Origin of the sequence: Pelagicoccus sp. SDUM812002 (assembly GCF_031127835.1) — a bacterium.
Lineage (GTDB): Bacteria > Verrucomicrobiota > Verrucomicrobiia > Opitutales > Opitutaceae > Pelagicoccus.
The window spans coordinates 114,150-344,835 of record NZ_JARXHX010000001.1 but is presented as its reverse complement, the minus strand read 5'-3'; the positions used below and the strand labels follow the sequence as shown (position 1 = coordinate 344,835).

Annotated in this window: 179 protein-coding genes, 3 tRNA genes and 3 pseudogenes (2 of these 185 only partly in view); 96 read left to right on the top strand and 89 right to left on the bottom strand. The window is 53.4% G+C overall.

What is annotated here, in order from left to right; translation table 11 throughout:
- The 4 genes from QEH53_RS01360 to QEH53_RS01345 form a co-directional block, all read left to right on the top strand.
- On the top strand, positions 1-895 hold the 3' portion of the coding sequence (locus tag QEH53_RS01360; protein WP_309021319.1) for a Gfo/Idh/MocA family oxidoreductase. The gene continues 215 nt to the left of window position 1, outside the view; 895 of the gene's 1,110 nt are visible here — the last part of the coding sequence; the start codon falls outside the window, past its left edge; its stop codon occupies positions 893-895.
- A 117-nt stretch (positions 896-1,012) separates the two neighbouring features.
- On the top strand, positions 1,013-4,483 hold the full coding sequence (locus QEH53_RS01355; RefSeq protein WP_309021318.1) for a PVC-type heme-binding CxxCH protein: 3,471 nt from the start codon (positions 1,013-1,015) through the stop codon (positions 4,481-4,483).
- A 39-nt stretch (positions 4,484-4,522) separates the two neighbouring features.
- A complete protein-coding gene (locus tag QEH53_RS01350; protein WP_309021317.1) occupies positions 4,523-6,067 on the top strand; it encodes an MFS transporter in 1,545 nt (514 codons plus the stop codon).
- 508 nt (positions 6,068-6,575) lie between these two features.
- Entirely contained in the window at positions 6,576-6,893 is a 318-nt protein-coding gene (locus QEH53_RS01345) for a hypothetical protein (RefSeq protein WP_309021316.1), read from the top strand.
- Here QEH53_RS01345 and QEH53_RS01340 read toward each other — a convergent pair.
- Positions 6,890-7,066: a hypothetical protein gene (locus tag QEH53_RS01340; protein ID WP_309021315.1), complete on the bottom strand. Its 177-nt coding sequence runs from the start codon at positions 7,064-7,066 to the stop codon at positions 6,890-6,892. The two genes, QEH53_RS01345 and QEH53_RS01340, sit on opposite strands and share 4 nt — an antisense overlap.
- Before the next feature lie 268 nt (positions 7,067-7,334).
- On the opposite strand from QEH53_RS01340, the pseudogene QEH53_RS01335 reads away from it, so the two are divergent.
- Positions 7,335-8,329 (top strand): annotated as a pseudogene (locus tag QEH53_RS01335) (IS4 family transposase).
- A gap of 16 nt (positions 8,330-8,345) precedes the next feature.
- Here the strand turns inward: QEH53_RS01335 and QEH53_RS01330 are convergent.
- The 3 genes and pseudogenes from QEH53_RS01330 to QEH53_RS01320 all read right to left on the bottom strand — a co-directional run bounded on the left by QEH53_RS01330 (position 8,346) and on the right by QEH53_RS01320 (position 11,410).
- Positions 8,346-9,767 carry a ThuA domain-containing protein gene (locus QEH53_RS01330; protein WP_309021314.1) on the bottom strand — a complete coding sequence of 474 codons (1,422 nt, stop codon included), beginning with the start codon at positions 9,765-9,767 and terminating at the stop codon, positions 8,346-8,348.
- Positions 9,768-9,977: 210 nt separating this feature from the next.
- A pseudogene (locus QEH53_RS01325) lies at positions 9,978-10,766 on the bottom strand (IS5 family transposase).
- 95 nt (positions 10,767-10,861) lie between these two features.
- Positions 10,862-11,410, bottom strand: a complete 549-nt coding sequence (locus QEH53_RS01320) for an XRE family transcriptional regulator (RefSeq protein WP_309021313.1) — start codon at positions 11,408-11,410, stop codon at positions 10,862-10,864.
- A gap of 329 nt (positions 11,411-11,739) precedes the next feature.
- On the opposite strand from QEH53_RS01320, the gene QEH53_RS01315 reads away from it, so the two are divergent.
- Positions 11,740-14,484: a PVC-type heme-binding CxxCH protein gene (locus QEH53_RS01315; protein ID WP_309021774.1), complete on the top strand. Its 2,745-nt coding sequence runs from the start codon at positions 11,740-11,742 to the stop codon at positions 14,482-14,484.
- A 279-nt stretch (positions 14,485-14,763) separates the two neighbouring features.
- On the top strand, positions 14,764-15,096 hold the full coding sequence (locus QEH53_RS01310) for a cupin domain-containing protein (RefSeq protein WP_309021312.1): 333 nt from the start codon (positions 14,764-14,766) through the stop codon (positions 15,094-15,096).
- A 180-nt stretch (positions 15,097-15,276) separates the two neighbouring features.
- Here QEH53_RS01310 and QEH53_RS24335 read toward each other — a convergent pair whose 3' ends face one another.
- On the bottom strand, positions 15,277-15,378 hold the full coding sequence (locus QEH53_RS24335; RefSeq protein WP_369426411.1) for a hypothetical protein: 102 nt from the start codon (positions 15,376-15,378) through the stop codon (positions 15,277-15,279).
- 42 nt (positions 15,379-15,420) lie between these two features.
- Here QEH53_RS24335 and QEH53_RS01305 point away from each other — a divergent pair, with 42 nt between their 5' ends.
- Entirely contained in the window at positions 15,421-15,597 is a 177-nt protein-coding gene (locus QEH53_RS01305) for a hypothetical protein (protein WP_309021311.1), read from the top strand.
- 255 nt (positions 15,598-15,852) lie between these two features.
- On the opposite strand, the gene QEH53_RS24330 is transcribed toward QEH53_RS01305, so the two are convergent.
- Positions 15,853-15,996 (bottom strand): transposase, encoded by a 144-nt coding sequence (locus QEH53_RS24330; protein ID WP_369426397.1) that lies wholly within the window; start codon positions 15,994-15,996, stop codon positions 15,853-15,855.
- A 496-nt stretch (positions 15,997-16,492) separates the two neighbouring features.
- Here QEH53_RS24330 and QEH53_RS01300 point away from each other — a divergent pair, with 496 nt between their 5' ends.
- From QEH53_RS01300 to QEH53_RS01290, 3 genes are read left to right on the top strand one after another with little or no spacing between them, the layout of a single operon-like run.
- The gene (locus QEH53_RS01300) at positions 16,493-16,795 is read left to right on the top strand and encodes a transposase (RefSeq protein ID WP_309021310.1); all 303 of its coding nucleotides are present in this window, start codon (positions 16,493-16,495) and stop codon (positions 16,793-16,795) included.
- Complete coding sequence (gene tnpB / locus QEH53_RS01295) at positions 16,789-17,139, top strand: IS66 family insertion sequence element accessory protein TnpB (protein WP_309021309.1); 351 nt, start codon at positions 16,789-16,791, stop codon at positions 17,137-17,139. The genes QEH53_RS01300 and tnpB (QEH53_RS01295) overlap by 7 nt, the downstream gene beginning before the upstream one ends.
- Positions 17,140-17,184: 45 nt before the next feature.
- A complete protein-coding gene (locus QEH53_RS01290; protein ID WP_309021308.1) occupies positions 17,185-18,696 on the top strand; it encodes an IS66 family transposase in 1,512 nt (503 codons plus the stop codon).
- Positions 18,697-18,871: 175 nt separating this feature from the next.
- Here the strand turns inward: QEH53_RS01290 and QEH53_RS01285 are convergent, their stop codons facing one another.
- The 7 genes from QEH53_RS01285 to QEH53_RS01255 all read right to left on the bottom strand — a co-directional run bounded on the left by QEH53_RS01285 (position 18,872) and on the right by QEH53_RS01255 (position 33,193).
- Positions 18,872-20,239: a hypothetical protein gene (locus tag QEH53_RS01285; protein WP_309021307.1), complete on the bottom strand. Its 1,368-nt coding sequence runs from the start codon at positions 20,237-20,239 to the stop codon at positions 18,872-18,874.
- A gap of 198 nt (positions 20,240-20,437) precedes the next feature.
- Entirely contained in the window at positions 20,438-21,817 is a 1,380-nt protein-coding gene (locus tag QEH53_RS01280) for a glycoside hydrolase family 27 protein (protein WP_309021306.1), read from the bottom strand.
- A gap of 10 nt (positions 21,818-21,827) precedes the next feature.
- Positions 21,828-23,843, bottom strand: a complete 2,016-nt coding sequence (locus QEH53_RS01275) for an alpha-L-arabinofuranosidase C-terminal domain-containing protein (RefSeq protein ID WP_309021305.1) — start codon at positions 23,841-23,843, stop codon at positions 21,828-21,830.
- A gap of 19 nt (positions 23,844-23,862) precedes the next feature.
- Positions 23,863-25,671, bottom strand: a complete 1,809-nt coding sequence (locus QEH53_RS01270) for a family 43 glycosylhydrolase (RefSeq protein ID WP_309021304.1) — start codon at positions 25,669-25,671, stop codon at positions 23,863-23,865.
- Positions 25,672-25,716: 45 nt separating this feature from the next.
- Entirely contained in the window at positions 25,717-26,577 is an 861-nt protein-coding gene (locus tag QEH53_RS01265; RefSeq protein ID WP_309021303.1) for a glycoside hydrolase family 16 protein, read from the bottom strand.
- Positions 26,578-26,762: 185 nt separating this feature from the next.
- Entirely contained in the window at positions 26,763-29,768 is a 3,006-nt protein-coding gene (locus QEH53_RS01260) for a hypothetical protein (RefSeq protein WP_309021302.1), read from the bottom strand.
- Positions 29,769-30,055: 287 nt separating this feature from the next.
- Positions 30,056-33,193 carry a glycoside hydrolase family 2 TIM barrel-domain containing protein gene (locus tag QEH53_RS01255; protein ID WP_309021301.1) on the bottom strand — a complete coding sequence of 1,046 codons (3,138 nt, stop codon included), beginning with the start codon at positions 33,191-33,193 and terminating at the stop codon, positions 30,056-30,058.
- Between the two features lie 313 nt (positions 33,194-33,506).
- Here QEH53_RS01255 and QEH53_RS01250 point away from each other — a divergent pair, with 313 nt between their 5' ends.
- The 6 genes from QEH53_RS01250 to QEH53_RS01230 all read left to right on the top strand — a co-directional run bounded on the left by QEH53_RS01250 (position 33,507) and on the right by QEH53_RS01230 (position 42,655).
- On the top strand, positions 33,507-37,442 hold the full coding sequence (locus QEH53_RS01250) for an ATP-binding protein (protein WP_309021300.1): 3,936 nt from the start codon (positions 33,507-33,509) through the stop codon (positions 37,440-37,442).
- A gap of 83 nt (positions 37,443-37,525) precedes the next feature.
- Complete coding sequence (locus QEH53_RS24325) at positions 37,526-38,380, top strand: helix-turn-helix domain-containing protein (RefSeq protein ID WP_369426396.1); 855 nt, start codon at positions 37,526-37,528, stop codon at positions 38,378-38,380.
- A 152-nt stretch (positions 38,381-38,532) separates the two neighbouring features.
- Entirely contained in the window at positions 38,533-39,855 is a 1,323-nt protein-coding gene (gene fucP / locus QEH53_RS01245; RefSeq protein WP_345785691.1) for an L-fucose:H+ symporter permease, read from the top strand.
- A gap of 226 nt (positions 39,856-40,081) precedes the next feature.
- The gene (locus QEH53_RS01240; protein WP_309021298.1) at positions 40,082-40,753 is read left to right on the top strand and encodes an alpha-L-fucosidase; all 672 of its coding nucleotides are present in this window, start codon (positions 40,082-40,084) and stop codon (positions 40,751-40,753) included.
- 258 nt (positions 40,754-41,011) lie between these two features.
- Positions 41,012-41,611 (top strand): hypothetical protein, encoded by a 600-nt coding sequence (locus tag QEH53_RS01235; RefSeq protein ID WP_309021297.1) that lies wholly within the window; start codon positions 41,012-41,014, stop codon positions 41,609-41,611.
- Between the two features lie 45 nt (positions 41,612-41,656).
- Positions 41,657-42,655 carry a hypothetical protein gene (locus QEH53_RS01230; protein ID WP_309021296.1) on the top strand — a complete coding sequence of 333 codons (999 nt, stop codon included), beginning with the start codon at positions 41,657-41,659 and terminating at the stop codon, positions 42,653-42,655.
- Between the two features lie 41 nt (positions 42,656-42,696).
- Here the strand turns inward: QEH53_RS01230 and QEH53_RS01225 are convergent, their stop codons facing one another.
- Genes QEH53_RS01225 through QEH53_RS01215 form a run of 3 tightly spaced genes read right to left on the bottom strand, consistent with a single transcriptional unit; the run spans position 42,697 to position 44,861 of the window.
- The gene (locus tag QEH53_RS01225; RefSeq protein WP_309021295.1) at positions 42,697-44,169 is read right to left on the bottom strand and encodes an IS66 family transposase; all 1,473 of its coding nucleotides are present in this window, start codon (positions 44,167-44,169) and stop codon (positions 42,697-42,699) included.
- A gap of 45 nt (positions 44,170-44,214) precedes the next feature.
- Positions 44,215-44,565, bottom strand: a complete 351-nt coding sequence (gene tnpB, locus QEH53_RS01220; protein WP_309021294.1) for an IS66 family insertion sequence element accessory protein TnpB — start codon at positions 44,563-44,565, stop codon at positions 44,215-44,217.
- On the bottom strand, positions 44,559-44,861 hold the full coding sequence (locus tag QEH53_RS01215; protein ID WP_309021293.1) for a hypothetical protein: 303 nt from the start codon (positions 44,859-44,861) through the stop codon (positions 44,559-44,561). The genes tnpB (QEH53_RS01220) and QEH53_RS01215 overlap by 7 nt, the downstream gene beginning before the upstream one ends.
- Positions 44,862-45,336: 475 nt before the next feature.
- Between QEH53_RS01215 and QEH53_RS24320 the strand changes: the two genes are divergently transcribed.
- Complete coding sequence (locus QEH53_RS24320) at positions 45,337-45,687, top strand: transposase (protein ID WP_369426395.1); 351 nt, start codon at positions 45,337-45,339, stop codon at positions 45,685-45,687.
- Between the two features lie 1,039 nt (positions 45,688-46,726).
- Here QEH53_RS24320 and QEH53_RS01210 read toward each other — a convergent pair.
- Positions 46,727-46,803, bottom strand: a tRNA-Met gene (locus QEH53_RS01210).
- A gap of 257 nt (positions 46,804-47,060) precedes the next feature.
- Between QEH53_RS01210 and rpsB the strand changes: the two genes are divergently transcribed.
- Positions 47,061-48,005: a 30S ribosomal protein S2 gene (gene rpsB / locus QEH53_RS01205; protein ID WP_309021292.1), complete on the top strand. Its 945-nt coding sequence runs from the start codon at positions 47,061-47,063 to the stop codon at positions 48,003-48,005.
- Between the two features lie 87 nt (positions 48,006-48,092).
- Entirely contained in the window at positions 48,093-48,689 is a 597-nt protein-coding gene (gene tsf, locus QEH53_RS01200; RefSeq protein ID WP_309021291.1) for a translation elongation factor Ts, read from the top strand.
- 138 nt (positions 48,690-48,827) lie between these two features.
- Here tsf and QEH53_RS24315 read toward each other — a convergent pair whose 3' ends face one another.
- The 5 genes from QEH53_RS24315 to QEH53_RS01180 all read right to left on the bottom strand — a co-directional run bounded on the left by QEH53_RS24315 (position 48,828) and on the right by QEH53_RS01180 (position 53,505).
- Complete coding sequence (locus tag QEH53_RS24315; protein WP_369426394.1) at positions 48,828-49,112, bottom strand: sensor histidine kinase; 285 nt, start codon at positions 49,110-49,112, stop codon at positions 48,828-48,830.
- A 6-nt stretch (positions 49,113-49,118) separates the two neighbouring features.
- Positions 49,119-49,673: a hypothetical protein gene (locus QEH53_RS01195; RefSeq protein ID WP_309021290.1), complete on the bottom strand. Its 555-nt coding sequence runs from the start codon at positions 49,671-49,673 to the stop codon at positions 49,119-49,121.
- 570 nt (positions 49,674-50,243) lie between these two features.
- Positions 50,244-52,274 (bottom strand): FAD-dependent oxidoreductase, encoded by a 2,031-nt coding sequence (locus QEH53_RS01190; protein ID WP_309021289.1) that lies wholly within the window; start codon positions 52,272-52,274, stop codon positions 50,244-50,246.
- Positions 52,275-52,499: 225 nt separating this feature from the next.
- Positions 52,500-52,589 (bottom strand) — tRNA-Ser (locus QEH53_RS01185).
- A 265-nt stretch (positions 52,590-52,854) separates the two neighbouring features.
- Positions 52,855-53,505: a bifunctional 4-hydroxy-2-oxoglutarate aldolase/2-dehydro-3-deoxy-phosphogluconate aldolase gene (locus QEH53_RS01180; protein WP_309021287.1), complete on the bottom strand. Its 651-nt coding sequence runs from the start codon at positions 53,503-53,505 to the stop codon at positions 52,855-52,857.
- Between the two features lie 51 nt (positions 53,506-53,556).
- On the opposite strand from QEH53_RS01180, the gene QEH53_RS01175 reads away from it, so the two are divergent.
- From QEH53_RS01175 to QEH53_RS01150, 6 genes are all read left to right on the top strand, one after another.
- A complete protein-coding gene (locus QEH53_RS01175; protein WP_309021286.1) occupies positions 53,557-54,270 on the top strand; it encodes a helix-turn-helix domain-containing protein in 714 nt (237 codons plus the stop codon).
- 133 nt (positions 54,271-54,403) lie between these two features.
- On the top strand, positions 54,404-54,841 hold the full coding sequence (locus QEH53_RS01170; RefSeq protein ID WP_309021285.1) for a hypothetical protein: 438 nt from the start codon (positions 54,404-54,406) through the stop codon (positions 54,839-54,841).
- Positions 54,842-54,942: 101 nt separating this feature from the next.
- Positions 54,943-56,208, top strand: a complete 1,266-nt coding sequence (locus QEH53_RS01165) for a TolC family protein (RefSeq protein ID WP_309021284.1) — start codon at positions 54,943-54,945, stop codon at positions 56,206-56,208.
- Between the two features lie 14 nt (positions 56,209-56,222).
- Positions 56,223-57,347 carry an efflux RND transporter periplasmic adaptor subunit gene (locus QEH53_RS01160; protein ID WP_309021283.1) on the top strand — a complete coding sequence of 375 codons (1,125 nt, stop codon included), beginning with the start codon at positions 56,223-56,225 and terminating at the stop codon, positions 57,345-57,347.
- 6 nt (positions 57,348-57,353) lie between these two features.
- The gene (locus QEH53_RS01155) at positions 57,354-60,521 is read left to right on the top strand and encodes an efflux RND transporter permease subunit (RefSeq protein WP_309021282.1); all 3,168 of its coding nucleotides are present in this window, start codon (positions 57,354-57,356) and stop codon (positions 60,519-60,521) included.
- 36 nt (positions 60,522-60,557) lie between these two features.
- Entirely contained in the window at positions 60,558-61,067 is a 510-nt protein-coding gene (locus tag QEH53_RS01150; RefSeq protein WP_309021281.1) for a hypothetical protein, read from the top strand.
- A 60-nt stretch (positions 61,068-61,127) separates the two neighbouring features.
- Here QEH53_RS01150 and QEH53_RS01145 read toward each other — a convergent pair whose 3' ends face one another.
- Positions 61,128-61,403, bottom strand: coding sequence for a hypothetical protein (locus QEH53_RS01145; RefSeq protein ID WP_309021280.1), 276 nt, complete (start codon positions 61,401-61,403; stop codon positions 61,128-61,130).
- 126 nt (positions 61,404-61,529) lie between these two features.
- On the opposite strand from QEH53_RS01145, the gene QEH53_RS01140 reads away from it, so the two are divergent.
- From QEH53_RS01140 to QEH53_RS01095, 10 genes are all read left to right on the top strand, one after another.
- Positions 61,530-62,783, top strand: a complete 1,254-nt coding sequence (locus QEH53_RS01140; RefSeq protein ID WP_309021279.1) for a DUF2851 family protein — start codon at positions 61,530-61,532, stop codon at positions 62,781-62,783.
- Between the two features lie 105 nt (positions 62,784-62,888).
- Entirely contained in the window at positions 62,889-64,148 is a 1,260-nt protein-coding gene (nusA, locus tag QEH53_RS01135; protein ID WP_309021278.1) for a transcription termination factor NusA, read from the top strand.
- Between the two features lie 66 nt (positions 64,149-64,214).
- Positions 64,215-66,728 (top strand): translation initiation factor IF-2, encoded by a 2,514-nt coding sequence (gene infB / locus QEH53_RS01130; protein ID WP_309021277.1) that lies wholly within the window; start codon positions 64,215-64,217, stop codon positions 66,726-66,728.
- Positions 66,729-66,824: 96 nt separating this feature from the next.
- The gene (gene rbfA, locus QEH53_RS01125) at positions 66,825-67,211 is read left to right on the top strand and encodes a 30S ribosome-binding factor RbfA (protein WP_309021276.1); all 387 of its coding nucleotides are present in this window, start codon (positions 66,825-66,827) and stop codon (positions 67,209-67,211) included.
- Positions 67,208-68,215 carry a DHH family phosphoesterase gene (locus QEH53_RS01120; RefSeq protein WP_309021275.1) on the top strand — a complete coding sequence of 336 codons (1,008 nt, stop codon included), beginning with the start codon at positions 67,208-67,210 and terminating at the stop codon, positions 68,213-68,215. The genes rbfA and QEH53_RS01120 overlap by 4 nt, the downstream gene beginning before the upstream one ends.
- Positions 68,216-68,219: 4 nt before the next feature.
- Complete coding sequence (gene truB, locus QEH53_RS01115) at positions 68,220-68,945, top strand: tRNA pseudouridine(55) synthase TruB (RefSeq protein WP_309021274.1); 726 nt, start codon at positions 68,220-68,222, stop codon at positions 68,943-68,945.
- Between the two features lie 14 nt (positions 68,946-68,959).
- A complete protein-coding gene (gene ribF / locus QEH53_RS01110; protein WP_309021273.1) occupies positions 68,960-69,907 on the top strand; it encodes a riboflavin biosynthesis protein RibF in 948 nt (315 codons plus the stop codon).
- Positions 69,897-70,649 (top strand): TlyA family RNA methyltransferase, encoded by a 753-nt coding sequence (locus QEH53_RS01105; protein ID WP_309021272.1) that lies wholly within the window; start codon positions 69,897-69,899, stop codon positions 70,647-70,649. The genes ribF and QEH53_RS01105 overlap by 11 nt, the downstream gene beginning before the upstream one ends.
- A gap of 64 nt (positions 70,650-70,713) precedes the next feature.
- On the top strand, positions 70,714-71,553 hold the full coding sequence (locus QEH53_RS01100) for an NAD(+)/NADH kinase (protein WP_309021271.1): 840 nt from the start codon (positions 70,714-70,716) through the stop codon (positions 71,551-71,553).
- A gap of 15 nt (positions 71,554-71,568) precedes the next feature.
- A complete protein-coding gene (locus tag QEH53_RS01095; protein WP_309021270.1) occupies positions 71,569-72,525 on the top strand; it encodes a type II secretion system F family protein in 957 nt (318 codons plus the stop codon).
- Between the two features lie 12 nt (positions 72,526-72,537).
- On the opposite strand, the gene QEH53_RS01090 is transcribed toward QEH53_RS01095, so the two are convergent.
- The 6 genes from QEH53_RS01090 to cysS all read right to left on the bottom strand — a co-directional run bounded on the left by QEH53_RS01090 (position 72,538) and on the right by cysS (position 79,730).
- Positions 72,538-73,716 carry a hypothetical protein gene (locus tag QEH53_RS01090; RefSeq protein ID WP_309021269.1) on the bottom strand — a complete coding sequence of 393 codons (1,179 nt, stop codon included), beginning with the start codon at positions 73,714-73,716 and terminating at the stop codon, positions 72,538-72,540.
- Between the two features lie 192 nt (positions 73,717-73,908).
- Positions 73,909-74,097 (bottom strand): DUF5060 domain-containing protein, encoded by a 189-nt coding sequence (locus QEH53_RS24130; protein ID WP_345785690.1) that lies wholly within the window; start codon positions 74,095-74,097, stop codon positions 73,909-73,911.
- A 99-nt stretch (positions 74,098-74,196) separates the two neighbouring features.
- The gene (locus QEH53_RS01085; RefSeq protein ID WP_309021268.1) at positions 74,197-75,486 is read right to left on the bottom strand and encodes a serine hydrolase domain-containing protein; all 1,290 of its coding nucleotides are present in this window, start codon (positions 75,484-75,486) and stop codon (positions 74,197-74,199) included.
- 150 nt (positions 75,487-75,636) lie between these two features.
- Positions 75,637-76,698, bottom strand: coding sequence for a glycosyl hydrolase (locus QEH53_RS01080; protein WP_309021267.1), 1,062 nt, complete (start codon positions 76,696-76,698; stop codon positions 75,637-75,639).
- Between the two features lie 101 nt (positions 76,699-76,799).
- Positions 76,800-78,194 carry a glycosyl hydrolase gene (locus QEH53_RS01075; protein ID WP_309021266.1) on the bottom strand — a complete coding sequence of 465 codons (1,395 nt, stop codon included), beginning with the start codon at positions 78,192-78,194 and terminating at the stop codon, positions 76,800-76,802.
- 99 nt (positions 78,195-78,293) lie between these two features.
- On the bottom strand, positions 78,294-79,730 hold the full coding sequence (cysS, locus tag QEH53_RS01070) for a cysteine--tRNA ligase (protein WP_309021265.1): 1,437 nt from the start codon (positions 79,728-79,730) through the stop codon (positions 78,294-78,296).
- Positions 79,731-79,823: 93 nt separating this feature from the next.
- On the opposite strand from cysS, the gene hemB reads away from it, so the two are divergent.
- On the top strand, positions 79,824-80,849 hold the full coding sequence (gene hemB / locus QEH53_RS01065; RefSeq protein ID WP_309021264.1) for a porphobilinogen synthase: 1,026 nt from the start codon (positions 79,824-79,826) through the stop codon (positions 80,847-80,849).
- A 93-nt stretch (positions 80,850-80,942) separates the two neighbouring features.
- On the opposite strand, the gene QEH53_RS01060 is transcribed toward hemB, so the two are convergent.
- A complete protein-coding gene (locus tag QEH53_RS01060; protein WP_309021263.1) occupies positions 80,943-81,701 on the bottom strand; it encodes a hypothetical protein in 759 nt (252 codons plus the stop codon).
- A gap of 220 nt (positions 81,702-81,921) precedes the next feature.
- On the opposite strand from QEH53_RS01060, the gene QEH53_RS01055 reads away from it, so the two are divergent.
- Positions 81,922-83,010 (top strand): quinone-dependent dihydroorotate dehydrogenase, encoded by a 1,089-nt coding sequence (locus QEH53_RS01055; protein WP_309021262.1) that lies wholly within the window; start codon positions 81,922-81,924, stop codon positions 83,008-83,010.
- Between the two features lie 69 nt (positions 83,011-83,079).
- Here QEH53_RS01055 and dapF read toward each other — a convergent pair whose 3' ends face one another.
- Complete coding sequence (gene dapF / locus QEH53_RS01050; protein ID WP_309021261.1) at positions 83,080-83,892, bottom strand: diaminopimelate epimerase; 813 nt, start codon at positions 83,890-83,892, stop codon at positions 83,080-83,082.
- Positions 83,893-84,047: 155 nt separating this feature from the next.
- The gene (locus tag QEH53_RS01045) at positions 84,048-85,175 is read right to left on the bottom strand and encodes a hypothetical protein (protein WP_309021260.1); all 1,128 of its coding nucleotides are present in this window, start codon (positions 85,173-85,175) and stop codon (positions 84,048-84,050) included.
- Positions 85,176-85,289: 114 nt separating this feature from the next.
- Between QEH53_RS01045 and QEH53_RS01040 the strand changes: the two genes are divergently transcribed.
- Positions 85,290-86,237: an AEC family transporter gene (locus tag QEH53_RS01040; RefSeq protein WP_309021259.1), complete on the top strand. Its 948-nt coding sequence runs from the start codon at positions 85,290-85,292 to the stop codon at positions 86,235-86,237.
- Between the two features lie 12 nt (positions 86,238-86,249).
- On the opposite strand, the gene QEH53_RS01035 is transcribed toward QEH53_RS01040, so the two are convergent.
- The gene (locus QEH53_RS01035; RefSeq protein ID WP_309021258.1) at positions 86,250-88,958 is read right to left on the bottom strand and encodes a PAS domain S-box protein; all 2,709 of its coding nucleotides are present in this window, start codon (positions 88,956-88,958) and stop codon (positions 86,250-86,252) included.
- A 173-nt stretch (positions 88,959-89,131) separates the two neighbouring features.
- Between QEH53_RS01035 and QEH53_RS01030 the strand changes: the two genes are divergently transcribed.
- Positions 89,132-90,274: a M20/M25/M40 family metallo-hydrolase gene (locus QEH53_RS01030; RefSeq protein WP_309021257.1), complete on the top strand. Its 1,143-nt coding sequence runs from the start codon at positions 89,132-89,134 to the stop codon at positions 90,272-90,274.
- A gap of 123 nt (positions 90,275-90,397) precedes the next feature.
- Positions 90,398-90,913, top strand: coding sequence for a hypothetical protein (locus QEH53_RS01025; RefSeq protein ID WP_309021256.1), 516 nt, complete (start codon positions 90,398-90,400; stop codon positions 90,911-90,913).
- A gap of 323 nt (positions 90,914-91,236) precedes the next feature.
- Here the strand turns inward: QEH53_RS01025 and QEH53_RS01020 are convergent, their stop codons facing one another.
- Positions 91,237-92,898, bottom strand: coding sequence for a response regulator (locus QEH53_RS01020; RefSeq protein ID WP_309021255.1), 1,662 nt, complete (start codon positions 92,896-92,898; stop codon positions 91,237-91,239).
- Positions 92,899-93,127: 229 nt separating this feature from the next.
- Between QEH53_RS01020 and QEH53_RS01015 the strand changes: the two genes are divergently transcribed.
- Positions 93,128-94,942: a phosphoenolpyruvate carboxykinase (GTP) gene (locus QEH53_RS01015; RefSeq protein WP_309021254.1), complete on the top strand. Its 1,815-nt coding sequence runs from the start codon at positions 93,128-93,130 to the stop codon at positions 94,940-94,942.
- A gap of 97 nt (positions 94,943-95,039) precedes the next feature.
- Here QEH53_RS01015 and QEH53_RS01010 read toward each other — a convergent pair whose 3' ends face one another.
- Together QEH53_RS01010 and trpE are read right to left on the bottom strand one after the other, a co-directional pair.
- Positions 95,040-96,101, bottom strand: a complete 1,062-nt coding sequence (locus tag QEH53_RS01010) for a sigma-70 family RNA polymerase sigma factor (protein ID WP_309021253.1) — start codon at positions 96,099-96,101, stop codon at positions 95,040-95,042.
- Between the two features lie 570 nt (positions 96,102-96,671).
- A complete protein-coding gene (gene trpE / locus QEH53_RS01005; protein ID WP_309021252.1) occupies positions 96,672-98,177 on the bottom strand; it encodes an anthranilate synthase component I in 1,506 nt (501 codons plus the stop codon).
- A 171-nt stretch (positions 98,178-98,348) separates the two neighbouring features.
- Between trpE and QEH53_RS01000 the strand changes: the two genes are divergently transcribed.
- Positions 98,349-98,425: transfer RNA gene (locus QEH53_RS01000), tRNA-Arg, on the top strand.
- A gap of 495 nt (positions 98,426-98,920) precedes the next feature.
- Entirely contained in the window at positions 98,921-99,826 is a 906-nt protein-coding gene (locus QEH53_RS00995; RefSeq protein ID WP_309021251.1) for a hypothetical protein, read from the top strand.
- Between the two features lie 635 nt (positions 99,827-100,461).
- On the opposite strand, the gene QEH53_RS00990 is transcribed toward QEH53_RS00995, so the two are convergent.
- Together QEH53_RS00990 and QEH53_RS00985 are read right to left on the bottom strand one after the other, a co-directional pair.
- Positions 100,462-101,322, bottom strand: coding sequence for a cytochrome c oxidase assembly protein (locus QEH53_RS00990; RefSeq protein ID WP_309021250.1), 861 nt, complete (start codon positions 101,320-101,322; stop codon positions 100,462-100,464).
- Complete coding sequence (locus QEH53_RS00985; protein ID WP_309021249.1) at positions 101,271-101,789, bottom strand: DUF2243 domain-containing protein; 519 nt, start codon at positions 101,787-101,789, stop codon at positions 101,271-101,273. Before QEH53_RS00985 ends, QEH53_RS00990 begins: the two co-directional genes overlap by 52 nt.
- Positions 101,790-102,289: 500 nt before the next feature.
- On the opposite strand from QEH53_RS00985, the gene QEH53_RS00980 reads away from it, so the two are divergent.
- From QEH53_RS00980 to QEH53_RS00970, 3 genes are read left to right on the top strand one after another with little or no spacing between them, the layout of a single operon-like run.
- On the top strand, positions 102,290-103,705 hold the full coding sequence (locus QEH53_RS00980) for an MBL fold metallo-hydrolase (protein ID WP_309021248.1): 1,416 nt from the start codon (positions 102,290-102,292) through the stop codon (positions 103,703-103,705).
- The gene (locus QEH53_RS00975) at positions 103,705-104,295 is read left to right on the top strand and encodes a YeeE/YedE thiosulfate transporter family protein (protein ID WP_309021247.1); all 591 of its coding nucleotides are present in this window, start codon (positions 103,705-103,707) and stop codon (positions 104,293-104,295) included. Before QEH53_RS00980 ends, QEH53_RS00975 begins: the two co-directional genes overlap by 1 nt.
- Positions 104,292-104,825 carry a YeeE/YedE thiosulfate transporter family protein gene (locus QEH53_RS00970; RefSeq protein ID WP_309021246.1) on the top strand — a complete coding sequence of 178 codons (534 nt, stop codon included), beginning with the start codon at positions 104,292-104,294 and terminating at the stop codon, positions 104,823-104,825. The genes QEH53_RS00975 and QEH53_RS00970 overlap by 4 nt, the downstream gene beginning before the upstream one ends.
- A 215-nt stretch (positions 104,826-105,040) precedes the next feature.
- Here QEH53_RS00970 and QEH53_RS00965 read toward each other — a convergent pair whose 3' ends face one another.
- The 6 genes from QEH53_RS00965 to QEH53_RS00940 form a co-directional block, all read right to left on the bottom strand.
- The gene (locus QEH53_RS00965) at positions 105,041-106,249 is read right to left on the bottom strand and encodes a permease (RefSeq protein ID WP_309021245.1); all 1,209 of its coding nucleotides are present in this window, start codon (positions 106,247-106,249) and stop codon (positions 105,041-105,043) included.
- Between the two features lie 36 nt (positions 106,250-106,285).
- Positions 106,286-106,459, bottom strand: coding sequence for a hypothetical protein (locus tag QEH53_RS00960; protein WP_309021244.1), 174 nt, complete (start codon positions 106,457-106,459; stop codon positions 106,286-106,288).
- Between the two features lie 144 nt (positions 106,460-106,603).
- Entirely contained in the window at positions 106,604-106,807 is a 204-nt protein-coding gene (locus QEH53_RS00955) for a hypothetical protein (RefSeq protein WP_309021243.1), read from the bottom strand.
- 51 nt (positions 106,808-106,858) lie between these two features.
- A complete protein-coding gene (locus QEH53_RS00950) occupies positions 106,859-107,215 on the bottom strand; it encodes an STAS/SEC14 domain-containing protein (RefSeq protein ID WP_309021242.1) in 357 nt (118 codons plus the stop codon).
- Between the two features lie 256 nt (positions 107,216-107,471).
- Positions 107,472-107,972 carry a ferritin-like domain-containing protein gene (locus QEH53_RS00945; protein ID WP_345785695.1) on the bottom strand — a complete coding sequence of 167 codons (501 nt, stop codon included), beginning with the start codon at positions 107,970-107,972 and terminating at the stop codon, positions 107,472-107,474.
- Positions 107,973-108,378: 406 nt separating this feature from the next.
- Positions 108,379-108,942, bottom strand: coding sequence for an NUDIX hydrolase (locus QEH53_RS00940; protein ID WP_309021240.1), 564 nt, complete (start codon positions 108,940-108,942; stop codon positions 108,379-108,381).
- Between the two features lie 335 nt (positions 108,943-109,277).
- On the opposite strand from QEH53_RS00940, the gene QEH53_RS00935 reads away from it, so the two are divergent.
- Positions 109,278-109,817 carry a DUF1360 domain-containing protein gene (locus QEH53_RS00935; RefSeq protein ID WP_309021239.1) on the top strand — a complete coding sequence of 180 codons (540 nt, stop codon included), beginning with the start codon at positions 109,278-109,280 and terminating at the stop codon, positions 109,815-109,817.
- 62 nt (positions 109,818-109,879) lie between these two features.
- Positions 109,880-110,896, top strand: a complete 1,017-nt coding sequence (locus QEH53_RS00930; RefSeq protein WP_309021238.1) for an SDR family oxidoreductase — start codon at positions 109,880-109,882, stop codon at positions 110,894-110,896.
- Between the two features lie 75 nt (positions 110,897-110,971).
- Here the strand turns inward: QEH53_RS00930 and QEH53_RS00925 are convergent, their stop codons facing one another.
- From QEH53_RS00925 to QEH53_RS00900, 6 genes are all read right to left on the bottom strand, one after another.
- Positions 110,972-112,402 carry an NAD(P)/FAD-dependent oxidoreductase gene (locus QEH53_RS00925; RefSeq protein ID WP_309021237.1) on the bottom strand — a complete coding sequence of 477 codons (1,431 nt, stop codon included), beginning with the start codon at positions 112,400-112,402 and terminating at the stop codon, positions 110,972-110,974.
- A 12-nt stretch (positions 112,403-112,414) separates the two neighbouring features.
- On the bottom strand, positions 112,415-113,212 hold the full coding sequence (locus tag QEH53_RS00920; protein WP_309021236.1) for an SDR family oxidoreductase: 798 nt from the start codon (positions 113,210-113,212) through the stop codon (positions 112,415-112,417).
- 25 nt (positions 113,213-113,237) lie between these two features.
- On the bottom strand, positions 113,238-114,074 hold the full coding sequence (locus QEH53_RS00915) for a manganese catalase family protein (RefSeq protein WP_309021235.1): 837 nt from the start codon (positions 114,072-114,074) through the stop codon (positions 113,238-113,240).
- Positions 114,075-114,483: 409 nt separating this feature from the next.
- Positions 114,484-114,777, bottom strand: a complete 294-nt coding sequence (locus QEH53_RS00910) for a response regulator (RefSeq protein WP_309021234.1) — start codon at positions 114,775-114,777, stop codon at positions 114,484-114,486.
- A complete protein-coding gene (locus tag QEH53_RS00905) occupies positions 114,768-119,552 on the bottom strand; it encodes a chemotaxis protein CheB (protein WP_309021233.1) in 4,785 nt (1,594 codons plus the stop codon). The genes QEH53_RS00910 and QEH53_RS00905 overlap by 10 nt, the downstream gene beginning before the upstream one ends.
- Positions 119,553-119,626: 74 nt before the next feature.
- Complete coding sequence (locus QEH53_RS00900) at positions 119,627-119,983, bottom strand: hypothetical protein (RefSeq protein WP_309021232.1); 357 nt, start codon at positions 119,981-119,983, stop codon at positions 119,627-119,629.
- A gap of 892 nt (positions 119,984-120,875) precedes the next feature.
- On the opposite strand from QEH53_RS00900, the gene QEH53_RS00895 reads away from it, so the two are divergent.
- The 9 genes from QEH53_RS00895 (at position 120,876) to QEH53_RS00855 (ending at position 131,697) form a co-directional block, all read left to right on the top strand.
- Positions 120,876-121,976, top strand: coding sequence for a Gfo/Idh/MocA family oxidoreductase (locus tag QEH53_RS00895; protein ID WP_309021231.1), 1,101 nt, complete (start codon positions 120,876-120,878; stop codon positions 121,974-121,976).
- 149 nt (positions 121,977-122,125) lie between these two features.
- Positions 122,126-123,265, top strand: coding sequence for an NAD-dependent epimerase/dehydratase family protein (locus QEH53_RS00890; RefSeq protein ID WP_309021230.1), 1,140 nt, complete (start codon positions 122,126-122,128; stop codon positions 123,263-123,265).
- Entirely contained in the window at positions 123,262-125,310 is a 2,049-nt protein-coding gene (locus tag QEH53_RS00885) for an NAD-dependent epimerase/dehydratase family protein (protein ID WP_309021229.1), read from the top strand. The genes QEH53_RS00890 and QEH53_RS00885 overlap by 4 nt, the downstream gene beginning before the upstream one ends.
- A 2-nt stretch (positions 125,311-125,312) precedes the next feature.
- On the top strand, positions 125,313-126,341 hold the full coding sequence (locus QEH53_RS00880) for a zinc-binding dehydrogenase (protein ID WP_309021228.1): 1,029 nt from the start codon (positions 125,313-125,315) through the stop codon (positions 126,339-126,341).
- Positions 126,338-127,498 carry a glycosyltransferase family 4 protein gene (locus QEH53_RS00875; protein ID WP_309021227.1) on the top strand — a complete coding sequence of 387 codons (1,161 nt, stop codon included), beginning with the start codon at positions 126,338-126,340 and terminating at the stop codon, positions 127,496-127,498. The genes QEH53_RS00880 and QEH53_RS00875 overlap by 4 nt, the downstream gene beginning before the upstream one ends.
- A complete protein-coding gene (locus QEH53_RS00870) occupies positions 127,495-128,637 on the top strand; it encodes a glycosyltransferase (protein ID WP_309021226.1) in 1,143 nt (380 codons plus the stop codon). Before QEH53_RS00875 ends, QEH53_RS00870 begins: the two co-directional genes overlap by 4 nt.
- A 5-nt stretch (positions 128,638-128,642) precedes the next feature.
- Positions 128,643-129,785 (top strand): glycosyltransferase, encoded by a 1,143-nt coding sequence (locus QEH53_RS00865; RefSeq protein WP_309021225.1) that lies wholly within the window; start codon positions 128,643-128,645, stop codon positions 129,783-129,785.
- Positions 129,786-129,971: 186 nt separating this feature from the next.
- A complete protein-coding gene (locus QEH53_RS00860) occupies positions 129,972-130,892 on the top strand; it encodes a glycosyltransferase (protein WP_309021224.1) in 921 nt (306 codons plus the stop codon).
- 4 nt (positions 130,893-130,896) lie between these two features.
- The gene (locus QEH53_RS00855; protein WP_309021223.1) at positions 130,897-131,697 is read left to right on the top strand and encodes a methyltransferase domain-containing protein; all 801 of its coding nucleotides are present in this window, start codon (positions 130,897-130,899) and stop codon (positions 131,695-131,697) included.
- 130 nt (positions 131,698-131,827) lie between these two features.
- Here QEH53_RS00855 and QEH53_RS00850 read toward each other — a convergent pair whose 3' ends face one another.
- The 3 genes from QEH53_RS00850 to QEH53_RS00840 all read right to left on the bottom strand — a co-directional run bounded on the left by QEH53_RS00850 (position 131,828) and on the right by QEH53_RS00840 (position 134,747).
- A complete protein-coding gene (locus tag QEH53_RS00850; protein WP_309021222.1) occupies positions 131,828-133,030 on the bottom strand; it encodes a PQQ-dependent sugar dehydrogenase in 1,203 nt (400 codons plus the stop codon).
- A gap of 275 nt (positions 133,031-133,305) precedes the next feature.
- The gene (locus QEH53_RS00845) at positions 133,306-134,259 is read right to left on the bottom strand and encodes a cation diffusion facilitator family transporter (protein ID WP_309021221.1); all 954 of its coding nucleotides are present in this window, start codon (positions 134,257-134,259) and stop codon (positions 133,306-133,308) included.
- Between the two features lie 8 nt (positions 134,260-134,267).
- Complete coding sequence (locus QEH53_RS00840; protein ID WP_309021220.1) at positions 134,268-134,747, bottom strand: transporter substrate-binding domain-containing protein; 480 nt, start codon at positions 134,745-134,747, stop codon at positions 134,268-134,270.
- Between the two features lie 74 nt (positions 134,748-134,821).
- Here QEH53_RS00840 and QEH53_RS00835 point away from each other — a divergent pair, with 74 nt between their 5' ends.
- The 3 genes from QEH53_RS00835 to QEH53_RS00825 all read left to right on the top strand — a co-directional run bounded on the left by QEH53_RS00835 (position 134,822) and on the right by QEH53_RS00825 (position 137,218).
- Positions 134,822-135,394: a hypothetical protein gene (locus QEH53_RS00835; RefSeq protein ID WP_309021219.1), complete on the top strand. Its 573-nt coding sequence runs from the start codon at positions 134,822-134,824 to the stop codon at positions 135,392-135,394.
- 203 nt (positions 135,395-135,597) lie between these two features.
- The gene (locus tag QEH53_RS00830; RefSeq protein ID WP_309021218.1) at positions 135,598-136,101 is read left to right on the top strand and encodes a DUF892 family protein; all 504 of its coding nucleotides are present in this window, start codon (positions 135,598-135,600) and stop codon (positions 136,099-136,101) included.
- A 112-nt stretch (positions 136,102-136,213) separates the two neighbouring features.
- A complete protein-coding gene (locus QEH53_RS00825; RefSeq protein WP_309021217.1) occupies positions 136,214-137,218 on the top strand; it encodes an SDR family oxidoreductase in 1,005 nt (334 codons plus the stop codon).
- 46 nt (positions 137,219-137,264) lie between these two features.
- Here the strand turns inward: QEH53_RS00825 and QEH53_RS00820 are convergent, their stop codons facing one another.
- The 5 genes from QEH53_RS00820 to QEH53_RS00800 form a co-directional block, all read right to left on the bottom strand.
- On the bottom strand, positions 137,265-138,419 hold the full coding sequence (locus QEH53_RS00820; RefSeq protein WP_309021216.1) for a zinc-dependent alcohol dehydrogenase: 1,155 nt from the start codon (positions 138,417-138,419) through the stop codon (positions 137,265-137,267).
- 895 nt (positions 138,420-139,314) lie between these two features.
- Positions 139,315-144,195 (bottom strand): chemotaxis protein CheB, encoded by a 4,881-nt coding sequence (locus tag QEH53_RS00815; protein WP_309021215.1) that lies wholly within the window; start codon positions 144,193-144,195, stop codon positions 139,315-139,317.
- 515 nt (positions 144,196-144,710) lie between these two features.
- Positions 144,711-145,088: an STAS/SEC14 domain-containing protein gene (locus QEH53_RS00810; protein WP_309021214.1), complete on the bottom strand. Its 378-nt coding sequence runs from the start codon at positions 145,086-145,088 to the stop codon at positions 144,711-144,713.
- 180 nt (positions 145,089-145,268) lie between these two features.
- Positions 145,269-146,165, bottom strand: a complete 897-nt coding sequence (locus tag QEH53_RS00805) for an SDR family oxidoreductase (RefSeq protein WP_309021213.1) — start codon at positions 146,163-146,165, stop codon at positions 145,269-145,271.
- Between the two features lie 85 nt (positions 146,166-146,250).
- Positions 146,251-146,592 (bottom strand): catalase, encoded by a 342-nt coding sequence (locus tag QEH53_RS00800; RefSeq protein WP_309021212.1) that lies wholly within the window; start codon positions 146,590-146,592, stop codon positions 146,251-146,253.
- A 510-nt stretch (positions 146,593-147,102) separates the two neighbouring features.
- Between QEH53_RS00800 and QEH53_RS00795 the strand changes: the two genes are divergently transcribed.
- From QEH53_RS00795 to QEH53_RS00770, 6 genes are all read left to right on the top strand, one after another.
- Positions 147,103-147,642 carry a superoxide dismutase family protein gene (locus tag QEH53_RS00795; RefSeq protein WP_309021211.1) on the top strand — a complete coding sequence of 180 codons (540 nt, stop codon included), beginning with the start codon at positions 147,103-147,105 and terminating at the stop codon, positions 147,640-147,642.
- Positions 147,643-148,060: 418 nt separating this feature from the next.
- Positions 148,061-148,330 (top strand): hypothetical protein, encoded by a 270-nt coding sequence (locus QEH53_RS00790; RefSeq protein WP_309021210.1) that lies wholly within the window; start codon positions 148,061-148,063, stop codon positions 148,328-148,330.
- 252 nt (positions 148,331-148,582) lie between these two features.
- Positions 148,583-151,540, top strand: coding sequence for a formate dehydrogenase subunit alpha (gene fdhF / locus QEH53_RS00785; protein WP_309021209.1), 2,958 nt, complete (start codon positions 148,583-148,585; stop codon positions 151,538-151,540).
- Positions 151,540-151,998, top strand: coding sequence for a DUF1641 domain-containing protein (locus tag QEH53_RS00780; protein WP_309021208.1), 459 nt, complete (start codon positions 151,540-151,542; stop codon positions 151,996-151,998). The genes fdhF and QEH53_RS00780 overlap by 1 nt, the downstream gene beginning before the upstream one ends.
- Positions 151,999-152,040: 42 nt before the next feature.
- Positions 152,041-152,664 carry an exopolysaccharide biosynthesis protein gene (locus tag QEH53_RS00775; protein ID WP_309021207.1) on the top strand — a complete coding sequence of 208 codons (624 nt, stop codon included), beginning with the start codon at positions 152,041-152,043 and terminating at the stop codon, positions 152,662-152,664.
- 304 nt (positions 152,665-152,968) lie between these two features.
- Positions 152,969-154,123, top strand: coding sequence for an AAA family ATPase (locus QEH53_RS00770; RefSeq protein ID WP_309021206.1), 1,155 nt, complete (start codon positions 152,969-152,971; stop codon positions 154,121-154,123).
- A gap of 103 nt (positions 154,124-154,226) precedes the next feature.
- Here QEH53_RS00770 and QEH53_RS00765 read toward each other — a convergent pair whose 3' ends face one another.
- The 13 genes from QEH53_RS00765 to QEH53_RS00710 form a co-directional block, all read right to left on the bottom strand.
- Positions 154,227-155,750, bottom strand: a complete 1,524-nt coding sequence (locus tag QEH53_RS00765; protein WP_309021205.1) for a hypothetical protein — start codon at positions 155,748-155,750, stop codon at positions 154,227-154,229.
- Between the two features lie 64 nt (positions 155,751-155,814).
- Complete coding sequence (locus QEH53_RS00760) at positions 155,815-156,288, bottom strand: hypothetical protein (RefSeq protein ID WP_309021204.1); 474 nt, start codon at positions 156,286-156,288, stop codon at positions 155,815-155,817.
- A gap of 686 nt (positions 156,289-156,974) precedes the next feature.
- Complete coding sequence (locus QEH53_RS00755; protein WP_309021203.1) at positions 156,975-160,040, bottom strand: DEAD/DEAH box helicase family protein; 3,066 nt, start codon at positions 160,038-160,040, stop codon at positions 156,975-156,977.
- 43 nt (positions 160,041-160,083) lie between these two features.
- Positions 160,084-160,443 (bottom strand): four helix bundle protein, encoded by a 360-nt coding sequence (locus QEH53_RS24125; protein ID WP_345785689.1) that lies wholly within the window; start codon positions 160,441-160,443, stop codon positions 160,084-160,086.
- Positions 160,444-160,458: 15 nt separating this feature from the next.
- Positions 160,459-161,049 (bottom strand): nucleotidyltransferase domain-containing protein, encoded by a 591-nt coding sequence (locus QEH53_RS00750; protein WP_309021202.1) that lies wholly within the window; start codon positions 161,047-161,049, stop codon positions 160,459-160,461.
- 274 nt (positions 161,050-161,323) lie between these two features.
- Positions 161,324-162,229: an Abi family protein gene (locus QEH53_RS00745; RefSeq protein ID WP_309021201.1), complete on the bottom strand. Its 906-nt coding sequence runs from the start codon at positions 162,227-162,229 to the stop codon at positions 161,324-161,326.
- A gap of 261 nt (positions 162,230-162,490) precedes the next feature.
- The gene (locus QEH53_RS00740) at positions 162,491-162,958 is read right to left on the bottom strand and encodes a type II toxin-antitoxin system VapC family toxin (protein WP_309021200.1); all 468 of its coding nucleotides are present in this window, start codon (positions 162,956-162,958) and stop codon (positions 162,491-162,493) included.
- An 11-nt stretch (positions 162,959-162,969) separates the two neighbouring features.
- Entirely contained in the window at positions 162,970-163,908 is a 939-nt protein-coding gene (locus tag QEH53_RS00735) for a hypothetical protein (protein WP_309021199.1), read from the bottom strand.
- A 12-nt stretch (positions 163,909-163,920) separates the two neighbouring features.
- On the bottom strand, positions 163,921-165,831 hold the full coding sequence (locus tag QEH53_RS00730) for an AAA family ATPase (RefSeq protein ID WP_309021198.1): 1,911 nt from the start codon (positions 165,829-165,831) through the stop codon (positions 163,921-163,923).
- Between the two features lie 14 nt (positions 165,832-165,845).
- Positions 165,846-167,123 carry a restriction endonuclease subunit S gene (locus QEH53_RS00725; RefSeq protein ID WP_309021197.1) on the bottom strand — a complete coding sequence of 426 codons (1,278 nt, stop codon included), beginning with the start codon at positions 167,121-167,123 and terminating at the stop codon, positions 165,846-165,848.
- On the bottom strand, positions 167,120-169,459 hold the full coding sequence (locus QEH53_RS00720) for a class I SAM-dependent DNA methyltransferase (protein WP_309021196.1): 2,340 nt from the start codon (positions 169,457-169,459) through the stop codon (positions 167,120-167,122). The genes QEH53_RS00725 and QEH53_RS00720 overlap by 4 nt, the downstream gene beginning before the upstream one ends.
- Positions 169,460-169,530: 71 nt before the next feature.
- Positions 169,531-170,469 (bottom strand): pentapeptide repeat-containing protein, encoded by a 939-nt coding sequence (locus QEH53_RS00715; protein ID WP_309021195.1) that lies wholly within the window; start codon positions 170,467-170,469, stop codon positions 169,531-169,533.
- 676 nt (positions 170,470-171,145) lie between these two features.
- Positions 171,146-171,679, bottom strand: a complete 534-nt coding sequence (locus QEH53_RS00710; protein ID WP_309021194.1) for a hypothetical protein — start codon at positions 171,677-171,679, stop codon at positions 171,146-171,148.
- A gap of 144 nt (positions 171,680-171,823) precedes the next feature.
- On the opposite strand from QEH53_RS00710, the gene QEH53_RS24310 reads away from it, so the two are divergent.
- The 5 genes from QEH53_RS24310 (at position 171,824) to QEH53_RS00685 (ending at position 174,857) form a co-directional block, all read left to right on the top strand.
- Positions 171,824-172,171 (top strand): CHC2 zinc finger domain-containing protein, encoded by a 348-nt coding sequence (locus QEH53_RS24310; protein ID WP_369426393.1) that lies wholly within the window; start codon positions 171,824-171,826, stop codon positions 172,169-172,171.
- Between the two features lie 72 nt (positions 172,172-172,243).
- A complete protein-coding gene (locus tag QEH53_RS00700; protein WP_309021192.1) occupies positions 172,244-173,026 on the top strand; it encodes a hypothetical protein in 783 nt (260 codons plus the stop codon).
- Complete coding sequence (locus QEH53_RS00695) at positions 173,007-173,690, top strand: hypothetical protein (protein WP_309021191.1); 684 nt, start codon at positions 173,007-173,009, stop codon at positions 173,688-173,690. Before QEH53_RS00700 ends, QEH53_RS00695 begins: the two co-directional genes overlap by 20 nt.
- The gene (locus QEH53_RS00690; RefSeq protein WP_309021190.1) at positions 173,638-174,171 is read left to right on the top strand and encodes a hypothetical protein; all 534 of its coding nucleotides are present in this window, start codon (positions 173,638-173,640) and stop codon (positions 174,169-174,171) included. Before QEH53_RS00695 ends, QEH53_RS00690 begins: the two co-directional genes overlap by 53 nt.
- 338 nt (positions 174,172-174,509) lie before the next feature.
- The gene (locus QEH53_RS00685; protein ID WP_309021189.1) at positions 174,510-174,857 is read left to right on the top strand and encodes a hypothetical protein; all 348 of its coding nucleotides are present in this window, start codon (positions 174,510-174,512) and stop codon (positions 174,855-174,857) included.
- A 657-nt stretch (positions 174,858-175,514) separates the two neighbouring features.
- On the opposite strand, the gene QEH53_RS00680 is transcribed toward QEH53_RS00685, so the two are convergent.
- From QEH53_RS00680 to QEH53_RS00670, 3 genes are read right to left on the bottom strand one after another with little or no spacing between them, the layout of a single operon-like run.
- Positions 175,515-177,494, bottom strand: a complete 1,980-nt coding sequence (locus QEH53_RS00680; RefSeq protein ID WP_309021188.1) for a response regulator — start codon at positions 177,492-177,494, stop codon at positions 175,515-175,517.
- Complete coding sequence (locus QEH53_RS00675) at positions 177,491-178,033, bottom strand: YfiR family protein (protein WP_309021187.1); 543 nt, start codon at positions 178,031-178,033, stop codon at positions 177,491-177,493. The genes QEH53_RS00680 and QEH53_RS00675 overlap by 4 nt, the downstream gene beginning before the upstream one ends.
- Before the next feature lie 15 nt (positions 178,034-178,048).
- Positions 178,049-180,151 (bottom strand): TonB-dependent receptor plug domain-containing protein, encoded by a 2,103-nt coding sequence (locus QEH53_RS00670; protein WP_309021186.1) that lies wholly within the window; start codon positions 180,149-180,151, stop codon positions 178,049-178,051.
- 264 nt (positions 180,152-180,415) lie between these two features.
- On the opposite strand from QEH53_RS00670, the gene QEH53_RS00665 reads away from it, so the two are divergent.
- The 4 genes from QEH53_RS00665 (at position 180,416) to QEH53_RS00650 (ending at position 186,476) form a co-directional block, all read left to right on the top strand.
- Positions 180,416-181,372: a glycoside hydrolase family 43 protein gene (locus tag QEH53_RS00665; protein WP_309021185.1), complete on the top strand. Its 957-nt coding sequence runs from the start codon at positions 180,416-180,418 to the stop codon at positions 181,370-181,372.
- A 261-nt stretch (positions 181,373-181,633) separates the two neighbouring features.
- A complete protein-coding gene (locus QEH53_RS00660) occupies positions 181,634-182,026 on the top strand; it encodes a hypothetical protein (RefSeq protein WP_309021184.1) in 393 nt (130 codons plus the stop codon).
- Positions 182,027-182,230: 204 nt separating this feature from the next.
- The gene (locus tag QEH53_RS00655; RefSeq protein ID WP_309021183.1) at positions 182,231-184,567 is read left to right on the top strand and encodes a DNA topoisomerase 3; all 2,337 of its coding nucleotides are present in this window, start codon (positions 182,231-182,233) and stop codon (positions 184,565-184,567) included.
- A 91-nt stretch (positions 184,568-184,658) separates the two neighbouring features.
- Complete coding sequence (locus QEH53_RS00650) at positions 184,659-186,476, top strand: right-handed parallel beta-helix repeat-containing protein (protein ID WP_309021182.1); 1,818 nt, start codon at positions 184,659-184,661, stop codon at positions 186,474-186,476.
- 300 nt (positions 186,477-186,776) lie between these two features.
- On the opposite strand, the gene QEH53_RS00645 is transcribed toward QEH53_RS00650, so the two are convergent.
- The gene (locus tag QEH53_RS00645; RefSeq protein WP_309021181.1) at positions 186,777-187,199 is read right to left on the bottom strand and encodes a GtrA family protein; all 423 of its coding nucleotides are present in this window, start codon (positions 187,197-187,199) and stop codon (positions 186,777-186,779) included.
- Positions 187,200-187,339: 140 nt separating this feature from the next.
- On the opposite strand from QEH53_RS00645, the gene QEH53_RS00640 reads away from it, so the two are divergent.
- From QEH53_RS00640 to QEH53_RS00630, 4 genes and pseudogenes are all read left to right on the top strand, one after another.
- Positions 187,340-188,458: a DEAD/DEAH box helicase gene (locus tag QEH53_RS00640; protein WP_309021180.1), complete on the top strand. Its 1,119-nt coding sequence runs from the start codon at positions 187,340-187,342 to the stop codon at positions 188,456-188,458.
- A gap of 53 nt (positions 188,459-188,511) precedes the next feature.
- Positions 188,512-189,240 (top strand): annotated as a pseudogene (locus tag QEH53_RS00635) (DUF3500 domain-containing protein); the annotation flags it as partial.
- Positions 189,165-189,542: a DUF3500 domain-containing protein gene (locus tag QEH53_RS24305; RefSeq protein WP_369426410.1), complete on the top strand. Its 378-nt coding sequence runs from the start codon at positions 189,165-189,167 to the stop codon at positions 189,540-189,542. The pseudogene QEH53_RS00635 and the gene QEH53_RS24305, both read left to right, overlap by 76 nt.
- A 27-nt stretch (positions 189,543-189,569) precedes the next feature.
- Positions 189,570-190,007, top strand: a complete 438-nt coding sequence (locus QEH53_RS00630) for a VOC family protein (RefSeq protein WP_309021178.1) — start codon at positions 189,570-189,572, stop codon at positions 190,005-190,007.
- Positions 190,008-190,031: 24 nt separating this feature from the next.
- Here the strand turns inward: QEH53_RS00630 and QEH53_RS00625 are convergent, their stop codons facing one another.
- Both QEH53_RS00625 and QEH53_RS00620 read right to left on the bottom strand, forming a co-directional pair.
- Complete coding sequence (locus QEH53_RS00625) at positions 190,032-191,165, bottom strand: redoxin domain-containing protein (RefSeq protein WP_309021177.1); 1,134 nt, start codon at positions 191,163-191,165, stop codon at positions 190,032-190,034.
- A 19-nt stretch (positions 191,166-191,184) separates the two neighbouring features.
- Entirely contained in the window at positions 191,185-192,345 is a 1,161-nt protein-coding gene (locus QEH53_RS00620; protein WP_309021176.1) for an endo-1,4-beta-xylanase, read from the bottom strand.
- Positions 192,346-192,490: 145 nt separating this feature from the next.
- Between QEH53_RS00620 and QEH53_RS00615 the strand changes: the two genes are divergently transcribed.
- The 12 genes from QEH53_RS00615 to mutL all read left to right on the top strand — a co-directional run bounded on the left by QEH53_RS00615 (position 192,491) and on the right by mutL (position 203,445).
- Positions 192,491-193,423 (top strand): ABC transporter ATP-binding protein, encoded by a 933-nt coding sequence (locus QEH53_RS00615; protein WP_309021175.1) that lies wholly within the window; start codon positions 192,491-192,493, stop codon positions 193,421-193,423.
- Positions 193,420-194,430 (top strand): ABC transporter permease subunit, encoded by a 1,011-nt coding sequence (locus QEH53_RS00610; RefSeq protein WP_309021174.1) that lies wholly within the window; start codon positions 193,420-193,422, stop codon positions 194,428-194,430. Before QEH53_RS00615 ends, QEH53_RS00610 begins: the two co-directional genes overlap by 4 nt.
- Positions 194,427-195,347 (top strand): ABC transporter ATP-binding protein, encoded by a 921-nt coding sequence (locus QEH53_RS00605; protein ID WP_309021173.1) that lies wholly within the window; start codon positions 194,427-194,429, stop codon positions 195,345-195,347. Before QEH53_RS00610 ends, QEH53_RS00605 begins: the two co-directional genes overlap by 4 nt.
- A complete protein-coding gene (locus QEH53_RS00600) occupies positions 195,344-196,105 on the top strand; it encodes a hypothetical protein (RefSeq protein ID WP_309021172.1) in 762 nt (253 codons plus the stop codon). Before QEH53_RS00605 ends, QEH53_RS00600 begins: the two co-directional genes overlap by 4 nt.
- 74 nt (positions 196,106-196,179) lie before the next feature.
- The gene (locus QEH53_RS00595) at positions 196,180-197,220 is read left to right on the top strand and encodes a hypothetical protein (protein ID WP_309021171.1); all 1,041 of its coding nucleotides are present in this window, start codon (positions 196,180-196,182) and stop codon (positions 197,218-197,220) included.
- Positions 197,213-197,809 carry an RNA polymerase sigma factor gene (locus tag QEH53_RS00590; RefSeq protein ID WP_309021170.1) on the top strand — a complete coding sequence of 199 codons (597 nt, stop codon included), beginning with the start codon at positions 197,213-197,215 and terminating at the stop codon, positions 197,807-197,809. The genes QEH53_RS00595 and QEH53_RS00590 overlap by 8 nt, the downstream gene beginning before the upstream one ends.
- Entirely contained in the window at positions 197,809-198,357 is a 549-nt protein-coding gene (locus QEH53_RS00585) for a hypothetical protein (RefSeq protein ID WP_309021169.1), read from the top strand. Before QEH53_RS00590 ends, QEH53_RS00585 begins: the two co-directional genes overlap by 1 nt.
- A 112-nt stretch (positions 198,358-198,469) precedes the next feature.
- A complete protein-coding gene (locus QEH53_RS00580; protein ID WP_309021168.1) occupies positions 198,470-199,162 on the top strand; it encodes an SDR family oxidoreductase in 693 nt (230 codons plus the stop codon).
- 18 nt (positions 199,163-199,180) lie between these two features.
- Positions 199,181-199,609: a biopolymer transporter ExbD gene (locus QEH53_RS00575; protein WP_309021167.1), complete on the top strand. Its 429-nt coding sequence runs from the start codon at positions 199,181-199,183 to the stop codon at positions 199,607-199,609.
- Positions 199,610-199,626: 17 nt separating this feature from the next.
- Positions 199,627-200,058, top strand: coding sequence for a biopolymer transporter ExbD (locus QEH53_RS00570; protein ID WP_309021166.1), 432 nt, complete (start codon positions 199,627-199,629; stop codon positions 200,056-200,058).
- A gap of 79 nt (positions 200,059-200,137) precedes the next feature.
- Positions 200,138-201,538, top strand: coding sequence for an argininosuccinate lyase (gene argH / locus QEH53_RS00565; RefSeq protein WP_309021165.1), 1,401 nt, complete (start codon positions 200,138-200,140; stop codon positions 201,536-201,538).
- 17 nt (positions 201,539-201,555) lie between these two features.
- Positions 201,556-203,445, top strand: coding sequence for a DNA mismatch repair endonuclease MutL (gene mutL, locus QEH53_RS00560; RefSeq protein ID WP_309021164.1), 1,890 nt, complete (start codon positions 201,556-201,558; stop codon positions 203,443-203,445).
- Here mutL and QEH53_RS00555 read toward each other — a convergent pair.
- Positions 203,442-204,320: a peptidylprolyl isomerase gene (locus QEH53_RS00555; protein WP_309021163.1), complete on the bottom strand. Its 879-nt coding sequence runs from the start codon at positions 204,318-204,320 to the stop codon at positions 203,442-203,444. The two genes, mutL and QEH53_RS00555, sit on opposite strands and share 4 nt — an antisense overlap.
- A gap of 163 nt (positions 204,321-204,483) precedes the next feature.
- Between QEH53_RS00555 and QEH53_RS00550 the strand changes: the two genes are divergently transcribed.
- The gene (locus QEH53_RS00550) at positions 204,484-205,476 is read left to right on the top strand and encodes an NAD-dependent epimerase/dehydratase family protein (RefSeq protein ID WP_309021162.1); all 993 of its coding nucleotides are present in this window, start codon (positions 204,484-204,486) and stop codon (positions 205,474-205,476) included.
- A gap of 6 nt (positions 205,477-205,482) precedes the next feature.
- Here QEH53_RS00550 and QEH53_RS00545 read toward each other — a convergent pair whose 3' ends face one another.
- The 9 genes from QEH53_RS00545 to QEH53_RS00505 form a co-directional block, all read right to left on the bottom strand.
- Complete coding sequence (locus tag QEH53_RS00545; RefSeq protein ID WP_309021161.1) at positions 205,483-205,986, bottom strand: nuclear transport factor 2 family protein; 504 nt, start codon at positions 205,984-205,986, stop codon at positions 205,483-205,485.
- A 77-nt stretch (positions 205,987-206,063) separates the two neighbouring features.
- Positions 206,064-207,038, bottom strand: coding sequence for a hypothetical protein (locus tag QEH53_RS00540; protein ID WP_309021160.1), 975 nt, complete (start codon positions 207,036-207,038; stop codon positions 206,064-206,066).
- Complete coding sequence (locus tag QEH53_RS00535) at positions 207,005-209,335, bottom strand: hypothetical protein (protein WP_309021159.1); 2,331 nt, start codon at positions 209,333-209,335, stop codon at positions 207,005-207,007. The genes QEH53_RS00540 and QEH53_RS00535 overlap by 34 nt, the downstream gene beginning before the upstream one ends.
- Before the next feature lie 4 nt (positions 209,336-209,339).
- Positions 209,340-212,786 carry a hypothetical protein gene (locus QEH53_RS00530; protein ID WP_309021158.1) on the bottom strand — a complete coding sequence of 1,149 codons (3,447 nt, stop codon included), beginning with the start codon at positions 212,784-212,786 and terminating at the stop codon, positions 209,340-209,342.
- Positions 212,786-214,801, bottom strand: a complete 2,016-nt coding sequence (locus QEH53_RS00525; protein WP_309021157.1) for a BatA domain-containing protein — start codon at positions 214,799-214,801, stop codon at positions 212,786-212,788. Before QEH53_RS00525 ends, QEH53_RS00530 begins: the two co-directional genes overlap by 1 nt.
- A complete protein-coding gene (locus tag QEH53_RS00520; protein ID WP_309021156.1) occupies positions 214,798-215,703 on the bottom strand; it encodes a DUF58 domain-containing protein in 906 nt (301 codons plus the stop codon). The genes QEH53_RS00525 and QEH53_RS00520 overlap by 4 nt, the downstream gene beginning before the upstream one ends.
- Before the next feature lie 16 nt (positions 215,704-215,719).
- Positions 215,720-216,706: a MoxR family ATPase gene (locus tag QEH53_RS00515; protein ID WP_309021155.1), complete on the bottom strand. Its 987-nt coding sequence runs from the start codon at positions 216,704-216,706 to the stop codon at positions 215,720-215,722.
- 33 nt (positions 216,707-216,739) lie between these two features.
- Positions 216,740-217,576 carry a DUF4159 domain-containing protein gene (locus QEH53_RS00510; RefSeq protein WP_309021154.1) on the bottom strand — a complete coding sequence of 279 codons (837 nt, stop codon included), beginning with the start codon at positions 217,574-217,576 and terminating at the stop codon, positions 216,740-216,742.
- Positions 217,560-220,184 (bottom strand): peptidase MA family metallohydrolase, encoded by a 2,625-nt coding sequence (locus tag QEH53_RS00505; protein ID WP_309021153.1) that lies wholly within the window; start codon positions 220,182-220,184, stop codon positions 217,560-217,562. Before QEH53_RS00505 ends, QEH53_RS00510 begins: the two co-directional genes overlap by 17 nt.
- 244 nt (positions 220,185-220,428) lie before the next feature.
- Between QEH53_RS00505 and QEH53_RS00500 the strand changes: the two genes are divergently transcribed.
- From QEH53_RS00500 to QEH53_RS00490, 3 genes are all read left to right on the top strand, one after another.
- Complete coding sequence (locus tag QEH53_RS00500; protein WP_309021152.1) at positions 220,429-221,346, top strand: DMT family transporter; 918 nt, start codon at positions 220,429-220,431, stop codon at positions 221,344-221,346.
- Positions 221,347-221,449: 103 nt separating this feature from the next.
- The gene (locus tag QEH53_RS00495; RefSeq protein WP_309021151.1) at positions 221,450-223,591 is read left to right on the top strand and encodes a tetratricopeptide repeat protein; all 2,142 of its coding nucleotides are present in this window, start codon (positions 221,450-221,452) and stop codon (positions 223,589-223,591) included.
- Positions 223,592-223,739: 148 nt separating this feature from the next.
- Positions 223,740-225,362 (top strand): agmatine deiminase family protein, encoded by a 1,623-nt coding sequence (locus QEH53_RS00490; RefSeq protein WP_309021150.1) that lies wholly within the window; start codon positions 223,740-223,742, stop codon positions 225,360-225,362.
- Between the two features lie 7 nt (positions 225,363-225,369).
- Here the strand turns inward: QEH53_RS00490 and QEH53_RS00485 are convergent, their stop codons facing one another.
- Together QEH53_RS00485 and QEH53_RS00480 are read right to left on the bottom strand one after the other, a co-directional pair.
- Entirely contained in the window at positions 225,370-227,373 is a 2,004-nt protein-coding gene (locus tag QEH53_RS00485) for a tetratricopeptide repeat protein (protein WP_309021149.1), read from the bottom strand.
- Between the two features lie 122 nt (positions 227,374-227,495).
- Positions 227,496-230,686, bottom strand: partial view of a hypothetical protein gene (locus tag QEH53_RS00480; RefSeq protein ID WP_309021148.1) — the 3' portion only. The gene runs 409 nt beyond the window's last position; only the last 3,191 of its 3,600 coding nucleotides appear in the window; its start codon lies beyond the right edge, outside the window; the stop codon is at positions 227,496-227,498.

Below are 230,686 nucleotides of genomic sequence, written 5' to 3'. Positions count from 1 at the left end.
AGATCACGGTCCGCAGTCTATCAAAGCGCTGAAGGCGGGTAAGCACGTGGCTTGTACGGTGCCAATGGCGACCTCGATCGAGGACTGCGAGAAAATCGTGGCTCTGACGAAGGAGACTGGATTGGTCTACATGATGATGGAGACGGTGGTCTACAGCCGCGAGTATCTCTTCGTCAAAGCGCTCTACGAAAAAGGTGAGCTGGGGCGTATCCAGTTTTTGCAGGCAAGCCATCAACAAGACATGGCGGGCTGGCCGGGGTACTGGGATGGATTGCCGCCGATGCACTATGCGACGCATTGCGTGGGTCCGGTTTTGGGGCTACAACGTAAGTTGGCCGAAAAGGTTTCATGCGTCGGTTCTGGACGTATCGCCGAGTCGCAAGCCAAGGTTTACGGATCGCCGTTCGCGGTCGAGTCTTGCCATATCCAGATGAAGGATAGCGATGTTTCGGCCCGCATCTATCGTTCGCTATTCGAGACGGCTCGCCAGTATCGGGAGAGCTTCGATGTGTACGGTTCGAAGAAGTCTTACGAGTGGCCGCTGATCGAAGGAGAGGATCCGGTAATCCATACTTTAGGTAAGCCCGAGCCGGAAATCCCCGAACACACGCCAGTGCCCGACTATGCACATCTGTTGCCGGAGGAAATTCAGCACTTCACCGGTCGCGGGGTTTATGACGCGGACGAACATCAGCATCTTTCTTTCACTCAAGGAGCGGGACACGGAGGCTCCCATCCGCACTTGGTCGATAATTTCATTTCGGCGGTTTTGGACAAATCAAACGCGTATCCAAATGCTGTGGAGTCGGCCAACATCAGTTGCGTTGGCATTCTGGCTCACCAGTCCGCGATGGAAGGAGGCGTGTTAAAGAACATGCCTGCCTTTGCTCTATAGGTTGAGTTCCCAATCGGAGCCAGCCAGTATTATTCTAACGATCAGAACCGAGACAGCTTCGTCTGTTGTTTACCGATGACCTCACCCCGCCGTTTTTGCTTATCCCTCCTTGTCACGGTGTGCACCGTGTTAACCTTTTTACCGTTTTCATCTGCCCAATCCGCGGGCGATGAAGGCGTGATCGACCTGCTCTTCATCGGCCACGGCCAACGCGAGGGCAGTGGCTACCATCTATCGCATCTCTTCGCGCCGGTCTTCAATCGCTCCCTAGGTGGCGAGAAAATCCGTATGAAGTATGTGGAGACAACCGATGTTTTAAACACGGCTGACTTGGCGGAGGCCGATGTGGTCATGCTCTATGCAAATTACTCGGAGATCACCACCGAGCAAGAGAAGGCTTTACTAAGTTTCGTGGAAGACGGCGGGGCGTTTCTGCCGGTGCACTGCGCGAGTGCTTGTTTTGGACACTCTGAGGCATTTGTCGATTTGGTCGGGGCGCGGTTCAAGAGTCATGGATACGAGGAGTTCTCGACCCGCATCGCGGAAGGTCACGAGGATCACCCGATCGTCGAGGGCTACGAGGGATTCGTCACAAAAGACGAGACTTACGTGCACGCTGATCATAACGACGAGGGGCGCGAGGTGCTGATGTACCGCGAGGACGAGCCTTGGAGCTGGACTCGCGAGCAGGGCAAGGGGCGTGTCTTCTACACCGCCTACGGTCACGATATGAATACCTGGGGGCAGGCGGCCTTTCATGATCTGATGATTCGCGGAATTCTTTGGGCAGTGGGGGACGAAAAGCGCGAAGCGAATCGTGAGCTAGTCGCGTCGTTGCCAAAACTTGAATACACGGAGGCGGATACGATTCCCAACTACCGTCAGCAAAGCCCCGCTCCTCAGTTGGCAAATGCGTTTTCGCCTGACGATTCCGAAGCGCTCAGCATGGTATCGCGTGGCTTCGAACTGAAGCTCTTCGTTGGCGAACCGGATATCGTGAATCCGATCGCTTTCGCTTGGGACGAGCGCGGTCGGCTGTTCGTAGCGGAAACCGTCGACTACCCGAACAACGTCGACCCGAACCAGGAAGGCAACGACCGCATCATCATCTGCGAAGATACTGACGGCGACGAGCGGGCGGATAAGTTTACCGTTTTCGCGGAAGGTCTAAATATCCCGACGGGCCTGACTCCGGTTGATGGCGGCTGGATCGTTTCGCAAGCGCCGCATATGCTCTTTCTGAAAGACACTGACGGCGATGATCGGGCGGACGTTAAGTATCCAATCAATGACTACTGGGGAACCCGCGACACGCACGCCGGACCTTCGAATCTCCGCTACGGTTTGGACAACAAGATTTGGGGCGCGGTCGGTTACTCGAATGTCAACGAAACGACTCAAGGCGAATTCGGGCAAGGCGTCTTCCGTATGGACGCCGATAGCGGTGTGGTGGAACCGATCGGCATGTTTAGCAACAACACTTGGGGCCTCGGGATCAGCGAGGACTTTGAGATCTTTGGTTCGACGGCGAACAGCGCACCGGCTTGGCACGTGCCGCTGTGGCGTCCCTTCACTTACGAGCGAAACGAGAAGATCCCGTCGCGTCTGTCGGCTCGCATTGATGACTTCAGCCAAATCTTTCCAGTTACCCACCACTTCCTGCAAGTCGATGGACATGGTCGCTACACCGCTGGTTCGGGCTTCAACATCTATACGGCTCGATCGTTTCCGGAGTCGTTTTGGAATCGGGCCGCATTTGAAGGTGGACCTACCGGACATGTGCTCGGGCAGTTTCTGCTTGAGGAAAAGGGGAGCAGTTACGTGGCTCACAACAGTGGTGCGATCCTCGCCTCGGTCGATGAATGGCTTTCCCCTGTATTCACCGATGTAGGACCGGATGGTCAGCTGTGGGTGGCGGATTGGTATAACTTTATCATTCAACACAATCCGAGGCCGACCAAAGGACGGGCCGGCTTCGAAGGTGAAATAGGACTCGGTAATGCTCACGAAAATCCGCTGCGCGACCGCCATCACGGACGCATCTACCGGATCGTCGCCAAAGATTCGATACCGAGTCGTAAATTGGACCTTGCCGATGCGACGACTGAGGAACTCGTTGAAGCCCTCTGGAATGATAACATGTTCTGGCGTACGACCGCTCAACGCATCCTCGTCCGCGAGAAGCGTCGGGAAGCGGTTCCGGCATTGCGAAAGATCCTACTCGAAGACGACTCGGTAGACGCGATTGGATTGAATACACGGTCGATCCACGCGGTCTGGGCCTTGCAGGGACTCGGTGCCTTTAACCTCGATTCGTCGCAGGACGAGGCAGCGGTCAAGAAAGCTCTGGAGCATCCATCCGCGGCGGTTCGCAAAAACGCAGTGATGGCTCTGACCGAAACGGGTGGCGAAGAAGAGTTGAGCCTCGCGGCTTCTCTCGTTGGCGATGACGATGCGAAGACTCGTCTCAAAGCGCTGCTCGCTCTCGGTTTGCTGCCTTCATCGGAAGATCTCGTGGATACAATCTACGAAAACCGGGATACGCTTACTCGTGACGAGTACCTCGCCCAGGTCTTTGCTTATGCGGCTTTGGAGTCTGCGGATTTATTCGCGACTCGATTCTTGAGCGATACCGAAGGCGGTTCCTCCGAGTATTTTGCCCGCTTCGATAACATGCAGGATTTGCCGGAGTTTCTAACGCTTAGCGAATATTTCGCCAAGCAAGGAGGCGATCCAATTGAACTGATTGGGGATTGGCAAAAGCTGCCGCCGAGTTCGGTCGGTGTCGTTGGTCTAGTACTTTTGGATACGTGGAATAAGGCGATGCGGGAGCCTAGCGAGGTAGAACGTGAACTCCTGCAGGAGTTGGCTTCCGCATCCGATCCGCGTTCCCAAATGGAGCTGCGCCTGCTTACGGCGGGGCTCGACCTGGAATTTGACAAGGTCGACGAAGCGGAGTTTGCCGAGCTGACCAAGAAGCGGACATTTTCGCCCGATATCTGGGGCTGGGGCCGCGAAACTGATGGAGAGGAGATATTCGCTCAAAATTGTGTGGCTTGCCATGGTTCGGACGCGACCGGCGATTTCGGGCTGGGAGCCCCTTCGCTTCGCGGCATGGAGAACTGGTATTCTCAAGGTCAGCTGCAGAAATTCCATGCTGGCATTCGCGGTACCCATTTCAAAAACCCACGCGGTATTGCGATGAAGAGTGCTCTCCAGTTTCTGGACACGGAGATTGAGCCGAATCGAGCGATCTCCCATATCGCTCATTATCTCGTATCCCTCGACGAGGTTTCCCCCGAAAAAACCGAAGCGGGCGACCTAGAGCGCGGCAAGCAGCTCTTCGCGAGCTGCATGGCCTGTCACGGCGCTGATGGTCAAGGAAACGAGGATCTGCTAGCTCCCAAGCTTACGGGCAAGCAGGACTGGTACTTGATCAAGCAGCTCGAGGATTTCCGCTCCGGTGCTCGTGGTGGAGACCCGCGTGATGCTAAGAGCATGGAGATGGCGACCTTTGCTAAAATCCTGCCCGACGAGGCGGCACTGAGAGATGTCGTCGCTTACATACAAAGTTTGAATACAAAATAGCTTCTGCAGCGCCCAAAGATACTGATCCCCTGACACCCCATGCCTGAAAAATCTATCAACGCTCAGCGGCTCTTGTGGGCCGGCTTTACTGCAATCCTCGCTACCGGAATCGGATTCGCGGTGCGAGGAGGAATCCTCGATAACTGGGGGGCAGAGTTCGGCTTTACCTCGACTCAACTCGGCGTGATTAGCGGAGCGGGGCTGACGGGGTTTTGCTTTGGGATTTTCGTCGGTGGTCTTGTGGTGGATACACTGGGTTATGGTAAGTTGATCGTCGCCTCGTTTCTATTGCACATCCTGTCGGCGGTGGTGACTTTTTCCGCGAATGCAGGGATGGGGATCGATGTCGCGTACCAATATTTGTTTTGGGGGACCTTCATCTTCGCCCTGGCTAACGGATCGCTAGAGGCGGTGGCTAATCCGTTGGTCGCCACCCTGTTTCCGGAGAATCGTACCCATTACTTGAATATACTGCACGCGTCTTGGCCACTCGGCCTCGTCCTCGGGGGAGCGGTTGGTTGGCTTCTCGACGACCGGATTAACCTATCCTGGAAATTGCAGTTGGCGATCTTCCTCGTCCCGACCGTGGCTTACGGTGCGATGTTTCTTGGACAACGCTTTCCGAGGTCCGAAGCTGCAGAGAAGGGCTTAAGCTTGGGGGACATGTTCAAGGATGTGGGTGTCCTCGGCGGACTGGTAATCGCTGGTATGTTGATACTTTTCTTCCAAGCGACCTTTCCAAGTCTCCCGCTTTGGCTGTTGCTGGTAGGAGCGATTGTGCTGGTTGCGTCGATCGCGAAGATCACGAGTTTCGCTATGGGTTCGGTGCTGTTGTTCGTTTTGTTCGGTACGCACATCATGGTCGGTGCAGTGGAGCTGGGCACCGATGGATGGATACAAAATATCACCGGTAGCATCTTAAGCTCGGAAGAGGGGAAGGCCCTCTTCGTTATCACCTCGCTGACCATGTTTGTACTTCGTTTTTGCGCAGCGTGGATCGAGCGTAATCTGAAGCTCTCGCCGGTCGGTTTGCTGCTGGTCTGTGCGGTCCTCGCATTTGTGGGACTCAACATGACAAGTGGCATCGAGTCCTTCTCCGGAGCAGTTTTGGCGCTTCTGATCTACGGAGTTGGTAAGACCTTTTTCTGGCCGACGATGCTTGCGATCGTGGGAGACCGTTTTCCCAGAACGGGTGCGATCGCGATCAGCATCATGGGCGGACTTGGCATGATGTCCGGTGGCCTGATCGGTCTACCAGGACTTGGATACGCCAAGGATCGATTTGCCAGTGAGGCGCTGCAGGAGCAGGCACCTGCGGTGTATCAAGAGATGAAGGCTGCCGACTCGAACTCCTGGCTCTTCTTCAAGGAAGTGACCGCGGTCGACGGCAAACGCTTGGCCGAAGCAAAGGCGGCGGCAACACCGAACGACTCGCAAATCGCTCTCGTGGAATCGAGTCTCGAAGGCGATCGAAAGACGATGCGCATCGACTCATTTATTCCAGCTTCCATGGGATTCATCTTCTTGGCCTTGTTGGTGTACTTTAGGGCTAATGGGGGATATCGCCCTATTTCAATAGATTAAGACGGGGGAGGCTCCACGAAAAAACAACCAAAAGGTCGGGGATTTATCCGGCGAATGGACATCCGGTAGGAATTTAATTAGGAGGTTTTTGGTTCCACTATCTACCTAGAATTGCTTGGTGGTAAGCGATGTGTCAGGTCTCTAATCCCCAGTAATGTTTGACTCTGAGGATTTTCTGTAACGATCGATATTCAGATTTTTTGGACACTTTGATAAATTAACTTATTGATTGTCAGTTTCTTAAACCCTTTAAACATATTTTCATGACTAGGCCGCGTGGACAAATTGTTTAATTGATTTAAGATGTTGGATTGCAACGTCATCTGAGATCTCATAATAGTATTCGATGTCAGAGTACAAAGCCGACGAGATGCCCTCGGGTATTCGCGAGGAGCTAAAAAAATAACAACGCTTACCGCCAAGAGGTAAGCGGCCGTCGCGGCCGCCCAAGCAAGAGTTTCGACCGGACCTTGAATGGAATATGGTGGGTTCTGTGCACTGGAGCGATGTGGAACCAGAGCCTGATCGCTTCGGGCTGCACAACTGCGTGTGGAGGTGCTTCCGCCGCTGGTGCGAATGCGGGATGTGGGCATGGATTCTCGAACGAAACTCTGGCCGCTATAGCGACTATTCGGTTTCGGTCATGCTCGACGCGTCGCATGTGAAGGCCCATCAGGATGCTTCGAAGCATCCACTTTCCCCTGAACAGCAGAAGCTTGGAAAGACCAAGGGCGGTTGCAACACGAAGATCTCCGCCGCGGTGAACGTGGTCGGATTGCCCTTGAGCATGCGACTGGTTTGCGGAAAACGAGCACGACAGTATTAGCGCTGTGGATACGAGGACTTGTGGATGGCAGCTTCCTGCTTGCCGACAAGGCCTACGACAGCGACGCGATCCGTTGCTATGTCGAGGACTGCGGCGGCATCGCCGTGATACCTCCGCGAGCTAACCGGAAGCGAAAAATCGAGTATCTCAAGAAGACTGGAAAAACCAGACATCGTGTTGAAAACTTCTTCGCTAAGATAAACCGGTACAGGAGAATCGGCACTCGCTAGGACAAGTTGGAGAAGACCTATATGGGATTCGTAAATATCTCTGCATTAGCGGATTGGATTAAATTTGATTTTGTCCACGCGGCCTGGTGTCCAACTAAGGACGGGTTCAGGTTCTGTAAGTTAATGTTTTTCAATTTGATAGGTCGGTTTTTAGATGTCACGCATTTGAATCTGCTTTGGTTTTCCCGGAGGCTTATTGAGACTGGGCGGCGTGAACTCCGGCAGCCTCGTTTTCTCTCAAATCGTCGATATCATCGATCGAAAACAACTCCAGCGATGCGTATCCAAGTATCCGATGCCGAGGGCCTCGAGGAGCTTCTCCGCACGCGACCAGCTCCTTTGCATGCTCTTCGCTCAGCTGACTTATCGCGAGAGTCTCAGGGACATCTAAGCATGCCTTCGCTCGCAAGTCCAGCTGCTTTACGCCATGGGCATCCGCGGGGCGGTTTCCAGAAGCAACCTCGCCTACGTCAACGAGAAGCGGGACTGGCGCGTCTTCTTCGAGCTTGCCGGAATCCTCATGCGAATGGCTCGACTGTTGTATTCGAGGGAAAGACCCACGTCGTGAACGCCCTGGACTGGATCAGCTTAGAGGCCGGTGCCTTCTACGTGATGGATCGCGGGTACCTCGACTTCGGACGTCTCGCCCGTATCGACTCGGCACGCGCCTACTTCGTGATAAGGGCGAAGTCGAACATGAGCTTCTACGTCAAGGAGTCCAGAAGCGTGGACAAGTCGACCGGTCTGAGAGCGGACCAGACCATCAGGCTCAACGGGGCGAAGACCAAAGGCCTGTACGGATCGAACTTGAAGCGTGTCAGCTATGTGGATACATAGACGGGGAAGGCACCGGTCTTCCTCACCAACAACTTCGAGCTCGAGGCGGCGGTCGTGGCGAAGCTCTACAAGGCTCGCTGGCAGATCGAGCTCTTCTTCAAATGGATCAAGCAGAACCTGCGGATCAAGTCCTTCTACGGCACCAGCGAGAATGCGGTGAGGACCCAGATCTGGGTCGCCGCTTGCGCTTACCTGATGGTGGCCATTCTCAACAAGACGACAGGTTTGGACGAGAATCTGTCCAGAATCCTGCAAGTCGTAAGCGTCTATATATTTTCGAAAGACCCTATCCATCAGTTATTTATGAAAGATGATACAAGGAGTCCAGAAATCGATAACCCTAACCGGTTGATGTTCAATGACTTTTAGTTGGACGCTAGTGTCCCTAGAAATCTAATTTCTCGAGAGCAGAGCGGGCGGCGTGTTTTACTTCTTCGTTTTCGTGGGTCAGATACTCCTTTAGCTTTTCAACTGGTTCTTTGTATCCACGTTTTCCTACAGCTTTGATGAGTTTCGGAAGATTGCTTTCGTCAAGTTTGTAGAGAGCAACTGCAATAGCCAGCGTAGCGTCCCCACTCGGGTTGTTCTCGAGGATCTGTAGTGCCGCGGCGAAAGTATCTTCAGAGTAGAGCAAATTTGAAAGGGTTTGAATCGATTCCTCGGTGGCCACTTTGCTGAGTTGCTTAAGTACGAACTGCTTGTTTTGCTTCGCTGATGTCGTTTGAAGAAAGCTGAGAAAGGTCTGTTCCAAAGCCCTTCTGTCTGTTTCGTTTAAACTAGAGAGGCTTGTCATGGTAGAGACGATACGACTTTTCAATTCGTCGCCGAAGGGAGTCTGCTCGCGTTCCGATATCGCTCCTAGCCGCTCCGCTATTTCGAGGACCCCTGATGCGGTGGATTGGATTTGGTCGCGCGTTTTGCTTGTGGCATCCGGAGCTTCTAAATCTCCGAGCGCATATTGAATGCCATCTAGGAAGTGATGCAAAACGATAGGGTTCCAAAAAATGTGAGGATCGTGGCCGAGAGAGCAGTAGAAGACCCGCCCTTCGCCATACGAACGGATCCAAGAAACGGGAAAATCCAAATCTCTTCGATTGATCTGGGAGAGGTGCTTGTGCGCAATCGGAGTTTTTCTTTTATCTAGACTCACGAGCACCCTGACGTTTTCGCGGGAATAGGGAGCGCAGAATTGATAGATCTCGTCCTGCACTTCGAATGATGGATCGGCGAAAGCGTGCGTGAGCGGATGCCCCGGTTCCTCAATTTGCAGCGTTACCTTTTCGTGCCAGGGATGTCCATCGAACACGCCGCCGAGCATCGTTGCGCCTTCGGGCCAATCGCTATTCCATCGTTCAATAAAATTCGTGGTTGCCGCGTGGATACCAATGAAACCTTTCCCTTCTCGGACGAAGCTTGATAGACCTTCCTGAATGCTTTCGTCTCGCAAATAGTCGAGTCGGTTCGAGTTGTTGAAGAGGACTGCGTCGAATGCCTTGAGACGTTCAGCGGTAAGCATCTCCGGATCATAGGTCTGGACGACTTCGAATGCTCCAGAATGTTTTGCCAGAGCCTCAAATGCCCGCATCCCGTGCGGAGTGGATTTGTGATTCGCCTCAATCCCTTTGCTGAACACCAGCAATTTGCGAGGTCTGAGGGGGGGGGCTGTGGCTTTGAGGTTTGCTGCACTCTCGATCCTCTTCGCTTCGTTCGCAGGGAGGTCTGGCCAGGGGCCTTCAAACTTCGCGTGGCCGCGAGATGATAGGGTGCCGGCGATAAGTAAAGCTGCGGTAAGGGGTAGGAATTTCATGGTTCAGATTGAGCGAAGTACGTGGTTGTTTTGTATTCATGAAAATACTACGATTCACCACACTATGTTTTTCGAGCTGACAGTTTAGTGTGGTCAATGGTGTTGCTCAAATTTCTTTTCGCAAGAAATAAGTTGAATAGGATTCAACTTATAGAGACGAATTGGGTAGCTCGCTGGTGCTGTAACCTCTTAGATACTGTCCAATAGGTCCTAATTTGCGAGTCTTCCAATCATGAGTCTGATCATCGCCAAGTGTATCATCACCTCGGAGGAGCAGGTTTTCCTTTCTCGGTCGACGGTCAGCCTGCCTTGCTGCGAGAGCCATGCGAAGGTTCGTTCCACGACCCACCGGCGAGGCAGCAACTCGAAGCCCTCGGCCTTGTCGCTTCTGCGGATTATCTCCAGCTCGACCTTGCGATGTCTTGGAATCTCGGATACCCGTTTGACGAGCTTCCCGTCGTATCCCATGTCCGCCCAAAGCTTGCGTATGCACCCGAACACGGTCTCGAGCTTGCCTAGAACCATTCGAGCCCCGTCCCGGTCCTGGACCGACGCCGAGTGGACCACGCAGGCAAGCACGAGTCCAAGTGTGTCCACGAGTTAATGCCTTTTGATTCTCTTAACCTTCTTTCCTGCATCATATCCGCGAAGGCCGGGGTGGCCAGCAGCTCGCACGCTCTGCGAGTCGATGATCGCGGCAGTGGGAGTTTTTTTACCGCAGCGGTAGCGGACGTAGCCTCGAAGCTCGTCATGGACCTTCTGCCAGGCGCCTTCGCCCTTCCACTTCGAGAAGTAGTGGTAGCAGATTCGCCACGGCGGAAGATCCTTGGGTATCATCCTCCAGGCTATGCCGCTTCGCACCAGGTAGAAGATCGCGTCGAGCGCGCGCCTCTTCTCGTATCGGGGTGGCCGACCGAGTTTCGCTGCCCCCGGTATCAGCGGTTCGATTAGGCTCCACTCGCTGTCGGTCAGGTCGCATGGATATGGTTCTTTTTCCATCGACTCACTACAGTAAGAAGCTTTTTGGAAAAAGCGCTAACAAAGTGCGTGAAAACTCAATTAAATACTGTTCTCATGACTTTTTGGACAGTCTCTTAGCCCACGAATACTGCGATGTACTGAACTTTTTTCGAAATAGGTTCAACCTTGTGTACTTTGCTGGAATCGAAGTAGAGGCTTTCGCCCCGCTTGAGTTTGTAGCATTTCTTTCCTACCCAGAAGTTCATCTGGCCGATTAACACGTAGATGAATTCTTCACCGGGATGCTGGAGCGAATGCGTCTGAAGCTTGCCTTTCTCTGCGACAAACATGAAGGGTTGCATCGTCTTTCCTGCGAGTTTTCTGGCGAATGGGTAAGCTTGATAGCCGACTTCGGTAGTCGTCATCTCGTTTTCGAAATCGGGAGATTCAAATACCGAAGAACTCGAGCTTCGGGCTTTGGCATTGAAGAGTGCGCTCGTTTCCAGGCTGAGAGCATCGGCAATTCTGGCTACGGTAGCGATAGCAGGCATCGCTTTGTCATTCTCAATTTTTGATATTAAGCTTTTAGAGCAGTCGCTTCTGTCAGCTAGCTGCTGTAGCGTCAGTTTTTGCTCTTTCCGATACTTGCGGATTTTTTGTCCGATTTTTAGTTCTTTCTCCATCTTGGGAAACGCTTGAAATTCTGGTTTTAAAAGTTGAACTGTGTTCAACATTTCTTCTTGCACCTCTTACTTTTCTGATGCCTACTTGTTCCAGCGTATCGGATCTTGGATACGTGTGGATCTGATTTAAGTGCTTGGGTGTTCTTCATCTGGTAGTGTGTCGGTCACGTTTTATGTAACAATATCCCTCTCTCCAATTCGCGTTCTAGTACACTATGGTCCTATTCGACAAAGAAAATCTTTCTTTTCGCTGCATAGCTTTATCACGGCCTGCCTTCGTAGCTACGCTCTTCACACTCTTGCTTTGCAGAGTTACTGCCTTGGAAACGGTGCAAGTCATTCCCGGTGAGGGTCCCATTCGTGTTTTGTTTTTGTCAGACCCGCCGGGAACGCCTCTCAGTGCAGACACGTTTTTTCCGAAGCTGACTAAAGCTCTGGGACATGACGCTATCTATTTCGATTATCTACGTTCACCGGCTGTTGCTCTCTCGGATTACGAATACCTTAGCAAGTTCGATGTCGTTCTCTGGTTCAATGGCCACGACCGTCTCGAGCAGAAGGAAGCGATTAACCTAAAGAAGTTTGTTGCGAGAGGAAAAGGTCTACTCTTACTCGGTGATACGGTGGCGTATCCTCAGTTTACGGACTATTTGGAGTCAGGAGTACCGATATCCAAACCTAACCTACAACGCGGTCAAGTCTTGCCTGTCGATGCCGAGCATCCGTTTCTGAGGTCCAAGATTGGAGAAGCTCCTAAATGGCTGATCGATGGGTCTGGATCAGATTCACTATCTAGCATTATTCAAGAGTTTGTTCCCTCTGATGGTGAGGAAGTAAGGCTTTCGTGGACAGGCCTGAGCAAAGTTGGTCAAGGTCGGGTAGCTTATAGTGGATACGGAAACGATGCAGTGACTTGGAGCGACTCAAGTTATCAGCAGTTAATTAGGAACGCGATTCTTTGGCTCTCTGGAAAAGAGAGAGTCGAGCGTTGGTGGAGTTTTATAGAATCTCGAAAACCTCTCCGTTATGAACCTCGCACTGACATACCAAATTTTGAGGGGGTGCCCGGGGGATTCCAGTTTCAATTTCCGATGAACGCTGAGGATAGCTTGAGCTATTTCCAAATTCCGGTGGGCTTTCGTTTGGAGTTATTCGCCTCTGAGCCAGACATCATGAATCCAATATATATGGATTGGGATGAGAGGGGCCGCCTTTGGGTTGTGCAGAGTGTTGATTACCCGCACTATATGAAAAAAGACCAAATCGGTAACGATTCCATCCGTATTTTGGAGGACACCGATGGGGATGGAAGATGCGATAAGATCACTTTGTTTGCTGACAAACTCAATTTGCCGACTTCGTTCACCTTCTCGAATGGCGGAATTATCGTAGCTCAGGCGCCCTATTTTCTCTTTCTAAAAGATACCGATGGTGATGATCGAGCCGATATACGCGAAATCGTTATGGACGGATGGGGGACGACCGATACGCATGCAGGTCCGTCCAATCTCCAGTACGGTTTAGACAACTGGATTTGGGGTGCGGTCGGCTATTCTGGATACTCTGGTTCCGAGCGCTTTATCGAAACCTTCGGAAATGGTGTTTACCGGTTTCGATCGGACTACACTGATTTAGAGTTTCTCTACCAATGTTCTAACAACACTTGGGGCTTGGGTTTGAACGAGGCAGGTGACGCTTACGGGGGAGGTGCTAACGGAGCTCCTAGCTATTTTGGATATCTGCCGGTGACTTCTCTAGCGAAAGAGGGACAGTCGGCGAAAATGGTGGCGAAAAATCGGATGTTGGCCAGTATCACTACAAATATACGGCAGACCAATAATTTCGGTAACTTCAGCGGAGCTACCGGACATTTCTTCGCGAGTTCCGACCGTTTCCCTGAAGAATGGAGGGGCAAGACTTTCTTTATTGGAGGCACCACTGGACACGTAGTGAATCGCTTCACCGAGGTCCGTGACGGAGCGGGATATATAAGTCAAAATGAATTTAGTATGCTCGCGAGCGCGGATGAGTGGGTTTCTCCATCCTGCGTACGGGTGGGGCCAGATGGAGTTCTTTGGATACTCGATTGGTATAATTTTATACTACAACACAATCCGATCGCGACTACTGATGTAGGCGGATACAATGCCATCAAAGGTGAAGGGAATGCTCACATCAATCCCAACCGCGACAATACGAGGGGTCGCATTTATAGGATGGTTTGGGAAAAAGACTATTCTCCCAAGACTAAAAGTTTAGAAGACGCATCAGCAGAGCAACTCGTCGAAGCTTTAGACGATGATAATCAGTTCTGGCGTCTCACAGCCCAGAGGTTGCTTGTACAAACGAAGCAAGTTCAAGCGGTCGAGTCCCTTGAAATTAGGCTTAAATCGCCGGGTGTCGGTGCTATTCACGCATTTTGGGCTCTGCATGGCCTCGGAAAACTGAGCGATGATTTACTTGTTTTAAGTTTGAACAGTGTAGACGCGTCTATGCGACGGAATGCGATAAAGGCGCTAAGTGAAGATGAATCCGGGTTGAATATTATATTGAGAAAAGATGTCTCCGTATTTCTTGATTCAGACCCTCACAATCTACGCACCCTCTACAATAAAATCGCGGTACTCCCCAGTTCCGAAAGACTTACTGAGCGTTTGAGGGAGATACGGTTCGATGAAAATTCGAGCCCTGAGCTTTTGGCAGCCCTAAAGAATATGCTAGTTCGACATCCGATTTCGGCAGAGGGCGCGATCAAGAGTGAATTTGATGTTGCGGCAGGCGATGTAGAAGAGGGTCGAATTATCGCTCTACAACATCCGTTTGTCAGTTGTCGCATCTGCCACAAGCTTAGCAGCGATGATGGTTATCGTGGCGCTGACATGGGGCCGCCCCTTGAGGGAATTGCCACACGGAAGTCGTCTGATTATATACTGGAAAGTTTACTTAAACCGAATGCGAGTATCGCGGAAGGTTATGAACACTTCAAGGGAGCTTCACCGATGCCTGCATTGTCGACAGTTTTGAGTGACAAAGAAATATCAGATTTAATGGCTTACCTGCTGACCTTAAAATAGAAAGGGATAGATGATGTTGCGAATTAGAAATGAAACTTCTAGAAAACTGCACAAGCTCTCGGTAATCGTTTTTTTTAGCGGCGACGACAGTAATAAGACTTCATGCTCATGACACGCTTGTGGAAGAAGCCTCTACCGCGGAAATAGAAGAAAAAATTCAGAGCTTACGAGACGGTAGTAGCGTAAGCCGGAGAGTTTATCGGTCCGGTGTAGCCGAGGAAGCGATCGTACACGAAGACTGGGGGACTCTAAAGTGGGTTGCTGGGGGAAAAATTGGAAATGCCGAAGGGTCTGACACTGGGTATCGTATCGTTTAAACCAGGAGACGGCGGAGCTAGACACATCCACTTTAAAAGTGAGGAGATTCTATACGTTCTCGAAGGGCGAGTAAAACAGTCTTGGGGCGACAACTATGTTATCCTTGAGGAAGGTGATACCTTTGGGGTTGAAAGAGGTGTACCCCATCATGCGGAGAATATTGGAGACGAGCTAGCCCGAGCGGTTGTCGTATACGACTCTGCGGTTCGCGATTACGTAAAGGAGTTAGACTATGAAGCCGACCCCGAAGCTTTTCCCGAGATAAGGGTTCCTTTAGAGATCAATCTCGAGTAGGCGCCTCAGAGTTGAAAGCTTGTGGTGGGAGGGCTTTGCCCGTCAATCGCAGTTTATATCTTGCACATACGGAAAGCAGAGACCAATGCGTATTCCGATACCTATTTGCGTAGTGTAGTTGTTGAGCTTTGAAGGCAATTGCTTTGGAGTCCTCGGGTAATGCAGTTCGGAAAAATAGCTTTAGGCCGTGTGGACAAAATCAAATTTAACCCAATCCACTAATGCAGCGATATTTACGAATCCCATATAGGTTTTCTCAAGTTTGTCATAGCGAGTGCCGATTCTCCTGTTCCGCTTTATTTTAGCGAAGAAGTTTTCAACACGATGCCTGGTTTTTACAATCTAGTTGAGTTTCTCGATTTTTCGCTTCCGGTTAGCTCGCGGATGTATCACGGCGATGCCGCCGCAGTCCTTGACATCGCAACGGATCGCGTCGCTGTCGTAGGCCTTGTCGGCAAGCAGGAAGCTTCCATCCACAAGTCCTCGTATCCACACGGCTAATGCTGTCGTGCTCGTTTCCGCAAACCAGTCGCATGCTCAAGGGCAATCCGACCACGTTCACTGCGGCGGAGATCTTCGTGTCGCAACCACCCTTGGTCTTTCCAAGTCTTTGTTCCTCTGCTGTTAATGGATACTTGGAAGCGTCCTGATAAGCTTTCACGTGAGTGGCGTCGAGCATCACGGCCACGCCTTCGAGCGTAGGATGGCGAGGATTTCCTCCTAGACGCCGAACTTGAACCAGCGGCTAAACGCGCGCTAAACGCTGTTCCACTTTCCGAATCGGGCAGGAAGCTGGTTCCACATTGATCCGGTGCAGAGTATCCACCAAATGCCGTCGAGTGTACCATCGAGGTCCTTATAAGGCCTGCCCAGAGGCTTGGTGCTGGAAGCGCTCCTCAACCCATTAATTATTTGGGTCTTTCGAATAATTAATGGCTAAAATCGTATCCAGTTCCATCGTGCTACGCTGCTAGCAAGGTCAATTTCGGCATAAACTCGTTGCGCTCGGTCCTGCTGGCAGGACTCTTTATACGAGATTGCCCTTCACTTCGTCCGATGAAGTGGGAGGGGCGTTCGATTTTCTTCGAAAAGCTACGTCTTTGATTTCCAGTCGGGATGGACAAGCGCCCTGGTGCCTTCCCATCGTAGGGTGTGAAAACAAACTCAGCCAAAAGATGTCGGTGCAGTTGAAGAGATTACTCAACAAGGTCTGCCGACTCAATGGCTTTGTCTACGATGCGGTCGGTTTGGAGAACGCGGGACGCTGCCAGAGCATAGTCGCGACCATCCTCCCCCGCAAGGGCTCAAAGACAATCTGTTCGGGCTGCGGGTGCAAGGTAAGCGGTATTATATCTGCCCCCTAGACGCTTGATAGCATTTCCGCTATTTTCAGTTCATGTCTACCGAACGAGGAAAACGTTACACTGAAGACCAGAAGAAAGAGCTTGTTGAGCTCTTCCGCCAAAGCGGCCTCAACGCGTCGCGATTCTGCAAGGAGATGAACGTGAGCTACCCCACGCTCAAACGTTGGCTCGGCCCCCAGCCCGCCAAGACGGTGGAGTTCGTCGAGGTCGGCGAAGCCGAACCCAACGACGCGCGACTGAGCGTCGCCTTGCCCAACGGAATCTGGGCGGAGTTCCCGCTCAGCGCCGAAAAGTCCGTCGTCGCAAGCTGGATACGGGAGCTGAAGGCATGTTGAGCTTTTCCTCTGCGGTTCGCATTTATCTCGCGGTCGACCCGGTCGATATGCGCAAGAGCTTCGACGGGCTCTATGCAGTCGCCGCCGAACAGCTGAAGGAAAATCCGCTGCAGGGAGGGATGTTCGTCTTCTCCAACAAGCGCCGCAACCGCTTGAAGATCCTCTTCTTCGACGGCACCGGTCTGTGGGTTCTGGCGAAACGCCTCGAGAAGGGAGGCTTCACCTGGCCCAGGACAGGCGGCGCCGCCAGCGGCAAGCTCAGGCTCAAGAGCGAAGCCCTTTCGATGCTGCTCGGCGGCATCGACCTTAAGGAGGGCATGGCGAAGGCATGGTACGAACGTTGAAAAAAGGTTGATTCGAAGGGCGTATCCTCTATGTAGATACGCTCAATGCCGCCCGTCGAAACAGTCTTTTCCGAGAACGAAAAGCTCAAGGCGGAGCTGTCGAAAAAGGACGGGCGCATCGCCGCGTTGGAAGCCCAGATCGCATGGTTTCGTCGCCAGGTCTTCGCGGGAGGGAAGTCCGAAAAGCTCGACTCCCGCCAGCTCGACATGCTCGAGGGCCTCCTCGAGGAGGCCAAGCGCGAGGAAACGGCCAAAGAAAAAGTCGCCTACGAACGCCGCAAGCCCACCAAGCGCCACAGCCGCGACGAGCTCTACGGCAACCTCCCCGTCACCGAGGAGGTCGTGGTCGAGCCGGAGGAGGTCGAGGCCGATCCCGACGCCTACAAGCGTATCGACGCGGAGGAAACTTTTGAAGTCAAGATCCAGCCGCCGGTCTTCTCGCGACGCAGGATCGTCCGCCCCAAGTATCGGAAAATCGACGACAAGTCCAAGGCTCCGGTTCTCGCGCCTGCCCCTTTTCGCGCGGTCGAAGGCATTGCTTCCGCCGATCTGCTCGCGTACATTGTTGTATCCAAGTTCTTGGACCACCTTCCGCTCTACCGCCAATGCTCGATGTACAAGCGCTACGGCTTTACCGTCGCTCGCCAAAACCTCGTACGCTGGGTTGAAAAAGTCGCCGAGCACGTCGAGCCGATTTACGACTGCATGGAAATGCGATTGCTCGGCGGAAACTACCTTCAGGCGGACGAAACGCCAATAAGGTACTGCGATCCCGATTACGGGGAAAAGAAAAGCCGGCAAGGCCAGCTTTGCGGCTTCACGCGTCCAGGCGCGGAGGTCTGCTACAAGTGGCGAACCTCGCGTAGCCATAAATCGGTTACGAAGCATATCGCTGGCTTCGCCGGCGTGCTGCAAGCCGACATGTATCAAGCTTACGTCAAGCTCGAGAAGGACGAAGCATCCATAGAACTAGCCGGATGCTGGGCCCACGCCCGCCGTAAGTTCTTCGAGATCAAGGAACGCCATCCCCGCGAGTGCAACCTAGTCCTCAAGCTCATAGGAAAGCTCTACGGGGTGGAGAAGACTATCCGCGAACGCCGAGCCGGCGAAGAAGGGTTCGGCGACGAGGGGGCAAAAGCTCTTCGCCTTGCGAAGGCCGCCAACACGCACGCTCGCCTCAAGCGCGTATTGGTAATCGTAAGACACGGCAAACTGCCAGCCGGCGAGTTAGCTGTAGCCTGCGACTACTCGCTCAACCATTGGGACTACCTTTCGACCTACCTCGAGCATGGCCGCGTGGACATCGACAACAACGCGATGGAAAACGCGATCAGGCCAACGGCAGTTGGCAAGAAGAACTGGTTGTTTGTCGGACATCCCGACGCGGGCAAACGGGCGGCCATCCTCTACTCGATCCTGATCAGCTGCCAGCGCCTCGACGTCCAGCCGCTGGAATACTTGACCGCCCTGCTGAAAACCGACTTGGGCAAACTTTCAAAAGAAGAGCGCTCCGCGCTCACGCCGTCGAACTGGACCAAGTCAAGGGGGCAGATTTAGTACCGCTTACGGTGCAAGTCCGCCGTCTAAGACACCTCCAGGCGGGAGAGGCGCTTCCAGTTCGTACCGCTGTGGGGGCACAAGTTCTACTTCGCCTATCGCATGAGGCGAGTGGACTGCCCGAGCTGCGGGGTGAAGGTCGAGAGCCTACCTTGGGCTGAAGTGAAAAGCCCCGTCACCAAGCCCTACGAGCTTTTCCTCGCCCGCTGGGCCAGGCATCTGAGCGGGAAGTAGGTCGCCGACACCTTCCGCACCAGCTGGGACAGCGTGTTTCGCTGGGCCGTAGAGCTTTTGCCAAGGTTCGTCGGCAGCCAGCTGTATCTTGGCTAGTGCTGTGGACCATGAGTTCCGCCTTGCCCGATCCTCCGTTCATGTATTCCTCGCTGCCGGTGAGCATCCAGAGTCCGGCGGTTTGGCTGGAGAGTCCGTGGGCTTTGTGGTTCTCGATATAGTCTGCCCAGTCGTACTTCGTATAGGTCGGGAAACCGTCTTCCGTCAGCCCGGTCGTTTCCGTATAGCTGCTGCTGGCTGGAAGCTTGTGAGTCGCGTCAATTACCTGAGGCGTGCTGGCGATCAAGGCGGGGTCGATCATTTGGCCCGTCTTGGTTTCGGAGCTGAAGGCGCGATCGAAAATAGTCGGGTCGCAGCGCATCACCATTCGGAATTGCTCGAGGTAGGCCGCTGCGTCTCCCGCTCCATGGTCGAGCTCTACGTAGGCGTGGAAGCCGGATTCGCCCGCCTGCAGCACGTAGTTAAGGGTAGCGGTAAACTCTCCCATGCGACCGGTGAAGCGGATGTGAGCTTTCTGGTCAGTACTTTCAAGCAGCTCGTAAGTGCCGTTGTATCCATAATAGCTGCCACCTGAATTCGAATCGAGGTAGAGCCTGCCGCCGTTGGCCAGCAGATTGCTGCCGCCTTCCAGTCTAAGGTCGGTGCAGACACCGTCGTCCTTGGTGAACACCGCTTGTACGATGCCGTTGTCGAGGATGATGCTGCTACCCGTGTCTGTGCTGGTGACAACGCTTTGCGGCACGCCGTCGGAAAATACGAGAGTCGGGGCGAAGTCGTCTGCTTGGGTTCCGACGCCTTCCGCGGTGCGGATATGGATGGCGAAATCTCTTCCGACGTCGGCGACCTGAGCCTCGAGGAAGATCGTAGCGGCTCCGTTGGTATCGGCTGCGATGAAGTCGCCGAGTTCTTGCGATGAAAGTTCGATGGCGCCGGTGTAGTTGCTGCCCGGGTACGTTATGCTTCCGAGGTAGCTTACTTCGTTCGCTACATGGTCGCGGTCGACGTCGGCGTTGCCGGTGGTTAGCCCGGGAGCGGTATTGTAGGAAAGCGAGGCTGCGTTCCACTTATCTTCGCCGCTGACGCCATCGTTCACTCCAAAGACGTCGATGGAGAAGGATTCGGAATCGAGCCCACTGGAAGGCACCCAGAGCTGCAGTGTCGTATTGTCGGTAGGAGCGGAGAGGCTCGAGAGGTCGAAGCGGAGAAAGGGAACCTTGTGGCGAACGGATCCGGATACGTTGCGCGAGCGCATTTCCAGGAAGGCGCGTCCACCTGAAGTGTCGTCGGGTGATTCGTCGGCGACGTCTTCGTCGGCTCCGTTTCCGTATGCGGTGTTGAGGGATTTTGGGGGATTTCAGATGAGTCGCTTTGAGTGCACTACTAGCTCTAGTCGTTGGTAGCTCTCCACGGTTTTTTCTGATAGTTGCGCCTAGACTCTGGTGAACCTACATCAATTAACCGCGCTGAGGCGGAACAATGCGGCACCGTGGTGAGGTACGGCTGCGGTGAATCTGTCGCGCGTCGCGGGAAGGTCTTCTCTCGCCCACAGGTCTCGAATCTTTACCATGCCCTCGAAGCCTAGATCGGCTACCGGTATGGCGACTGTGATTGTAGTTTTTTGGGATGCTCCTTCGGGTCGGTCTTTCGTGTTGAAGACTGCGAGGTACTTGTCTCCAGATTCTGGATCATCTGAGACCCAGGCGATAAGACCGTCCTCTGTGCGGAACAGCTGACGGTTATTTTCGCTGTGTTGGTTAACGGCGAGGACTTCGTCGTTTGTCAGGAGAGATAAGGTGAAGTCGTCTGTCTTTGTCATATCGCCTCCGTGCATGAGCGGAGATTTGGCGATGCTCCAGAGAGTCATAAGTGTATATTGCTCGGTGCGGGTGAAACGGGTAGGACGATCAAATTTGATTATCCCCAGGGGAAGCATATCAGCATCGGGCCATGCGCCGCTTATCCGGTAAGGTGTCCAGTCATGAAGGCGTTTGAATTGGTCGAGCATAGACGGCCATCCATCCCAGAAATCGTCGCTGATCCGCCATAGATTGGAATGCTGGTAGACGTGTTCTCCTGCCTCTAGCGGGGTTTCTCCGGGGGATAGGCTTAAGACAATCGGTCGTCCCGTTTTGTCTATTGCGTTGCGAATGGCTTCAATCTCGGCTTGTTGAATCGAATCGTAGGGGCGGCTTATATCATCGATTTTGACATAGTCTACTCCCCATGATGCGTACAATTTGTAGAGGGAATCATAGTATTCGGTAGCCCCCTCTTTACTCATGTCTACTCCGTACATATCAGGGTTCCATGAGCAAGTACTGGACGTGTCGGCTATATCTGCCGCTCTGGCCTGCGTCCCTCTGATTAGTGTGTTTTGCAGTACTGCTTGTCTCGGTATGCCACGCATCATGTGGATGCCGAATTTTAGCCCTTTTGAATGCACGTAGGCTGCTAGTTCCTTGAAGCCTCTTCCTTTGACGGCGGAAGGAAATTTCTCTGGTGCGGGGAGCAGACGGCTGTATTTGTCCATCGCTAGTATCGCTCCCTCCTCGTAGTCGTGTCCCTTGGCCGTAGGCTGATACCATTGAATATCGACCACTATATATTCCCAGCCATGGTCTTTGAGGTGCGTGGACATGAAGTCGGCTTGTTCTTTGATTTGCTTTTCAGTGACTGTGGTCCCAAAGCAATCCCAACTATTCCAGCCCATGGGAGGGCTCTCTGCCCAAGTATGGAAATCTTCTGCGAGAGCTGGGCAGTAACTTGATACGGCGATTCCTGCGACAAGACCTATTGTGCGCAGGGATAGGAGCGTTTTTTTGAAGTGCATCTGAGCTTTTTTAGTTTGAGAAGTTTTTGGCAGGTCGTCCGTTGACGGTAACTACTAAGAGCGAGTACGGCGGCATGTTTATGTCTAAGTGGTTTTGTATGATTGACGCTTTCTTGCTGTGTGTCTGGACGGAATTCGGATTTTCGAAAGTGTTTTCTGCGAGTGGGTTTCCTGTTAGCGTCGTTATCGTAGCGTCCGTCGTGAACTTAGCTGCTGTATCGAAATCAATCGCTAGCTTAATGGGATTTTCACTGCCGTTCACCAGCTTCGTATATAATTGCGCGGTTTGACTGTTACGAACCGTAGATGCAGTAAACCGTTGATGGATGCCGGTATAATCGCTGTGGATATATTCGTCTCCTTGCGATTGGCCAAATAGTTTTTGTACTTCGTAACTGATCGTTGGATACACGGTTTGGTTGTCGAAATAAATTAGGTCCGGGTTCCATTGCGTGTTTCCGAGCTTGGCGAGAAGGGGAGCGTAGGAAGCCATGCCAACGATATCTCCGTTACGTTCGAGCGAGGTCATGTAAGCGGCTTCGGCAAGAGCGGCACGCAAAGTCAGCTTTCGTCCTTGGTCGTGTGCTGCGTATTCCCCCAGGTATACAGTCGCTTTTGATCGATCGTACGAATCGTAGCGTTCGAGGTTTTGCCAGAACCAGTCTGGGCTTTGGTAGTAGTGCTCATCTACTATTTCGAGGTCCAGTTTGTTGGAAATGCGCCAGCCTTCCTCGTAGTCTGTCCCGTCCGGGCTCGGACCTACGGTTCCGATCACCACGATTTCTGGATGGGCATTTTTTATGGCATCATAGATTAAGGTAAAGCGCTCTTCGAATTCAGGCGTGATCTTGTCTTCGTTTCCTACCCCGAGGAATTTCAGTCCAAAAGGTTCAGGGTGGCCAGCTGCGGCTCTCTTGGAGCCCCATGTAGAATCGGCCGGACCATTTGCCCATTCTATTAGGTCGAGAATATCTTCTATATAGAGATCCAATTCTTCCAATTGGATACAACTTTGACCGCTCCCTGCAGTGTGGCCCGAGTTTTGGCAGCTGACTGCGGCGGCGACGACTGGGATCGGGATGGCTCCCATGTCTTCGCAAAATTGAAAATACTCAAAGTATCCGAGTCCTCCTGTTTGATGATAGCCCCAGAGGTTTGGCTGGCCACGGCGCTCCTCGATTGGCCCGATCGTATGTTTCCAATTATAGAAGTTTCCGATTCCGTTCCCATGGACGAGGCATCCGCCTGGGAAGCGCATAAATTGCGGTTTCGTGTCGGCTATGGTTTGAGCTAGGTCTTTGCGAAGTCCGTTTCGGTGGCCTTGGTAGGTGTCGTTCGGGAATAGCGAAATCATATCAAGGGCGATGCCTCCGGCTTCAGTGGCGATGATTTCGAGTTGGCCCGCGATAGCGGACTTTTTGGCGACGAGCGTTGTTTCCAGTTTTGACCATTCATTGCCCGATTCGGGTAGAGGCGCTTCGGCGATGGTTTCACCCTCTGAGTTGAGAAGTCGGGCAAGGAGCCCGAGTGGTTTCTCGTCCAAAGTATCAGGCGACCAACGGTTTCCTTTATATAGTTGGCGAGCGAAGAGGGACAGATTGTACGATTCGCCTTTATCAATCGAAATTCCATTAAACCCTCGATTGCGAATGGCAGCCTTCCCTCCGGGATCTTCGACTTTGAATACACCGTACTTAGGGTTGTTTTGATGGATAGGGCGTCCGCCATCTACGATGAGGGTGGCTTGCCCGTCGCCTTCGAGCGAGACCTCCCAAAAGGAGAGGGCGTTCCAGTCTGGTTGCTCTAAGGCGGAATATTCGAACGACCTGTTTTGAACGAGCTCTGCGTAGAGTCCGCCGTCTGCAGCGTAGTTGAGATCCTCATAGAAGATGCCAAACAGGTTCGAGCTAATCGCTTTCGCTGGTTGGTTGAGGCGGACTTTAAGATCGACTGAAATAGGCTCGGAAGCGTTTAGGGAAGTCGACAAGGCAAGCCCGAATGAAGCGAGGAAGAGCAGAGGTCTCATGGTTGATTTTCAGGGTTGGCTAATTGATTGGTTCGCCTGTTGAGTTTGGAGCAAAGGGCGTAGACATGGGATCCATGGGTAGAATATTGCCACTGTCGTCGAATTCCATGCGAACGAGGCAGGTTTCGCGTTTGTATCCACCTCCGCCGGGAACGGCGTGGCGATGGTAGGCAACGTACCACCGGTCGGTTCCGGGGACTTTGACAATACTGTGGTGGGCGGTGCCTTTGGCGGCTCCGTTTTGTCGGAGGACGATGAAGTTCTCTTCGCTGTCTGGAGTTCGAACAGGTCCGTATGGAGATTCGGATACGCCCCAGCCAACTCGATAGTCGGGGCTCCGTGCGTCGTCGATGGACCACATGAAGTAGTAGAGACCCTCTCTTTTGAAGACTACGATGCCTTCGCGAAATTCTCTGAGCGGGATTTCGATCGGTTCGCTATTGAAGGAGATCATGTCATCATTTAATCGATACACGGTGGGCGTGCCGTTGCCGAAATACAGGTAGGCTTGGCCGTCGTCGTCGATGAAGGCGTGGGGATCTATTGTGTAGGTCTTGTGATTGGCGTTAGCGATGAATGGCTTGCCGAGCGCGTCTTTGAATGGGCCTGTGGGCGATTCGCCGATGGCAACGCCGATGTTTCCCTCGCCGCAGAAGTAAAAGTAGTACTTGCCATCACGTTCGATACAATCCGGTGCCCAAGCGTTGTTGTTGGCCCAACTGACGTCTTGGGTGATATCGAGGATAATGCCTTCCTTTTGCCAATCGATCAAGTTGGGCGACGACCAGACGGCGAATTCTGTAGTGTTCCAGTAAGGACGGTCCGAGGTCGGATAAATGTAATAGAGGTCGCCAAAGACGCGGATAGCTGGATCGGCAGTGAATTCAGGTAGAACTGGGGAAGGGGCGACGGCAGCAGCTTGAGCGCGTAGAGACTCGACGAGCTTAGCGGGTGCCCGGAAGATTGAACCGTGCCGCTGGCCTTCAGGAAGGGCAACCGTTTCGGAAATGTTCTGCCAGCTTGCCCAGTCTTTGGATACACGAGCACCATAGTGGTGATCGGCATAGTAGTCGAAGTAGACGATGGTTTCGTTACCGGTATTGATGATTGTGGGTCCCTCTGCTTGTTCTTTCTTAAGTACAGTTTCGGAAAGCAATTCGTATGGGCCTAGCAGATCCTTTGAGCGACCGACGTGGATAGACCCGAAGTCTTTTATATTCTGGTCGTCGGTTTCCTTGAGGACTGCATAGTAGTGCTCGCCTTGCTTTAGTAAGGTGGTGTCAATGTTGTTGAATCCCGGATCGAAAAAAAGGCTTGGAGGAGTGAATCTTTTGAAATCCTTTGTAAGGGTGTAATAAGCTCTGTATTCGTATTCTGTAGACGTGTCATCTTCCACCGCAGTTGACCAGACTATGAGGAATTGCTCGCTTTCAACGTCGTAAAAGATCTCCGGAGCCCAGCAGAGTTTTGCTCCCTCGAAGTCGGTCATGAGTGGGAGGAAGCGTTGTTTCGACCAATCTTGCAGGTTCGTGGAGGAGGCGTAACCGATGCCGAGATCCTTCCAGCCACTGGTCCAAACCATGTGGTAGGTTCCATCGGGACCCAGTTCTATGTCAGGATCTCGCAATAGCTTGGAGCCGACTTCTGGCCTGAGGTAAATGGTGTCTAGGTCGGTCCAGTCTTTGGCGTCGTGGCTGTAGGCGAGGTGAAGTCCGTCGCCGTTGCCTCGAAAAGAAGTAAGCAGGTAGCTGCTTGCTGAATGATCCTCGGCACCTGTGATGCTGGCAACCAGAAGTAAGTAGAAGATAGGGGCAAAGCGTTTGATCATTCCAAATGAGACTGGCGGTGATTGTATTCGATTAGTAGAAGGTTTTTAGTCTGATTTAGCGTTGTCCTCGAGTTGGTAAACTCGGACATAGTCTATTTCGTAGCGTTGTGGGAATGAGGTCTCCGAAGGGCTGCCGCCGTTTGCTCCGATTGCGAGATTGAGCAGGATGTAGTGAGGTTGGTGAAACGGATTGAAACCGTCCGGCTGTTCCGTGTTAGCAATAGGAATCGTGTTTAGATGTTCGTCGTCGAGACTTATGCTAATGCTGTCCGAATTCCATTCCATGGTCCATATATGAAATTTTTCTCCCCATTCTGGATCTTTGGCGAGGAAATGCGAGTAAGGGGTTTTTACAACGTCCCAAATCGGTGGATACATTGACGCGCTTGGCCAAGCTGCGTTTGCAAGGATCGTGGGCTTGCCTTCAGAAAGATAGAATTCCATTATATCGATTTCGCCACAGGCGGGCCATCGTCGATCGTCTCCTAAGGTCCAAATAGCTGGCCACATGCCAGTAGGATCTGGGATGCGTGCCTTGACCTCTAGTTTACCGTATTGAAAAGAGAAGTTGTTATAGGTCTTTAGGCAGGCGGAGGTGTAGTTTGCAAGGGGGCGATTGAGCTTCCAATTGTCGCTTCCAGAAATGTAGTTGGGGTTGGATATATTTTCTTTTTTAGCCTCGATGACCAAATGCCCGTCTTTTACTTGAGCATTTTCGAGTTGGTACCATTGCAGCTCCTCGTTGCGTGAAAAGCCAGTTTCAGCACTCCAGATATCTGGATTGGGTGGACCATCCGTTTCGAATTCGTCGGCGAAAATGAGATGCCAGTCCCGGCTTTCGCCGTAGGCGACAGGACTTGTCAAAAGAATGGAGAAACAGGTTAGAATTATATGAAGGGGTTTCATTGTAGATAACTATTTTGAATGACGGAGTATGCTGAGCCTCAGGAGGTTTTCTGACTACGCTGGGTCTTTGGGTCTGCGTGTTTTCCAGATTGTGGGTCGCTACTAAACTCGGTCCTATCTGAGGGTTTATATTAAAAGAGGGGACAGTTGCGTCCCCTCTTATTATTGTTGTGAATCTTCCGCTACTAGAATCTGATTTTGCTGGATAGGATAAATTCGCGAGGGGTCTTTTGCGTGTATGCGGTATAGGTTCCATCGGTGTAAACTGTGATGGGTTCGAAACCGCTTTCGTCGAGAAGGTTGCGGATGTTTAACTGAATTTCCCAATCAAGATCGTGTTGTCCGAATGTGAACGGCATCGAATAGGAAAGCCATGCGTCCATCTCGAAGATTTCGGAACCTTTAATTGGGCGGCTTAGGTCGCTGAGGCGTGGAGCGGCAGGGTTGATGGGATTTTCCATGCTTTCGTAGCCGATGGTGTCGGCGCTGCGCCAGCGAGCTGCACCCCCTAGGGACAGACGCTCGAGCTTATTTTGAAAACGATAGTTGGCGATCAGGTTAGAACGCCATTTCCGTCCACGTGTGGTGGCGGATCCCTCTGATGCCTTGAACTCTTCGACGCGATTGAGAGCTTCGAGCAAACCATAACCTGTGGAGTTCGCATCATTGATCCAGTCGTCGTTCCACTCTGGCATGTCTGTGTCCCACTGACCCCATGCGGGGTATCCAAAATACTTTTCCCAGGTCGAGTAGCGTTCATCGACGTATTCCTGCAAGAGCGGAACGACGCGAAGATTGACGGCTTCGGTTTTGGCAAGAGTGAATCGAATGTCGAGCTGAGGGGTAGGCTGATAGAAGAGTTCCATTTCATAGCCTGAGGATTCGAAGTCACGAGTGGCCCGTACGTCGTCGTTCACTTCCACGATGTGGATGTCCTCGGTGTTACCGAGTCGCTCGGCATAGACTGATACCATTCCCCATGATGCATCCATGTTACCACCGACTCCCCACTTGGGCTCTTCATAGTACCAGTCAAATTCGACGTTATCGATCGATGTGTTGGAATATTTAGTGATCTTCGCATGTAGCTTCCCCTCGAAGAGTTTTAGGTTGATTCCGTAGTCTTCTCCGAGACCAGATCCAGGAGGTAGGGAGTTTCCGTTCCAATCGAGATAGTTGCCCTGCGGATTGAAGGCGTTGGAACGATTGTAGGTGAGGGATAGCCATTCGAGTGGCGTGTGGTAGACTAGGCCGTGATTGCGAGTGATGCCTGCTTGGACCGTAGGATCTGGGTTGAGATCGATGCCATCAACGATGAACTCTTGGGTGACTGGATTGCGGTCGCCAAAAGAAGCTCGGTAGGATTTCTGTTCATCTTCTCTGTATCCAAAAGTGAATACGAGGTCTCCTTCTAGGAACGCGCTTTGGGTTACGAATAGCTTCCCTTCGACTTCGCTGCGAGTCATGGAGGGGATGCCGTCTCCGGCTATAGATCCGATCAGGTTGTCCCACGGAGCGGGTTTGAATGTGGTAGGAAAGGCGACTCCGTCCGAGTCTCCGCCTAGTTCGGGTACATCGAGGTAGTAGCGCGTCTTGATGTTGTTTAGGCCGTCCTCGTCGAATTCGCCGATCCAGTAGTCGCCTTGGTTCAGCATGCGGCGCTTGATCTTGAAGTTGTCCTCGGATTCCTTCTGGTACATCAAGGCGATGTTGTGATTTCCGAGCCATCCTTTTTCTATTTTGGCGAAATCTAGATTATACGACAAGGTAGCACGAGTTGCCTCCAGCTCTGTTTGCTGGGTGTATCCAAGATATTCGGACTCGACCATGTAGCGGCCGCGATTCGGGTTGATAGCGAGGTCGCCATCGGTCTGGCCAACCTCGTAGGGAAGGTAGTAGTTAGCGTCGGCCTCGATCCCGGCTAGTCCGAAGCGGATGCCTTCGTGTTGGTCGCGATCGTAGTTTTCGTTATTATAGGCGAGCTCTAGGTAGAGGTCATCGGTGAACTTGTGTTCGACCACTACGTTCGTGATGTCTCCCTTAAGAGTCGTGGTTGAAGCCAGACCGGTGAAATTGGTATCGGTAGGCACTATGCTGTCGTCTGTGAAACTGCGTTGGACAGGTAGTGTACGGTCCCAGGAGAGACCGGTGTTTTCCCAGACTCGAGCTTGTACGGTTTCGTCGGATCCGAGGTAGCCGTCGGCCATGTAGACTCGGTCCTGGTACCCTATCCCGCCGTCGTTGACGTAGCCGGAAAGGGCGGGCATCTCCTGCCAACTTGCTCCGTCGTCGGTGGTCCAAAGCCCGGTGCTGTAGTCAAAGAGCGGTTTGCCTGCGTCGATCCACGAAGTGATGCGATCTTGCATCAGGATGGAGCGCGCTCGTACGCGGTAGTCGCTCATGTCTTCGTAGCTGGCTCGAATTTGAGTATTTTCGAGCGGGTTCGCGGTGAAGGAGAGGTAGTAGCGTTGCTCGTCGTCGAACTCCGGATCTTTAAACGTCTTAAGCTTTTGATCCATCCCCGCCACTCGTACGGCGAGCTTGTCCCCAATAAGGGGCACATTGAGGTCGAAGCTGCCGCGTAGGCTACCGTTGTTATCGGTGCGAAGACCGACACTGCCGCTTTGCTTTTCGTCGTAAAAGGCACGCAAAGTCGAAGAGTCGATAACGCCGGATGGACTGCCGAGGCCGAACAAAATGGCGCTAGGGCCGCGCGCAATGGTTAGGGTCTCAGTATTGTACTGATCGGATCGGAATTTGGTTTTGAAGAATCCGCGGGTTGGGGTGCCAGCGGCGATGCCGCGGACTCGAGTTTGCGTGGTGGAGGCTACACTTTCACCTTCGCCGTCGTCGGGAGCGTATTCGTTCTCGTTCTCGACATTGACGGAGTAGAGCAGCGCTTCCTGAGAGTTGGACGCGGCGAGGTCTTCCAACAGCTCTTTAGTGAATACGCTAATTGGAGCGGCTACGTCCTTCATATCAGTACGGAGGCGCGTTCCGGCGAGCGTGCTGGTGGCGCGATAACCTTTGTTTGATTCCGCGCTGACTGTGAAGGGTGAAAGCTCGAAGATCTCTTCGTCCTCGTCTGTTTGGGCTTGGAGGAACGGTGAGGCTATCAGGCTCGATAGAGCGAGGGCAGTATACGACAAGAATGCGGTTCGGCCGCACCCATTATTCGGGGTTATTCTCATAGGGTGTCTGTGGTTTGTGTTTTTCAGGGTGTTGCTCCAGGTGTGAGCGAAAATCGCTAACACCTGAAATCAGTGGGTAGCGAAGAGTCCGGACCAGCTAATAAGTAAGAGGTCTCATTCATCTTCGTTGTGGGGTGAACTTACCACATGTTAAATGGCGAGCGTTATCTACGATGTAACAATTGGATTGCGAATTTGTAACATCCGTATAACTCTTTGATATACATGCGATTAGGTTGTGATGTTTTCTCTCAGTGACTGTAAAATACCGTCGTTCTGTCGGACTTTTAGTAGATCGGACTGATCATATAACTGTATTCGTAGTCCGTGGCAGGGAGTCGGTACTTTTGGTGCGGCATTGCGCCCCAGCTGTTGTCACCACCAACGCCCATCTGGGAGTGGTCGATGTTTACACTGACAAGGGGACGACGCTCGACGTCGCTCATATGGCGTTGGGCCTTTTCCAAGCCAGGGTCGAAGTCTGAATCGTATTGGTGGCGAGCATTGAATCCGAACAGTCGATTGGTAGAGTCGATCCGGATGCCTTGTCCCGACGCGTCGACAAGCTCTAGCCAACGACAGTCAGTGCGATAGCCGTTTTCTTGGGGGCGAGCGTAGGAAAATCCAAGGTCTTCCACTGGGCTTCGATAGACTGCTGCAAAAGCGGCCGAGTTGCGGTCTTGGTAGTTTTCGAAGGGGCCGCGTCCGTAGTATGCGACTTCTTCGAAGTCATCGAAGAATACGAGATTGTTGCCGAATCGTGGCAGATCAGGCAGGTCCGAGGAGACATTCTCTAAACGGTTCCTAACTAAGATTTCGCCGGCTCGATTGACGGAGTAGCTAATTGTTAATGAGGCGTCTACAGCCGGGAGTTTGTAGGTGGCGACGATGGATGCGGCGCCTGATTCGAGCAGTTTCGATTCGAAGGAGACGAGCTTGGGCTCCTCGCCTGCTGTTTTCCAGACTCGCCACTCCTTTTGCATTTCATAGCCGAAGTCGTTGTCGGTGGGGGCTCGCCAGAAGTTGGGACTTAGCGGCTCTTTGAGAATTGGCTTGTTTCCGTAGACGAGCGAGTCGGGGAAGCCGGTTTGCTCGTCGAAGCCCAACTGGAAGTGGCGATTAACCACTTGGATGCGGCTTTGCGTTTCAATAGAGAGTTCGTCGCCAGGAGCTTCAGCTTCGAAGCGAGCGAATGAGTGGGATCCGATCTGGAATTGTTCGGCGGCCACGAGGTGGTTTGCGCGGACGAGGACCGTTTCCTTTTTCGTATGGGCGGAAATTTTGAGCTGGTATTCGGAATTTGGATCAAGATCCCAGTCGAGGTTCAGGGTAGTCCGTTTGCTCTGGCCGGGAGCGAGTTCGATATAGGCGAGTTTCGATTTGACGACTGCTATTCCGTTTTTCGAAAGGGTCCAGTAAAGGTCGAATTCGGAGAGGTCGGTAAATGCGTATCCGTTGTGGATTTCGACGCTGGATGTTGCTGGATCGAAATCGCGAAACTTAATGTACTGGTAAACCTTTTTGACTTCATAGAGGGCGGGGTGCGGCGATCGGTCGGCGTTGACGATGCCGTTCAGGCAGAAATTCTCGTCGTTTTGCAGGTGTTCGGCCTCGAGATCTCCTCCGTAGGCCCAGTAGGGCGAGCCGTCCTCCGCTTGGGCGGAGATGCCTTGGTCGACCCAGTCCCATATGAAGCCGCCTTGGGCGGCGGGATGGTTCTCTATCGCGTCCCAATAGTCTTGGAGGTTGCCTACGCTGTTGCCCATCGCGTGGGCGTACTCGCAAAGAATGATTGGGCGTTCGGGCGATTCCGAGGCGTACTTTTCGATGTATTCGATCGATGAGTACATGGGTGCCTGAATGTCTGTGTTGCTGAATTTCGTAGCCCCCTCGTATTGGACGGGCCGCGTGCTGTCATTGGCTTTGAGCCAGTCGTAGGTCGCGAAGAAATTCTGGCCGTTGCCCGCTTCGTTGCCGAGGGACCATACGATGATGGAGGGATGGTTTTTGGAGCGGTGGAACATGCGTTGCACGCGGTCGAGGTGGGTGGACTTCCATTCCGGAAGGTAGGCGGGGTGTATCGACTCGTCGAATTCGCCTTGGTTGGTCGCTCCCATGCCGTGCGTTTCGATATTGGCCTCGTCTACCACGTAGAAACCGTACTCGTCGCAAAGCTTGTAGAAGAAGGGATTCTTCGGGTAGTGGCTGCAGCGGATGGCGTTTATGTTGTTCCGTTTCATCAGCTGTAGGTCCAGTCGCGTGGTCTCTTCGCTGATAACGTGTCCCGTCACGGGATCGTGATCGTGGAGATTGACGCCTTTTAGGTAGACGGGCTCTCCATTGACCCGAAGCTGAGCGTTCTTGATCTCGACTTTGCGAAATCCTATGCGCGCGGAGGTGTATTCAGATTTTCCGTTCTTGGGAGTGACCTTGAGTCGGAGGGTGTAGAGCTCAGGCGTTTCAGCGGTCCATTTGCGAACTAACGGCACTTCCTTGGAGACGATGAATTCCGATTTGTCCTGAGCGGGGATGACGGCACGAGTCGCGAATGCGAGCACTTCGTTTTGCTGGTCGTCCAGCAAGGTTCCTTCGACCGAGAGCGTTTCTTCTGCGTCGCTTTTGTTCGTCAACAGCAGTTGTCCCGAGAAGAGTCCGTCTTGATAGTTTTTGTCGAGGTCGGCGACTACGCGGAAATCGGTCAGCGTAGCCGGGTTGGTGGCGAAGAGCCAAACGTCTCTCTCGATGCCGCTCAGTCGCCAGAAGTCTTGGTCTTCGATGTAGCTCGCGTCGGACCAGCGGTAGACTTGGACCGCGAGCAGGTTTTCACCGGGTTGGAGGGCCTCGGTGATATCGAATTCCGCTTCGGTCTTGCTGCCTTCGCTGTAGCCGATGAAGCTCCCGTTGACCCAGACGTACATGGCGCTGCGGACCGCTCCAAAGCTCAGGTAGACACGTTGTCCGTCCCAGCTTTTGGGAACCGAGAAGCTACGGCGGTAGCTGCCCACGGGATTGTCCGAGTGGTCAATGAAGGGCGGATTTTTGGGGAATGGGTATACGATGTTCGTGTAGATAGGTACTCCGTAGCCTTCGAGTTCCCAATTGGAAGGGACGGGAATGCTGCCCCACCCGGTAGCGTCGAAGCTCGGTTCGTAGAATCCGGCCGGCCTGTCTGCTGGTTTTGGGACCCAATTGAATTGCCAATCTCCATTCAGGCAGCGGGCGTAGTCCGACTTTCCCTTGCGGTCGGCCAGAGCTGACTCGGCGCTCTGATAGCGAGTGAAGGACGCGTGCGGCGCCTCGCGATTGATCTGAAAGATTTCAGGATCTTCCCACTCGTGGCGGACTCCGTTGGCCAGTGCATGCGAGCAAGCGAGAAGGGCAATGCATAGCAGGGACTGGGATGGTGTTTTAAAGGGGCTATTCATCTTGGGTTTTCTTTAGGCTTTGTTTTAGGCCGTCGAATGATCTGTAAGCTGCTATTTCTGTGTTTTTTGATATCGACGCAGGAAAATGCGGATTTCTTGTGCGAAGACGGACTCGGCAGAATAGCGAATTGTTAGGAATCTTGTTATCAAATATGTAACAAAAGCCTGGGGAAATTGTATCGCGATTTGTAAAGCCATGACTTTCAGCTATATAAAAAGGACTGAAAAAGCGCTTAGTTTGCTGTTTGAAATTTGATGTCTGGACAGCGGTTTGGCGCTGACCTTTTTGGTGATTGAACCCCCGCCCATTCGCGTGTCCCCAATTGCTAGTATAGTCCGCTTTGCTCTCCTCATCCTCGTGTCGCTTTGTCTATTCGTGCAGGGGGCCCTATGCTTACGCGACTACGAGCCGGACCGAGGCTCTGCAATCGAAGAGCCTTGGCGTTGGAGTTCCTTGGAGTCGCTCAAAGGGAAACCAATTGTCTGCGCCGCTGCGGATGGGAAGGGGGTCTTGTGGATGGGGACGACGACCGGCTTGGCGAGTTATGATGGTGTCGAGTATCAAAACCATCCCTATGGAGACGTGGCTGGCTTTGGCTTGCCGACTTGCGTGATGCCATCGGATTGGGGTGCCGTCTATGTCAACACGGTAACTGGACTTTTCGTTTGGACACAGGAGGGCGGTTGGAGCCAGATGCTGTCCTATCCTGGGGAGCAGCGCACGCGCAACATTCGAGCGGCATGGACTCGGGAAGGCGACATTCTGCTCGGCGCTCAATCGAGCCTCGCCCGCATTTCACAAGGCAGGTTGACCTTGCTCGGGTCTGTGCCACATGCGGTGACCAGTGTCGTCATTGACAATCAAAACAGGTTGTGGCTCAGCACGCTCGAAGATGGCCGGGTGTATTCCTGCTCCTTAGACGATCCGAGCTTGCTCGAAAATTCCGATACGTGGCGCATTTATGATACGACGCCAGGCAGGAAACCTCAGAAGACGATGCTTTATTGGCGACGAAGCGGTGAACTCTGGGCAGTGAACTCATTGCCGGATTGTCCTCCTTTGCGATTCGACGCCCAACAGGACGTTTGGAAAGTGGTTGATCGTGTATCGAGCCAAATGGATAGCCACAAGCATGAGGATCTGATTGAGGCCTCGGACGGTACTTTGCTTATCCATACTCGGAATTCTCTGGTAGTGGAAGCGCGTGATGGCTGGAAGGAGCTGAGGCATCCCGAATACAAGATTCCTTCGAGTACTCCATTCTTGGTCAACTTGGCAGACGGAGCTTTCGTGATGGGCGCTCGAGGAGACACGACTTTCAAAATCGATATGACGAACGAGTCTTGGGATTCCCTCTACGGCCTTCATTTCCAATGCGAAGGCGAAGACGGGATGCAGTGGTTTCTGAGCCGGAGCGGTGAGGCAGTTCGCTTCGATCCCAGTCGATCCGAATGGGTCGCGTTCGATGCCGAGGATGGAGTGATCGATTCGGCGTCCGCCTTGTTCCTTTCGAGCGACGGGGTACTTTGGGCCTTGGGATCCCACTCCGGGCGAGCGGCAGTATCATTATGGGATGGAACGTTTTGGGAGCGACGGATTCACGCCGAGGTCGGGACGCGCTTTAGCTATCTTTCGGCCCGGGAGTTGCAGGATGGGACGGTGCTCTTCGGTGTCGGAAATTTGCCCTTTGAGGAAAATGATTCGACGGGAGGTATCGTGGCCTACCGAAAGGAGGGCGGACAGTACCGGTCTCGTAGACTGCGAGAGGGATGGATCGACCAGAGAGTGGTGGGGATCGCCGAGGTGACGCCCACTGAGCTTTGGTTAGGTGGAGAACTGCTGAAGCATCAAGAAAACGGGCACACGGAAACCATTACGGACCTCAGTTTTCTCAACAATATTTGGATCGATCATTTGATGAAGGATACAAGGGGTGACCTATGGCTGGCCATTGGCGGCGTAGGAGTCGCCAGAAAGTCGGGCGCGAACTGGACGCTATTCTCAGAGGAAGACGGCCTCGTCAGCAATCAGGTGGTCTACTTGGAGGAGGACTTTTCAAAGCCAGGACACATTTGGGTAGCGACGGACGAGGGAGTAGGACACTTTGACGGCAAATCCTGGACCGACGCTCTGTTTCCCTCTTCTTTTGCCATCAATCGGGAAAGCGGCACGCTTAAGCAATCGCGCGACGGGTCGCTTTGGCTGAATTTCGGTGATCGAGATTGGTATTTTCGAACGGAAGTCGCCAAGGATTCCGAATCGAATCGGGGCAGCGGATTTCGTACTATTCGCTATCGCAAGCAGGTGGGAGCCCCCTGTATCGAGATTTTGGATTACGAGCCGCGTTTGGCGGAACCCGGCTATCCCTATTTCAGCTGGAAAGGCGTTGATCGCTGGACGAGGACGTCGAGCGAGCAGCTTGAGTATTCGTTTCGTCTGGACCGTGGAGATTGGTCCAGCTACGACCGAAAGACCGAGACCATTTTGTTGCGGGTAGAACCAGGAAAGCACCAGTTCGAAGTGCGCGTTCGCGATGGGGATGGGAATGAAAGCGTGGAGCATGCACTCGCCCAATTCGTAGTCGTCCCGCCATTGTGGAAACGGCCTTGGTTCATTGGCTTGGCGAGCATCGTGTCGTTGGCGCTGCTTGCATCGATCTACACGATCATAAGGCAGCGGATACGACGGATCATCGAGCTCGAGGAGTTTAAGATTCAATTCTTCACGAACCTATCGCACGAGTTGCGAACGCCTTTGACCGTGATCATCGGACCACTGGAGCGATTGGTCGCCAAGCAAGATGGCCATTTGCCCAACGCCTTGCTTAGTCTGGCTCTCAAGAATGCCAGAAAGATGAACCATATCGTGGATCAATTGCTGGACTTCAGAAAGTCGGAGTCAGCGAAGATGCCTGAGTTGCGGGTGAAGGACGATCTGCTGCGCTTCGTCCGCCATGAGCTAGATCTGCATCAACCGCTTGTCGAAGACAAGGGGCAGACCTTGGACTTTTCCAGCAACATCGACCGCTACATCACTTGGCTGGACTATGACAAGTTGGAGAAAATCCTCAGCAATCTGCTGAGCAACGCGATCAAGTTCACACCGGAAGGAGGGATTGTTTGCGTGAGGCTGCATGTGGAGGTGGAAGATGGACTCGAACTCATCGTGGAAGATCAAGGACCTGGGATTTCCGAGGCGGAACAGGAGAGCGTATTCGAACCATTCGTGCAGGGGAGCTCGGCAAGGTTGATAAAGCGAAGGGGGACGGGAATTGGCTTGGCTCTAGCGCGGCGCTTGGCGAGAACTTGCGGAGGCGAGATAAGTGTGGAAAGTCCATGTTTGGCAGATGGAGTCAGCGGTTCTCGTTTCATTCTCGAATTGCCGATCCGCAATGGATCGAATGCTGAGAGCTCGGCGGGGTCTCTCCCGGCCAGCCATGAGGGTGACACGAAAGAGGACTCCAATGAATCTTCGCAGGATAAAATGACCTTGCTTGTCGTAGACGACAGCGACGATGTGCGCGGCTTTTTGGTGTCGGAGCTCGGAGACGACTATTTCGTGATTCAAGCGAGAGACGGGGAAGAAGGCTTAGCATTGGCATTGGAGCAAGTGCCCGACGCGATTGTCTCCGATGTCGCGATGCCGATCATGGACGGCAATGAGCTCTGCCGTCGGCTTAAGGAAAACGAGGCGACGTGTCACATCCCGATCGTCATGTTGACGGCCCATAAAACGCCGCGGCACGAGCTGGCGAGTCTAGAGCTGGGAGCGGACGATTTCGTCGGCAAGCCGGTCAATGTCGAGATCCTCAAGAACCGTATCCAGAATTTGATTTCAGCGCGGGAGCGCTTGCGAAGGATGTTTTCGGAATCCGCCAGGGTGATTGATTTGATTCCACGCAGCGCGGTTGTGGAGGATAAAGACCGCGTATTTTTGGAAAAGGCGCGGCAGATTGTCTTGGACAACCTTCAAAATACGCAATTCGACGTGGAGCGCTTCGCGGAGTCTCTTGGCATGAGTCGCATGACGCTTTATCGCAAAGTGAAGGCTGTGACCGATATGTCGCCAAATGCTTTTATTCGGAGCGTACGCCTGAAGCTGGCTGCAGCTGGTTTGAAGACAGGCAAATACACCGTGTCGGAAATAGCCGAAAACGTGGGCTATCAAGAGCTCAGCTACTTCAGTGCTTCTTTCAAGAAGCAGTTCGGTGTCACGCCATCTGAATACGCGAAGAAAGAGGATGCATAGTGGTGGAGTTCGAACGCATTTAAAACCCAATTTTGAAAAGGAGAAAACCATTCTCTTTATCCAATTGTTATTTCTACTCGACTATGAACAGTGCTTTGCAAATCTCAGTGTCTACTAAAACGTCTAGTTCGGCGTATGGAAATTTCACTACAGCAGGCGGATCGGTTTGGGCCTATGGATTCGAGGCTTGTTCGCGTGAGTACGAAGAAGTGATGCCAAACGGTTTTCATTTGCCAGTATTCGAATTGGTTCTTCGTGGGGAGGGTGTCGTGAGCCTCGGGGAATCGAGTAAGGAGGTGCGGCGTGGCTTCGCTTGGATTTATGGTCCGAACGAAAATGTGGTTTGCCGAACGTCTCACACACTCCCTTTGCAAAAGGTGTTTTTCGTTCTCATAAAAGGAAACGCTAAAGAGACGTTTCTTCGTAATGACTGCTATGGCATCTACGACTGTACCGCTCGAGTCGATTTACTGGAGGCTCTATATCGGGAGTTGGTTGTCGTTGCTAAGCGGAGTTCGCGGTTTTCCACTCGCTCTCTGGAATGTATCGTCAATTCTTTGTTCGCCCTTGCTCTAGAGGCAGGTGTAAGTCGGGCGAATAGACCGCAAGGCGCACATTTGGCTGAGCGAGCGTTGTCGGTGTTGGAAAGGGATTTCGCATCGATCCAAAGCGTAAGTGAGTGGGCTGGACTACTGAGCATTAGTTCGGGGCATCTTTCACTAGTCATAAGTAGTTTCGTTGGCAAAGCTCCTTATTATGTGCTTCTTGATCACAAAATAAACCGAGGGTTTCATTTGCTAAACTCCGGGGTGGGGTCGGTAAAGGATGTGTCCGAAATGCTAGGCTTCGAGGATCCGTTTCACTTTTCTCGTCTCTTCAAGAAACGCATAGGATTTCCGCCGAGTTTAGCGATTTCGCGAAACTTTCCCAGACTTTGATAAAAGGGGCACGGGTATTGGTCATTTAGTAGATCGATTTATCCATGTTTGGTCATGGATGTCTATGGCAGAGGGGAATGAAAATAGACATACTTGGCATTGGTCATCCTTGTCGAGACAGTTTTGGTTCAGGATGTATTCAAAATTACCCAATGGGAAAAAAAAGTATAAGCCATACTCCCCTTGTTGGTCGTGAGTTTATCGTCGTTTATTGCATGATCACCACTTTGTTCGCTCTGTGGGGATTCGCTAACGATATCACGAATCCCATGGTGTCGGCCTTCAAAAGCATTCTTTTGGTGAGCAATTTTGAGAGTTCGCTGGTTCAGTTCGCATTTTATGGAGGATACTGTCTGATGGCGGTCCCAGCTGCGATTCTTGTCACTAAAACCTCTTACAAATTGGGCATCCTCTTTGGTTTAGGCATCTATTCGATTGGTTGTTTCCTTTTTGTTCCCGCTGCCGATATGCAGGAGTTCAAGCTGTTTCTGCTAGCCTACTTCGTGATGACCTGCGGCTTATCGTTCCTGGAGACAAGTGCCAATCCCTATATTCTCTCTCTCGGTCATCCCGCATCTGCGACGCGTCGATTGAACTTGGCCCAAGCCTTCAATCCCGCAGGTTCGCTATTCGGAATGCTTGTGGCGCAACACGCGATACTCGCCAAACTCTCCCGCTCGACGGACGAAGAACGGGCGGCTTTGCGAATGACTGAACCGGAGAAGTTCAGCTCTCTTGTCGGTAGGGATTTAGGAGTGTTGGTGACTCCTTATGTCGCTTTGGGTATCGTTGTTTTTTTGGTATTCGCAATCTTCTTTTTCAAGGATGTGCCCAATCAATCAGAAGGGATGCGGCACAGCCTTTCCGTGCGGCAAACCTTGCAGCGGCTTATAGCGAATCGTTCCTATTTGGAGGGAGTGGTAGCCCAGGCGTTTTACGTTGGAGTTCAAATCATGTGTTGGACATTCGTCATTCAGTATGCGGAGGAGGAGCTAGGGATGAGCAAGGCCGACGCTCAGGGCTACAACATCGTCGCTATGTCGATATTCGTATGTAGTCGTTTTGTGTGTACATGCTTGTTGAAGTTCGTTTCTCCCGGGCGTCTCTTGTTTTACTTGGCAATGGGAGGTGGCGTTTTGATTCTTGGTGTCGTGCTGTTGCAGGGGATGCTAGGCTTGTATTGTCTCATTGGCGTATCCGGCTGTATGTCTCTCATGTTTCCGACGATCTATGGTATCGCTCTCAGCGGTTTGGGTGAAGACAGCAAACTGGGAGCTGCGGGATTGATTTTGGCCATTGGCGGAGGATCTTTTCTACCTCCGTTGCAAGGAGCGAATGTCGATTTAAACCTGTCTGCTCCGCTTTCATCGATCCGCTTGTCTTTCCTACTGAGCTTTCTTTGCTTTGTGGTGATCGCAATTTATGGATACAGAACGTTTCTGCGATCTGCGTTAGCGGGATTGACTGATTCATAGCATCGTCGTCCCTCCTTATCGAAACGAGTTCGTTACTCCGCAACCTTAAGCTTCAAATAACTTCTATAAAAGTGAACCGCTATTTCTCAAGGGCCGCAGCTTCCGTTTAAATTGCGTTTCTAATTGAATCTGCGAGCTTTCCCGTTTGGGGGAAAGACCTCCCATGCCACCTTCTCGAACGTTTGTGACCGATAGGGGATTACCAGCAATCGAATGAGTAAATGAAGTGGATACTCGTCGGCTATTTTGGCATGTTCATACACTGAGGGGCTGTTCTGGGCCTGGTAAGGGAGAGTGGTTTATGGAAAACCAAGGGCTCACGGAGGAGGAGTATTTTCAATACGCGACTGATAAGGAGAATTCGGAGTACTTTCGCACTGCGGCATTCAATCCAAGCTATTGGGCGGAACTCGCGAAGAAGGCCAGCATGAAATGGATGTGCCTGACGCCCCGACACCATGATGGTTTTTGCTTGTTCGATAGTCCTCATCCGAATTCGATTACGAGCGTCCAGACCCTCGGACGAGATTTGCTCGCCGAATACGTCGAAGCAGTGAGAGCTTCCGGGCTCAAGGTGGGCTTCTACTATTCTCCGTTCAATTGGCGGGATCCAGGATTTTTCGACGTGACTGGCGAGAATATAAAGGCCAACAAGTTCGGCTATCAACAGGATCCCTCGAACAAGGAAAGTGCGCGGGTGATGAGGGAGGAGAATTATGTCAGTGTTCGCAAACTGCAGACGTACTACGGTCGCATCGACTACATTTTTGGGGATGGCGGTTGGCTCGCTCAAGAAGGCTCCGACGCTGATGGCGCATTTTTTACGAACCCGGGAAGTATCTTGATCGTGGAAACGAATGGCCGGTACCAGAGCGATTGTGAGGGCAGGAAGCCTTGAGCAGCAAAGCTTTGGGGATTATGGGAATGGTGCGGAAGTACCAGCCGGATGCTATCACGAATCTTCGGTGTGGTTGGGTTGGAGATATGATCGAGGAAGAGGGAACCCGAGCCACCAAGGGGCCAATCAGTAACGAGATCTATTAGAACAAGTGTATGTGTATCCATACGCGTACCTCGTCATATCGTTCGTAATCCATTGTTTGAATTTTCCCATGCTTAGAGGGAATGCTGTCTGAATGTTGAATACTATATAAAAATGTTAGTATTAGAAGCTGTACTTTTCATCACCGCCGTTGTTGGTGTTATAGCTATCGGTATCTACAAGGGGAGAGCCTCGGTGGAAGAATCGAGTGACGACGCTAGTGACTACTTTTTAGCGGGGCGCGGCCTGACGTGGTGGCTGGTTGGATTATCCTTGATTGCTGCCAACATTTCCACAGAACAGTTCGTGGGTCATGTCGGGTTCGGCGGCAAATTGGTTGGGCATGGCGATCGCATCTTACGAATGGTTGGCGGCTTTGACATTTGTTGGTGGTGGTATTCTGGTTTTTGCCGAAGTTTTTGTCTTCCAGACTATATACTATTCCTGAGTTTTGGGAGTACCAGTTCGGTGCGTGGCTCGTTTGACGATGGCGATCCCAGCGATCGTGACTTTGATTTCGTCGTGACATCTTCGGTAATCTACTCAGGTGGCGAGTTTGTTTCGGAGTATTATAACGATATTCCGCTCTTGAACAATCTGTCGGCAGTTTGTTGGTTGATTTCGCTTTTCGCGGCGGTATATGTTTTTGTGGGTGACTTGAAGGCTTGTGCTTGGACGGATCTCGTTTGGGGTGTGGCCTTGATCGTGTGCTGAGCTTTGATCATGCTATTCACCTTTTCTGTGCTTTAGTCGAAGCCTGTGGAAAAGTTGATCGGGACCAAGGTGGCGAATTCGAGCATAACGGAGGCTGATCTGGAAGGTGCCTCGGCGTGGGAACGCTTTATCTTGCTCAACGATGGGCTTGAGGGCGAAGCAGTTGTCCAAAACGGCGAGAATGGCTCTGGTGGCAAAGTACACATGATCCGCCCCAAGGAGGATTCAGATATTCCTTGGATAGCGCTTTTGATCGGTCTTTGGATTCCGAATTTCTTCTATTGGGGGCTCAACCAGTATATCGTGCAGCGAACGCTAGGTTCGAGGTCATTGGCTGAAGGCCAAAAGGGGATCGTGTTTCCGGCTGGGTTAAAACTTCTGATTCCGTTTCTTGTAGTTATTCCAGGAATAACTTCCTTTAATCTCTTCAGAGGGGATTTGTTCAACGCAGAGACGGGCAGCTATGATTGCGACCGGGTGTTTTCAGTTTTGGTTAGGAACTTGATTAAGCCGATGCCTTTGGTTTCGTGGTTTATTCTTGCCGCGCTTACCGGTGCTGTGATCAGTTCGTTGGCTTCCATGCTGAATTCTGCTTCGACGATTGCCACGATGGATTTGTATTCAAAGTTCACAGGCGAGAAGAATCCGGAGAAGCTTGTAAAGGTAGGAAAGTTTTTCGTTGTGCTTTTTGTAGTGCTCGCAGCGATGTTGGACAAGTTCGAGAGCATCTTCGCATACATTCAGGAGTTTCAGGGGGTTATCTCGCCGGGCATATTAGCGGTTTTTATCATCGGCTTTTTCTCTCCTCGTACACCGCGTTACTTCGGGGCTCTGGGTATAGCGACCAATGTCTTAGCCTACGGCGGCTTCAAATGGTTCTTAGGTGGTTGGCTCGTTTCCGCCGGTCTGTGGTACTCGGACGAGATGGCGTTTTTTAGACCGTATGACCTTGTGCTTTTTCATTGTAATGGCCCAAGGATTTGTGATCACAAAAATCAGCCCACTTGCCGAGTCGGTGGAGATGCCAAGGGTCGACGCAATTGAGCTCGAGGCTTCGCTACCGTAAGCGGTACAAAATCCACCGCCTAGGCTGATCTTGACTTCTTCCAGTTGGCCGGAGTCAGATCTCTGAGATCTTGCTTCGGCAAAGTTCGAGTGTCCTGGCCGAGGACATCTCGAAGGTATTCAAGAGGCTGGATGTCCAGGCACTGGCAGGAGATCAGGATCGAGTAGAGGATTGCCGCTCTTTCTCCGGCTTCGGGATGTCCTACGAAGAGCCAGTTCTTTTTGCCGACCGCGGTAGGGCGGATCGCGTTCTCCATGGCATTGTTGTCGATCGCTACCTGCCCATGGTCGAGATAGGTAGACAAATAACCCCAGTGCTTAAGCGAGTAGTCGCAGGCTTTTCCGATCTCGCTTTTCGGCAGGCTGCGATGTCTCAATATTTCCAATACGCGTCGGATGCGCGCATGGGTATTCGTCGATTTGGATTGGCGAAGCTGTTTGGCCGATTCCGGCGAGAGGGAGCCTTCTCGGATTTCCTTCTCCACGGCGTAGAGCTTTCCGACGAGCCCCAGGTAGATGCCGCATTCGCGCGGGAAGCGATCCTTCGCGTCGTGGAACTTTCGCCGGGCGTGCGCCCAGCACGCGGCTAGCTCGATGCCGTCGTCGCCTTTCTCCAGCTCTACGTAGGCTTGGTACATGTCGGCTTGCAGCACTCCCGCGAAGCCCGAGATGTGCGAAGTCACCGAAGCGTGGCTACGCGAGGCGCTCCATTTGTACCACACGTCGCCCCCGGGCCTGGAAAGGCCGCAAAGGAAGCCTTTTCTGGATTTCTTTTCCCCGTAGTCGGGATCGCAATACGATATCGGAGTCTCGTCGGCTTGGACGTAGTCGCTTTCGAGCAGCTCGATTTTCATTTGATCGTAGATCGGCTTTAGCCATTGGGCGACTTTCTCGACCCAGCGAACCAAGTTTTGGCGGGATACCGTAAAGCCGTGCCGCTTGTAGATCGAGCATTGGCGGTAGAGGGGGAGATGGTCGAGGAACTTGGAGACCGCCACGTATGCGAGCAGGTCGTTCGAGGCGAGGCCTTCGACCACGCGAAGCGGAGCTGGGGCTGCTACCGGAGCGGCAGCCTTGTCGCCAACTTTCCGATACTTCGGACGGACGATGCGGTGGCGGTAGAAGCGAGGGGGATCGATCTTCACTTCGAAGGTTTCCTCCTCTCCTAAGCGTTCGTAGGCGCCGGGGTCCGCCTTCACTGCCTCCGGTTCGATCACGCTTTCCTCCATGACGGGCAAATTTCCGTAAAGCTCTTCGCGAGACTTGCGCGGAGTCTTCGCTTTGCGCTCGTAGGATACCTTTACCGGTTCGGCTTGGATCGCCTTGGCTTCCTCCAGTTTTCCAAGCAGCAGGTCAAGTTGGCTCGAGTCCACCTTCTCGGACTTTCCGCCCGCGAAAACCTGGCGACGGAACCACGCGATCTGAGCCTCCAGCTCGGCGACACGCCCTTTTAGCTTGGCGTTCTCGTTGAGGACATCTTCGATCGGAGGCATCGCGTATCTGAATAGAGGATACGCGATAGAGTTCAACCGTTTTCTTCAGCGTTCGTACCAGGCTTTGGCCATGCCGTCCTTGAGGTCGATGCCGCCAAGAAGAAGCGAAAGAGCTTCGCTCTTGAGTCGCAACTTGCCGCTGGCCGCGTCAACGCCTCGAGGCCAGGTAAATCCCCCTTTCTCCAAACGCTTCGCCAGAACCCACAGGCCGGTTCCGTCCCAGAACAAAATCTTGAGGCGGTTGCGACGTTTGTTGGAGAAGACGAACATTCCTCCATGGATCGGGTTCTCGCCGAGTTGCTCGGCAGCGACGGCGTAGAGCCCGTCGAAGCTTTTGCGCATGTCCACCGGTTCCACGGCTAGGTAGATGCGAACCGCGGAGGAAAAGCTCAGCATGTCTTCAATTCCCGTATCCAGGATGCGATGGTCGACTTGTCGGCAAGCAGTGGAAACTCCGCCCAAAGTCCGTTTGGCAACGCTACGCTCAATCGCCCGTCTTCGGAGCGGGGGGGCGCGATCTCGACGAACTGCACGGACTTAGTCGGTGCGGGACCGAGCCAGCGTTTGAGAGTCGGATAGCTCAGTTTCATCTCCTTGCAAAAACGCGAGGCGTTCATTCCGCTTTGGCGGAAGAGCTCGAGGAGCTCTTGCTTTTGGTCTTCAGTGTAACGTTTTCCTCGTTCAGTAGACATGAAAGAAGATTAGCGGAATAACGATTAAACGGCTAGGGGGGGGATATTGTACCGGCTTACTCGCTATCAGCTAAAATTTGGGGTGTTGTCGTAGTAGCGGCTGCCCTTACCTTGTACGTAGTGTTTTTGTAGATTAGCCAAAGTTAATTTGTTTAATGTCAATACAAGTGACTTTGAAAACTGGTTCTTGATGTTCCGAGAATGATGAAAATACTCCTAATGTATAGAAATTGATGTGGAGCAGAGACTTCGAACATCAGATGTTGAGAAGCAAAGATTCAGCCATTTTAGATTTGGCTAGGGAAAAATCTGGCTTTTCACAGACCGAAGTTACCGACAAGCTAGGAATTCTCGTTTGTCGAATAAAAGCCTGGGAAAGCGGTGGGCTCTCTCCCGTTTACGAGTTCCAGAAAATTGGCTAATTCATGCTAAAAGCGACCCATTACGTTACTTTCCTATCCTGAATGGCCGGATAATGTCCGAAAAGTTTGAGGTGTCTCTTCCAAATCCGCTGCGATGCCATAAGGTGATCCAAGCCCATTCGTCCGCTGAGGAGGTCACTCAAAAGGCGATGGAGGTGGCTGATGCTTTCGGGTCGATGAAACTGTCCGCCGTATGTGCGGTTCTTTGCCAAGACATATCAAGGAACGTCACCTACTGTCGTTTCCCGAGGAAGCATTATCGTAACATACGAACTAACAACGTGCTGGAAAGGATATTGAATGAGATCCGCCGGCGAAGGCAAGTTGTAAGCTGCTTCCACGACGGCAAGAATTCGTTGATGCTCATCCGCGGCAGATTGCGATACGTCGCTTCGAAGTCCTAGTCGGACAGCCGAGTCTATCTGGAGATGATGCTGCTGGCTGAAGTAAACAAGGATAAGTTCATCTAAAGCAGCGGTGCTTGTTGCTATTTAGATACGATTAATCAGTAGCCAAATTGTGAACAAGCTGCTGCCTGAAAGTGCAGCTACCTTTTGGCGAAAAAATCCAGACACTTACTCCTTCTGACTATAGGCCAGAAATGGGATCTTATGGGGAGGTGCCTGTTTGCTCGCAATCTGGCATGGGTGTTTATGGAGGTGGCAAGGGCGATTGCGTTACTGTACGAGAAGGCAAATATTCCTGACATATTCCTGTCAGAGAGGGTGCTGGTTTTCTCATCTTCTTGCATTCTACTGCATTGGCCTTTATCTTTAACTGCTTGATGAACAACGTAAGTGTCTTTGGTTCAGAATATTAAGGATTAGCCGTATCGATTTCGAATCCCGGTGGTCCAGTGAGGCAAGTAGTTAGTTGTTAATCGGAGTCGTAAGTTGGTTTGTTTCTGTGTACCTGTTCGCATCGATTTGAAAGGGACTTATCAATTGGGAGAATTCCATTGGATTGGGAATCAATGGTGAGGAAGTAGTGAGCCTGTCCGCCGGCGTTGCCTAATGGGGAGATTAAGTGACGATTCTTGATAAGGTTGGGGCAAGGGTCGACTTCGCAAGCCGTTCAAAATATTGAGGGACGCAAGCAGATTGCGGAGCATAGATCGAAGATTAGGGGAGGGAGTTAAGGCTTTCGATAGTCAGAAGAAGGATGAAGTCACTGCCTTGGCTCCTGTTTTGGGGCGATCAGGCGTCGGATCGAATGATCTGAACGAGATTTTCAAGGGCATACTGGTTAACTGAAGCGTAATTAACTGGGGCCAAAACTGGGGCTTGTGTTCTGTCAATTCGCTGAAATTTCAGAATGTTTCAAACGTTCGGGGTAACCCTCGGCGTGATCAAAGAAACCGATTCAGGTGGGAAGCACTCGTGTAAGTTGCTGTCTGGCAGCTAAAACGGAAGAAGGCCCAAGGGGTTAATCCTTGGGCCTTCATGGGTGCAGGGGTTGGATTTGAACCAACGACCTTCAGGTTATGAGCCTGACGAGCTACCAGACTGCTCCACCCTGCAACTGCAGTATTTAAACTGTAAATCTCCGCTCTGGTGTGTCGGAAGATGCGGAGAAAGGGATAAGATTTTTCATCTGTCAACGCCTTTTCAAATCTTTCTGCGGAATTGTCTAAAATTACTCCTTGCCAAGGAGAGGGGGAGGGCTACCGTTCTCGCTTTTCCCATTCTGGGAACCTGAAAAACCATAACCAAAACCGTAACGTAAGGTAGCTCTCGAGCGGCCTGCGCCCCAGCCAAGCAGGGGTGTTTTAAGCTATATGAATATTGAACTAACTGACCTTCTCGACGCTGGAGTACACTTCGGCCACCAAGTTAAGCGTTGGAACCCGAAGTCCAAGGGCTTCGTGTTCGACCACCGCCAAGGTATCTCCGTTATCGACCTCGCTAAGACCTACGAAGGTCTGAAGAAGGCTTACGATTTCGTTGAGGACGTTGTCTCCAAGGGAGGCGAAATTCTCCTCGTCGGTACCAAGCGTCAAGCTCAGGAAATCGTTCGCGAAACTGCTGCCAACACTGGCATGCCTTTCTGCGTAAACCGCTGGATGGGTGGCACGCTCACCAACTGGCAGACCATCACAACTTCGATCACTAAGTACAAGAAGTACATGGCGATGGAAGCAGACGGCTCCCTCGCAAAGCTTCCCAAGAAGGAAGGCTCCGCGATCCGTCGTGAGATGTCGCGTATGAACCGTAATTTCGAAGGTATCGTGAAGATGGACAAGCTTCCAGCTGCCATGTTCGTGGTCGACGTGAACTATGAAGACATCGCGGTTGCTGAAGCTCGCCGCGTGAAGGTCCCTGTCGCTGCGATCGTAGATACCAATTCCGATCCATCGACCGTTGACTACGCAATCCCAGGCAACGACGACGCTGTTAAGTCGATCCGCATTATCCTCGAAGCGATCGCTGAAGCGGTCGAGTCTGGGCGCGCGAAGCGTGCTAGCCGCATGAACCAAGGCAAGGGCGGCGATGCAAATGCTGCTGCTGCTGAATCTGTTGCGGCCGCTGAAGAACCTGTGGCAGCGCCTGTTCAAGCCGACGAGGAACCAGTCGCAGCTCCTAAGGCGGAAGAGCCAGTCGCAGCTCCTAAGGCTGAGGCTCCCGTTGCCGCACCTAAGGCTGAAGAAGAAGCTCCTGTCGCTGCTCCAAAGCGCGAAGAGGCTGCTCCTGTTGCCGAGGAAGAAAAGAAGTCCGAAGGCTAAGAACGACTCTGCAAGAGGCGTTGTTTCGGCAACGCCTTTTTCGTTTCTACTCAACCACTCTCCACTCAACACATTTCTATAAAGCAAATGAGCGTACAAATATCCGCGAAACTAGTAGGCGAACTCCGTGGCCAGACCGGTGCAGGTCTCATGGACTGCAAGAAGGCTTTGACCGAAGCCAACGGCGATCTCGACGCAGCAGCGACAATCCTTCGCAAGAAGGGCATCGCATCTGCCGACAAGAAGTCAGGCCGTGCTACTTCCGAAGGTCTTATCGACTCTTACATCCACCTTGGTGGTAAGGTTGGCGTACTTATCGAAGTGAACTGCGAGACTGACTTCGTTGCCAAGAACGACGATTTCAAGACCTTCGTAAAGGACGTTTCACTTCACATTGCTGCTCTTAACCCTGTATGTGTAAGCCGCGAAGAAGTTCCTGCTGACCTCGTCGAGAAGGAGCGCGAGGTAGCTGCTTCCCAAGCTGAGGGTAAGCCTGCAGCCGCTGTTCAAAAGATCATTGAAGGGAAGCTCAACAAGTACTACTCAACCGTCTGCTTGCTCGACCAGCCTTTCGTCAAGGACGACAGCAAGACCGTTCAGGACGTTCTCACGGAGCAAATCTCTAAGCTCGGTGAGAACATGAAAATCCGTCGCTTCGTTCGTTATCAAATCGGCGAGGAGTAATTCTCTCTCCCAACTTGAAAACAGTTTTTGCGGCTCCCTGTTCAGGGAGCCGCTTTTTTTAAACTGCCCCGCGTTTCAGTCGCCGAGGCTCGTACGCGCATTCTCCAAGCTTAATTCCGTTTTGCGGCTAACCTCGGATTAGAGATTTGGCTCAAACGCCCATTGAGTCTGGCTCGAGGGCGTTAGTAGGGTGAAGGTTGATCCTTGGCCCAAGGTCGATTGAACTTCTATACGCACTCCGTGCAATTCTATGCAGCGGCGTGCAGTGAGAAGTCCGAGTCCTAGGCCCTGCTTTGAGTCTAGAGAGCTGCTGTGAGGGTAGGGTAGGAAAATCGTGGCGAAGTCACGTTCTGAAATACCGTATCCAGTATCGCACACACAAACAGGGGTGTAGTCTTGAAATTGTGCCGCCTTAACCCTCACGTTTCTCTAAGAGTTTTCTAGGGCATTTTGAAGAATTCTGCCAAGTGCCTCGCCAAATAGGCGTGTATCAGCGCCTCTAGAGTCCACCTCCGCCTGTCCCTCGAGTTGATCTCTGGTCTCCATGGAGTCTTTTGCTGCGTGAGACTGGCGGAGAATGGCATAGTTGATTTCTGAGATGGCTACGGAAATATGGGAGGCAGACGGGTGAATCTCCTCGACGTTGGACGACATGGATTCTGCAGATTTCGATAGCTCGCTTGCGACTTTCTTCGCGTTGCGAGTACCGTTGATCGTTTCGGCTAGTTTCACCATGATCGCTACCGAGTACGCCATGTCGCGGAACGCCTTGCTTCGCTCAGAGACAGCGGTTGACGATTGCTCGACCGAGGCGTTTGCCAGCTCGGCGGCGCTGGCGATTTCCTCTGCCTTGCGTAGGTGCTCCAATGCTCCGTCATTTGTCCCGCGGGTACACTCTGATACATAGCGAGCAGCTTCTAGGATTTGGTTGAAATTGTTCGATATGCTTCCGGGTTCGCTGGTGATCGTCTGCGCTTTCTCCACTTCCTCCTTCGCTTTTTCACCGGCTGACCGAGTGTCTGCGGTGACGGTTTTAACCTGGCTTCGAATTTCCTGGACGACGTCTTGAATGGCTCGTTGGGCATGCGTCTCGCAAGATCGCTAGGTCTTTTTACGATATGACAAAAGAGAGAAATCTATCGGGTAAGGGGGGGGGGGGGCTCCCTAATGTGATTTGGAAAAGTCCCCAGATACGATTTTCGCTGGCCGGTACGGGCTGGAAATGCCGTGGATTCCCAACAAATTGGAGGTGGGTGCGGGCTCGTTTTCTCCGGAGCTTTCACTTTGTTAAGGTAAGCGAAGAAGGCTTCTAGGAGCTTAAGAGAGTCACCTGCGCGGTCTATTTTCCCAGCTTCTCTCTCTACCGAGCCTCAGGCATGGGGTGATGAACAGTCAAAGACTGCTAATTATCTGGATCACCTACAGCGTCTTTTCGGAAAGATGACGACGCGCCCCGGCCGAGGGCCCACATTTCAGCAATGGCAGCGATCAAAGGGAAGGCTGCCTCTGTTGCGATTTGCATCAGGGGGTTGTCCTATGCGCCTCGACGCGGTTTCAGTGAATAGTCTCGAGCAAATCGATGATGGCGATCATGCCGCAGGGGACGTTCCCGCTATCTATCACGATTGCCTTGCTCGCGTTTGAGCGGGTCATGAGTGTGAGCGCTTGACGGAGCGTCGCGGTCGCGGAGATGAGAGGCAGGCTGATCTTTGGGAGGGTCGCCACGATTTCTTGACGGTCGAGCTTCGTGGTCAGCATCCGCATGTAGATCGGTTCTTTTTGTATGGCGCCCTGGCAGGAGCCGTCTGCCTCGATGACCGGCAGGTAGTTGCGGGAAGATTGGGAGAACAAAGCTAATGCGTCCTCGATGGTGGCTGTTGCCGGCACGCTGGAGAGCTTGGAGCTCATGTAGTCGCTAACGGGCTTGTCCAGTTGATCGGAAGGGAGTCGATTCAATAGCATCTCGAGTTCTTCCGAGCTTATGTAGGAGCGTGCGCTCTGTTGCAGGGATTGTCCAAAGCTCGAGTCCGCGGAGACTATTTTCTGGAAAGTGTCTTTGGCGATGGTGACCAACGTGGTCGCTTCGGTGGCGACCGCCTCGAAAAGGTACGGCCGGTTTTCAAGCAATGCGCGTTCGCCGAAGTGCTCGTGCTCGCCGATAGTCTTGATCAAATGTCCCTTATCGCGGAGCTCGATGGTTCCTTTTTTGACAAGATAGAAGGAGAACGAGGGATCGTTGGCGTGGAATAGGGTGTCGCCGGGCTCCAGGTGCGTCTCCGAGATATCTTTGCTAAACCGCGGGTTGAGCAGGTTGATGTCGCGTGGGAAAAAGAGTTCTAGGGTCCAATCGAAAAGGACGCGGAGCTTGCGTTCCAAGCCGGGTAGCTTGCCTAGGTATATCGTTCTCCACATCCACCATGCGAAGGCTCCCGAGAAGCGAAGTCCTTTGATTTCGGCTACCGCGCTGTGGTGCCCGATCGTCGCTAGCTCGCCGATTGCTTTGAACGTGAAGGGGCGGGTTTGCTTTCCCTGCAAGCGACGAGCCATATTGCGTCCCATGAGCTCACCCTGTCTCAGGGCGAATTGAGCTGTGGGCGGGCTCGGAGTGCCGTCGGTTTGGGGCACGCTGGAGCAATCGCCAGCCGCCCACAGCCAAGGAATGCCTTCGATGGAGCAGTCGGGCAAAGTGGTCACGCGGCCCCGTTCGATGGATACGGGAGCGGGAGCCGTTTTTTCCAGCCCGAGTATGAGGGGATGTGGAGCGTTGCCGACGGTGCAGACTATGTTGTTGGTATCGATGCCGCTGCCGTCTTCGAGGTAGACGCGGTTGGCCGTGACGGCCTTGGCTCTTCTGTTGAGCAAGATGTCGAGACCGCGGCGTTTGAGCTGGGCTGCAGTGTACTCGCCGAGCGAGCGATGCAGAGTGGGAAGCAAGTGGTCCCTGCTGTGCACGAGTGTGAAGGTGAAGTCCGCCCAATCGACGTGCTTGTAATGCTTATGGATGGCTTGGGCGAGGTCGATGAGTTGGCCAGCCGTCTCCACGCCCGAGTAGCCGCCCCCGACGATGACGAAAGATAGGAGACGGCGCTTGGTAGCTTTGTGCGAGGTTAGGTTTGCTTCCTCGATTCGCGAAATGAAATGGGCCCGGATGCGCATTGCATCACCGACGTTTTGCAAGAGAAGAGCGTGTTCTTGCATTCCCGGGATGCGGCTGAGGTCGACTTTGGCGCCGAGACAAAGAGCGAGGTTCTTGTAGGTGAAGCTGACGGGACCAGCGAAGTCGCCGGCGTGGAGCGTGAGCTTCCTCTGGTCGAGCTGGAGGGAGTTGACCTGGCCCTTGAAAACGTTGACGCCTTTACAAAGACTTCGGATAGGATTGACGACGTGCCGAGGGGAGAGAGCGGCGCCGGCGACTTCCGGAAGCATAGGCTGGAAAACCATGTGGTTTTCTTCGGCGATAAGGGCTACGCTTGCGGATGAGCCGGAGCGCCGCAAGGCACGTGAGAGTTTTTGGGCGGCATAGACGCCGGCGAAGCCACCACCGAGGATGATGGCGTCGAATTCTTCGGGATATTGGTTGGACATAGCAAAAGAGGGATCTTGGGTAAGCGTAGTCCAAAGTCTTTAGCAGGACTCGGGCCGGGTCGAGGGGCTTTTCTGTGTCTCTTGCTCGAGTGGTTCAGGGGCCTCTAGAAACGAGAGAGGCGCGCCAATGGATCCGCACCCTGTACTGCGCAAGTCCCGTCTCCGTTCGCTACGCTCTCTCCGTCGAAACCCTTTGGGGCTTCTCATCCCTTCTGGAGGTCTTCATGGCGGAGAAGGAGGGATTCGAACCCCCGGTGGAGTCACCCCCACAACTGATTTCGAGTCAGTCCCATTCGACCACTCTGGCACTTCTCCGACATTTGAAAGTCCGGCATCAAACGATTCGCGGAGTGGATTGCAAGGCCCGACTTCTGTATACTTGCAAGGCCCGACTTCTGTATACTTGGAAGGCTCGATCTGGTCGCTGCATGCGGAGCGGGCTTCATCTCTTCGGATACAGTGGAAACAAAAACGCCTCAGTCGGCATCGACTGAGGCGTTAATCGTGTATCACTCAATTATCGCGTACTGAGAAATTATCCTGCGACGGCGGTGCGACTGCGAGAATCACAGCTGGGTTCCTAGGATTTCGCTTCGGCAGCTATTTTGACTGCGGCGGCTGCTGTGGCTTCGATTCCGTCCCAGTCTTGGGCTGCTATGCGATCGGTCTTGGCGAGCCAAGATCCTCCGATGGCGGCTACGAGCGGGGAGGAAAGGTAGGAAGCCATATTGGTCTCGTTGAGGCCTCCGAGCGGAATGAATCCGATGCCGAGGTGCTTGTAGGGAGCTGCCATGGTGGAGAGCGTTTTCATGCCGCCGATCGATTCGGAAGGGAAAAGCTTCATGGTTTTGCAGCCGAGTTCGAGGGCCCGCTCAATATCGCTCGGTGTCATGACCCCTGGTGCGAAGGGTAGGCCTACCTCGTCCGCGTAATCGATGATGCGGCTGTTGAGACCTGGGGCTACGCCAAATTGGGCGCCTGCTTCGAGCGCAGCGTCGACTTGGTCGCTGGTGAGGATCGTACCAGCTCCGAGGAGGATATCGGGAACGCTTTCGCGAATGGCTCGGATTGAGTCGAGAGCGGCTGGTGTACGCAGGGTCAGCTCGATAGCCCTGATGCCGCCCCTCTGTAGAGCTTGGGCCATCGGCACTGCATCCGCAGCGTCATCGATCGCGATTACGGCGATGATACCGCTCTCGCGGATCTGGTCTTCAATTTTTTGAGTCAGCATAATGGACAAATTTGTTTGAAATGCGGACGAGTAAGAGTCTTCCTTCGACACATGTCAAAAGAAACACGCCAGCTCGCGACATCTCTGTTCAAGGGGCTCGACCTTCTGTCGCTTCTCTCCGCGGAACGGCAGGGGCTGGGCATCCAGGACCTGGTGGGAGCGATGGGGCTGCCGCGCACGAGTCTGCTGCGGTTGTTGGATAGCCTGATCCATTACGGATTAGTGTCTCGTGGCGAGGGGCGGCGGTACAGGGTGACACAGACTTTTCGGGAATGGCGGATGGAAGATCCGGACCAATTGTTGCGGGAGCGTTTTGGACCGATGATGCGACGGATCACTGATGACCTTGGTGAGATGACGACTCTCGGACGCCTATCGGGCAGGGAGTTCATGCATATCCACTGCGAGGAACCTGATTGCCGCGTCCGGGTGACTCCTCCGGTGGGCCGTCGCTTTGCCATCGAAAAGATGGCCATGGGTAAGCTGTTGCTAGGAGTGCGTCCCGACTTGATACCGGCGGGAGCGAGCGAGGAGTGCCGAACTGAGTTAGAGGCAATTAAAAAGCAGCGTTTTGCAATGAACCTTGCGGAGTCGGAGGATGCTATTGTGGCATGGGCGACTTGGTTGGGGGAGCCGTCTCCATTGTCGCCGCTGGTAGCGGTCACGTGGCCCGACTTTCGATTTTCGGAGGAGTCCTTGGAGCGGGCTGTCTATCTGCTGGAACGTGAAAGTGAAAGGTTGGGCCCCTTTCCCTTGTTCGGCTAAGGTTTGTTGCAGGCCACCTGCGGTGGGCTTTTTGCAAATGCTTGTCGATAAAGGGAATCCAGCCTGCTTCGACGTAAAACTCTTGAACTTTTCCTGAATCGTTGCGTCTGATCTGCCGTTCTAAGTGTATCGTATGAATCGTCTCGCCATCTTGATCAGCCTTCTGGCCCTCGCTCTCAATGTAGCGGCGGGGCACTCGGGCAGCATGCTTTTCTGCGAGCATGAGTCGGGCGAATCCCATTTGGTGTCAAGTGGAGACCACGCGGCCGATAGTCACGAGACGGCCTGTCACCAGCATGACAGCACGGTACATTTGAATGCGACAGGCAATGAGTGCTGCGACTCCTGCATCGATGTGGAAGTGGGCGGAGACGAGCTGCAGGACTTAGTCCGCAGCACCAACCAAGACCGGGTGTCGGCTCCTCCGGTCCTCTCGGTGGAGTTTTTTGGTTTCGATTCTCCGGAGCTTTTCGATTCAGGCCTGGCCTCAACGTTGCCAGCTACGCGAGCCCCACCTGTAGGAGACTCGCTGACCAACCTGCAGATCAAGAGAACCGTTCTGAGACTCTGAAAACTTCTGTTTTTTAGCGCTCCACTTGACCGCGAGGTCGAGTCGGGTGAACCGCCCCTCCATTGGGATGGCAAACCGCTAAGGCAAACAGGAGTTTTTTTATGTCCAGATATATCCGTGTTACTGTAATTTTCGTATCAGCATTTTTGATTCACGCCTCCCTAGTGGGGGATAACAGCTCAGCTCAGGCCTTCTCGCGACTGCAAGTCGTGGGGCTTGCTTTGCAGGGCAATAAAACCTTGCAGGCAGCCCGTACACTGATCGAGCAAGCGGAGGCGCGGCGCAGCGGGGCGGGCTTGCGATCAAGTCCTGAGATCACATTTAACTATTCGTCCGATTGGGTTTTGAACGACGAGGGGCAGACATCGATGGGAGTTGGCTTCGAGCAGCGTTTTCCGGTGACCAAGCGTTTGTCGATCTTGCAAGATCTCGCTGAGGTCGAGATCGAATTGGCTAGGGCAGAGGTTCGCAACCAAGAGCGGTTGATGGCACGGGAGGTAGAGTTGCTGTGCAACGAGATCGCTTACATCGATGCGGAACTGGGATTGCGGCACTCTTTGGTGGAGAATGACAAGGAGTTCGCCGCATTCGTGGAATCGCGAATCGAAACGGCAGAGGCGTCGCCAATCGAAGCGAATCAGGTGAGGATCGAGCTTTATATACTTGAGCAGGAGATCGAGCACTTGGAAACCGATCGTACGCGTTTGCTGGAAAATTTGCGGGCCAAGATCGGTTTCGAGGTGGGGGAACGGATCACCTTGTCGCATCGCTTGGATCTTGGGCGAGCCGCTCCTGAGTTTACCGATTTTAGTCTCGAAGATCTGGATACGCATCCGGAATACCAGTTGCGAACGTTAATGTTGGAAGTGGCTGACATGCGGGAGTCGCTGGCTTTGGCGAGTCGCTGGGACGATATTTCTTTAGGCCTTGGATACAGGGAGGAGCGCTCGATCGACGAGCCGATAGGAATTGGAAACGAACGATTTCTGGGCGTGAGTGTATCGATACCTCTACCCTTGAAGAAGCGAAACGAGAGCCGCTTGAAGGAAAGCCTTCTCGAGCGGCAGCAGATGTTGCAAATGAGGGAGGCTGTATCCCTGGATTTGAGAAGTAAGGCCCGAGCGATGCGTGAGGAGGCTTCCCACTTGTACCATCAGTCGCTCGAGTTCCAGGAGAAGATCACTTCTCTCGTAGAGCTTAACCTCAAGGAAATGGCAGAAGCCTACGGGGCAGGTCAGGTTAGCTTGAACGAAGTGTTTCGTTCGCAGAGTCAACGGCTCAAAATCCAGTCCGCCCACCTCGAGATGGTGCGGGACTATGAACAAGCGCTCGTCGAGTGGAGAGCAGCTGTCGCCAAAAATATTTAATTCACTGAAATAAGATGAAACGTAACTTTTTAATCGGAATCTCCTGTTTATTGGCTCAGCAATTGAGCATAGCGGCGGCTGACCCCAACTTGATAATCTTGGATGAATCGGGCGTTCGAAATCTTGGTATACAAACTGTGGAGGCAGAGGAGCGGAATTTCGAGAGTACGGTCTTCTCCATAGGTCGCATTGAGGAAATTCCTGAGTCCCGCTCGGTGCTTTCCAGTCGGATCCCCGGAAGAGTAGTCGATTTGAATGTGTTTGAGGGAGATACTGTATCCGAAGGACAAATACTCGCTCGGGTGGAAAGTCGCCAGCTTGGAAACCCTCCGCCAACCATTGAATTGAGGGCGCCGCAGCTGGGATTGGTCGTCAACTCGCATGTGAGGCTTGGGCAGCCGGTGGAGCCTGATAGCGAGTTGTTAGACATCTCCGATCGCTCGAGGATGTGGGCGGTAGCAAAAATTCCCGAGCAGGAAGCGGCCCAAGTGGACATCGGTTCTCAGGCCCATATCCGTATCCCGGCCTTGGGTGGGGAGGTGATAGAAGCGACTTTGTATCGATTTGGCGTCGACGCCGACCGTCAGGCCGGAGCGGTAGAGGGGATTTTCGAACTCGATAATGCAGAAGGTCGTTTGCGGCCCGGCATGCGAGCCGAGTTTTCTATCGTGTTGAAGACGCGAGAGCTCGTTATGAGCATTCCTCGCGAGTCCGTGCAAGGAGACCCGACCAACCGAATTGTATTCGTGAAGGACTTTGATCTGCCGAACGCGTTCGTGAAGGCTCCCGTAATTCTAGGCGAGCAAAACGATCGATTCGTGGAGGTGGTGGCTGGTCTTTTCCCGGGCGACGAGGTCGTGACGCGTGGTTCCTACTCGCTTGCTTTTGCGGGGAGCGGCAGCGGAATGTCGCTCAAGGAAGCGCTCGATGCGGCGCATGGACACGAGCACAACGAGGATGGCTCAGAGCTAACCCCCGAGCAAAAGGCGGCTCGTCAAAGTGAGGCCGCTGGAGCCCACGATCATGACCACCACGAAGGGGAGATGGGCTGGCTCCTCTACTACGCGATCGCGATCACGCTTCTCTGCGTTTTTCTCGGACAGAAGCTCCTCGGTCGTCGCCAAAAGGAAAAGGAGTAGTCTGACATGCTGAACGCGTTGATAAGATTTTCCTTGGCCCAACGCCCCTTGGTTTTGGCCTTCGCCCTTGTGGTGATGGTATGGGGCGTGAAGACAACTACGGAGCTGCCAGTCGAGGTTTTGCCCGACTTGACGAAGCCAACGGTGACTTTGCTCACCGAAACGCCGGGCTTTGCGCCGGAGGAAGTGGAGACCTTGGTCACAATCCCTCTGGAGAACGCTCTTATGGGAGTAACGGGTGTGACTCGTTTACGCTCCGTCAACGATGTAGGGCTTTCGCTCATCTTCATCGAATTCGATTGGGGTACTGACATCTACCAGGCTCGCCAGTTTGTGCAGGAGCGTATCACTGGAGTGGCGGAGGGTTTGCCCGAAGGCGTGAATCCCTACATGACGCCGGTCGCGTCATTGATGGGAAACATCATGCTGATCGGTTTGTTCGATCCCACCGGCCAAACGAGTCCCCGCGATTTGCGGACCTTGGCCGACTGGACAGTTGCCCGTCGGCTGCAGTCGCTGCCGGGGATTGCCGAAGTGCTATCAATGGGCGGAGGTATCAAGCAAGTGCAGGTCCAGCCGCTGCCAGATCGCATGCTGGCGCTCGGTGTAAGTTTCGAACAAATACACGATGCGGCCTCAAACGCGGTTCGCAATTCGACGGGAGGATTCCTTACCGAGTCGGCACAAGAGATTATGGTCCGCAATTTGGCCATGACGACTGATCTGGACGAAATTGGCGATACGGTGGTGAGTTACGAGAACGACCGTCCGATACGACTGCGGGACGTAGCTAATATCGTCTGGGACACGGAGCCGATGCGAGGCGATGCCGGCCTAGGCACAAAGCTCGACTTGGAAGGGAACTTCGACCCGCACGCTCCAAAACGTGGATACGAAGGAGTTATCTTGAGCGTGACGAAATCGCCCGGATTCGATACCCTAGCTTTAACCGACGAAGTAGAGGAGGCGATGGGCGTGCTTTCAGAGACTCTGCCGGACGGCGTGCGACTGATAACGGTCTATCGGCAGTCCGACTTCATTGATCTCTCCATTGGCAACCTAGAGGAAGCTCTGCGGGATGGAGCAATCATGGTGGCGGTCGTTCTCTTTCTCTTTTTGCTCAATTTTCGAATCACACTCATTACACTGACTGCAATTCCATTGTCGCTGGGTATCACAGTCATCGTATTCGACTTGTGGGGACTGAGCGTAAATTCAATGACCTTAGGTGGCCTCGCGGTCGCAATTGGGATGGTGGTGGACGATGCGATCGTGGATGTGGAAAACGTCTTTCGACGTCTTCGAGAAAACGCTTCGTTGGAGGAACCGAAGCCCCCGTTGGAGGTGATCGCTCGCGCCTCTGCTGAGGTGCGGTCTTCGATCCTTTACGCGACTGTTTTGATTATCTTGGTTTTCTTGCCTTTGCTTGCTTTGAGCGGGGTAGAGGGACGGTTGTTTTCGCCGATTGCCATCGCCACTATGGTGAGTATGGCTGCTTCGTTTATCGTCTCGCTGACGGTGATCCCTGTGTTGAGTTCCTACTTGCTTAAGCCGAAGCCGGGCAAGGCTCACCGCGACGGCCCAGTCGCGAGAGGGTTGAAGTCGTTTTTTGAGTACACTTGGTTGCGTTTCGCGCTCAGGCAGCCGCTGGTGGTTGTTCTACTCACGGGAGGGCTGCTTTACTTCGCCTATGCCTCCTTTACGCAAATGGGCGGGAATTTTCTGCCGCCGTTTCGTGAACCGACGGTAGTCATTGCGACTACGACAGCTCCCGGCACATCTCTCAAGCAAACGACTGAGCTGGCTCTGACCGCGCAGGACTTACTGCTGCAGGTTCCGGAGGTGAAGACGGTTGGCTATCGGGTGGGACGTGCAGAGAAAGGCGACCATGTGGTACCGGTATCTACGGTGGAGTTCGATGTGGAATTTCGCGAGGGATTCGGGCGGCCGCGAGGCGAGATCATGGCGGACTTGCGAGCGAAGATGAAAGGTATTCCAGGGACGTTTAGCGCGATGAGCGGTCCCTTGGCGGATCGAATCGGCCATATGCTGAGCGGCGTTTCGGCAAAAATCGCGGTCAAAGTTTATGGGCCGGACCTCGAGGTTCTGAGAAGCTTGGGGACGGAGATAGCTGGAATCGCTCGTGAGATTCCCGGTCTAGAAGAAGCCCGCATCGAACAGCAAGCGCCCATTCCTCAGCTCCGTATTGAGGTCGATCGTAAACGAGCCTTAGCTTATGGAGTGACGCCTGGAGAGCTTAACCAGCAGCTTGCTTCGCTCATGGGCGGGGACAGTGTGGCGGAAATCTACGAAGGACAGCGCGTCTACGACTTGGTGGTCCGGCTGCCGCTGGAATGGCGCGAGTCACCGAGCCGCTTAGCGAATCTTTACATCGATACTAAGAGCGGACAACGCATTCCGCTCAGCTACGTCGCAGAGATCAGGCAGGCCACTGGGCCGAACACGATTTTGCGGGAGAACACCATTCGTCGCTTTGTTGTTTCGATTAATCCTACCATCGACGACTTGAATGCAGTAGTGGAGCAACTGCAAGCGGAGGTGAAGGAAACGGTGCAACTGCCGACCGGGTACACGATCAGCTTCGAAGGTGAGTACGAAGCTCAACAAGAAGCTCGCCGCGTCATCGTAATCACTTCCGCGGTCGTACTATTAGTCATTATATTCCTGCTCTACAGCTATTTTAAGGGCTTTGGATTTGTGGTACTCGTTTTGACGATTGTTCCTATGTCCCTGATTGGAAGCGTCCTTTACACCCGCTACACGTTAAACAATGTTAGTATCGCGACGCTGGTCGGTTTTATCGCGGTGGCAGGAATCGCGGCAAGGAACAATATCATGCTGATATCGCACTACCTACATCTGATGAGGCAAGAAGGTGAGACGTTTTCCCGCAAAATGGTGGTTCGCGGTACTTTGGAGCGTTTGATTCCAATTTTGATGACTGCGATTTCCGCGGGCTTGGCCTTGATTCCCTTGGTCTTAGCGGCGGACGAACCTGGAAAGGAAATTCTGAACCCGGTGGCGATCGTGATCATCGGGGGACTTGTGAGCTCCACCCTGTTGGGCCTCGGCGTGACTCCCGCTCTATTCCTAAGCTTTTGCCGTAAAGCGGCAATGAAGTCGATTCGTCTTAAGGCAGCCGCCTCGGATTAGGGACGTTCTTTGTATACATTTAACAAATACGAAAATATGAAAAGAAACTTACATACATTTTTCGCTGCCGCAGCGTTTTACGCGGCATGTCTGTCAACCTCGAGTGCTCAGGATCACGAGCATGACTTCGAGGCGCCCAACGGCGGGCGTCTGGTGACCAACGTCGAGCCGCATGCCGAAATCTACGTCGCGGACGATGGAGAAGTGAAGGTTACGTTCTTAAGCGACCATGGCGAAGTCATTCCTCCTGCCAAGCAACTCATAACACTTGTCGGGGGAGATCGCATGGATCCTATTCGTACGAACTTCGAGAAGATCGGGGAATCATTTGTGTCCGAGGAAAAGCTACCGATGGGCAAGGCGATTCCGCTAGTTGTGCAGTTTCAGGAAGAGCCCGGTGGAAAAACGTACCGCGAGCGCTTTCAGCTAAACATGTCCTCGTGTCCAACCTGCAAATACAAGGAGTATGCCTGTACTTGCCACGAAGAGGAAACGTCTGCTGGCGACCACGGTCACGACCACGACGATCATTCGCACAGCCATTAGGACGAGTTGAAGTCGAGGGTAGCGATCCGTAGAGGCACATCGGTGCCGGATTTGCCTCAGCTACCGTCGTCTATGGGCGGCGGTAGCGTTTTTCTTCATGCGGCGCCAGGTAAAGTAGATGGCGAGGCCGACCCAGATCCACCAGGCTCGCAAGAGATTTTGTGCCATCACCCGAAAGACGGGCACCAAGATCACCAGGGCAGCTCCAGCCAGCAGGCCAATCCAGAGTGTCTTGCTCTTTAGGACAGCGAGCAGACGCCCCGGCTTCGCTTGAGGCTTATTTTCTCCGGGGAGTTCGTCGACGACTTCCCAATCTGGCTCGTTCTTCGGGGACATTGGGTGGGATTTGCAGCGAAAGGGGGAGTGGCGTCAATGCTTTGTCCCGTAGAATGCGTCGAAAGAAAACGCTTGGTCGTGGGCGCGATGTCCCTAGGATCTCGGCGTCCAATCACCCTGTTACCCATGCCTCAGTCTACTCATCTGCAATCCGTGGAGGAATTCCACGGTCCCTACGGTCCCTACCAAGTCAGCGAACTGGTCCTGCAAAAGATATGGCTCGAACAAGCCTTCGACGTTTCCCGCCTGCGGGACCAATCGGCGCGCAGCATCGAGGTCGAGCATCCAGGGACGTGGAATCGACTCGAAGGGCCAGACTTCAAAGGAGCTGTGATACGGATCGATGGAGTGGAGTTTCGCGGCGACGTTGAAGTGCATTTTTCGCAAGCCGACTGGAAGGCTCATGGTCACGATAGCGATCCAGCCTACGATGGAGTGGTATTGCACGTTCTCTACTACACTCCTTCGGAAAGGGTGACGACGGCGCGAACAGCGTCGGGGGCGGAGCTGGCATCGGTCGCTTTGTTGCCGTTGCTCTGGTACTCTCTGGAGGAATACGCAGGCGAGGACTCGTTGATCGCTTCGACTGGTGTGGATTTGAGACCGGAGGTGGATAAGCTATTGAATTTTTCCTTAGCGGAACGAAAGCGACGGCTCATCGCCCACGCTGAGCACCGTTGGACAATGAAGGTTCATTACGCGGCACAGCGCATCGAACGTCTCGGTTGGGCGAGGGCGTGCCATCAAAGCGCCTTGGAGGTCATGGGATTTGCTCGGAATCGAGTTCCTATGTTGATGATTGCTGAGCGGCTCTCGCTTGGTGACTTAGCGTCCGGGATTCATTCCGCAGAGGAATTGATGCAAATCGGAGGTGAACGCTGGCGGCTCAGCGGTTGTCGGCCGGCGAACCATCCGAAGCTGCGGTTGCAGCAATATTTATCGTGGGTGGCAGAAGCGAGGGACTGGCCGCGGCGGCTGGCTACCATGAGAGATCAGTTGCCTGAGATTAAACCAGGTCCAAGGTATGACGATTGGGGGACTAGGACATTGCGGGGAGAACTGGGGGTGAGTCGACTTCGCAAAGCTATGGTCGAGGAGGTGTTGGTTCGTAAGATCGGCGGTCCCAAAGCGGACACTCTAGTTTGTGATGCCTTGCTCCCGCTGTTAGCGGCGGTAGAGGGTGGTGGCGCCTTCGCGATGTGGTTTCATTGGAATGCGGGGAACGCTCCGGAGTCTTGTGCCGAGGCCTTGCGGCTATTGCAGGTTTTGGAGCGTGGGCGAACCCCGATGGGCAATGGCTGGCTGCAGGGAGTGCTAGGTTCCAAAAGCCCTACTTCTAGAGGGGCCAGTGGGGCGGCTCGCTTCCAAGCACACGCTTGACTTTCTTAATGTCGGGAAATTTAGTGCCCGCTTCACAATTTCAATTATTTTTTGAAAGTGGGTCATTGACCCGCTTTTTTTTTCAAATACGCACCAACTTCTAAGATGAGCAGCGAAATTCTTTCAGTCCTTGAGTACATGGAAAAGGAGAAGGGGATCGGTCGTGAAGACATGATCTCCGCTATTATTACGGCTATCAAAAACGCCGCAGCCAAGGGCGTGAACGCTGGCCAGGAACTCAAGATCACCATCGATCCTCGTCATGGTAAGATGAACGCATGGGCACTGCTCAACGTTGTAGATTCGGTAAGCGATCCTAAGACCGAGATCTCTCTTGAGAAAGCTCGTTTAGTCGACGACGAACTCAACATCGGAGACGTCTTCGAAAAGGAAATCGACCCGGCTTACCTCGGTCGTATTGCGGCCCAGACGGCTCGCCAAGCGATCATGCAGCGCCTCCGCCAATTCGAGAAGGAGCGCATTTACGACGACTTCAAGGATCAGGTTGGTGACATCGTGAGCGGTATCGTCCGTCGGCGCGAGCGCGGCGATCTCATCATCGATCTCGGCAAGGCCGAAGCGATGATGCCATCCCGCGATCAGGTTCCTGGCGAAGACTATTCTCCTGGCGAGCGCATTCGTTGCTTCCTTCTTAAAATAGAAGCGACCAACCGTGGTCCAGAGCTCATCCTTACTCGTTCGAACCCGAAGTTTGTTCTACGCCTTTTCGAACTCGAAGTGACGGAGATCGCCGATGGTACCGTAAAGATCGAAGCATTCTCCCGCGAACCTGGCTACCGTACCAAGATTGCGGTAACCTCCTCGGACCCAAAGGTAGATCCAGTCGGAGCTTGCGTCGGAGCTCGTGGTGCCCGCGTCAAGAGCATCGTTCGCGAGCTCGGCGGCGAAAAGATCGATATCATTCGTTACTTCGAAGATCCTAAGGAAATGGTGCTCGAGGCGCTCAAGCCAGCGATCCCGCGTGCGATCCATATGGATGATCGCAACCGCCGTATCACGATTGAGGTTTCAGAAGATGACCTCGCCATCGCGATTGGGCGTAAGGGACAGAACGCCCGCCTCACTTCCAAGTTGGTTGGTTGGAAAATCGACATCATGAAGGAAGAGGTGAAGGTGGTCACGATGGAGACCAAACAAGCCGAAGCTGCCGAAGGCCTCAACCAGATCGAGGGTATCGACGCTGCGACTGCGGAGCGTCTTGTTAACAATGGTTTGATCAGCCCTGAGCTCTTCCTCGACGTAGAGGTAGAGGACTTGGCTGAAATGGGATTCTCCGCTGAAGAAGCGGCCGATATCCTAGCTAAGGTGACTCAGTTCCTACAGTCGCAGAACATATCCTCCTAAAAGGCGTAGACTAGAATACCGCCTCCGTTTACTACTCATTTTTTACAGCGACACACATTTCCCTGCATGAGCGTTAGAATCTACCAGTTGTCTAAAGAAATCGGTCTGGAAAACAGCGAGCTAATCGACCTGCTGCGCGAGCGCGGCTTCGAGGTTAAGAGCGCGTCCAGTACGGTCGACAACATCTCCGCCGAATCCCTCCGCGAGGAATTCGCCAATAAAACCTCTGCAAGCGAAAGCGTTTCAGACGAGGCTGCCTCCGAGCCGGAAACAAAAGAGCCTGCTGCGCCCGAGCCGCCTTCAGCACCGGACCTAGCGTCCTTTGTACGCAGTCCTGAGGATATTGCTCGTCAAAAGGATGAAGCCAAAAAAGCGGCAGCTGCTGCGGCCGCTCCTAAGCCAGTGGCTCCGCCTCCGCCCCCTGCGGCACCTGCACCGGTGGCTCCACCGTCGCCGCGTCCTGCGGGCCCGCCCCCTATGGCTCCTCCATCTGGACCGGCTCCTGTCGCACCGCCGTCGGCTAGCAAGCCTGCTCCTGCCGCGCCGAATTCCGTATCTCCACCGGCTACGAATCCGGGGGTGCGCCCGGCTCCATCTGCTACTCCACCTCCTGTTCCAGGAAATAAGGCGCCCCAAACGGCTCGACCTGCAGCTCCTGCAGCTCCCGCTCCCAAGGCGCCACCCGCTCCGCCGAGCGTGGGAGGACCGCCAAAGCCTCCAGCTCCGGCTGGTCCAGGCGCTATGTCACCTCCATCGGAAGCGAAGGCTGGCGAAGCTGCTGCCCCCGCCGGAGACCCGGACGAAATCAAGCAAATCACCTTAAAGCCACCTATCGTGGTGCGGGACTTCGCCAAGGAAATTGGCGTAAAGCCCTTCAAGCTCATCTCTGAGCTCATGGAAATGGGCATATTTGCCTCTGTTAACCAGAGCCTCGAAGAGGACGTCGCTAGCACTCTCGCGGCCAAGCACGGCTTCCTGTTGGAAATCCGTCACCGCGGCGAAGGCAACAAGGCCAAGAAAAAGCAAGCAGCAGCTCCCGTTGACGAGAAAGAGGAGCTCGAGCATCGTCCTCCTGTCGTCTGTATCATGGGCCATGTCGACCACGGAAAGACCTCTCTGCTCGACTACATCCGCAAAGCCAACGTCACTAAGAGCGAAGCTGGCGGCATTACTCAGCATATCGGTGCCTACCAAATCGAGCACAACGATCACAAGATCACCTTCCTCGATACTCCTGGCCACGAAGCCTTCAACAGCATGCGTGCTCGCGGTGCGGACGTTACAGACATCGCTATCTTAGTTGTAGCGGCAGACGACGGTTTCAAGCCGCAGACGGACGAAGCCCTTAAATTTATCCAGAAGTCTGGCGTACAGCCAATCGTAGCGATCAACAAGATCGATACGAAGGGTGCCAACGTCGAGCGCGTGAAGCAGCAGATGCAGGAACGCGGCATCGCCTCGGAAGACTGGGGCGGCCAGACCATTTGCGTCGAGTGTTCCGCTATCAACGGAACAGGGGTTGAAGACCTCCTCGACATGGTTCTCTTGCAGGCAGAAGTTCTCGAACTGCAAGCCAATCCAAAGAAGCCCTCGACCGGTATCATCATCGAAGCGTCGATCGAAGTCGGCCGTGGTCCGACTGCTACAATCATCGTTCAAGCCGGTACCCTAAAGGTAGGCGATGCCCTCGTCTGCGGCGCGGCTTCTACGAAGGTCAAGGCTATGCTCGACGAAAACGGCAAGCAGGTGAAGGTGGCTCCGCCATCGACCCCTGTTCGTGTCATCGGTTGGTCTAGCACTCCTGATTGCGGCGACCAGTACGAAACCGTGAAGAACGAGAAGGTTGCCAAGTCCAAGGCTTCCGAGAACGAGATCGAAATAAAGGCCGATCTCGCAGCGATGGAAGACGAAGCGACGGCCGGCATGACCCCTCAGGAGAAACTCTTTGCTGCGATTGCCAAAACCCAGAAGAAGACTTTGCGGGTGATCGTGAAGGCGGACGCCTTCGGTTCTTTGGAAGCGATTTGCCAAGCGCTCAACTCCATCGAGAGCGAAAAAGTTGCCCTCGAAATCATTGGCAAGGGAGTCGGTGTTATCAGCAAGAGCGACGTCGAGAAGGCGGCTGCTGGAGATGCGGAAGTGATCGGTTTCAATGTTCGTTCCGACAATGGCGTTCAAGCAGTTGCCAAGAACAAGGCCGTTAAGACTTCCTCCTTCCAGATCATTTACGAACTCGTCGATCGCGTTCGCGAAGACATGGTCGAAATGCTCGATCCAGAGTTCCGCGAAAATAAGATCGGCGCTGCGGAAGTACGTGCTGTATTCCCGATCGCCAAGGGCTTCGTGGCCGGTTGTTTGGTTACCGAAGGTCGCGTATCTCACGGAGCCAACGCTCGGGTGCTTCGCCGCAGCAAGGTATTGCACGACAGCAAGATTCTCACCCTGCGCCGCGTGAAGGACGACGTGAAGGAAGTACGTGCCGGTACCGAATGCGGTATCCAGGTCGACAGGTTTAACGACTACAAGGCGGGCGATACCATCGAAATCTACGAAGTGCACGAAGTACGCGCCGCGCTTTAATCTTTAGTTCAACTAATGTAGGAGCGACCTTGGTCGCGATGACTCTTTTCCCAAAAGTAGATTCGCACCCGAGGTCGCTCCTACTGTCTTTCGATCATGAGCAATAGAAAAGTTAGAGTTGGCGAGCTGGTCAAACGTGAGATCAGCGATATCCTGCACACGCGGTTCAAATCGAGCGCGGTCTTGATCACGATCACGGAGGTCGATGTTTCCCCCGACAACAAGAACGCGCTCATCTTCTATTCGGTAATCGAGGCGGATGGTTTTACCCGAAAGAAGGCCCAGCAGTTTTTCGCGAAAAACACTTCCATGTTCCGCCGCGAATTGGGGAAGCGCATCGTTCTGAAGTTTCTACCTGCCTTGACCTTTGCCTTCGACGAGAAGAACCGGGCGGCTGCCATGGTGAACGAGTTGATCGACGAGCTTGTAGCGCCAGAGAGCGATGCCAGCAAGTCCACCAGCGCCGACAAGCCAGACGCATGAGCTACTACCCCCAGTTGGCCGAGCGCTTCAGCGAACTCTTCGCCAGCATCGCGAACGACAGGGTATTGGTTCTCGGACACGCTCGACCGGATGGTGACTGCATCGGTTCTCAGCTCGCTTTGACGCGATTACTGCGAACTGAAGGCGTGGACGCTGTAGCGTACAACGCGGATCCAATTCCAGATGCCTTGTCGTTTTTGATGGCTGAAACAGAAATCGGGAAGCTCAGTCCGGATGCCTTGGATGGAAGCCCTCTTATTTTCGTCGATTGTGCGGATCAGCTGCGCATCGGTCCCAAGTCGAGCAAGCTAATCGAGAGGAGCCACTTCCTCGGCAACATCGATCACCACATTTCGAATACAAAGTTCGCTAACTTTAACCTTGTCGAATCCAGTAGCGCCGCGACGTGTGAGATCCTCGCCGGATTGGCGTTTGATTTTGGGTGGGACGTGGACCCCTTGACGGCTCAGTGCCTGCTCACGGGAATCATGACCGATACCGGACGCTACTCCTACGCTGCCACGAGCAGCCGTGTATTCGAGCTCAGCGCGCGTTTGGTCGACTGCGGTGCGCGTTCGGTCGTAAGCGCTCAATCTCTTTATGAGAACGAGCCTCTTTGCCGACTTGAGCTTTTACAGCGATTCCTTGCGACTTTGACCACACATTGTGAGGGTAAGCTGGGCACCGGTTTCCTCTTGCATCAAGATTTTCTGGATACAGGAGCTAAGTACGAGCACACGGAAGGCTTCGTTGATTACACGCGGGCTATCGAAGGCGTTAGAGTAGGGGTTTATTTCGAGCAGAAGAAAACGACGGTGAAAGGAAGCTTCCGCGCGGAGACTCCTGATTATCGCGTCGACCAACTCGCTAGACAATTTGGGGGTGGTGGTCATGCCTGCGCCGCTGCATTCAGTACGGAGGAGTCACTTGAGGAGATTCGACCCAAAGTATTTGCTGCCATCGAGCAGCGCCTAACCGAAGTAGAGCAGGAAAAAGAGATTTAGAAAAATGGAACAGAAAAGAGATCTTGAAGGCGTATTGCTAATCGACAAGCCCACCGGAATGACCTCCCATGACGTAGTTGACCAAGTACGTCGAAAATTGAGAATGAAGCGTATTGGACACGCGGGTACGCTTGATCCTATGGCCACTGGTTTGTTGATCATCCTCGTGGGTAAGGCGACGAAGCTGTCTCAGTTTCTGACTAGCATGGATAAAACCTACTCGGGTACTATCAAGCTCGGTGAATCGACTAATACGCAAGATGCGGATGGGGAGATTACAGTTACGAAGCCATTGCCGGAAGGCCTTACTCAGCTGAAGGCACAGTTCGCTTTGAGCGATTTCGTAGGCGATCAGTACCAAACACCGCCTATGTTCTCTGCGGTTAAGATCAATGGTCAACGTCTCTACAAGCTTGCCCGGAAAGGGCAGGAAGTCGAGCGAGAGCCACGCTTCATCCGTGTATCTAAGTTTGAAATTACACGCTTTGAACTTCCTGAAATCGACTTTACTCTCGATTGTTCAAAGGGCACATACGTGCGCACTTTAGCCAACGATTTTGGCGAAAAACTAGGTTGCGGGGCTCATCTGATCGCTCTGCGCCGCGATGCGTCTAACGAGTTTGATACTTCGCGCTCTGTCCGTCTGGACGACTTCAAGGAAATGGAAATTTCTGAAATTGAGAAAAAGCTTATTCCGGCTCACGAAGCCATGCCGGAAAATCGTCTCTAAATTGCGAATACAGAATGAGCGGGACGCTTCAGTTCGAAAGTTTGAGTTCGACCCAATACGCGGTCGATTGTCCCGTGCACCTTGCGGTTGGAATGTTCGACGGTTTGCACCGCGGCCATCAGTTAGTGATTGATTCCGCCAAAGCTGCCGCTCGGCAAAGCGGCGGCGTATGCGGGGCGCTTACTTTTTGGCCTCATCCGAGCCGTCTCTTTCGCCCCGACGATCCGGCTCGAATGATCCTTAGTCCAGAGTTGAAGCGGCTGGAACTCACCAAGCTCGGTTTGGACTTTATTGTCGAAGAGCCTTTCACCCGCGATTTTGCCTCTATCGAGGCAAGAGATTTTCTGGCTCATCTAAAATCGGAAGTTCCCTCTTTGGCCTCTGTGCACGCAGGAGAAAACTGGCGTTTTGGCAAAGGACGGGTGGGCGATATGGGAGACTTAGTTCGCCAAGGCGAATCTATGGAAGTGTCCGTGAATGCAGTGCCTTGCTTAGAGTCAGAAAAGGAGCGCGTGAGTAGCACGCGTATCAGAAACTTACTGACAACGGGCGATATTGCGAAGGTGAACAGATTGTTGGGCTACGAGTACTACAGTATCGGAACCGTTACACAGGGGAAGCGAATGGGTCGGACCATCGATGCTCCCACTTTAAACCTACCGTTCGAAGGTGATCTGAAGCCCGCCTATGGTGTGTATGCAGTGAGTGTGTCGGACGTGTCATTGCCACACCAATACAAAGCGGTAGCAAACTTTGGGCTGCGGCCCACGGTAGAGATGACTACCAAGCCCTTGCTGGAGGCCTTTCTGCTCGAAAGATGTCCCTTCGACTATGGGCATCGGTTGAAGGTGATCTGGCACAAGTTCCTGCGTCAGGAGCAAAAGTTCAGTGGGGTGGATGAACTAAAGCGTCAGATCGCCAAAGACGTGGAGGAGGCGAAAGCGTTTTTCGATGGCCAGTAAGAAAAAGAGGCTCGATGAAATCGTGCTAGAGCGGGGGTTCGCTAGTTCACGCAGTGAGGCGAAGGCTTTGATCATGACCGGAAAAGTTCGCCTCGGAACGGAACGGCTCACCAAATCAGGAGCCAAGTACGAGGAAGAGATCGAGATCGAAGTAGAGGCCAGTCAACGCTTTGTCGGCCGAGGTGGGGAGAAGTTGCTCGGCTGGATTGAGCAGTTCGGCTTGGACTTCGAAGGGTGCCAAGTATTGGACGTCGGTGCCTGCACCGGAGGCTTTACTGATTGTGCGTTGCAGCACGGTGCTGTCGGCGCGACTTGCGTTGATGTAGGGTACGGACAACTACACATGAAGCTACGTAATGACGAGCGGGTCACGAACTTGGAAAAGACCAATGCCCGCTATTTGACAGCTGAACTCTTGCCGCGAGATGCCTACGATCGAATGGTAATGGACCTTTCTTTCATCTCCCTTAAGACGGTGCTTCCCTGTGTCTGGCCGTTTTTAAAGGTAGACGGAGTGTTGGTAGCTCTGGTCAAGCCGCAGTTCGAAGTAGGGAAGGCCATCGCCGACAAGTTCAAAGGGGTGATTCGTGACGAAAAAGCGAGGGAGAAAGCCATGGAGGATGTTAAAGCGTTCGCGTTGTCGGAGCTTGTTGGAGCTGAGTACATCGGAGAAATGGTCTCTACCATTAAAGGCGGGGACGGTAATGTGGAGTTTCTTCTGGGCCTCAGCAAACGAGCTTGAGCGAGCGGATGCGCTTAGCGTTTGAAAATCAGGAGTTTATCACTTTCATCTTTCGAGGCACTTCATGACGGCAATCAAGAAACTAGCGTTTGTGATCAATGGCTCCAAGTCGGGGTCACATGAACTTGTAGACAGACTGGCCGCCATCGCTAGCGATCACGGAATCGAGTCTCGCAATATCAATGGGTTCCCTGTTCCCGAGGGAAGCCTTGAGGGAGTGGATGCCTGCTGCGTTGTTGGTGGAGATGGTACTTTTCTAAGTGCGGCCTCTGAAGCGACGAGGCAGCAGATACCGGTCATCGGGGTGAATCGCGGTACACTTGGTTTTTTGACCACCTATACAGCTGAAGAGATTGAATCCTTGTTTCCCTCGGTGCTGGCTGGGGAATTCAAAGTGCAGGGACGCTCCTTGCTGGCGTGCTCGGCCCAAGATAACCACATCGATTTGGCTTTGAACGACGTGGTGGTAAAGGCGGCGGATTCGAGCCAGATCATTCATATTAACGTTTTTGCGGACGATGAATTTGTCACGACTTACGTTTGCGATGGATTGATCTTCGCAACTCCAACCGGTTCGACTGCATACACACTTTCAGCGGGAGGTCCGCTTATGCATCCGGATACAGAAGCCATTTCGCTGACTCCGATTTGCCCGCACACCCTGAGCAACCGATCCATTATCTTTCCTAGCAACGTTAAGCTTCGCATCGAGAATGCGAAGCCCGGCCAGCGATTGTTGGTGGCTTTGGATGGTCAGCGAAACTTGAATATCCTAGAAGGTAGCTCGTTAGGGGTTTCCGTATCCGAGCAACGGCTACAGATCGCCCAAAAGCTCGATTATTCGCATTTCAACGTGGTTCGCCACAAGTTGAAGTGGAGTGGTGGATACGCGGGAGAGGCTTAAAATCAAGGTAGCACGATGGCCACTCTTTCCGATAAAAATCTGGCCGATTGGCTCGAACAGGTAGCGGATGGCTTGGATGCTGGTTTGCAGGCAAGTAATGCAGTAGGACTTGCGAAGAGGTTGCCAGCCGACAAAAGCGATAGCCTAGAAGCGGCTTTTCAGAATGGAGAGGCTTGGGGTGATTCTTTGGAATTCGCATCGCTTTCGTTGTCGTATGCGGAACTTTCTATACTGAAAGCATCCGATCTCTCAGGACGTTTGCCCGTAGCCATGCGTCGCATCGCCACGGCGCGGCGAGAGCGAGCCAAAGTGAAACGACGCATGATGTTGGCCCTCGCCTACCCTCTCTTCCTGCTCCACTTTGCGGCTCTCGTGTTCTCCATTACGTATTTGGTCGACGGAGACGTCTCCGCTTTTTTCGTCTCGGCCGGTATGGTCATTGTGCCTGTATGGTTACTGATCCTTTTTTTGGTTGCGGGAGCGAGGCTCTTCCCGGGGTCAGCGACTAGCGTAATGCGCTACATGCCCTTCTTTTCTGGATACAGGTGGAGTTGGGAGGTAGGAACTATGTGTGAAGTGTTGGCGGCGGGCTTCGCTGCGGGGATGAATGTCCGACAAACGTGGGAAATAGCAGCTAAAGCGGCAGACAGTCCTAAGCTTTATCGCCTCACTGATGCCATGCTCGAAGCTATCTCAAACGGGAATAAGGTAAGTCAGGCGATTGCCAATTGTGGGAAGCGAGCACCTAAAGGCTTGGCTCAACTTTACCGCAGTGGCGAAGAGACCGGTACCTTAGCAGAGAATCTGGATGCCGCAGCAAAACGCTACTTTGCTGACGCAAAAAGCCGCCTTGTACTGGCAAGCGTGGCGTATCCTACAATTGTTTTGTTAGGGATATTTGGATACGTTGGTTACAAAATCGTGAGCTGGTTTGGGAACTACTACGACGAGCTCTCGAAGATCAACGGTTAATGCAGTGAACGGTTATTCCAAGTTGAAATGCAGTGCTGGCGCTTGGCTTCCGTCGCCGTTTTCTGAGTCATAAATCGAGGCGGAGATTGCTCCAAGAGGCTTTATTATGATTCCGGAAGTGGTACCGTCGAGGAGGCGTTGCATAACGGGACGGGAGAGGGTGACGTAAGTCTTGCCGCCTCTGTCTTCGGCGAGCTCGGTGTCGAAGATCATTTGACTGTTGATCAGCGTTTCGAGGTCCTCTCCGTGGGTGAAGCTTTCGTAGGTTGCAGTGGATTGATCCCATGACCGGTCTCCGCCAAATATTTCGATGACACGAACCTTTCCGAATTCCACTCCGAGGTCTTCGCCGTAGGCTCCGATGTAGTTGCCTCCTTTAACGATGGATTGAGTGGAAAGCTCCAGTATGCCCGGTCCCGCGGCTTTCATCCCCTCAGCTGCTCCGAAATCCCAACGCAGGATCGGCCATTGGCTGGAGTTGACAGTAAGGACTCGGTCCTCTCCGTTTTTCCATTCGTGGAAATTCACTTCCGGAAAGTCTGGGTTAATGACAAGGTCATGCGCTACGGACAAATGCTCAGAAAAGCTGTCCAATTCTGCTGTCTCGGGGTGGTAGACTAAGGGCTCGCCGAGTTCTGGCGCGTTGGTTGCGGCTTTCACGATATCTGCTTTGTAGTAGTCGATGTCTAGGTAGTAGTGGTCATGGCCCCAGTCTGTGATGCCTAGCTGCACGTTTAATTCGTCGCCCGGTGAGGCATCGAGGTCTTGGGTTGTCATGCTGATCGTACTCCAACCTGATGTGTCAGAGACATCGAATTCGCGAAGCTGTTTGTGGTAGTCGGTCGTTCTTTGGGTATTGATCATGACATTGATCCGCCTCGGCCCGACACTTGGGCGGACCCTTATCTCGACTCGCAGTTCGTAAGCTGGATCCTTGAGCTTTTCAAGATCCAGAAAACGGGACAGGTCTTGCTTCATGATCGCCCACCAAACGTTGTACGGATCTTTGGTGGCATCCACGGATAGGCGGGCGTAGCCTCCGCGAGGTACGAGTTCCATCTCTGCCCAGCCATCGCCGGTCATAGTGAACCAGCCTTCAATTTCGTCTCCGTCGAAGTCATCGAAGAACTGCCCGTGACAGGTTATTGCGGATGTAAGAGTGAAGAGGCAAGCGGTGGCGAGGTTTCTCATAGAATCGAATGTTTTCGTATTGTCGGAACGGTGAATAATTAGGCGCTGTAGAGACGAGTTAGCTTTGCGGGCCAGTCACTGCCGTCTGCAGGGAAGGGTGGGCTTTTCAAATGCTCTTCAGAGTCTGTCTTGATCTTCAACGTTTTAAGCCAGTCGCCATTTCGCGGGTTGTACCAACTCCATTGATACGTGCTAAAGGCACGAATCCTCTGTAATACCGTCCCAGAACCCGTAAACTCGTTTTGAAAAATTTGGCCCTTCCAGTTCTATCCAGCAGTCGCCTTCTGTGTATGGGTTCTCGTATTCGGCCTGAGAATACAGGTGAATTTCTTGGACTTCGCAGACATGGACCTCTTCGGGCTCTAGTCGAGTAGGCTGCATTAGTGTTTCCAGATAGGAGGCTGGCGAGTGCGATAATTGTGATTGCGAGCCTTTGAATCATAATGGGTACGAGTTCAATTGGCGAGCGCGAGGCTTGGATTAGCGGTCGTCTTTCGGCGCAGCGGCTGAAGCGTCGTCGAAATAAATAGCGTCGCGAAAGTCCTTGTGGGCAGGAACCGCCCCAAAGGGCATGAATTGCGCAAAAAGCACAGCGGCGATATCGTTGACCGGATCTACCCAGAATAGGGTGCTCGCGCGGCCGTCCCAGAAAAATTCACCAATTTCCCCGGAGCTTTCCTCTGGGGTGGCGGGTGAGGCGATCCGTACAGCGAAGTCGATTCCGAATCCAACTTGTCCTTTTGAAGGAAGCCAGATGCTGTCGGTCAGAGTTGCAGGTAAAGCGTTTGTAGCCATGAGTCGAACGGTATCGGGTTGGAGGATACGAGTGCCTTCGAGTTCACCTTCGTTGAGTAGCATTCGTGCGAATCGCATGTAGTCGTCGAGAGTGGAGATTAGGCCGTATCCACCGGGAGTGAGAGCTCGAGGTTCTTGATTGAATTCGATACGTTCCATATCTTCGACTTCGAAGGAGCCGTCGTCTTGCTTGACGTAAATTCGGGTGCGCCTGTTGTCGTGCTCTGGACCGAAGTAGTAGGCCGTCTCTTGCATGCCTAGCGGTTTGAAGATGTTCGCTTTCAAGTATTCGTCGAAAGGTTGACCGCTGATTCGTTCGACAAGGAATGCTTGAAGGTCGACGGAATCTCCGTAGAGCCAGCGTTCGCCCGGGTGGCAGGCAAGAGGGACTCGGCCGAGTTTTTCAGCCATCTCTGTAAGCGTATTGTTGAAGTTCCTGGGATCTTCTGCGAGGTAGGCCTGAGTGATCGGACCATCGGGTGATTCACCTCGGCTGAAGCCAGCGGTGTGGCGCGTTACGTCGCGAATCGTGATAGGCCGTTTAGGCTTCTCGTAAATGGGATCACCCTTGTCGTCGTTACCCGAATACACCTTGAGGTTCGAGAATTCCGGCGCGTATTTGGAGAGCGGGTCGTCGAGCTTGAATTTCCCCCTATCATAGAGGGTCATCAAGGCCACACCGGTGATTGGCTTAGTCATCGAGTAGATGTAAGCCAAAGTGTCGCGTCTCATTGGGCGATTGGCTTCACGCTCAGCAAAGCCGTGGGCACCGAAATATACTTCTTCACCTTTTTCGTACACGAGTCCCGATACGCCTATCAGTCCGTGTTCGTTCACGAGGTTGGCCAACGCGTTGTCAACTCGAGTTGCGTCGACGAGCCGGGTTGCCTGGCCCTCAACGGAGACTGGGCCAGAGATCGCGAAGGCTGCTAGGATAAGGGTGGCGAGTGGGAGACTGAATTTGGCTTTCGACATTGGCGCAGGGGCGTGGATGGGGTTCCCGTCAATGTAGCACATTATGCGAACGTCGACGCAATAGCCTCGGTCGTTCTTTTTAAAGGATGAACGGCTCCGAGGCCAAAAAGGACCGCGAGCTTCACTTGTCTGCCCTCCTGAGCGATAGAATTATTCGGGAGCTTGGTAGACCTTGAGCTCGGCTACCTCTTTCTCGAAAAGGGTCGCTTCGTGTTCGTAGAACTTGCGGAAGCCTTCCTTTGAAGCTTCTGGCGATCCGGAATAGGGGGTGTAGGGGCCTGACCAGTCCGAATTGATCCAAGTGAGCACCCAAGCGACGTGGCGGGCCTTTTCGCTGGCGAGAATGGGCTCGAGTACACTGCGGGTCCACCAGTCCGGTTGAGTGTTGTGGTAATCGACGGTCCCGGAGGTGCCGTAGCCAGTTTCTGTGAAGGCGGCTACTTTGCCCCGTTCTCGGGCGAAGTCGACGGCCACCTCGAGGTTTTTCACCATGTCCTCCACTGTGAACCAAGTTACCTCTGGGTTACCCTGGCCGTAACCATCGAAGCCAATCACGTCTACGTAATCATCTCCTGGATAGTATTCCAAAGGGAACGATTTGTCGGGCGACCAGCAAAAAAGGATGTATTCAGAACGTTCGGACATGTATTCGACAAGGAGCTGGAAGGCTTTGCGGTAGGTCTCTGGGCCACCTTCCAGTCGGCTGCCCCACCAAAACCACTTTCCGTTCATCTCATGGAAGGGGCGAAAGATGATGGGAAACTGCAGGTCCTCGTTGACGATCTTCAGGACTTCGTCGAGGTGTTGGTAGAACCAAGTTACATCTCCCGAGCTGTCGTCATTTTCAACAACGTTGTGGAGGATCTTGGCGTCTTGCTCGTGCCAATTGTGAGAGTCGCCGTATTTGCCGAGCCAATGGTAGTCGAATGTCACGATAGCGCCCGATTCGTATGCGGTGAGGGCAGCGAGTTTGTGGGACAAGCGTTCGTGTGCGTCCTTGTCGATCAGGTAGTGGAAGTCGGAGCCATGAATGCCCGGATGGTCGCCGACTACGTCCTTCACGTCAGATGTATCCGGTGCGTTGATACCTTTCATCTCCCGTTGGTAGCTGAGCGGAAACTCTTGGCCGAAGATGATCTTGTCTGTATCCCAGGCAAGCTGGTGAAGGTTTGCGAGAAGGTGAGCTGTTTCCGGGGTGACCTCAGAGTTCACGGGAGCGCTAGGTTGACTATGGGCACAAGCCGCTATTAGGCAGGATTTTAAGAAAGCAGTCGAAAGGATGCGTTGGCTTTTCATTTCAGGAAGAGAGCAAATTAATCAGTCGGTGGCGCCGCGTATACGTCGAGGGCTGCCACTTCGTTTTGGAAGAGTGTACTGGGGGAATCGTAGAAAGTTTTGAAGTCGTCTTTAGCAGCTTGAGGCGAATCTAAATCCGGAATGTAAGGGCTGGCCCAAGGAGCGTTGATCCAAGTGAGGACCCAAGCTATTTTTCCGGCATTCTCGTCAGCTGCTATAGGATGGAGAATATGAGTGGTCCACCAATCCGGATCGTTGGTTTCGAAGGATCCGTTCCCCGCATAACCCGTTTCGGATAGGACGGCGACCTTCCCATGGGCTTCCGCAAAGTCGATCATTTCGGTTAGTTTGCCAAGTGGGCGTCCTGAGTCGGTGACGTTATAGATGTCGCGGCCTACGATGTCGACGTAGGCGTCACCGGGGTAGAACTGTTCGAAGTCGGAGAGAGCGACGTCGGGAGACCAACAGAAGAGCAGGTAGTCGGTGCGTTCGGACAGGTACTCCACGAGCAGCTGATAAGCCTGTCGATAGGTCTCAGCCCCGCCCTGCATTTGGCGGCCCCACCAGAACCAGTTGCCGTCCATTTCATGGAAAGGGCGGAAAACGATAGGGATCTGCAGGTCATTATTTATGATACCTAGTATTCGATCCAAACTTTGGTAGAACCAAGTCACATCGCCACGGGAGTCGTCGTTGCGCACCACGTAGTCGAGGATCTTGTTGTCGTCGGTTTGGGATTGGTAGTTACCGCCATACTTGCCTGCCCAGTGGTAGTCGAATGTCACGATGGCTCCGTTCACGTAGGCCCGCTTGGCGGCAGCGATATGGAAGTCCTCCTCCCAAGGGCGATCAATCATGTAGAGGAAGTCAGACCCGTGTACGCCTGGATGATCGCCGATCACGTCCTTACTGTCGGACTGGTCGATGTCCCCATTGCTTCCTCCCGTATCGTAGCTCAGCGGAAATTCTTGCCCGAACGCGTATTGCTCTGGATTCCATCCGAGGCGGTGGATGTTCTTGAGAAGGTTTCGGGTTTCTTGGATTATTGAGGAGTCCACGGGAAAAGGGCCCTGCAAAGGCGTGAGTCGCATAAAGGCTGTCTGTTCGATCATGATGTCGAAAACGATATTCCAACTTCCGTCACCGTTGTCGGACTCTGAGAAAATAGAGACGGCTCCGCTGGAATGTATAGTCCAAGTCCCACTTTGGCTGTTGAAATTTAGTGGGTATGAGGTCCAGCTTTGCAACTCTCCAGAGAGCTCCACCGCGAAGATCTGGGTGGTCGTGGTTTCGTCAACCTGTAGCTCCGTTCTCAGCCAATGAGTATTCTCAGTCAAAACGACCTCTGAAGCTGCGGAAGTAGCGGTGATAGATAGAAGAGAAAGGGCGATGTACAGAAATCTTAGGGTCATTTTCGGGGTTATTTTGAGACCACGAAAATAACTTGAAATCCGGGATATTGGTAGGCGAACGAGCGTATAGAATTAGAGTCTGATTTACAGACTAGGAGCTTAAACTTTCTCGAGCACGAATCCGTCCTTGCCATCGAGAGCTTTCCAGCCGGCCGCTGCGAGCTCGTCGCGTAAGGCATCCGCAGCTCCCCAGTCTTTGGCTTGCTTCGCTTCCCAACGTTTTTGGGCGATGGCCTTGATTTCCTTGGGAGCTTCGACTTTCGATTTTCCGATTACGACTTGGTCCAGGTCATATCCGAGGGCGAAAATGAGCTTGTGGAACGGTACGACAGCTTCGGCCCCAGGCTTCGACTTCATGGCAGTGAAGATGCCGCCGAGGGCTCCTGGGATGTTCATGTCGTGGGAGAGCTTTTGCCATGCGTCGGCGAACTGGCCCCAATCGTCGTGGAGGTGCTTCCCTTTGTTGATCTCTTTGAAGACGGCTGAGCGTTTGAGTCCAGCAGCCGTGAGGATCTCGTCGGAAAACTTGCGAAGTTTGACTAGGGCGCTTTGGGCGGCGACGAGGGAGTCGGCGTTGAAGTTGATCGTCTGGCGATAGTGGCCGGAGGTGAGGGCGTAGCGGAGCACGACCGGCGCGTAGCCTTTGGCTTCGATATCGTCGACGGTGAAGAAATTGTTGAGGCTCTTAGACATCTTGGCGTTGTCTACGAGCAGGTGGGCAGCGTGTATCCAGTATTTGAAGAATTGCTTTTGGTGCCCGCAGGAGCACTCTGATTGGGCAATTTCGTTTTCGTGGTGTGGGAAGGTGAGATCGACCCCGCCGGAATGGATGTCCAAGTTGTTGGCTAAATATTTCATCGCCATGGCGGAACACTCGAGGTGCCAGCCAGGACGCCCTTCACCCCAAGGGCTTTCCCAGTAGACGTCGCCATCGGTGGGCTTTCGGCTTTTCCACATGACAAAGTCAGCGGCTGAGTCGCGCGAGTATTCGTCGGCGTCGACGGCGCCTTTGTCCTCGTCGTTGGGCGTTGCATCGGTGAGGAGTTCGCGATCCTTAATACGAGATAGCTTCCCGTATCCATCGAATGAAGACACGCTGAAATAGACGGATCCGTCCTCGGAGGCGTAAGCATGACCGCGCTCGATGAGGTCTTCGATCATCTTGATCTGCTCTTGGATGTGTGCAGTTGCCTTTGGCTCGATTTGGGGGGCGAGCATGTTGAAACGGTCGCAGTCCTTGTGGAAAACCTCAGTCCAATGCTCGGTGAATTCGATGAGAGGACGTCCTTCCTCGATGGAGCGAGCGATAGTCTTGTCGTCTACGTCGGTAAGGTTGCGCACGTGGATGACCTTGTAGCCGGCAGTTTGCAGGACGCGCCGCATTACATCCTGGTTGAGGAAAGTGCGGAAGTTGCCGATGTGGGCTTGGGCGTAGACGGTGGGGCCACAGCAGTACATGCCGACGACATTGCCTTTGGTGGGAACAATAGGTTCCGCCTTGCGAGAAAGGGTGTTGTGGAATGTGACTTCTTGCACGATGGCTAAGCTTCGGTGTTTTGGTATAAGGTGCGGAGGTTGTAGGTTTCGGTTGCGTGTTGGACGCCAATCTACAGCTTCGCTGGAAAAGCCATGAAGAGTTTCGATAAGACCGAGGATTTCAAGCTGGATTTACCCCGTCGCCCACGGCGGATGCGTCGTACTGCGTCTCTGCGGGCGATGGCGCAGGAGACTTACGTGCGAATAGAGGACTTGATCGCGCCTTTGATCGTCAAGGATTCTGGCGAAAAGGAGTCTGTCGGTTCGATGCCTGGCCTCTTTCGTCTCAACATCGAGGATCTGGTGGCGGAGTGCCGCGAGCTAGCGGACTTAGGAGTGCCTGCAGTGGCGATTTTTCCCAATATGGATCCAAGCTTGAAGGATGCGGAAGGATCGGAAGCGGGTAATCCGGACACGCTGACGCTGCGAGCTGTGAAGGCCATCAAGGCGGCTATACCGGAAATCTCGGTGATTACTGACGTGGCGCTCGATCCTTACACGACGCATGGTCATGACGGCGTGCTGAGTGAAGATGGCTCCTATGTCATGAACGACGAAACAGTAGAGCGTCTTTGCCAGATGGCTTTGCTTCAGGCTGAGGCAGGCGTGGATATCGTAGCGCCATCCGATATGATGGATGGCCGCGTGGGGGCGATCAGAGCGGCACTCGATGCAGCAGGGTTCATCCACACCGCGATTATGGCGTATTCAGCTAAATTTGCCTCGGCTTATTACGGTCCCTACCGGGAAGCGGTCGGCAGCGCCAAGGCGGCTGGCACGACCTTGCTGGGCAAGGAAACTTACCAAGTGAACCCTGCGAATCGCCGCGAAGCGATTATGGACGCTATGATGGACGAGGAAGAAGGTGCGGATTTCGTCATGGTGAAACCGGCTGGTGCTTACCTGGATATTATTCGCGAATTGCGAGACGTGTCTCAAGTGACAGTGGCTGCCTACCAGGTATCGGGCGAGTATGCCCAAATCCACGCGGCGGCGAAGTTAGGCTGGCTCGACTACGAAAAGACGCGTGACGAATCGCTGCTCGCGATCAAGCGTGCCGGGGCGGACGTGATCCTGACTTATTTTGCTAAGGAAGTGGCGACTAAGCTGAGGGGATAGTTCCTCGCAGTGGTGCCGCGGGCTAAAGCTCAGCACTACGACTTGCAAAAAAAGCCCGCTCTCATGGGAGCGGGCTTTGTATTGGAAAAATGGTTACTTGTCTTCGTCCTCTTCGTCCGAGCCGATGTCGTCATCGTCGTCATCATCGGGTGGGGGACCTTCGTAGGTGTCGTCTTTATCTTCATCGTCGTCCTCCTCGTCCCACTTCAGGCTTTCGTCCTTGGAAATCTCGGAGGTGTCCTCCTCTTCGATTTCGGGAAGGTCTTCGAAATCTTCCTCGCCGTCGGACTTGCTCGCTGAGTCGTCGTCGTCGAGCTCCCAACCTGCGGGAACGTAGTCGAGGATGTTGGTCACCTCATTGAAGAGGTGAACGGCACGGCCTTCGATGAAATTGTTGTTCTCCTCTTCGCGGATGTCGTCCTCGACTTCGTCGATCGTGAGCTTCTGCTCGAAGTCGATCAAGTCGTTGAGCATGTTCACACGAATCTTGGTGATGTGGTTGATGAAGTCAGCATAGGGGCTGTTTTCGTCATCCACGATGTTCGGCAGTCCGAAGAGAGGTTCGTCCGCGTCTGCAAAGGTCTCCTGCGAGCGAGTGAGCCGGATAAGGCCGTCCCCCAAGTTTCTCTGGATACGGAACGGTATGAACGCAGTATCGAAAAGATCTTGGTCGAGCTTATACTCCTGGAGCGGCTCGAGGAGGTCGAGGATGTGGGAAATCTGGCGCGGGTCGACAATGCTGAGTCCGTCGACGTCCCAATGGACATCGTCGCTAACTTCCACTACCCACCAGTTCGTATCCTCTCCGAGACGAACGGTACACCACTCTAACTGTTTTGCTGCTCTTGGCATATTTTACGAATTACGGTTATCCAAAAAGCTCCTGCGGCTGCTAAGTCAATCAATGAAAGGCTAAAGACGACGAAATGTTGTAGGTGCTTTAAGTCAATTTTTGAAGGGCATGTTTCGAGGTCATTGCAAGTGGAAATTGCGCGCTCGACGTCATCAGTTCTGAGATCCCTTTGGTTATGGCGGATAATGCGTATGTTTTTGATTTCCAATACGTCACTTATTGCCTTCTTTTACGGATAGCATGGGCGCTGTCTACAAGAACCTTCTGAAACCTTTATTTTTCAAGCTCGACCCCGAAAGGGCGCACGAAGTGACCGTTGATTCGTTGAGGGTCCTTCGCTCGATCCCGGGGCTGGCTCATTTGATGGGAACTTTTAACCAGTTGCCCAGTGCCGCCCAGCCCGTCGAGGCGTTTGGCGTTAAATTTCCCAATCGGATCGGTTTAGCGGCCGGATTCGACAAGAATGCGGTTTGCTGGGAAGCCTTCGAGGCTTTCGGCTTTGGACACGTTGAGATCGGTACGGTCACGCATAAGGCACAACCAGGAAATCCCAAACCTCGGCTTTTTCGCTATCCAGAGCACGATGCAGTCTTGAATCGGATGGGATTCAACAACCACGGAGCTCAATCTGTAGCAGCTCGTCTCGCCGGTCAGCCGGGACCGGGAGAGCGTCGGATACCGCTCGGAGTAAATATCGGCAAGTCCAAGGTTACCCCGTTGGACCAGGCAGTAGAAGATTATCTCGGATCCTTCGCCTTGCTGGCGGATTATGCGGATTACGTGGTGGTCAACGTGAGCAGTCCAAACACTCCGGACCTTCGCAAATTGCAGGAAGGGGATCGCCTACGCGAACTATTGAGCGAATTGGTGGCAGCCAACGATAAACGTGAGCAGAATCGCGCGGGAGGTCGTAAGCCCATACTGTTGAAGATCGCTCCCGATCTAACTGAAGGGGAAGTTGACGACATCGTTCAAATCCTCCACGACCTTAGCCTCGATGGTATTATCGCCACCAATACAACCATGGCCCGCGAAGGTCCGTTCAAGGACATCAATCAAGCAGGCGGAATCAGCGGAGCTCCTATTTGCGACATGTCGACTAAAATGATCGCCCACATTGCTAAGCTCGTTGACAGAAGATTTCCGATCGTGGGAGTTGGCGGTATCACCAGTCCGGATACCGCGGCTCAAAAACTGGATGCAGGAGCGACTCTGGTACAGGTCTATTCCGGCATGATCTTCGAGGGACCTTTGCTTGCGAAGCGAGTTGCTCTACACCTTGCCGAGAAATGCGGCGATCTTCAGTAAGTTGAGATCGCCCAGAGTACTCGGTCGACAGGTGTAAGGCATTTAGCGAGGGTGATATCCCGGGTCACGCTATATCAGGACGGTGCCGGCGAAGACGTTCTTCGCTGGCCCGGTCAAGGTGACGTTGCTGACCGTTTCGCCGTCGCGATCGAAGTCGATGGTGAGCACATCGCCACCTGCAACCAAAAGCGAAACCGGTGCTTGAGCGTGGCCCTTGAGCGAAGCCGCAATGGCCACCGCAGTTACACCTGTACCACAGGCGAGTGTCTCGTCTTCGACGCCTCGTTCATAGGTACGAACCTTGATGATGCCGTCGGGCTGAATTTGCGCGAAGTTCGCGTTGGTACCCTTGGGGGCGAAGTCCTTGTGGTAGCGAACGGCACTACCTTCCGGTCTGATGTCGACAGCACTGACGTCGTCTACAAAAGAAACGACATGCTCTACGCCGGTGTTCATGAAATGGTAGGTGAAGCTTCCGCGTTCTGTTACCAATGTTTGGTCGAGCTTTAGATCGCGCATCGGTGTCAGGCGGATGGTGAATTGACCGTCCTTGGCGTTTGCAGTCATCGGGCCAGCATCTGTTTTGAACGAAACGCTAGTGCCGTCGCCTACGCCATTTTGCAGGGCGAAGGAGGTGAAGCAGCGCGCCCCGTTTCCGCACATGTCGACGCGACCGCCATCTGAGTTATAGTAAACCATGGTGGCTTCCGTCGAGCTATCCGCTGGCGGGTTGAGTAGGATCAACCCGTCAGCTCCAATTCCGAAACGACGATCGCAAAGCTTCGCTACTTGCTCGGAAGTGAGCTCGATCTTTCCGTCGAGGTTTTGGATCATTACGAAGTCGTTGCCGGCTCCGTGCATCTTTGTGAAAGCGATTTCCATAGCTGTAAATTTGCAGGCTGGAATGGCGCAGCCGTCGAAAAATGCAACGATTCGTTTAGCGGATTGCCTGCTGTCAATCGACAGAAGTCTCAAATCTGGCTCCGTATCCAAAAACCGTTACGCTTCAAGAATGGGGCGAAACGCATTTCCCCCCGCTAGCGTTGGCGGTAGTTGTGCATCAGGTCGATGATCGACTCTCTCAACGCGAAGAGCTCCTTGCGGATGTCCGAAGTCCATTTGTGTTCTTCCGGTTTGAGGGAGATGCAGGCCTCCATGGTGGCGATGGTGAGGTGCAGGAGATGGAGGGCACGCTTGAGGGCGGCGACAACGAAGCCGGGCTCGGTTTCGACACCTTCGGATACTTGCTCGAGGGCCGCGATCAATTTGCTGACTGTCATTTGACCATGCCAGATGAGTTGGTTCCACGGGTTTGATGTGTCGTCGCTGAGAAGTTTTCTGGCTTCCGACTCGTCGTAAAGATTGGAGGTGATCTCCATCATGTTGACGATCAGGGGGTGGTTTGGAAGGTACTCTAAAGCTGATCCTGCTTTTTCTTCATCCTCGTCTGTATCCCAATCTTCGAAAAACTCTTCGGTAACTTCCATGGAGTCGATTTCCCAACCCATGGCTTGAGCTATGATTTCCTCGCAGTCGGGAGCGTTCTCATACTTTTCGAAGAGCTCTAGCAACATGTCGCTGCGCGCGTCGGTTTTTTGCAGGTAGGCTTCCCATTGAAACTCGTCCATGTCCTCCTCGAGGGGATCTTCGCGCTGCTCAGCAGGATCCAGGGCTCGGGAGAGCTCATCCATGAAGTTGAACATTGCCTGTTTGTTGGCCTCCTGCTGGTCGCGCTCCGCATCTTCAGATAGGGTCCATTTGGGTAGGCTGACCTTCCAAGCATAGTCGACCGACTCGATCAGTACTCTGCCGTTGGATTCGCTGAACCATTCGAGGTACAAGCAGTTGGCGAGTTTGAAGGCGGGAGGTTCGTCTGACACGAATTCGTCGTCATCGAAGTCGGGCGGCGTTTTAACCTTCTTGGAGGCTGTCATGTCGCCAACAGTGCCTTCTTGGAAAATGTCGAATCCAGAGTAGTCGCCTTCGATCGCCTTTGCGTTTCGAAACTCGAGGCGAGCGCCTGCTAGGTCGCGATAGCAATTTCCTTTGAGGTTTAGCTCTACCGGTTGGTTTAGGCCTTTCAGCCAAACCGTGCCAACGACACGTCCGGGAACTATATTTTGGATGAGACCACGAACAACGTACTTATCTATGCGCCAAGCCATTAATTTGAGCCAATTTTTGGTGAGGGGCTCATCTTGTCAATCTCTGGAAAATTGCAAGATATAGAGGGCTGTCTTGACGGCAATCGGCGGTCGAGTCAGTTCAGAAGCCCTCCGATGAACGATTATTTTTCGATTTTTCTGCTGATTTTGCCCGTGTTTGCAATGCTCGCGATTGGAATGGCTCTGCGTTGGAAGGGCTGGTTGGACGGTTCGGTCGAGAAAGGGATGACGATCCTTGTGGTTAAAGTGTTTTATCCCTGCCTGATCGTAAACGCCATGATCAATGCGGAACCGTTCGAGGTAGGTTCGGGATCGCTTTGGGGCCCCGTCGTGGGATTTGGAACGGTAACTTTCGGTTTCCTCGTGGCTAGTTTGCTCGGGCGGGCTTGCGGCATGAAAAAAGGAAGCGGATTGCGCACCTTCGCTTTTTCGACGGGCATCTATAACTATGGATACCTTCCGATCCCATTGATGGAAAGTATGTTCGGTTCCAACGAATTGGCCGTTCTATTCATCCACAATGTGGGTATCGAAGTGGGGATTTGGACGGTTGGAATCTCGTTTTTGGCGGGTGGTTCGATCAAGGATGGATTCCGCAAAATTTTCAATCCGATGGTGATGGCCCTCGTAATTGGCCTGGCGATCAACATGAGCGGCTTGAGTCAACACTTGCCGCAGGTAGCGACTCGCACTGTAGCCTTGCTCGGCGGTTGCGCGGTGCCGCTCGGGCTACTGGCGATCGGTACTAATCTCTTTGATCATATACGATCCGGAGAACGTCTTTGGAATGTGCGTGACAGCCTATTGGGGATGGTTCTAAGGCTAGGGCTATTGCCTTGTGTGGGGCTGTGGATCGCTTGGTATTTCCCGCTCTCTATCGAGTTGAAGCGCGTGCTTGTGTTTCAATCCGCGATGCCCGCTGGTATCATGCCGATACTGATTGCCAAGCATTATGGAGGACTACCGATTGTTGCCGTTCGAGTGGTGATGGCGACGACCGCGGTTGGTATGCTGACGATGCCTCTGTGGATACGCTTTGGGCTGGATCTAATCGGATCCTAAAATTTCAACAGATTATTGATCGGGGACCGCTACAAGTTGCTGGATCAGCTCGAGCAGCTTGCGAATGGAGAAAGGCTTGTCGACGTAGGCATCGATTTTGAGACCCTTGAACTCGACGTTTTCTTGTTGAGGAAGCCCTGACATCAGGACGACTTTGATTTCTGGATACGCTTTCTGCATCTCCTTGACCACGCTGCACCCAGATGCGCCTGGCATGATGGAATCGGTGAGAAGCAAGTCGATGGCGCCTGCGAACTTTTTGCCTTTCTCAATCGCTTCCAATCCATCTTTTGCAATGATGAGGTTGTATCCACTTTGACCAAGGCCGAGCTCGAGGATTTCGCGAACTTGCTCTTGGTCCTCAGCGACGAGAATGGTAGGAGTCCCGCCAGACTTCTTGGACTCGGCGCTTGGCATTTGCTCGAGAAGATTTGGGACGTCTTCCTTCACAACCTCTTCCAGAACCTCTGGGAAATAGAACGAAAACTCGGTGCCGGTGCCAATTTCGCTGTCTACCATGAGGTGCCCGCCGTTGCTCTGAATAATTCCGTAGACGATGGACAGGCCAAGTCCGGTGCCAGCTCCTTTCTTGGTGGTAAAGAAGGGCTCGAAAATCTTCTCCAACACGTCCCGATGGATGCCTTGGCCATTGTCGCGAACGGATACTTTTGCGTATCTCCCGGGCTTGGGCTTGCCGGTGATGAATATCTCGGAACCTGTCAGTTCGATCATATTGGTCTTCAGAGATACGACACCTTCGTGATTGGAAATAGCCTCTTGTCCATTTACTACCAGATTCATGATGACTTGATCGATCTGGTTTGTATCCACCTTTACATTACTCAATTTTGGGTCGAGTTGCGAAGTGAAGCGGACTTCCTTTTTGAGGATTCGAGAAAGCATTGGCATCATGTTGCCGATCAGCTCGTTTAGGTTGGCTACGACTGGCAAGTCGCTCTTGCCTCGACTGAAAGAGAGTAGTCTGCTTGTTAGTTTGCTTGCTCTATCTGTGATCTTGAGGATCTCGTTGGCGTAGACGTGGTCTTTCTTCGCGAGGTCGCGGGAATTGCAAAGCAATTCGCTGAAGCCTCTTTGGCCTGCCAGTAGATTATTGAAGTCGTGAGCGATCCCACCAGCGAGGCGTCCAACCGCTTCCATGCGTTGGGTGTGGCGAAGTTGCTCCTCGAGTAATCGCTTTTCAGATACATCCCTGAGGGTGACGAAGAGAGCGATCGACTCGCCGATAGGGGTACGGCTAACGGTCATCTCAACCGGTCGTACCTGGCCGGATGCTGTTATGAACTCGGCGCTGTGGCGTTGATGACCGTTGTTTTCGTCGATTAGAGTGTTGAGGTAGTCTATCCTGAAATCTGCATGGTCAGGGAAAATCTCTTCGAAACGCTGGCCGACTAGGCGCTCTGTATCCAAAAGTTCGAACGAGGACTTGTTTGCCTCGATAATGACTCCATCTTTTGGCGACAACAGTAGAAGTGCGTCGGTTGAGTTATCGAAGAGGGAGCGGAATTTGATTTCGCTCCGCAGGATGGCGCTTTGAGTCTTCTTGCTCTCGGTGATGTCTGTCTGAAAGGAAATGAAACGAGTAACCTTTCCCGATTCATCTACGAGGGGGTTTCCGTCAATGCTCACCCAATAGGGTGCCCCGCTTTTCTTATACTGCACGAGCTCTACGTGGAAGGCTTTGCCCTTCTGGATTCGGTCCCGCATGTGCCTAACCGTGCTGGCCTCGGTTAACGGACCTTTAAGAAGATCATTCGGGTCTCTGCCGATGATATCCTCGAAGTTGTAACCGGTACATTCGGTGAACGCGTTATTGCACCAGTTGACGTGACCGAGGTGGTCGAACACCAAGATCGATAGCTGTACTTTCCGAGCGAGGTGAGAGAAGAGGTTCAGGTCTTCGACGACGCTTTGGTTGTCGAGGCCGTACTGGTGCATGCCAATAATTGTAACCGATTTGCGCCCGTCGATGGCAGGTGCCCATTTAGCAAGAGTGGTGACCTTTCGCGTCACACCTGTCGCGAGTGTCATCCTGTATTGGATATTTAACTCGGAACCCTCTTTCCCAATCAGATTTTCGAAGGCGTTTTCGACGGAGGGGCGGTCTGCCTCGGAGACGCAGGCAAGCCACTCTGAGAGGAGAACTCGTCCCATCTCGCGAGAGGTGGGACTGCCAAAGTGCTCGAAGGCCCTCGACTGCTTTTCGAGCGTCCATCCGAGGATTGCTTCCTCGGTGTCTCCGGCGAATTTTGCGGTGGAGTCAGCGGTTGATTTGGCGATTAGGGGCTCCGCGGTGCAGCGTACGCCGGAACGGCCAGCCGACAACTTCTCCTTTTCGAAGGTGAGGCAAAAAACGCGATTTCCACTCTCATACTCGAATTCGATCCTCAGAAAACGTTGTATCTCTGGATCGTCGCTAATAAGGACTCTTTGAATTTCTTCGGAAAGCTTTGATTTCTGCAGCGGATTGAGGGCCTCGCAGTCCGAAAGGGGAAACTCGGTCGCTCGCGGGGACCCTAGGATGGAGCGGACGCCGTTGACAAAAGCAACTACGTTGAAGAGTTCGTCGACCACGAAAACCGGACACTCTGAATCTTGATCGAGACGATTCACTGGCCTTGCTATTTCGAGTTCCAGCTGAGTTGTCTTAGGGGTGCTTTCGGTTTTCTTTGGCGAAACTGTTGTCTGGCGATTATCTGGCATTTAAAGTAAATGACTGAGGTCTCAGTAGGCTCAGTTGGATTGGGCGGTAGACGTTACGAACGCTAGTTCAAAAGCCCTATTCGTACAAGCGGAGCATCGAGTTTTATGGGCTTTTAATTGGCATTTGCAATTCTCCCCTAGGCCATCATAGGTGGCACGCATTCAGGGTTTAAATGAAGAGTGGATTTTTAGATGAGACGGCCGCTTTTGTGCTGCTTGAGAGACTCGTGGGGATCAACAGCGTAAACCCCGTTTTCGGTGGGCCTGGAGAAGCTGAACTGTGCGAGTTTGTTTCTCAGTGGTTGGCTGAACGGGGAATCGAATGCGTGCGGCAGTCCGTTCTTCCAGGAAGGGATAACCTGTTTTCAAGGATAGGGCCCAAGGACAAACCTACGCTCCTACTGGAGGCTCACATGGATACGGTGGGTGTGGACGGTTGGGCTACCGGAAGCCCCTTTGAATTGAGACAATTGGACAATCGCTTTTACGGGCGCGGCTCCTGTGACACTAAGGCGAGTCTAGCGACCTTTATGCTGGTGCTCGAGCGGTTTGCCGGCAGACAGGAAGACTTGGCTTATGGCCTGGTGTTTGCCGCTACCGTCGATGAGGAGAGTAAACAGGTGGGAGCTTCGAAGCTTGCCGAGTTAAAAGACGACTTGGGCATATCCTTTGCCATAACCGGAGAGCCGACTTGTAGTGACGTGATTGCCCGACACAAGGGTGTGGGAAGATACCTTTTGAACACTACGGGTCGGGCCGCCCATGCCTCCGCTCCTCAACTCGGGGAAAACGCAATCTACAAAGCGGCGCGTATTTGCCAGAGTATTGAGCAACTTGGCCAGAGACTAAGCGAGGTGCCCCACGAGCGGGAGATCGAGAAAGGAACGGTAAGTGTAGGTGTCGTCCGCGGTGGTATTGGCTTCAACGTAGTCCCAGACGCTTGCCAGTTGGATATCGATCGGAGGCTTGGGACCAATGAAGATCCCGAAACGGCTCGAAGTGAGCTGGAAAAAATTTGCGCATCAGAAAAAGGTACTCGCTTTGAAGTGTTCTTGGAGCGACCGCCCTTGAGGGGCGAAATTTCCGGTGCGTTTGTAGGAAAGCTGATAGCTGCGGCTGACGCTACTGGTATCTCTGTCGCGGAGAGGGAGGTGCCCTACATGACAAACGCGGTTTCTTACGAAGCTGCGGGCATTCCCGGTGTTGTCTTCGGGCCCGGCGACATTGCCCAAGCGCATAAGAACGATGAGTTTATAGAGAGCGGGCAGGTATTGCGAAGCCTCCAAGTCCTCGAAAGTTTCCTCCTCCGAAAGTAGAGCTTTAGAGATACAGCAGCCAAAACGGCATTTTTGCCTGCGAATTAAGGCGCGTGGCTTAACGAAGCTATCAGTTGGGACGATATATCTAAGGGTCTATCCTTTACTCTCGTCTACCTTACAATGATTCTTGGTTTCATATCGATCGCTGCTATCGCAATTGGGCTCATATACATGACTCTTCGGAGCTCAAGTACCACGAGTACGATAATTGTTGATGTGGTCGGTGCAGTTGACGGCCGCACGGTTGAAGTACTGGTAAACAAGGTGAAGGAGCGAGTGATTCTAGCGGGCATAGGATTCCCTCCGGGGGACCCGCGGTCTGAGCAGGATTGCGCGAACGTCGTTGAAGAGGTGGTCATGGGCCGTCGGCTTTATATGGAAGTCTTCAAGGAAGTAGGTGGTTGCCGATACGTAACCTTAAAATCTTCCAATGGAGATTGCTTGAATGAAATGATGCTCCGCAAAGGGCTCGCTCGCTACGAGTCAACCGGGGGTGGCTTCATCGGCAGTTTAGTGGAAGCTGAAAGCCAAGCCCGCAATGGCGGACTGGGTGTCTGGGACGAGAACCGAGCTCTTTTTCGCCATCTCGCGGGTGGAAAAATCGAAGACGCGAACTCCGACCAGGTTTCTGTCTAGCTGAACTCGAGTGGTCTCGCCTGAATTTTTCGGGTCAAGGAGGACGACTCTCGGTGAAGGATATCTTACTCTTCGATGATTAAAGGTGGCTTAAGTCACTAGGTTAAATCGGCTTCTTCGCCCGAGCGTGTATTTTCTGCTCTCGTAGCGACCTACAGCAGCATGAAGGCATCCTGATTATGCGGCCCGTCTCCCTTTGATACGGCCTAATCGACCCAGCGTAGTAATGGAGTGAGAGCATTTGGTCCCGACACGGAGGGCATAGAAAAGGTCCCGCTGGTGGAGCGGGACCTTGATTCGAAAATTATGCTTTGACCGGAAGCCTAGAAGGAGGATCGGCGACCGATACGGAGCGGGCCGCGACCGGCTTTTTTCTCCATGTCAGGCTTACCCCAGCTCTCGGGCTTTTTCGTCTCTTCGTTTCCGCTGGCTTCTCCCGATTGCTCGACGGCTTGAGGAGCGGAAGGGGTGGTTTGGATGGGTTCGAAGGCGGAGCTGTCCGGTTTTGGCAGAGTGTTCTCAGCCATCACGCCGTTTGCTTTTATGCTTTCCTCCATCTGGTTGAGGTAGGCTTCCATCTTCTTAAGTTCGGCCTGTTTGTTCTGAAGTTCCTGAACGTCCTCTTGGAAGTTGGTGCGTGCTTGTTCAAATTGCCGTAGCTCGTCTTTCAATGTCGCTTGTTCGACCTTCAGCTTAAGTTGCTCCTCCTTGATCGCATTTTGCATTTCTCGCAGAGATATTTCTGCGTCTCGTCTCTCGACTTGGATTTCGCGGCGGTCCTTCTGGTGCTTTTCGTCAGAAAGGCGTTTCTCCAGCTCGAGTTGATCGATGCGCTCTCGAAGCTTATGACGCTCGATTTCGACCAGTCGCTTGGCGTCCTCTAGCTCTTCGACTTGAAGGTTGCTAGCGGTTGACTCGAGATTCTCTTTCAAGCTCTCAAGTTCGCGGTCTCTTTGCTCTATGATGAAATCCTTTTCGGCGATTGCCTCGTTTGCGTCTTGGATCTTTTCCCGGAGACTGACGAGTTCGTTCTGCAGGTCCTCGTTGCTGCTGGCCTTGGTCTTCACGACTTCAAGTTCTCGTTGGAGATCCTGAATTGTGGCCTGCAGGTCTAGCCTGACTTCGTTGAACTTTGCTCGCTCGCTGTCCAATTCTTGATTGGAAATGTCGGCGTTGCCTCCCATGGGAAGGGCCTCCTTTTGGGCCTCTTCGAATTCGATCTGCTGAGCTTCGAGCTCGGCGAGTTGGGACTCCACTTCGAATTTTTGCTGAGTGAGCTTTGTGGATGTTTCCTTCAGCTTGCGTTCGCGCTCGTCGAGTTCAGCGGCGCGTTCTTGTATCTCTGAATCGGTAGCCTTGTTTCCACTGTCGTTCTTGAGTTCGTCGACGAGACGGCGAGCCTTCTCTAGTTTTGCTAAGGTAGTTGCGAGTTCGCCCGTGGTACGATCACGGTCGGCGAGGGCAGAATCGAGTTTGTCCTTAAGCTCCTTAACTTCAGCTGAGCTAGCGGTAGGAGAGGCTGTTGTTGAATTACCTGAACCTGGATAAGCACTGTCGAGAAGCCTCTCGACCTGTAGTATGTCCTCCCAAGTTACTTCGTCCTCGCTCGGTGATTTGTCGGCTCCGCGAAGGAAGGAACGCGTCATTTCCAACAGGCCCTTCAAATCGCTAGGATCGTTGAGCACTTCAGTTACGCCTGCGCGGATGCAGCTGATCACTGTTTCCACGCTTTGCTGGTTGGCTAGGTAGAAAATCGGCAACGCTGGCTGGGCTTCCTTGAGGTTGGAAACGAGCGAGAGGTCCGGTTGGTTTTCGGGTAGGGCTTCGTCCGTGATCGCTAGGTCGAAGCGTTGGTGGCGTGCTGCCTCGATCGCTTCGCCCGCGGAAGAGTGAGCGGAAATCTGATACCCGGAACCGGCAAGCAGGAACGACAACGCCTTCGCGTTCTGCTTGTCCCCTCTAACAATGAGAATTTTCTTATTCAAAACTGGTCCTGTCGTTGGTGTTTTTCGTGAGTGATGGAGTGGATCCCTTCTAGTATCGGTGACTTACTGCTAGCCCTGTAGGCTTAACGTTCGTTTTACGCGGTTTTGAACGAGATAGTTGGCTGCTCGGATAAGCTCGGCTTATTTAGCGAAAATCGCCGAATGCTACCCGACGTATTCGCAGGTAGCTCATTTGCGCTTTGGGGCGTTTTTGATAATTTTTTCAGTAATGAAAACGAAATCCCCCATGACCCCACTGTCTGCCAATGTGCCTCTCAACAAGTGGATAGATAAAATGGCCGCTCTTTGTGAACCCGAGGACATTCACTGGTGCGATGGCTCACTGGCTGAGTATGATATGCTATGCGAGAAGATGGTGCTTGCGGGCACCTTCGTTAAGCTGAACGAGGAAAAGCGTCCCAACAGTTACTATTGCCGATCGGATCCAAGCGACGTGGCTCGGGTAGAGGACCGAACGTTTATTTGCAGCAACAGCCGAGACGCGGCGGGTCCCACCAACAATTGGTGCGATCCAGTCGAGATGAAGAAGACCCTGAAGTCCCTGTTTTCGGGATGTATGCACGGGCGAACGATGTACGTGATCCCCTTCAGTATGGGGCCGATCGGTTCTCCTATTTCTCACATCGGTATTCAGATAACGGATTCACCTTATGTGGTTGTGAACATGCGTATCATGACTCGAATGGGGAAGTTGGTATTGGACAATCTCGGGGACAAGAGAGTGGTGCCCTGTATGCACTCGGTCGGAGCTCCCCTCGAGGTCGGCGATATCGACGTGGAATGGCCTTGTGCACCGGATCCAAAAAATAAATACATCGTACACTTTCCCGAGGAGAGGTCGATCTGGTCTTACGGCAGCGGATATGGTGGCAACGCTCTGCTGGGCAAGAAGTGTTTCGCATTGAGAATCGCTTCATGCATGGCTCGCGACCAAGGCTGGATGGCGGAGCACATGTTGATCCTCGGCGTCGAAAATCCGGAAGGGGAACGAAGCTATGTAGCGGCCGCATTTCCTAGCGCTTGCGGGAAGACTAACTTCGCCATGCTCATCCCTCCGAAGAGTTTCGAAGGATGGAAGATTTGGACGGTAGGTGACGACATCGCATGGATCAAGCCCGATGAAAACGGCCGCCTTAGAGCAATTAATCCGGAAGCTGGGTTCTTTGGCGTAGCTCCAGGTACGTCGTACAAGACGAATCCGAACGCTATGGAATCGATTCGGGAGAACGCGATTTTCACAAACGTCGCTCTGACGGACGATGGAGACGTGTGGTGGGAAGGCATGGATGGCGAGCCGCCCGCTCATTGTATTGATTGGCGTGGAAACGATTGGACTCCAGGTGGGGAATCTCCGGCGGCTCACCCAAACGCGCGCTTCACGGCGCCAGCCGACCAATGTCCCACGATAGACCCAGCTTGGGAAGATCCGCGTGGTGTTGAAATTAGCGCGATCATATTCGGGGGCCGCCGGATGACCACGATGCCTTTGGTTTTTGAAGCCTTCAATTGGTCTGACGGCGTTTATATCGGAGCTACTATGGGTTCAGAAATGACAGCTGCCGCTTTTGGAAACATAGGCTCCGTTCGGCGCGATCCAATGGCGATGTTGCCATTTGTTGGATACCACATGGGCGACTATTTTCGGCACTGGATCAAGATGCAGCGGAAAATTCGCGAGACGCCTCGAATTTTTCACGTGAATTGGTTTCGGAAGGATGAGGAGGGACGTTTTGTTTGGCCCGGCTTTAGCGAAAACATGCGGGTCTTGAAGTGGATCGTGGAGCGAGCCCAGGGCAAGGCCAAGGCAAAGGAAACGCCAATCGGCTATGTCCCTCACTATTCGGATATTGACTGGAACGGTCTCGATTTTTCGGAGGAGAAGTGGAACTCGATCATGGAAGTTAACCGAGAGGTGTGGAAGCGTGAGCTCGTCATGCATGAGGAGCTGTTCCTCAGGTTGCATGACCACCTGCCTAAAGAGCTCATCTTCGAGAGGGAATTGCTCGCTTGTCGCCTGTTTTAATCGCGGTCGATGATGCCTACAAAACAAACACCCTGTATCCAATTACGTATACAGGGCAAGCTGTCCTGGCCAACTACAATGAAAACCGATCCGTTTCCTAGGCCTTAGCTGCGGTAGCTTCGTAAAATTCTTTGAACACTTCCATCCGCTTACGTTCACGGTTCTCCAACTCAATCTCTTCGGCGGTATGCTGCCGTTCCTTGCCTGCCATGATTTTACGCATTTTGGAGAGCGCAATGTTTTGGAGCTGACGGACGCGTTCTCGAGTGATGTTGAAGAGTTGCCCAACCTCCTCCAACGTTAGCGGCGTGTCGCCGTTGAGTCCAAAACGGAGACGGATGATTTCAGCTTCCCGCGTCTCGAGACCGGTAATCATTTCATGCAAGTCGCCTCGAAGCGATTTTTCGTGTAGGTTCTCGTAAGGGGTAGGTGCGTTGTCATCGCCGACAATTTCACCGAATTCGGTACTGTTTCCATCTTCGCCAACCGGAGCGTTTAGTGACGTAGGACGTACGCTGACCGATTTGAGATGCGAGACCTTATTGACGGGCATTTCGAGCTCGTCTGCCAGTTCCTGGTCAGTTGGCTCGCGACCGAGTTCTTCAGTCAAAGCCATCGCCATTTTGCGCATACGGGAAATCTTGTCGACCAAGTGGACTGGTAGTCGGATGGTCTTACTCTGGTTTGCTAGAGCTCGCTTTATGGACTGCTTTATCCACCACGCGGCGTAGGTGCTTAGCTTGCCGCCTTTATCAGGGTCGAAGCGTTCTACGGCTTTTACGAGCCCGATGTTGCCTTCGCTGATCAAGTCGAGGACGGGAAGTCCGAAATCTTTATAGTCGTGAGCGATCTTTACCACCAGACGGAGGTTGGACTTGATCATCAAGTCGCGGGCTTCCTTTTCCCCTGCTTGGATGCGACGAGCCAATGTGATCTCTTGAGCTGGAGTGAGGAGAGGGATCTTTCCTATTTCCTGTAGGTAGGTCTTGATGCTGTTTCGCTCGGGGAGTTCTACCTTCTCCTTCTTGGCGGGAGCGGCCGCTCGAAAATTGATAGTGGTAACGTTGCTCGCATCGTCCTCGTTGAATATCTTCAGGCTAGAGGTTTGGGATCCGAGGGGCGAACGTTGCGAGAGATCGGCGAGTGCTTGAATGGACATTTTCTTGGGTTCTCCGTTTAGTGGCTGGACTGTTTTGAATAATCAAACGGATCGCATCCTATCGCTGACTCTTGCCGAGAGGATGGCACGGCGCGGGTTTGGATCGGTTGCTAGGCGCTTGAGGCTATGGATCAATTAAAGTACTTAGCGGAGTTGGTGTATAGCCCAAAGATGGGGTAGGGTACTATACCCACGCTGTTTAATCTCCTCTTTACAAAAAGACCGCTAATTCTTATCGGGATTTACATTCCTGCTGTTGTTTTTGGGCTATGATTGCCAAAAATGCGAGTAAACTCTTCCGAAAAATAGGAAATAAAGGAAAAATGCAGCTCTCAAGGTGGGGGAATGCCCTTTAGTAGAAGGTCAGGGTAAGCTTGGAGGGATTTCGAGTGCAAGCATCCGTCTGTTTGCAACAGGTCGGGCCAGAGTGGAGGTAATGCTGTGGCGGCTAAGGTCCAAAGGATAAGAAGGGCGCAGCGACGGAGATGTAGCTGAGCCTTGGTCTTTTGCGACATTCGCTAGTGCCACTCCCGATGGGATTTGGGAACTCGGAAAAGGTATCGAGCAACGCTAGCCTTGAAAGGCTTCGGCGAGTCCGACTGCCTTGAAGAGAGCGGATGCCTTGAAGATGGTTTCCTGGTATTCGCTTTCTGGTATTGAATCGGCAACGATGCCGGCACCGGATTGGATGATAACTTTACCATCCTTCACCATCGCGGTACGCAGGGTAATGCAGCTGTCCAAGTTTCCATTGTAACTGAAGTATCCAAGTGCACCGGAGTAGAACTCCCTTTGGTCTGGTTCGTTTTCGGAAATGATCTGCATCGCACGAATTTTCGGAGCCCCGCTAACGGTGCCTGCTGGAAAGGTGGCTCGCATCAGGTCGAAAGCATTCTTGTCAGAAGCGATTTGTCCCTCGACTTGGGATACGATGTGCATGACGTGCGAGTACCGTTCGACGATCATATAGTCCGGAACTTCAACCGAGCCGTATTTGCATACGCGTCCGATGTCGTTGCGGGCTAGATCCACTAGCATGAGGTGCTCTGCCTTCTCCTTCTCGTCGGCGAGAAGCTCCTCTTCGAGAGCGAGGTCTTGTTCCTCGGTTTTTCCGCGATGTCGGGTCCCGGCGATTGGGCGAATCTCCACCTTATCGCCGGTCAGTCGGACGTGGACTTCCGGGGAGGCTCCTACGATCGCGAAGTCGTCGGTTTCAAGAAGAAACATATAGGGCGACGGGTTCACGTTGCGGAGTGCTCTATACAGGTCCAGGGGTGACTTTTCAAAGTCCTTCTCGAATCGCTGGCTGAGCACCACTTGGATTATGTCTCCCGATCGTATGTACTCTTTCGTCCGTTCAACCATGTCCTCGAAATCTTGTTTGAGGAAGTTTCCTTGAGGAACCTTGAGTGCTTCAGGTGGGGTAAGCGTCGCGGGTGTAAGGTTGCACTGCCCCTCGAGGCGAGTTTTGAGATGGTCTAGCTCTTCCAAGGCTGCTTGGTAGGCTTCAGCGGAGTTGGCCTTGCCCTCTAAGCGGGCATTCACGAGCAGTCGCATGGTCTGCTTCGCCCGGTCGAAGATGACGATGGAATCGGCCATCATGTAGTAAGCTAGGGGAGACCCGTGGCAGTTATTCCTGGCTATGGGCACTACGGTTTCGATACGTGAAATGTACTCGTAGGATACATACCCAACCGCGCCGCCAGTGAATGGGGCAAGCTCTGGCATTTCGACCGGATGATGTTCCGCTATTTCCTCTTCTATAAGGGTCAATGGGTCTTGCGGGGTCTCGATTTCTCGAGTCGATTGTCCGGACTCTTCGATAATGGTCTTATCCCAGTAGCAGGTGAAAACCTTGCGGGGGCGGCAGGCGATGAAGGTATAGCGAGAGAGGCGTTCTCCTCCTTCGATCGATTCGAGAAGAAAGGCTGGTCCATCTGTCTTAAGTTTGGAGTAGGCGGTGAGCGGGGTCTCAAGGTCAGCCATTAAGTCAGCATATACGGGAATGACGTTCCCGTTTTGGGCGAGTGACTCGAAGGTCTCTAAGTCGATGTTTGGGTGTAGTTGATGTGCCATAGCTCAGGAGGGCTGGGAAATAGGGCAAGAAGCTAGCTCGATTGGGGGGACTGTCTACGAAATTGTTGCTCCTCAAGAGAGTGCAATGAGATGTGTTTCCGTTTTGACATGCGTATCGGCAACGCTTTTAAACCTGCCCTCGTAATTGAGACTTAGGTCTTTTGCGCGGATGGGGCAATAGCTCAGCTGGATAGAGCATCGGATTTCTAATCCGAGGGTCGGGGGTTCGAGTCCCTCTTGCCCTACCACTTCGTAAAGTGCTTATACACAATTGCCTTGTTCTAAGACGTTGACTTCAAGGAACTTTGCGAACCCCAGATTCTGGTGCAAGGTCGGTTGGGTATTCACGGAATTGCTCCAAATTTCCCCAAATTTAGCCTAGATTTTCGCTCCATTTGCACCACTTTAGAGTTGTGGATAGCAGGAAACTTAAGCGCGTCGAGAAGGGGATTTATGAGAGGGTGGGTCCTCGTGTCACTTCGTATATCGTTCGACGGATGGTAGCTGGTAAGCAAGTTAACTCCCCGTTTGAGACCCTTGAGGAGGCTCGATCGCACCTTAGGAAGTTCGAAAAGAAGGCCTCTAAGATAGGCGGGGCTATCGCGAAGTATGCGGATGCGAACTGGCGTGAATACAAAGAGGCAAAGCGTCATTTGCCGAAGGATGTGAGCCTTGTTGAGGCAGCAATATTTTACTCAAACTCTAATTTGGATCCCAACCGGCCTAGCCGGTTCTCTGACGCTATGGACATGTTCATGAGGCTGAAGAAACGGAATGTCGATCCAAGAACGAGTGCTGGATACTCAACTGCGTTAAACGACATCAAAGTCCGTTTCTCCACCAAGCCTCTTGACGCAATTCGATCGAGCGACCTCCTGCATATTTTGAATGACCTTATCGAGGGTGGAGCAGAGCCCGTTACTATCAGGAACCGCTTTAGGGACTGGCGGGTTTTCTTCAATTGGATTGCACGCAAGCGTTACGTAAAAACTAATGTGTTGTTGGAAATTGACCTAGCGACCGATTTGCCGGCTGTTGAATCATCTGCTAAACATCCAATGAAGCTGGAGCATGTGGAAGCAACTATGGCACTGTTCGATAGTGGTTGTTTGGATCGGAACGGTAACCCGCTAGATATTTCCCAATATTGCCTTTGGGCTGCATTGCAGTTTTTTGTCGGATTTCGTTCGAGTGAAGCGGATCGCTTCAGGTATGATTGGTTTGAGTTGGAAACGAAGAGCATTTGTGTTCCGGAGTGGAAGCGAAGCGAAGCGACGGGCCTGAAAGAGAAAGGTGCCAAGACCAAGGATCCATGGCGAATCTCGGATATTCAGCCGAATTTTTGGAAGTGGTTTGATAGGCAACCGGAGAAAAGGAGGACTGGGCGAATTCCAGTCCCTGGGAAACGAGCGTGGGAAAAGGATATCCGACCTGCGATTCTTAGCAAATGTGGAATCGTCAAGTGGGCGAGCAACGCGAAGCGGGATTCCTTTGCTACGTATCACATTTCCCTCCATGCGAATCCCGGCCGGACGGCGCTAGTGCTGAAGCATAAAAACACAGTGAGGCTGTACGAGTCCTATCTGGGTACAATGGTCCCCCCCAGCATTGCTGAAAAGTACTTTTCAATTGTTCCGGATCGTAGCTGAACATCGTTGTTGCATAGAAAGGAATATTTAAAAGCCTGACTGTACTTCCTTGTCATAGCGTCCTCCCCGATTTGTGTTGGATACCAGCGAGAAGGTCGGAAATGTTACCCTTCCCGATTATGAGCCTAAAGTAACTAATCTGATTGGATGGGAGATTCCTGCCTTTGTGTGTGATTCTCCAAAAGTTGTCGGCTTCATCGACTAACTTCAGTTCAATGTAGTGTTTGCGGATGACGAGTTCGGAGTTGCCAGCTTGTAGTGAGGCGTCACCTGCCCGAGCGAAACGCTCCTACGGTCATCAATATGAAGGTGTGGCGAAGCACATGGTGGGATAGGGTGAGATACGTTCTGGCATCCGGGCACATGTCGCGAAAAAGTCTATTCGGAGAGATGGGGAATTTTCGTCCTGCGGGTACTTCTCTAGCCAAAGGCGTAGGTTAGGTCGGACCTTGATGGTCCGTTTCTCGTTTACCTAAGAGGCTACCGGTTCGCCGATGATGACGGGTTGGGCATAGGCCGCGGCACAAGCGGCTGCGTTGGCTCACGACGTTGCTGGCCGGTTGGAGCGGTGGATTGCCGTCCTTTTTAAATCCACGCTCTCGGAACAATGGAAGCTCTTCGTCAACCCGGTGACGCTATGCCAGCGCTCGCGGTTGGGAGGCACTGCGTTTCGCGCGCTCGTGGCGGCGCCGGGGCTTCCACGTGCTCACCAAGGCGAACGCTAGAAGGAGTTCTGCGATATCGCCCCCGTAGTACATGAGTTCGGCGCCCCCTCGGAGCTCGTGGGCAGGGGCCGGGACGGTCGTGTGGAAGCCAGCGTACAGCATCTGCGACAGGGTCGCGTGGAAAGCGATCGACACTCCTAAAATGACGAGCCGTCGTGGAACGGATGGGCGATGTGGGGCGGGATCGGGACCGGCAATGACCCACGCAAACAGGCAGCCCGCAGCCAGAAAGTGCACGTGCAGGAACAGGTGCCAAGCGGGGCTGTGGTTAGCTATTGTGTAGAGAGGGGTAAAATACAGAGCTGCCATTCCTCCAATATTCAAGGTCAAGGCGATGAGAGGATTGGTAAGGAATCGGACGGGAGCTGACTTTAGGATCCTAAACAAGGCGCGTGCGTGAACTACCGAAAGAGACCGGAGCAAGAGCGTCATCGGAGCCGCGAGTACCAGTAAAATCGGGGCTATCATAGCTAGAGCTAGATGCTGTAGCATATGCTCCCTAAAGTCGCCGTGAGGATAGGGAACGAGCGGTGGATAGAGGGAAGCGGCGACCATCACGCAGCCAAGCGTGAAGCTGATGGTCCTCCACCGGCTCCAGCTCCGGCGCGTAGGCTGACGCCGGAGCGCGAGCGCGAGGTACAGGATACCCAGCGCAAGCATTATCACGCCGAGCGCGAGCATGCCGGAGTGGGCGTGCGCCGAACTGGGCAACCCAAGCGCTAGCGCGTCGCCGCAAATATCGGTCGCTTGTTCTTGCTTTGAAGCAGCCATCCGCCCGCGATTAAGAGTACTCCTAGGAGTAGGAAGCCGAGATCCCACCAAAGCTGATTGGGACCGGATCGGACGTGGTGGATCGCCAGGATGTGATGATTGACCACACCTTCGACGATGTTGAAAGCGCCCCATCCTACAAGTATCCATCCCCAAAGGACCGTGGATCCCCACACCTGACCTCGCGAGTGTGTGACGCGCGAATACAACATACCTAGGCCTATCAGAACTGCGAGCCACGTGAACGTGTGAAAGAATCCGTCCCACAACGTATTCATCTCTAGGCCGTGAATGGTATCGACTGGGTATGGCTGGATCCCGAGATTGTCGCTACCGGTGCTGCTGAGCATGTGATGCCATTGGAGGATTTGATGCAGCAGGATGCCATCGACAAAGCCTCCAAGCCCAATCCCGAGGATTGTGCCGGGCATCCGGATGTCCGCATATGATATTTCGCTCTCGTTCATGCGGACCCGTTTGCATAACGCGTGCCTTGCGTCCTAGCCCGACGTGGACTGGCATCCCGGCAGTCCGCAGTTTGTGGTCACGGGCAGGCGGAGTCTCTGGCTAATGCGCTTCGCCAGCTAAAGAGGGCTTCTGGATATTCCATATCTTCGCGCTCTCGTCTCCCTCGCTCAGTAGCGAACTATTAGGCGCCGCGTTCAAAATGCCTCTCATTCGGTGCAACCTGCAGGTGAACCGTCAGCCTTTCTAACCACGAGACGAGATTGTAGCGTTTGCCGGAATTGATCGCGCCTTTGGTGTTTGGAGAGGATCTTTCAGTGCCTAGAATACCGCGACGAGAGCGCGTGTTTGCATCGGGTCCTTTCTGGCGCGGCCGATGCAGGTCGGCGGACTCGCAAAGGCCGCGTTGTGGGACTGGCTCGGCGCCGAAAGGCCGAATCCTCGCATCCTAGCGACGTCGCCCGTGTGGTGTACTAAACCGAAAAAAGGAGAACGAAAAATCATGGCACTAGTCGTAGAGCTTTTTTACGCGGGAGGCATTGCAGAGCTTTCCTATTTAATCGGAGACGACTCGGAGGGGGTCGCGGCGGTGATTGATCCTCGGCCAGATTGCGAAGCTTATCTCGAAAAGGCCCAAGAGTCGGGCATGGCGATCAAGGCGATCTTCGAGACCCACATTCACGCGGATTTCATGAGCGGAGCGAGAGAGCTGTCGCATCGCCTGGGCGGGGCCCCCATCTACGCTAGCGGAATCGATGCCGAAGAATATGGTTTCGACGTTAACCGCCTCTGCGAGGGCGACGAGTTCAAGATTGGCGAGCTGGTACTGACCGCGCGTCACACTCCCGGCCACACTCCGGAGCATATCAGTTATCTGGCGACGCAAGAAGGTGCGGCAGGACCGTTCGCGGTGTTCTCTGGAGACACGCTCTTCGTCGATTCCGTCGGCCGTCCGGATCTGCTAGGAGAGGACGAGACTCAGAAGCTAGCGGGCAAGCTGTTTGAAAGCATCCGAGGATTCTACAGTGACTTGAACGACGGCGTGATCGTTTACCCCGGCCACGGCGCGGGGTCATCGTGCGGGCCGGATATCGGAGATCGCATGATTACTTCGATCGGCTACGAGAAAGCGTCGAACACGTATATGAAAATTGAGGATCGCGACGACTTCATCAAGCAAGTGCTGGACTCGGCCCCGCCGGAGCCGCGCCACTACCGGCCGATGAAGAAAGTGAACGCCAAAGGTCCTAAGGTCTTTAACGGATATCCGCCCGTCGAACCTCTGGAGCCCGCTGCGTTCAAGAAGGCGTTGCAGGGTGACGGTGCCAAGCTACTGGATACACGAGATATGCTAGCGTTCGGTAGCGCCCACATTTCGGGCGCCTTCAACATCGCGGCCCGCCCGGAACTTTCGGTATGGTCGGGGTGGATGCTGGAGTTCGACGAACCGCTGTATTTGGTCTTGGAGGACGACTCAATGCTCACGACCACGCTCACGCACCTGTGGCGCACCGGGCACACCAACGTGAAGGGCTACCTCGCTGGCGGCATGGGAGCGTGGATCATGGACGGTCACGAGGTAGATCGTATTGAACAGATCGACGTGCATCGACTTGAGAAGCGGCTGGACGAGATCCAGGTGCTTGACGTGCGCTCGCCCGAGGAACGAGAGAAGGGGTTCATACCGACTTCGCAGCACTGCTTCGTCCCCAATGTGGAGGAACAGGCCGAAAAGCTGCTTGATATGGAAAAGCCGGTTGCCACCTATTGCGCTAGCGGGTTTAGGGCGAGCATCGCTTCTAGCATTCTGAAGCGAAAGGGCTTCCAGCATGTGCTGAACGTCGCGGGAAGCTTTAGCGCTTGGACTTCGGCGGGCAAGGAAATAGCAAAGGAAGAACCCGCGGAGGTATCGAGCTGATGGATATGCTGGAGGGCGGAATGCTTTCGACAGTGTTCGCGGCGGCCTTAGCGGAGCCGCCGCCGATTTCGAGCTATGGAGGGCCCGCCTGGTCACCGTATTTGGTGGGCGCTTTGGTGGGGCTGCTGACGTGTGCCAGCATGCCGTTTGCGGGCAAGCCGATAGGGGCCTCGTCGGCCTACGCGACGATCGCGGGGCTGATAGGGAAAGCGGTTGCGCGGAAACCGACCGAACGGACGAAGTACTATAAGGAAGAGCCGCCGAAGCTGGACTACAGCATCTATTTCATTGCGGCGACGGCAGTAGGAGCCTTTCTGGCCGCTTGGCACGGTGGGGAGCTGACGGGTCGCTTCCTCCCGGAGTTCTGGTCGGATCGCTTCGGCGAAGGCGCGTCTGCTCATCGAGCCTTATTCGCGCTTACAGGCGGCATTCTAATGGCCTTGGGAGCGCGCTTGGCTGGCGGCTGCACGAGCGGTCACGGCATTAGCGGGTCCTTGCAGCTGAGCTTGTCCTCGTGGCTTTCTCTCATTTGCTTCTTCATCGGAGGAGTAGTCGTTGCCCACTTGCTCTACCCGGGAGGTGTATTGTGAAATCGGGTACGGTGAAGGCGATCATCTTCGGGCTGCTATTCGGATTCCTACTGCAGAAGGGAGGCGTGGGTAAGCTTCATCTGCTGATTGGTGCTCTCCTTTTGGAAGACTTTACAGTGTTGCGGGTAATGCTCTCAGCGATCTTAGTCGGCATGTTTGGCGCCATGGTGCTGACGCGGCTGGGCTGGGCGGAATACTCGATCAAGCCCACGCGATGGAGAGCAAATATTGGCGGCGGGTTAGTCTTTGGGGCGGGCTTTGCCTTCAGCGGATATTGCCCAGGTACGGGGGCCGCGGCTATCGGCCAAGGCAACGGGGACGCTTGGTTTATGGCCATTGGGATGGTGGTCGGCTCCTACATTTACGCGCTCGCGTCCCGTCAGCTGGAGACGCACTTGAAAGCGGCACCGGCGGACAGCCGACGCATCCGCTTGCCGGATGTCTTTCGACTCGGACCGTTGCCGTTTGCCGTCCTTTTCGCGGCCGCGCTTGTAGGAGTGCTCTTGCTGTTGGATAGATTCACGGTTTGAGCGAGGCGCAGTTGAAATGATCTTGCCGCTTCCTATGAACTAGGACTGTAAACTGCACAGATTTCTATAAGAGGAAGCACTAGCTAGCGGGCTCGGGGATTGTTCCCTATTGGGCGGAAGGGAGTTTGAGAAAGCCACCAAGTCCGCACTTTTCCTGTTCGGTGCCGGGCTTGTGCTCTATTTGAGCTACGGTTTTTGGCGAGGATTTGCCACGGCTAGGATTGGCTGGAAATGGCGATCCCTCCTAGCACCCAGACGAACGAGGCGCAGGCGAGCCAAAACAGAATCTTTTCCTTGAGATTCCCGGACGACATGCCGTGACCGTCAGACTTGGATCGCTTCCAGAAGTAGAAGATGGCGGTTAGCGCTAGGAAGGCAATGTTGAGGAAGAGCGAGTAGTCGACTTTGAAGAACTCGCGTTCGGTGACGCTCTTGGCTTCGCTTGGATCGGGAAGCATCCCAGCGAGAGCGAAGCCGTAGTGCATGAGAAGGGCACTGCCGACGAGCGCCGCTAGAAAGACCCCGAGAATGTAGAATGCCATTTTCCAACCGTAGTACTGCGCTTGGATTCTCAGGACGGGAAGTACGACAAGGTCGCTGAAGACAAAGGCCATCACCCCTGCGAAACTGACCCCGTTGCCAAACAACACGGCTGCCAGAGGAATGTTTCCCATGGACCCGATGAAAGTGAAGAACGCCGCGACTGGGCCTACCAGCGTTTGAACGAGTACCTGCCAGAAGCTGAGGGAGTCCGCTCCGGAGCCCACGAACAGGGTTTGGAAGAAGGCCTTGGGCACGAATGCGGCAATAATTCCGGCGATGGTGAATCCTATGGTTACGTCCTTCCAAACCATGCCCCATTCCATGGCGTAGCGCTTCGCGACCATTAGCCACCCCTCCTTCGAGCGGATGAGTTTGCGCCAATCGGGAGTATCCTCCTTCTCGTCCGCGCCTTCCTCGTCCCGGGCGTGTTCCCGGGCAGACTTCTCGAGGCCTTTGGGCAAGGACGCCTTCACGATTATCCACATGAGCAGGATGAGAAGAATTCCGCCGACGTACTCGCCCACGACAAACTGCCAACTCAGGAATACGGCGATCACTATTCCGAGCTCTATGACGAGATTCGTTGAGGCTAGGAGGAAGGCGAGCGCCGGGATGAGTCCAGCGCCTTTCGTGAAGATAGCTCGCGCTCCGGAAAGGGCGGCGAAGGAGCAGGAGCTTGATATAAATCCGAAGAAGCTGCCGAGAGCGATGCTTTTAGGCCCCGTTTCGTCCATCGATTTCTGCATGCGTTCCCGCGTGACGAAAACCTGGATCATGCTGCTGATGAGGTAGCCAAACCCGAAGGCCCAGAAGGCCATCCAAAACAGGCCGGCTGTTGTGGTGGCGGATTCCGCCCATAGGTCTAGGAAAGGCTGTTTCATTTCAAACGAGGTGCTACTTTCTATGTTTTTGCCTGATCAAGCGTTGTCTGGATAAAGCCCCGTATTGGAACAGACGTCCTTGTCGGATGGGACTTCGAGTTCGAGCGTTTTGTGTGCGATGGTGAATCGGTCCTTTAGCCTAGATTTGTCCTCTCTGCGTCTGCGCTTGCGGTCGGAATCGTCGCTCTCGAGCTCGATTTGAGCTTCCATCACCCTGTGGTCTTCGTCTGGCTTCCACACGTGGAGGTGGTGCAGGCCACGGGCTCCGTCGACTTCCTTTAACGGTCGCTTTTAGCTCGTCGATATCGAGATCCTTCGGAGTTCCCTCCATGAAGATTCTGGACGTTTTCTGGATCAGCCCGAACGACATGTAGAGGATGGATCCACCCAGTTCCATTCTAGCCAATAGATGGCGGCACCCCCGAGCAGGACGGCGAGCGTCACCCCGGCATCCGTTATGTTGTGCAGAAATGCGGTCTTGGCGTTCATGCTGCCTTTGGCCATCGCCCAGAGCAGCACTTTGTCGCTTATCGATTCTGTTCCATGGCGGTGGCTCATGGGTGCGTTGGGGTTTACCGTTGGTTTAGGATGAGGCCTCGGGTTGGTGGCTTAAGTCTTCGCCCATTGAAGGGCCTCGTCTCTCTCGGCTAAATCAAAATGCCTTAACTCAGCTGAGGTGAATGGCTTCATTGCCTGCGTTACTAGATCGAGCCACTTCTTTTCGGCGACAAAGGCGATGCGTTTGAAATCGCTAGCGTGTTTGATGTCGAATTGCGTGTCGGCCCACAACCCGGCCGGCGTCCAGCCGTCGAGGTCAGCCATATCGCAGAAGAGGCTGATTCTGCCATACCGGTTGATTCGTTCTTCCAGTATTGAAATATATTCTCCGCAATCGTTTTGATCGAGTTTCCCGCTGAGGCGCATGGCTACAAAATCATTACGAGTTTCTGGTAACGTGTAATTCACGGCTATGTGTTTAGGTGGGTATTACTCCATGAGATTTAATGAGATAACCCGCTACGCGAGGCCTCACCTGTTGTACTCGTCACTCGGTGCCAAGCCGAAAAAGTCTTCGCCTAGATTCCTAGAAATCTGTTGAGCAGGACCGTATTATGATTGCAACTACGCGGTCCAATCTGGAACAGCTGTTCGATCGTCAGAAAAGCGTTGGGGGCTCCCGGCCAGATTAAGTCCGACCGAGAATCCGCAAGGTGCTAGTTGGTTAGGTATGCGACGCTTCCGCTTTTTTGTTCGCGGATTTTAGAGCGGCGGTATTGAGAGTTTCATCCGCCTTCTTTTCCTCTTCCAAGGTTTCCCCTAGCAGTTGTTTGGCTTTGTCGTGGCCCATTTGCTCGGCCCAACTGCACAATGAACCATAGGTCGCGATTTCGTAGTGTTCTATCTTTTGAGCTGCACAGATAATCGCAGCGTCCCCAGCGGGAGTACCTTTGAAATCGGACAACAACTCCTCGGCTTCCGCTATGAGTCCTTTTGTAGCCTGGCAGGTGTTGCGCTTCGGTGATGCGTCAATTGATTCGAACACCTGCTCAAGCCGCGATACGTGGTTTTTTGTCTCTTCAAGATGGTGTTGTAGTCCTTGCTTCAATTCATCGTCTTGTGCGGCATCGATCTTTTTAGGCAACGCTTCCACTATGCGTTGTTCAGCATCGTATACGTCCTGTAGTTGGTCCAAGAATAGTTTGTGAAGTTCAGTATCCATAATTTTAACATGTTTAAGGTTCGCCAGACTTTTTCTGGCAGGTTAATATCGGATCATCTGCATTGCATATGCTATGCCGAAGTACTTCAACACGTTCGGAATTCCACTCCGCTCGAGGGGCTTTTACGGTGGATCGAAGGGTCCTCCGGTTGGATTGAGTCTCTCCTGAGGGATTGAGGTAACGCAATAAACCGTCACTCGATGGAGTTCGGTGCAGCGAGGGAGGCTGCAAAGTGGATTACTCGAATTGCCTAACGCCTCTCCGGAGCTACGGGATAGGGTTAACCTGGTTTACTAGCTGCAGAACACACACTGGCCTGCTTCGATAAAATCATCTGTTCACCCGGCCCTGCTGTGCGAGCTCAGGCGACTGAACTCGCCATCACCTTGCGACTGAACTTGCCGTCACCTAGCGAGTTGGATTGGCGGTTGGCTTCTCTTCAAGATAGGAAAGCGCTAGGTAGTAGCAGGCAATGTGCAAAGCCTGGGTGAAATAGCCGTCCTTGATCTGGGCCTGAAGCTCTTCGCGTGTGGAGAATCCAAATTCGATTTCTTCGCTTTCATCTAGGTTTTGGGCGCTTTGTTGCGACAGGTTTCGCGCGAGAAAGCAGTGCATCTGGTTCGTTTGTCTCGCTGGATTCGCGTGCATCGAACCTATCGGTATCCAATCTTTTGCTACGAAACCGGTTTCTTCTTGGAGTTCGCGTTTTGCGGCTTGAAGTGGCGTTTCTTCGGATTCGACGCAACCGCAGGGAAACTCACTGGAGAAGCGATCGGCCGGATAGCGGTACTGGCGCGTGAGCAAGATGCGGCCATCGTCGTCAATCGCGACTATGTGGGCCCATTCCTTCTCTTCAAGTACGTAGAACGGTTCGATGAGCTGTCCGTTTGGAAGTTCACAGGTATCCGCGTGAAACTTCAGCCATCGGTCATCGATCAACGTTTTTCTTCCTCTGCGTATCCATTTTTTCATAGCGCGGGTCTTTAATGGAAAACAGGCCTGAGGTGCGAGCATAAACAACCGCAGGCAGCCAGACCTTGGTTTGAGTCCGGAAAAGGATCTTGAGAGTGACGCCTGTATTCGAAGATTCTCGAAGTATCTCGCCTTCGTCCATCTCGCCTAGTGTGTTCAGAGACGTTGCGTCCTGCCCCTTGACGACTGCAAAAAACTATTGCCGTCCTATGTTGTTGCGGGGCTGTTGGAGGAATGGCTGATGCACGGAAGTGCTACTTCCATTTGACGAGGTTTTGTAGTGAAGCGATCCCTAAGTTTTTCGGTCGTGGCACAGACTGTGCAGTGTCTAATTCATGACCTCAGAATCGGATCGCAAACCGGTGCCTCGTGGCGGCGAAAGTAAAAAAGGAGTGTATTCAGGATACTCTGACAAGGAGATGCCCATGAAGGGCTACCTTGCCATCTTATTGGGTTTTGCCGGTGCGGCAGTGGCTTATGGCGTCTCCTCGCGACGGAGTCGGCGCCCTTTGCCCGGGGATCTTTCTGCCAAGGACATAGCGCTGATGGGCATAGCCACTCACAAGATAGCACGCATTGCGGCCTACGATGAGGTGACGAGTGCGGTCCGAGCTCCCGTTGCCCGCTGTCCCGAATCGACGGGATCGAGCGAGGTTGTTGAGGAGTCGCGGGGCAGAGGCCTCCAGCGAGCGGTGGGTGACCTGGTTACCTGCGCATGGTGTTTGAGTCCGTGGGTATCTGGCGTATTCATTGTGGGGCACCGATTTTGGCCGCGACAGACGCGATTGGTGGCCGGCTGGTTCACCATCGTATCGGTCTCAGACTTTCTCCACCAAGGATACGTGAAGGCCAAGAAGGCAAGTAAGGATGTCTGAGTGGTGAGATACGGACTGCATTGGAAGCTTGTTCAGCAAGTGTAGAGAGAGGGAGGACTAAAATGAATAGAGACGGGTTTCCGAGAACAGTGGTAATTACAGGAGGGTCTGCCGGAGTCGGTCGAGCGACTGCTAGGGCGTTCGCTTCTGAGGGCTGCAATGTCGGACTTGTCGCCCGAGAGGAAGGGCGCTTAAAGGCAACAGCCCAAGAGGTCGAGTCGCTCGGCGGTAGGGCGTTAGTGGTCGTGGCCGATGTGGCTGTGGCGGAGGAGGTGGAGGCTGCCGCTGCTCGAGTGGAAGCAGTGTTTGGTCCGATCGACGCCTGGATTAACAATGCGATGACATCCGTTTTCGCTTCAGTCGACGACATTACGGAAGAAGAATTCGAGCGGGTCATCGATGTAACGTTTCTCGGTTATGTCTACGGCGCTAAAGCCGCTCTGCGACGTATGAGGCCGAGAAATCGCGGAGTGATCGTTCAAGTGGGCTCGGCCCTGGCCTATCGCGGGATTCCGCTTCAATCCGCGTATTGCTCCGCCAAGCACGCAATACAGGGCTTTACCGACTCTTTGCGTTGTGAGTTGTTGCATGATGGGAGTGCTGTACGGGTTGTGATGGTGCAGATGCCTGCCTTGAACACACCGCAATTTGATTGGGTGCGGTCGCGTCTGCCAAAACGAGCTCAACCCGTGCCGCCAATTTACCAGCCTGAAGTCGCGGCCGATGCATTGGTCTATGCAGCACGTAGAGGAGATCGGGAGATTGTAGTGGGAAGCTCCAGCTGGAAGGCGATTCTATTCAATAAGATGTTTCCGGGAATCGCGGATCGCATGCTCGCCCGCAGTGGCTTTGCGTCCCAACAAACCGAAGAAAACGAGGACGAAGGACGGGAAGACAATCTTTTCGCGCCAGTGCAAGGGCATTTCGATGCCCATGGAGCTTTCGACGATCGCGCTAAGGAGAGAAGCTTAGCATGGACACTGAGCAGGGCCGGCAGTAAACTGGTGATGGGAGCGGGAATGTTAGCCTTGGGCGCGATTGCCACTACTACGTTTCGGCGATGGATGTCGTCTCGGTGAGCCTCTTCCCCCTATGGAAGCATAGATCTAACCCCGTGCCACTTTAGGCGTTTCAGGATCCGCCTTTGACGGAATTCAATCCATCGATCGCGAGACAAAGCGGGCCGCAGCGTAACCGCACATGCCGTGGGCTCCGCCGCCGGGAGGGGTGGATTGGGAGCAAAGGTAAATACGTGGATTTGGCGTGGCGTACGGCACGAAGCGAGCTACCGGCCGGGTGAGGAGCTGGCTAAGCGTATTGGCGCCGCCCGTTATCGCCCCTCCGCAGTAGGAGGAGTTGTATGCTTCGAACTCCTTTGCGTTTCTCGTGTGGCGCGCGACTACACAATCCTTGAATCCGGGAGCGAAGCGCTCGATTTGTTTTTCCAGTTCGACGATGGGAGTCACGTCGGAGTTAAAGGGCACATGGCAATACGCATATCCTGTGTGACTTCCCTCGGGCGCTCGTGTAGCATCGAAATGACTTTGCTGGCATACCAGAACGAAAGGGTTGCTGCATGCTTGCCCCTGCCAAGCTGCGTTTTCGCTGGCGGCGATCTCCTCAAGAGTGCCCCCAAGATGGACGGTTGAGGCGTCGTGGCAGAGCGGGTCGCTCCAGGGGATGGGCTCTGACAAAGCGTAGTCGATCTTGAATACCGCTGGCCCGTAGCGGAAGCGCGCTAGGCGATGTCGGTAACGTGCCGGAAGGTAGTCGCCACAAATTGAGCTCAGTTGCTTGGGAGAGAGATCGAAAACGTAGCGCTTGGCTTCGGGTAAATCGCTAAATGACTGTATCCGTGTGGATAGCTGTAATTTCCCGCCGTGGCTGACGAATGTTTTCGCGAGCGCATCGACGATCGTCTGGCTGCCCCTTTTGGCGATTGGCCATGCGAATTGGCCGCCGGATAGGAGGAAAATCAATCCAAACGCAGCGGTGCCCCAAGCGGTGAGCGGCAGAATCGAATGTGCGGCACAACCGGCAAAGAGGGCCTTCGCACGGGGACCGTCGAAGAGTCGACTCGCGAAAGCTTTGGCAGGCTGGATTCCGCGTAATCCGAAGCGCACGAGGTCGAGAAGATCTTTTCGTGGACATAATGGATCGAGGAGCTGTGGCCCGACACGGGCAAATGTCTCCATCAACGGCTGCACAGATTCATAGAACGTTGTCCTGTCGGCATCATCCAGCCTCTCTGCGGTGAGAGCCTTATCAGGGCTCAACATGACAGCAGGCTGACGATCTAACGGATGGGCGACTGAATGCGGAGGATGTATCCATTTGATACCTACTTCTTCAAGTTTAAGCTGCCGAAAGGCAGGACTCATATAACCCATCGGGTGTACTGCGGAGCATACGTCGTGACGAAAACCCGGCAGCGTCAGCTCCTGTGTCCGACAGCCGCCGCCGATCGTATCTTCCGATTCTATTAGCAAGCAGGATTTGCCTTCGCTCGCTAGAGCGGCTCCAGCTGTAAGCCCGTTGGGTCCGCTGCCGACTATTACGACGTCATACCTGTGTCGGCCCATCATCAGAGGTTCGGGCTACTCGTTCTTGGTGTCTTTCGTCTCGTAAAGCATCTCGTTGAACTTGGCCTGAGTGCTTTCAGGCAGGATACGGCGCAGGAAAGTCAGAGCTTTATTCATTCCCCCCGAAATATGAACGGTTTCACCTTTCATCATCGCATGGTATCCGTTTTTCGCGACTTCGGCGGCACTTTGTTGCATGCTGGCATTTTGACTTACGCGGCTCTCGGATGCGTCTGCCCGATCAAAGAATTCCGTATCCGTTGGGCCAGGACAGAGGCAAGTGATCGTCACTTCACTGTCTTTGATTTCCTCGGCGATCCCTTCGGAAAGCGAGACGACGTAGGCCTTAGTCGCGTGATACACGGACAGTAGGGGACCGGGTTGAAATCCAGCGATGGAGCCGAGATTCAGTACTCGTCCGTGCCCACGTTCGAGGAAAATGGCCAGGTAGAGGTGAGTGAGTTTAGTCAGTGCCTCGATATTTAGGCGGATCACTTCGAGGTGGTCTTCCCATGGAATATCTTGGAAGTCGCCGCGTTGGCCACGACCTGCATTGTTAACAAGGATCTCGATCTCTATATTCCGCTTTTCGAGCTCTTGTTGTAGTGCCTCAGCCGCTCCGGCCTCCGTTAAATCATATGCCAGGCCCAGTGCTGTTACGCCGTGCTTGCGCGCGAGGGTAGACGCTACTTCGTCTACGTGGTTTTCGTCCCGAGAGACGACTATGACGTCGTGCCCGTTCCTAGCGAACTCTTCGGCTAAGGCCTGACCAATGCCAGACGTCGCTCCGGTTATAAGTGCTGTATTACTCATGATATTGATAAGATGCTGGTTTGATCTAGCTTGTCCCTTCCCGTTGTGCCCGCTGATTGGCAGCATTTTCAGGTGGCGGAGATAAATCAGGTTTGTCGCCCCGTGGCTGCATGTGCTCCATGCGAAACTCGCCGCGTCCGTCGATGCTCATCCCTTTGCTCCAGCGTCCTGTAGGCTGTGGAACCGAGTCGTCCTTTCCGGTTGTCATAAAGGTATAACTGACCTCCTGAAGTTCGTCCTCCATCGGATAGTCGTTGGGGATGGGGTGGTTTTTTGGACCGCCCATCTCTTCCCAAGCGGCGAGAAATTGGTTCTGATGCATGGTGTCGCGGGCGATGAGAAAGCTAAGCATGTCTTTCATTCCCGGGTCGTCCGTCATTCGTTGGAGTTGAACGGCTAGCATGCGTCCCGTCGATTCCGCGGTGACATTCGCGAGCATGTCGGCCGCTGCGTTGCCGCTCGCGTAGACGTGGCTGCAGTCGAAGGGAACTCCGTTGCTGTCAACCGGCATTGCCGCCATCACGGTGCCGATTACGTGTTGCACGTTCATACCTCCGAGTTTTGCTGCTACGATTGGATCCTCTGCAGCCTCTTCCATGTCTAGAGGTGCACCTTCAAGGTTGAGCGCTACTGCAGTGGCTAGCATTTCGATATGCCCCATTTCCTCGGTGGCAGTTTCCAGCAGCATGTCGCGGTATCTGCTAGGACCGCGACTACCGAAGGCTTGAAACATGTATTGAAGACAGACGCGTATTTCCCCTTGGATGCCGCCAATGGCCTGCTGTAGGGCCTTTGCGAATACGGGATTTGGTTTCTCGACTCGTACGGGATATTGAAGCTTTCCTCCATCGTGGTAAAACATATTGGTCTTTCTGTTAGCGGTTGATATTGCATGACGGTAGTGTCGATTCAAAAATCGACGACGTTCACGTTCCTGAGTCGGTGGATTGCACTCAGCGCGCCAAACGGAAGAACCTCCTGAAGGTATTTTCTCCGCCGCTGAGAGTAATACTAAAAATGGGGGAGGCTCGGGGTCCGAGCGGCTGCACCCTATATACATTTCGCAGCCTCGCGTGGGCTTATTGGGTTGCTGCAGAGTAAGCCATCGGGACTATCTACTGCCGGCTGTGGCTTGGTAGAGACCGAGGACAGATTGAGGTGGGTTGATAGAACGCCTCTCGGCACGAGAATATCGCCCCTCGCGTTTTCGTCCAAGGGCTGAACGAGCATGTGGCACCATTCGGTGTCAAAACTTCTCTTGTCGGTTAACCCTATTCGCCCTCGCCGTCGGTCAGTGCTCTTTCACCTTCACTATGCGGTGCCCGAGTAGGAGCGGGGGAGTGGGAGCAGCCCGCCTCCTCCGTCTGTCCGATAAGGGCGATTAGCTTCTTAGGATCAGGCGGCTTAACCATGTGGTGATGGAAACCGGCTTCCGTGGTATTTTTGATATCGGCGTCCGTGCCCCTTCCAGTGATAGCGATGAAAACCATGTTTTTGCTCCACGGTTCCTGCTTGATTTTACGGATTGCTTCGCAGCCGCCCATTACGGGCATGCCTAGATCCATGAATACGACCTCAGGCCTGAACGCAGTCGCGGCTTCGATAGCTTTCTCTCCGTTTTCGCGGTACGCACTTCGTGCCCTTGGTGCTCAATATAGAATTTGAACATTTGCCGTATATTGTCATTGTCGTCGGCGACCAAAACCCTCTTTCGAGGAACCTGAGCTGCTGGGATGGACTGAGTTTCTTTGGTATCGTTTTCCTCTTCGGGCAAGGAATCCTCCTCGTCGAGGGCCAGCTCGACAGTGAAGACGCATCCCTTTCCCTCGCCATCGGAGTGGACGGCAATTGTCCCACCGTGCAGCTCGACGATTGACCTGACGAGCGAGAGGCCGATTCCCAATCCAGTCTCGCAGTTTTCGTCGTACCTCTCGATTTGGTTGAACAGGTCGAATATCTTGCCGATTTTGTCAGCCGAGATGCCGATTCCGTTGTCTTTCACCGCGATCGTAGCGGTTGAGCCACTTCGCTGAATAGAGAGCTTTATTTCCCCAGCCTTCGGGGTGTACTTCGCGGCGTTGCCGAGGAGATTTGATAGAACTTGAGCGAGACGATTTGGATCTCCGTTCACATAAGTGGGCTCGCGGGGGAGATCGAGTCGCAATTCATGTTTCGCCTCCTCGATAGACGGTCGAGTTTCCTCGAACGCGCTGCGCACGACTTCGGCGAGGTTTACCCTCTTTTTCTTCAGCTTTAGTTTTCCTTGGCTGATGCGGGATACCTGCAACAGGTCGTCGACGAGCGTGACTAGCTGTCCGCATTGCCGCTCCATCATACCTATTATCTCGTCGAACTGGTCGGTATCCTCGCGAGTTATCCGTAGTAGTTCCAAACCAGTGCGGATAGGTGCCATGGGGTTACGAAGCTCGTGGGCGAGGGTTGCTAGAAACTCGTCCTTGCGGCGATTTTCCGTAGCGATTTCCTCTTGGCGGCGTACATGCTGGATGTAGTCTGCCGCTTGCTGAGCGTAGAGATCGAGTACCCGCAGGTCCGCTTCGTCCGGGCGGCCAACCGCGCCCTTGTGAGTGGTGAGCATACCGAGAAGCGTGCCGTCACGACCCCTGAGGGGGGTGGACTGAACGGAAACAAATCCGGCCTCTTCGGCGAGTTCGCGATAGGGCTCGAATCCCGGGTCTTCGCGTACGTCCTCGATGAAAATGCGTGTGCCAGCTTTATATGCGCGGCCGCAGCATGAGGTGTGGGCAGCATCCACTCGGCCGAACTTCTCCAGAATTCGATCGCTGAAACCTCGCTGAGCGACTAGCCCAAGCTCCCCCGTAGTGGGATCGACTATTCGGGCGGTGCCCATGTCGGCGCCCATTATATCGATGCTCGCATCGAGTGCTTCCTCGAGCACTGAGCTCATCTGGCTTAGGGCGGGAAGCCGTGTCGACAGGGTGTGCAGTCGCGTCATGACGCCGAGCTCTTGGGCAAGGTGGGCCCTGCTATCGCTTAGTTCACGCTCGCCTAGCTTTCGCAGGGTGACGTCGCTCGCGGCACCGATCCACTCGACGAGGTTTCCCGCTTCGTCGAGGATGGGCACGACTCGCGAGAGCGCCCAACCCTCGCATCCGCTCCGGTCTCTTTTCTGATGTTCTAGCTCGAAGACGCTTCGGGTTTCAATCGCTTTGGTGATCGCCGCTTCGACGTCCTCCTGCTCCTCGGGAAGGATGTATTCGTCCAGCCAAGACGAGCTCGAGTCGTTTCCGTCTCTCGATCCGGCTGGAATATCCAGCCGTCGTATGCCTGTCCAATCCGGTTTCATGCAATAGATCTCGTAAGCGCTTGCATTGGCTAGGGCGCGAAATCTCTCGACGCTCTTCCTGAGGTTTGACTCGGCTTTGGATAGATTCGTGATGTCGCTGATGGCGAGCAGGATCGTCCCCGTGTCGGCCATTCGCCTACCGTTGATCAGCAGAAACCGACGTCCGACCCTAGGGAAGTCCAACGTCGTATAGAAGTCGCGAAAGGTGGGGGTTTCGTCGCTTAGGCTTTTGAGGCGACTTCGAAGCAATGGGCTGTCCCAGCATCCGTTTTCAATATCGAACAGCGTTCGGCCGTTTGTTTCGGCTCTGGGAATTTTGAAATGTTCGTGGAAGGTGTCGTTGGTGGTTTGTATCCGGAGATCGAAGGTGAGTACCATCAGCGGCTCCGGCAAAGTCTCCACGATGCGTTCGGCGAAGATGCGGGCGTCGCGGATCTTCAGTTCGATATTTCTGCGTTCAGTGATATCGACGAAAGTGATCACGACGCCCTCGATGCGGTCCTCCACGCTTCGATAGGGCATGAGCCGAGTGAGGAACCACTTCCCGGATTCGCTCTCAACGGTGCGCTCGACGGAGATGAGTTTCGCGACGACTTGGCGGGCGTCCTCCTGCAGCTTATCGTAGCCTATCCGATGCGTGATGTCTGAGAGGGGACGACCTTGGTCGATGTTCCTCATGTTAAACAGCTCCCCGATATTTGGGGTGAAGCGCTGTATCCGAATTTCTCTGTCGAGAAACAGAGTCGCGATATCGGTCGCCGCGAGCAGATTTTGCAGATCTCCCGTCAGCTGATCCAATTCCTGCACCTTGTACTGGTTCTCCTGATTCATCGTTTGGAGTTCCTCGTTTGTGCTCTGCAGCTCCTCTTTGCTGGTTTCCAGTTCTTCGAGCGTTGACCGCAGCTCCTCGTTCATCGATTGAAGCTCTTCGTTGGCGGCGTTCATGCCTTCTTTACTGATCTCGTGCTCCTCGACGATGGACTGCAGCATCTGCTGCGTGTATCCGAGTTCGGACCTGCTTTCTTGTGAGGCGGCTTGCTCCGCTCCGGAGCCGGGCTCGCGCTTGTCCTTGTCTGCGGCGCCGCTTTCAGCTGCCTCCATGTTCACCTCGAATAAGACGAGCACGAAACCAGCTAACTTTTCGCCGGTCGCGGGCTGGACGCTGATGACGACCTGCATTGCCGAATCCTTATCTTCGGTAGGCAGTTCGACGGGCTTGGAGCGGACGAGCTCTTCCGTCTCGCGAGCACGGAAAAGGGCCGCTCTCAATTCGCCGCACAGTTCGTGTCGGACTAGCTTGAATACGTTAGTGGATGGCTCTCCGCTCGAGTGGCGGAGAAAAGCTCCGGCATTATCCGAAAGGTACGTGGCTTTGTCCTCAGGGCTCACCAGCACGTTTGGCGGAGAGTAGCGCTCCAACAGCGACTTTTGTAGTTCGCTGAAGGCGATCGGCTTGTTGGACTTTTTCTCCCATCCGCCGTCTGCGGACAGCTTTGTTTGAGCGAAAGGGAAGACGGGAAGCCGTGGTTCTAGGGCCGCAACTTTGCGCTTACGGAACACGCAGTGCCGTTTGCTGGTGGTTCGGAACAAATCATCGCTCGCAAGGCTTTCGGAAGTGCCGAGCAGGAGGAAACCATCTGTTCGAAGGGCGTAGTGAAAGAGCTCCACAATGTCTCGTTGGATCGCCCGCTTGATATAGATGAGCATGTTGCGGCAGGAAATCAGGTCGACGCGCGAGAAGGGAGGATCGCCAAGCAGATTGTGCGGGGTGAACACGATCATATCTCTTAGCGCCTTTTGGACACGGTAACCTCCGTCCACCTTAGTGAAGTGCCGGTTGAGCTGGTCCGCTGGTATGATGGTATCGATATCGCCTGAGTAAAAGCCTTCTCGGGCTCGCTTGAGTGAGCGTTCGTGTAGGTCTGAAGCGAATATCTGGATACGCTGAGTGGCGTCGCGCCGCTTCGCTTCCTCGTGGAAAAGTATCGCCAGTGTGTAGGCCTCCTCTCCGGACGCGCACCCCACGCTCCACACTCTAATCTCTTCGTCGGTCTGGCGATTATCGAAGATGTTGGGGATCACTTTTTCCTTGAGATGGGCGAACACTTTCGGATCCCTGAAGAAGCTGGTCACGGTGACCAACATGTCCTCCGCGAGGGCGTGGGCTTCGTAGGGCTCCTCGTTCAGTGTCGTCAGGTAGTCGGCGAGGTCGTCGATACCCCTCAGTTGCATGCGGCGTTCGATGCGCCGCAAGATGGTAGAGATCCTGTAGTTGCTGAAATCCCGGTTTGTGCGCGAGGCCACTAGGCTGAAAAGGCGCTGAAGGATTTGCTGTTCTTGCGGTACCATCTCCTCGCCCTCGTTTTCTTTCGTCGGGAGGTTCGGCTCGGTGTTGGCGAGCCTCATGACAGCGGCGGGTATCTCCTGTAGGGGAAGGACGAGGTCTACCAAACCTGTGGAGATGGCACTTCGCGGCATGCCTTCATACTCCGCGTCGCTTGGATCCTGTACGATGGTGAGCCCTCCCTGTTCCTTGATCTCCTTTATGCCGAGAGAGCCGTCTCCGCCGGTACCGGTTAGGATGATGCCGATGGAGTTGCCGTCGTGTGTCGTGGCAAGGGTGCGGAAGAAGTGGTCAATAGTTGCTCGATCACCAGGTTTCCTCTCTAGCGGCGCGAGCCTTAGGTGGGTATCGATTGCCTCCAACTGGGCGTTGGGCGGGATTACGTAGGCGTGGTTGGGTAGTATGGGCGTCGTCTCTCGGATCTGCTGAACTTTAACCGGAGAGTTCTTTTGTAGCAGTTCAGCGAGATGGCTCTTGTGCTGGGGAGAGAGGTGGATGACGACCACAAACGCCAATCCGCTATCGGCAGGAAACGCTTGGAACATAGCTCTCAACGCACTCAAACCACCTGCGGACGCGCCGATTCCCACAATGGCCTTTGGGGTCTTGGAGGGTTCGTCTGCTGAAGGGAGTGTGGCAACGGTTGGTTCCGCCTTTGAGTCGGATGACATGAGCTTAGTGGGGTTAACAGTTTAAGAGAGAGGATTCCTTGCCTAGAGAGAGCACAGTGACCGAGAGGCAAGTGCTAGGGGCAAAGCGGTAGCCTCTTTCGCCCGACGGCGGTGGTTGATCTGTGCATTAGCTCCTTGCCGATAGTGCGAGGGAGTTGTGAAATGGCAGCAGCCTCGGACAGGCCCAATGTGCCGACTGCTTTAGCTTCGGGCCGATCTGAGACAGAAGGAAAGGGATATAAGGTACTTGGATCCTTTCCTCGTTGCAATGTGTAGATTACCTTCACGAGGACATAGGCTAGCAACTCGAAGTCGTCCACGCGGATGCACTCTGCTTGATCGCAGACTTGAAGCAACATGACGGCTATACAGCCGAGGACGACGTCGCCTCTACATCTGCCGCTGACACCAGCCACGAACATATTGCTCATATCCCGTCTACTCCCGCAGTCCGGATATCGTGGAAATATTTACTTGGGTTGTTCAGGGAGGTGTGTCTCGGAAAAAGCAATTCGTTAAATCTCTTTGGTGCGGCCGTCTCGTACAGGATTACGTTTGTTTGCGTCGGTGCTGTGTAATGCGTCGAGTTTCAGATCTCGCGTCCTAACTTTGGCGAAGCTATTCGAGGAGTGAGTGACTCAGTTGGTAGGTTATGAGCCATTGATGTCGCACTTCTGCAACATTCGTGCCATGTGGAGTAGTTCAAATAGAAGGAGAGTGAACATGCAGAGAACGGAGCTACTCAATGCCGGTGTCAAAAATCACGTGCATGCTAAGCTGCATATGGAAGAGTATGGGCAATTATACAACTATGATTAGCCAATACTCTCGGCACGCGGGAAATGATATTACGGATTATACTACGGCAATACGCGTACGGCCGTCCGATCATTTTTGGTATAGCCTTTCCGCGGGCGGGAGCAAAATGCAGAAGTTGTTTCCCTGAGAAAGCGAAATGCATCGAGCCAAGGCTAGGACCTGTTCGTTAATTCTCTCTCGGTCGAACGAGGTGAAAGTTGGTGCGGGCCTGTAGGCACGAGCTTGTTGGATGTACAGCAGCGGAAGATTGGAAGGACCCAGGCGAGTCTGGTGGAATTTTTGAAGATGGACCGGCCTCTTTACAAGATATCGATAGATACGTGCAAAATTTGGTGCGTGAGGACATGCAGTGAGGAAGCTCGGCACTTACAGGTTTTGTGAAACAGATGCGTAAGGTGGCCGTCCGGCTGTTGTTTCTATCGCAAACCTTTCGAGTTGGCTGATGTCTCGAGCGATCCCTGTTGGTACGAGATTAGCAGCAGCAGGAAGCCTTACTAACAGCTCATGATAAGAATCGGAATCATTGGAACGGGAGGGATGGGAAATCAGCACGCGTTGCGTTTCTCTAGGATGAAGAGGGTGGAGGTTGTTTCTGCCTGCGATGTGAACCGGACTCGGGTCGAAACGTTCTGTGCGGAGCACTCAATCGGCCACGCCTACTGCAGCGCTAGGGACCTGCTGGCCGGTCAGCCGGTGGACGCGGTCTCTGTTGCGACCCCTGATGCTATGCATGCCTCGATAGCGCTTCTAGCGATCGAAAAGGGGAGGCATGTTCTATGCGAGAAGCCCTTGGCCACAAGCTATGAGGATGCGGCTCGGATGCGAGACGCCGCTCATGCGGCAGGAGTCATCAACATGGTGAACTTCACATACCGCGACAGTCCGGCCCTGCAGGCAGCAGCTAAGCTTGTGGCCTCCGGGGAGCTCGGAGTGGTGCGACATGTGCACGCCCATTACCTGCAGAGTTGGCTTGCTCAAGATGAATGGGGATACTGGAGAGAGTCTCCAACGTGGCTTTGGCGCTTGTCGAAAAAACATGGAAGCATGGGGGTGCTCGGAGATGTGGGGGTGCACATTCTAGACTTTGCCTCGATGCCGCTCGGCGGGATCTCGTCGGTGCGCTGCACGCTTAAAAGTTTCGAAAAAGACCGAACGGGCGTGGCTGACGACTATGACTTCGAAGCGAACGACAGTGCAGCGATTACGGCGGAGTTTGAGAACGGAGCAATCGGTGTAATCCACACGACGAGGTGGGCGGTTCCTCATCTGAACTCTCTCCGGCTAAACCTCTACGGAGATAAGGGATCAATCGAACTAGATCTTGATCGATCTGCTAACGAATTGTTGATCAGTCGCAATGTAGGAAGGAAGTGCGGTGATTGGGAGCATTTGCGATGCGATGCGACTCCGAGCATTTTCGAGCGTTTTATAACGGGCATTCGCAGCGGCGAACAGGATCAGCCGGACTTTGCGCGAGGAGCTCTCATTCAGAGTGCATTGGAGGCGTGCGAAGTTTCCTCTGCTATGGATCGAACGGTACGTGTAGGAGAAAATGGATACAGCGTTCCGTCGGATGCCACCCCTGAGAGACCCCCTGTTTTATAAGAAATACCAAGGCGATTAGTAATAGCAGAATGCAGCTGCAGCTATGCGTTTTGCTGCTAGGTTGTGTTGGGTTGTCGCAGCTATCTATTGTTTTCGCTGGAGCAGGAGCCCACTCCGGCAGTTGGCGCGGGAGATGCAGTGGCTGGCTCATGCCGAACTTGAATCAATCCAGAGAACTTGTTTTGATAACAGGAGGAGCCGGTTTTATTGGCTCACATTTGGCGGACGAGCTGCTTGCAGCAGGTTACCGTGTCCGTGTTCTTGACCACTTGGACAAGCAGGTTCATCCCGAGGGTACGCTTCCTAAATACTTGGATCCTGCAGTCGAATTCGTGGCGGGAGATATTCTTGATATTGAAGCTCTTAAGCGGGCTTTGGAAGGTGTCGACTTCGTTTACCATTTTGCCGCCAAGGTGGGCGTTGGTCAGAGCATGTATCGAATAAGGGAATACACTGAGGTGAATGCCCTTGGCACTGCTGTCCTATTGGAGGCGTTACTTGAGAATCCAGTGAAGAAACTGATCGTGGCTTCAAGTATGAGCGTGTATGGAGAGGGGTCCTACGTGGACGGGACAGGCCAGTCGGCATTTCCAAAGCAACGGAGGGAAAACCACTTTACCCAGCACAACTCTTGGGACTTCAGGGGAGAGGGCAGCGAAACGCTTAAGCCGGAGCCCACTGCGGAGTCTAAGCCGTGTTTGCCCGCGTCGATGTATGCGCAGGGCAAATACGACCAGGAGCGAATGTGCCTGATTTTCGGTGAGGCTTATGATATTCCAACAGTTGCCATGCGGTTCTTTAATGTTTACGGGCCGCGACAGGCCCTGTCGAATCCCTATACTGGCGTCCTGGCTATCTTCGCTTCTCGCCTGATGAACGGACGAGCGCCTTTGATTTTCGAAGATGGCGAGCAACGGCGCGATTTCGTTCACGTGAAAGATGTCGCTTGTGCCTGCCGGCTGGCACTGGAAACGGAGGCCGCTCGCAACTGCGTGGTCAATGTGGGATCCGGTGAACAGCGTAGCATACGACAGATCGCGGAAGCCATCATAGCGGCGATGGGACGGAAAGGCGAAATCGAGCCGGAAATCACTGGAAGATTCCGGGCGGGTGACGTGCGTCATTGCTACGCTGATACGACGCTAGCCCGGCATTTGCTGGAGTACCGACCAAGGGTGAATTTTCATGACGGCCTAGTTGAACTGGTAGGATGGCTCGAGGGTCAGATAGCCATCGATCGAGTAGAGGACGCCCAGCGAGAACTGACAACAAGAGGATTGGCGAAATGAAGGGCGAGGTGAGCTACGAGGAAGGAGCGGTCGAGTTGCTAGAGAGCCGAGCAGGGTTCTGCGAATGGTTTCGAGTGGGCGAGCGAGCTCGTGCCGAAAGGGCGGTCGCCGACTTGCAACGCCTTGGAGTGCGACGGCTCCGGTTTGGAGTTTCGTGGGCAGACTATTTTCGCGAGGGCGGACCCGCTTGGTACGACTGGCTGATTCCGTTTCTTGCTTCGCACCTCGAGATACTGCCTTGTTTTACCTACACCCCGCCATCTTTGGGCATAGAGCCCAGTACGGCGTCGCCGCCAAGAGATCCAAAGGCGTACGCGGATTTTATGGACACGGCACTGGACCGCTACGGCGAGCATTTCGAGTGGGTGGAGTTGTGGAACGAGCCGAACAACCTGAATGACTGGGATTTTCGCTTGGATCCTCATTGGGAGATCTTTTCCGACATGATCTCAAAGGCCGCCTATTGGTGTCAAAAGCGTGGATACAAGACTTTGATGGGAGGAATGGCGGAGACGAACGCTTCTTGGCTGGCCATGATTGGCGACCGGGGCGTACTCCAGCATTTCGATGCGATTGGGGTGCATGGATTTCCCGGGACTTGGGACTTCGTAGGTTTCACTTGGGAGCGTAACGTAGAGAATGCTCGGGAAACGCTGCATCGCTATAACCCTAACGCGGAGGTCTGGGTGACGGAGGCGGGGTATTCTACTTGGCGTCACGACGAGCGCGAGCAGGTGAACCACTTGCTGGAGATCCTGAGACTGCCTGTTGAGCGCAGCTACATCTACCAACTTCACGATTTGCACCCGGACGAGCCGCATCAAGATGGCCTGCGTGAGGATGTGAAGCATTATCACTTTGGCGTTAAGACAGCGGAGGGCGAACCGAAGCTGGCGTTTCGATTGTGGGAAGAAGGAGGCGTAGCAAACCTTGTCGACTTCGCTCGGACAATGGATCGACCCTTTCATATTGGCCGGGAATCGGGAGAGCGACCAGCAGTTATATTTGGCGGAGCGGGATTCGTGGGAACCAACGTGGCGGATCGACTCTGCAGTGCCGGGACCAAGGTGCGGATATTTGACAATTTGTCGCGGGCTGGCGTGGAGAAGAATCTGGCGTGGCTACTAAACCGCTATCCTGAGCAGGTTGAAATAGACCTGCGCGATATCCGCGATCCTCAAGCGGTCAAGGCGGCGGTGGCGGATGCGTCTTGTGTGTTCCAGCTGGCTTCACAGGTGGCAGTGACCACGAGCCTATTGCGACCTCAGGAAGACTTTACGGTGAACGCTTGCGGGACCTTCAATCTGCTCGAGGCTCTGCGGACAACCAACCCGGTTCCGCTCTTATTTACCTCGACGAACAAGGTCTACGGTGGTCTCGACTCGATTCCTCTTAAGAAGCAGGAAACCCGGTACACCCCGGAGTCTGTAAAGTTCGAAGCCTTCGATGAAAGCTTTCCGTTGAACTTCTGCAGTCCCTATGGCTGTTCGAAAGGTACCGCCGACCAGTACGTGCTTGATTACGCACGGAGCTACGGACTGCCCGCGACGGTTTTCAGGATGAGCTGCATTTACGGGCCGCACCAATGGGGAACCGAGGACCAGGGATGGGTCGCGCATTTCATCAACAATGCTCTCAAGGGCGAGCCAATCTCAATCTACGGAGACGGCAGGCAGGTTCGCGACGTGCTCTACGTCGACGATCTGGCAGACGCTATGGCCAAGGCTGTGGATAACATCGAGTCGATCTCAGGAGAGGCGTTCAACGTTGGAGGTGGAGTGCGAAGCACACTAAGCTTGTTGGAGCTAGTGGATCTCCTGCAGGAGAATCTTGGACTTAAAGTCGAGCTGCGCTTCAGCGATTGGCGAGAGTGCGACCAACGTTACTATGTTTCGGATACTAGCAAGTTGGAGTCCTCCCTTGACTGGCGTCCACAAGTCGCACCCGCGGACGGTGTCCGAAACCTCTGTGAGTGGCTGGAGCGGAACGTTCGACCTAGAGGGCGAAGTTTCGTGGCAGAAAAGAGAGAACAAACCTTTGTCTAAAGATGAGTGAAACTAGCGTAGACGTTTTAGAGCGGTTCAACTCATCCACACCCTCGAAAAGACTCGCTGCCAAACTGATAGCACCGCGGAAGTGGACTGTGGAAGAGTCACCGATTCCTGATCCTGCTGTCGGTGAAGTTCGGATGCGTATGCTGGGTTGCGGAGTTTGCGTTTCCGGTCTGCCCATGTGGCAGGGACGCGATTGGTTCACTTACCCGATTGAGCCCGGCCAGCTGGGACACGAAGGCTGGGGAATCGTGGAGGCCTTCGGTGAGCATGCTGAAACTTCAGGGCTAAAGCTCGGGGATCGGGTCGCATTTTTGGCAGATGGTTCCTATGCCACCTATGTTTGTGTTGCCGCTTCTGAGGTGATCGCATTGCCAGCAGAATTGGAGGATCGTCCCTTTCCGGCGGAACCTGTCGGTTGTGCGGTAAACGTGTTTCGGAGGAGCGGTATCAAAAAAGGAGATACGGTTTTAATCGTGGGCTTGGGCTTCTTGGGGTGTTTGTTGCTTCAGCTTGTCAAAGACGCCGGAGCCAAAGCGGTTTGCGTGACATCGCGTCCGTTTGTCCGACGGTTGGCTGACGAACTGGGAGCTTACGTCACGGTGCCGATGGCCGAAGCCTGGAAGGTTAGGGAATCGCTGGAGAGAGAAGGTTTATCGGAATTCCCCGTGGTGATGGAATGCACCGGCTATGCTGGCGGGTTGAACGTAGCGAGCGAGTTTGTCGCCGAACGGGGTCGGCTCGTTATTGCAGGTTACCATCAAGACGGGCTGCGAGAAGTGAACATGCAGCAGTGGAATTGGCGTGGCATCGATGTAATCAACGCCCATGAGCGGGCGCCCGATGTTTACACGGAGGGGATGCACGAAGGCATTCGTCTCGCGGCTGGTGGAGCGTTGTCTTTGGATCGATTGCTGACACACCGGTATCCTCTCGAAAGGATCAACGAAGCGTATCAAGATCTCGAGGACAGGCCAGATGGGTTTGTGAAAGGTTGGATCGACTTGGAGGGGACTGAGCCGTGAGAGGCCCTGATAGCGGAGTGCTTAGCGGCAATGGCCGGCCTGAAGGCCTGCGGGTTCTGATGGTGAGCGACACTGTGGGAGGGGTCTGGACCTATTCAATCGAGCTGTGTCGCGCTTTTGGAGAACAAGGTGTGGAGGTGTTGTTGGCCGCTGTGGGGGACTCGATCACACCAGCGCAAACGAGCGAAGTGGATCGCCTGAAGGGGGCAACGCTATTGTACAAGAAAGCGAAGCTTGAGTGGATGGAGGAACCTTGGGACGACGTTGAAAAGACCGTGCACTGGTTACAGGAACTTGAGGATGGATTCCGTCCCGATGTCATCCATCTAAACCAGTACTGCTACACTTCGACTGGCTTTTGTTCGCCTACATTGGTGGTAGCTCACTCTTGCGTTTACTCTTGGTACGAAGCAGTACGAGAGGGCCGCCCAGGAGCGGAGTGGGATGAGTATCAGCGGAGAATCGCAGCCGGAATGGCGGGCGCGACGGCAGTGACCGGTATCTCCGAGTCGTTGCTAGATGGCCTTGAGAAATGGTATGGTTCGTACCGGCGTTTGCCGGCCGTAGGAAACGGTAGGAACGTCGAGGCCATCCGACCCGCTCCAAAGCAACCCTATATCCTTACGGCCGGTCGGGTATGGGATGAGGCTAAGAACATTGCGGTACTCTCGGAGGCTGCCAGGAACGTCGAGTGGCCTATTCGAGTGGCGGGTGAGTCCGTTTCGCCCAACGGTAACGCTTCCCCGGATTGTTCGAACCTTGAGCTGCTGGGTCAACTGAGCCGTGAGGAAATGTCTTCGGCTATGGAGCAAGCTTCGGTATACATTTGTCCGGCTCTGTACGAACCCTTTGGTCTAGCGGTGTTGGAGGCGGCAGCGGCAGGCTGTGCACTCATTCTAGCGGATATTCCATCATTGCGGGCCAATTGGGAAGGCGCGGCACTCTTCGTGCCACCGCGGAGCGAGCGGTGCTGGACGAACGCCGTTCAGCAGTTGGTTGACGACGAGATCAAGCTCTCCCGTTTCGGCGAGCTAGCACGGGAGAGAGCGGTGTCTTCGCGTTTCAGTGCCAGTTCGATGGCGGAATCATATCTGAAATATTACTACAATATCATTTCGGAATCCGGTGCATCTAGGACGGCCCAATTTGCTTTATGAAATTCGTTTTGTTTTATCATTCGCTCTTATCCGACTGGAACCACGGCAACGCGCATTTTCTGCGCGGCGTCGTCAAGGACCTGGCGCGTCGGGGGCACGAGGTCCTCGTGCTGGAACCCGCTGACGGCTGGAGCCGAAAGAATCTCATCGAAGATGCAGGAGGCGATATGCTATCCGAAATAAATGAGGCTGTTGGGCTACAAGGACTTTGGCGAACCTATGATCCCCAGGGCTTCGATCCAGCACCGTGGATTGAAGCTGCGGATGTGGTGCTGGTGCATGAGTGGAACGAGCCGGAACTAGTCGCTAAGGTCGGTGCGGCGAGACGGTTCAATCAAGAGGTGCGTATCTATTTCCATGATACGCATCATCGGGCAGTGAGTGCTCCGGAGGAAATGAACCGTTATGACTTGTCGTATTACGACGGAGCCTTGGTTTTTGGAGAGTCACTAAAATATCAATACAGAGATCGAGGATGGTCAAATCAGGCATGGGTCTGGCACGAGGCGGCGGATACGACGTGGTTTTATCCTCGGGCACCGCTCAAGGAGCGAGAGGGAGCGGTCTGGATCGGAAACTGGGGCGATGATGAGCGCTCGGAAGAATTGGATGCCTACCTGCTCGGCCCAATTTCGGAGCTCGGCATTCGCGGACGTGTCTACGGGGTGCGTTATCCAAAGGAGGCGAAGGCCGCCCTCAAGGCCCGAGGCTTGGAGTACCGCGGATGGCTGCCAAATCACGCTGCTCCGGAAGTCTTTAGCAAGTACCAGCTGACGGTGCACGTTCCGCGTCGCTTCTATACGCAGATGCTGCCAGGCATCCCTACGATCAGAGTCTTCGAAGCACTGGCGTGCGGAATCCCACTCGTCTGCGCGCCATGGGACGACGCGGAGGGGCTGTTCTCGCCGGGAGAGGATTATTTGACGGCAAGGGATAGCCGAGAAATGCGAGAAGCGATGGCGGCAATCATCAACGATCCCGTTTTGGCACGCAGGTTAAGCCAGTGCGGCCTCGAGACGATCAAGAAGCGTCACACCTGCGTCCATCGCGTGGACGAGTTGCTTAGCATCTGCGGAGAGGCGCCGAGCGGACTCGGACTAGAATCACAACGCTCAAACCTTTCAGCAGCACAATCGTAATGCCTATGCAACCTACAGTATCTAACCATCAAGAGCGTCCGCTGTCTGGCGAGCGGCGAACCCATTCAATCGCTTTTTTTGGCTCGAGCTTAGTGTCGGCCTACTGGAACGGAGCGGCCACCTACTTCCGGGGTATGATAAAAGAACTCCACCGCCGAGGGCATCGGATTACCTTTTACGAACCGGACGCCTTCGAACGCCAGGATCATCGAGACATGGACGAGGTGCCGTACGCCCGCAGCGACGTGTATCCAGTGGAGGATGACAACAGCGAATTGGAAAGGCGCTTGGAGGAGGCGTCCCTGGCGGATGTGGTCGTCAAGGCGAGCGGCGTGGGAGTCCGCGACGAGTATTTAGAGTCGCGCGTTCTCAAATTGAGACGTGGTCAAACGCGCATTTTTTGGGACGTCGACGCTCCGGCGACATTGGCCCGGATGGAGGAGAATCCGGACGATCCCTTTCACCAGTGCCTTCCGTGCTATGATTGCGTTTTCACCTACGGAGGCGGTGCACCGGTAGTCGAGCGTTACGAAGCGATGGGGGCGCGCAAGTGCGTTCCTATCTACAATGCGCTCGATCCAGAGACACACTTCGCGGTGGAACCCGAAGAACGATTCCGCAGTTCGCTCGCGTTCGCGGGCAATCGACTGCCGGACCGAGAGGAGCGGGTTCTTGAATTTTTCTTCGGCGCGGCTCGCAACGCCCCTGACGACTCGTTCCTTCTGGCGGGTAACGGTTGGCAGGAAAACGCTCCTGTACTGCCGAACGTGAAGAAGATCGGCCACCTTTACACCAAGGACCACAACGCTTTCAACCGTACGGCTAAAGCGGTGCTGAACGTGTGCCGTGAGAGCATGGCCAAAAACGGCTATTCGCCGCCCACCCGTTTCTTCGAAGCCGTCGGAGCGGGTGGCTGTTTGATCACTGATGCCTGGGAGGGCATCGAGGAGTTTCTGAACCCTGGCGAGGAGTGCTTAGTGGCACGTGACGGAAATGAGGTCGCGGAATTTGTGAAGAGCCTGACCTGGGACGAATCCGTACGCATGGGCGAGCGGGCGCGGCTAAAACTGCTTGAGAAGCACACCTATGCGCACCGGGCTTTGGAGGCCGAGCGAATGCTCGACTTTCTTGTGGACCGTTCAATCTAGATGGATTTTTAAATGAGCTCGTCGTCTGACCCAACCACCTTCTTTTTTATCGGGCTATCGCTTTCATCCTCTTGGGGTAATGGTCATGCCACTACGTTTCGATCATTATTGAAAGCGTTATCCCAACGCGGAAACAAGTGCGTGTTTTTTGAATACGACGCACCTTGGTATCGCACGAACCGGGACATGCCGGACCCGAAGTTCGCCGAGCTTGTCCTTTATTCTGACACGGAAGAACTAAAGCAGCGAGTCGCAGGTAGAAGCAAGGAAACCGAGGTGATGATCCTCGGAAGCTACGTACACGACGGAATAGCCATCGGTGATTGGCTGACAAAATCATTCGCCAGCTGGAAGTCGCTTTTTTATTACGACATCGATACCCCCGTTACTCTGAAAGCATTAGAGGGCGGCTCATGCGAATATCTCTCCCCCGAGTTGGTACCGCGGTTTGATGCGTATCTATCGTTTTCAGGTGGAATCGCACTAGAGCGTCTTCAAGAAAAATTTGGAGCTCAAAATGCGGTTGCTTTCCATTGTTCGGCTGATCCGGACCTGTATTATCCGGAACCTAAAGAGAAGCACCTGTCGCTGGGTTATCTCGGAACGTACTCAAGAGATCGGCAGCCTCCGCTGGAGCGATTGCTCATCGAACCTGCGAGAAGGCTTCCTAGTGAGCGGTTCCAAGTAGTAGGCCCGCAGTATCCGGCTGACATTCAATGGCCAGAGAATGTGGAACGATCTGATCATTTGCCGCCGCACCTCCATCGGGAGTTCTATAATTCGCAGCGATTTACGCTCAATGTGACGCGTGCGGACATGGTTGAGCTCGGACATTCCCCAAGCGTGCGCTTGTTCGAGGCCGCTGCTTGCGGAGTCCCCGTCATTAGCGACCGGTGGGAGGGCATTGGCGACTACTTCGAGCCTGGCCGAGAAATTCTGTTGGCGGATTCCTCGGACCAAGTGATCGAGTACCTGCAGGAATTCAGTGAGGCGGATAGGGTGGAGCTCGGGGAGCGAGCCAGAAAACGTTTCTTAGCGGAACACGCTCCCGAAAAAAGGGCTGAGCAGTTGGAAAATTTGGCTGCGAGTAACGCGGTGAAAGGATAAATATATGGATACGTTACAGACGCGTCGGAACGAAGCGAGTTCGAGATTTGAACAGGAAGTTCAAGCGTTCGATCCGTGGTTTCACAATCTTCATCTACCAGAAGGGCAAACAGCTCCGGATCACCCTCTGGGAGATTTTCCTCGATTCAAGTGGGAGCAGATAGTCGGACACTTGCCAGAATCGTTGGACGGTTGGAGCGTGTTAGACGTCGGTTGCAACGCGGGCTTCTATAGTTTCGAGCTTGCACGAAGGGGTGCGCAGGTCCGAGCAGTAGACATAGATGATCGTTACTTGAAGCAGGGGCGCTGGGCTGCGGAGAAACTCGGGCTCGATGTCTCGTTTGAACGCAAGACGGTCTACGAGCTTTGCGTCGAGCCGGAATGCTATGATCTCGTTTGGTTTATGGGCGTCTTCTATCATTTACGCTATCCGACGCTGGCCCTCGATCTCTTGGCCGCGAAGACTAAAAAGCGACTCGTGTTCCAAAGCCTCACCCGTCCCGCTTTGGAGCAAGAGGTCGACCTGCCAGACAACCTCGGCTACGAAGAGCGATCCGACCTTTGCTCGCCGACTTGGCCGTCGATGTCTTTTATCGAGAAACGCTTTGCTGGCGATCCTACGAACTGGTGGGCTCCGAGTCCGCGCGCGCTGGAAGGACTACTGCGGACTACGGGAATGGACATCCTTTCTCGCCCGGATGAGGAGTCCTTCATTTGCGAGCCCACAAAGGGATCGAACCAGACGGAAGAGCAAGCGTTGGCAGCGCAGGAGCGGGCGGCGGCCCTTAACGCGTTTCGGGGCTGAGGGTTGTTTTCAGGTTTCCAGGCGTAAACTCGAAACGGTTGGGTTTATGGTAAAGCCGTGTCCTGCGGAAATGCGGCTTCGTTAGGTGAATAGTCGCCAGCGATTGTTCTACAACGCAGCCGATATATAATTAGCCTTCGTACGAAATGATATAGATAACGCCGTGCTTGTCATCGCTCAAGAGCAGGTCTCCGGTCGGTGTCTGTGCTAGGCCGCAAGGGCGTCCAAACTGTGCTTTACCTCCATCCTCCAAGAAGTCGCCGACAAATGTTTCGAAACGGAGAGGCTGGTCGTCTTCGAAGACCACTCGTGCGAGGTTATAGCCACTTGGTTCGGACCTGTTCCAAGAGCCGTGAAACGCCACGAATGCATCGTTACGATAGTCTTCTGGAAAGGCATCGCCTGTGTAGAAATGCAGGTCCATGGGAGCGGCGTGCGCCTCATGAAGCAAGACCGGTTCGTGGGATTCCTTTGCCCACTGTTTTCGGCTTGTTCCCGCTGGTGGCTCGTCGGCGGGATTGTGTTCGCTCTTGCCGAACACGTAAGGCCAGCCGTATTTCGCTCCGTCCTCGATAAGGTTCAGTTCTTCCAGCTGATCGTCGTCTCCCAGCCAATCGATTCCGTGGTCCACCCCGTACAGGTTGCCCGTCTCCGGGTGCCAGTCGAAACCGATAGTGTTGCGTAAACCGCTGGCGAAAATTTCCCGACTCTTCGCCTCAAGGTCTACCTTAAGGATCGTAGCGTTTTCATCGTTCGTTTCATCGCAGGCGTTGCAGGTGCTGCCGACGGTCAAGTAGAGATAGTCGTCGGGGCCGAATTTTATGGTGCGGTTAGGATGTTGCCCACCGTCAGGAAGGTCGGACAATACTACACTTAGCTCGCCAAAGGTACCGTCCTCTTGAATCTCGCCTTCGTACAGTTTGTTAACGGCTACCAAATATACTAGATCCTCTTTGATCGCGATGTCGTGTACCTGCTTCAACTCCGTTGCGGTCACTTGCTGGTCGACGGTACCGTCACCATCGGCGTCGCGGAGGAGTAAGACATCCTCATTAGGTGCGCGACGTGTGACATACACGTCGCCGTTGTCTGCAACCGCCAACATACGCGGCTCGCCCAAATCTTTAGCAAAGGGCCGAATCTTAAATCCCTCGGGAAGGGAGAGTTTCGAGAGTCGCTGTTCGGTTGGCTCGACGCTGTGGGGAATGAATATATGGCCTTCGATGCGGGTGTTCACCGGTTGTTCGGGCGGCTTTGCGAATTTCTTGTCGGCCGCGGAGTTTGCCTGGGCTAGCAGGATCGCCATGCCTAGGCAGGCGTGTAGTTTAATCATCTTTTTGTTCCTTTCTGACTTTGGTTCATAATAGCGTTTCGACCTTTGCAGGTGCTATGCCTGAATCGTAGCCAGTCGGGCCGGAGGAAACTACGGACCGCATTTAAGCCTTCCTCCGCGAAGGAGTCAGGAGGCGATCCGCGGGTTCGGCGGCGAACGGTGCAATCGGCCATAGTCGGGTGGCTAATTGCCTCTCGCTTTGCATAAGCTGCTAAGTCGGTTTAGAGTGAAGTTGTATACTGGATACATAGTTCGCTTGCTCGACTGTTGGCGACTCAATCGGCCGAGTCGTCGAAAGCTACGATTATCTCGCAGATTCGCCAGTCGATGCTTTTGGCAGCGTTCGAAAGGTTAGTAAAAAGTTCCTTGGACGCGACTGAATCACCTTCGAGTCGCAGGAAGGCTTCGCCTGAAAATAGCGAGCCTTCCTCCCGCAGTCGCACACGCGCCCGCTGGACTGCCGGGTGCGATTCGAGCTCGCGTTCCACCCGTTTTTCCAGTCCCAAGGCCTCTCCCTCCTGTAGATCGGTTGGTCGTTGATCCATAAGATCGCGAGCGGCCCGCATGATATTGAGATAACCGTCTCGCAGAATGTTGCAGGAAATCACGAGCGAAGCAGCGGCGTCAGCCCACCAGAGTCCAAACCCGACGAGGATGATGCCAACCACCGCGGCACCCGCAGTCAACCAGTCGTCCTTGTTCATGACAGCGTCCGCGTAAAGGGTCTTACTGTGGATTTTGGTAGCGACCTCCAGCTTTAGCCGACCCAATATAATGGGCGGTACCATGCTGTAAACGAGGGCGGCGATCATGATCCAGCCCGACCAGATAGGCCATGTGTGACCGGCCAAGCTGTACAACCCCAGCGACGGACGATCTACAGAGACTAGAGAGGAAAGGGATTCGAAGGCAAGGTACAGTCCGAGGACGAGTATCGCTGCGGAGGCAGCGAGAAAAGCGAGCGACATGGAACGCCCGTGCCCGTAGGGGTGCTCTTCGTCGGACGGCTTTGGTGCTATCCGGGACGCTATCAGATAAACCATTGGCGGGACGAGACCGAGTATATCCTCCAGCCAAGCAGCCTTCATCGCATGCGATGAACTGAGGGCAAGTCCGGTTGTCAGCACGATCGTTGACATCCATGTGATGCTCCAACGCTCTAGCTTGTTCGCCCTCTCGAACAGCGGGAGCTTATCATCAGGTATCTGCTTTGGCTCGCGTTTGTTCATGGGTGGAATTAGCGATTCGTCGCTTCGGTTACCTCCAAGAGGTAGCGTTCGAGAGTAGTTAACAACTGGTTTTCCCCAGCAGGAACGGCGATGACACGAGGGACTTCTCTGCTCGTGGAAGAGAAATAAGGAAAGGTCAGGGCAGCGTGACTTTTCCAAGCGAGGTCTTTAGGGAAGCCGCCAATGGCGAGGTCGATCTCGCCTTTTTCCAGCCATTCAAGGAGCTGTGATTCCGACCCTGAGATCCACTCCACGTTCAGGTCGAGTGCACCTGCAAATTCGTTTATCAGGCGGGCTTCATGGCCGGTTGGACTGGAACCGGCGTTGCCTTCAGAAACCCAAGGGGAATGCAGCGTGTACCCAGCTTTCAACTTCCCGAGGTCCGCCGCGTCTTTGAGTGAGTCCCTTGCGTCTCTGGGATAGTCTCCGCAGCCGAACAAGAGAACGCTAGCTGCCGCGAGCACTGATACCTGTCGTAGAAAAACCATAGGGCCCCGCTTGCATAAGTAGCGCCACTGCTCGCTCGTTGGAACGGGGAATGCAACAGTGGATGCGATAAACGATGACAGACAAATCAGATTCGAGATTAGTCATATTGACGGGCCCCTCCTGTGCTGGAAAGAGCCCACTAGCGAGCGCTATCAAGCAGTACCGTCCCCAGCTGGCGAAGTCGTTGGCGCCATTGGTCCTGTATAACTTCAGGTCGCCGCGTCCGGGGGAGAAGGACGGGCGGGACTACCACTTTCGCAGCAAACACGAAATCGAGGAATTGGGCGAGAACGATCGCTACCTCACCTTCGACGTTCGAGGCAACCTGCAAGCCGTTGATGTAGAGGAAACGCAGGAGCTATTTGAAGTGGGTAACGCGTTCTTTGAGGTTAACACGTTTGTGGCACAAGCGTTGATGCACGACCGACGCCTCAAGACTCACCAGTCCGTCTCCATTTTTCTGTCTCCACTAAGCAATGACGAGATCGAAGAAATCAAGGATAGCGGAACCGCGCTCGAGAAAGTGGTGACGGACCTCATGCGGCAGAAGTTGATTCGGCGACAGAGAAAAAAGAAGGTCGACCTCGCGTTGCCGGATTTAGAAGACATTGAGCGACGGGCAGGCAACGCTCTTGAAGAGCTTTGATCGGCCCACAACTTCGATCACGTTCTGGTGAACCGTGACGGAGAGGATTCTGACAACTGGAGCCTTCCTCCAGCACCCATTGGCGATGACCGGCGAGCGACACACCTATTCTGTGATTTGCTTGAAGGCAGACGAACTAACCCTGAAGCAATCGAAACATTGGACTCCTAGGTTCTTGGAAGCTAAATAGCACCTTTGACGAAATGACCGACCGGAAAGTCGAAAGTTTAGAAAGCGCTCTACGGGACCAACTCCGGGACGCCTACAGCGTCGAATGCCAACTAGAATCCGCTCTCCCGAAATTGGCGTCGTTAGCGACAAATTCGTCTCTTTCTCGGTGCTTCGAGAAGCACGTTTACGAAACCCATCGGCATAGGGAGCGGCTTGAACGGATCGGGAACGGCCGTGGTTGGGACTTGGGCGGGGATGCGTCTAAAGCGATGCAAGGGCTGATCGACGGGGGTCAAGACCATGTGGCGGAAGTGAGTCTACCTGCGGCGCGCGACTATCTGATCATTGCTCACACCCGCCGCATCGAGCTTTATGAACTCGCAGCTTACCGTGCTACCACGGAGTTAGCTGAATGTCTTGATTATCTGGATACGGTGGAGCTACTGAAGGCGTCTCGCCGTGAGGATGAGGCGATGCACGAGTCCCTCTCTCGCATAGCGCGCGAGGAGCTCCTTGATAGGATCCCAGCTCGTTAAACGATACCATAAGCTACGCTTAGCAAAATAGGAGGCTTCCTTGTGGGGGCAATGGAGGATGTCCTGTCCGCCGTCGATTTAATCGGCACGGCAATTGCAAACGAGTTGCCCTATGAAGCTATCAACAAATTTACTGCTCGCAGCAGCAGGGACTGGCCTCGCCTACTGGATGCTAAAACGAAACGGTAGCCGTTACCGGTTCGAAGGGCGGGTGATAGCGATCGTGGGCGGGTCTCGGGGCTTAGGCTTGGAGATGGCAAGGCAGCTGGCCGGAGAAGGGGCGAGCGTCGTGCTGCTCGGCCGTTCCGGAGAAAGCCTGCGATCGGCACGGGAGGATCTCGAGCGCCTGACGGAGAGTGCGTCTGTTCTCACCATCGAGTGCGACGTCACCAATTCCGCCTCGGTCGAAGTCGCGTTTGATGAGATCGAGAGTGCTTTTGGCCGCGTCGACGTTTTGATCAATAATGCCGGCACTATACTCTGCGCTCCGTTCGACAACCATAAGCGTAGCGACTTCGAGGAGGCGATTGATACGCACCTCTACGGTCCGATTTCCTGTATTCGAGCAGTACTGCCAATGATGCGTCGCCAAGGAGAGGGAAGAATTCTGAATATCAGCTCGATCGGCGGCAAGGTGGGCGTGCCTCACATGTCCGCGTATTCGGCGAGCAAGCACGCTCTTGTGGGGTTTTCGCGAGCCCTTGCTGCGGAGCTGCGACAGGAGAACATCAGAGTGACTGTTGCTTGTCCGGGGTTGATGCGAACCGGCTCCCACGGAGCGGCAGGTTTCCGCGGGCGACAGTCAGAGGAGTTCGAGTGGTTCGCAGCGTTATCCGGAGCGCCGGGGATCAGCGCCAAAGCCTCTTCAGCCGCGCGGAAGATCCTTTCCGCTTGCCGTAGTGGGAAACCGGAGACGATCGTGCCTTGGCGTTGGTGGGTGGCCGCGATGGGAGACCAGTTGATGCCGGGGCTGGCGACGGGTGCGAATGGGCTCTTTAACGAGTTTCTACCTGCTCCGGAACAGGGCGAAACCGAAAAGCAATCTGGGCGTGTCGCTGGCTCAGGACAAGAGCCAGAGTCGCTCGAACGAGCGGCGGCGGCGCTCAACCAGAAATGATCTGCAGCTCGGGCGGCAAGTTACGCTACGCGGCGGCCGCGCGCGCTCAAGGCGTGAGCACGACTTTGACACAGTTATCCTGCTTCTTTTTGAAAATGTCGTAGCCGTGGGAGACTTGGTCTAGAGAGAGGCGGTGGGTGATAATATCATCCAGCTGCACGCGGCCCGATTCCACGTGATCGATGAGGTCGTCAATGTACTTGTGGACGGGGGCTTGCCCGGCGCTCAGCTTCAAGCCCTTGTCGAAAATCTGTCCGATAGGGAAGTTGTCGTAAGACATGCCGTAGACTCCCACGATACTGACATGACCGCCGCGCCTGACGGCGCTGCAGCACATGCGCAGGGCGTTGATGGTGCCCATTTGCATGTGCACAATGTTACCCAGCTTGTCGAGTACGCTGCGTTCTGCCTCCAATCCTACTGCGTCGACGCAAACGTCGGCACCGCGGCCGTCGGTCATTTCTCGGATGGCTTCTACCGGATCGGTATCCTTGAAATTAATAGTTTCCGACTTGGCGGTCCGTTGCGCGGTTTCGAGTCGGTAGGGTTCGCGGTCGATCCCGATGACCCGTCCCGCTCCTTTCAGCCACGCAACTTTCTGGGCCATGAGGCCGACGGGGCCGCAGCCGAAGACTGCTACCGTTTCGCCACCTTGAAGGTTCGCCCAGTCGATAGCGGTGTAGCCGGTCGGAAAGATATCGGTGAGGAAAAGAACCTGTTCGTCGGAGAAGTCCGGGTTGACCTTTCGCGGGCCGAAGTTCGCGTAGGGGACGCGCACGTATTCGGCTTGGCCTCCATCGTAGCCGCCGTAGAGGTCGGTATAGCCGAAGAGGGCTCCGCCTTTTTGCTTTAACAGCCCTCCCTCCGGTCCGTAGTTGTCGTTGGAATGTTCGCAATGGCCAGGTAGGCCATGGCCGCAAAAGAAGCATCCTCCGCACGCCACGGGAAACGGCACGACGACGCGATCCCCTTTCGCTACGGAAGTCACCGCCGCTCCAGCGTCCTCGACAATTCCCATGAACTCGTGGCCCAGCACCATGTTTTTCAGCTGGGGGAGGAAGCCGTCGTATATATGCAAGTCCGAGCCGCAGATGGCAGTGGCGGTGACCCTTACTATAATATCGTCCGGCTTCTCGAGTTTCGGATCGTCAACAGTGTCGCAGGTTATTTTTCCTGGGCGGTGGAATACGGCTGCTTTCATGGGCTCGTTTGAGTTTAGGGTTATAAAGAGGTAATTTTCAGTAGGACCGCCATGAAGAGTTCGGGCTACCGGTTGTGAGATTGTACCTCCGCATCAAGTGCGCCAAAAGCGGATGCTTCGCAGGTAAAAATGCATATAGTACAAAGGGAAAAATTGAGGTGACGCTGCGGCTACTATACGTAGAACACAATGCTTTGCGTCTGATAATCCCTTTTAGGCTCAATCGGTGTTATACTATTGTCGCCAAGACAATTTGAGGGACTAGCTGGCTACGGATGCATTCGCGTTTTCCTCCCTGGTATACGCGGGTTTTAAAGTATAAGGGAGAGGGTATATGGCTGGCAGTAGCTGTTATCTATCTATTAGTAGCTCTTTTTGTGTTTTCCAGTTCAGTATCGCTCTTGCCGTTCAAGAAAGTTTATCTCAGGTATTGAGCTGTGGCGCAACCGGAACGCTCGGTTTCGCTTTATTGAATTTGAAGAGAGCGGCTCGCTACTGAGTTTCCGTTTTAGGTTTATCACTTTTCCGCTGGCGAGCTTCGCTATAGCTCGAGCCGCTTATGGACAAGGCCTATCGCCAGAGATTAGCCCTGGACCAGATGAACTACAGGCGAACAATTAGACGCAATGAAACGAGGAGGGGCCAGTTGCGTAGGATCGTTTGGTTTTGCTCCTAGGTGAGTCGTAACTCCGCATCTCGGAAGCCCCGCACTAAGCCTTCATCTCTACGATAGCGCTTAGAGCACGGGCTCTTAATCGAACGGAGTCTGAGTGTGTTCCTAGGGAATCGAAATGCGTACGTTTCGATTTCAGATCACGAGGAGAAGCAGTTGTAGTAGCTGATGGTGGATGTCGGGACTAAAGGACCAGAATGGGCTTTAGTGTAGCTGGTGAGTTTAGCCTGACAGTTGGCGCGGATCGGGGCTGTGCCGAACCATCAGTTGTAGTAGAGCTTCCTTATTAGCGGGCTTAACGATGTGTTCGTCGAAGCCTGCTTCTTTGCTTTTTCGCTTGTCCTCTTCCTGACCCCAACCGGTCAGCGCGACCAAGGCGATATCTTTTCCCCACTCCTGCTCACGGATAGCGCGAGCGGTTTGGTAACCATCCATTCGGGGCATGCCTAGGTCGAGCAGCGCGAATTCAGGCCGGAATTCCGCTGCTATCTCCACTGCTTGTTGGCCGTCAGCCGCGGTGCGGACGTCATGACCGAGCTTTTCGAAGTACAACGCCAGAACTTTAAGCGCGGATTCGTTGTCGTCCGCGATGAGCACACGTCGGCTCGCATGTGTGCCTTGAGGGTTGTCATCTCTGGGTTGGGCTTTTTGTGGGGACGGGACTCTTTTGACCTCTGCGGGCAGGTGCAGGCAAAAGGAGCTGCCTAGGCCTTCTCCTTCGCTCTGTACACTGACCGTCCCGCCATGCATGTCAGTCAGGGTTTTGACGAGCGTTAGTCCAATGCCGAGGCCTGCGTTCGAGTACTCGCTCGGACCTTCGATCTGGGAGAACATTTCAAAAACGTGCTCTTGCTTGTCCTGTGGAATACCTATGCCGGTGTCTCTCACGGTGATGGTTACGTTGTCTTCGACGAGGTCGGCCGAGAGCTCTATGCTCCCCTGGTTGGGGGTATATTTGGCGGCGTTGTTTAGAAGGTTCGAAATTACCTGAGCCAAGCGGCTGGGGTCGGCGTAGAGCGTTACGGGTTTGTCTGGCAGGGAGACAGTGAGCTTTTGCTTTCCTTCGTTGATTAAAGGTGTCGCCTCTTCGACTGCGCTGCGGATGACATCTTCGAGGGCTATAGTTGTTTTCTTGAGCTTTAGCTTGCCGCGGGTGATGCGGGAGATGTCCATTAAGTCGTCGACGAGGAGGGCGAGCTGCTTGGTCTGCCGTTCCATGATTTCGTGGACTTCCTCAAATATTTCCAGTTTGTCGTCGGCAACTTTCAAGAGCTCTAGGCCGGTCCGGATGGGGGCGAGCGGGTTGCGGAGCTCGTGGGCGAGGGTGGCCAGGAACTCGTCCTTGCGCCGGTCCGACACGCGGAGCTGTTCAACGAGCCGGAGGCGTTCGTAGGCGGAGGTGACGTAGCGGCTGATGGTTTCGAGGAAATCGAGTTCTACGGGGTCGAACTCGTCTTTTTCATTGCTGGCGAAGCATAGGGTTCCGAGCAGCTGGTCGTCCCTGAGCAAGGGTTTGCACACGTACGAACGAAAGCCGAAGCTCTTGAGTTGTCTCGTTTTTTCGTCGTCGGAATCTTGGATATGGGTCGCCACGAAGGGGCGCCGCTCCGAGGCGGTGATGCCGGATGCGGTGTCGCCTGGGGTGAGGCTCTTGATCTTCTGGACTTCCTCATCCGGCAAGCCGGCGTGGGACGCGAGGGTCAGGAAGTTCCCGCACTCGCTTAGGGTATAGTTGAGGTAGGCGGAAAGTTCGAAGTGGGGGGCGATCGAGGCGAAGACTTCCTCGAGCATCTGCTTAGGAGCTTGGGTCGAGAGCAGGGCGGACGCTGACTTCCAGAGGAGGCGGAGGCGGTTTTCGGCTTTTTTCTGTTGGGTGACGTCGCGGGCGACTTTCGAGGCGCCGATGACTTTGTCTTGGTCGTCGCGTACGGGTGAGATGGTGAGGGATACGCAGATGCGGCGGCCGTCTTTGGCGACGCGTTCCGTTTCGAAATGCTCGAGTCCTTCGCCTCTGCGGAGTCGGCTTAGGATGCCTTCCTCCTCGGCTTTGAGTTCGGGTGGTACAATAAGGGTGATCGGCTGGCCGACGGCTTCGGCTGCGGTGTAGCCGAAGATGCGCTCCGCTCCGCCGTTCCAAGAGAGGATGGTGCCGTCCAAGGTCTTGCTTAGGATGGCGTCATGGGAGGAGTCGACGATCGCGGCGAGCTTCGCCCGGTTTTCTTCAATTTCGAAGCGTTCGGTGCGGTCCTCGATTCTGAGCAACAGGAGTTCGTGGTCTTCCAGTGGCTTGGCGCTGAGGAACATGACGCGTCGGCCTAGGTTTTCGAACTCCCATTGGACTTGGAATTCGGCGAAGGGCGAACGATCGCCGAGGACGCCTTTGAGCATTTTTTTCAGTTCCGGGATGTCCCACTGTCCGTTGCCGAGGGCGGAGAGGCGGACGTCGACGGTTTGCTCAGGGCTTACGTGGAAGTGTTTGTAGAAGGCCGCGTTGGCAAACTTGACGCTGAGCTGGGGCGTGAGCACGAGCAGCGGTTCGGGGAGGGATTCGATGATTTTTTCGGCGTATCGCCGGGAGTTTTCGATGACGGCCTCTGCTTGCTTGCGTGCCGATATGTCGACGAAGGTGATGACGATGCCTTCGATGCGGTCGTCGGAGCTGCGGTAGGGAATGACTCGGGTGAGGTAGTACTGGCCGGATTCGGCGAGCAGTTCGCGTTCGATGGGTACGAGGTCCGAGAGCACGCGTTTGAGGTCGGCGAGGATTTGGTTGTCGCCGAGGCTGTGGGTCAGGTCTGAGATGGGCCTTCCCCTGTCGGTTGACCGGATGTTGAAGAGTTCGCTGACCTTGGGGGTGAAACGGAGGATCCGGAAATCGCGGTCGAGGAAGAGGGTAGCGATGTCGGTGGCGGCGAGGAGGTTTTGCAGGTCGTCGGAGAGTTGGCCCAGCTCTTCTACCTTGTAGCGGTTCTCCTGGTTGACGGTTTGGAGCTCCTCGTTCATGCTTTGCAGCTCTTCCTTGCTGGTCTCGAGCTCTTCCATGGCCGAGCGCAGCTCTTCATTGGTCGATTGCATTTCCTCGTTTGAGGCGCGCATTTCCTCTTGGCCGGTCTCGTATTCCTCGACGATGGCCTGCAGCCGTTGGCGGGTGTGGTTGAGCTCTTGTTCGAGCGTCCTAGCGCGCTCGTCGGTTTCGCCTTCTCTGTCTCGGGATTTGCCGGCCGGTTTTTCGAGAGCGTCTTCCGCTACCGGTTGCGCGTCGAAGATGACGAGGGCGAAGCCAGAGAACTGGGGGTCGAGGGTGGCTCGGGCGCGCAACGTGACGAGGGAAGGTTCGCCGTCGAGATGGATCGCAATGGGGCGGGAATCGGTTGCGACCTGTCCGCCTCTAATGGCGGAGAGAACCGACCTCAGTTCCACGCGAAATTCATCGCGGACTAGCTTAAAGATGCTGGTGGTAGGCGCTCCGCTTGGGTGGCTGAGGAAACTTCCGCATCGTTCGGAGAGGTGGACGAGCTTGTCGCCGGGACTTATGAGGATGCTGGGCGGGGCGTGTTGGGAGCTCAGTCGCTGGTGTACGGTGCTGTAGGCTACGGGTTCTCCGGATTCCGGTCGGTGGGGCTGGTCTGGAAGGAAGGGCAGCCGGCTTTGGGTGAGGGGGAAGACGGGCAGTTTGGGCTCGGGGCCTTGGATGTTTCTCTTTTGGTAGATGCAGTGCCTCTTGTCCTTGACCTGAAAGAGGTCGGGGGTGTCGATGGTTTCGGAAGTGCCGAGGAGGAGGTGCCCGTCGGGGCGCAGGGCGTAGTGGAAGAGCTCGATGATGTCGCGTTGCACCTCGCGCTTGATGTAGATCATCAGGTTACGGCAGGAGATGAGGTCGATCCGCGAGAAGGGCGGGTCGCTGAGCAGGTTTTGCGGGGCGAAGAGCACCATCTCACGCACTTCATTGCGGACTTGGTACCCGCCGCTTTCGTTGATGAAGAAGCGCTGGAGTCGTTCGCGGGAGACGACTGCTTCGATGTCGATGGAATAGAAGCCGTCGCGGGCGGTCTTGAGGGAATGATGGTGGAGGTCGGAGCCGAAGATCTGGATGCGTGGCGTGATGTCGCGGCGGGTTGCTTCTTCCAGGAAGAGGATTGCAAGCGTGTAGGCTTCTTCACCGGTCGCGCAGCCGACGCTCCATATTCTGATCTCTTCTTCGGCTCCTTTCTTGTCGAAGATCTGCGGGATGACGGTTTCGGCTAGCAGGCGATGCACTTCCGGGTCGCGGAAGAAGCTGGTCACGGTGATGAGGAGGTCGTCTGCCAGGGTTTGGACTTCCTTGGCGTCCTCCCGGAGTTTCTTCAGGTAGATTGATACGTCCTCGATCCCGCGGAGCTGCATGCGGCGTTGGATGCGGCGGATGACGGTGGAGTGCTTGTAGCTGCTGAAGTCGCGGTTGACGCGCGACTTCAGGCATTGGAAGACCTTGTGCAGAAGCTTGCGTACTTCGTCCGCTGCTTCGCCCTCACGGCCGACTTTGGGGAGCCGGGGATGGACGCTGGCGAAGCCTGCCACGGTCGGCCCGATCTCCGCCAGCGGCAGCACGAGGTCGACGACGCCCGAGGCGATGGCGCTTTGCGGCATGCCGTCATACTCGGCCTCGCTGGGATTCTGCGCTACGGTGAACCCGCCGTTTTCCTTGATCTCCTTGAGGCCGAGGGTTCCGTCGCCGCCGGTGCCGGAGAGTATGACGCCAACGGCTCTGCCGTCGTAGGTGTTCGCGAGCGTATGGAAGAAGTGGTCGATGGGCGCTCGTTCGCGTCGCTTTTCCTCGAGCTTGCTCAGCCGGAGGTGGGAGTCGATGGTGTTGAGGTTCGCGTTGGGCGGGATGACGTAGACGTGGTTCTTCTCGATAGGAATCGTCTTCGTGACCTGCTGGACCGGCATCTTGACGTGTGGCTGCAAGAGCTCGGCGAGCCGGCTCTCGTGGTCTGGCGAGAGGTGAACGACCACGACGTAGGCGAGCCCTGCGTCGGTGGGGGCGTGCTCGAAGAATTTCCTCAGCGCGGTCAAGCCGCCCGCGGAGGCTCCGATGCCGACGATGGTCAGCTTGTCTGGCAAGGAATTCTTTGCCTCTGGTGATGGATGGGGTTTGGAATCCGAAGATGAAGCGTTTTTTCCGTTTCTAGCTTTCGCTTTCGACCTGGATTTTTTCGGGGAGGTTTCGTCTGTGTGCATGCGGGCTGGCGTCGCGGTTCGATTGATTCTGGCGGAACTAGGAGCGATCGCTGCGATTCCTGCGTCGAATTACGAGCAGGAAAAACGGGGATCGATTGGGTTTCGAATTATTTCGAGCGGTTGCGAACCAGGAAAGCCATATCCTCTTCGGACCGACAAGCAGCTCAATGAGAGCATCGCCAATATACAAGCTTGAAGCAGTTCAAGGACGGAAAAGGGAGTCAGTTATATCAGGATCTACACGTATGCTAACATCGAATACGCGGACGAAGTTGCAATATGTATGACTGAGGTTGCGAAGTGCAGTAGGGGAACTGCAGGTGATAGTTTGGCGTGGCTTGACACTCTTAGGTCTCTCTCCTCCGAGCGGTCCGTATAACCGAAGAGCGGGTTGTTGGTTAGCTCAACTTGCTGGAAATGGGGCTCTTCGCCCAATGCAAAGCTACTTCCTTATCATCGCGATCGAAGTATTTCGTTTTGCTCGAGGTGAAGGGCTTTAGAAAGGATTCCATAAGATCGTGCGTTTTCTTTTCCCCAACGATGGCGATTTTTTTGAAATTCTTAGCGTATTTCACATCGAACTTGAGGTCTGTCCACAGGCCGCCGAACGTCCATCCGTCGAAATTTTCCATCTCCCAATACAACGATATATATTCGTATTGCTCGATTCGATTTTTAAGGGTGGGCACGATCGTGTCATAGTCGTTTTTGTCCAGCCTGCCGCTTACTTTAATTGCTACAAAAGCTTCTTTAGTCTCAGGTAGAATCCAGTTCATAGTATAGCGGTGCCTGCAGGAATCTTGCCTAAATGCCCCTGTGCACGCGGTGTCGTTTTTTGAATTTGAAACCTGACTGTTTAAAAGGCGGAGCGATGTATAGCTAAGTGGTTTCGGCCACTTGTTGGTATTGCGTTTGAATGACCGCCCAATCTCCCAAGGGCGAAGGACGCTACTCGTCTATAGTTGCTTCCCACCTCCGGTAGCGCCGTAGATTTCCGCGGTGATATAGCTGGCTGCGTCGGAGGCGAGGAAGACGTAAATGGGGGCGAGTTCCGCCGGTTGGGCTGGTCTTTCGAAGAGTGTGTTTTTGCCGAAGCTTTTCACGTCTTCCAAAGGCAAGGTCGCGGGTATCAAGGGCGTCCATACGGGGCCCGGCGCGACGGCGTTTACTCGAATCCCTTTCTTGATGGCTTCTTGGGCGAGCGAGAGCGTGAAATTCGCTATTGCCGCTTTGGTCGCCGAATAGGGAGCGAGAGAAGGGCTGGGAGAAAACGCTTGTATTGAAGTGGTATTGATGATCGAACCGCCGGGTGGTAGGTGCTTCAACGCTGTTCGAGAGAAATAGAAGAATGCCTCGATATTGGTTTTGAAGGTGCGTTCGATATCCTCGTCCGTGATGTCATCGAAGGATTCGTATGTTTTTTGAAACGCCGCGTTATTGACGAGTATATCAATTTTTCCGAATTCCTCTATCAGTGACTCCAGCACCTCGTCGCAAGCGTTCCGGCTGGTTTGGTCCATTTTATATGACTTCGCCCTCCGCCCGGATTCGGTAATGAGACGCTCGGTTTCTTGGGCGTCTTGATCCTCTTCCAGATAGGTGAAGGCGACGTCCGCGCCTTCGCGGGCGTAGGCGAGGGCAACTGCTCTGCCGATTCCGCTGTCCGCGCCGGTGATGAGAGCGACGCAACCTTTGAGCTTTCCGGTCCCCTCGTAGCTTTCTTCGCCATGATCGGCGGGAGGCGTCATTTTTCGCTCGCTGCCCGGGTGGGACTGGTCTTCTTGATTCTCGAAATCCGGAGTTTCGTATTTTTTGCGGGGATCGCAAAGTAGGCTCTCGTTCTTTGTATTCATAGTACGTGACATCTTGGTTTTAGTGTGAGGTTTCTCTTTGATGTGTCTTTGAGTTTTAGAAGGGGCGTATTTTCGCCTCTCTATATCAGATTGATGGCTTTTGACGCTCTATAGGAATTTCGACCAATTTTCGGCCCTTGCTTTGGGAGGGCTTAAAGCTGCCGCGAGCTCCGGAGCTACGGGCGTGCTCGACGTGCTCAGGGATGTGCTCATGGTCGAAGCGAGAGATCTTTGCCCGAATAATGAAGGCTTCCACTAGCGAGGGGCTTCGGGGTTCCGCTTGCAGCGAGTTTCGTTCAGCGGAGATCGGATGGGCCTGTGCGGTGGTTTGCCAATCGTAGCGGCTTTCGGCAATTTGGTTGAGTTCGCCCCCGCGGGCAACTTTACAGCTGAAAGAGCTTTGGGGTGCTTCTATATTCGTATTCATAGACTCGTGACGAGACGTTGCGGGAGGCAGCAAGCCGAAGCGTTTCTGCATAGTCCGCGCCTGCTGCGGTGTATTCTTCCGTTCGGCCGCTTTTTCAGCGCGTTCCTTCTAATGGTTAGCCGGACTCGTGAGTTTGCGGAGGTGAGTTGCATTGCGGTTAATGCGCATTGCCATGCCCCGCGAGCCCGTTCAGCTTTGCCCGCGCTAAGAGTTGAGGCGTTCGATTGAGTGCCTAATCTCGTCCGAGGGGAGGAGCAGAGCGGGCGTGATATTGCGTATGAGCTTTTCCGAAACGCAGATGTGAACGTGCGAATTGGTATGCAAGCGGGTCAATCCCGAGCGGAGCGAGTGGGGTATATCTAGCAGCGGTCCGGCATGGATGATGCAGTGCAATCCAACCCGGCTGTTTCCTATGTGGCAAACGAGCGGGGGAGTGAGACCAAAATTTGAACTGAACAGCTGATAATATAACCTATGAAAACAATACTAAGACTGAGAAAAAATAAAAGGATGCCGATAGCCGCATTAGGCCTAGCAGTGACTGTGTTGGGAGGATGCAATCCGGGCCCGGACAGGTCGGTCGACAGTGAGGTGAGCCAACGCGTCGCCATTGCTCAATTATCGCCAACGGAGGGCAATAAGGTATCTGGAACGGTAACCTTCATCGAGGACCGTGACGGTGTACGCGTGGTCGCGGATTTGATAGGCTTGCCAAGTGGCATGCATGGGTTTCACATTCACGAGAATGGCGACTGCTCAGCTCCCGACGCGAGCTCAGCGGGTGGACACTTTAATCCGACGAACGCGAAACATGCGGGACCGGATTCTAGGGTGCGGCACGTCGGCGATTTGGGCAATATAGAAGCGACTAGTGCTGGCCAAGCTCAGCGAGATACGGTTGATAGCGTGTTGACGTTCGAAGGTCCGAATTCGATTATCGGCAAAGGCGTAATCGTTCACGCAGGTAAGGATGACTTGACTTCTCAGCCCTCGGGAGCAGCGGGAGCGCGTTTGGCTTGCGGTGTTATAGAGTGGTCAGATAAGGGCTAGAGCAGACTTCCTGCCGACCACAGAGCTTCGCGGAACTGGTTAATATTAAGGATCCGTGACTTCTGTTTGGCTAGAAGGCTTAATGAAACGAACAGATTTTGAGGATCGGGAGATTTCACGAGGTGGTAATCGAAGCTGGCTACTTTGTTTATCAATTCACCGGAACTTAGTCCCCATCGTGTGAGAGCGATGAGCTCCATTTGTCGCCCTTGCTTTTATTGATGCATTTAGCAGCGACAGATTCTTCGTATTGAATATAAGGGCGGTAAGCTTCGGAAGGACAAGGAGGGAACGTGGGCACGAATTTTGCAGAAAGCGTCGCATGAGGGATAGTCGGGAACAAGAGGAGAAGGCGGCAACGAAGCATTTAGAGTTTTTTGTTACGCTTCTCGCTCGGAGCATTTCATATCAGTAGGAGATGAACAAAATCGCGAACCTTACCTGGGATGAAGCTACCGAGATGGCTATTTTTTGTCACGGACGAGGAAGCTGCGGGCGCGGCTTCGCCTATTATGATCCGAAAGGCGGGCAGATAACTGATGCTGGGGAAATCAAGTGCTTCAACGTGCTTGCGGCGCCTCCTGCGTATCGGGACATGTGGCTTTGCCTAGCCGGATCGACGACTTCAGTGAGGCCGGCGGTATGGTTTGAAACCCGCTTGTATCCGCTGTGCCAAACGCTGCTGTGAAGAGCACTTGTTAGCCCGCAGTCGGTTCATTTAAAAAAGTATAAATAAAATGGATACAAGTGCTAATTCGAGCGGAATTTGCGAATGCGTGTTTCTGTGCGGTGGGCCATCGGGGTACTGCTCGCGTTGATGGCGTCTAGGTTAACCGTGGTGCTTTGGAAGCCCAGTCACAGGCAGTTATCCGGTTCTGGCAAAACAGCGGAGATGCGGGCAGCAGAATAGTTTGGCACGAGCTTTGCAGTCGGCGTAAACATGGACGAAGAAACGCTGCCTCGGATCAATGGTGAGAGACATGTTGCGAATCCGGGAGAGACGATTGCCGCCCTGCTAGACCGTCTCGGAGTAGAGATTCCGCAGGTTTGCCGGCATCCCGCAATGGGCGGGCTAGCGACCTGTGATTCGTGCATGGTCGAGGTAAATGGCGAATTGAAACGTGCATGCACCACCGAGGTGCAGAATGACATGCAGATCGTCACGCAATCGCCGCGTGCAGTCGGGGCGAGAAAAGAAGCGATGAATCGTCTCGTCGCGAATCACGAGTTGTATTGTACGGTTTGCGACTACAATAACGGCGATTGCGAAGTGCACAATGCCGCTGAAATGGTGGGGCTTGAGCATCAAAAGTACCCTTTCAAACGCAAGGGGTATAAAGTAGACGATTCGAATCCATTTTATCGATACGACCCGGATCAGTGCGTGCTTTGCGCGCGCTGCGTGGAAGCCTGCCAAAATGTCCAGGTGACCGAGACCTTGAGCATCGATTGGACAATGGAGCAGCCGCGCGTCCTATGGGATGGTGGCAAGGCGATCAACGAATCGTCCTGCGTGAGTTGCGGGCATTGCGTGACAGTTTGCCCGTGCAACGCTCTCATGGAGAAATCGATGATCGGCGAGGCGGGGCATTTTACTGGGGCGCCCAAGCACGTTCTAAAAAAGTCGATCGACCTCGTGAAGTACGCGGAGACGTTCACCGGACTCGGGCCGCTTTTCGCCACCTCGAAGGCGGAGGCGGCTATGCGTGAGGAGACGATCAAGCGGACCAAGACCGTCTGCACCTACTGCGGCGTGGGCTGTGCCTTCGAAGTCTGGACAAAAGGCCGCCATATTTTGAAAATCCAACCGCACAAGGACGCTCCGGCGAACGGGATTTCCACATGTGTGAAAGGAAAGTTCGGCTGGGATTTCGTGAACAGCGACGAGCGTATCGTGAACCCGATAATTCGTCGTGAGGGAAAATTCGACTTGGTGGATTGGGACGAGGCCTTGGAGTATACGGCTAAAAGGTTGCGGACGATCGTAGACGAACATGGTCCCGACAGCGTGGCCTTTATCTCTTCGTCGAAGATTACTAACGAAGAGTGCTACTTGGTACAGAAATTGGCCCGTGCAGTGTTTGGGACGAACAATGTCGACAACTGCGCCCGCTATTGCCAGAGCCCAGCTAGCAAGGGACTGTCGCGGACAGTTGGATACGGAGCGGATGCGGGAACGATGGACGACATCACGAAGGCCGAGCTCGTCTTTGTCGTGGGGTCGAACACCGCGGTTTCCCATCCTGTCTTGGCGGCACGCATCAAGCGGCAGGTGAAGGTACACGGGCAGCGCCTGATCGTATCTGACCTGCGTACCCATGAGATGGCGGATCGAGCCCATATCTTTCTGCAGCCTAAACCCGGCACGGATCTGGTCTGGATCAACGCAGTCGCGAAGTACATCTTGGATCAAGGATGGGAAGATCGAGACTTTATCGAGCGACGGGTCAAGGACTTCGACAAGTATCGCGATAGCTTGCAAAAATTTACGCTGGAATTTGCAGCGGCACGGACCGGGCTGACGAAGGAGACACTGATGCAGGTGGCCAAAGAGATCGCGAGTGCGAAATCTGTTTGCGGGCTTTGGGCTATGGGCGTGACCCAGCACATGGGCGGGACCGACACCTGCACCGCCATCTCGAATCTCTTACTATTGACTGGGAATTTCGGCAAACCTGGAACGGGGGCGTATCCGTTACGCGGACACAACAACGTCCAAGGTTCCTGCGACTTCGGGGCTCTTTATAATTATTTGCCAGGTTACGCCTCTGTTGACAGCGACGAGGCTCGTAGGCCCTTCGAAGAGGCCTGGGGCATGAAGCTGCCGAGCGGAAAAGGCCTCAACAACAAGACGATGATCGACGCGATAGAGGAAGGAACGCTCAAGGCCCTATACGTCGTGGGAGAGGAGCTAGCACTGGTCGACTCGAACGCGCGCCGCGTTCAGGAGCAGTTGGAGAAACTGGAGTTTTTCGCAGTCCAGGAGATCTTCTTTTCCACTACTGCTCGCTTTGCGGATGTCGTGCTTCCCGGCACGCCATCGCTGGAGAAGGAAGGAACGTTCGTTAACACGGAACGTCGCGTGCAGCTTCTAAACGAAGCGCTGCCGCCGCTGAAGGGATGTCGTCCCGACTGGAAGATTCTCCGGGACTTGGCGGGCAAACTCGGCCATGAATGGAACTATGAAAGCCCCAGCGATATTATGGACGAAGTCGCCGGGATCGTCCCGGAGTTCGCGGGAATTAACTACGACCGGCTGAAGGGCTACAACTCGCTGTGTTGGCCCGTGGATGCGGACGGAAACGACACCCCATTGCTTTACGAGGAGAGGTTTCATACTGCGGATGGCAAAGCTAGTTTCTTCCCGGTCGACTACACGGAGCCGGTGAACCAGCCAGACGAGGAGTACCCGAATCATCTGAACAACGGCCGGGTGCTCGAGCACTTTCACGAGGGCAATATGACTTTCAGGGTGAAGGGCTGTGCTGAGAAAATTCACGAAGCCTTCGTGGAGATGAATCCGGCAGACGCGGAGGCCCAAGGACTCGAAGAGGGCGATTGGGTCGATGTACGTTCGCCGTTCGGCAAGGTCACGACGCAAATCGTGGTTTCGGAAAGCATTCGCAGGGGCGAGCTCTATATGCCGGTTTGTTCGACTGAGCAGCGTGTGAATCATTTATCGTCGAGCAAAGCGGATCCAGTGGTTGACACGCCTGCGTACAAGGAGATCTCCGCAAGCATTAGGAAACTTGGCAGGCGTTCAGCGTCGCCTATTCCAAAATCCAATCCGCGTCACGGCAGCCCGACGCCATTGCGCACTGTGCGCGTCGAAGAGAAGTGGCAGCGGGATGATTACCGCGGCCCTGACGTAAGCAGACCAGAAGGAGGGAATGTCTAATGGCGGAACGTCTGAGATATACCACCGAGCCAGTGCCAAGCCCAACTGCTCGTGACGAGTTGGAAGGATTGATTGAGTCGCTAAGCGAGTCGGGCACGTTGCGGACACTGCAGGGTTTAACGGGGCAGTTCGCGGAAGTGTCCGGCGTTGCCATGGAGCATCTCAACGCTCCACCAGGGCGTCGCTTGATTGGGTCGATCGCATTGCTCGCCGAAGTGCTTTCGAAAATCCCGGCCGAAAAGCTTGAGGGCGTGGCTGATGGCATTGGCAATGGGACGGAACAGGCGAGCGAAATTCTCGGTAAGGATCCACCTAGCACGTTGCAGGTTCTCAAACTCGCTCGCGATCCGGATGTTCGTCGCACTATGGCTTCCCTACTTGTAATTCTAAAAACGGTTGGACAGGCACTCGGTGAAGGCGAGCGGGCTGAGGCTGAGGATTCCGACCGAGCACTGTAGCACTTAAACGGATACCTGTCCGGCTGGGTCAAGGGAGCTAGGATGAATAAAAGCGAGACATCACAGAAAGAGGACAGTGGGGCAGAGGAGCCTCACGATCTAGAGGAGGTATTGGACCGGCTTTGCGATGAGTCGGGGGGGAAGAGCGAGGTCAGCATTGAGCAAATGATGGAAGCTGTCGGGCGGAGGTCATTCGGTCCGGTTATCTTGTTCTTCGGGCTTCTAGCGGTGACGCCATTGAGCGGCATCCCGACGATACCGTCGATCATCGGGATTCTGGTAACATTGATTTCGGGACAGCTCCTTCTAGGAAGGAAGAGTTTTTGGCTGCCGCAGAAGCTGCTGAGTCGATCGGTGCCTCAGGACAGATTCGAGAAGGGGCTGAAAAAGGTGAGGCCGGCTGCACGGTTCGTAGATCGATTTATCCGTCCGCGGATGGGGTTCATGACGGGTGGGATCGGCACGGCTGTAGTAGCGGGTTTTTGCGTCCTTATTGGAGCGACGATGCCTCCTCTGGAGATTGTGCCTTTCCTTGCTACCACTGCGGGAGCCGCCCTGACTGCATTTGGCCTGTCATTGATCGCCAACGACGGCTTGCTCGCGATTATTGCCATGGTTATTTCCGGTGCGGCGCTTTACCTCGCCATTCGCAATTTTTTGCTTTAGGTCGCTAACTGCTGTCCATATGCCATCGCCGGCTTGGCGCATACCTGTCAGCTCAATTTCATGTGCGAGCATCAGTTGTTCGATATACGCATTTTTTATAGGTTCCCGAGTTGAAGCAGGTTAATCCATGGGACTGGTGGATCACGTGCGTAGTGTCTGTGATCATCTGGTAGAAAGGGAATTAACTCGATCCATTCTGCGTATTAGAAAATATTGTATCTCCTAAAGGGAGTTTCATTGATGCCGATTCCGAGGTTCTGCCGCTGCTGGCCTCCTCGAAAACTCAAATACTACGTCGGCTACTATGAATAAATCCTCTTCAAAAACTCGTGAACTCGAAACTCTTAGCGAAAAGGCCCGGGATGGTGAGTTGATCTTTCGTACGATCGGCCAGATCTTAGAGAAGAAACCGAGCAGCAAAGGTAATTTGGTGGGCGATTGTCATGTGATGAAGGGCGCTGTAACCCTTATCGGAGGGGAGCCGGGATGTGGGAAGAGTCTGGCAGCCTTGAACTTGGCGATAGCGGGCGCGTTGAAGTCCGATAGGAACCGGAAAGATGTAGACTGGATGGGACTGAAGGTGAATCGCGAATTCACGACAATGGTTATCCAGTTCGAAAATGGAGCTATAAGGCTTTACAGTGAGGCGAGCCAATATCCTAAATTTGATTACGGTGAGAGGGTTTTTATCTCTAATCCTCCTACCTTTGGAGAGCGGTTTGGTGAGGGGACATTCGCCAAGAAGGTCAAAGATGCAAAGAAGCTAATAAACCCGGATGTTGTTGTCATTGATCCCTGGACATCCATCTCCGATGGCGACAATCGAGAGGCAGTTGTGAGGGTTATCGGAGAGATTCGTAGAGTATTCGGGTGCGATGAGGATAGTCCTGCCTTAGTTATCGTTTCACACACGGCTAAGCCGAGGGGAAGGAATGCAAAAGGCGTAGCGATGTTGCACGATATTGCTGGTTCGTTTGCCTTGGCGGCTCATGCTAGGGTTGTTTTCATACTTGAAAGAGCTAGCTCCGATCCGGAAAGCGATTTGGTCAAAAGCACGTGTGCCAAAAACAATAACGGTATTTTGGGTGCGGTTAAGACCTGGCATCGCAAACCAGGGGTCTTTCTACCTGCGGATGAAAAGGTAATTGTCGCAGCGATGCCTCCAGCGGTCGCGAAACCCGACAAGGCTCACAAGGCTAAGGAAAGGTCAAAGAGAGCACAGAAGTTTTTGCTGGAAACCCTATCGAATTCCCCAGGGGAAACCAAGTCACGCCAAGAGCTTGTGAAGGCAGTTGATGAGAAGGGTTTTGGGAAGAAGGATTTTACTGGTGGGATTATCCTTTCTTTGGAAGCTTCCAAGAAAGTCACGCGTTTCAGGAATGGTAAGGCTGAGATGGTGAAACTGCTCAAAGAGGAAGAAGAGGCGCCTGAGACCGAGACCACTGGTGGCAAAAATTGAATCTCTAAGCATGCGTCTGTCTGTCTATCGTTTTCACTCTCCCCCCGTAGGGGGGAGTTAACAGACAGATGAATGTTACTTTGCCGTCGAGGAGGCGATCTTTTCAGATTTCTTTCCTTTCTCGCTCACTCTCTTGGGGAAGAGAGGGTTTCGCTTCGCTTTCGAAATCCCTGATTTGTTTTTCCAAGGGTTTCGACTTTTCCTCTAACGTTTTCAGGGTTCCGGCTGTGTTCTTTTTGATGTACTGGACGAGGTGTCCGTAGAGGGATTCGAAAAGGGGGTTCGAAGCTTTTGAATCTTTACGATGTGCTCCCAGCGCTTGTTGAGTAGAATTTGAGACTTCCTCCTGGAGAGTGATGGTATCATTGATTGTCCTGCAGAAATCTTGAAGTCTCTTGAAGCGGCGAATGAGATTTTCTCCCAAGGTTCGAAGTTCTCGAAACTTGATTTTTATATCAGCGGTTTTTCGTTCAAGGGTTTCGACTTCTGATTCGAGTTTGAGGGTTTCCTTTTGTTTGTCGGAAATCGTGTTCGAGAGGGTTTCGTTCGAATTCTTGGTTTTGGTGAGTTGTTTTTCTATTTCCTGAGTTTCCTGGTGAAGCTTGGTTGATTCTGATTTCAGGGTTTCGAGCTTCCCTTTTTGATCGTGCAACGCTTTTTCAGAATCTTGGAGGTATTTTTGTGCCTCCTTTAATTCCTCCTCTTTGCGGGCTTTTTCCTCGCGCAGCTTTTCTAGGGTTTCGTCTGGAGCAATGTCCCCTTTGGCTACCTTGAATTCGTGTAGTCTTTTAGCGGCCACAAGTTCGATGTGCTGCTTGTAGTCTGCCTTCGCTTTCTCGACGGCTTTCTCCAGGTGGGGAATCCCTTTATGAAGTTTCGGTAGCTCTTCCTCCAGAAAGCGATCGACAATGTCACAGACTAAGTAGTCCGTTGGAAGGCGTTCAGTCGCGCGTTCGCGTTTCCGCAAGAACTTGTCCAGGTCCTTGGAGAGTTCGTCAGGCCATACTCCTCTTTCCCGCAAGCGAAGTAGGGCGATCAACGCAGGTCCCGCATGCGCGCTGCGGTTGTTACCCTGTCGAGTATTTTGGTTTTTAAGGGTTATTTTATTCAGTTCGGGTGTAGGCCGGCAAAAGCGTGTCGTGATGAGGTCAATATGCAGGCATCCAGCGTTGGGATGAATCGAAGTCAGGATGACGTTTTCGTTTGGGTCGATCCGGTCGAATGCGTCAGTCACCTTGTCCGCGAGCTTACGAGTCAAAGGTGAGATATCCACTCCCAGAGAATCTAGTGCCCGTAGGATGTAGTCGTGCTCTGGGAACAGGGTGGCCGCTTGCTTTTTCAAGACGCCTCCGCTTCGTTTACGGCGTTTCCATCGTCCATGCTTGTCGAGTGCGTAATAGTGATCGAATGTTGTCATCTTTTCATTTCTCCATTCTTTTGCTTGTTCCTTAGTCCGAATCTCCGTCCCGTCGCGACAGTATGAGCTGCCAGGTCCAAGGGATTCGAATTCGAATCCCTCCTCCTCCAGATCTACAGGCCCAGAGATGGCTTTCGCGATCTCGGTTTCGGCCATAGCTACCAGCTTCGACTTTAGTTGGTCCGCCTTCGATTTTTTGGTATGGACCACTTGGTGTAGAACCGCGGCAACGCTGTCCGCGCTGCCGCTTGATTTCCTTTTTGCGCCCCGAGATTTATTGGATCGAGCCATGGTCAAGACCCTCCTTTTTTCTGTTCGGGTTCGGCTTCTCAGATTCCGGTTCTCGCTGAGGTGGCGTCGTTCTATTCGCGCTTTTGCTCCACGACCTGAAAATGTCGTAGGCGGCGGCGTTCGTGCCTAGCCATGCCAAAATATGAAGACGGGCATGCTCGAGGAATTGTGGCGATGGATGGTATCCGAGATCCTCAGCGTGTTGTTTGAGTGCTGAAATCGTAAGAAACGGTTTTGAGTCGCATGGCTCAGTCACCTGCAGTGAATCTCTCCTCTTGGATGCTGTTTCCAACTTCTTGCGGCTTTTGCTCAACAGGGTTGGATAGTTCTTCTTTAGAGCGGATTGACCCACTTCCAAAACGGATTCGGGCAGGATTACATTTTCATGAAGTCCGGGCATCAGTTTTTGAGAAGCCTCAATGGCCGTGATGATTGTGTCTTTTTCTTTATTTTTCACGCCCTTTCTTATGGGCGTTTTTCTCCAGATTTCTTAAAGTTTTTATGCAGATGATTTAAGTGCCTGATAATCAACATGATTTTTTATGAAAAAAGAGAGTATCTTGGTAGTTTATACAGTTCCATGAACCCTAAACTCTATTTTTCTTTAGAGCTTATACTCTACCGCAACCCTGAATTATAGAGGGTTTCCGTTATGCGGATGAACGTTGAAACCTGTTTCAACCTATATCATTCGATTGGGCAGGGAGTATCTAAATGCATTTGGATATAGAATTCCGCAGTACTGACCTTAATCCCTGATTCCTGTTTTTGACTGACTAAAAGGCTAACGCCGAAACTCTGTTTGTGACCATCGTTTCTGTTTGTGGACAATGACCAAGACGGCGAAATGGCCAAACGCGTGTGGAACGCTATTTGTTTGATCCATTTCGGCTGCTTGGCCCAGATGAAATCGGGCACCTCGCGGGAAGAGTCCTTCTCGCTCAAGGTTTGCCTGCGGCGGCTTTGCTTTTTGTCAGCGTGATCCCTAGCGCGACACTTAGCCAAAAACGGAAACGAACCCCTCGCCGAACTGATTCTCAGACCGGGCTTGGTTTCTGACGTATGCTACTTTGGAAGTAGCGTACTACCACTACCGATTGGATGACATGTGAATGGCACGAACGATTTCGAACCCGGAGACGACTAGGATGCTCTTAAGAGGTTCTCTAAATCTTCGGGCGAGGCCATCGTTAGATATCGCATGGCCTCTGATATGTAGGCTTGCTTGAAGTCCTCATCGCCGGCGAATTTGCGGTAGAGCTCGAGGTCGTTCTTGCGTTGCTGGTTGACTGCCTGCTGGACGATTTTTTCGAAGGCTAGCCTGCGGTTCTGCACGTCGTCGTTGTTGACGACCTGTGCCTCGTAGTTGGGATTACTGACGACGTTGCGAAGGATATTTACGAAGCGGACGCGTTGGCTCTCGTCGGTTTCTTCCCAACCCGCGAAGAAGCGTTCGTTGAAGCTTCGGATGATGTCATCGAGCGTCTCTCTTTCTTCCTCGCCGCCTGGATTGCGCGGATTCGGGTTTTGCGGGTCGAGTTCCGTATCCGAAGAGTCGAGTCCGATAGTGGAGTTCAGCTTCACTCTTGATAGGCCGTAGGACGACAGGTCGACGGAGTTTAGAATTTCGTCCATCTGGTCTCCACCCGTGTCTGTAATGTGAAGCTTGGGAATGAGGAACTTGAGGAACCAATGCAGCATTTCCCAATCGGGATTGTTGAAAGGGATCATGCAGGCGACTTGTCCGTAGATCTTCACGAACTGTTTGGCCCGAACCTTGAAGCCAACCTTCTGATCCTCTTCTAGCTCTAGCTCGTTGTTGAAGCGCTCGGCGGCGATATCGATGATGGGACTAAGCTGATCTGCGGGGACGTTGTTGAAATAGAGTTCGTTGAATTGGATGACTTCGCTTTGCTCGTAGACTCCTTCTTCGTCCAAGAGGTCTTTTAAGTCATGGAGGACGTTCACGTCCGTCGCCGCCGCGAGCGAGGTGGAGGTGTAGAAGGGGTCGAAGGCTCGTTTGATGTCTTCGGTCGCATTGTAGAAATTCAGTATGAAGGTATCGTTCTTTCCGAGTTTCTTGTTCGCCCGATTGAGTCGGGAAAGCGTCTGCACGGCCAGAACGTGCTGAAGCTTCTTGTCGACGTACATGCTGTGAAGCTTTGGTTGGTCAAATCCGGTCAGGTACTTGTTGGCGACCACGAGCAGCTTGTAGTCGTCGCTGTCGAATTCGTCGGGAATGTCCTTGGATGGGAATCCGTTCAGGGACTCTTCGGTATGCTCGATTCCGTCGACCTTCTTCTTTCCGGAGAAGGCAACGATGGCTTTGAAAGGCGTGCCGCGTTTCTTGAGAGCTTCACGAATAGCCAAGTAATAGCGGATTGCGGTGACAATGTTGCGCGTTACGACCATGGCCTTGGCTTTTCCCTTGAGCTTCTTGGGAGTCCACACGTTCTCCATGAAGTGGTTGACCATGATCTCCGCTTTCACGGCGATGGTTTCAGCATGGCCTTCGACGTAGGCTCGCAATCGCTTCTGTGCCTTCGCGGTGTCGAAGAGCGGGTTGTCTTCGACAGATTTTTGGATTTCGTAGTAGCTGCGGTAGGTCGTGTAGTTAGCGAGTACGTCGAGGATGAATTCCTCTTCGATAGCCTGCTTCATCGAGTATAAGTGAAAGGGGACGAACTTGCCGTCCACCAGCTGCACTCCGAACTTCTCCAACGTCGCGTTCTTGGGGGTAGCGGTAAACGCGAAGTACGAAGCGTTCTCGCTGAGCTTGCGGCCTTCCATCGCTTTCAGGATTTTGTCCTGCAAGTCTTCCGGCTCCTCTTCGTCCTCTTCGTCTTTGCTCAAGGCCGTGCTCATCTTGTCCGCGGCTTTGCCGCTTTGGGAGGAGTGGGCTTCGTCGATGATCACGGCGAAGTTCCGTTCGCTCAACGACTCGATCCCTTGCACGATGAATGGAAATTTCTGGATGGTGGTGATGATAACCTTCTTGCCGGACTCTAGGGCCTCCTTGAGGTCTTGGGACTTGGTGGCGTGAGCGACGATATTCTTTACCTCAGAGAACTGCTTGATGTTGTCGCGGAGCTGTTTGTCCAGAGCTCGTCGATCCGTAACCACGATGACGGAATCGAAGACTGGCGCGTCGCTTCCTTCGGCGTAGAGCTCGATTAGCTGATAGGCCGCCCAGGTAATCGAGTTCGACTTGCCCGATCCGGCGGAGTGCTGGATGAGGTAACGCTGACCGGGGCCGTGCATCCCCGCGTGCTGTAGTAGTTTTCGGACTACGTCGAGCTGCTGGTAGCGGGGGAAGAAGAGTGTTTCTCTGGTCTTGTCGGTCTTGGGATCCTTTTCCTTAATCAGCTTGCAGAAGTGCTCGATGATGTTGGTGAGGCTTTCTTTGCGAAGAACCTCGTCCCATAGATAGCTTGTTTTGTGGCCGTTGGGATTCGGAGGATTTCCTTTTCCGTTGTTGTGCCCTTTGTTGAAGGGCAGGAAGAAGGTTTTCTTACCCGCGAGTTTGGTGGTCATGTAAACCTCGTCGGTATCGGCGGCGAAGTGGACTAGGCAGCGTTTGAAGTTGAGCAGCGGTTCCTTCGGGTCTCGGTCCTCTTGGTACTGCTTTCTTGCGTGGTAGGTTGTCTGACCGGTCCAAGCATTCTTCAGCTCTATGGTGGCGATAGCGATTCCGTTGATGAAGATCGCCATGTCTATGGAAAGGGCAGGTTGGCTTTGCGAGAAGTGGACCTGACGGGTGACGGAGAAGATGTTCTTTTCGAAGTTCGCTTGGACCTCGGGATTGGTGGCGTTGTAGGGGAGGCTGTAGAGCAGGGTAAGTCGGGCGCTGTCGATGGAGAGTCCCTTTTTGAGTACGCTCAGTATGCCGTCCTTGAGGATCTTCCGGTTAAGGCGTTCGAGGATGAGGCGCTGCCAGTTGGGGCGGTCTTGCAGCTTCTTCAATTCCTCGGCTTGTGTGGACTGGAGGAACTCCCAAAAGAGTCGGGTATCGATGGCGAACTCCTTGTCGAAGTCGCTGGGCCAGCCGAGCTGGTAGCCGTGTTCGGGAGAGAGACCGTAGGGCGCTCCAGTCTCGGAAACGATCAGCTCGCCGTTCTCGTCTTTCTTGAGCTCGTCGCGCGATAAGCCCGTCAGCGCTTTTTCGATACAGGATTCAAGGGCACGTTCGTTGGTTTGGGAAGGAGACATGGGAAGAGTGAATTCTGAAGAGTGAAAAGTGAAATTGGGTAGTCTAACTAGATTTCGTTTTCTTCACTATGGTCGTTAAGATCGCAACGAGTTCGTTTGCTTCGTCTGTTAGAGGCTGAAGTTTGGATTTGGACACCACGTTGGTCGCGATTAGTAGCCGTAGCCAATAGAGAGATTCGCGGGCTTCTTTGCAGGCGATGTACATTTTGGCAGTGAAGTCGGCTTTGCTTTGACTCCCGTGAGCTTCCTCAACGTTCGCCCCAATCGATGTCCCAGATCGGAGCAGTTGATTGGAAAGCGTTCGAGATACTCCGGGTTCAGAATTGAGTGAGTCGCACAGACCGACAACCCGAATTGCGAACGCGAAGGTCCGTTCTTGAATTCCTAATGGTTGGCTTTCCATTTCACTCTTCACTCTTCACTCTTCAGATTTCTCTCTGAGCTCATCGTCGCTGCCTTTGATCCAGAGTTTCGGAGCGTTCAGCACGCTCTCGATAAATGCGTCACCGCTAGCGGCCTTTTGCGCAAAGCCCTTGGCGGTGATGGTGTAAGGATTGATCTCACGTCCCAGTGAATCGGATACGGGCCGAAGTTTGGGAGTGAGCTTGCGTAGGCCAACGCTGCCGATGGCGAAGAAGTCGACGTCGCTGCTTGCCTTTGCCTCGCCACTGGCTGTTGAGCCAAAGACGAAGGCCAGCTGGATGCCATCGATTTCCTTGATCGCTTCTGAAAGCGAGTCGGCGAGTCCGCTGGTCTTTTCGACGATGCCTCGAAGTTCCGGAAAAATTGGATGGGAGTCGTTGGCCCGGAAGTAGAGTCGGTTGCCGTCGCGACGCGAGACAAGTAGCTCTGTTTCTTCAAGGCGCTGTACTTCCTTCTGCAATGCTCCTACTGACATGCCACTTTGCTTCGCCAGGTCGCGAAGATGGAGCTCTTTCGCTGGATCTGTGAGCAGCAGTCGAAGGAGTTCGGCTCTGGCTTTTGGAAATAGGGAGTGGAGGGTAGTCATGGAATGTATTAAAAATTCATACAAACGTATTCTTTTTTAGTACAGAGGAAAGTTCAAAGTTTATTCCTCGAGAGGGTGGCTTGAGCTGCGGGATTGACATTTGTAACCGCAATGCGATCTTCTTCCCGTATCCGATGGTGGAAATTCGGCTCCATGCCGTGTGTTTCGGGTCTTATGGCCAGTGAAACCTATAATCATCGGGTTTTTAGTTTTTAAGGATCGAGACATTCATTTTGTTGATTAGCTGGAGGGCGATGCCTGACTATAGAAGGCTTCATCTCGTCCAGACTGGGTGTTCGTTCCAGTTGGGAGTCAGTCCCATTTGCTCTAGGGGTTGGGGGCAGGTTGGGAGTTGATTGTTGATGAGCGTCTCGACGCGTTGTTTCCAATCGGCAGCGAAGGGTTTCTCGGCGGCGCAGCGGTTGAGCAGAGTGTATTGGATTAGGAGGCTGGCGAACAGTCGGTCGCTTCCAGGTAAGAGAGGCGGTTCCCATTTTTTGCCATGAGGTAGGCTCGGTTCGATGGCCCAGGAGCGATCCCAGAGACGGGCATGGTGGGCGCAGATGTTGCGCACGTAAACGAGGTGGTGCAGGCAGGATGCAAAGGTTTGCGGCTGCATTCCGTAGCGATGAGCGATGTACTTTTGATCGTCGCGGCCCATGCCTTCGATCATGCGCGAGAGGGCACCGAAGGACATGATTTCGGTGGCTACCCAAATCGGCAGATCTGGATACTCCGAATAGCGTTGCTTGAAGTGATCGATAAAACGTTCGCGGGAACGGTCCGATTCCTCTCGCAGCTTTGCGAGCCAGTTGGCGTGCTTGAAGGTGCGGAAGAAATTGCTAGGGTCGGTGTGTCCAAATGCCTGATACGCTTTGCCGAAGCTGTAGGCGACCGTGGTGCGGACATCCAGTTCGATCACCTCCATCGACTCGTAGACGAGGTCGCGCAGCGCGCGGTCGAATTCGTAGGCCTGGCGGATTTGCTCGAAGGTCGTTCCCGGCACGAAGCGATGTCGAAAGGTTTCGAAGGCGAGGCTGTAGCCGCTGAAGCGGTAGTAGTTAAGGTGGCGGAGGAATTTCTCCGCCTCGGGCTTGTCGGAAACCACCAGCCCATGGGATTCCAGTTTTTCGATCTGCTCGGAGATCGGCAGCCACTTCTTCTGGTAGGAGACTTTCATCCGATGGCGTCTCCTCTCCGTACGGCCCTGGTGTCTGGGCAAAAAGAAACGCGCCCTTGATGTGCATCCTCCTTGCGGACGAGCGGCACGGCGCGTGTGTTACGTTCCAAGGAACCGCAAGGCGTCGAATGTGCAAGAAAATTTGTACGCTTTCTGCGTAGTGCGGGTGAGTGGTTTGCCTGAATTGAGGAGGGGAAAGCTGTGAATTCTGATTCGATGCGGCGCATGGGGAAGCGTGAGAAGTGGTGGGTTGTGAAATTATCAGGAGTTTCTTTGGTCGACTGTTTCCACTTCAATTATCCGTCCATCTAAATGGTCAAAGTCGCCGTCAGTCGTGACAAGAATAGCGTTTGATGCATAGGCAATGGCTGCGATCCAAGCGTCGTTTTGTTTCATTGGTTTCGCAGGTTTGGGCGCAAGACCGAATGTTTCAGGTTCGATTGGCTTTCCTTGTGACCAGGCTGTGATTTTCGCGTAGGCGTACGAAACGCTTTCTTTGTCGATGCCGAGAGCCGAGAACTGCCTGAGGCCGGCCTCGAGTTTGTTTCGTTTCTTCGGACCCCAGCCGTTTCGTTCGGCGAGTGCAAGGATCTCTCCGCGGCTGATTGACGATGTGAAGGTGATGCAATCTTCGGCCGCAAAGTCTAGTCGCGCAAAAGTCTCACGAGCCCATTCCGCACCTCGGATGAATCCGAGTAGCATGTTTGTATCGAGAAGGTAACGGCGCATTCTTTGTCTCCTCAGTCGAGTTGAGCCATGAGTTCATCGATGGATTCATCGCCGGGCCAGGTATTCCAGAGTACCATGGGATCTGCTCGTTTCTTCGACTTTGTGCTAAGCTCGGGGAAGAATTCAGCAGTTTCTCCGACGGAGATTCGTGGCATCTCGTCGAAGATCGAATCCTGAGAGGTTTGCACGCTGAGCTTTCGAGCTTCGATGAAACGGGGCGTTCCATTGGCTTTGAAGTGAACGAGGCCTTCGATGGTGACGGGCTTGCCCCAAAGTGGTCTGAGCGATTCCTCGCTAAGGAATTCTTGGTGAATGGAGCCACGTAGCTTTTGGCCTGCTGTGAGAACCAGGAGGAACTGACGGTCGCTGTACTGAATGTGGTCGAGCCGACCGCTCACGATGAAGGCTCTGGGCTCGGGGAGTTTTTTCTTTTTGGCTTCGAAGGTTTCGTAAGATCGTTGGGAGAGTTCAAATGTTCCGCGAGCGTTCCCTGTGGGAATGAGTTTGTATTTTATGTCCGCATCACGCGCGACTTTTCGAAACTCTAGCGCTGCGTCGAGGAGACCAGAGTCGAAGCGTTCGCTCGAATCGCCATCACTCAGGGCCTCGTCGATGGCTTGGGCGGCAAGGGTGAGTGCGGTGTCAGAGTTTTCAGGCGGTTCGCGCCAGAAGTCGGATTGGACGAAATGCTCCTTGGCGGTGGCCCCGATTTCGGGCGCGTCGATTTCAAGTATGGTCGAGCCTTCGGTCAATCCGGTGACGACGAATGCGGTGGTTTCGGCGAGCCACTTCGGTTTGCCGCCTTTGCTCTCGCCGGTGGCCATGAGTCGGGTGGCTCGTTCGGCGGTCTTGATCAAGGCCCCCAGAACCTGATGGAGGTCGCTCGCCTTTATCTGCCCTTGCGGCTCTTTGAGGCCGTCGAGTTTGAGTTGGTAGTGTTGATTGCTCATGGGGAGAGTTTATTATGCTTTGGCCGCAGTCAGAATTGACTCGCAGAGCTCGTTTAGAGTTTGGGAATGTATGCCTGATTCTGATGCGAGAGTCAGCCATTCGCTGATGAACATGGAATTTTTCTTTAGTTGGCCTGCTCCTCCGCACCTCTTCCGGGCTTCCTGCATATAATTACACAGGTCCTGAGTCGCGAAATCGGCTTCTACGGACTTCCCGAGGTTTTCAGGCCATGCAATGCAATTAGTAGAAGTATAGCCTGCAGCTGGAAATGCGTCTTTCGTCGGATTTCCGACCAAGCTGAAAAGCGTCAAATTGTCGGGCTTCTGTTTCTCTCTGTTGTCACCGGTCTGATTCGAGTCGCAGTCAAAAATTAGAAAGTAGGGAATGCCCAGCTTGTTTGCGATGGCGACGGGATGTATGAGGTGGCTCTTGCCATTGGTAGAAATCAAATGGCAACCAGATGCGTGGAAATCGTCCCAGAGATCGAAGATGTGTAGAGCCGTTGTGATGAAGGCGACGTCCTCTAAGCCTTCGACGAAGACTGGAAACTGGCAGAAGAACATTTCATTGAGGTGAGGAAGCAACGACTGGTTGATCTTAACTCGTAGGCTCGATGGGTTGTGGATCTCTTTGTTGTAACGATGCTCGTTTAAGTAGGTGCTGATGTCGTTGCTGGATGAATACGAGGGTATGGATTGGCCTTTCTGTGGGTCCTTGTGGAGAAGTCGGACATTTTCGAAATCTTTGCCTTTGACGAAATGCGGACTATGAGTAGTTACGAGGACTTGTGAGTTGTTTGCTGCTAATTCCGCGAACACTTCTGATAGACGGCGAATCTGAGGAGGGTGCTGATACAACTCCGGTTCTTCGCACGCGAAAATGAGAGTAGGTAGATTGTCTGACTCCAAGTTTGCAACTTCGATGAGAAGAGCCAGCAAGTAAGATCGTTGTAGTCCATGCCCCATTCTAGACAGCTTGCCGGAGAATTCGCCTTCGCCCGTGTAAACTCCAGCGCTGGGGTCCTGGACTTGAACCGATTTAGCGGAGTCGGTTAACCATTTGAGATTTAGGCTGGCATTTTGATGTGACCAGGTAGCAAGACGCCTTTGCAAATTTCCGCTGACTTCATCGAGAGCTGATTGGTTTTCTCCCAAGAGCTTTTCGTAGGCGATTAGGGTGTCGCTTTTCAGCTTCTCTAGCTTTTCGCCGAAATTTGTCTTCTGGCGTACAGTTCTGGCGAGTAGCTGGCCAAGTGCCGACTTCTTTGATTCTTCTCCTTCCTCTTGTGCGTCTTTGACCGCCGGAGCATAGACCCACTGTATATATCGATTGAGTTTTCCAGAATTAGAACCGTAGAATTGATCTTCGCTTGGCAGCTCTTCGCATTGATCAGGATTTGAGGCTTCGTAATCTCGAAGGGCTTGCTCCATATCGCCCTTTGTTGGTGCTGCTGCTATGCCATCGTATTCGGACCGGAGCTGTTTGAAGATGATTTTCAATTCAGCAGCCGAAGCTTTCTTCGAAAAAAAACGATCGGCAAAGACACGCATGCCCATGCGACTGCCGTACTGCTTGACCTCCGCTTTGCTCTGAGATGTGTCCCAAGCGGCTTCAGCTGTTACGATTAGTCGATCCTGGCGAGCGTAATGGGAGAGTTCTTCGTTCTCTTCTCGGCTAAGATTGTCGAAGGTGACGGTTATCCGAATTGGTTCTTCCGTGTACTTATTGTGAAAATCTTCAATATCGAGTTCCTTGACGTTCGGGAGGGACGAGGTCGGGTTTTGAAAGAACAGGTTTAAAGCGGACAGAACATTGGACTTGCCTGCTCCATTTGGACCGACGAAACAGGTGTAGTCATCCAGTGGAATCGTTTCGTCATTAAACGAACGAAAGTTCTGAATTCTGATTGAGGAAAGTTTCACAGTTAGAGTTGTATTTAGATTTTAATCTTTCCGGTGACGGCGTGGGCGATGAGGATTTGTTTGAATTCCTTGAGTTGCTTGATCTGTTCTGTGAGCGAGCTTGTAATTGTTGCTTGGCTGGAATTGAGGTCTTTTACTTTCGCTAGGAGTTCATTTTGAGAAGAGAGCGATTGAGGAATGCTGATCGTAAGGTTTCTGATGCTTCCCATACCAATGTTGTTTGCCAAACCTCCAGCACCGCTGACCGCTGCCACAATCTGTTCTCTCGCATCTGGAGTTCCGAGGGCGATGGCGAGCAGTTCTGGAATTACCATTTCATGATTGGGAACCAACCTGAAGATCTTGTCGGAAAACATTCTGCCAGGTTCTGTTTCATGAACATAGGCTGCAGATCCTATCAGATCTAGTGAGCCATTCGCGCGAGACATCAGAATGTCTCCTTTTTTGACTTCAATGCTGGGACGTGGCGTTAAGCGTGCAGGCAGTGGTTTGTATCTATCTTGGTAATACGTACCGCCGTTTACGCATCCGGCAGTCAAAACTCCCCATCCGGATGGCAAACCGCTTGAGTCGCTGCAGTCTGGGCTCCACCCTTGTTCGATTCTTTTCAAGAAGCGTTTTAGGAGGATTGGTTTTTCAGTGGTTTGAAACCACTGGTTGATGAGGATGGCTTTTTGCTCTTTGAGCAGGGCGATCAAGCGCTGCTTCTTGCCGATCGCTTCGTCGATCTCCGCCGCCTTCTCGTCCAGAAAATTGGCAATGCGTTGTTGCTCGTCGAGGGTGGGGAGAGGTGTTGGGATCTTTTTGAAATCCTCGTAGTGCATGTCCCATTGGCCGACACGCACGCCGTACGAGAGTGATGAATACGTGGAGATGTAGACCTTTGATCGGAGCAAGTAGTGGGCGAACTTGGGATAAATTCGATCAGGTCGAGTTTCGCATGTAATGTAGGCTGGGCTAACCAAGCCTTGGTGTTCGCTTATTCCCATCGAACCTTGCCATGCTTTCATTTTGTTGACTACCAAATCACCCGGTTCGACGACCTTGTAGTTTGACGTGTCGAGGGATGTGGCGTTGTGATTGTCGTCTCGGGAATCCTTTGGGATGACTCCGTATTCACGATAGACTGACAAAATGTCTAAGTCAGGTTGGCCTCTGTCGGCTTTTAGGCGGGTAAAGCTTCGTATGTTTGCGAGTTCCCAATGGCTCGGAATCTCGCCCAACCAATCCACGCCGCTGTCGCGATAGCTCTCGTAGCGTGGGAACTCGATCTTGGCTGCGGCGGTGATCACTTGGCGACCTCCCCGAAGCTGACGATTTTTTTGAGGAGGCCTTCGGTTTGTGCTTCCAGCTGGAGGATGTCGGCGGTGACGTCTTCGAGGGAGCGGAGCGGCTGATGCTGGTAGAAGTATTTGTTGAAGCTAATCTCGTAGCCGATTTGGGTTTTGCTGAGATCGAGCCAGGCGTCTTCCACGTGAGGACGCACTTCGCGGAGGAAGTAGTCGTGGATATCCTCGTTAAGCGGAATGTTTTCAGTGTCGCGCAGGTCGGAATCGGTCTCGTATTCGATCCACTCGCCGGGCTGTCCGCTGGGCCAGTAGCCGAAGTCGGGCAGGTGTTCTTTCGTGGTACCCAAAGTTTGGAGCAGGGCGGCGAGCTTCTTGCCGCTCAGCTTGTGGACCTTTTTGACGATCTTGGCGGCGGTTTCCTCGGTCCAGCTAACGGCGTTGAGGATTTGCTTCTTTTGGGTGGCGGAGAGTTTTTCCTCCATTTCCTTAAGGGCGGAGTCGACTTGGTCGGTGAAGCGGTTGAAGTCGTCGAAAGTGGCATCGCCGATTTTTTCGTGCAGCTGCTGGGCGACTTGCATGAGCTCGCGCTGGGCTTGCCAGACCTTGGGATCGAGCAGGGCCTTTTTGTTTTTGGGCGAGAGGTTGAGGTCTTCGCGTTCGAGGTAGTCCTCGATGGTTTTCTTCTTTTGCGGGAGTTCCGTGTAGAGGGCGTCGCCCCAGCGCTCGTAGGCCCAGCGCATGGGCTCCTCGATGGCGGAGACGAAGCGGAGGGTGGCGACGCGTTCGGCGGTAAACTGGGCGGCTTTGCGGAGCGGGCGTTCGACGGTGACCTTGTAGTAGCCGAAGTCTCGGTTGGCAAAGACCTTGGACGTGCCGTTGTCGGGCATTTCCGAATACAGGCGCATGATCTCCTCGATGTGCTCGGGGGCGAACTCGCAGTTTTTGTTGCCCAGGTTTTTGCGGAGTTTTCTGAAGAGCTGGGAGGCGTCGATGAGCTGGACCTTTCCTTGGCGTGCGGCGGGCTTGTTGTTGGAGAGGATCCAGATGTAGGTGGTGATGCCCGTGTTGTAGAAGAGGTTGTTCGGCAGCTGGATGATAGCGTCCAGCAGGTCATTTTCGATGAGGTAGCGGCGAATGTTGCTCTCGCCGCTGCCGGCGTCGCCGGTGAAGAGGGAGGAGCCGTTGTGGACGGAGGCCACGCGCGAGCCCAGCGGGGAGGCGTCGAGTGACTTCATCTTGCCCGCCATGTCCATGAGGAAGAGCAGTTGACCGTCGGAGGAGCGCGGGGTGGCGGACTCCTCCTTTTCCTCGCCTTGGAAATTGGTCAGTCGGACTTGGAAGCGCGGGTCGAGGACATCCTTTCCGTCGAGGATGAACTTCTGGTCGGACTTCCAGGATTTGCCGTAAGGCGGGTTGGACAACATGAAGTCGAAGCGGAGGCCGGAGAAGTCGTCGGTGGCGAGGGTGGAGCCGAACTTGATGTTTTCCGGATTGTTGCCCTTGATCATCATGTCCGACTTGCAGATGGCGTAGGTCTCGCCGTTGACCTCCTTTCCGTAGAGGTAGACCTCGGCGGTGGAGGCGATGGGGCCGTCCGGGTGGGTGATGAAGTCCTGTGACTCGGTGAGCATGCCGCCCGAACCGCAGGCACCGTCATAGACGGTGATGACCGGCGGGATCCGGTCCTTGATCGGCTCGAAAAGCAGGTGGGTCATCAGCTGGATGACCTCGCGCGGGGTGAAGTGCTCGCCCGCCTCCTCGTTGTTCTCCTCGTTGAACTTGCGTATGAGTTCCTCGAATACGTAGCCCATGCCGAGGTTGGAGAGCGGCGGGAGCTTGCGGCCGTCGGGGTCGAAGGCTTCGTGCGGGCTGAGGTTGATGCGCTCGGCGGTGAATTTCTCCAGGACGTCGAGCAGGACGTCGGCATCGACCATGGTGGCGATCTGCTCGCGCAGCTTGAAGCGGTCGATGATCTCCTTGACGTTGTCCGAGAAGCCGTCGAGGTAGGCCTTGAAATTGGCCTCGAGGATTTGGGCCTTGTTGGATGCGGTGGAGACCAGCTTTTTGAGCGTCCAGTCGGAGGTGTTGTAGAAAACATAGCCGGAAGCTTCGCGGAGGCCTTCCGGGTCAAGGTCGGTGAAACCTGCGTCCTCGCGCTGGAAGCGAACCTCTTCGAGGACGGCCTCCTTCTTTGGCTCGAGCAGGCAGTCGAGGCGTCGCAGTACGAACATGGGTAGGATGACGTCGCGGTACTTGCCGCGCACGTATACGTCGCGCAGGCAGTCGTCGGCGATCGACCAGATGAAAGAGACAATCTTGTTGTGGGAGGAGTGGTCCATGGGAAAGGGTTTGGAATCCTAGCGGTTTAGGTCTGTAGCGAAAGTTTGATTACAAATTAGCACGACGAGGATCACAGCACGGCTCCGTGCTGTAAAGCCCACTCGGTGAAACCTTCCGGCGGGTTCTTGACGTCAGTGATCCGAGTGCCCTTCAGGCTGCGAATGCTTTGCCAGTTTTCGATATAGCCGAGGTCGGCACCGGAGAGATCTGCGTTTTCCAAATCAATTTCCTCGAGGTCGGCACCTTGGAGCTTGGCTCCTGCAAAGCTAGCATTTTTCCATGAGCTCCAGTTTAGCTTGGATGAGCCAAGCTTTGCTCCATCCAGGACGGCGCCATCCATACGCGCGTAGTGGAAAACAGCGGCGCCAAGATTGGCTTCTGAGAGGTTGGAGCCTTCCAAGGTGATATGAGTGAAGTCGTATTGCGAAAGGTTTGCACTGCGGAGATCGGATTGAACAAAGGTGACCGCTGAGTGGTTGATCTCCTCCATGTCGATGCCAGAGTCTACCAATGATATCAGAAGCTGCCCCCGCTCGGGACTGAGGGGAGAGAGCAGTAGTTTCCCATCGTCGCCGAGGAAACGGTATGGCCGAAGTGAGCGGCTCAAAGCTACGATTCGCCCGGTGAGTCGGTCAGAAAGACGATATAAGGGTGGGTGCTCCTCGTCGCGGCGGCGGGGCCTCTTACCCTCCAGTTCGCCCGACCCCGCATCTTGTCCAAGGTTTCTGGTGACGACGGCGTCTACTTGGATGTTTGCGGCGTCGAGTTCCTCGTCGATCTCATCCAGTATGCTGGTGAGTTCGAAAACGAGTGAGGATCTGCGGGCCGACTCGGCTAGGACGTTTTGATCGGAGAGGAGTTGGTTCTGGATCGCGAGTCGTTCGTTTTGAGTTTCGAGCAGGACTTTCTCCGCGTCCAAGGTATCGTTTTGGTGAGCGAGAAGATCATTAGCCTGCCAAGCGATAACGAGACCAATGATTGCGGTGATCGCTATTCCCCCTGTTACCACTTTGTTGGGAGAGACTATCGTCCAGATCAGAGCGTGCCATGCAGCTTCACGTCTCGGGTCGTCATCAGCTAACCTGTGGCGCTCATGGAAAAAGTTCTTGAGTACCGCGAAAAGCCGATGCTACTGACGCCAAAGCGCCGCCTCGATTTCCTCAGGGGAGTCGAATCGATTAGAAAGCGGAGAGGGATTGGAAGGAGGAGAAGGCAAACGCTCGGGTTATTGTCAATTTAACAGAAAGCGGCTGAATACACGCAATAGACGTAAGTAGATTTGCGAGGTTAATATTCGATGTGATTGAAATAGTGCAACGCTCCTGCGGAAAGGAGCGTGTGCCTTGGTCTATCACTCCGGACGTGGGGGCGACTGCGGAGGGTTGTTCCCACTCCTGGAAGGACTCGGGATGTAACGGTGACGCAGTTGTGGAGAGTACGGATTAATTGGCTGTCAGACCTCCTCCGGTCGCTTAGAAACCAATTTTCCCAATTTAGATTGCGAGTGAAAGAGGTCCTCTTCTTTCGCGGAAAACGAAATGTGGCTACTGCTCTTCGCGAAGGGGGCCTCTTTCCTTGAGAGATGTGTTCGGGGTGCTCTCCTGAGTGTTGATTTAGGATCTGGCTCTATCCTTTCAAAACCGTTGCTGGCAGGGCTGTTTTCTGCAGCCGCTACGGCAATCGTACTAAGCTATCTTTTTGGATGGATAGTGGGCTTCAATGATGAGGTCTTGGAATATCCATGCGGGTACGAATAGGTGGTGTGACTCGTAACTTTGGCCGTAGCGGTTAATCGTCGTTTGGGTTTGCGTCGGTAGTGTTCTGAGGAGCATTTGGCGCTTTTCGGCAACGCGCTTCCTGAAAGCGTGAAAAGGCACTGCTACGGCGCGATGAGTGTCCTTGAAAATCCAGACGAGGTAGTCTGTCTGTTTGCCGAAGTACCCAGGTATCTTCTTCTCGAACACGGACCAAGTTTCGACAGCAAGGTCATCGTTGCCAAATCGGCGCGGGTCTAAGGATCTGAACTTTAAGTCAGTTTTTAGATGCTGATTGTCCCTAAGCCGAATTAGGGCATCGGTGCCGCTAATGTCTTCGCGATCCGTCACCGAAGTTTGAAGATTGACGAGGCCGGGGAATAAACCGCGTAGGATTTTTACGAGCGGCAGTCGATGCGTGTCTAACAGAGATTGGGAGAGGTCTTCTTCGAAGTAAGTGGCCATATGACCACTATGGCAGATCGAAGGAATTAAACAAGTTTAAAGTATCCGAATAAAGGATACTACTCACTGATAACGCCGAAAAGTGGTGTGCTCCTGCACTGCTTTGAGGCAATCCTAAACAACAGGAGCTAATCTTAAAGTAAAATGAACAACAAGTATGTAACGAAAGATACGGTTCTACGCGTCAAAGGCGGCGTCGAAATCGTTGATCATATCCAATCCCAAATCCCGCTCAGGCGAGATGGGGACTCTCTTCGTGGGACTTCCCCGTTCTGTGAGGATGCTCGAAACGAGTCCTTGGTCGTCCATCCTCAAAGGCAACGATTCGAGTGTGAAGCCACTGGAATTTCCGGTGACGTTATCGAATTCGAGATGCGTTCGAACGGCCTCGAGTTTGTAGAGGCAGTCGAAATGCTGGCGCTGAGTCACGAAATTTACGTCGAGTACGGTGCCCGGCGAGGCTTCGAAAACAGGAGGCGGTTTAGTCGCTGAAAAGCTCGTCAAACTATCAACAAGGAAAGACCGTCGATTCATTTCGGCGGCCTTTTGAATGTAATTAAAGCTATGATACATAAAGAAAAATACGAATGTGTGGTACTCGAACTCGACAGTTTGCTGGATTGTTTGGGCACCGAAGCTGAACGTTTCGAAGCACTGAAAGAAGTGCTCTTAAAAACGGAGATGCAAAGCCCGAATGCACTTCTTCAGATCGTTTCTTCGGACATTGTCGTCGACAAACGTACTGCTGGACGAGCAGATCGAGACCGGGAACTGGAGCTCTTTAGTTTCGCGAGGCGTTTAGGTTGGGAGATCTCTTTTCCAAGCAGACGCCGAACCTTCGACGCTATTGCCGAGATCTGTCGGCGAGCAGAGGAAACGAGTCTATTGATTGTCAGTGCCGACGAAAGGCTGCTGGGATGCCTTGGACCTAATGTTGACTTGTCACTCTTTCACAATGGGCACCATGAGCTATGGAGCCGCGGGAAGTATCTGGACGCTTTTGGAAATTCGCCTGAATCCCATTGGTTCGTAGATTCAGCCGTCATTTCCGAGATCGATGTCTCGAGGCTGGAGCTCGAGCGTTGGTTCGAATGCTCCTCTAAATGGTTCGAGCCGGGCCAGCTAGTCCATCTTGCAGCAGCTGAGTTCGAGCTCAGTCGGGAGAAGGCTCTTCAGTTCCGAAAGCGAGCGGCCCTCTTTTGCCCGGTGGCCAGCGACTATCAGCTAACGATTCCCGGAAACGACTGGGCCTATGCAAGAGACCCGGGAAATCGACTTAGCGAAGGCCGCCCCAATGGTCGCAATCCCAAAATTCAAGTAAGTAAAAATGAATACGGAAGCCTATGATTGGGTCATCGTTGATGCCGAAGGCCTTATTGGAGACGAACGAATAATGAAGGAAATTCGAGCTGTGCAGTTTTATGCTATCCTCGATTCCCTCAAGGACGCTTACCCGGATTCGCGGCGGCACGTTGTCGCTTTTGATGCCGATGAAGGTGAAGAAACATCTCAATGGAGAACCGCTCTGTTTAGCGAAGCGGCATCTCAAGGATGGGTTCCGCTCAAGAGCTCTTGCCGCGCATTCGACACGCTTGCTTGGTTCGCCTTTTCGTTTCTCGACTGTGCTTCAGACACTTGTCTTGTCGTCGGCAAAGACGAGCGTTTGTTCGGCCTGCTCTCGGGGAAGGTCGATTTGCTTCACCGGGGAGCTGATGGGTTAAAGATGTGGACTACGAACCAATACCAAAGCAGCCGCCGGCACACACCGGAAATGCACTGGCTGTATCTCGCCGCTGGAGGCGATTCGGGAATGCAGGATTCTTTGTCGAATGTCGAACGAGTCATTTACAAAGATGAAATTGCCGAATGGCTGATTAAGGTCCCTGTCGATAGCTTATCCGCACCTGAATTCCTCGATCGGCTTCGTTCGATTTTACCAAAGCGACTCACAACTCAAAGTGAGTCGCTTTTTCGTTATTGGCTCCATCGGAGAGGTTCTAGCGGTGAATGAGCGCGACATTTCTATCGGCGTGGCTAGGGGCTATCTCCGTATGGAGCGTTTTGGAGAAGCGATCGACGAGTTGGAAATGCTGCAATCTCAGTTTGGAATCTGTGACGACAGTTTTGAATTAATGATTTTTGCATTCGTACAACTTGGTGAATTGGAGGCCCAAAATGAGTACTCGAGGAGGGTTTTATTCGAGACTAACTTTAGCCATGGCGGAGCTTGGGCTAATTTGATTTACAACTACGGCACAACTGGGAACCTCAGGGTTGCCCATATTTGTATAAATCGAGCCCTAGCTGAATGCGCAGGTAGCGCAGATGTGAACTACGAAGCGGCTCGCGTTTATTGCCTTGAAGGAAATCTAGCTCGCGCCGCGAATTTCATGATGAAGGCAATTGGCTTCGACCTGGACAAACGAGCCTGGCTTTCGCGTGACCCTGATTTCGAATCCTTGCGACTCTTTTTCAAGCGCGGGATGAAATAGTCCACGAATCAAGCGAACCCTGTAAAGGGTCCGCTTTTTTCGATACTGAGCCACGCAGAAAGGAGGTTGGGGATTCGCGGCGTTTTCCCGTAAGATCCCTTGGTTGCACTCTCTAAAATTTTAAGAGTTTGAATCAGATCCTCATCTTAGAGTTCGAGAGGGAAGTGTTTGGCCCATAAACGTGTTCGTTAAAAGGGAGAAAAAAAAGAAGAAAAATAATTTGGAGCTGGGGAGATTTATCCCATACAATAAGTATCAAGCAGCTTCACACAGTTCAGCTACCTGGGAGGTCTAAGGAGGAGAGCAAAAGTTCTCACCGCTTACCGCTGCTCACTGGCTTGCTTGCATTTGGGGCCAATCATGTTGTCGGTGTCTTGGCCTTCCTGCTCGGGCAAATCTTGAAGAAGGTTTGTGAAAACGATCAACGTTTGAATCGGATCGAAAGTCTTCTCACCGAGATTCTAAGGGCAGTAGAGAACGGCTCGGTGGAGAAGAGGTACTACCCTATTGACGAAGCAGAGTTCTATTGCGGCATCCGCAGTAAGGATCGGCAGCACAGGAAATTTATTCGGTTTGTGGAAGAGGAAGGAATAACCGCAAAGATGATCAATACGGGTTCTGATCTTGTCTTTGATAGGTTCGAATTGGACGAAGCGATGGCGAGGAATCGCGAGGAATTTGATTGAGCCAGTTGAACATTTGGCTCGAGTCCCGTGTGGCCAGAATTCCAAAAAGCGAATAGCAAAGGAATGGCTAGTCCTCTTCGCACAGTTTCGGACTAACACATTTCCGGGAATAGCCGGAGGATGGCTTTGTTTGTTCGCTTTGCTGTCTAGCCGATCTGGTTTCGCTGGCTCGCCACATTCAGGTAGCTCGATGCGCCGAAAGTGGCGGAGACCTTACGGTGTGCTTCATTATGGTGAAAGGTCCGTAGGGAAAATCAGGATCTAAATCAAAACTCGGAACGAAATTCCAGCCTTCGAGTGGCTTGCGCCAATTTGTAACCAATAAAATAGAATAAGAATAAACAGTTGGAGATAAAAAGGATAAGAAGAGCATGCATCGGATTTCTAATCCGAGGGTCGGGGGTTCGAGTCCCTCTTGCCCTACCATCCGCTTACCGTTGAAGGGCGTACGGTTTGATTATCTGTAAACGATACATGGATACTGAATTGCTTGGTACGCCTTGCGTGTTGATCACAGGTCCTAAATCCAGAGCACGCCTGTAGGAGGAATGAACGCTAGTTCTATCCTAAGAGCCGACCCCGGCCGAAATAGAAGCAACTATCGTTTCGGAGAGAATGTCCTTTGTGAGTGTCTCTGATTTCGGCCCACTTGGGCTATCAAACTGGACGTTGAGCAATCCACTTCGCGAGAGTGTGCTTCAATTGGGTAAAGGAAACAGGTTTTGAGAGGTAGTCGTTCATGCCCGCTTCGTAGCATCGCTCCCTGTCCTCAGGAGTTACGTGAGCCGTCATAGCTACGATCGGTATCAGAGCTTTTTCTTTGCCGAGCTTTCGAATGTGCCGACTGGCAGCGAAACCATCCATTTTTGGCATGCTGATATCGAGAAGAATGAAGTCTAGGTCCTGATCGCGAGCGGCAGCGACGGCTTCGATGCCGTTTTTTGCGGTGGTCACGTGGTGTCCGAGGCTAGAGAGCAAGGAGTCCATCAACTCTCGATTTACTGGTTCATCCTCTACGAGTAATACTCTTACGCCAGCATCCAGGCTAAATGAATCCAGATCGTCGGCGACTTGTCTCGACTTCGGTGTGTAGCTGCAAAGTTTTACAGGTATGTCCATCCTGAAGCGGCTTCCTTTACCAACTTCGCTTTCGCATACGATTTCGGAGTCCATCGCTTTTGCGATTCGCTGGCAGATCGCGAGCCCGAGTCCCATGCCTCCCTGCTCACGTGTCCACGACCCGTCTATCTGAGAGAATGGTTTGAAGAGCTTGTCTTTGTCGGACTCTGCTATGCCTATGCCTGTGTCGACTATCTCGATTGTCAGAGTGGCCTTTCGCGCTCCCTTACGGTCCAGCTTTGTCCGAAGGGTGACTGAGCCGTGGTTCGTAAACTTGATAGCGTTGTTCGTCAGGTTTAGCACGATCTGCCTCAGGCGACCTTCGTCGATTGAGATGTTACTGTTTTGAACATCGCCGAGGCACTCCTCTGAGGATTCGAAGGCTAGCACGACGCCTTTTTCGCTCGCCTGAGGGCGGAGGAGGTTGGCGACCTCTTCGCAAAGGCTCTGCACGTGAACGCTTTCCTCTTTCAGCAGTAGGGTCCCACTTTCGATACGGCTGAAATCGAGAATGTCCTCAATGAGTCTCAGGAGTTGAGCGGCCGATTGTCTGATCAGAGCCAGTTCTCGAGTGTGAGGACCGCTGGGCAGATCTCGCTGGATCTTCTCTACGTATCCAATGATTGGATTCAAAGGAGTTCGCAGTTCGTGGCTGGTTGTGGCGAGAAATTCGCTTTTTGCGACAGAGGCGGCCTTGGCTGCTTGGATCGCTTCCTGAAGAGCGAAGTTTTGAATCCGTAGGTCTTTGGTGCGCTGTTCGACGATGCTCTCTAAATTCGAATTTACCTCCCGTAAGGAGCGGTCGCGATTGCTTATGGTTTGCAACATCGCGTTGAAGCTATCGACGAGCGAACCAATCTCGTCGTTGTATCGCTTGACCGCCCGTTTCGAAAAGTCTTCTGAATCCTGAACCTGAGTAGCGATTTTATCTAGCTCGCGAATTGGCGTCGCGATCAGCCATTGCATCTTTGAGGCGAGAAAGATGGAGACCAGCATGCCGCCAGCTATGAGTAGGACGCTTGCAGCCATGCTACGGTATGCAGAGGCCATGAAGGGGCGGGTGTCCGCTTCGAGAGAGAGTTGTCCGATCCGCTCTCCGTTTAACTCGATAGGGTGCGTGATAAGGATTGAGTTGGTTTTCCACACAGGTGCAGATGACTCTTCATATTTCAAAGGTGGGCGTTGTTCGTCTTGACTGTAATTTGCGAAAGGGACGCGATTGCGGTCGTATAAAGTTGCTTGGAGAATACCAGGTTCGTGCGAGAGAGCATTCAAGTGCTCCCTTGCGGTGGCGTGATCTTCGAATCTGAGGGCCGCTTGATTGCTGCTCGCGATGATTTCGGAAATCGTGTCCAGCGAGCTCAGGCGCATTTCCTTGAATTCCTGCCAATCAAGATAGACCGCGATAGAGCAAAGAGAAGTAAGGGTGACGAAAGACGAAACTGCGCAGATGGCGACAATCTTGGAGGAAATGCGCCACTGAAAAACGAGCTTTTTGGTCTTTTCGATTATGTTCATCGGCTCTTCGGCTCGATCGCAAGTTCCAGCAGTTTGGAACTGATGACGACCCCACTTTCGCGAACGTGATCTCCTTCAATGTAGAAACGTAAGCGGTTTCTTCTTACAACGAACTCTACGCAACCGCCATTTTCGACAAAACCGTCGTCGGTCCCGATCGTAAGGGTATTATTGTCCTTACACTTCGAGAAGATTCTCTGCCAGTGCTTTCGATTCGAACCACCCACGAATACGATATCAACACCGTCGAACGAATCGGTCGCAGTGATAGCCTGGACTAGGATGCTCGGTTTACCGGTTCGCTCGCTTGCCCGCTTTCTGAGGTAAGACTCCACTTCGGGTGCGTCGATAATGCCGACGGTAATGAACTCAGCATTTTCTTCACCATCCCAGCGAACGAAGTCCACGAATCCTTCGATCCAATTGGCAGTGGAAGAGTCAATTTGAAGCGTTTGTCCCTGCAAGCTTGCCCTTCCTGCTAGCAGTACGAGCAAGAAAGCTGCGAAGGCAGTCAGGAACTTGTGGATTGCGTGTGGCATGCTGTCGGTCGTCGCCTAGAACTGGGCGCTGATCTCCAGGTAAACTTCTCGTTTAACCTCTGTCCAATGACCGAAGAAGTCCTTCAACCGGGCTTCTTGCGTTGTCGAGTCGAGCAGGTTGCGGCCTACGAGTGAGAGTCTGAGCGACTCTGTTTTTTGCCAAGTCAGTCGAGCATCTAGTTGGAAGATTTCGGGTTGCAGACCTTTCGCGAAGTTGTAGCTGCTGGTGTATCTAAGCCCTGTATCCAAATTCCAATCATCTGAGATTTCAGATGATAGGTTTAGCGTTGCCATATGGTCGGGAGTGCTATGGTCGAACTCTCCAATCGAAAAGTTTATGAAGTCCTCCTGGAATGCGTTCTCTGGGGTGACGATCGACTCGAAGCTGTCACGTTTATAAGAGTAGTTGATCCTTGCCCGATGCTTTGGCGAGAATTGCCAATCTAACGATGTTTCGAAGCCATAGGCATCGCCTTTGAGCAAGTTGTCGTAAGCTCCGTTTATTTTGACGTAGGGCGTCGGAGTATCGAGCACTAGGGCATTGCTGACGCCCACGCGCCCAATTAGATTATCATACCCATAGTGAAAGGCATTGAGGGTGAAGCTGCCTTTTTCATCGAGCAACAATACTCGATATCCTGCCTCGATCGAGTCCATGACCTCGGCGTCGAGCAGCATGTTGGACATTGCGTCGGCCAAACTGTGTTCTACCGTGAGGGTTCCTCCCGGAGTCGATATGTCTAGCGGCGTGTCTAGGGCTTTGCCGCTGCGCAAGCTCTCAATTACGCTGAGCGAGACAGGAGGATTGCGGTTAGATTGCGAATAGGTGAGCCAAGCTCTACTCGATTCGTCGATCTCGAAAATCAAGCTCGCGTTGGGCGATATCGTCGTGTTGTTAGAGCGATCATCGTGCCTGAAGTCGACTCCCCACGACAGGGTCAGCTGCTCTGGCGAGAGTACCCATTCGTCTTGAATACCTGAATACATGACGAAACTGTTCAGAACTGGACTCGTGAAGTCGGATGCTAGGGTAGAGGAGGTGTGTTCCTCGTCGTAGGCGGATCCGACATTGAAGCTGACAGTGTGGGCGTCGCCCCATTTTTGCCTGCCTCGTGCCTCGATTCCCGCAGTCCACATGCCGAATGCGGCGTAGGCTGCGTCTAGGTCCGAGTAGCCGAACCAGCTGCGAACGGAGTATGAGCTGTCGTTGGAGACGTTACGCGTCCATTTGATTTGCGTGTTGGCGCCGGCGAGTCGTTCCGAATCAGCTACGAAATCAAGTGAGCCGGTTTCGAAATCCGCGAGGTTGTAGGCATAGCCGAGGTCAGAGTAGAAGGCTTCCCCGGAGACGCTCACTAAGTCGTGGTTTGTCGGACGGTGGTCGACGCGGAACCCAGTGCGAGCGGTGTCCCAATCATTGCCGTATGGGAAACGGGTTAGGCTGGAGTCGCGTATGTTGGCTTTCGCGTACACGCGAGCGGAGGTTTTGTCGTCGATAGCCCAGCCGATTCTAGCTGCGACACCGCGATTTTCTGTACCGACGTTGGCCGTCAGTAGGGTGCCTTCGGTTTCGAAGGCTGTCTTCATGCGGACGTTAACAAGGCCGTTGACCGCGTTGTTGTCCCAAGTCCCGCCGCCGGGTCCGTAGGCGACTTCCACTGAAGCCACATCTTCCATCAGGAGATCGTGTTGGCTGCCGAATAGTCCAGCAAAGATAGATGCGTAGACGTTTTGCTCGTCGACCGTGAAGAGAGCTCTGTTGAAGAAGCGGGAGTTCACACCACGAATCCCCATTCCCCAGATGCCATTGCTCGGTCGAACGATGTGCACGCCTGGCGCGTAGCGTAGCATCTCCGGAATTGAATCTACTGGTAGCTGCGCGATGTCCTCTTCGTCAAAAACGAAGGAACCGGAGGGGGCATTGAAAATCTGGGATTCGAGCCGCGATGAGATGATCGCAGGGGTGTTCGCTAGTTCCTCTAGCGAAATCGGCCCGCTACCTGAGGATTCCGGAATTGATTGAGCTCCCAACTCAATTGACGCCAGCGCGAGCAATCCAATCACTCCCGTTGTCAGGAGCGTTGAACGGGATCTAGGAGTGCTTAGCTGAAAGGGCATGGGTAACTTGCGGTGAATGCTTACACAGTCGCCCTCAGAGGCAACGCCTTTTTGTGCATACCGAGATCCAATTTTTCCGTGGACTTCGCGGGCCGTTTTACTGCTGGCTTCCCTCATTCTTTTCTCGAGTAATACAGAGCTATAGCTAGACCAAATCGCGGCGGTGAACCTTCAAGATCCGGTTGTGCATTTGAAAAACAGATACGATCTTGCTGCCGTTAACCTCAAATTCTCACGCTCACTATCCCCAATCGAAGCAAAATCATGTCTGATAAGCCTCTAATTTCTCATCTCTTTACAGCAGATCCCTCTGCCCACGTTTTCGAGGGCAAGATCTATGTCTACCCTTCCCACGATAGGGAGACGGACCAGCCGACCAACGACAATGGTGACCAGTACGACATGGTGGACTACCATGTGTTTTCGATGGATTCGATCGATGGCGAGGTGACCGACCATGGCGTGGCTCTCCACATGGATCAAGTGCCGTGGGTCGACAAGCAGATGTGGGCGCCGGATGCAGCCTACAAGAATGGTAAGTACTACCTTTACTTTCCCGCTCGTGCGGCGGATGGCATATTTCGAATTGGAGTCGCGGTGGGCGACCGTCCGGAAGGCCCTTTCGTGCCAGAGCCAGAGCCGATAAAGGGCAGTTTCAGTATCGATCCCGCGACATTCGTGGACGACGACGGAGAAGCTTACCTCTATTTCGGCGGTATCTGGGGAGGTCAGTTGCAAAATTGGCAAGGCGATACTTTCGATCCGGAAGGTCAGGAGCCTGAGGGAGATACGCCGGCTCTTTTGCCGGTGGTCGGAAAGTTGCAAGAGGACATGAAGGAGTTTGCCGAGGCTCCTCGCAGCATTGAGATCCTAGACGAAAATGGGGACCTGTTAAAAGGCAGCGACCATGACCGTCGTTTCTTCGAAGCGGCTTGGATGCACAAATACAAGGGCCGCTACTATTTCTCCTATTCTACGGGAGATACTCACTACCTCTGCTACGCGGTTGGCGACAATCCGTATGGTCCATTCACGTACGGCGGACGCATTTTGGAGCCGGTCCTCGGTTGGACTACCCACCACTCAATCGTCGAATTCGAAGGTCGGTGGTACTTGTTCCATCACGACTGCGAGATTTCAGAAGGGGTGAACCATCTAAGAAACGTGAAGGTCAAAGAGATCTTCTACGACGAAGACGGCAAGATTTTACCCGTGACCTGAGGCTAGGCCCAGTTTGTTAACTTTCGCTTCATATGCGTCACCCTCCATAGGTGACGCATTTTTTTAAATTATTTCCTAAAGAATTCTCTTACGCATCCGAATAGGTAAGGGATCCTAATGGAGTTTTAGGCCTGCTTTCCTAAGCGGTCGGACTCTGGCAAGCGTCCACGCCCCACGATGGCACGCATGTAGCGGGAGATTAGTCAGCGCACTCAGTTTTTGGATACGAAGTCGCTTTCCAATCCACAACCCAGGTTACACATGCAAACGAAACTATTATCCACCATCGTCTCCATCGCGTTATTCATCGGGGCATCTTTGGCGCAGGCCGACACGGAAAAGGAGACACCGAGGCAGGCCCTCAAGGTGATCGTCGAACTTTACAAGAAAAACGATTGGGAACACTTGGTGAAGGAGCGTTGCTTGGACGCTCGCCACGGTCAGTCGGAGGCTGCCGTACAGGAGTTGGTAGCAAGTTTGAGCTCCCAGTTTTCGGATGCCGGGACGTTAAACGCTCTCGTGACATCCTACGAGGCAGCCCTCAAGGCGGATCCGCAAATTAACTCTGAGGGCACGGTTGCGATCTTCGCAAGCGAAGTCGGTTCGGTAAGACTCTCTAAGATGTACAACGGCGCTTGGGGCCTGCGTTTCTAGAAGGTTCTGCGTCGTTTTTGATTTAGAATTTCATTAGTCTAGTTTGTTGAATCTGAACAGCCTCCGGGGGTGGTAGCCCGGAGGCTTTTTAGCGTCCGCAAGCAAAAAAATGGCGCCCAGGGGAAAGAGCGTTTCTGCGTGGGGGATGCTCATCCCGTCGTTGACTTTGCGGTGTAGTTTCTTTGCCTCGGCCAGCCTCCTTGAATGAAAGTCGTCCTTGCCGAAAAACCCTCCGTTGCCAGAGATATAGCCAAGCATCTGAATGCGGGCCAAAGACACGATGGCTACCTGACAGGCGGGGAGTGGGCGGTCACCTGGGCCTTCGGTCATCTTGTCGAGCTTAAGGAGCCCGAGGAGTATCGTCCGGAATGGAAGTCCTGGAAAAAGAGCCTCCTCCCGATTATCCCTGACCGGTTCGAGTTGAGAGCGCGGGGGGACGACGGCGCTAAGAAGCAATTGGCCACGGTCAAAAAGCTGTTTTCCGAAGCGGAGGAAATTATTTGCGCAACAGACGCAGGTCGGGAGGGGGAGCTGATCTTTCGCTATATCCTAGAGTGGGCGGGATGTACGGGCAAACCTGTCAAGCGACTATGGATTAGCTCGCTGACGAGCTCAGCCATTAGCAAGGGCTTCGCCGCGCTCAAGGATGGCAAGGAATTCGATACACTGCACGATGCGGCACGTTGTAGGAGCGAAGCGGATTGGATCGTCGGCCTGAATGCGACGCGATATTTCACAGTCGAATACGGCAAACGCAACCTGCTTCTAAGCCTCGGACGAGTGCAGACTCCGATCTTGGCTATGATTGTCGGGCGCGATACAGAGATCGAAAGTTTCAAATCTGAAGATTTTTGGGAAGTCCACACGGATTGCCGCGAGACAAAATTCCGCCATGCTGGAGGAAAAATAACCGAGGAAGAGAAGGCCAAAGCATTGCACGCTAAGGTTGAAGGTCAGCCGCTGGTGGTGAGCGACGTCCAGCAAAAGGACGAACGAACCAACCCGCCGCTCCTTTTCGACCTTACCGAACTGCAGCGGGAGATGAATCGCCGGTATGGCTTCACGGCAGACCAGACCTTGCGAATTGCCCAGAATCTCTACGAGCAAAAGCACATAACGTATCCGAGAACTGATAGCCGCTACCTCTCCACCGACTTGGAGCCGACCGTCGGACCCTTGCTTAAGCGGTTGTCTGCGACGAAGGCCAAGGAGATCGAAGCTCTCGATCTCGACCAGCTATCCTTCAACAAGCGCATTGTAGATGATAGCAAGGTTTCCGACCACCATGCAATTATCCCTACGGAGGACTTGCCTCGGAATCTTAACCAGGATGAAGCTCGCGTTTACGATGCAATCCTGGTCCGACTCATTGCTGTGTTCTATCCTGCTTGTATTCGTGCGGTTACTACGGTTGAAGCGAAGGCTGCGGAGGAGACCTTTCGAGCTAAGGGCACCGTCCTCATAGAAGCGGGGTGGCAGGTATTGTATCCGCAGGCTGAGAAGAAGGTAGCTAAAGGCAAAAAGAAAGGGGCTGAAGAGCCTGCAGTCATGCCAAATTTCCAAGTCGGCGAAAGCAATCCGCACGCTCCCAGTATTGAAAAGTTCAAGACAAACCCGCCCAAGCGTTTCACGGAAGCGACCTTGCTCTCACTGATGGAGACGGCGGGCAAGATCGTCGACGACGAGGAGCTCAAAGAAGCTCTCAAGGACAAGGGAGTGGGCACGCCAGCCACTCGGGCGTCGATCATCGAAGTATTGATTCAACGCAAATACGTTGAGCGCAAAAAGAAGAATTTGATCAGCACGGACAGTGGGCGTCACTTGATTTCTCTGATACAGGACGAGCGCTTAAAATCACCCGAACTGACGGGTGACTGGGAGTTTCGTCTTAAGAAGGTGGAGCGTGGTGAGCAAGACGCGGCATCTTTCATGTCAGATGTCGTTGAGTACACCAAGGAAATCTTGGCCAATGATGCCGGTAAGACAGTTGACCTGAGAAATCTGGGTCCTTGTCCTAAGTGTCGCGCTCCCGTGATGCGTGGAAAAACTGGATACGGTTGCTCCAGCTGGCGGGAGGGATGTAAGTTTGTCATCAAGGACGGAGAATTGGGAATGACCTTCCAACCCGGTTTAATGCGGGAGTTGCTCTACAACGGTAAAACCTTGGAGCCACACCCGGTTTTGGACAAAGGAAAGAAGCTACTAGGATTTTTAGCTCTAGGTAGGGGCGGGAGGCTCTCTTACGAGACGGTTGAAGCGAGCCAGGACACAGGAGGGCTCGATAAATTCGGAGACTGCCCAATTTGTAAGAGCCCCGTTGTGGAAGGTGCCAAGGGGTACGGCTGCTGCAACTGGAAAAATGGATGTCGATTCATAGTTTGGAAGCAGGTTGCTCAGAGACCGATTTCTGCCGAGGAGGCACGGACGCTTTTGGAAAAAGGCGTAACCGATACGCTCGAAGGCTTCAAATCGAAGGCAGGTAAGGAGTTCAGCGCAAAATTGAAGATCAAGGGCGACAAGGTTCAGTTTGATTTCAGCTAAACGCGGGGCCGTTCTATAGATCGAACGGCGTCCAATCCCGAAATTGTGAAAATATTTTCGTACGATTGGGCTTCGGGTGTAGTGTCTTAGTATGTCTACTACTTCCAAAACCCCAGTTCGACGTTTACTCCTGTTCATAATAGCGCTTGGCCTTCCCGTGTTGGCTTTCGCAAAGCCTTCGGGTGGCCCGTATGGACCGGTGCGCTTGAACTACGAGCTGCCAGCTGTCGACGGGACTATCTATTATGTAGCACCAGAGGGAAGCGAAGAGGCAGAGGGCACCTCGCTTCAAAGGCCTACCTCGATCGAAGCAGCGTTCGCGAGAGCTGTTGACGGGGATGCACTCGTCTTGCGAGGAGGAACCTATCGGTCGGGGAATTTGGTTTTCAACCAAGGTTTGGTGATCCAACCCTATGCGGACGAAGTGCCGATCGTGAAAGGCACTGCAGTCGCCGAAGATTGGGAGTCATTGCGTGACGGCTTGTGGCGGACGAAGTGGGAGACGCTTTTCCCGATGAAGCCCGAAACATGGTGGCGCCGCCACCGCGAAGCGGCTCGCACACCGTTGTATCGCTTTAATAACGACATGGTTTTCGTGGATGGTCGCATGCTCCAGCAGGTAGGCTGGCCGGGGGAACTCGATGCCGAATCCTTCTACATAGACTACGAGGAAGGTTTCGTTTATACAGCGACGGACCCTGAAGGGAAGACCATCGAGATAACTGCTTTCGACAATGCCTTAACCCGAACGATTGAAGAGGTTCACGGCATGGAGCCGAGCACGGTTGGACCGCAGGTGAGAGGAATCATCTTCACCCAGTATGCTTATCGAGCAATCGAGATAGAGGGCTACGATCCAGAGGAAGTGTCTCCAGAATCCAATCACGGCAAAGATGTGGTGGGATCAGTTTTCGAAAATTGCACCTTTAGCTACTGCTCGCGAGTGGGTGGCTATTTCCGTGGCGACGGTTTAGTGATTCGCAATTGTTTGGTGAGCCATACCAGTACGGAAGGTCTCTTTATCCTTAGCTCCAATGATGTTCTCATCGAGCGGAACATTGTGACTCACAACAATATGGAAAAGATCACCGGGTACTATGTGACCGCGATCAAAATTTTCAATCAGTGCTACCGGGTTACGTGTCGGGAGAACCTCATCATAGACAATGAAGACTCGAGTGGTATCTGGTATGACGTTGGCAATGTGGACGGTCTTTTCGTGAACAATTGGATACAAAACACCGATAATGGCTTTTTCTTCGAAATTTCGAAGGGAGCCATATGCACGGGCAACGTCTTTGTGGACTGCCCTCAAGGAATTTTTGTCCTGAACAGTGAACGTGTTCGGGTCTATCAGAACACCATGGTGAACAGTACGGTTACGTTCGAGCGCACCGATCGCAGCGCCGTGGGAGACCATTTCGATTGGCATCCAGCGAGTGGACCGAAGGTTGAAGAGCGCCACGGCCACGCATTTATGGGAAATCTCCTTTACGCGGACGATTCCCACAATGGGCCTGTATTGAAGTTTCGTCAGAGGGAGGTTCTGCGGGACCGGTTAACTGACCCGCAGGCGGTGGCTATCGACGGCAATGTGTATGTGCGAGACGGTTACACGAATCATGGACCTCTCATCCAGTGGAGCCCCTCTGCGAGCGACGAAAACTCAGTGCTGCTTGAAACCCCAGGAGATCTACATGCGCTTTATCCAGAGTTCTCGGGGGATTCCCAATGGTTTGTTGGTTACAACGGGCCGATGTTCCAGGGTAAGCAAACGAATCGGTTCGAACTGATGCCGGATTTTGTAGGCCTCGATTCGACGGCCGAATTGCCAGGTGAGGCGTTGAAAGCTCTCGGTTGGAAAAAGAAGGACGTGAGACACCCGGGCGCATTTCCAGTCGCAGAGTAAAGCTGCCACCATAGCTCAATGACGAATGTGCCTTTTGCTCCTCCAATAGGGCGTTCTATAGATAGAATCAAGTGCACCGCAAATGGAGTTGGTCATGCGGAAATTAGACCATAAGTTTCAGCCATTCCCCGTGTTCTATTCAGGCTGCTAAGTTCGTGAACTTAGGGTTAACGATGGGGCAGTCTCGACAACTATACACGGGGAAATTTCGTTTGTTTTACATTTCTTGGGGACCTTTTGGTTTGGGTCCCTAGATGCTACCGCTAGTTGAGGGGTAGCGGTTATCGGGGTCGAAAGCCGCTATCCCTCTTCAATTTGCCGCCTGCGGAAAACGAAGTACTTCTGCCCGACGAAGTTCCAGCACGCCCAAACGAAAGTTGCGGCAAGAAAGGCCGGCGTGGATGCATCCGGGTTGGAGGCGGCATAGTCGTGAACTAGGCTATTAATTACCCAGCCGGTGACGTAGAGCAGTCCGAAGCGTAGGGGTTCGCTCGCGCTGAACCCTCGGTTGCGGAAGGTGAAATGCTTATGGGCAAAGTATCCCCAAGCGAAGATACAGGCGAAACTGATGCGCTTAGCCCACGAACTGTCCAACGCCGTGAAGTGGCTTAGAATGCTGTACACCCCGTAATCGATCGACAGGGAGATCCCGCTCACAATTAGGAAGCGAATGGCTTGCATAGCTGTGTTTGGCGATTCGTCGATTTGTCGGGGGCTCTCCATCCAGAATTCGGTACTAAGTGAGGGCGGCTGCCGGATGCAAAGGTTTTTTCGGACGGCTCTCGCTTGTTGCAGCAACGTCTCAGAGGTCGTAGTTTGACAAAAAGTGCATCGTCTCCATCTACTCGCCGCTAAATCGCGATATGAAGACATTTAAGGAATTAGGAGTAGCAGCGGATCTGATTAAGGGGATCGAGGAGAAGGGCATAATCGAGCCGACTGAGATTCAGGAGCTCACCATTCCCTATTTGCTCAAGAACAATGGCGACTTTGTAGGCCAGGCCCAGACTGGAACCGGTAAGACGGCAGCGTTCGGACTGCCCTTGCTGCAGAAGATAGATCCAAAGAAAAACCAGGTTCAGGCGCTTGTGCTCAGTCCGACTCGCGAGCTCGCCAAGCAAATTGCCAAACAACTTTTCCATTACACAAAGTATACCACTAAGATCTTCACGGAAGCGGTGGCGGGCGGTGAAAAGATCGAGGGCCAAATAGCCGCGTTGGCTCGCCCGACTCATATTGTTGTAGCGACACCTGGGCGCCTGATCGACTTGTTGAAGGCCAAAGCTGTCGACCTCTCAAATATTGATACTCTCGTTTTAGACGAAGCAGACGAGATGCTAAGCCTAGGATTCAAGGACGACTTGAACAAGATCCTCGAATTTACCCGCGGCGCGAACAACACTTGGCTATTTTCCGCTACCATGCCGAAAGGCGTCAAGGCGATCATCGAACGTTATCTCTCCCCCAACGCTGAACACGTAACCGTGGATCGGAAGAACCCGGTCAATAAGAACATCGACCACTGGTTCACCGTTTGTACGATCGAGGAAAAACCCGACGAAATCGCCCGTTTCATCAAAGCTCAAAAGGGTCGTCCCGGAGTTGTCTTTTGCCGCTCCAAGGCGGGTGTGCAAAACATCGCAAAGGAGTTGGAAGAGCGTGGCTTCGAGGTTGCTACCTTGCAAGGCGATCTCTCGCAAAAGGATAGAGACAAGGTGATGCGTGCTTTCCGCAAAGGCCGTGCTGAGGTTCTCGTTTCAACGGATGTCTCAGCTCGTGGAATCGATGTGGAAGGCCTCGCGTTCGTGGTTCACCACCAGCTCCCCGATCAGATCGAATACTATACGCACCGCAGCGGACGAACGGCCCGAGCGGGTCGCAAAGGCGTCTCCATGGCGTTCATCACCAAGGGTGACTTCAAGCGTATCAGGGAATTGGAGGCGGAGTTGCATATCAAGTTTCGCCAAATTCGGCAGGACTAGGTAAGGCCGTCTTTTTTAGTTTCAACGCGAGACCGGGGTGTTAGCGTCGATGTATGCCCCAGGCCCCTTGTCGTATCTTACTCTCTTGGATTTTAGCACTTGCTCTTACGAGTCAGGCGCTGGTTGCCGAGGTGAGTGAGGTGGCGGATAAAATGGGTACCGCGGCGAACGCCTTTCTGCAGAGCATCGATGACTCGCAAGCGGAGTCAGTTCAGCATCCCTTCGATGATCGGCGAAAAGACTGGCACTTCGTTCCGCGTCAACGAAAAGGCTTGCTGCTTTCTGCGATGAGTGGGGACCAACGGGTTTTGGCATATGCTTTGATCAGTGAAAGGTTGAGCGAGCAAGGTGTGCAGACTGTCAAAAATATTCGTAGTTTGGAAAGGGTGCTACGGCTGGTGGAAGGGCCGGGACGGCACTTCGCTCGAGATCCTGAGGCCTATCACCTGTACCTGTTCGCGACGCCTGAATCGGGACATTGGGGATGGCGTTTCGAAGGACATCACATCTCTATCAACGCAACCATAATCGAAGGGCAGGGAGTGTCGCTGTCGCCCCGTTTCTTGGGCGCGAATCCGGCGGAAGTCCAGACGGCCGAACGAACAGGTTTTCGGGCCCTCGCGAATGAGGAAGACATCGCTTTCAAGCTCGTGGAAAGCTTCACAGATGAGCAATTAGACAAAGCTGTTTTCGACAGCAAAGCTCCTTGGGACATATTTACCGGCGCTCATCGCGAGGTATCACCCTTGCCAGTAGAAGGTGTCACGTATGGGGAAATGAATACAGAACAGCGGTTTTGCTGCGGCAACTTCTCGAGTGCTATTTGCTCAAGGCTAAGGACGCCATTCGTGAGGAAGCCATTGCCGGTATCGAGCGCTCTGGATGGGAGTCGATCCGTTTCGGTTGGGCGGGACCGATTGATCGGGATCGGGGAAATTATTATTACCTGCAAGGGGCGAGCTTTCTGATCGAGTACGACAATACGCAAAATCGAAACAACCACATCCACAGCGTTTGGCGTGAATTTGAAGGAGACTTTGGCGAAGATTTAATTCGGGCACATCGCCACCAACATACTCACTGATCCTAGACAGAATTAACTAGAATACTTATGATAAAACAACTCGCTCACGTTTGCTTTTTTACTGAAAACGCGGAGGCAATGGTCTCCTTCTATCGGGACATTCTCGGTTTTCCCGTCGCTTTTGTAATGAACAATAGCGATGGTGGAACGCCCTTTGGCTGGTACATGGATTGTGGAAACGACACCTTCGTCGAGATATTCGATCAGGTCGGAGCCGTTCAAGAGTGGGGAGGAGAGGCCGTGGAGCTCAAGCAAGCCGCGAACGTCCACTACCGCCACATCTGCTTCGAGACAACGGATATCGAAGCGCTGCGAAACGAGCTAGTTGGCAAGGGCGTAGAAGTGACCGAGACCAAGAAAGGAATCGATCATTCATATCAGGCATGGATCAAGGACGTGGACGGAAACGCTATCGAGCTAATGATGTACACACCTGACAGTCTTCAGTTCTCGAACCGAAAGTAACGAAACCTTGGACTCGGCGCCCTTTTACCAAGGGTTGCGAGCGTTCAGCTCGCTGACGATCTTAAGCTTCAAGGCGGTTGGGTCGATTGTCCCAACTTCGCTGTGCACGATCTCTCCCTCGGGATTGATCAGCACGGTGTAGGGAGCCACTCCTTGCCACTCCGGATTAAAGGCGTTGATCAGAGGCTCGCGTTTCGATGAAGCGAAAATAAGGTTCTTGTTGGCGGCTTGCTTTTTCTTGAGGAAAGCGAGGACCCTTTTTTCTTCGTCCGGCCGGTTCAGGGAAACGGAGATGAACTCAAATTCGCGATGACTGTACATGCGGTCGATGGCTACGAATTCGTCGAATTCCGCAACGCAAGGAGCGCACCAGGTCGCCCAGAAGTTGATCAGGCGAAATTTCGCTGGCTCTTCTTCAGTGCCTTCATTCGCGCGGAGTGCCGAAAGCGCCGCCTCATCCGCTGGTTCTACCGTAACGGGGCGAGCGGCAAGTTTTTTCATATACTCGTCCACTAGATGAGCCTTGCCGGCCCATTTCACGGAACAACCGACCACTTTCGTTTTTGCGATCTCTGGTTGCTCGCCTGCGAGGAGGGCATCCATGGCATCGCGTACGTAACGAGTGGATACATGCTGCTCGCGTTCGGAGTCGTCGATGGCTCCTACGTAGCGAAGCTTGCGGTTTGCGTCGAAGAGGAAGGCGTGCGGGGTTACGAGTGGGCCGTATTGGCGCGAGACAGATTCGGAATCGCCGTCATACAGGTAAGGGAAGTTGTAATTACGCTCCTCAGCCTGAACTTTCATCTCTTCGAAGGAGTCTGAACGGACTGCCCAGCCGAGCTCGTCGAGCCGGACGGAATGCGGGTCGTTGGGGCTAATCGCCACCAAGGCCACACCTTTGTCCTGGTAGTCTGTCACCAATGCTTTGATACGTTCTTCGTAGTATTGAGCGGTAGGACAGTGGTTGCAGGTGAAGATGACTAGTAAGAGCTCTGAGTCTGAGAAGTCGCTCAGCGACCAGTCGTTGCCGCCCACGCCTGGCAGGGTGAAGTCCGGCGCGCTTGAGCCCAGTGCCAGTGGTTGAGGATAGTCATCGGCATGAACAAGCGCTGAGAAGCAAAGGGCAACGATTAGGAAAATGAGCTTTTTGGGGTACATGAGGTGTTGGGTTGAAGGCTTATTCTTTGCGATTCTTCGCGGTTTCAAGCACGCGGTAGAAGGCAGGTTTCGGTTGGTATTGGCGGTCAAAAAGGAGTGCGAAATTGGTGCGTCCTCTTACAGGAAAATGGTTTAGCCAGCTGGTCTTATCCGTGATACCCCAGAAGGTGACGCGCTCGATGTGATCGGCGTTTGCAACGAGTGTCTCGAAGATTTCGCCGTACCGGTTGGCGAATCGCTCTTCTTCAGCTGGAGGGGCCACTCCGTCGGGATAGGGGTTGTTCTCTGGCGTTACTTGGATGGCTCTGATGTCGACATCCGCTCCGAAGAAGCTAGCTCGGCCTAGGAGGTCGAGATCGAGTTCGGTTATGTGAACTTTTACGCCGGTAGAGCCAAATGCTTGGATGGACTCTGCTATATCTTTGGTATCTGGGAAGTCCATCAGCCAGTGGCCTTGCATGCCGATTCCGTCGATGCGCAGGCCCTTCGCCTTAAAGTCCTTAACCATGGCGACCACTGCGTCACGTCGTCCCGCGTCGGTCATACTGTAGTCGTTGTAGAGCAGTTGGGCGTTTGGAGGCAGAATTTCCGAGGCAATACGGAAGGCTTGCTCGGTGAAGTCGTCGCCAATGATTTGCTGGTACTTGGATTTGCGCCATGATCCGTCACCCATGATGGATTCGTTTACAACGTCCCAATAAACAATTTCGTCGCCCCAACGCTCTGCCATGAGAGTCGCGCGCTCTCTCATGCGTGCGAGCAAGGCCTCGCGGCTCAGGTCATTTCCAGCTTCATCCTTGTAAACCCAGTCTGGTGTTTGGCTGTGCCAGAATAAGGTGTGGCCTACCAGCGCCTGGTCATTCGCGGCTCCGTACCGCACGAAGGTTTCTGCCAATTCGTAATTTTCAACATTAGGTTCGGGATTCATGCGTCCCCACTTCATGCAGTTTTCTGGAGAAAGGCTGTTGAAGTGCTTTTCCGCTATCGCATATCCAGGATCGGATGTGTCCAATATCATCCGGTCGCTCAAAGTTCCTCCGATTAAGAACAAGCCTTCGAACGCTTCGTGAAGGCTCGGTACGTCGGCTTCATTCTCAGCTTCCTCGCAGCTAGTTGTGGTGATTGCGATCCCCGCCAAAAGGGCTGGCGAGATGGCTTTGTAAATGTGTTTTCTTAGCATTTGGTGTTCTAATGGATTGTAGCAGGCTCGATGGTCTGGCCAGAGTCTTCGCAGTCTTTCACTAGAGCTGTGCGGGTTTCCCGAAAAAGCCTGTAACTTCCAATCCTCTGCCGGGGTACCTTGCCTCGAACCCTCCTCTATTTCTATGCTTAACTCAAACGTTATCGAGACTCGTGGCCTGACTAAACGCTATGGGGCTCAAACTGTGCTTGACGGACTGGACCTTTCCTTACCCGCCGGCGCGATAGGTCTGCTCGGTCCCAACGGAGCCGGAAAATCCACTTTTATCAAATGCCTTTTGCAACTCGAGGAAAAGGATGGTGGCAAGGTCAGCCTGCTCGGCAACGATATCGATACGCTCGGGCGCGAGACGCGCCGTCGGATCGGTTATGCGCCGGAGCAGGACTGCCATATCCCTGGCATGGTGGGTTGCGAGTACGTGACTTATTGTGGGGAATTAAGCGGCATGCCATTTGAGGCGGCCCGTCAGAGGGCGCATGAAATGCTCGACTTCGTGGGCATGGGGCAGGAGCGTTATCGAAAAGTGGATACGTATTCCACCGGTATGAAGCAACGGATAAAAATAGCCCAGGCCCTCGTGCACGATCCCGATCTCGTTTTCTTGGACGAACCGACCAACGGCTTGGATCCAAAAGGGCAGTCTTTGATCTTGGAGCTTATCGAACGGATTTGGAAGGAGTCAGGCATCAGCGTGGTCCTGTCCTCGCATCTGCTGCACGACGTAGATCGGATCTGTGACCGCATCGTAATCATTGCCCAAGGGCGCATTGTGGCTCACGACACCCTATCTGCCTTGAAGGGTCGGCGCCGTCCTGAGGCGGAAGTCGTCGCGGCTGACGACACCGAGTCGCTCTTAGGCCTTTTCCGTGCCCAAGGATGGGCTTGTTCCGTTCTTAACAATGGCAATATAAAGGTTGTGCACGGTCAGCCCTCGCTTAATCCATTGATCGACTTGATGAGGGAGGCTGGGATTTCACCTCTCGAGGTGAAGGAGAGTCCTAATGCTTTGAGCGAGCTCTTTTTGCAGTCACTCGAAAAAGAAAGGGTTCCTGCATGAAGCATGCGTGGAACGCTCAGTATCGGCGTTGGGAAGGAAAGAGTGTAGGGGTTTGGCAACGACGGCTTTCGATAGCCCGATACGGACTTCGGCTCTGCCTCTCGGGCAAGATTATAAAGATCTTCCTGGTTCTCGCTTTCGCTCAAACCTTCCTACTCGGTGGAGTCTTTTTCTTATTTGGCCAATTAGTAGCTCCGGAAAGCGCCTTGCTTACCTGGTTGGAAGGGCTGGGTGGGCAGGAGATCATAAAAATCATCAGTGCCCTGACCTCTTGGGCACTTTTGTATCCAGAAATCTGTGTCGATGGGATCTATCGGGTCATGTACTATTTGCTGACTTTTAGCGGACCCTTTTTATCGATGATCATTGTTGCTTTGTTCGTGCATCGATTGATCGCTAATGATTTGGCGAGTAACGCGATTGTTATCTACAACAGTAAAGCTCTCACTCGATGGGACTATCTGATCGGCAAGTTCATCGTAGTTTCGACAATCCTCTCTGTGGTTTGGATACTACCGGTAATCACTTCCTGGGTATTGAGCAATTTCCTGTCGCCGGATTGGTCTTTTTTCTACCACTCATTTCCGTCTTTGCTTCGCGGACTGACGGTCGGGTTAGTAGCGGTGTTTTCTTTGAGTTGTCTGGCCTTGCTCGTTTCATCCTTCGCTAGAAAAACTGGAGCAGCGGTTGCTTACTGGATCTTAGGGTGGATCTCGCTCGGGATCGTGGCGAGCGTCGCTAGTGTTGCACATCCAGCGCTCGATTACATTAGCCCAATTCAAGCTATCTACGCCTTCTCCGGCGGAGTATTCAAAATGTTGGACCTCGTGACTGACGCCCAGAACATGCTACCCTTTTTCGGTGGTTTCTTCAATCGGGTAAGCGCCGGAAACGAACCTTCCGATTTGCCGATCAGCAATGGAGAGGTTTTTCTGCCTCTCTTATCACTGTCGCTGTACTGCATCATTTCTATCGTCGTGGTAAGCAGAAGGGTGCGTTCTTCATGAAACCAATCATTCAAGCGCAAGAGCTCAGCTGCTTCTACGGAATCGTGCTCGGGCTAAACAATGTAAGTTTCGAAGTTCCCGCTGGAATCACTGGACTCGTTGGGCCTAATGGAGCGGGAAAGAGCACCTTGATCAAGTTGATCACCGGGCAGCTCGCCCCTTCATCGGGGACTTTACGTGTCTTTGGCGAATCCCCGAGAAACAATCCGAAGCTGCTTGGCCATCTAGGTTACTGCCCAGAACGCGAGCAACTGCCCAAGGACCTACGACCCGTCGATTGGTTGCGGGCGCTGGCTTCCGTATCGGGAACGCCTTGGGGTGAGACAAAGGTATTGGCGACGAAGGCTTTGGACCGCGCTCGCCTCGGTCAGGAGCATTGGAAGAAGCGGATCGGAACCTACTCGAAAGGCATGAAGCAACGAGTGAAGCTGGCTCAGGCCATTATGCACGATCCTAAACTGGTTGTGCTCGACGAGCCCATGAATGGGCTGGACCCGATGGGGCGTTCTGAATTTGGGGAAATCCTAAAGGAGCTGCATCAAGGAGGTACCAGTGTTCTGGTTTCCAGCCATATCCTGCACGAGCTGGAATTTCTCTGCAGCGGATTTGTCATGCTAAATTGGGGACGTGTCCTCGCTTCAGGAAGCCAGATCGATATACGCAAGACGGTGGTCGAGTGGTCAGACGAAATCTCGATCCGCTGTTCTCAGCCTAGTGAGCTCGCGGCGCATTTGCAGGCACAGGGCTTGTTGCGGGGTTTTTTGGCCGACGGGCAGGACCTAACTATCTGGGTAAACGAACCGGAGAACTTTCTCGCTCAGTGGCCGACCTTGTTCGCTGGCTGCGATTGCCAGATCTTCGAGGTTCGCAACAAAAACCAAGCGCTCTCCAGCATATTTGAAAGGATGACACGATGAGCCATTTAACGTCCAACAAGGCTCGTCTTGGAGCGATCAAAGGCGTGCTTTTTATGCGTATCCAAGAGTTGACGACACCCGCGGCCCTTTCTCGAAACGCCATAGTTGCGGTGGCAAGCTTTCTCTTGTTGATGCTTTTGAGACTTGATGTCGATAATGCGGCCAGCCGCTACCAGGGTTTGGTGGCAGGATTGTTCGTTTTGAAGTTTCTACCTATTTTTTGCCTGACCAAAGGGGGCGAGACGCTACGCAGCGAGCTCAAGGAAGGAACTATCGAATACTTATGGGTTCGGCCCGCGAGCAAGGTGGAACTGTATTTAGGATTTATGCTTAGCGGCTTTCTCGGCACGTTTTCCATAGTCGGTTCGGCATTGGTGGGGATCAGTTTGGCCGGTTTGGCTCTGGGAGCGTTGGGGGGTGGAGCTTTTCTTAGCTTGTGGCTTACCGTGGTTGTGGTGGTCGCCAGCTTCACCGCCATATCCGGAGCAATTAGCTCGTTCTCGTCCAAGTTCGTGGTGCTCGGGATTTTCTACTACTCTTTTGTGGAGCTTGGCTTGGGAGCTATTCCCAACGGAGTCCAACGGTTGGCCGTAAGTTTCCACGCCAAAACACTTTTGAATGGCCTGACCTCTGGCGATGGAAATTTAGAGCTCAACTCTTTTGCATGGATTCTGGCCACCGGGTTGATCGGCATCGTCCTTGGAGCCGCGATTTTTAGTCAGTCTCGCTACGTGGTCGGTAGCGAAAAAGAGGCCTGATAAACTATCTGAATTTTTTTCGTAACCGAAATGCCTCGGAAGGTGAATCTTCAGGCAACAAACGCATTACCAAAATGATAAACAAACAATTTTGCATTCTAATCGCCGGAGCCGTTGCAGCAGCCACGTGGCTAACGGCGGCACCCCTCGTAAAAACTGAAATTGCGAAGGATGCTAAGTGGTTGGCCCATATTGACATGGAGGGAGTCATGAAGTCATCGTTCAGCGATATCGGTGTCGCGAAGCTCAAGGAAGTCGTCGCCAAAGCAAACCAGAGCAAGCTCAGCATCGACGTGGATCTTGTTTTGTCCGAAATCAAGTCCTTCACCGCTTACGGAGCGAGTTACACCGAGTCAGCGGGAACTGAGAGCGTAATTATTCTAAAGACGGGCAACCGATTGCAGGCGATTTTCGAAGGATTGGTCGCTCATCAAGAAATGGAGGGGACGGAGAGCCCGCTTAAGCGACTCGAAGACAAGCCCTACCAAACGTTTCTGTTAGAAGGTGAGCTCTTCTTGGCCTTTCCGAACAAGAACTACGCGATCGCGGGCAAAAACTTCGACAGCATCGAGAAAGCTTATGCCGTCATCGATGGGAAAGCGGAGAACATTGATGACCTTGACGAGAAGCTCGTCTTGAACGAGGACGCAGGATTTTTCCTGATGGTTTCGGCGAACGGGATTAACGATTTCAAGAACGTGCCTCCTCAAGCCCGCATGCTCCAGAAGACGAAGGGTGGTCAGCTCTCTATCGGCGAAGACGAAGGTGAATTCCGTGCCAATGTGATTCTGACGACGGAGGGGCCCAAGATCTCCATGCAACTTTCCCAAATAGTGAGAGGATTGCTCGCGCTAGCCTCCTTCACCCAGGTTGAAAACCAGAGTATGATGGAAGTGGTAGACAGTGTGGACGTTCAGCAAGGTGATGACTTCGTGTCTCTCGATTTCCGCTATCCAGTCGAAAAACTCATGAGCTTGATCGGTACCGCGATGGAAATGATGAACGAGCACGACCATGGCCACGACAACGGCCATGGCCAGAGCACCTCATCGATAAGCGAGTGCATGAAGGAGCTGGGGCAGGGTCAAGTGCTCGCCTACGCTGGACATGACTAGTACTTCAGTTTTTACTCCTACCCAAGCGACCGTGACCGGCTCTGTGACAAACGTTGATACCGCTCAATCCCTACCCGCAGGGAACGGAATCGACCGTGCCGGTTTCGCAGCCTTAGTGGAGGAGCATCAGGACAAGCTTCGCAACTTCCTCTTGCGCTATACGCGGAACCGACAGGATGCGGAGGACCTCACGCAAGACACCTTCGTCAAGGCCTACCGCAACATCCACCGCTACGACAACAAATACAGCTTTTCCACTTGGATATACACTATTGCCCGCCGCACAGCGTATAACCACTTCCGCGATAGCAAGCCAACCGAAGCGCTCGAATACGATATCGTCGAGTCTTCTGACACCCCTGACCTAGAAGCCTCGCGTGAGGATGAGAAGAGTTGGGTATGGAGCGCTGCCCAAAAGCTGAAACCGGACTTTCGAGAGGCGTTAAGCCTCAAGTATATCGATGACCTATCGGTCGAGGAGATTTCCAAGATCATGGGGAAGTCGCAAACGAACGTGAAAATTATTCTATTCCGAGCGCGCAACCAACTTAAGAAACTGCGGACAATCGAAAACCCGAGGGAACGCTAATGATGACGCCAATATACAAATTTCTAATCAACTGGTACCAAGCTTCAGATAAGGACCTGCCGGCTTGGCTCGAGCGTGCCTGTCGCAGCGATAAAGCTCTATCGAAAGAAAAAGCCTTTGGCGATGTCCTAACCCGTGAGCTACAGAGACGTCCTAGCCACTCAGGCAGCTTTTCTGGCGACAGCATGGCGGCCCGAGTCCTCAGACAGATCGCGGAGGAGGATTATGCCGCGGAGCAGGAAAACAGTAGATCTCCGCTATGGGGAGCTTGGATCCGAAATGCGGGGATGGCCGTGGCAGCCCTCGCGGTAGTCTTAGCTGGCTACCAATATCTGAATACGGACGACGAAATGGATGGAGAAGCCGGAGTCGTTGCAGTTGTGGAAGACAATTCCGCCTCGGATGGTATTCTAGAAATCGCCGAAGATTGGAAGAACCCGCTTGATCAGGAAATCGAATACATCGTTTCTGATGCGAAGGGAGCTCTTGGTTTTCTGGCCAATAGCTTCGTTCCTTCCAGTTATTTGCAAGAGGAGGATAAAGCCTAGGTTTGGAGAAGCTGGCCGCTTGTAAGTGGCGTCGTCAAGACCGCAACACTCACAGTGCAAGTCGTGCAAAATTGATGCTTTCCATAAAGCCCTAGTACGCTAGCGTTTGGGGATGGCTACGATTCTTGTCACGGGCGCCAGTCGAGGGATTGGCTTGGAGCTAGCATGCCAATACGCAGAAGCGGGCGACGCGGTTATTGCCACTTGCCGAGATACGGATACCGCTAAAGCACTAATCCACCTGAGCGAAAGCTACGAAAACGTGGAAGTTCAGACGTTGGATGTGGTGGATCCACTTTCGATCTTATCTCTCGCTAGCATGCTTTCGAAGCGGGGTGACAAACTGGATGCGCTCTACAGCAACGCGGGCATTGCGGTGGCGGAAAAGGTGGGCGAGTGGAGCGCCGACTCCTTCTCTGCAACTCTCGAAACAAACGTGGTCGGGCCCGCTATGATTATGCAGGCATTTATCAAAGTGATGGCACCGGGGGGCAAGATTATCAACGTCTCCTCCCGTATGGGATCCTTCGACTTCGATATCAATCTTGGGGGCGAGCTCTCCAGCTATGCGGCGAGCAAGTCAGCCCTCAACATGGTCGTGCGGCAAGTTGCCCCCTCCCTGCGGGATCGCGGGGTGATCGCGTTGGCCGTGAGTCCCGGCTGGGTGAAAACCGATATGGGAGGCCACGAGGCGACTCTAACTCCGGAAGAATCGGTTCGCACGATGATCGAGACCGTAGCGAAGCTCACCCTAGAAGACGCCGGTAGTTTTATCGAATATACAGGAGAAGAGATTCCTTGGTAGAAGAAAAAGAGCATTGTCATGGCAGTCCAACTACAATCGAAAACCAGGAGTCGCAAGGTAGCCGGAGTTTCAATGGCTCCCATGATCGACATGGTGTTTCTCCTCTTGGTCTTCTTCATGACCGCCAGCGCCATGTCCCAAGCCGGGAGTAAGCTGGAGCTGGACCTACCCGATTCACCCGAGGCGAAAGTGGCTCAGGACTTTTCGGGTCGTCTTATCTTGAGCATCGTCTCCTCTGGAAAAACCTATGTGGGAAATCGACAACTAGATGCCGAAGAGCTGTCAGAAGTTCTTGTCGCATTTAGGGAATCCGAGCCAAGTGCCAAACTGAATATTCGGGCTGCCAAGGACACGCCTTTCTCTGCGGTCAAAGCGACTATGCGCGTCGCCGCCGCGGCTGGGATCGACGACTACCTTTATGCCACCTACCAGGCGGGCTCGAACTAGAAGCGATGTCGGTTTGCATGAAACGAAAGAGTGCCAGGGATGAGGCGGGCGAGCTTCCAATCGCTCCCATGATTGACGTGGTTTTCCTGTTGCTTGTTTACTTCATGGTGAGTTCTAGCATTCAAAAGCAAGAAGCTGATATCGGATTTTCCTTACCGGCTATTGTCAAAACCAACGAACCAGTTTCTTTCCCAGACGAGCAAATGATTGAGATCGATTCCCAGGGAAAAGCTTGGGTAAATGGCTACGCCTATGACGAGCCGGACCAACTCCGCTATGTCAAATTGGCCCAGATGCTCAATCGATATCGAGAGGGTTCCGAATCCGCTCAGTCGGTCGCTCGCGTCACCATCGCTCCTTCTGACGACACGCCTCACCAAATGGTGGTACGCGTCATGGACGCCTGTCAGGCAGCTGGCTTAGACTCGGTAAGTTTTGCGGTGGAATAGGCCATTACGCAGGGCTTCTCTTACCAAAAGCGGAAAATTTCCTGTTGCTAAACGCGAGTCGATCGAAAGCCTACGCTGCATGGCGAAAAAAGCTCAAGCGACTTGGGGTGGACGTTTTTCGAAGGGGCCAGCGGAATTGATGCTGGCCTTCAGCGAATCCGTGTCTTTCGACAAACGACTTGCCCCCTACGACATCGAAGTGAACAAGGCGCATACCGCCATGCTTCAACACATCGGTCTGCTCACCAAGAAGGAGCTTCGTGAAATCCACAAAGGCCTAGACGTTCTGAGCAAGCAAATCGCAAAGGGTGAGCTGGAGTGGAAGGCTGAGTTTGAGGATGTTCATATGAACATCGAGCAAGCTCTCACCAAGATCACTCCTGCTGCGGCCAAGATGCACACTGCCCGCAGCCGTAACGATCAGGTCGCCACTGATGTTCGCCTCTTTTTCAAGGACGCCTGCTCTCAAGTTATCGCCAAGCTTCAAACATTGCTGACAGCGACCCTCGAAGTAGCTGAGCTAAACCAAGACGTATTTCTACCTGGATACACGCATCTGCAACGTGCCCAGCCTGTTTCGATTGCCCATCATCTCCTCGCCTACGTCGAAATGTTTGGCCGCGATATAAAGCGATTCGAGGAGGTACTGGAAAATGCGAATTGGTGTCCTTTAGGATCTGGCGCGATCGCTGGCACGACCTTGCCGATTGATCGTGATTTAACGGCGAAGGCCCTCGGGTTCGTAAATGCTCGCGGCAAGCCGCAGGTCACGCAAAATTCTATGGACTCGGTTGCCGATCGCGACCTCTTCCTCGATTTCGCGCATGCCTGCTCGGTAGCGGCGACTCACATTTCTCGTGTAGCTGAGGACGTCATCATTTGGAACTCTTCGGAATTTGGATACGTCGTCTTGCCGGACGCATTTTGCACCGGTTCGAGTTTGATGCCGCAAAAGAAAAACCCGGACTCCCTCGAAATTCTCCGTGGAAAGTCGGGTCGCATCATAGGGAACGAGCAATCGCTCTTCGTCATGGTCAAGGGCTTGCCGCTGACTTACAACCGCGACCTGCAAGAGGATAAGCCGCAGGTTTTCGATAGCTACGATCAAATCATGATGTGCCTCGACGTGCTCGCTGGAACCCTTGCGGGGATGGAGTTTCGAGGGGACAAATGTGCGGCTGCTGTTGCGGATCCAGCTCTGCTGGCGACGGATTTGGCGGACTATCTCGTCGACCGCGGCGTCGCCTTCCGCGATGCTCACCACGTGGTGGGCGCATTGGTAGCATTGGCAGAAAAACTCGATTGCCCGCTCCATAAGGTGCCGGACGATAAGGCGAAAGCTTTGCATCCAAAGATTGGAGACGATTGGGTTGAAGTCTTCGATTTGCAACGTGCCATGAAAGCTCGCGAGGGAACTGGTATGCCGGGTCCGAAGCAGATACGCAAGCAACTGGCTCGCTGGAAGAAACAACTTTCCTAGTCACTGCGAGAGATTAGATGGCCAAAGTTCGCCTACTAGAAGACCACGTCGCCAACCAGATTGCGGCGGGCGAGGTGATTGAGCGGCCTGCTTCGGTCGTAAAGGAACTCGTTGAGAATAGTATCGACGCGGGCGCGACGCGCATCGAAGTGGAATTTCGTAACGGGGGAACGAGCCTCATGCGCATCGAGGACAACGGTGGCGGAATGAGTCACGACGATGCTCTGTTGTCGCTGGAGCGGCATGCGACCAGCAAAATCCAGAAGGTTAAGGATCTCGATGGTCTGACGACCATGGGCTTTCGAGGAGAGGCCCTGCCTTCGATCGCTTCCGTATCCAAATTTCAGCTGCAAACACGGGAAGAGGGATCGGAAGGCGGAACTGAAATTTTGATCGACGGCGGCAAGATGCTGCACGTGCGTGACTGCGGGATGCCGCAAGGCACGCGCATGACGATCAGCAAGCTCTTCAATACCGTACCGGCTCGCCGCAAATTTCTTAAGAGCAAGACGACCGAGTCTGCCCACATTGTACAATGTGTGCGTCTCTATGCGCTCGCGCATCCAGAAATTGGATTCAGCTTGCTGGACGATGGTCGGTCGCTGTTTCAGTCGCCTGCGAATTCATCTTTAAAGAGCCGCATTGCGGAGGTGTTTGGAAAGCAAATAGCAAACAGCTTGATCGAAGTGGACGCGAGTGAGGACGGGCTTCGCATGCACGGCTATATCGGCATGCCGAACCTCTCTCGCTCCAGCCGCCACGAGATGCTGTTTTTCGTGAATAATCGGCCGGTCGAGAACAAGACGCTCAGCTACGCGCTAGTCGAGTCCTACTACGGCCATATTCCCAAGGGTCGCTATCCGGTGGCGTTTCTGTTTCTCGATATTGATCCGGAGCGGGTCGATGTGAACGTGCACCCAGCCAAGCGGGAAATAAGGTTTCGCGAGGAGGCGAAGACCCGCGGTTTTGCGGTGCGCACTTTGCTGGAAGCCTTGCGCTCAGAGTCTGATTCATTCCAGACAATCAAACCTGTCGAAGTTCGCTTGCCCAAAAACGTGGAGGCTGAGGATTCTCGGGCAGCTGCGTTTAGGTCGCGTGGAACTCCTGCAAGTTCGCAACCAGCTCGGCAGGAGCCGGTCAAACGTCGTCTTGTGCATCCGGAATCGACCGCGAACCAAAAGAGTGCTCCGGTGCCGAGCAAGCCTGCTATCCCTCCTCAGTCCCTTGATGAAAGCGTACAGGCAAGCGAACGAAACGTGGAAACAAAATCTGCAGAGCTAACACGAGAAGAGCCGGCAGAGTCAAAAAACTGGAGTTACCTAGGTTGGGCGCAGGGGGAATTCGCCACTTTCGACACAGGCGCGGGCGTGGTCTTGCTTAATTTGAGAGCGGCTCAGCAACGTATCCTTTACGAACGTATGATCAAGGAATTTGCCGCTAAGTCTGTTCGTTGCCAGAAGCTACTACTCGCCCAGCCGGTGGAATTGGATCCGGTGAGCTCTGCGGTGTTGGAAGAGAGCTTGGATTTTTTCGAGCGTCTCGGGTTTGAAGTCGCCCCGTTCGGAAGGAATTTCTTCCGCATCGAAGGGACCCCGACTTGGCTGGAGGACACCGAGGCGGAGGAGTTCGTCAAGGAAACGATCGGCCTATTGCGCCAAGGCAATGTGGCGGAAGACAAGGAAGGCGTGGCGGTGGAAATGATCGCCAAACGAGCCGCGGCCAAGCTCCGTAGACCGCGGGAAGAGCCAAGTTCGTCCGAGATAGATTCGTTGCTGGAAACGCTTTTTAACTGCGAAAAGCCGTTAACGGATCCGGAGGGGCGTCCGTCCCTGATAGAAATCTCGACGGGGGAGATCGACAAACGCTTCCAGCGTAGAATCCGTCGGAAGCACGACGAGCTGTTTTAGGATTTTGTTTCCTCTTCGTCCTTTTCTTCGACGACGACTTTTACCTCGTTTACTCGGATGCTGTTGATGATCACCGGTTCGACGGGCATGTTTTGGGCTTTCGTAGGGACCTGCGAGATCGCTTCTGCGACATCCATCCCAGAGATGACTGTGCCAAAAACAGTGTGTTTGCCGTTGAGCCATGGGGTGCCGCCGTCTTTGGTGACGATGAAAAACTGGGATCCGTTGGTGTTCGGTCCTGCGTTTGCCATGCAGAGTGTTCCGTAATCAACCGAGTTGATTAGTTCGCCGCGACCGACAATCGGTTGCTCTTTTTCCAAAGCTTCGGCGAGCTCTTCGACAGTAACGTCGTACATTGGATCAAATCCTTGAGCTTGTTGCATCTCGCCGAACAGTTTTGCTATGAATTCGATCGGGCTCTCGCCGCGGTGCTCGCGAAGGTGTGGGACGATCCATTGCTCGAATACAAACTCAGCGCGATCCTGGTCAGCAATCTCGCCTGTAAGAGGTTCGCCCTCGGTGTAAGTCTCGTCTTCGAAGGTATAGCCGGGGCCTCCGGAACCGTTACCAGCAGGGTCACCGCCTTGGATCATGAAGTCGGGGATGACGCGGTGGAAAGTGAGACCGTCGTAGAAGGGCTTTGCGGTAGAGGCGTCTTCACCCTCGGCGAGTAGCTTCGAGCCGTCGGCGAGGGCGACGAAGTTTTCCACAGTTTTAGGGGCGTCCTTGTCGAGGAGGCGAACCACGATCGGTCCCATTGAGGTGTCGATCGTGGCGTGCAGCTGAGTTTCCTTTTTGGTGCAGCCTGCGAAAAGGAATAAGAGGCTCAGAGTGGCGCTGAGAGCGATGCAGTTAATATTGGGATTTGTACGCATAAGATAGCTTGGTTTAAGGATAGGAGGCCATGGGGCAATGCGAATAAGTTAGGTTTTGCCTCATGATTAGGCCTCAAATGCCGTCTAAAAGGTTGCGCAACAACGCCAAAGCCACACCTTAATCAATGTCGGCATACCCCAGTCATTCGCCGCAAAAAGTTCAATGAAATGCCTCATCATAGGAAGTGGACGCTTCATCGCTCCCAAGCTGATCGAAGAGCTCATCTACGCGAAGCATGAGGTGGCCTTTCTTGATCAGAATCCTCCTCCGCAGTCTGTTGCTGATGAGGTAACCCATATTTTCGGGGACAAGGGTTCGCTCGCGTTCTACCGCGACGAATGCCTCGAATTTGAGCCGGACATAGCAGTGCATCTATCGGCGAATACCGGGGAGGAGGCTTCCGCTTTCCTCGAGGTGTTCCAGGGGAATGTCATGCAGACGGTTGTGACCAGCAACACCAATGTCTACTTGGCCCATGCTCGTTTAAAACGCACCGAGCCGGGAGCGTCGGTCGCAGTTCCTATTAACGAAGAGGCCGCTATCCGTACCTTGGGGATCGGCAACGAGGAGCAGGGTGATAAGAGGGACGTCGAGAAGATCATGTCCAACTCGAAGGACCCGTGCACCATCTTGCGTCTCCCTCCGGTTTATGGTCCCAATGACTATTTGCGTCGCTTCTATCCGCTCATCATTCGAATGATGGACAATCGCCCCTTTGTATTGTTGGGGGCGAGTCAGGCGTCTTGGCGCTGGACGCACGCATACGTCGATGATGTTGCGCATGCGATCGCTTTGGCTGTTCAAATGCCCGGTGAGAACCACCGTGTGTATAATGTAGGCGAGGCCAAAACCCCGACCATGAAGGAAAGGCTAGAGCACTTGGGAACCGTGTTCGGCTGGGACGGTCGCGTGAAAGTGATATCTTCGGTCGATCTACCGGACTATCTCAAATCACCTGGAGACTTCTCCCAAGACATGCTGATCGACACAAGTCTGATCAGGCAGGAACTCGGCTATAAGGAACCGACCGACTATTACGACGGACTCGCGGAGTCGGTCGAGTGGTACAAAGGTAACCCGCCCGCGGATATGGTAGGCAAGACGTTCAGTTACGCAGCAGAAGACGCTGTGGACGCGCGGGAAATTCGCGAGTGAGGGCGCTCACTCTTCAATGACTTGCGTAGAAGTTCGGGTCGTTTTGTTAACGAAAACCCAACCCTCCTCTATCTCCAGTTCGACGTCGAGCAGGCTCGTGTAATGTCGGGTCTGGCCGTATTGTTCGATCTTCTCTTCCTCGTGGACTTTTACGAACGCGTTGTGCCCGCCATTTGAATACTCGATATCCATGACTAAGGTTTGCAGGTGGACGGACTCGGCTGTCTTGAAAATATCCTCAACCATATCGAGGTAGCCCTCTCGATAGAGTATCGATCGGTTACTGTCGGTCCGGTCGACACTCGAGTAGTTGGGCGAAAAGAAACTCTTGTAGAATTCGAAGTCCTGCCGTTGTGCGGCGGCGTCGCTGAGAGCGAAAAGCTCGACGATGGTATCGTCCGTCAGTTCGCCGAGATAGTACCCGTATCCTGTACCGCTCGTTGTCTCACAGGATGTAAGCAACATAGATGATATTATGATTACGGGAAGGGCGAGGATGCGGAAAATCACGATTGCGACATTGGTAGAATTCCAATCGAGTGGCAAACTGAATAATCCCAGTCAGTTTCGCCTCGTCTCAAGCCGATTTACGATTCTTCTCCTATAATGTAAAAGCGAGCAAGTTTGGTCAGGATAATTTCCAGTTTTTCGTAATAGTCGTCCTCGGACATGTCGCCCTTTTGCGAATACAATACTTCGAGCTCTTGCTCTAGCTCGTGCCGTTGTTCCAATTGCTCGGCACTGAGTTGGTTGCTCGTGTCATTCGGAGATAGCGATAGCCTCTGGGCGAGTCGACCGTCACTGGCAGTTTGGCCCGTTTCGGTAGCTAGACGCAGACCCGAGAACAGCGTGGCTGGGGTACCTTTGCCGTCGCCATTGTCGTCGAGCAGCGCGTGTTCGCTGCTCAGCCTGCCCGCCTCCTTGTAAAAGGTCTCCACTGCGTTGGAGGCACTGAGGAAGGCTTCCAAGAGGGATACGGAATTATCCCTATCGATGTCGCTGGATTCGTCAGCGAGGGCTTGAGCGAAACGTTCGCCAAAACGCGCGTAGTTTTGTTCGGAAGGGCTACGGGTGGCTGTTATAATCACGCGGTTATCACCCGAGAGTTGGGCAATAAAAGGTGCACTCGCTGCGCCACCGTGAATGAATACCATTTCCTTGTTGATACCCTCGAGCCATTTTGCCAGTTCCGTTGCGGATAGATCTTCTCCAGGCAAGTTAAGCTTAGCTCCGCCTGCATTGAAGGTTCCATGCCCCTGGTAGACGATCCATATGCTGGATGCCTTTTCTCGCTCGGGAGAGGTTATCCAATCTCGAATTTTTTGCTTCGCTTCGGATCCCGCTGTAGCGGGGCTGACAAGGTCCACAGTGGCATCGACTTCTGCGGCGAGCTGTATCCAAAGTTCGCTTGCTTCAGAAAAACGTTCTTCGAATTCGCTGGCACCACCTGAACCTTGCATGACGAGAATGTGTTCCGTGGCCGACGTCACGGATGTGGAGATTAAAATGACTATGGCGAGGAAACCCTTCACGCGAGACCTCGCTTTCTTCTGAGTAGCCATTCGGAGAGGAAGGCTGCCAATGCTAGCAAAAAAAGCCAGTTGCGATGCCAAATCGGCTCAGACCAGGTCTCCATTATGGGCGACGATCGTTCGTTCAGAATTTCTGACAATTGATTGAGCTCGGGAATCGAGATAAGCTTTCCCCCCGTTGCTTCGGCGAGTCCTTGCAAATAGGATACATTGGGAGAGAGGGAGCTAAGCTCCTCGACCATGGGCTGATAAACCCAAGCTGTTTCGGCCTCTCCGATGGATCGTCCTTCTAGGTCCGTCACGCTCACAGTGGCGAGGTAAGCCCCTGACTCGCCTATGGCGACTGTACTCCGATACTGTCCTTGGACGTTGGATACTCGGTCCATCTTATATTCACGAATCTCTTCTTCCTTGTCGGCCCTGCGAATGGTCAATTTAGCTTGGCCCGTTTCCAGCGGGCTGAAGTCGTCATTACGTGCGATCGCAGTCAAGGTCACGGTGGAGTCGGAAGCGTCTTTGGAGGTAAGTTCCACTTTGTTCGGATTGTCTTTGACCAACCACCGCGAGATCTGGCGCCAGAATTGAGCGAGGTCTGCTTGCGTGCTGGGCGTTTGCATACCCCACCGCCAGAAGTCACCGACCCCAACAGTAGCCACTCTACCAAGACCGAAACGCCTGGTGACGAGGGCTGGGTAAGTTTCTGTAGAGAGCGTTTCAATCGTAGCCAGCGTTTCTGCGCCTGGCTTAATGCGACTTGGAGTATTGAATACTCTAAAGCCCGGCATCTCTTGCATTCGCATACGTTCTTCTGTCTCGAAAGGACGGATACGTACCCACGGCTCCACCCATCCGCTTCGAGTCAGGTCCCAGCGAGCTAGCTGCTCGTTGGGGATAGAGGCTCCAGCACCATCCAGGTACAACGGGAGTACTTGAGCTATCGGAGTATTTTGGTAGTTACCATCCTCTAGAGCGTTCACGCCACCCAGAATCAGCAAGCCGCCGCCGCGTTGCTTAACGAAATCGCGGATCAAGGTATGTTGGGCGAAGGAAAAGAAGTCAGCTTCTAGGTCATCGATGATGATTGCGTCGTAGGCGAAGAGTTCTTCTGCTTCGTCGGGAAAGCCGGTTTTTAGCTCATTCGCGTCTCGTGCGTTCATTCGAATGAGGACTGCCTCGTCATAGCGTTCCGTTTCGTCTTCCCTTCCAAATCCCCGGTAGAGTGAGTTGGAATTTTCGCCCGCGCGACCCTTGAACTCAAACTTGGGCTCGCGGCTAGCTACCCGAAGGAGGCCCACTAAGTCCAGTTGCGGATCGGCCGACAGAGCTCGGTTCAAAAACTTGTATTCCCAATTCGGTCGACCGGTCGCATAAAGAATCCGATAAGTATCCTTTCCGCGGTTAACGGCAAAAAGTTGACGGTTATTATCGACTGTCGCCTCGATCCAATCTGGATCCTCCGCTTGAGTAGAAAGTTCGAAGAAGTCGATTCCGCCTGTAGCCGATTTCCATTCGAAGGCATAGTCGCTCTCCTCGCCGATGGTTTTAACAGTTTCATCGATGGACTTTGCGGAACCGCTGTTCAGCGATATGTTAGTGCCGATTCGTTTGAGTTTCGTGCGAACTGCAGTTTCAGCAGAAGGGCTTTTGATGAGTTTCGCTGTCACGCGAACGGGCGAGTCTCCAAAAGCCGACTGGTTTACTATTACATCGCGTATTGAAATATCGGCGACCTGGGATGCTGAGCCTACTACGACCGGATAGATAGGTGGTAGCTTCTCAAGTTGCTCTGCTGGAAGAGAGTAGTCTGTGGTAATTCCGTCGCTGAAGAGAACGATGCCCGCCACTGGCTTGTTCTCAAGCCGCTCCGCAAGTCCCTGCAATGATGTGCTTATGTTGCTTTGTTCACCGGTGAAATCGAGGGTGTCAAAGGCGGCGGTGCGCCGAGTCTGCGAATCGAAAAGGTAGCTGCGGACTTGGAAGTCCTCTTTTAACTGTGCGATCCAGGGGTAGCTGGTTTCGGATAGAACCGACTGAAGCTCTTTGCCGCGATTTTCAATTGAGTCGCGGTCCTTGATGGCGAGCCCTTTGCTGTTGTCGGCGAGGAGTGCAACGATGTTTGCCCCCTGCGCAGGACGTTCGCTTATGATTTGTGGATCAGCTATCGCGAATGCGACGAAGAGGATGCCGAGAACGCGAAATGAGATGGCGAAAATGCGAGCTGCTCCGAAGGGTCGGTCTATGCTTCGCCAAGAGAACCATGCGAGCGGCAGCAGGGCAATCAATGCGACCACGAAGGCGAGCCAAGGAATGTTACTTGAGAAAACCATGCCTTTAGTCGTCTCCTAACGATTCGTAATAACTACGAACGATATTGTTGTACTCTTCAGGCACAGGGTCGCGATCAATTGCTTGTAGCGTATCGGAACCTTGGGTGCGAATAAGCTCTTCAGCTAGCCAGGCTCTTACTTCGTTGAGCGGATCGGTAATTTGTCCTTCGATCATATCCCACTGGGGAAGCTCTCCATGTCGCTTGAAGTCACGGCGCATGCTTTCGGCAGTTTCCCGAGCCTCGCTGACGCGTGCTCGGACGTTTGGCTCCTCAAGGAGCGATTCCACCGTGTTCAAGCGATCGATCCACTCGCTGAATGAACCACCGGTCAAGGGACCTTGTTGAGCTTGTTCGAAATCAGAAAACGCATCTCTCAGTTGCTCGCCGAGGTTTGGCGTGGATCCGCCTCCGGATCCGCCTCTCTGTGGCTGAGTGTTGTTGGCTTGTTGAGATTGTCCTGATGGCTGGCCCTCGGATTGGCTTTGTGGCTGGCCCTGTGACTGAGCTTGTGACTGATTTTGCGACTGGCGTTCCGACTCAAGCTGTTGGTTTAGCGATTCGATTTCAGATTGGGCGAATTGCATGGTGGCAGCTTCGTTACCTAAAACGCTCTCGGCGGCATCGGAAATTGATTCGCTTAACTGCTCAATGCTTTCGGACAAGCCTCTTTGGCCTCCTCGAGCTTCGTCTATGAACCCCTGTCTTACGTAGAGTGAGCTTTCATCGTAACGTTCCTCGTAGCGGGATGTGTTGTTGTCGCGAAGAATCTGATACAGGTCGCGGAATAAACCGGGCTCAACGTTTTCCGCCGCTTCAGCTATCTCGCGCACTTGATCAAGTAGGCTTTTCAATTCCCGCGATTGCTGCTCGATGTCTTGAGCCAGAGATTCACGCTCCTCCGTGTCATCTAGTTTGCCGCGGGACGTCTTCACGAAATCATCGATTTGCTGCTCCAATTGTTCCTGGGTCTCCGAAAGCTGCTTCGCCTGCGAGCGAGCTTCGCGCAATGCTTCAGAGAACTCGCTACTATTGGCTTCGCGCATCTGGTCGCGGCTTTGGTCCAAGGTGTTGCGGGCTCGGGTACCTGAGGCGAGAGCCTGCGAGACTTGTCCGTCCTCAAGTTCCTCCTTTGCCTCGCGCATGTTCTCGCGGGCTTGTTCCAACTGTTCGCGAACTTGGCGGGTACTTTGTCGGTTGCCAGCTTGACGAATAGCCTCGTCGGCGTCGGCGAGCATTTGCTGCTGCTCCTCTTCCAAGCGTTTGAGCTCCCGCTCGATGCGTTGCCGCTCCTCTTCCGATTTTGCGTTGGCTAGTTCGCCCTGCATTTCTTGAAGCCGTTCGTTGATGTCATCCTGTCTGCGGGATAGTTCGCTGAGTTTCGAGATCAGTTCCAAATCCTTTCTTTCATCCGGAGAGGTGAGGGCTTGGGCTTGGCTGGCCGTTTCGTATCGGCTGTCCTCAGTTCGAAAATCGAGCTCGTTGATTTGGGCTTGATTGCGGGACGGACCGCCGCCACCGCCTTGTTGCGAATTCTGAGACCGTGATACGTTAAACTCGTCGTCCCCCAGCTTCACCAATTTGTCGTAAGCACTTTGGGCGTCGCTCCAGGCCAACTCGAGTGGCTCGAGGCTTGGCCGATCAATAGCTTGGCTAAGGCCGACGTCGACACCCTCCATGAAGCGTTGTGCCTCGGAAGCGTACTGCCGTGAACTCGCCTCACGCAGTTGGGGGACGAGTTGCTGAAGTTCCTCTAAAGCTTCGACTTGGCTTAACTGAACGACGTCGAGATTATCCGATTCTGACTCTGCGTCCGTCGCAGCATTCTTGATACGAAATAGGGAGATGGCGATTCGCCTTTGCTTCTCTAAGAGCTCCATGCCTTGTTCGGAGGTTTCGCCTTGTCCACCGCCACCCTGATCTTGCTCTCTGAATATCTCATCGAAATTTCGCACATCGGCGAAATATAGGTCTCCAGTGGTGCGGCGCACGGCTCCGTCTGGGCCGAAATCGGTCGCCCATAGGTACCAACTGAAAATGTCCTTTGGCTGTACGGAGTGTTCTTCCAAGTTGAGGAGATAGTTCAATTCGTCTTCGAAAGTGTCGGGAGCAGCTTTTTCGTTCGCTAAGGAAAAGCTGTTTGGTTCTTCCCCAGAAAATGCGAATCCGATTCCGTAATCTAGGAGTCCGAAGTCATCGCTCACGTTTCCGCTGAAAAGTACTTCCTCGAGGGGAGACACTCGCAAGTCTCCACGGGGTGACTCTACCCGTAAATTGGGACGTTTGTTTTCGATCGAGTCGATTTGTATTTCTGCGGGGTATTCGTTGAAACGTCCCGCTTCGTCTTGCAGATGCAGAGTGTAGCTCTCAGAACGATTTAGGACCGATTCCAATAAGAACTGAGTTTTGTATTCATTGTTCGGATTCAGGCTAACGCGTTCACCTCTTTTATTCTCCAGGTAAGCGTCTTGGACGGGCTTGTTGGTATTGAAGGTGTAGGAGAGTCGGGTTCCCTCTATCGCGGACAGGCGCAGTGTATCCATGACCTTGCGACTTTTCCAACCTGTGTATTCTGGGAATTTTAGCACTGCATCTGCCGTTACGAGCTTAGGTAGATCGTAAACAGATATATGGTGGGTTTCGCTAACACTATCTCGGTAGCGAATACGATAAGCGATTGTTTCCTCGATTCCCTGGAGAGAATAAGCGAATACTGGATCCGAAAGACTCTGGGCCATGCGAATCGTAGAGGACGCCTCGGTATTGGATGGGACAAGCTCTAGCTCGACGCCATCGGGCAGACGTCCCTCGAAGCGAGCAGTGACGACGATAGACGAACCGCGTTGGATCTCGATGTTGCCAGGCTCGATTAAAACTGAGCTTGCTACTTCGGGTGACTGCGCAAATTCCTCGTTAATTGAGTCAGACCACTTGCTGGCTTGGAAGCACGCGTAGAGGCTAAATGCCAAGATTGAAAGTGCCCCAATGTGCGAGAGAGCGCCTTTCAGGGAATCAGGCTTTCCGATGTTCTCCCATTCGGGCACACTTTCTGATGCTAAGGCTTGGTTTATTACTTGAGTGGAAAAGAAGCCTGAGTCGCCTGCGAGATTCTGCTGGACCGCGGTAATGAGAGATTGGTTGAGATTGGGGTTTTTCTTTTCGATAGCGCGAGCGGCCTCTAGATAATCAATTCCAATATGATTCTCTCGCCTGTACGAAAGCACCAGAAATAAGGTAGTGGCCAGTATCCCGACAATCGCGGCAAAGTCGGATAGACTAGGAAAGAGGTAAGCGATTGACGCAGCGAGAGCGCACGCAGCAAAGGCCTTCAGGAAAGCCTTCGTTCGGATTTGGATACGTTCTCTGTCACGAATTCGAAGGGCCACTGGATAAAGTTCCCGTCGCAGTTTTGCGTGAGACAAATGAGACTGTTCTTGTATCGTTTCTTTCATTACGTCGTGGCCTCCCTTCCGCGTGGTGAAGTAATTGCTAGTACGCTTTCGACGGCGAGTAGTCCCAAAACGACCCATAGTAGCCATTGCCAAATCTGCTGGCGTTCCTCGATGTTTGCAGCGGATTCTCTGTCCGAGTTGATTCGAATACGTTCGACCTGAGCGCGAGTGATGGATTCGTCAAACTCCGGCAGTCCAAGCTGGTCCCAAGCGTCTTGGGAAATCGAATTTGTTTTGCTTTCTTCAAGAACAGGTTGAAAGGCCACCCAACGGTTCGACTGTCCTCGGACTGGATAGATCCCTACCGACTCAATCTGTTGGTCGGAGGTGAGACTTTGGTAGCGATCGACGTTTTCCTTGGTTACTTGAACATTGCTAGCGAAGGCAGGGCCTCCTGATGCTCCGAGAATGAAACGATGAAGGAAGGGAATGAACTTGCTCGATAAAACCCACTGGGAGTCTGCGGGGTCCCAACTTCCAGTCCAAACGTAAAGAGTCCCTTCGCTAATTGGCAAGGAACTCAGAAGAGGTGTTTTGTCATCGAAGCGGGCAAGGATGGTTGCGCTGTCTGGAGTTGCCATCTCAGGTGCCTTCCAGATATTGATATTTGCAAAATTGCTGTAGCGGGGTGAAGCGAAAGGCGCGAAAAGGGGATGCCCGAAATCGACTTCGCCGATCAGGAGAGACTTCGCCCGAGGACGATCGCTAATCACCCACGCGTCGTTTCCCGTTAGAGCACGAAGCGTATCGGAAATATCGATACTGCGAGCGAGAATGAGAGCTGACTTTCCGCTCCCGATTTCAGCTCGAATAGCGCTTGTTTCGTCTGCCGAGAGACTGCGGTCGATCAGGAAAGCGTCATTGCCGGAACTCGTAGGAGTTTGGGTGTCTATCTGAGTGCGCGGACTCTCGAACCCCTGGACTCCTTTGGCGACGAAATATGGAGCGGCTTTTTCGGCGCTCGTCGTATCGGAGCTGAGTAATCCGATCGTGACTTCAGGGATGTATTCGGGAGCTATTGGCAGCAGGTTGTCGAACTCCTGCTGGTCGCCTTCGAGCCGGATGGAGATCGGAGAGTTTAGAAGGCTTTGCTCGATCGGAAGCGAAACGATCTTTTGGGCTTCATCTTCGATAACGACCTCTAGAGTCTGCCCGATGGTTTCGCCCGTAACCGCGTTTTCGATAGAGATTGTCGCGAGGCTCTTGCTCTGCGGCTGGGTGGTGGTTACAACGATTTGAACTACCGATTGGCCGTCCTCGGTTTCGGTCCCATGTAGCCAGCGAAGACTCAGGTTAGGTCCCGAAACAGCTGGTTGAACTTCGACCTTCGTCAAACGCATGGCCGTTGGCCAGTCAATGAGCTCGATCCCATTTAGGCTCGTTCCCTCTGCGAAGTCAGAAATAATGTAAACCTCGCCGTATCCTGGAGCTGATGACAACTCCCTCAGTCCTTCTATTTCCGATACGGCCTCGCTAATCGCCAAGTCGATTTCTCCAGGATAATTAAGTGGCTTCCAATTTCGCAGTTGCTCTACGACAAAGGCTTTTCGGTTCTCAGTAGAGAGGTCTAACCACTGCTCGTTAGAGAGAATGGGTGCAATCCTGTCAGTAAATCCGAATACAGAAAGTTGGTCTTTGGGTTTTAGGGCTTCGACAATTGAGATTGCTTCTTCAATTACTCCTTGAGCGACACCAGTTCTGTTCATGCTCGCGCTTTGGTCGAGCGCGATGACCACATCGCGCCGGATTTCGTTCGAGCTCGTGTTTTGTGAGGAGGTAGGAATGAAGGGACGGGCGAATGCGAAAGCGAGCAGAGCAATGATGAGGCAACGAATCAGCAGTAGCCAAGGGTTTTGGACTCGACGACTGGTTTGATGCTTTGGTTGGCTGGGTTCCAATAAATCGGTGGAACTGAAGACGACGCGATTACGCGGCGCCTGACGCATCAGGTGAAAAAGTATAGGCCCCGCCACGAGAGCGATTCCGATCAAAAAGAAGGGAGCGAGAAAACTCATGGACGTGAGCGATTGGCTCCCCTCAAGTTTCGTACGAAGTCCAAGAGCGACTGGTCGAGTGCTTGGTCTGTAGTGATAGTTTGGTGACGGACACCTGCAGAGCGGAACACTTCCAACAACCTACTTTGCCGACTGGCAAAGCGATCTTGGTAACGGCTCTTTAGGGACTCTGGGTCGACGTAAAGGGTTTCACCCGACTCGATGTCCTCCCAGTATGCAGGCTTGCCGAAGTCCAGATTGACCTCAGCAGGATCGAGCACTTGTAAGGCTCTCACGTCGTGCCCCATGGCAGTCAAGTGTGCCAGAGATTGATGCCATTGTTCCGGATCCGAAAGAAAGTCGGATATCAAAATAACGAGTCCGCGCTTGCGGCACAGTCGTCCGATAGACTGCAGCGACTTTTCTATATTGGTGGATAGGCCTTGCGAAGCTTGCTCGAGTAGGGCAAAGACCCGTTTCAAATGGCCCGGACGCCATCGAGCGGGAAGATAATTGTTAACATCTTCGTCGAAACGGGCAAGCCCGACGATATCGCGCTGTTGGAGCAGGAAGTAGGAAAGTGTAGCTGCGAGTGTCTTTGCGTATTCAGTCTTGGGGTACACTCCGGAAGCGAAGTTCATGGACTTGCTTGAATCGAGAGCGATAGTGCAACGTAAGTTCGTTTCGTCTTCGAAGATCTTGAGGTACTCACGATCTGTGCGAGCGAGAGCCTTCCAATCCAAATAGCGCAAGTCGTCTCCTGGGCTGTACTGCCGATACTCGGAAAATTCGACCGAGAAGCCATGATAGGGACTTCGGTGCAGTCCAGACCAAAGGCCGTCCACCACGATGCGTGCACGCAGCTCGAGGTCGCGGATGGCGAGCAAGGCTTCGGGATCGATACTGGTGGCTGATTGCGGCACGATGTTTTTAAAAGTCTCAGATGGTTTGGAGAAGGTCCTCGATGATTTGTTCGACGGTTTTAGCTTCTGCCTCCGCTCGGTAGTTGAGTAAGATGCGGTGGCGGAGAACAGGTTTAGCTAAGGTCTTGATCTCTTCTTTGCTCACGTAGGAACGTCCTTCCCAGAGGGCGAGGGCTTTGGAGGCCAAGACTAGCGCTTGAGCGGCACGTGTGCCAGCTCCCCAGTTGACGTACTTGTTTACGAATTCTGGAGCGTTTGGCGTATTGGGTCGGCTCGCGGCGGTTAGTTTGACGGCATACTGTATTACGTCGTCGGATACAGGAACCTCTCGGACGAGACTTTGGATAGCTATGACCTCTTCGGCACTGAAGACCGGCTCTATGAAGGGTTTGGAGTTGATTGTGGTGCGCCGTACCACTTCGATCTCGTCCGCCTCTGGTAGGTAATCAATAAGGACGTTGAATAGGAAGCGATCCAATTGAGCTTCAGGCAGAGGGTAGGTTCCCTCCATTTCGACCGGGTTCTGAGTGGCTAGAACGAAGAAGGGTTCCTCCAAGACGTGTCGGGCTCCGGCAGCCGTGACCTGATGTTCCTGCATTGCTTCCAGGAGGGCGGATTGAGTTTTCGGAGGGGTGCGGTTTATTTCGTCGGCGAGGAGGAGGTTGGTAAACATAGGGCCGGGCACGAAGGTGAGTTGTCGGCCTTTGTCCGTGTCGGTAAGGATTTCCGTACCGGTTATGTCTGCGGGCATCAAATCGGGCGTGAATTGGATTCGCTGGAAGTTGAGTTGAAAGATGTTTGAAATGGACTTAACCAGAAGCGTCTTCGCAAGTCCTGGAGCTCCGGTGATCATGCAGTGACCACCTGCGAGCAGGGCGACCAGAAGTTGCTTGGTGACTTCAGTTTGGCCTACGATAACTTTTGAAAGTTCGCTTTCGACTTTTTGTCTTCCGATTTGGATACGTTCGAAGATGGCGGAATGGGATTCGATAGTGTCAGACATAGCGTATTGGGAAAATGGATTTTGGGCAGAGTGTTAGTGGGTCATGGCGTAGACGATAATATTGATGCCCATGGGATAGGCTTTTTTCTCGGCGAACTCTCGGAAGTACCATTCCGAATCGCCTTCGCGCTCCCAGCCATCGCCGAGGTCGGTGTTATGGCAAATGATCACGATCATTCGGCCGTCGTCATCATAAATAGCTCGATAATTTACCTCCTTGGCATCCTCGCGCTCCCACGTGCGGCCCGTTCCTTGGTATCGCATGGCATGCCCGACGGACGGTACTTGCGGCTTTTCTTTGAGGTCGAAGACGATGTGGAAAATGGGGTGCTCGATGGTTAAGTCATGTATTTCTCGGTCGGGGAAAACACGCTCGAGTTCGTACTGAAGGTTATACCATTCCTCCTCGCCCCAGAAGTCGTCGATCATAAGAAAGCCGCCGTTGAGCAGGTAGTTCCGAAGCGCCTCTACTTCCGTTTCGCGAAAGGAAAGGGAGCCCGGTTCAACCATATAGAGGAAAGGGTAGTCGGCGAGATTGTCTTCGTCCAGACGCACTACCGCTGAGTCGGGATTGACCTTTAGGCTGGTCATTTGCTGTAAGCGGTAGGCGAGGTTGAGTTCCGCGTCCGGATAGTCGATTGCCCAACGTCCGCGGCGACCGCCGCCCCAGCCACCTCCGTATCCAAAGGAGTCATACTGAATGCGGGCAAAAGTAAAGACGTCATCCTTAAAGGCCGGCGAAACTTCCCATTCGGGCACGCCTGCTCGGTCGAGCATCTGCCCTTGCGAAACGCTCGCCAGGAATCCGGAGATCGCGAACCCTATGCCCGCACAGAGATGGAGAACGTGCCTTTTAGTCCAAGAAGTCATACTTAAGGTCGAGACCTTCCAATGGGTCCTTAGGAGTGGATTGGGCGATGGTGGATTGTAGCTCTTTTAGAAGTCGGTATGCGTCCTTGAAACGTGGCGCTGCTTCGAGGGCCTTGAGCACATGGCGTTTGGCTCCTTCTGGGTCGTCTGCTGCGGTCAATAGGGCCATTTGGTAGTGCAGAGAGGGGCGGTCGGGCGTATCTAAGGCGAGCAAAGCGGAAACCGCTTCGGTTGCCCGAGGCGAGACATCGAGGGACTTTGCGGATTTGAGGAGTGAACGCCAAGGTGTTTCAGCCATAGGGTTTATCGCTAACCATGCGTTCGACCACTTATAGATTTTCGGTGCGTCTTCACTTAAGATTGCAAGTTCATGGAGACGGGTGACGGGGGGCAAGCGATTCGCTTCGTGCTCTACCATTTCTTCGAGTGTCTCGGCTTCTTTGTCGTAATATCCGATGCCGTGATACGCTTTGGAAAGCGGCCAGTGGGCGTTTTCTTCACCCGGGAGGTAGCCTGCTGTTACGATCAGTTGTTCTAGCCGTTCGATCGCTGCTGTCCAATCTTCCGCTTCCAGGAATTCGTTAGCATGGTCAAGTTCCGCCCGGTAGTTTTCTTTCGGTGAAGTCAGGTCGAGAATTGTTCCCACCGGACCGCTCTGCGAATCGAAGCGGTAGTCGCTGGCCAATTGTTCCGCTTGGGCGCGGGCAAATTGTGAAAACCCATCGTCGAGCTCATCGAGCGGAGCGAGGTGCGTTTCCAATCCCTCGTTGATTTCGACTCCTTCGCCCAAGGAGACGAGCAAATCGCGCAGCGGCGAGATACCATAAGTCTGGACGATGTATTCAACGACCAGATACGATTGGTAGTAGGCAAATTGTATATCTTCACCATCGTTCGCTTGCAGGAATGCGGAACTCATGGAGCTGATTGGCTGCATCTGCCCGGAGAGGATCCGGGTGCGGTACGGCACGCTCATACGCTGTCCCCATGCTGGGTTTGCGATCTGTTCCTCGTAGACAGAGATTCCTTCTGAGAGCCATCTAGGCATACGGTTGTTGGTGAGGTTGAGGGTGATGGTGTGGCAAAATTCGTGGTAGAGCACGGCTTCCCAATTCGCCTCTCGGGTAGAGGGGCTGTTAATGGTGAAGACGGGGCCGAAGCAGACGCCGAGGAATCCTGGGTTGCCCGGGACGCCGAATGTCCGTGTTTCGAAGTCGGCAGGGTTCGGGTAAATTTCAACCGTGGTTTTCTGTGGAAGCTCGAGGCCGTATCTCTCGGTCAGGCGCGTATGGGCATTCTCCAATACCTCGAGGGCACGCTCGCCGTAGACCGGCGCTTCTTCGTTGCTCATGCGAATGAGAAAGTGCTCAGACTCGATGGTTTGGAAGTTGTTGAGACGATCCCGCAGAGTGACCAAGTTGTATGCAGAAATATTATACGGATCTGCTTCATGCACGGCATTGGCCAGCTTCCATGCCTCTTCGTTGCGTCCGAGGCGTAGAAGGTCTTGAGCGAGTTGGATGCGGGCGGGGTTGTAGCCCTCGTCCAACCCAAGGGCGATACGCTGGTGGCTGGAACCGTCGGAAAAGCGGTACTTGCGGGAAAGTTGCTTACCGATGCGGTAGTCAACCCGCGGATTGGTTGGCCAAGATGCCAAGGCGGCTGTACGTAGCTCGTCGCCACGGTCGTTTTCATTGCGGATGTAGGCGATAGTCGCCTTCAGGGCGAGGGCTTCGGAGTCGCGTGGATTGACCAGTAGGGCGGCGTCGAGATTTTGTGCAGCCGCTTCATAGGACTCGGCGGCGATTAGGTGCTCTGCGAGCAGCACGAGAGTGGGGGAATGGCGGGAGTTGATGGCGAGGGCCTGTTGGACGTAGTTGAGCAACTGCGCCCTATCGCCCTCTTCGTAGGCTTTGGCTAGGCCGTGAAGTAATTCAACGTGGCCAGGATATTCTAGGAGTCCTTCTTGGAATGCTTTGGAGGCGAGTTTGAAGTCGTCCTTGGAGAGCGCCAGATTTCCGGTGCCAAGGTAAGCAGAAACCGGCTTGGTGCTGAACTCTTGCGCCCGCCGAAAAAAGTTCTCCAAGACCAGCTTGGGTTCCACGTCGTAGAGCAAGGCGATATGTCCGATGGCGACGACGTTCTCGGGATCGTAGGCGTAGCGGCGGCGTTGTTCGTTAACGAGGTATGCGAGGGCTTCCTTCTGCCGCTCGGCCTCGTCGATACGTCCGGTGAGCAGGGCGGTCTCTCGAAGGAGAAGGCGTGCCCGGATATCGTACGAGCGCTCGCTCACGTAGGCTTCGAGCGAAGTGTAGGCTTCCTCGTATTGGCCCAGCGCCATGAGAGATCGAGCCTTGTAGATCTCCCAGTCGGTGATCCAAGGGTCGAGGTCTTGAGCTGCGGTCGAGTAGATAATTACCTCTTCGTATTGGCCGGAATTGAAAAGCTCAGCAGCGGTTTCAAGACGAGGCGCTTCTGACAAAATCGAGAGCGTGTCTACCGCCCTTGCTTGTGGACCGCAGAGTGAAAAAAGCGCCCAGACGCACAGCCCTTTGGCGGGCTGCGTGATATGACGACGAATAAATTTGAGATTGAGTCCGATTGGCACGCGTGGACTGTTGGGATTAGGCTGGGTACGATAACACTGCTAGTGAAACGGCTTGGTTCGGCTTGGGATTGCGTCGGGTCGCTGTAGATTTGGCGAGCTGTGCCGACGGGTTTGAACTATGTCACTCAAGCTAATGACGCGCCACTCTAACCCAGAAAAAATGGACCGAAAATCCGAGTAGAGGCGTACCTCTTTTAGGTTGCCGGACTGGAATGACGAACGCTTTGTGGAATGCCATTAGGCAATGAAACCGCTTCCGTTCAGCTTCTATTTGCAGGTTCTCGTCTGCGCCGCGCTTTGGGGCAGCGCGTTCCCAGTTATCAAACTCAGTTACGACGCTCTTGCCATAGATGGTTTCGGGGAACGAATGACCTTTGCGGGGATCCGATTCATGATTGCGGGCCTGATGATCGTGCCGTTTTGCCGCAGTTCGGTTTTAAGCACTCTTAAATCGGCTCCTGTGGGATTGCTCGCTTGGGTTATCCTTGGTCAGACTGTCCTGCAGTATGTTTTTTTCTACTACGCCCTCAGTGTTTCGAGTGGTACTCTGGGAGCATTGCTTGTTGGAGGTGGTAGCTTTTGGTGGATGTTGCTGGCCCCGATCTTGCTGAAAACGCCCATGCCGAGCCCAAAGCAATGGGGTCTTGTGGCTGTTTGCTCGATGGGTATCGCCTTGGCGGTCTACGCTCCGGGAGCGGGAAGCGGGAAGGTAGGTCTTGGAACTGCAGCGTTTCTATTGGCATCGCTCTCGGGTGCTTTCGGGGCTATCGGACTCAAGAAGATGTCGGCGCATCATGGTAGCCGGGTTATCACTTCGCTCTCATTATTTATAGGAGGATTTGCCTTACTGCTATTAGGGGTAGGCGGTTGGAGCGGCTTTTGGCGTGACTTGGGCGATAACGCAATTTGGATAATACTCTATCTAGCGTTCTTATCAGCTACCGCATTTACCTTATGGAATCGATTGATCGAGCAGTACAGCGTGAACGTCCTGTCCACCTACCGTTTCTTGATTCCGCTCTGTGGTGTGGTTGAGTCGGCGTTGCTGATCGAGAGTGAGTCAATAGGGCTCGGAATTGTCCTAGGGGGCGTACTGATTCTTGGGTCGATTTACGGCATGGGCCGACTGGAATTGTCGCGCACCGGGAGTACGAGAGGATGAGCAGCTGGGACCAACTGGTAGTTAGCTGCCGGTCGCTAAATCCGATTGTGGCAGAATTAATCTGGAAGCAGCAGGGTAATGAATTCTTAGATAACTTCGTCGAATGAAACGATTCCCCCCTCAGAAGTCCCTGTTTATCCTCGGTTCCACGTACTTAGCAGCCATGGCCTTTATTTTTGGCTGCACAAAAAAAAACGAAAACAAGGCGCCCGCTCCAGCGGAGTCATCCGCGGTGGCAACGGTTCATGCCGACTGGCGCCAGCCAGAGACGTGCCTGAAGTGCCATGAAGACGAACACAAGTCATGGATCGGCAGCCATCACGCGGATGCGAACCGCTTTGTGGACACAGAGACAGATGCGGCTCGTTACGGGGTAGGCGAATTCAAGGATGTCGCTGGACGCGAATATCGAGTAAGTTACGAAGGAGGCGATTTCCTGATAAGCGAGAGAAACCCAGATGGCGATTACTTACCCGCGAAAGCGACGGCGGTCATAGGTGTTACCCCGCTGCAACAGCCGCTGGTGGAAGGCGAACGAGGGCGTTTGCAAGCTCATGCGATGGCATGGGATCCCGACGAGAAAGAGTGGTTCAACGTTTTCGGCGATGAGGAGCGGCTGCTTGGCGAGTGGGGGCATTGGTCTGGTCAGGGCATGAATTGGAACTCCAACTGCGCCTGGTGCCATACGACCGAGTATGAAAAGAATTACGATCCCTCGAAGGACAGTTACGCCAGTTCTTGGACGCACCAAGGTATCAGCTGCATCGCCTGCCATTCGGACATGAAACAGCATGTTGCGACAATCGGCAGGGACGATTACGAGGTGCCCGCATCGTCGGAGACGCGGGTCATGATGGAAAATTGCGCCAGCTGTCATTCTCGCCGCGAGGAGCTGAGCGAGGGAGGCTTCGAGGTCGGCGAATCATTTGAGGATCACTACCGTGTGATGCTCTATGACCATCCTACGGCTTACTTCCCAGACGGAAAGGCTAACGAGGAAAACTTCGTATGGGGGTCGTTCATGCACAGTAGGATGGGACATGCAGGCGTTTCCTGTATGGACTGCCATGATCCGCACTCCGCGACGCTCAAGTTCCCTGCGGATTCCAACGCGACCTGTATCCAATGTCACAGTACCGGAAACTTAGGGGCGACTATAGTTGATTTGGGTACGCATAGTCGCCACCCGATAGGCTCCGATGGTGACTCTTGCGTGGCTTGCCACATGCCAGAGCGAGAGTACATGGCGCGCGACCCGCGTCGCGATCATGGTTTCACTATCCCCGATCCTTACATGGCAAAAACCTTCGGAGCTCCAGACGCATGCACCAGCTGCCATCAGGATTTGGATGCAGATCATCTGCTCAGCCAATTCGATAAGTGGTGGGGAGACTCGGATCGAGTCACTGATTTACGTGACCGGGCGCATTTGCTTTCGGATACGTGGTCGGGAGAGCTCGAGTCCCCCGAGGCCATCATCGCTCGCTTAAAGGCGGAGGAAAATCCTTATTGGCGAGCTAGCTGGTTACGAATGTTGCGAGACTTTTCTCATCTCGACGAAGTGCGCGATCTAGCCCTTGAGTACAAGGACGCAGACCAACCAATCTTGCGGGATGTCGCCATTTTTCTTCTCGGAACGCGTGCGGATGGATTGGAGCACCTGCAAGCGGCGGCAGAAGACTCCTCGCGGATCGTGCGTATGCAAGTGGCGGATACTCTAGCCGAAAGCCCATACCTGAGCGAAGAACTCCGCGACGAGTATAACGATTACCTGCAGTACAACGCGGACCGTCCGTCGGGGGCTTTGAAGCTGGCTTCCCAAGCGGCTAGCGAGGGTAACATAGACCTCGTGAAGCAATACGGCGAACTTGCGATCAGCTTCGACCGAAAAAACGCTGCTATCCGCTATGATGTTTCGATCCTTTACGACCGCGTTGGATTAGGTAAGGAGGCTATAAAGCACCTTCGCATCGCTAGCGCCTACGAGCCAAACTCTGGACTGTATCCGTTCTCCATCGGACTTTTGCTGGCTGGTCAGGGCCAACTTGTAAAAGCGGTGGAGCCCATGCAGAGAGCTCTCAAGCTGGATCCTAATGAGCATCGCTGGTGGTATAATATCTCCATAATACAGACACGACTCGGAGACTTGGAATCAGCCAGAGCAAGCTTGCAAAAGGCGCTGGATTTGGCTCCGCAAGAGCCATCCTACTTGCAGTTCATGCAACAGCTTTCTACTGGGAGTTAGGTGCCACGCGAGGTTAAGATCCCTCAGTTTCATCGATCTGTTTGACTGTAAGGGAAGCGGTGGCTGGTATCGGGTAGCGGATTTGAAAAGATCTGTCAGTTTTCGGCTGATTAAAAGGACGGGAGCTGTTAGCCCTGTCTCCGAGTTTATGCCTTCCCTATCCTTAAAAACGACTTCACTCAAATTGTTAGCAGGTGCCGCCTTGTGGTGCATCTGGACTGAGCTTTCCGCCCAAGGCTCGAACAATTCAGCCTTAGTTTTGCCGGGGGGTGAAGAGTCGCTCTGGGAAAGCGTATCCGCGGAATATGACACCGTTTATCGAAAGGCAAGCGAGGCGGTTCCACTCGAGCGCCTTTTGATGCCGTGGGAGACGACTCGGGCGGTAGCCTTAGCTTTGCCCTTGGGCGAGTTGGAAGAAAACAAGGATTTGGAGAGTTTGTTCAAGGACACGCTGGCAGCTCTGTTGCCGCGGGTGGAGGTGGTGGCTTACTATCATCGGCTCGACCGGAGGGCTCTCGGGGCGTTTTGGGGTAGACTGGAATCCGATGATCGAATCGCCCCTTATTTAAATAGGCTGAGTTTGGAGGCGAGTGAGGCATTTTCGATTTGGATGAGAGACTTCGGCCCACAGTTCGCCAAAGGTATCGAAGATAGTCTTGTTTTGCTCGATCCCAGCGTTGGGGACCCCGGTGCGACAAGGGGACAATTATTCGACGTCAAGACAACCGAAGATCCGATACAGCAACATTTCAAGATGGTCGAAGAGCTTGGGAACTTGAGAGGCTTAGAAGGAAGCGACCGCATTCCCGTACTGATGGCGGGAATGTTGGAAGCGAAGTGGGGGATAGAGACGCAACTTTCCCGCCCGCCCCTCTATCTGCAAGGCGGCGACTTTTTACCGGTAAATACGAAGGCAGCACTTGTATCCGAATCTACCTTACGTGCAAATGGTGGCACCGCTCAGAACTTTCGAAAAACTGTCGAGAAGTACTATGGAGTAGATACGATTGTCTTTCTGGAGAACTTGCCCGGAAAGACTATAGAGCATTTGGACTTCGTGGTGCAGCCAATTCGAGAGAATGTCGTCTTGATGGCGGAGCCTCCCCAAGGGATAAAAGGGAAACGTTCCTACCACCGCTTACTCGATCAAGAGCTCAAGGCGAGTTTCGCGAGAAACGAAGCCATCGTAAGAAAAGCCTTTCCTGAGAGCACGATCATTAAGGTCCCAATGCCGCCTCCTGCGTTCGACAGCGACGAGGACGTGAGACGCGAACTCTTCTTGAAAGCGTTGCAGGTTTTCGTGACTGAAGAGCGTATTGCGATGCGTTTTGATCCTGCTTTGGCTCTGGCGAATTGGGATGCCTTCGAATTCAATCCACGAATTGAATCGAAGCTCGAAGCAGATGCTGGGATTGCCGACTGGAAATCAAGCACGGGACAGGAGCGAGTGATTGAAAGGTATCTCGGCGAGACGTATCCAGATCTGTTGGCAAGCCATGTGGAGCCGCAGATTAATTATCGTTCTTACGTTAACAGCTTATTCGTAAAGTCCTTAGATGGTGGTGAGATCGTTTTGATTCCTCGTTTCAAAGCTCGAAGTGAAGACGAAAAAGCGCTGATGACTGAGTTGGAGAAGCAGGTCGTTGCGGCTTATAAAAAAGCTTGCCCCGATGCGGAGCAAATTTGGATCGATTGCACGGTACTCACGGATTTCATGGGAATGATTCACTGCTTTACGCTAACGATTCCAAGCATCACAGGGCTCGAGTAACCTAGTGTCAGCGGCTGTTCAGCTTATGCAGCAAATCTCTAGCAGGCGGGTAGTTGGAATCGAGTTCGATCGCCGATTCGAGATGCGTCTTGGCTTCTTGGATACGGCGTTGGTAGATGAGGGAGATGGCTAGGTTAGTATGCGACATTGCGTTAGGCTCGATACGTATGGCGTCTTGGTACGATTTGGTAGCTTTGGCGTATTCCCTTTGCATGAGGTATAGGTTGCCAAGATTTGAGAGGGCTTGAGCATGTTGCGGTTCAATCTCGATCGCGCGAAGAAAAGCGGACTTAGCCTTTTCGAATTGCGCGGCCTGAGCTAAGGTGTCTCCAAGATCGAAATACGCGTTAGCGTTTTGCGGGGAGAGTTCGCAAATCCGTTGGAAAGCTTCGATCGCCGTTTCTAGATCCTTGGTGGCGAGAGATGATCGAACATAGCCTCGTAGGGCAGGTATATTGTCGGGGGATTCTTCTAGGAATTTGCGGAACGACTCCATGGCTGCGGGAAAGTCGCCTGCCGCTAGGTTCGCTTCGGCTAGGCCGAGGATCGCTGCTGGGAAGTTGGGCTCGGAGATAAGCGCGTCGGTATAGAGCGGGATTGCTATTTCCGTCTGCCCATTCAAGGCGTAGGCATTTGCTAGGTTGTGCAGACGAAGCGGAGTTGTACGGATTTCTATCGCTTTGGAGAGGTGTTCGATCGCGGCATCATAGTTTCCTTCGGCAAGGAGGAGGGTTCCGAGATTTGTCTGGGCTCTGGCGTTAATGGGCGAGTAGTCGAGGGAGCTTTGCCAGAGTTCGATAGCGCTTTGGTAGGTCTTATTTCGCTCGTGGGACGTCAAGCCGAGCAAGGTCGCGATAATTGGAAGCAACACCAATGTGGCTTTGGCAGAGAGCTTGTGGAGGCCTAAGCAGAGCAAGGCGACGATGCAAGCGAGCGAGAGGTAGAATCGATGTTCGAAGATCGGGTCAGCCAGCGGGAAAACGCTGGAGCTTGGAGCAAGCAAGATGAATGGGGCGAGGGCGATGAAAGCGATCTTCCTTCGCTTGAGAAAGAGGTAGACAGAAAACGCTAGGCCTAAGACGATGAGGAAACCGTATCCCATCCAAGCGAGAGTGGACGGTATAGCGATATCTCTTCCATAATCGAACACCTGTCCAGCTGGCCACACTGCTAGCTGAAGGTAGCGCAGGATAGCCCATGATTGGAGCTTTAGGTAATCCAAAGATTGAATACCGATCGACATGCTGGCGGTTTCCGCTCTGTCTCCAGTAGCCTGAGAAAGCAGGATCGTGGGAAGGATCGATAGGAAAAGTAGCCCGAAATAGATTGAAAGCTGAAAGTTCCGTGTAGGCGCCTGGCGGTCCGGATTTTGTCCGAAACTCCATGCGATCAGGGCGACAAGGAACGGGGTAGCGACCATTGTTTCCTTGCAAGCGCTGCCCACAAATGCGGCTACCAGTGAAACGGCTAGCCAAGCAATTGGCCGCTTCGAATCAAGGCTTCGAGAGAAGCAGTAGAGTGTTAGCAACAAGAAAAGCGCAGTTAGGGATTCCGCCCGCTGTACGAGGTAGCTGACGGCAGTCGTGGAGATCGGATGCAGTGCCCAGACTAGGCTGATAAAGAAAGGCAGCCAATTGGCTGTGCGGACATCTTCATCAAAAGAGGCGAGTCGAAGCAGTTGGGTAGCGAGAGCAAATACAAGAAGTGCGTTGGCGAGATGTATCATCACATTGGTGACTCGATACGTGGAGTAGTTTTCGCCAGAGAAGTAGTAGTTGGCCGCTAAGCTTAGGTTTAGGAGCGGCCGACCTGCAACGGTCTGAGCTCCCTCTGAGGGTGGGTTGAACAAAGGTTCTAAGGAATACGGTGGGCGAATGGTGGCGTTGTCGCGAATGGATCCTAGGTCGTCGAAGACCAGCGGTGACTGGTAGCTATTGCTCCATACTGAAAAAATGGATAGGGCGAGCAGGAGGCTGAGGAAAAGGGAGATTTTCGTCTTCGGGAATTGCATGCGGTTCAAACGGATTACCGGCGATAGGACATATGACGTACACAAAAGACCCCCTCCTCGCAAGAGGAAGGGGTCCCTAATTTTAAACTAGACTATGGATTAATGGATACGAGACGTATCGATTAGAATGTCCAAGTAGAGGTGAAGAAGAACTGACGTGGATCGATGATACGGTAGCCAGACACGTTGCCCGCGTAGTCAACAGCGATCGGGCGAAGCTCGCCAGAGTCTTGGACGTTGCGGATGTTGAGCTGGAGCTTCCAGTCGAAGTTCTCATTCTTGACTGGCACCTTGTAAGAAGCCCAGAGGTCAACGTTTACGTTTCCGTCATCGTTGTAGGGATTCGTTGGATCAGGAGCGTTCAGGAAGTCTGGACGATCTGGATCCGCAGCGTAACCGTAGTAACCGATAGCAGACTCACTTTCCCAGCGGAGGCTACCGCCGACACCGAAGCCCTTGAAGCGGCCGTCTGTGAAGAGGTAGTTGCTGATCATGTTGATACGCCATTCGCGGAGGTTTGGCGAAGGTACGCCTTCTTGTGCCTTAGCGAGAGCAACTTGGGATTGCACCGCGTACTCGAAGTATTCGCTAACGTCTGCCCAAGGATTCTCAGGCTTAGTGCTATCGAAGTCCGGTTGGTAACCGTACGCCGTCCAGAAGGTGCTCAAGTCTACAGGACGCTCACCGTTGAACATATAGGTGTTCGGGTCGTTGTCTCCGTCGATGTTAGGATCATTTGCTGAAGTAAGTGGCGAAGTGAGGCTCTGCCAGTAAGGTACGCGGAGTTCAGCCCAATCATCGTACTGTGGAGCAACGTTTTGGGTGGTCGTCTCGTTCTGGGCAGCTGTCATCTTTATATTCCAATTTCTGGTTGGATTGTAGATGAGCTGGATTTCCATACCTTCTGCGATAGTGGATTGAGTCGCACCGAAGTTGAGGCCGTTAGGCCAATCGTAGCGAAGTCCAGTGATTTCTTCCACGCGGGCCTCGAGATTGGCCTGCTGCTGAGCGTCGAGATCAGCACGATTCTGCTCATCGATTGCATAGTTTTGGTAACCAAGCTCCATGTGAGCTATCTGCTCAGCCCATGGCTTAAGGTAACGGTGCTCGATACGAGTAAGGCGGTCGATCAGCGTTGCCGCGGCGCCAGTACGCTCGTTTTCAGCAGAGTTGGTGAACCAGTTAACCTTCGCGGTGAACTTGTTGTCGAAGGCGGTCAGGCTGAAGCCGTAGTCTTCGCCGGTACCGGTAGGCTTAGGCAAAAGATTGCCTAAAACGTCAGTCTGGGCAGAAGTCGGCGGATTGAAGTTGTCCGACTCGTTGTAGTGCACGCGGAAGTCGCCACCGTCCCAACGGAAGGGAACTGCGACCACACCGACGCTTCGTGTGCTTCCTTCAAGGTAGTCTTCGTTTCTTTGGTTATCTCCGTAGGACCAGCGGTTGTAGCTAGCTTCAGGCTTAACGTAACCTTTTTCGGTGAATTCTTCACGTCCAAGATCGGTGGATCCAACTGTGTTACGAAGATCGACGGCGTCGTTTCTCCAACCAACAGTTGTGATTACGCGGTTATCGAGAAAGTAGCCCTGCCAACCAAGCGTTTCAGACTCTAGATCGCGGTGGTTGCGACTACTTGTGGCGTCGTGTAACACGGTTGCCCATTCGGCTGGCCTGTCCACCCATTGGCGAGTTTCCCAATCGTAGAGGCTGACCATGCCTGAGTTTGGCCCGCCAAAATCGCGGAGCACTTCACCGCCGACACCGACGTAGTTGGGTTGCCCCCAGTTTGTGGGTGCTCCTGACGTGACAGTCGCTTGCTCGTCGCCCGGGTTGGCGAGGAAGTAGTTGCGGCGGATGCGATCGCTATTGCCGTAGTAGCGCCATGCTCCGGTGGAGTCCAAGTCGTTCCAAGGTAGGAAACGTCCATCACCGCCCACATAGGTTCCACGAAGGCGCAGGCGAAGGCTTTCTGACTTCTGCTGCGACCAAAGGCCAAGGAAGCTGTGGTTACCCAAGTGCTTCATCCAGTTGTCCTTCTCGGTGAAGTCGAGCTGGTAGGCAAGCTGGGCGCGGAGATTGTCGTTAACCTCTTCGTTCGTCCATGTGTCTGGAAGGTAGTCCTCTAGGTACGGAAGGCCGAAGTACGGGTTAGGCTGACCGTTTGGCAGATTGATGTTCGGATCTACATAAAGTGTTGCACCTGTTTGCTGCTGCACGGTGTAGTTCTGAACATCTTCGTATTCTTGACGGAACCAGCCGATTGAAGCGTGCAGGTTTTCGAGAATTTCTTGTTCGAATTCAAAGTTCAAAGTGTCTGCAGATTTCGAACCGTAGTTCATCGCGAGCGTGTTGAACTGTTCCCAGTCGTAAACTGACTGATCGGTTACTGGAGGTGCCACAAAATTAGCGACATTGTCATCCCAATTGTAGAAGTCGGAACGCATCCAAAGCTGGCTGGTCAGGTTCCACTCTTGAAGCGTACGATCTCCCGCAGCTGGAGCTGACTGAGACTGCGGGTAGTTGGAATTGGCGTTCCATCCGTAATCCGTCATCTTCTCAGTGGCTATGTATCCGTCTTGCCCTACAAGAATGACAGGACGTCCAACACGAGCATCCGAATCAACGATACCAGGAGTGTAGTAGATACTGTCTTCGTTGTAGAGCATACCTCCGCCAGTCAGGTTGGCAGGGTGCCCGGTTGAGGCGTCTGGATACGTTGGCGATAGGTTGCTGACCTCGATGGGTCCGCGGGTAACGCCAGTATCGAGAACGGTGACCATGCGGGTGACCGGATCGTAGGCGGGACGACCCGCTTCTAGCCAAGGAGTCACAAAGTCGCGAGGTGTGAGTGAGTTTGGGCGACGATTGTTGTTGTTAAATGTTTCCCAGCTACCGCGAATGCTCGTCTTCTCAAAGGGCTTGTACTTGATGGCCGCGTAGAAACGGCTGGTCTTGTCATACGATGGTTTGCGCTCGAACTTTTCCTGTTCGTTCAAACCAGCAACGTAGATCGCGAGCTTATCCTCGATGAGCGATTGATTGTGATTGAAGCTGCCGCGAATGCTTCCGCGATCATCGAAGCGGAGAACCAACTGAGTGCTATCGGTATTAAGGGCAGCGTTAGCGGTAGACTGGTTGACGATACCTGCAGGACTTCCCAAGCCAGAAAGAATGGAATTTGGACCACGGTTAATTTCTACAGAACGCGTGTTGTAGGCATCGAATGGTATGCCGCCTAGCGTAGGATAAAAGTTCTGCGTAGTTGTAGGTGAGCTCAGTCCGCGAATACGATTCGAGGAGCCTGCGGATGCACTTT

What these genes read in the sequence shown, in the direction of transcription:
- QEH53_RS01350 (WP_309021317.1), top strand. Translation starts at nt 4,523, where the DNA reads ATGCCTGAAAAATCTATCAACGCTCAGCGGCTCTTGTGGGCCGGCTTT.
- QEH53_RS01340 (WP_309021315.1), bottom strand. Translation starts at nt 7,066, where the DNA reads ATGTCTGGTTTTTCCAGTCTTCTTGAGATACTCGATTTTTCGCTTCCG.
- QEH53_RS01330 (WP_309021314.1), bottom strand. Translation starts at nt 9,767, where the DNA reads ATGAAATTCCTACCCCTTACCGCAGCTTTACTTATCGCCGGCACCCTA.
- QEH53_RS01320 (WP_309021313.1), bottom strand. Translation starts at nt 11,410, where the DNA reads ATGGAGAAAGAACTAAAAATCGGACAAAAAATCCGCAAGTATCGGAAA.
- QEH53_RS01310 (WP_309021312.1), top strand. Translation starts at nt 14,764, where the DNA reads ATGCCGAAGGGTCTGACACTGGGTATCGTATCGTTTAAACCAGGAGAC.
- QEH53_RS01305 (WP_309021311.1), top strand. Translation starts at nt 15,421, where the DNA reads ATGCCTGGTTTTTACAATCTAGTTGAGTTTCTCGATTTTTCGCTTCCG.
- QEH53_RS01300 (WP_309021310.1), top strand. Translation starts at nt 16,493, where the DNA reads ATGTCTACCGAACGAGGAAAACGTTACACTGAAGACCAGAAGAAAGAG.
- tnpB (WP_309021309.1), top strand. Translation starts at nt 16,789, where the DNA reads ATGTTGAGCTTTTCCTCTGCGGTTCGCATTTATCTCGCGGTCGACCCG.
- QEH53_RS01290 (WP_309021308.1), top strand. Translation starts at nt 17,185, where the DNA reads ATGCCGCCCGTCGAAACAGTCTTTTCCGAGAACGAAAAGCTCAAGGCG.
- QEH53_RS01285 (WP_309021307.1), bottom strand. Translation starts at nt 20,239, where the DNA reads ATGCGCTCGCGCAACGTATCCGGATCCGTTCGCCACAAGGTTCCCTTT.
- QEH53_RS01280 (WP_309021306.1), bottom strand. Translation starts at nt 21,817, where the DNA reads ATGCACTTCAAAAAAACGCTCCTATCCCTGCGCACAATAGGTCTTGTC.
- QEH53_RS01275 (WP_309021305.1), bottom strand. Translation starts at nt 23,843, where the DNA reads ATGAGACCTCTGCTCTTCCTCGCTTCATTCGGGCTTGCCTTGTCGACT.
- QEH53_RS01270 (WP_309021304.1), bottom strand. Translation starts at nt 25,671, where the DNA reads ATGATCAAACGCTTTGCCCCTATCTTCTACTTACTTCTGGTTGCCAGC.
- QEH53_RS01265 (WP_309021303.1), bottom strand. Translation starts at nt 26,577, where the DNA reads ATGAAACCCCTTCATATAATTCTAACCTGTTTCTCCATTCTTTTGACA.
- QEH53_RS01260 (WP_309021302.1), bottom strand. Translation starts at nt 29,768, where the DNA reads ATGAGAATAACCCCGAATAATGGGTGCGGCCGAACCGCATTCTTGTCG.
- QEH53_RS01255 (WP_309021301.1), bottom strand. Translation starts at nt 33,193, where the DNA reads ATGAATAGCCCCTTTAAAACACCATCCCAGTCCCTGCTATGCATTGCC.
- QEH53_RS24325 (WP_369426396.1), top strand. Translation starts at nt 37,526, where the DNA reads ATGAACAGTGCTTTGCAAATCTCAGTGTCTACTAAAACGTCTAGTTCG.
- fucP (WP_345785691.1), top strand. Translation starts at nt 38,533, where the DNA reads ATGGGAAAAAAAAGTATAAGCCATACTCCCCTTGTTGGTCGTGAGTTT.
- QEH53_RS01235 (WP_309021297.1), top strand. Translation starts at nt 41,012, where the DNA reads ATGTTAGTATTAGAAGCTGTACTTTTCATCACCGCCGTTGTTGGTGTT.
- QEH53_RS01225 (WP_309021295.1), bottom strand. Translation starts at nt 44,169, where the DNA reads ATGCCTCCGATCGAAGATGTCCTCAACGAGAACGCCAAGCTAAAAGGG.
- tnpB (WP_309021294.1), bottom strand. Translation starts at nt 44,565, where the DNA reads ATGCTGAGCTTTTCCTCCGCGGTTCGCATCTACCTAGCCGTGGAACCG.
- QEH53_RS01215 (WP_309021293.1), bottom strand. Translation starts at nt 44,861, where the DNA reads ATGTCTACTGAACGAGGAAAACGTTACACTGAAGACCAAAAGCAAGAG.
- QEH53_RS24320 (WP_369426395.1), top strand. Translation starts at nt 45,337, where the DNA reads ATGTCCGAAAAGTTTGAGGTGTCTCTTCCAAATCCGCTGCGATGCCAT.
- rpsB (WP_309021292.1), top strand. Translation starts at nt 47,061, where the DNA reads ATGAATATTGAACTAACTGACCTTCTCGACGCTGGAGTACACTTCGGC.
- tsf (WP_309021291.1), top strand. Translation starts at nt 48,093, where the DNA reads ATGAGCGTACAAATATCCGCGAAACTAGTAGGCGAACTCCGTGGCCAG.
- QEH53_RS01190 (WP_309021289.1), bottom strand. Translation starts at nt 52,274, where the DNA reads ATGTCCAACCAATATCCCGAAGAATTCGACGCCATCATCCTCGGTGGT.
- QEH53_RS01180 (WP_309021287.1), bottom strand. Translation starts at nt 53,505, where the DNA reads ATGCTGACTCAAAAAATTGAAGACCAGATCCGCGAGAGCGGTATCATC.
- QEH53_RS01175 (WP_309021286.1), top strand. Translation starts at nt 53,557, where the DNA reads ATGTCAAAAGAAACACGCCAGCTCGCGACATCTCTGTTCAAGGGGCTC.
- QEH53_RS01170 (WP_309021285.1), top strand. Translation starts at nt 54,404, where the DNA reads ATGAATCGTCTCGCCATCTTGATCAGCCTTCTGGCCCTCGCTCTCAAT.
- QEH53_RS01165 (WP_309021284.1), top strand. Translation starts at nt 54,943, where the DNA reads ATGTCCAGATATATCCGTGTTACTGTAATTTTCGTATCAGCATTTTTG.
- QEH53_RS01160 (WP_309021283.1), top strand. Translation starts at nt 56,223, where the DNA reads ATGAAACGTAACTTTTTAATCGGAATCTCCTGTTTATTGGCTCAGCAA.
- QEH53_RS01155 (WP_309021282.1), top strand. Translation starts at nt 57,354, where the DNA reads ATGCTGAACGCGTTGATAAGATTTTCCTTGGCCCAACGCCCCTTGGTT.
- QEH53_RS01150 (WP_309021281.1), top strand. Translation starts at nt 60,558, where the DNA reads ATGAAAAGAAACTTACATACATTTTTCGCTGCCGCAGCGTTTTACGCG.
- QEH53_RS01145 (WP_309021280.1), bottom strand. Translation starts at nt 61,403, where the DNA reads ATGTCCCCGAAGAACGAGCCAGATTGGGAAGTCGTCGACGAACTCCCC.
- QEH53_RS01140 (WP_309021279.1), top strand. Translation starts at nt 61,530, where the DNA reads ATGCCTCAGTCTACTCATCTGCAATCCGTGGAGGAATTCCACGGTCCC.
- nusA (WP_309021278.1), top strand. Translation starts at nt 62,889, where the DNA reads ATGAGCAGCGAAATTCTTTCAGTCCTTGAGTACATGGAAAAGGAGAAG.
- infB (WP_309021277.1), top strand. Translation starts at nt 64,215, where the DNA reads ATGAGCGTTAGAATCTACCAGTTGTCTAAAGAAATCGGTCTGGAAAAC.
- rbfA (WP_309021276.1), top strand. Translation starts at nt 66,825, where the DNA reads ATGAGCAATAGAAAAGTTAGAGTTGGCGAGCTGGTCAAACGTGAGATC.
- QEH53_RS01120 (WP_309021275.1), top strand. Translation starts at nt 67,208, where the DNA reads ATGAGCTACTACCCCCAGTTGGCCGAGCGCTTCAGCGAACTCTTCGCC.
- truB (WP_309021274.1), top strand. Translation starts at nt 68,220, where the DNA reads ATGGAACAGAAAAGAGATCTTGAAGGCGTATTGCTAATCGACAAGCCC.
- ribF (WP_309021273.1), top strand. Translation starts at nt 68,960, where the DNA reads ATGAGCGGGACGCTTCAGTTCGAAAGTTTGAGTTCGACCCAATACGCG.
- QEH53_RS01105 (WP_309021272.1), top strand. Translation starts at nt 69,897, where the DNA reads ATGGCCAGTAAGAAAAAGAGGCTCGATGAAATCGTGCTAGAGCGGGGG.
- QEH53_RS01100 (WP_309021271.1), top strand. Translation starts at nt 70,714, where the DNA reads ATGACGGCAATCAAGAAACTAGCGTTTGTGATCAATGGCTCCAAGTCG.
- QEH53_RS01095 (WP_309021270.1), top strand. Translation starts at nt 71,569, where the DNA reads ATGGCCACTCTTTCCGATAAAAATCTGGCCGATTGGCTCGAACAGGTA.
- QEH53_RS01090 (WP_309021269.1), bottom strand. Translation starts at nt 73,716, where the DNA reads ATGAGAAACCTCGCCACCGCTTGCCTCTTCACTCTTACATCCGCAATA.
- QEH53_RS24130 (WP_345785690.1), bottom strand. Translation starts at nt 74,097, where the DNA reads ATGCAGCCTACTCGACTAGAGCCCGAAGAGGTCCATGTCTGCGAAGTC.
- QEH53_RS01085 (WP_309021268.1), bottom strand. Translation starts at nt 75,486, where the DNA reads ATGTCGAAAGCCAAATTCAGTCTCCCACTCGCCACCCTTATCCTAGCA.
- QEH53_RS01075 (WP_309021266.1), bottom strand. Translation starts at nt 78,194, where the DNA reads ATGACCCTAAGATTTCTGTACATCGCCCTTTCTCTTCTATCTATCACC.
- hemB (WP_309021264.1), top strand. Translation starts at nt 79,824, where the DNA reads ATGAAGAGTTTCGATAAGACCGAGGATTTCAAGCTGGATTTACCCCGT.
- QEH53_RS01060 (WP_309021263.1), bottom strand. Translation starts at nt 81,701, where the DNA reads ATGCCAAGAGCAGCAAAACAGTTAGAGTGGTGTACCGTTCGTCTCGGA.
- dapF (WP_309021261.1), bottom strand. Translation starts at nt 83,892, where the DNA reads ATGGAAATCGCTTTCACAAAGATGCACGGAGCCGGCAACGACTTCGTA.
- QEH53_RS01045 (WP_309021260.1), bottom strand. Translation starts at nt 85,175, where the DNA reads ATGGCTTGGCGCATAGATAAGTACGTTGTTCGTGGTCTCATCCAAAAT.
- QEH53_RS01040 (WP_309021259.1), top strand. Translation starts at nt 85,290, where the DNA reads ATGAACGATTATTTTTCGATTTTTCTGCTGATTTTGCCCGTGTTTGCA.
- QEH53_RS01035 (WP_309021258.1), bottom strand. Translation starts at nt 88,958, where the DNA reads ATGCCAGATAATCGCCAGACAACAGTTTCGCCAAAGAAAACCGAAAGC.
- QEH53_RS01030 (WP_309021257.1), top strand. Translation starts at nt 89,132, where the DNA reads ATGAAGAGTGGATTTTTAGATGAGACGGCCGCTTTTGTGCTGCTTGAG.
- QEH53_RS01025 (WP_309021256.1), top strand. Translation starts at nt 90,398, where the DNA reads ATGATTCTTGGTTTCATATCGATCGCTGCTATCGCAATTGGGCTCATA.
- QEH53_RS01015 (WP_309021254.1), top strand. Translation starts at nt 93,128, where the DNA reads ATGAAAACGAAATCCCCCATGACCCCACTGTCTGCCAATGTGCCTCTC.
- QEH53_RS01010 (WP_309021253.1), bottom strand. Translation starts at nt 96,101, where the DNA reads ATGTCCATTCAAGCACTCGCCGATCTCTCGCAACGTTCGCCCCTCGGA.
- trpE (WP_309021252.1), bottom strand. Translation starts at nt 98,177, where the DNA reads ATGGCACATCAACTACACCCAAACATCGACTTAGAGACCTTCGAGTCA.
- QEH53_RS00995 (WP_309021251.1), top strand. Translation starts at nt 98,921, where the DNA reads ATGGACATGTTCATGAGGCTGAAGAAACGGAATGTCGATCCAAGAACG.
- QEH53_RS00990 (WP_309021250.1), bottom strand. Translation starts at nt 101,322, where the DNA reads ATGGCTGCTTCAAAGCAAGAACAAGCGACCGATATTTGCGGCGACGCG.
- QEH53_RS00985 (WP_309021249.1), bottom strand. Translation starts at nt 101,789, where the DNA reads ATGAACGAGAGCGAAATATCATATGCGGACATCCGGATGCCCGGCACA.
- QEH53_RS00980 (WP_309021248.1), top strand. Translation starts at nt 102,290, where the DNA reads ATGGCACTAGTCGTAGAGCTTTTTTACGCGGGAGGCATTGCAGAGCTT.
- QEH53_RS00975 (WP_309021247.1), top strand. Translation starts at nt 103,705, where the DNA reads ATGGATATGCTGGAGGGCGGAATGCTTTCGACAGTGTTCGCGGCGGCC.
- QEH53_RS00965 (WP_309021245.1), bottom strand. Translation starts at nt 106,249, where the DNA reads ATGAAACAGCCTTTCCTAGACCTATGGGCGGAATCCGCCACCACAACA.
- QEH53_RS00960 (WP_309021244.1), bottom strand. Translation starts at nt 106,459, where the DNA reads ATGGAAGCTCAAATCGAGCTCGAGAGCGACGATTCCGACCGCAAGCGC.
- QEH53_RS00955 (WP_309021243.1), bottom strand. Translation starts at nt 106,807, where the DNA reads ATGAGCCACCGCCATGGAACAGAATCGATAAGCGACAAAGTGCTGCTC.
- QEH53_RS00940 (WP_309021240.1), bottom strand. Translation starts at nt 108,942, where the DNA reads ATGAAAAAATGGATACGCAGAGGAAGAAAAACGTTGATCGATGACCGA.
- QEH53_RS00935 (WP_309021239.1), top strand. Translation starts at nt 109,278, where the DNA reads ATGACCTCAGAATCGGATCGCAAACCGGTGCCTCGTGGCGGCGAAAGT.
- QEH53_RS00930 (WP_309021238.1), top strand. Translation starts at nt 109,880, where the DNA reads ATGAATAGAGACGGGTTTCCGAGAACAGTGGTAATTACAGGAGGGTCT.
- QEH53_RS00925 (WP_309021237.1), bottom strand. Translation starts at nt 112,402, where the DNA reads ATGATGGGCCGACACAGGTATGACGTCGTAATAGTCGGCAGCGGACCC.
- QEH53_RS00920 (WP_309021236.1), bottom strand. Translation starts at nt 113,212, where the DNA reads ATGAGTAATACAGCACTTATAACCGGAGCGACGTCTGGCATTGGTCAG.
- QEH53_RS00915 (WP_309021235.1), bottom strand. Translation starts at nt 114,074, where the DNA reads ATGTTTTACCACGATGGAGGAAAGCTTCAATATCCCGTACGAGTCGAG.
- QEH53_RS00910 (WP_309021234.1), bottom strand. Translation starts at nt 114,777, where the DNA reads ATGGATCTAGGCATGCCCGTAATGGGCGGCTGCGAAGCAATCCGTAAA.
- QEH53_RS00905 (WP_309021233.1), bottom strand. Translation starts at nt 119,552, where the DNA reads ATGTCATCCGACTCAAAGGCGGAACCAACCGTTGCCACACTCCCTTCA.
- QEH53_RS00900 (WP_309021232.1), bottom strand. Translation starts at nt 119,983, where the DNA reads ATGAGCAATATGTTCGTGGCTGGTGTCAGCGGCAGATGTAGAGGCGAC.
- QEH53_RS00895 (WP_309021231.1), top strand. Translation starts at nt 120,876, where the DNA reads ATGATAAGAATCGGAATCATTGGAACGGGAGGGATGGGAAATCAGCAC.
- QEH53_RS00890 (WP_309021230.1), top strand. Translation starts at nt 122,126, where the DNA reads ATGCCGAACTTGAATCAATCCAGAGAACTTGTTTTGATAACAGGAGGA.
- QEH53_RS00885 (WP_309021229.1), top strand. Translation starts at nt 123,262, where the DNA reads ATGAAGGGCGAGGTGAGCTACGAGGAAGGAGCGGTCGAGTTGCTAGAG.
- QEH53_RS00880 (WP_309021228.1), top strand. Translation starts at nt 125,313, where the DNA reads ATGAGTGAAACTAGCGTAGACGTTTTAGAGCGGTTCAACTCATCCACA.
- QEH53_RS00870 (WP_309021226.1), top strand. Translation starts at nt 127,495, where the DNA reads ATGAAATTCGTTTTGTTTTATCATTCGCTCTTATCCGACTGGAACCAC.
- QEH53_RS00865 (WP_309021225.1), top strand. Translation starts at nt 128,643, where the DNA reads ATGCAACCTACAGTATCTAACCATCAAGAGCGTCCGCTGTCTGGCGAG.
- QEH53_RS00860 (WP_309021224.1), top strand. Translation starts at nt 129,972, where the DNA reads ATGCCGGACCCGAAGTTCGCCGAGCTTGTCCTTTATTCTGACACGGAA.
- QEH53_RS00855 (WP_309021223.1), top strand. Translation starts at nt 130,897, where the DNA reads ATGGATACGTTACAGACGCGTCGGAACGAAGCGAGTTCGAGATTTGAA.
- QEH53_RS00850 (WP_309021222.1), bottom strand. Translation starts at nt 133,030, where the DNA reads ATGATTAAACTACACGCCTGCCTAGGCATGGCGATCCTGCTAGCCCAG.
- QEH53_RS00845 (WP_309021221.1), bottom strand. Translation starts at nt 134,259, where the DNA reads ATGAACAAACGCGAGCCAAAGCAGATACCTGATGATAAGCTCCCGCTG.
- QEH53_RS00840 (WP_309021220.1), bottom strand. Translation starts at nt 134,747, where the DNA reads ATGGTTTTTCTACGACAGGTATCAGTGCTCGCGGCAGCTAGCGTTCTC.
- QEH53_RS00835 (WP_309021219.1), top strand. Translation starts at nt 134,822, where the DNA reads ATGACAGACAAATCAGATTCGAGATTAGTCATATTGACGGGCCCCTCC.
- QEH53_RS00830 (WP_309021218.1), top strand. Translation starts at nt 135,598, where the DNA reads ATGACCGACCGGAAAGTCGAAAGTTTAGAAAGCGCTCTACGGGACCAA.
- QEH53_RS00825 (WP_309021217.1), top strand. Translation starts at nt 136,214, where the DNA reads ATGAAGCTATCAACAAATTTACTGCTCGCAGCAGCAGGGACTGGCCTC.
- QEH53_RS00820 (WP_309021216.1), bottom strand. Translation starts at nt 138,419, where the DNA reads ATGAAAGCAGCCGTATTCCACCGCCCAGGAAAAATAACCTGCGACACT.
- QEH53_RS00810 (WP_309021214.1), bottom strand. Translation starts at nt 145,088, where the DNA reads ATGAACTGGATTCTACCTGAGACTAAAGAAGCTTTTGTAGCAATTAAA.
- QEH53_RS00805 (WP_309021213.1), bottom strand. Translation starts at nt 146,165, where the DNA reads ATGAATACAAAGAACGAGAGCCTACTTTGCGATCCCCGCAAAAAATAC.
- QEH53_RS00800 (WP_309021212.1), bottom strand. Translation starts at nt 146,592, where the DNA reads ATGAATACGAATATAGAAGCACCCCAAAGCTCTTTCAGCTGTAAAGTT.
- QEH53_RS00795 (WP_309021211.1), top strand. Translation starts at nt 147,103, where the DNA reads ATGCCGATAGCCGCATTAGGCCTAGCAGTGACTGTGTTGGGAGGATGC.
- QEH53_RS00790 (WP_309021210.1), top strand. Translation starts at nt 148,061, where the DNA reads ATGAACAAAATCGCGAACCTTACCTGGGATGAAGCTACCGAGATGGCT.
- fdhF (WP_309021209.1), top strand. Translation starts at nt 148,583, where the DNA reads ATGGACGAAGAAACGCTGCCTCGGATCAATGGTGAGAGACATGTTGCG.
- QEH53_RS00780 (WP_309021208.1), top strand. Translation starts at nt 151,540, where the DNA reads ATGGCGGAACGTCTGAGATATACCACCGAGCCAGTGCCAAGCCCAACT.
- QEH53_RS00775 (WP_309021207.1), top strand. Translation starts at nt 152,041, where the DNA reads ATGAATAAAAGCGAGACATCACAGAAAGAGGACAGTGGGGCAGAGGAG.
- QEH53_RS00770 (WP_309021206.1), top strand. Translation starts at nt 152,969, where the DNA reads ATGAATAAATCCTCTTCAAAAACTCGTGAACTCGAAACTCTTAGCGAA.
- QEH53_RS00755 (WP_309021203.1), bottom strand. Translation starts at nt 160,040, where the DNA reads ATGTCTCCTTCCCAAACCAACGAACGTGCCCTTGAATCCTGTATCGAA.
- QEH53_RS24125 (WP_345785689.1), bottom strand. Translation starts at nt 160,443, where the DNA reads ATGGAAAGCCAACCATTAGGAATTCAAGAACGGACCTTCGCGTTCGCA.
- QEH53_RS00750 (WP_309021202.1), bottom strand. Translation starts at nt 161,049, where the DNA reads ATGACTACCCTCCACTCCCTATTTCCAAAAGCCAGAGCCGAACTCCTT.
- QEH53_RS00745 (WP_309021201.1), bottom strand. Translation starts at nt 162,229, where the DNA reads ATGAAAGTCTCCTACCAGAAGAAGTGGCTGCCGATCTCCGAGCAGATC.
- QEH53_RS00740 (WP_309021200.1), bottom strand. Translation starts at nt 162,958, where the DNA reads ATGCGCCGTTACCTTCTCGATACAAACATGCTACTCGGATTCATCCGA.
- QEH53_RS00735 (WP_309021199.1), bottom strand. Translation starts at nt 163,908, where the DNA reads ATGAGCAATCAACACTACCAACTCAAACTCGACGGCCTCAAAGAGCCG.
- QEH53_RS00720 (WP_309021196.1), bottom strand. Translation starts at nt 169,459, where the DNA reads ATGGACCACTCCTCCCACAACAAGATTGTCTCTTTCATCTGGTCGATC.
- QEH53_RS00710 (WP_309021194.1), bottom strand. Translation starts at nt 171,679, where the DNA reads ATGGCCACTTACTTCGAAGAAGACCTCTCCCAATCTCTGTTAGACACG.
- QEH53_RS24310 (WP_369426393.1), top strand. Translation starts at nt 171,824, where the DNA reads ATGAACAACAAGTATGTAACGAAAGATACGGTTCTACGCGTCAAAGGC.
- QEH53_RS00700 (WP_309021192.1), top strand. Translation starts at nt 172,244, where the DNA reads ATGATACATAAAGAAAAATACGAATGTGTGGTACTCGAACTCGACAGT.
- QEH53_RS00695 (WP_309021191.1), top strand. Translation starts at nt 173,007, where the DNA reads ATGAATACGGAAGCCTATGATTGGGTCATCGTTGATGCCGAAGGCCTT.
- QEH53_RS00680 (WP_309021188.1), bottom strand. Translation starts at nt 177,494, where the DNA reads ATGAACATAATCGAAAAGACCAAAAAGCTCGTTTTTCAGTGGCGCATT.
- QEH53_RS00675 (WP_309021187.1), bottom strand. Translation starts at nt 178,033, where the DNA reads ATGCCACACGCAATCCACAAGTTCCTGACTGCCTTCGCAGCTTTCTTG.
- QEH53_RS00670 (WP_309021186.1), bottom strand. Translation starts at nt 180,151, where the DNA reads ATGCCCTTTCAGCTAAGCACTCCTAGATCCCGTTCAACGCTCCTGACA.
- QEH53_RS00665 (WP_309021185.1), top strand. Translation starts at nt 180,416, where the DNA reads ATGTCTGATAAGCCTCTAATTTCTCATCTCTTTACAGCAGATCCCTCT.
- QEH53_RS00660 (WP_309021184.1), top strand. Translation starts at nt 181,634, where the DNA reads ATGCAAACGAAACTATTATCCACCATCGTCTCCATCGCGTTATTCATC.
- QEH53_RS00655 (WP_309021183.1), top strand. Translation starts at nt 182,231, where the DNA reads ATGAAAGTCGTCCTTGCCGAAAAACCCTCCGTTGCCAGAGATATAGCC.
- QEH53_RS00650 (WP_309021182.1), top strand. Translation starts at nt 184,659, where the DNA reads ATGTCTACTACTTCCAAAACCCCAGTTCGACGTTTACTCCTGTTCATA.
- QEH53_RS00645 (WP_309021181.1), bottom strand. Translation starts at nt 187,199, where the DNA reads ATGGAGAGCCCCCGACAAATCGACGAATCGCCAAACACAGCTATGCAA.
- QEH53_RS00640 (WP_309021180.1), top strand. Translation starts at nt 187,340, where the DNA reads ATGAAGACATTTAAGGAATTAGGAGTAGCAGCGGATCTGATTAAGGGG.
- QEH53_RS00630 (WP_309021178.1), top strand. Translation starts at nt 189,570, where the DNA reads ATGATAAAACAACTCGCTCACGTTTGCTTTTTTACTGAAAACGCGGAG.
- QEH53_RS00625 (WP_309021177.1), bottom strand. Translation starts at nt 191,165, where the DNA reads ATGTACCCCAAAAAGCTCATTTTCCTAATCGTTGCCCTTTGCTTCTCA.
- QEH53_RS00620 (WP_309021176.1), bottom strand. Translation starts at nt 192,345, where the DNA reads ATGCTAAGAAAACACATTTACAAAGCCATCTCGCCAGCCCTTTTGGCG.
- QEH53_RS00615 (WP_309021175.1), top strand. Translation starts at nt 192,491, where the DNA reads ATGCTTAACTCAAACGTTATCGAGACTCGTGGCCTGACTAAACGCTAT.
- QEH53_RS00610 (WP_309021174.1), top strand. Translation starts at nt 193,420, where the DNA reads ATGAAGCATGCGTGGAACGCTCAGTATCGGCGTTGGGAAGGAAAGAGT.
- QEH53_RS00605 (WP_309021173.1), top strand. Translation starts at nt 194,427, where the DNA reads ATGAAACCAATCATTCAAGCGCAAGAGCTCAGCTGCTTCTACGGAATC.
- QEH53_RS00600 (WP_309021172.1), top strand. Translation starts at nt 195,344, where the DNA reads ATGAGCCATTTAACGTCCAACAAGGCTCGTCTTGGAGCGATCAAAGGC.
- QEH53_RS00595 (WP_309021171.1), top strand. Translation starts at nt 196,180, where the DNA reads ATGATAAACAAACAATTTTGCATTCTAATCGCCGGAGCCGTTGCAGCA.
- QEH53_RS00590 (WP_309021170.1), top strand. Translation starts at nt 197,213, where the DNA reads ATGACTAGTACTTCAGTTTTTACTCCTACCCAAGCGACCGTGACCGGC.
- QEH53_RS00585 (WP_309021169.1), top strand. Translation starts at nt 197,809, where the DNA reads ATGATGACGCCAATATACAAATTTCTAATCAACTGGTACCAAGCTTCA.
- QEH53_RS00580 (WP_309021168.1), top strand. Translation starts at nt 198,470, where the DNA reads ATGGCTACGATTCTTGTCACGGGCGCCAGTCGAGGGATTGGCTTGGAG.
- QEH53_RS00575 (WP_309021167.1), top strand. Translation starts at nt 199,181, where the DNA reads ATGGCAGTCCAACTACAATCGAAAACCAGGAGTCGCAAGGTAGCCGGA.
- QEH53_RS00570 (WP_309021166.1), top strand. Translation starts at nt 199,627, where the DNA reads ATGAAACGAAAGAGTGCCAGGGATGAGGCGGGCGAGCTTCCAATCGCT.
- argH (WP_309021165.1), top strand. Translation starts at nt 200,138, where the DNA reads ATGGCGAAAAAAGCTCAAGCGACTTGGGGTGGACGTTTTTCGAAGGGG.
- mutL (WP_309021164.1), top strand. Translation starts at nt 201,556, where the DNA reads ATGGCCAAAGTTCGCCTACTAGAAGACCACGTCGCCAACCAGATTGCG.
- QEH53_RS00555 (WP_309021163.1), bottom strand. Translation starts at nt 204,320, where the DNA reads ATGCGTACAAATCCCAATATTAACTGCATCGCTCTCAGCGCCACTCTG.
- QEH53_RS00550 (WP_309021162.1), top strand. Translation starts at nt 204,484, where the DNA reads ATGAAATGCCTCATCATAGGAAGTGGACGCTTCATCGCTCCCAAGCTG.
- QEH53_RS00540 (WP_309021160.1), bottom strand. Translation starts at nt 207,038, where the DNA reads ATGGCTACTCAGAAGAAAGCGAGGTCTCGCGTGAAGGGTTTCCTCGCC.
- QEH53_RS00535 (WP_309021159.1), bottom strand. Translation starts at nt 209,335, where the DNA reads ATGGTTTTCTCAAGTAACATTCCTTGGCTCGCCTTCGTGGTCGCATTG.
- QEH53_RS00530 (WP_309021158.1), bottom strand. Translation starts at nt 212,786, where the DNA reads ATGAAAGAAACGATACAAGAACAGTCTCATTTGTCTCACGCAAAACTG.
- QEH53_RS00525 (WP_309021157.1), bottom strand. Translation starts at nt 214,801, where the DNA reads ATGAGTTTTCTCGCTCCCTTCTTTTTGATCGGAATCGCTCTCGTGGCG.
- QEH53_RS00515 (WP_309021155.1), bottom strand. Translation starts at nt 216,706, where the DNA reads ATGTCTGACACTATCGAATCCCATTCCGCCATCTTCGAACGTATCCAA.
- QEH53_RS00510 (WP_309021154.1), bottom strand. Translation starts at nt 217,576, where the DNA reads ATGACTTCTTGGACTAAAAGGCACGTTCTCCATCTCTGTGCGGGCATA.
- QEH53_RS00500 (WP_309021152.1), top strand. Translation starts at nt 220,429, where the DNA reads ATGAAACCGCTTCCGTTCAGCTTCTATTTGCAGGTTCTCGTCTGCGCC.
- QEH53_RS00495 (WP_309021151.1), top strand. Translation starts at nt 221,450, where the DNA reads ATGAAACGATTCCCCCCTCAGAAGTCCCTGTTTATCCTCGGTTCCACG.
- QEH53_RS00490 (WP_309021150.1), top strand. Translation starts at nt 223,740, where the DNA reads ATGCCTTCCCTATCCTTAAAAACGACTTCACTCAAATTGTTAGCAGGT.
- QEH53_RS00485 (WP_309021149.1), bottom strand. Translation starts at nt 227,373, where the DNA reads ATGCAATTCCCGAAGACGAAAATCTCCCTTTTCCTCAGCCTCCTGCTC.